This is a genomic window from Faecalibacter macacae, assembly GCF_003687725.1.
Lineage (GTDB): Bacteria > Bacteroidota > Bacteroidia > Flavobacteriales > Weeksellaceae > Empedobacter > Empedobacter macacae.
The window spans coordinates 3,605-234,290 of the sequence record NZ_RDOJ01000003.1; the positions used below are offsets into that span (position 1 = coordinate 3,605).

Sequence of the window (230,686 nt, forward strand, 5' to 3'; positions counted from 1 at the left end):
TTAGGGAATAGCAGTGGAAATCCTTTGCTTTTTATCTTAGATTCTTTTACAAACATAGAATGACAATAGGATATTAATTTTACTTAAAAAATTATGGAGAAGCAAAAGATTGGAACGGATAGCCCGACCGAGCGTAGGAATTTTTTACTATTTAATTATAATTTTGTTGGCGAGGGAACGCCTAGAGAATATGATTATTTGTTTGTTAGCTAAATTTTTAGTATCTTCAAAAATATTTTTGAATAAGATTTATTCATCAAGAGATGTTCTATCTCTTAATTAGGTGCAGGTTATTGCACGTTCTATTTTTTCATTATAAAATAGAATTTTTGAAATTCTATATCAGGTCGTTTCAGACAAAAATAATCAGTTACTATCACGGGATAGTTGAGTAGTTCATATAAGTATAATTAAAAACAATTCATGGGTTTAAAAGTAGGCATTATCGGTGCTGGACCAAGTGGTTTAGCTATGTTAAGAGCATTCGAGTCGAAAGAAAAGAAAGGTAACAAAATTCCAGAAATTAAATGTTTTGAGAAGCAAGACAACTGGGGAGGAATGTGGAATTACACTTGGCGTACAGGTGTAGGTAAATACGGAGAGCCGTTACACGGCAGTATGTATAAATATTTGTGGTCGAATGGACCAAAAGAATGTTTAGAATTTGCGGATTATACGTTTTCTGAGCATTTTGATCAAACAATATCTTCTTATCCACCGCGAGAAGTTTTGTTTGATTATATACAAGGAAGGATTAAACAAAGTAATGCACGAAAGTACATACAGTTTAATACCGTTGCAAGGTGGGTAGATTATGTAGAAGAGAAGAAGCAATTTCGTGTTGTTTTTGATGATTTAAAGAAAAATGAAACTTTTGAAGAGTTTTTTGATTATTTAGTTGTCGGAACAGGGCATTTTTCTACACCAAATATGCCTTATTTTAAAGGAATAGAAAATTACACAGGAAATGTAATGCATGCGCATGATTTTCGTGGTGCAGATCCTTTTATTGATCAAGATATTTTGTTGATTGGTAGTAGTTATTCTGCAGAAGATATTGCCGTACAATGTTATAAACACGGTACTAAGTCAGTTACGATTTCATATCGTACGAATCCGATTGATTGTAAATGGCCACAAGGGATAGAAGAATTACCTATGGTAACACATTTTGAGGATAAAAAGGCTTTTTTTAAAGATGGAACTGTAAAAGAGTTTGATTCTGTTATCATGTGTACAGGTTATCAACATAAGTTTCCATTTTTACCAGATAATTTACGTCTAAAAACCAAAAATTGTCTGTATCCAGAAGGGATGTATAAAGGTGTAATATCAGATGTTAACGCTCAATTGTTATTTTTGGGAATGCAAGATCAATATTATACATTCAATATGTTTGATGCACAAGCATGGTTTGCACGAGATTATATTTTAGGTCGAATTAATTTACCTTCTAAAGAAGCTATTCAGACTGATATTCAAAAATGGATGGAAGATGAAAGTAAATGTATTTCAGCAGATGATCATGTCGATTTTCAAACAAATTATATTAAAGATTTGATTGAATTAACTGATTATCCAATGTTCGATTTGGATAAAGTTGCCGAAATGTTCAAAGTTTGGCTAAAAGATAAAGAACAAAATATTTTGACTTATCGCGATAAAACATTTACATCTGTTATGGATCAAACTAAAGCAGAAAAACATCATACACCTTGGATGAAAGAATTGGATGATAGTTTAGAACGATATTTAGATGAAGATCCAATTGATGAAAAAGAGTTAGAAAAAACAAATTATTATTAATACAATCAAAAAGACTAACAATTATGTTGGTCTTTTTTTATTTTTCGATTGTATATTTAAACCTCATTTTTAACAATGAAAAATGATTCTTTTGAATCTTTTAACTCAATATGATGTAATACAATAGAAATGGAAATTCAATATTACTTCGAGATTTTTGGAGTTATTTTTTATGGAATATCAGGGGCATTAGCTGCAGATGAAAAATCAGGTAAAGATTGGTTTGGAGTAACATTTACCGCATTTATAACCTCTCTTGGTGGGGGAACAATTCGTGATGTATTGTTAGGTGCTTATCCCATTATGTGGATTAAAGATGTGAATATTCTATATGCCGTAGCAGCAGGAATTATTTTAGCTGCTATATTCTATGATTTCTTTTTAAAATTAAGGAAAACATTTATGTTATTTGATACATTGGGTATTGCTCTATTTACAATAGTTGGTGTTGAGAAAGCATTAGGATTAGGAGTAAGTCCGGTAGTTGCGATTATTATGGGGATGTTTACAGCTATTATGGGTGGTGTTATTCGTGATATGATGATTAACGAGTTACCAATTGTATTTAGAAAAGAGATTTATGCTTCAGCCTGTTTAGCAGGAGCAGTTTTATATGTCGTATTAGATTCTTTAGAAATTGATAGAACATTTAATTTCTTTATAGCAGGTGGTTTAATTGTAGCTATAAGATTAGCAGCATTAAGATACAACCTGTCTATACCGAAATTTAAAAGTCATTAAAATATTCAAATGTTAAAGTGAAGCTAAAAGCTTCACTTTTTTATTGTTAAAGGGTATATCTAATTTCATTATTAAGTAAATATTGTCCATATTTGTCGCCCTTTATAAAAAAAATATGCAAATACAATATATATTCGAATTAATAGGAACATTAGCTTTTGCTATTTCTGGAGCAATGGCTGGAGACGAACGTCAAAAGCATGATTGGTTTGGTATTACATTTATAGCTTTTATTACAGCAATAGGTGGAGGAACTTTACGTGATCTATTTTTGAATAGTTATCCATTAGTATGGTTCAATGATATGAATATCATTTATACTATTTTCTTAGGTATTTTATTACCAGGATTATTCTACAAATATTTCGTTAAATTAAGAACAACATTAATGCTTTTCGATACATTAGGGATAGCATTATTTACAATTGTAGGTTTAGAAAAAGCTCAATCATTAGGAGCTAATGATTTTATTTCTGTCGTGATGGGAATGTTCACAGCCGTTATGGGAGGAGTTATTCGTGATACGATGATTAACAAAACACCAACGATTTTTGTCGAAGAAATTTATGCAACAGCATGTATTATAGGAGGTATTACTTATTTAATTTTAGATGATTTAGGTATCGATCGAAATATTAATTTTATTATTTCAGGTAGTTTAATTGCGGTTATTAGAATTATTGCAGTTAAATTTAATCTATCATTACCAAAATTTTATAAATAATGCAATTAACACCTTTTGATACTACGATTTGGACAGGACGATTTGATACTGAAGATGGAGAATTAGGAAATAGAATTCATCAGATTATAACACCTTTTAAAGATGGAGTATCAAATTCAAAGGTTATTGTAGGATTCTGCTCAGAAGAAGGTGTAAATAGAAATAAAGGTCGTTTAGGAGCGAAAGAAGCTCCTGATACGATTCGTAAAGTGTTAGCAAATTTACCTGTACATTTTTCAAATCAAAGTATTTCAGATTTTGGAAATATAATAGTCGATGAAAATTTAGAAGCAGGTAGAGATAAACAGGTTGAAATTGTTTCAACTATTCTGAATCAAAATAATTTTCCTATTGTAATTGGCGGTGGACATGAAACTGCTTTAGGTGATTATTTAGCATTTATTAAAAATTCCCCTAAAAATAGTGCTGTAATTAACATTGATGCTCATTTCGATATTCGTATTCCAACAAAAAATTCTACTTCTGGAACTCCATTTTACGAAATGAAAAAATATTGCGACCAAAATAATTTAGCATTTAATTATTTAGCCATCGGAATACAAGAATTAGGAAATACGAAAGCTTTATTTAATAGAGCTGATGATATGAAGGTTGATTATATTTTGGCAGATGAAATTCATGCTAACTTTAATCGAGTTTTAGACGAAATTAAAATTTATATAGAACAATTTGAAAATATTTATATCACATTAGATATGGATGTATTTGATGTAGCATATGCGCCAGGTGTAAGTGCAACTACAATTAACGGTTTAACACCTTTTCAAGTAAAATATATTTTAAAACTTTTAAAGAAATCAAACAAGGTTAAAATCTTTGATATTGTTGAAGTTAATCCAACTTTTGATCGTGATAATCAGACTTCGAAGTTAGCTGCTCACATGATTTATGAAGTTTTAAGAGACTAAAATAAAATATTTTACAATATTTTGTAACCTTTTTTGTTTTTCTACGTATATATTATAAAGAGCCTATTCAAAAGGGCTTTTTTATTCAAACAATCATTCATATAAAAAGGAGGTTTTTAGTTAAATGAGACAGCTTAAAATTACAAAGCAGGTAACAAATCGTGAAACTGCGTCGTTAGATAAATACTTACAGGAGATTGGTAAAGTAGATTTAATTACAGCAGAAGAGGAAGTAGAATTAGCACAACGCATTAAAGCAGGTGATCGTGTTGCCTTAGAAAAATTAACAAAAGCAAACTTACGTTTCGTTGTATCTGTAGCGAAACAATACCAAAATCAAGGGTTAAGTTTACCAGATTTAATCAACGAAGGAAACTTAGGTTTAATTAAAGCTGCACAACGTTTTGATGAAACTCGTGGTTTCAAATTCATTTCATACGCAGTATGGTGGATTCGTCAATCGATCTTACAAGCGTTAGCAGAGCAATCTCGTATCGTACGTTTACCATTAAATAAAATTGGATCTATTAATAAAATTAATAAAGCATACGCTTTATTAGAGCAAGAACATGAGCGTGCTCCATCTGCTGAAGAGATTTCTGAAGTTTTAGATATGTCTGAAGGTGATGTTAAAGAGTCGATGAAAAACTCTGGTCGTCACGTATCGATGGATGCTCCATTAGTAGAAGGTGAAGATTCTAACTTATATGATGTATTAAACATCGGTGAGTCTCCATCTCCAGATATGCAATTAATGATCGAGTCTTTACGTGTAGAGATTGAGCGTGCATTACAAACGTTAACTCCACGTGAGGCTGATTTAATTCGTTTATACTTTGGTTTAAATGGACAACACCCAATGACTTTAGAAGAAATTGGAGAAACTTTCGATTTAACTCGTGAGCGTGTTCGTCAGATTAAAGAAAAAGCAATTCGTCGATTAAAACACACTTCAAGATCTAAAATCTTAAAAACGTACATCGGACGTTAATAAAATAAAGAAGAGCAGCTTTTTTTAGAGCTGCTTTTTTAATTATTAATTTGTTATTTACTTATATTGTGAATTTAATATTAAAAGATAGAGATAAATCTCTATTCTTCTTTGAAAATACAAAGACAGACCCTCGTTTTGTTGGCGTATGGAAAGGTACAGATCATGGTAAATTTTTTAAAGGTGAAACAAACAGCTGGATTATTAATCGCAAGGCTGATGGTACAATGTATATAACTTTTAAAACGATACATGCTGATGATGAAGTTACCTATGCCGAAGAAAAAGGAGTTTGGTGTGTAATTGGTGATGAATATTTTGAGTTCAGAGAATCTGACCAAAATAAGGATCAATATTCATTCTTATTTTTATCAAATAATAGTATTCATTTTACTATTAACGAGGAAAAATCTGGCGAAGAACCATATAACTTCGTAGATTTTAAAATGTTGTTAGATTAATAAGTTTTATATCTATATTTATACAACAATATAGAATTAACATAAAATGAAAAAAACATTATTTACTCTATTCTTATCAACTACTATTTTCGCTCAAGAAAAAGCAACAGATCTTTTTAATGCAAACATCAGCTTTATAGGAATTGGGATTCAATATGAAAAAGCTTTATCTGATAATTTTACAGCTGTAGGTTCATTAGACTATATCGGAGGGTTCTCTTACTCTGAAGATTGGTCAGGAGAAAGTGATTTTGATTACATTTTAACAACAAGCATTGCTTTAGAAGGTCGTTATTATTATAATTTTGACCGAAGATTAGGTAAAGGAAAAAATACCAAAAATAATTCAGGAAATTATATCGCTTTAAAAGGAGATTATGTTCCGGATTGGTTAACAGCAAAAACTGATGATGTAACGATTAATCCACAAGGAACAATAACTATAAATTATGGACTAAAACGATCTTTTTCCCAAAACTTCTTTTATGAGTTTTACACAGGATTGGGTTTAGCTTTGTATCAAGAAACTTATGCAATACATGATTTCGAAAACTACACAACTTCCGAAGGAAAAAGAACTAATAATGGTTTTGCATTAGATTTGGGTTTTCGTGTTGGATATAATTTCTAAAAAATATAAATCGTTGAATATCTCAACGATTTTTTTATTTCCTTACCTTTGCACCACAAATACAAACAAACAAAAAATACAATTATGGCGATTATAGCACCATCAATTTTAGCAGCAGATTTTGGGAATTTAGCCAAAGACATCGAAATGGTAAACAATTCTCAAGCAGAATGGTTTCATTTAGATGTAATGGACGGCGTTTTTGTTCCGAATATTTCTTACGGAATGCCAATTATCGATAAAATTAATTCGTTAACAGACAAAGTTTTAGATGTACATTTAATGATTGTTGAACCAGATCGTTACATTTCTACATTCAAGCAAGTTGGCGCAGATATTTTAACGGTTCATTACGAGGCTTGTACACATTTACATCGTACAATCCAAGCCATTAAAGCAGAAGGTATGAAAGCTGGTGTTGCTTTAAATCCACACACGCCTGTTTCGGTTTTAGAAGACGTTATCAATGATTTAGATTTAGTATTAATCATGAGTGTGAATCCAGGTTTCGGAGGACAAAAATTCATTGAGAATACATATAATAAAGTATCTAAATTAAAACAAATGATTACAGAAGCTGGTGCTGATGTAATCATTGAAATTGATGGTGGAGTAGGTGTACAAAATGCATCTAAATTAATCGAAGCTGGTGCAGATGCTTTAGTTGCAGGTTCGGCAGTATTTAATGCAGAGAATCCTACAGAATACATTGCAGAATTAAAGAAAGCGTAAGTTTAGACTTATCAACATATGTTAAAAACTGAATCAGAAATGGTTCAGTTTTTTTATTTTTAGGGCGTTCCCTTCGGGCGGGCTTTCCGTTTTCAATCTTTTTTGCTCGACTTCGACAAGCTCAGTCACCGCTGAAAAAAAGGATTTCCACTTCAATCCCTAACGCTTTTTTTAAGTTTTGTTCTAAGTTCTGTTATACTGAGCTTTTCGAAGAAAATTGTATCGAGAAGTTAGACGATTTCTATCATTCATTAATTTTCTATTTCACAAATTATCACATTAACTGATTATCTTTGTCTGATGAATTTCACTCCAAAAGACAACTCAAAAAAAATCTATACGATAGACGAAATCAAAGATAAAATGGCGAAATATTGCCTTTATCAAGATCGTTGTCATTGGGAAGTGGAAAAAAAACTGCGCGAATTTGATTTGATTCCGGAAGCGAAAGATGAAGTTCTATATAAATTAATTCATTACGGATTTTTGAATGAAGAACGTTTTGCTTTTAGTTTTGTTCGAGGAAAAGTCAATCAAAAATTATGGGGAAGAAATCGACTTCGACAAGAATTAAAATTGCGACAAATTGATGGAAAATTAATTGATAAAGCATTTAAAGATGAAATTGATCCCGAAAAATATTGGAATAACTTAACCAAATTGGCTCAAAAAAAATATGATGCTTTATATAGCGAGCGTGAATCCTTTAAAAAAATCAATAAAATAAAAGCGTATTTGGCTTACAAAGGCTATGAATTTGATTTAATTAATGAAGCGATTCAAGTGATTGATAAAGATTAATTTTTATCTTTAGTCAAACACTTGATATGAAATTATTTTACGCTTTTCTAATTTTACTTTTTTTCTTTGGATGCAAAGAGAAAAAATCTACTTTCGAATCTAAAATAGAAATTCCGAAAGAAATCAAAGATGAAAAGTTTTATAATGCTTTAAGGCAATCTATTAATATTGCTGAAAATAATAATATAGATCCTATAACTATTTCACCAATTTTTACAGCTAATAATTTATATATCTATATTTCAGAATCTACAAATGATTGTTCATTCGGTAATTATTATAGTTTACCTCTTACGATAAATAAAAAGTATTATACGATTGATTTTATTATAAACGAATTCTTAACGAATCATATTGATACAGTTAATTTAAATTTTACTCCTTTAAAAATGGATATTGAATTCTTTTGTCACGAATTTAGTGGTTATGCTTTTCGATATCAAAAAAACGAAGTAGGAAATTATCAATTAAGAAAATTAGCACATTTTTACGATACGGATTATGATTTTGTTTTGAAAGAGGATAAACAATATTTTCCAATATTATATGAACCAGAAGAACCTGTTGAAGAAATTAAATAATAAATAAAGTCCGAATTTCTATGATAGAAATTCGGGTTTTTATAAAATATTCTTCATTCTGAACTTGTTTCAGAATCACATTTAGTTATTTATATCATGAGAAGCTGAAATAAATTCAGCTTGACAAATCTGTAGAAGTCATGTTTAACTCGTTTCAACATCACATCAGAATAAAAAAAACGAAATTCTAATCTCGAACTTCGTTTTTTCTATTTTAATATTTCATTAATTCTTTCTCAAAATTCGCTAAATAATTCGCTAAATGTAAACCATCAACAAAACCGTGATTCGCTTCTACAGAAACAGGCATATACATTTTATCATTTTGTTTGTACGCTTTCCCGAAAATAATACGAGGAATAGATTCTTTTGTTCCGAAGTTTGAAGGCTGAGTTAAACCTGTAAATCTTGACCAAGGAAAAGTCGAGTGACGAATTAATCCTAAAGTTAAATCTTCATTTTTAATGTGTAAACCAACACAATTTTCTACTTCGTTAATTTCTTGCTGAAGCTTCGTATTAAACGTTTCAAAATCTTCTGTAAATGGAATAAACGCAAAACCAAAAGTTCCGTCTTTACGTCCAATTGTCGTTCCGCAATCTATTTGATCGTAAATATAAATTTCTTCATCCTCGAAGCGATATTTAAATTCTTCGATTTTATTTTCAGCTAGCATCGAAGAAAAAAGATAAAGTGCAAAAAATGAAATTCCGTTTGCTTTAGAATAATTGTATGCATTTGTACATTCAACTTCCGCAACAACACCCACATATGGATTATCTAAATTAGAAAACAACTCGTAATGTTCTTTTCTATTCCAACCTTCCGCATTAAAAATTCGTTTCATTGCACAAAAATAAAACCTTCAAATCGAAATCTGAAGGTTTTTAAATTATGTTTTAATTTTCTTTTTTTCTTGATAAGCATCGCCAACAACATTAAGCGTAACACCCAGAATAATTAATAAAATTCCGAAAGCTAAACTCAAAGAAAAATCTTCGCCAAATAAAATTACACTTACTGCAACTGCAACAACTGGCTCAAATGCACCTAAAATTGATGTTGGCGTAGAACCAATGTATTTTATTGCATAGATTAATGCTATACTTGAAATTACAGTCGTAACAAAAGCAAACGTAAAGAAATTGAATGCTAAATTTATTGATGGCAACAAGAATGAATCTTTGTTAATAATCATTTTTACGGCATAATAAATAGTTGTAAATAAAAATGAATAAAAGCTTAAGGTGAATCCTTTTAATTCTTTTACGTTCGATTTGTTTACGGTTACGATATATAATCCATAACCTAAAGCGCTTATAAAAACGATTCCTAATCCGATAGGATTTAAATTAAATTCTCCATCTTTAAAACTTAATAATATTACACCTGCTAGAACAAATAGGATTGCAATTATTGCTGAAATGGTTAATTTTTCTTTAAAAAAAACAGCCATTATTATAGCAACTATCAAAGGATAAACAAATAGTAAGGTGGAGGCAATTCCGGGTGTTAAATAATCGTAACCTAAGAAAAGTGCCTCAGCAGAAATTGCATATAGTAATCCTAAAATAATTAAAACAGGAAGTTGTCTTAGATTAATTTTGATGGATTGTTTTTTAATTAATAAATACGTACCAACTATTAAAGCAGAAAATAAAAATCGATAAAATAATGTTGTATCTAACGAAAAATTTGCTTGTTTAATTGGTAAGATGAATAAAGGAATTAATCCGTATGATATAGACGAAAGTAATCCTAAAATATAACCTTTGAATTTCATGGTAATTTCAAAAAAAGTCATCCTGAATTTATTTCAGGATAACATTCATATATTATGAGAAGCTGAAACAAGTTCAGCTTGACATATTCTTCATTTTGAGTGATTTATTTTAAGAGAAATATTATTAAAATTTATAAAGTTCTCGACAAGCTCGAACTGACAATTGGTTTTATCATTATGAGCTTGTTGTATGAGCTTATCTAATTGTAATATCAAATTAAAACAAATCTAGCATAACTAATAAACTGATTATTTTCTACTAAAATCTAAATCGTGGAAGTCGTAACTAAAATCGGTCATCGGAGAAATCGCCTTCATTTTAAATCCAGCCAATTTTCCACCTTTCATTTCTGCAAAAACAAACGCATCTGCATGAAAATAACGATTGTTCCATTTTACAGCATACGTATTGTCTTTGTAATAGAACATTTCTCCTGTTAATTGTGGCGAACGTTTCGATTCGAAAATTAATTTTCCTTTTTTCTCGTAAATTTCCACATCACCAAACCAATTATCTTTGTACATTCCGACTAAAGATTTAGTATCAATTTTTAGCTTTTTATTTTTCTGATTCGCTTCAACTGTTTTCCAAACTTCGTCTGTAATCACATCAGCTTCAGCTGTACGAGATTTCATGATATTATCATAAAAACCAACCCAATCTTTTTCTGGATTTCCTAAATAAAAATCTTTAATTGTGTTTGAAACTGAATTAAAAGCAACTCCAGATTGTTGATTCGTTAAGACCACAATTCCTAAATTGATTTGCGGATACCAAATCGTTTGTGTTACGATTCCTTCTAAACCTCCAGTATGTGAAACTTCTAATTTTCCGTTGTAATCTTGCAATTGCCATCCCAAACCATAGGCTTTAAATAATGAATTATAAGGCTGATTTGTCGCAACTTTTTGTAAAGTTACTGGTGAAATCATTTCTTTCATTTGCTTTTCAGAAATGATTTGTTTTCCGTTTACTTTTCCTTTATTTAAATTGAATTGTAACCATTTTGCAACATCATCTACGTTAGAATAAATTCCGGCAGCAGCATCAAAAATGGTATTTGTATAACGATCAATTACTTGTAATTTCCCATCAATCGGAACGTGTGGATCAATCGTATTTTTTTTATCCGCTAATAAATGCCAATTCGCACCAGAATTTGTCATTCCGATTGGCTCTAATAATCGTTTTGTAACAAAATCTGTCCAAGATTGACCAGAAACACGTTCTACAACTTCACCTGCGATAATGTATAATAAATTATCATAATCATATTTTGAACGGAAATCTGAAACAGGTTTTAAATATTGAATATTATTTATGATGTCCTTCGGAGTGAAATTGTGTCCGTCAGGCCAAACCATTAAATCGCCAGCGCCTAAACCTAATCCGCTTCGGTGCGTTAATAAATCACGAATAGTGAATTCTTTTGTAACATATTCGTTGTACATTTTAAATTCAGGAATATGTTTGATGACTTTATCTTCCCAAGAAATTTTCCCTTCATCAACTAAAATCGCTAAAGCCGCTGCAGTAAACGCTTTTGAGTTTGATGCTATTCCGAAATTAGTTGAAGATTCAAGTTTTTCACCTGTTTTGATCGATTTTATACCGTAACCTTTTGAGTGAACAATTGATCCGTCTTTAGTTACGGCAACCGCGATTCCAGGAACGTCAAATGCTTTCATTGCATTTTCTGTGACTTGATCAATTTTTTGATTGCTTATATTTTGTCCAAAAGCCGAGATAGAGGCTAAAGTAATTGTTGTAAATAGAATGTTTTTCATGTTTAATCTGAATTGTAACGAAGTTAAGGAATTCAATACTTTTTTCTTGATAAAAAAGTATTCAAAAAATCAAGACTTTAAATCTATTTGACTAAAATTAAATATCATTCCAGAAATGAATTAAATGATTCACTATCGTTCACTAATTCATTTTAATCTTTCATTCTATTTAATTTATTAACGTCATATATTTAGATGTTAATTTTGTAAATATGATTATTAGAAAACAATTTGTCATTTTGAGTTTGTCGAAGAATTTTATATCTCGATAGATTTAATGTGATAATTTAAGAAGGAATAATAAAAAAATGGCCGCCTCAATTCGAGACAGCCATTTTATATTTATTTAAAATTAATAATCTTAATCGTTTAATTTTAATACTGCTAAGAAGGCAGATTGTGGAACCTCTACACGTCCAATTTGACGCATTTTTTTCTTACCAGCTTTTTGTTTTTCTAATAATTTACGTTTACGAGAAATATCTCCACCGTAACATTTAGCAGTAACGTCTTTACGTAACGCTTTAATTGTTTCACGAGCAATAATTTTCGCACCAATCGCAGCTTGGATTGGAATATCGAATTGTTGACGTGGGATTAATTCGCGTAATTTCTCACACATTTTTTTACCAATGTTGTACGCGTTGTCTACGTGAATTAAAGCAGATAAAGCATCAACTACATCTCCGTGAATCATAATATCTACTTTAACTAATTTCGATGCTTTCATTCCTGATGGCGCATAATCGAAAGAAGCATATCCTTTAGAAATTGATTTTAAACGATCATAGAAATCGAATACAACCTCAGCTAAAGGCATATTGAAAATCATTTCAACACGGTGTTGAGTTAAATAAGTTTGTGATTGTAACTCCCCACGTTTTTCGATACATAAACTCATTACTGGTCCAACAAATTCAGATTTTGTAATGATTGCTGCACGAATATATGGCTCTTCAACACGATTTAATCCTGATGGATCTGGTAATTCAGATGGATTGTGTACGTGAATTGCTTTTTCTGGATCTTTTTCTAAATACGCCTCGTACGATACGTTAGGTACAGTTGTAATAACTGTCATACCAAACTCACGCTCTAAACGCTCTTGAACGATTTCTAAGTGTAACATTCCTAAGAATCCACAACGGAAACCAAACCCTAAAGCAGCAGAAGATTCAGCCTCGAAAGTTAATGAAGCATCATTTAAACGTAACTTTTCAATCGATGCACGTAAATCTTCGTAATCTTCCGTATCTACAGGATAAATACCTGCGAATACCATTGGTTTTACCTCCTCGAAACCATCGATAGCTTCAGCAGCAGGATTATCAACTAGTGTAATTGTATCACCAACTTTTACCTCAGAAGCATCTTTAATCCCAGAAATGATGTAACCAACATCTCCAGTTTTAATCGTTTTCTTTTCTACTTGGTTTAATTTTAAAGTTCCAATTTCATCAGCAAAATATTTTTTATTTGTAGCCATGAATTTTACTTGGTCACCTTTTTTAATCTCACCGTTTACCACTTTGTAGAATGCTTCGATTCCACGGAAAGGATTATAAACAGAGTCGAAAATTAACGCTTGTAAAGGCGCTTCAGGATCACCAACCGGGGCAGGAACTTTCTCGATGATTGTGTGTAATAATTCTAAAACACCTTCACCGGTTTTACCAGAACAACGTAATACATCTTCTGGATCACAACCTAATAAATCAACAATATCGTCTGTTACTTCTTCTGGATTAGCAGAAGGTAAATCGATTTTGTTCAATACAGGAATAATCTCTAAATTATTTTCTAAAGCTAGATATAAGTTAGAAATTGTTTGTGCTTGGATACTTTGTGCAGCATCCACAATTAATAACGCTCCTTCACATGCTGCAATCGAACGAGAAACCTCGTAAGAGAAATCAACGTGACCAGGAGTATCAATTAAATTTAAAATATATTTTTCACCATCTTTTTCATATTCCATTTGGATAGCGTGCGATTTGATCGTGATACCACGTTCACGCTCCAAATCCATATCGTCTAAGGTTTGATTTTGTAACTCACGGGCTGAAATCGTGTTTGTTACTTGTAATAGACGATCGGCCAAGGTACTTTTACCATGGTCAATATGGGCGATAATACAGAAATTACGGATATTTTTCATACTCTTCTTGTCGAATAGGCAAAAATAATCTTTTCCTTTCAGAGTACAAGTATTTTAAAAAAGATTATGTGTTTATTTTTGAGATAAATATTACCAAATTGATATAAAAATAGCCTCTGAAATAACAAAGGCTTTGATTTACTTATTTTGATTGGTGATATCTAAATTGATAATGAATCTGAAAATCGATTGGTTTTCCATCATTTTTAGCTGGAATAAATTTTTTACCTCTGGATTCGTAATGTTTTTTGACACGATAAATATGTTTTAAAAAGAATTTAGCAGCTTCAGGATTACTATCTTTTGTATAACTAAAGTTTGCTAAATCTCCATTTTTAGTAACGGTAAAAACAAGCGTTGTTTGATTGATGTTATTATTCTCAATCCAAAAATGATCTTGTTCATAAAATTCTGATCTAATTTCATCAGATAACCTTTCGTAGAAACATTTCTTCAATTCGTCATTCGTTTTTTGTTTCTGACAACCAGGATATGTAGGGAATTTGAAATTTTCTTGTGCATTTATGTTAAGAGAACATAATAAAATTAGTAGTGGCAAAAAGTTTTTCATGAAGTAAATATAGAAAAAGAGAAATGAATTATATATTTCTCTTTTTCATCCAAAGATTTAGAATTTCTCTAATCTTCTCACTTTCAATTAGAAAACCATCATGACCATATTCTGAATCAATTTCGTGATATTCTGCATTTGGAATATGATTGGCTAAAAATTGTTGTTCTTGTGGCGGACATAAAATATCGGAACTAATTCCCATTACAATAGTTGGAATTTCAATTTGATTTAAAACTTCTTCAACTGAGTTTTTTCTGCCTCTCGCTAATTGGTGCGAATCCATCGCTTCGGTTAATTTATAATAAGATAATGCATCAAAACGACCTGCTAATTTCTGCGCTTGATATTTTATATAACTTGATGATTTATGATTTTGATGAATGTCTAAATCAATGTCACTTTGTTGAGCTTTAAACAATTCATAATTGCGATAAGTTAACATTCCTATTCCGCGAGCGGCTTTTAAACCTTTATCACCTATTCCAATTTCGCCTTTTATCCATTCTGGATCTGCTTCAATGGCTAAACGTTGCGCGGTATGTATGGCTTTTCCCCAAGCACTTTCTTCTGCTGATGTAGCAATTAAGAATAAATTTTCAATCGAAGATTGTTCATCAATAGTCCATTCTAAGGCTTGATAGCCGCCCATACTTCCACCAATTAAAAGTTTAATTTTATCAATTCCTAAATGAGTTTTCAATAACTGATGCGCTTTAACCATATCTCGAATCGTAAAAAAAGGAAAATCGATTCCATATTTTTGATTGGTAACAGGATTAATACTATTTGTAGAAGTAGATCCGTAAGGGCTTCCTATAATATTTGCACAAACAATAAAATACTTCGAAGTATCAAAAGTTTTTGCTTCTCCAACCAATCCATTCCACCAATCTTCGGCATCAGCAGATGCTGTTAAAGCATGACAAATCCATAAAACATTCGATTTATCTGCATTTAATTTTCCATAAGTGTAAAAAGAAATATTTAGTTCAGGTAAAATTCCGCCCATTTCTAAAGCAAATGGAAGAGAGTATAGAAAATTTTGTTTCATAAATTGATTTTTGATGAAAAATATTAGTAACGAATTGGTAATGATTTGTTTAAACAAATATAGATGGATTTCAGTAAATTGCATATAAATCAAAAAGTATGATAGAAATTAACATTTTATACCATAAACAAAGTGATACTTTTCTTGCAGATGACTTAAATGGAAATGTAATTACGTTTAAAGCAGACAGAGTAAATAATGATGTTGCACAAGAATCAACAGGAAAATCTTTAGGACCAATGGTTAGTTTATTAATGGCTTGTGGCGCTTGTAGTGGAATTGATATTGTGATGATATTAGAAAAACAACGTCAAGATTTTTCTGAACTAAAAATTAAAGTTTTTGGTGAACGAGAAAAGGATAAAACGCCTGCGGTTTGGGAGAAGGTAAAAGTTGAATATTATTTGAAAGGGGATTTTGATGATGCTAAAGCTGAGCGTGCTGCAGAATTATCTATAGAAAAATATTGTTCAGTATTAGAAACTTTACGACGTGCAGGAGCATCAGTTGAATATGAAGTTATTTTAAATCAAAACTAAAATCTATAAATGCATAAAATTACTCAAGCTATCCGAACACAATTAGGCCCAACACACGAACGTGAACACTCTAATCCTATATTTTTAACTAGTAGTTTTTGCTACGATGATGCAGAGCAAATGCGAGCTGTTTTTGCGGATGAGGTGGAAGCGAATATTTATAGTCGTTTTGTGAATCCAAATTCGAAAGAATTAGAAGAAAAAATGGCAATTTTAGAAGGAACTGAAGCTGCTTTTGCAGTAGCGTCTGGAATGGCTGCAATATCATCAACTTTTATGGCTTTGTTGAAACAAGGCGATACGATTTTAGCTTGCAATTCAATCTTTGGAAGTACACATACTGTATTAACGAAATATTTGCCAAAGTACGGAATCAACCATCGTTATGTTTCTGTAACTGCTTCGGAAGAAGAATGGGAGCAAGCGATTGATGATTCGGTCAAAATGATTTTTTTAGAAACACCAACTAATCCAGGTTTAGATATTATCGATTTAGAAATGGTTGGGAGAATTGCAAAAAAACATAATATTATTTTTGTGGTGGATAATTGTTTTGCGACACCTTTAATTCAGCAACCAAAAGAATATGGAGCCGATTTAATCATTCATTCGGGTACAAAATGGATTGATGGGCAAGGTCGTGTTTTAGGTGGAATCGTTTGTGGAACGAAAGAATTGGTGAAAGAAGTGTATGCATTTAGTCGTAGTTTTGGACCTTCAATTTCACCGTTTAATGCGTGGTTGTTATCTAAAAGTTTAGAAACGTTAGATGTTCGTATGGAGCGTCACGCTTCGAATGCTTTTTATTTGGCGCAACAATTAGAAAATCATCCAAAAATTGAATGGTTAAAATATCCACAGTTGCCATCGCATCCACAACACGAAATAGCAATGAAGCAAATGAAAAATGGTGGAGCGTTAGTGGTTTTTAATTTAAAAGGTGGAGTAGAAGCCGGAAGAAAATTTTTGAATAAATTAAAAATGTTATCGTTAACTGCTAATTTAGGTGATACACGAAGTATTGCTTCGCATCCAGCAAGTACAACGCATGCCAAGTTAACGGACGAAGAACGAATGAAGGTAAACATTACGCCAGGATTGATTAGAATTTCTGTAGGTTTAGAACATCGTGACGATATATTAGCAGATATTTTACAAGCTTTGGAAGGTTAATTAAAGAATATAGAAACAAAAAGCCGTTCTTCTGAACGGCTTTTTTTATTTTGAACCACTTAAAGTGACTAATCGAAACTTAAAATCTAAAATACTTACTTCTTCATTACCTTTTTCATCGTAAGTTGTTAGAATTTCTCCAGAACGTTGAAACTTATAATTTTTTGGTAAACCAAATTTTTGAATCAAAGGATCATACTTTAAATCTTCTTTTGTTCTTGAATTATAATAAGTCAAAGCTGATTTGAGATCAAATAATAAAGTATCTTGAATTTCATACAATTGTCCATTTTTGGAAATTAGATGTTCGTCGTATATGCACGAACAATATTTATCTTCTCCTACAAAAAAGCTAAAATCACTTGAACAATCATTCTTTTCTTGGGACGGTTTTAAATTCTCTAACCGATCTATAATAGAGTTAAATTCTTTTTCTTTGATTAAAACGATTTCAGAATCTTTATTATAATAAGCATTATTTTCTCCACATTTTGGTGGAATATTATAGTCTAAATAACTAGGAGAAAATGAAGCGATAATATCTTTTTTTTCTTTCGATTGTTCGCAGGAGATGAAAAATGATAGACAGAATATTCCTAAAATAAAATTCTTCATATGATAGCATTTAAACTTTAATGTAAATTTTCTTCAGATCTAACCAATAAGCTAAAGCCCAAAAGAAGCCAAGAAAAATTAAAGAATACACAAAAGATCCAACTTCAGGAATTCCAGGAATTTTAGCACAAATATTTTCATAAAACCATCCCATTGGAGAAATAAATTTAATTTGACCATCTTCTGTAAATCCATTTTCGATTCGTATTAAACCTAATAATCGAGGAAATAATCCACTGAAAGCAAAAATAAATAACGGATTTTTACCAAAGGCATCAAAGAATTTCATCACACCATTTTTAATGTTTAATAATTCAATAAACCAAATCATTGTTGCGATTGATAATAGAGATAATCCTGTGGTATGAATAACATAGGAACTGCTCCAAATCTTTTTATTGTATGGGAATTCCAATTGCCAAAAATAGCCAATGACTAAAGCAATTGTTCCTAAAACAAAAAGTCCAGCAACTAAGCGATAATTTGGTTGATTGGTTTCAGGTAAAGCTTTGTTCAGCCATTTTACATTCCCTTGTTTATTGATAAACATTCCAGCTAAATAACCTAATAAAACTTGTGGTATCGCATTAATTGTACTGTATAAACCTTCTGGGTCAAAAGGAATGGATTCGCCTTTGTATATATGTGATAAACCAAGAATTTGTGTGTCTATTTTAGTACCAATAAATCCTTCAATCGAATATGGATCTGATCCGCCTAAAATATTTGTTACTAACCAACAGCTAATTAATATTCCACCCGAAATCCATAACACCATTTTTTCTTTAAAATAAAAAGCAATGACCGAAGCGAAGAAATAAGCAATTGCAATTCGTTGTAAAACGCCCATTATTCGGATTCCGTTTTCATTAGATTCTTGCCAAGCTTTAAACACTAATTCGTTATTTTCCCATTTAAAAAAAGGAAACCAGTTGATGAATAATCCAATCAAGAAAATTAGAATCGTTCGTTTAATTACTTTTTTCCAAAACTCTTGTTGAGGTTGTTGCTTGAAACGCGGAATCACAAAAGCCATTGCATTACCAACAGCAAATAAAAAGAATGGAAAAACTAAATCGGTTGGTGTACATCCGTGCCATGGCGCATGTTGTAATGGCGCAAACATATAGCTCCAACTTCCAGGATTGTTAACCAAAATCATTAAAGCAACTGTGGCACCTCGAAATACATCAAGGGAATAATAGCGTGGTGGTCTCATGTGTTATAATAATGTTCTAAAATATAAAAAAATCCACCCGATTATCGAGTGGATTTTAAAATTGTATTGTAATTTATTTTAGTAACCGTGTAAGTTTACATCGTCTGTTGATTCAATTTCAACTTTTTTACCCATTTTCTTTTGGATAACTTTAAAGTGATGTAAATCTTCTTCTGTTAATAATGTAATTGCTTTACCTGTTTGATTTGCACGACCTGTACGACCAATTCTGTGAACATAATCTAATGGTGAGCGAGGTAATTCATAATTAATTACAGTTGGTAATCCTTCAATGTGGATTCCACGACCAATTAAATCTGTTGCTACTAAAACATGGATATCACCTAATTTAAAATCTTCTAAATTATCCATACGTGCACCTTGGGATTTTTTTGAGTGAATTGCCATCGCTTTGATTTTATTCTTCTTCAATTTTTCAACTAAATTATCAGCTGTTCTTGTTGAAGAAACAAAAACTAAAACTTGTTCTAACTCTTGTGATTTAATTAAATAACGTAAAAAAGGTCCTTTTGTTTCTGCATCAACTTGGTAAGCAATTTGCTCGATATTTTCAATCGTTTCTTCCTTGTTTTCGTTTTTAACTTCAATAACTTCAGGATTAATTTTTAAAGTAGATTTAATTTCTTCTACTTTATCATTTAATGTTGCCGAAAATAATATAGATTGTTTTTTAGCAGGAACAGCTTTTAAAATTTTAGCCATTTCATCACCAAAACCTAATTGAAACATTTTATCAGCCTCATCAATAATTAAATATTGTAATTGATCTAATGTAAACGCATTGTGATCCATTAGATCTAATAAACGACCAGGTGTTGCAATTAAGATTTCAGTTCCATATAAATTTTTCATTTGTGGATTGATAGAAGTTCCTCCGTAAACTGCTTGTGTTTGCACTTCGCGGCGCAATGCTTCTTGTAATCCTGCAAAAGTTTGCTCAATTTGTACAGCTAATTCACGTGTTGGTACTAAAATTAAAGCTTTGATAGCTCTTGATTTTTCGTACTGTTGATGTTGAATTTTCTGTAATAATGGAGCAACAAAACATAACGTTTTACCTGAACCAGTTTTTGCAATTCCCATCACATCTTTTCCTTTTAAAATTGATGGAATTGTTTGTTCCTGAATTTCGAAAGGTTTTAAAAATCCTAATTTAGAAATTGATTTTGCGATATATGGTGATAATCCTAATTTTTCGAACGACATAAATTTAATTAAAGTACAAAGGTAAGTTTTTTAGATAGGATTTTGTTTGAAATAAAATTCTTCCTTAAAATGTCGTTTTATACTAAGTGATGTATTTGTCATTTCAATTGAAAATCTTTGATTTTAGTATCGAGAAATAAGACGAAATTTTATTATAGGTATTTTAGGTTTATAGAAGAATCAAGATTAATATTCATTTTTTCCTTGATGAAAAAACGAATCAAAAAAATCAAGACTTTAAATCTACTTGACTAAAATTAAATATCATTCCGGAAATGAATTAAATGATTCGCATTCGCTCACTAATTCATTTTAATCCTTCATTCAATTTAATTTTTTAACGTCATAGATTTATATGTCGTTTTAAATTTTTATTAAAATGAGTTTAGATGTGATGTATTTGTCTTTTCGATTGAAAATCTTTGATTTTAGTATCGAGAAATAAGACGAAATTATATTATTGGTATTTTAGGTTTATCGAAGAATCAAGATAAATATTCATTTTTTCCTTGATGAAAAAACGAATCAAAAAAATCAAGACTTTAAATCTACTAGACTAAAATTAAATATCATTTCGGAAATGAATTAAATGATTCGCATTCGCTCACTAATTCATTTTAAACCTTCATTCAATTTAATTTTTTAACGTCATAGATTTATATGTCGTTTTAAATTTTTATTTGAATAAGAATATAATTCTTTAAAAGAAAAAATCCTCCAAAATTTGGAGGATTACTATTAGATTTGATTTAAAAATTGATCGACTTGTTCTTCTGGTGTTGCCCAAGAAGTAACTAATCGAATGGCTGATGAGTTTTCATCCACTTTTTGCCAAATAAAGAAATCAAAATTTTCTTGTAATTGTTCAATTAAATGATTCGGGAAAATCGGGAAAATTTGATTCGAAGATGGCTCAGTTAAAAAAGAAAAACCTTTGGAAGTAATTTCATCAGCTAATTTTTTTGCCATCGCATTGGCATGTTTTCCCATTTCGAAAAATAAATCATTCTTAAAAAGTTCAGCAAACTGAATTCCAATCAATCTTCCTTTCGCTAACATTCCGCCGCGTTGTTTGATATGAAAGCGAAAATTTTCATTCAATTCTTGATCATTTATAATGATTGCTTCACCAATTAAAGCTCCATTTTTTGTTCCACCAATATAAAATACATCAGTCAAATGTGCCATGTCTTCTAATGTCAAATCGCATTTTGATGAAGTTAAAGCCGATCCTAAACGAGCGCCATCAACAAATAAGTACAACTTATTTTCCTGGCAAAATTGATATAAATCCGTTAATTCAGATTTTGTATAAACACTTCCAACTTCGGTAGAATTTGAAATGTAAACCATTTTAGGTTTCACCATGTGCTCATCTGTATGAAGATTTAAAACTTCTTGTACTTGTTGTGGTGTAATTTTCCCATTCGATGTTGGTATCGTATTTACTTTATGACCAGTTGCTTCAATTGCTCCGGTTTCATGCACCGCAATATGTCCTGAATCTGCTGCAATAACAGATTCGTAAGGTCGTAAAATAGACGAAATCACAATTAAATTAGCTTGCGTACCACCAGAAACAAAATGTATAGCAGAATCTCTCTGAATATATTCTTTTATTAAAGCTCGTGCTTCATTACAAAAAATATCATCACCATAACCAACAGTTTGTTGCAAATTGGTTTCAATTAATCGTTGCAAAATAACAGGATGCGCACCTTCGCTATAATCGTTTTTAAAACTATATTTTGTCAAAATAGAATATGTAAATTTGAGTATAAAATTAAGGATTCCTAAATTATTCCAGATTTAGAATTTAATTTTATTTCCAAAATAAAATTGTCATGAAAGTATTAGTTGTTGAAGATGAAATTGAATTACAAAAAACAATCATCGAATTTTTGAACCAAGAGAAAATTCTTGTAGAAACGGCGAGTACTTATAAGGAAGGATTGGATAAAATAATTTCTTTTGATTACGATTGTATTTTGTTGGATATGATGTTGCCGGATGGTAATGGAATGGATTTATTGAAAGAATTACGTCGATCAAATAAAAATACTTCGGTTATTATTTTGTCAGCAAAAGATTCTGTCGAGGATAAAGTGGAAGGTTTATTGGTTGGTGCGGATGATTATTTGGCAAAACCTTTTCATTTTGCTGAGCTTTATGCCCGAATTAAAGTTGCTATGAGAAAAAATGCGCAGCATGGAGAAAATAGTATCAATTATAAAAATATTGAACTTTTTCCGGAAGATCGTCGTGTTTTAATCAACGGAATTGAAATAAAATTGAATCGAAAAGAATATGATTTATTGTACTATTTTTTACTTCGCCCTGAAAAAGTTTTTCAGAAAACAATATTGGCAGAAAGTGTTTGGGGCGATCACATAGAAATGGTAGACAATCTTGATTTTATTTATTCTCAAATTAAAAATTTACGTAAAAAATTAAAAGATTCAGGTTCAGAAGCAGATTTACAAGCAGTTTATGGCGTTGGATATAAATTGATATAAGGATGAAAATTTCACTTAAAAATTATACGTTCAGGTATTTAACAATTTCGCTTTTAGCTATTATTGGAATTTGGGCATTTTTATTTCGTTCGTTTATTTTGGATGAGGTTTATGATAATGTTGATGATGGTTTAAAAAATCAGAAAATTGAAATTATTAGACATTCTTATATTGATTCAGAAATTGTAAAAACAAACGATTTCGGATTGGCTCAGTTTCGAATTCTACCTGTTGCTGTAAGCGATTACAATGAAATGAATCGATTTACAAACGAAAAAGTTTTTATGCCTTATGATGGTGAAGATGAACCTTATCGTATTTTACGCACAGGATTTTATGGCAAAAACGGGCAACCTTATTCATTAGAAATTAGAACGTCTACGGTAGAAGAAGATGACTTGATTTACGATTTAACGATTTCATTAGTGGTCTTATATCTTCTTATTTTAATCAGTATTTTATTGATCAATCATTACGGCTTAAAAAAAGCTTTTTTACCTTTTGAATTGATTTTAAAACAACTTCAAACGTATCGTTTTGGTCAGGCGATTCATTTAGAAAAAGTAGAGACGAATGTAAGAGAGTTTAATATTTTACAGAATGAAATTTCTACGATGATTGAACGAAATGAAAAAGTTTTTAGCGATCAGAAATTATTCATAGAAAATGCATCGCACGAGTTGCAGACGCCAATTGCAATTGCTTCCAATAAAATTGATTTGATTTTAGAAAACGAAGAAATTAAAGAATCAACCTATTTGCAATTAGTAGAAACGAAGAAATCGTTATGGCGAATGGTGAATTTGAATAAATCTTTATTGATGCTTTCTCGTATCGAAAATCAACAATATCAAACAAAAAAAATGGTCGATTTTGTTCCGATTGTAAATGAACTTTTAGAAGATTTTGAAATGATTTTTGAATTGAATAATATTAATTTAGAAACTCAACTTTCAGCAAGTTTTATTGTTGAATTTAATCAAGATTTGGCGCATATTTTAATTTCTAATCTTTTACGAAATGCGATAAAACATAACAATAAAGACAAAATAATTAAAGTAGAATCGAATGCTGATGAATTAATTTTTTCAAATTCGAGTGATGCTACAACTTTAAATGTGGATATAATTTATAATCGTTTTTATAAGCAAGGTTCGCAATCGGATAGCAATGGATTAGGGCTTTCAATCGTGCAAACAATCATCAATAATCAAAATACTTTAAAGTTGGATTATCAATTCAGAAATGGTCTTCATCAATTTATTTTGAAAAAAGTTTAAATCTGAAATTTATTCCTAATTCTTTCCTAATTCACCTCATAGCTTTGTCTTGTCAAATTTAAAAAAATAGAGTTATGAAAAATATAGTAAGCGTAATTTTAATCGCATTAGGAACATCAGTATTTGCACAAGATCAAATTGTAACCTTCAATCAATTACCAACAAAAGGGCAAAATTTTATTTCTAAATATTTTCAAAAAGGACAAGTAAGTACAGTTATTTTGGATAACGATTACATTTCGAAAGATTATGATGTTGTTTTGACAAATGGTACAAAAATTGAATTTGACGGAAAAGGAAATTGGAAAGAAGTTGACGGAAAACGAAATGCAATTCCAACTACATTTATTCCACAATCAATTTTAAATTATGTGAATAAAAGTTTTCCAAATACGAAAATTATAAAAATTGAAAAGAATAGATTCTCTTATGATGTTGAATTAACGAATGGATTAGATTTAGAATTTGATTCGAAAGGGAATTTTGTCAGAATTGATGATTAATAAAAATAAAGAGCACTTAGTTTATGAAGAAAATAGTTTTAGCTTTAAGTTTATTCGCGTTTGTTGGATTTACAACGATTTCTTGCAATAACGACGACGATAACAATACAACTTTTGTTGAATTGAATACTTTGCCAACTGCGGCAAGGGATTTTGTAGGGAATTATTTTCCTGGAGTTGAAATATTAAATATTGAAAAATATTCGCCAGCGAAAGAGAATGGAGCGATGTACGAAGTTAATTTTAGAAATGGATCTGATGCAGAATTTGATACATCAGGAAATTGGATTTCAGTAGAAGCTTCAGGAAACAATACAATTCCAACAGGATTTATTTTACCTTCTATCGTTTCTTATGTTTCAAATAATTATCCAAATCAAGGAATTAATCAGATTGAAATTAAAAACGGAGGTTTTGAAGTAGAATTAACAAATGATGTTGATTTGCATTTTGATTCAAATGGAAATTTCATTCGATAAATCAATAATATAATAAAAGTAAAAACCCAACTTCCTTTAGAAGTTGGGCTTTTTTTATTTTTCACGACTTTCAAGCATTGGAACAAATTGAAAGCTTCCAAATTCGAACATTTCAAAATTTGTTTCATCAAGTCGAATAATAGTCATCATTTTTTGCGATTTATCACCGATTGGAATCACCATTATTCCACCTATTTTCAATTGCTTTAATAATTCTTTCGGAATTTCTGGAGCTCCAGCAGTAACTAAAATTTTATCAAAAGGTGCGTAAGTTGGTAAACCTTTATAACCGTCGCCATAGGTTTGATAACGCGGTTCAAATCTGATATTTTTTAAGATTATTTTCGAAAAATCGAATAATTCTTTTTGCCTTTCTATGGTAAAAACTTCTGCACCCATTGCAACTAAAACTGCTGTTTGATAACCACTTCCAGTTCCAATTTCTAGGACTTTATCCATGGGTTGTATATCCAATAATTGCGTCTGAAATGCAACCGTATAAGGATGCGAAATGGTTTGACCAGCTGCAATAGGAAATGCTTCATCTACGTAAGCATACTCCGAAAATGCGCTGTCAAGGAACAAATGGCGTGGTATTTCGTTGATGGCGTGTAAAACTTGTTGGTTTTCTATTCCTTTGGAAATCAATAAATCAACAAGCATTTTTCTTCTTCCTTGGCTTTTAAAATCGTCTATAGACATCTTCCAAAATTTTTACAAAAATGCATTAAATACAACATATTCTCATTAATTTTATCCCAAATTCTACACAAAATGTTAAAAGTAGGCGTAATTGGTGCTGGACACCTAGGAAAAATACATTTAAAATTATTAAATCAATCTGAAAAATACGAATTAATCGGTTTCTTTGATTCGTTCGAGGAGAACGGAAAAAAAGTTGAAGCTGAATTTGGTTACAAATTTTTCCACTCGATGGATGAGTTGATGGATGCAGTGGATGTTGTGGATATTGTAACACCTACTTTATCTCATTACGAAGTTGCAGTAAAAGCAATAGAAAAAGGAAAACACTTTTTTGTTGAAAAGCCAATCACTAATACTTTAGAGGAAGCAAATTCGTTAATAGAATTATCTAATGCAAAAGGATTAAAAGCACAAGTTGGACATGTGGAACGTTTCAATCCGGCATTTACATCTGCTTTACCTTACATTGGAGAACCATTATTTATCGAAACTCACCGTTTAGCAGAATTTAATCCTCGTGGAACAGATGTTCCTGTAGTGTTAGATTTAATGATTCATGATTTAGATGTGATTTTATCGATTGTAAAATCAGAAATTAAATCGATTCATTCATCAGGAGTTTCAGTAATTTCAGATACACCAGATATTTCGAATGCAAGAATTGAGTTCGAAAATGGATGTGTTGTAAATGTTTCAACTTCTCGTATGTCGATGAAGAATATGCGTAAAATGCGCGTTTTCCAACGTGATGCGTATATTTCTATTGACTTTTTAGAGAAGAAAACAGAAATTATTAAAATGCACAAAGCACCAGAAAATCCTTCTGAATATGCAATGATTTGGCAAAATGATAAAGGTGAACGTAAAGAAATTGCTTTCGAACATCCAGAAGTTTTACCAAATAATGCTATTTTAGATGAATTAGAATCTTTTGCCGATTCAATCGAAAATGATCTACCAATTAAGGTTTCGTTAGAGGATGGTCGTAATGCATTAAAGGTAGCTTTAGAGATTATTGCTTATTTCGAAAAATCTCAAGAAGTAATTCAAAACCAAAACATAGAAAAAGAATAATTTTTTAAATAAAACACAAGAAAATGAAAAACATAACTGTAATTGGAGCAGGAACAATGGGAAACGGAATTGCTCACGTTTTTGCACAATCAGGATTCAAAGTAAACTTAGTGGATGTTGCACAAGCAAGTTTAGATAAAGGAATGGCAACTATTGCTGGTAATTTAGATCGTATGTTAGCGAAAGAAAAAATTACAGCAGAAGATAAAGCGAATACTTTAAATAACATCACAACTTTTTTAAGTGTAGAGGAAGGTGCGAAAGAAGCAGATTTAGTTGTAGAAGCAGCGACAGAAAATTTAGATTTAAAATTAAAAATCTTTCAACAATTAGACGCTGTAGCTCCTGCACATGCAGTTTTAGCATCAAACACTTCTTCAATTTCAATTACTAAAATTGCGTCGGTTACAAAACGTCCTGAGCAAGTAATTGGAATGCATTTTATGAATCCAGTTCCGATGATGAAGTTAGTTGAAATCATTCGTGGTTACAGTACTTCTGATGAGGTTACGACAGCTATTATGGAAATGTCTAAACAATTAGATAAAATTCCGGTTGAAGTAAATGATTATCCAGGATTCATTGCAAATCGTATTTTAATGCCAATGATCAACGAGGCAATTTACTCTTTATATGAAGGAGTTGCTGGAGTTGAAGAAATTGATCAGGTAATGAAATTAGGAATGGCACACCCAATGGGACCATTACAATTAGCTGATTTTATTGGTTTAGATGTTTGTTTATCAATTTTAGAAGTTCTTTACGAAGGATTTAAAAATCCTAAATATGCGCCATGTCCATTATTAGTTAATATGGTAACGGCTGGTAAGAAAGGAGTTAAGTCGGGTGAAGGTTTCTATGATTACTCAGAATCTAAAAAAGCTGAGAAGCTAGCAAAACAATTTGTAAAATAAATAATCATATCATAAAAAAGGTCATCCAATTGGATGACCTTTTTATTTTTTTTAAATAAAGAAGAATTTTTTATTATCCTTTGATTGCAGCAATTGCCGCTTCATAAGATGGTTCTTGTGCAATTTCTGGTACTTGTTCAGTATAGATTACTTCTCCTTCTGGGCTAACAACTACAACTGCGCGGCTATGTAAACCTGCTAAAGGTCCTTCAATCATTTTAACTCCGTAGTTATTTACGAAATCTTCTGATTTGTAATCAGCTAAAGAAATCACATCATTTAAACCTTCAGCACCACAAAAACGGCTTTGTGCAAATGGTAAATCTTTAGAAATACATAATACAACTGTGTTTTCTAAAGAAGATAATTCTTGGTTAAATGTACGAACAGATTGCGCACAAACTCCAGTATCTACACTTGGGAAGATATTTAAAACAACGTATTTACCAGCATAATCATTTAATGATTTTGAACTTAAATCTGATGCAGTTAATTCAAATTCAGGTGCTTTAGTTCCTACTGTTGGCAACTCACCGTTAGTGTGAATTGGATTCCCTTTAAATGTAATTTGAGCCATAATTTTAGATATTTTTTGGTGTTTAAATCAGTATAAAATTAATCATTTTATCCTTAGAATAAATTATCTTCGCAAGAAGATAAGATTTTAAATAAAACAAATAATTCACAAATATTATGCAACTTTCAAAGCGTCTACAAAATTTAAAACCTTCTGCTACGATTGCAATGTCTACAAAAGCAAGAGAATTAAAGGCACAAGGATTAGATATTATTAGTTTAAGTATCGGTGAGCCTGATTTTAATACACCTGACTTTATTAAAGATGCGGCTAAAAAAGCTTTAGACGAAAATTATACAGCTTATACACCAATTGGTGGTTATCCAGAATTAAAGGATGCAATTATTACAAAATTTAAACGTGATAATAATATTGAATATGCACAAAATCAAATTGTAGTTTCTACTGGAGCAAAACAATCAATTTATAATGTTTTACAAGCGATTGTAGATGATGGAGACGAAGTTGTAATTCCAACACCTTACTGGGTTTCATATTCAGATATTGTTGAATTATCTGGAGGAACTCCAGTTTTTGTTGAAGCTAAATTAGAGAATGATTTCAAAATTACTCCAGAGCAATTAGAAGCTTCTATTACAGATAAAACGAAAGCAATTATCTATTCTTCTCCATGTAACCCATCAGGATCAGTTTATACAAAAGAAGAATTACAAGGTTTAGCAACTGTTTTAGCTAAACATCCAAATGTGATTATTATTTCTGACGAAATTTATGAGCACATTGTTTACGGAGATAAAAATGTAAGTATTGCATCTTTCCCAGAAGTATACAACCAAACAGTTACTGTAAATGGTTTAGCAAAAGCATTTGCGATGACAGGTTGGAGAATTGGTTTCATAGGAGCGCCAGCTTGGTTAGCTAAAGCATGCGAAACTTTACAAGGACAAGTAACATCAGGAACAAATGCAATTGCACAACGTGCTGCCATCACAGCTTTAGAAGCAGATCCATCTTCAGTTCAATACATGATTGATGCGTTTGCAGAACGTCGTGAATTAATGATTGGTTGGGCTAAAGAAATTCCAGGATTTAAAGTAAACGAGCCAAAAGGTGCGTTTTACTTATTCCCAGATGTTTCTGAAACTTTCGGTAAAACATACAACGGAGTTACAATCAATAATGCAGATGATTTAGCTTTATATATTTTAGAATATGCACAAGTAGCAATCGTTTCTGGTTCTGCTTTCGGATCTAAAGAGTGTATTCGTATTTCTTACGCAGCATCTGTAGAAGAGTTACAAGAAGCAATGGCTAGAATCAAGAAAGCGTTATCTTAATCAAAATTTGATTTAATATAAAGTAAAAGTCTCAGAAATTTCTGAGACTTTTTTATTTTTATAGGGATTAAGAATGCGCTATATAATTTTTTAGGTTTAATAATTACGGGATTTTTAGCCTATGGATTATCGTTTTATTGGATATTTTATGGATTTACTTTTTCAAAAGCTCAAAAAATAGTCATCGAAATCTATTTTTTGGTCTTTTTTCTTGTGATGATTTATCTTTTGATACTATTTTTTCTTTTTAGATTACTCAAACAGGCGGTAAATTTCATTCAATCTAAAAAAAATAAAAAATATTTTAAAATTTATTTTTTTGAACATCAATCAATTAGTCTGTTTTAGCTGAAAAATGTAAAAAATAATTGAAAAAACATTTGGTGTAGTCCAAATTATGCCCTTATATTTGCACCACTAAAAACAACAAAACAAGGCGAGGTAGCTCAGATGGTTAGAGCGCAGGATTCATAACCCTGAGGTCGGCAGTTCGATTCTGCTCTTCGCTACGACCTCGAAAGCAGATTCATTACGAATCTGCTTTTTTTTTGATGAAATATTAACAGTCTTCTGACGATAATCATCATTTAAATTGTTCAATTTCACTAAATTTGCAAACAATTTAGTTGTATTCTAAATAAGTTTTTAAAATGATTCAAACAGATATAATTATTATCGGTGCTGGACCTACAGGATTATTCGCTGTGTTCGAAGCAGGTTTATTAAAATTAAGATGTCACATTATTGATGCTTTACCACAACCAGGTGGGCAATTAGCAGAGCTATATCCTAAGAAACCTATTTTCGATATTCCAGGTTATCCATCAGTTGGTGCAGGAGAATTAGTTGATAATTTAATGGAGCAAATCAAACAATTTGAGCCAGGATTTACTTTAGCTGAACAAGCGACAACAATCGACAAACAAGAAGACGATACATTTATCGTTACTACAAATAAAGGAACACAAGTACACGGTAAAGCAGTTGCAATCGCTGGTGGATTAGGATCTTTTGAGCCTCGTAAACCTTTAATCGATAATCTTGCAGATTATGAAGAAAAAGGAGTGGAGTATTTCGTGAAGAATCCAGAACAATTTCGTGATAAAAAAATTGTAATCGCAGGTGGAGGAGATTCAGCATTAGACTGGTCTATTTTCTTAGCAGAAGTTGCAGCTGAGGTAACTTTAATTCACCGTCGTAATGAATTCCGTGGAGCTTTAGATTCGGTTGATAAAGTAATCGAATTAAAGAAACAAGGAAAAATTAATTTAGTGACGCCAGCAGAAGTTGTCGGAATTAAAGGTGATGGAAAAGTAGAAGCTTTAGTGATCGAAAAAGAAGGAGAAACTTTTGATATCGCCACAGATTATTTTATTCCTTTATTTGGTTTATCGCCAAAATTAGGTCCTATTGCGAATTGGGGATTAGAAATCGAAAAGAATGCGATTAAAGTAAATAATGCTTTAGATTATCAAACAAACATCGAAGGGATTTACGCGATTGGAGATGTTAACACATATCCAGGAAAATTAAAATTAATTTTATGTGGATTCCATGAAGCAACTTTAATGTGTCAATCTGTTTATAATAAATTAAACCCAGGAAAGAAATTTGTATTAAAATATACGACAGTTTCTGGAGTGGATGGTTTTGACGGAACACGTAAAGAAGCTGAAAAAGCAGTTGTAAAAGCGATTGATTAAGATTTAAAATATCAATTTATATCATAAAAGCACCTCAAAATGAGGTGCTTTTTTTGTGAAATCTTTTACTGATTAATGATATTAATTTCTTTTCTCATTTCCTCAAAAGTTACAATTTTTCCTTTTTTAGGTAATGAAATAATTAAAGGCTGTTCTAAAATTTCTAATTGATTAATAGTAAAAATCGTTTTGAATAATTCAGTTTCGAATTCTAATTTTAAGATTAATCCAGGTAAATTGGCAAAGTTGTGAGGTCCGTCTTTATATTTTATATCTGATGAATACCAAGCGATAATTTCATTTCCTTCTAGATCTTCACCGATAGCTTTTGTCACATTATATCCATTAATTACGGACTTTTCTTTTGTTAATTTCCAATTGTAATTGGGTAAATTTTCTTTAACTAAATATGTTTTTACATTAATATCAAATTGTTTATAATATTTGTTTTTAGAAAAATCTTTGAATAGTGGATTTTGTTCAGATGCTAATAATTCTTGCACAATCATATTCGACTCGTCTTGTGCATTATTAATTTTTGTATTTGCTTTAAAGACTGAAAATTTATTATTACTTTCTAAAATAAAATCGATGAAAATACCTTTATCAATTGCACTTTTAAATGCCGGTTGTAATTCTTTAGGGAAAATTTCTTTTGATTGTTCAAAATCAAAAATAAATTCTGCGGTATAAGTAGCTTTTATACTTTCGGTTTGTGCAAAAACGAACGAAGTAATCAATAATTGGAAGACAATTAAAATATTTTTCATGTTTAATTTTTAAAGCTTTTACGAATATCCTTTTTTTCGTTGATCGATTGATTAAATTCAGGAAATGGTTGATCGCTGAAATCTTTGACTTCGAGGTTTATTTTTACATCCAAAATATGTTTATTATTCACTTCATCCAAATATGTTGTATTCCAGTTTCTAAAACTTTCTTTTAAAATCCATTTGTTTTGATATAGCCTATATTTATATATCACTTCATTGCTATTTATTGTAGTTCCAGAATTTTCAAAATTTCGATTTTCTTGTATAGATGAATGTTCAACAATAGCAAAAGTTTCTTTATCTATTAAAAATATATTTGTAACATTAGATTTATTGTGCTTAAACTCTAATTCATACATGTATTTATCTGCATATTTTGTTATCCAAACTTTTTCGTAATCGTAAGTTTTCTCTACTAATTTTTTATGCATACTTTCTATACGCTTAAGAAGTGAAATATTATTAAAATATTCATTCATTTTATAACTAGATTTTAGATGCATTCCTTCACCTACAACACGATTATTTTCTTTTCCGTTTGAATGAATTTTAACTTGATTTTTCTTGAATCTAAATTGTAAATCAACATCAGTATAATCTCTGTTTATAGAATCGATGATTGCATCAAGCACAAAATTTACTTTATAAAAATGTTGTTCTGTATTAAAGTTTTTATCATAATTCTCAATCACTTTTTGCAGAATATCTTTTGCTTTTAAATTTGTGATGAATGTTTCTTGTAATTCAATTTCATCTACTTTTTCAAGTTGAATAATTAATTCGTCAGCTTTTAATTCAGTGATTTTAAAAATAGCATTTTGATAATTTTTTTTAGCAATAATTAATTCATCATTTGATGAAACATTATTTAAATCAATCATTACATTTCCATTAATGTCTGAAATGAAATTTTTTGTGGATTGATTAAAATAAATATCAGAATCAGCTAATGGAGAATTATTTTCTTTATCCACAATTTTGATGTTTTTTATTTGTGCAGAAACTGAGATTCCGAAAAGTAATAGAAAGAGAAAAAATTTATTCATTAATAATAGTTTAATGGTTGGTTTATAAATTTATAAAAAAGATTTATCTAAAATAAATCTTTAGAGAGACTTACTGTTATAAATAAAAAAGCGTTACAGAAAATTTTCTATAACGCTTTTAATTCACATTAAATATTTAAAAGAATTAATCTCCATCAATCAAACGACCTAATCCACCTAAAACAGATCCTTCTCCTTTAGACGATCCACCTGCAGAAGGCGCATGTGCAATAATACGATCTGCCAATCGGCTAAATGGTAAAGATTGTACATAGACAGTTCCAGGTCCACGTAACGTCGCGAAGAAAACTCCTTCACCACCGAATAAAGTATTTTTTATTCCGCCAACAAATTCGATGTCATAATCAACCGTTTGTTCAAAACCAACGATACAACCTGTATCTACTTTTAATACTTCACCAGGTTGTAAAACTTTTTTGTGTAAAGTTCCACCAGCATGGATAAAACTCATTCCGTCACCTTCTAATTTTTGCATGATAAATCCTTCACCACCAAAAATTCCAGTTCCTATTTTACGGTTAAATTCTATTCCGACAGAAACACCTTTGGCAGCAGCTAAAAATGCATCTTTCTGACAGATAAATTTCCCATTGTATTTTGATAAATCCAACGGAATAATTTTACCAGGATATGGTGAGGCAAAAGAAACTTTCTTTTTCCCGTGTCCGTAATTTGTATATGTTGTCATAAAGAGACCTTCGCCAGTTAACATACGTTTTCCAGCATTCATCAATTTACCAAATATTCCTTTGCTTTGTGTAGAACCATCACCAAAAATAGTCTCCATTTTGATTCCGTCTTCCATCATCATAAAACTTCCGGCTTCAGCAACAACAGTTTCTTGTGGATCTAATTCGATTTCCACAAATTGCATTTCTTCTCCAAAAATCTCGTAATCTATTTCGTGTGCGTTCATGCTTTTTCTATTTTTATAGTTAGTAGCTAAAATGAGTATTTCGTAACAAGAATTGTTATAAATTATTCTTAAAATTTATTCTGAATCGATAAACTTTTTTTAGTGAACGAAGTATTAGTATTTTTGTAACAAGAACATTGAAAATGGCAGATATTAAAATTACAATTATAGATAGAGACGGAGTTTCTCATGAGGTTGATGCTCCAACAGATATGAATATGAACGTGATGGAATTAGTTCGTGCATACGAGTTAGCACCAGAAGGTACAATTGGTGTTTGTGGAGGTATGGCAATGTGCGCATCTTGTCAATGTTACGTACAAACGCCAGAAATTAACTTACCAGAAATGACGCCAGATGAAGATGCAATGTTAGGTGAAGCTTTCAATGTACAAGATAATTCTCGTTTAGGATGTCAGTTACATATCACAGAAGATATGGACGGTTTAGTGGTAGAATTAGCTCCTGAATATTAATTATTGTGTTTTACGTAGTATGTGATATGTTCTACGTAGATAAAATTTTGCGTTTACCGTAAGACGTAAAACGTATTACTTAAAACTTAACAAATGAATCAAGATAAAAGATTATTTCTTTTGGATGCTTATGCCTTAATTTTTAGAGGTTATTATGCATTTATAAAAAATCCACGAATCAATTCAAAAGGATTCAACACCTCAGCAATTATGGGGTTTATGAACTCTCTTTTTGATGTCCTTCGTCGTGAACAACCGACGCATTTAGCCGTTGTTTTTGATGTTGGAGAAGCAACTGTTCGTACCGTTGATTTTCCAGAGTACAAAGGAAATCGTGACGAAACGCCAGAAGCAATTCGCGAAGGTGTACCATATATTCAAGAGTTATTAAGAGCTTTAAATATTCCTGTGTTATTTGCGCAAGGATATGAGGCAGATGATGTAATCGGAACTTTAGCAATTAAAGCTGAAAAAGAAGGTTACATGACGTATATGGTAACTCCCGATAAGGATTTTGGACAATTAGTTACCGAAAATATCAAAATGTACCGTCCGCCAGCAAATGGAAAAGGTGTTGAGATTTGGGGAATCGAAGAAATTAAAGAAAAATTTGGTGTAGATTATCCAATTCAGGTTATCGATTATTTAGGTATGATGGGTGATGCTGTGGATAATATTCCTGGTTTACCAGGAGTTGGAGCAAAAACTGCAAGTAAATACATCAAAGAATTTGGTTCGTTAGAGAATTTATTAGCAAATACAAATCAATTAAAAGGGAAAGCAAAAGAGAAAATTGAAGCGAATAAAGAATTAGGTTTATTATCTAAAAAATTAGCAACAATTATTACTGATGCTCCTGTTGAGTTTGATGAGGAAGATTTATTAGTTTCTTCGCCAGATATTGATAAAGTAACTGAATTATTTACGGAGTTAGAATTCCGTCGAATGTTAGAAACAGTTTACAAAATTTACGGATTAGATGGTTCTGGTATTATCAAGGAAGCGCAAGAGGAAATTTCTATTGCATCTCAAGAAAATGCTAAGGAGAATCAAACGGCTCAACAATCATTGTTTGATTTTACTTCGGATGAAGAAATTGTTCCTCAAAATTCTGTATTTACAAATATCAATTCAACTGATCATTTTTATCAATTAGTTGATACGCCAAAATCAAGAAATTTATTAATCAGAAAATTAAAAGGTTTAAAAGAATTTTGTTTCGATACAGAAACTACTTCTTTAGAAACTTTGGAAGCTGAATTAGTAGGTATTTCTTTTTCTTACGAAAAAGGCAAAGGATATTATGTTCCTTTTTCTGCTGATTTTGATGAAGCAAAAGCTTTAATTAACGAATTTAAAGAAGTTTTAGAAGATGAATCAATTGCTAAAATTGGTCAGAATTTAAAATATGACATTAAAGTTTTAGCAAAATATGGTATTGAAATTAAAGGAAATAATTTCGATACGATGATTGCTCATTATTTAATTAATCCAGATATGCGTCACGGAATGGATGTTTTATCTGAAACTTATTTGAATTATCAGCCAGTTAAAATTGAGGATTTAATCGGTAAAAAAGGAAAGAATCAAAAGTCTTTTAGAGAAGTAGAATTAGAAGCGCAGACAGAGTATGCTGTGGAAGATGCTGATATTACCTATCAATTAAAAAATCTTTTCGAACCTGAATTAATCAAAGCGAATACGCATAAATTATTTACAGATCTTGAAATGCCATTGATGCAAGTTTTAGCTGAAATGGAATTGAAAGGAATTAATTTAGATGTTCCATTCTTAAAAGAATTATCTGTAAAACACGAAGCTAAATTAGCAGAATTAGAAGCGCAAATTTACGAACATGCTGGTGAAGAATTTAATGTGAATTCTCCACGTCAGTTAGGTGAGATTTTATTTGATAAATTACAATTAGATCCAAAAGCGAAGAAAACTAAAACTGGTCAGTACGCAACTGGGGAAGAAATTATTTCTAAGCTAAAAGATAAACACGATATTATTGCAGATATTTTACAATATCGTCAATTACAAAAATTAAAATCGACTTATATCGATGCGTTACCAGAATTGGTAAATTCAAAAACAGGTCGTCTGCATACAACGTATGCGCAAACAGTAGCTGCTACTGGTCGTTTATCTTCTGTTAATCCAAACTTACAGAATATTCCAATTCGTTCAGAAGAAGGTCAGCAAATCCGTAAAGCATTTATTGCATCAGATGAAAATCATGTCTTAATTTCTGCCGATTATTCGCAAATCGAATTACGTTTAATTGCGCAAATGTCGCAAGATCCTGCGATGGTAGAAGCTTTTAAAAGTGGACAAGATATTCACGCAGCAACAGCAGCAAAAGTATTTAATGTTGCCTTAGATGAGGTAACTCGCGAGCAACGTAGTCAAGCAAAAACGGTAAACTTCGGAATTATTTACGGGGTTTCAGCTTTTGGATTAGCAGAACAAGCTAATGTTTCTCGAAAGGAGGCGAAAGAGTTGATTGATGCATATTATGTAACTTATCCGACGTTAAAATCTTACATCGAAAAACAAGTTGATTTGGCTCGTGATCAAGGATATGTAGAAACATTAATGGGACGTCGTCGTTATTTAAAAGATATTAATTCGAGAAATGGAGTTGTTCGTTCGCATGCCGAACGTAACGCGGTAAATGCACCAATCCAAGGTACGGCTGCAGATATTGTTAAAATAGCAATGATTGAAATTCAGCGCGAGTTGAAGAAAAATTTCAAAACAAAAATGCTTTTACAAGTGCATGATGAGTTAATTTTTGATGCACCAAAAGATGAAGTTGAAGCAGTTTCTGAAATGATTAAAGCAAAAATGGAAGCAGCAGCGTCGTTTGATGTTCCTTTAATTGCTGAAGTTGGAGTAGGAGCTAACTGGTTAGAGGCGCATTAATTTTATAAAATATTATCAAGTAGATCCACACTAAAAAGTGTGGATTTTTTGTTTAAAAAATATTGTGTATTTTATAAATGGCTGTATTTTTACTTAACAAAAACACACAAATGAAACAATTTTACTTGATGCTTTTCTTCGGATTAGCTTCGGTTGGAATCAATGCGCAGGAAATAGACCGTTTTCCAATTTATCCAGGTTGTGAACGTTATATGAAAGACAATCAAAAATTAAATGGTTGTTTGCAAGAACGATTAGCGACAGATCTTAAATTATATACTAAAGACGATAGTAAAAAGAATGCAGAAGCAAAACCGGAATTAGTTAAAATTTCTTTCGTTATCGATCAAAAAGGTGTGATGAAAGATTTTGAACTAATTGAGAGTGAGAGTGATGTAGCGTCTAAAAAACTTTTAAAAAGACTAGATGAACTTGTTAAGTACAATGAAAAAAGAAATCGTAAGATAGAGCCAGCTTCGTACAGAAAAAGAAGTGTTCAGTTTAAAGTTACTTATTTAGGAATTCAGAATGTATAGAATATAATCCAAATCGAAAGATTTGGATTTTTTTTGTAAATATAGTAATGAAGCATATTTTACATAAGAGAATTAGTTATATCTTAGTCGTAACCAACTAACATATAACTTGTATGAGAAAAATTTCTCTTTTACTCACTCTTATTTTTCTAATCACTTCATGTAGCAAAGAAGTTGTTTTGGATATAAAATCCCAAGAAGATATAGATAAAAATATTGCTAATTCATACATCAAAGTTTCTTATGATTATGAAAATTTAGATTTAAAAAATTGTAATGATTTCGTTTTTGAATTTAAAGATGTTGAAGTTATTAAATTAAGAAAATCTGATTTTGATGAAATTTCTAAAGGATTAATTAATTCAAAATTAAGCTCGGTTCAAACAACAACAGGTTCTGATTTTTCATTAGAATACAGAGGATATAAATTCTGTATGAATCATCTTGGAAACATAATAAGAAACAATAGAAGAATGAATGATGATCAAGATTTGGGTTATTTAATAAAATCAAAATCTAATTATTATAATCATTTTACGGAAGAAGAATTAGTTAAAAATGATTCGTTAGTAAATCGTTTAGGATTGCCTTTTGGCTATAATTATATTGATAGCCTTGCTGTAAGTAAAGATGTATTAAAAAAGAAAAATATTATTCTTACTTATTAATAATCATTGAAATGAAACAATCTAAAATTCAACAATCGGATTTACAATCCTTTTTAAAAGTTCCATTTTCGTATTATTTTATTTATGATTTACAAAAAAGTACATTTGATTTCGTTGAAGATAAAATAAGTAATGTATTGGGTTATGTAGCTGAAGAAATTAATATAGATTTATTTTTAGCTCGTATTCATAAATCAGATTTACAAGATTTAATGAAACATGAGATATCAATTAATCGATTTTTAAAGAATATTTCAATTGATCACTACTTTGATTTTATTTTTAGATATGATTTCAGAATTGAAACTAAATCTGGAACTGAGAAAAGAATTTTGCAAGAAATAAAATTTCATACAATTGATGAAGATGGTATAATTCATAAAGTGTATGTAAAACATACAGATATTTCTGGTTTACAGTTTGTCAAATCTAATTTGGCAATAATAGGTATTAATGGTCAAGATTCAATATATAATGTAGATGCAGAAAATAGCGAGTTTACTGATTTTACATTAACAAAAAGAGAAATTGAAATTGTAAAATTATTAGCTAAAAACTATTCGAGTGTGCAGATTTCAGAAAAATTATTTATAAGTATTCATACTGTAAATACGCACCGAAAAAATATATTATCAAAGAGTAAATGCAATAACTTCTTAGAATTGATTTTACTTTTAAAACAAAAAGGTTGGACTCACTTTCAATAAAAAAATCCCGTTATAAAAACGGGATTTTAATATTATAAAGGTTTTCTTACAATCGGAAGTATTTCACCTTTTTCTAAACAGTATTTTTCAACGTCACTTGCGGGTATTTGTTTTGTGTAGTCTACTTGCTCTACAATAAATCCTGCATTTTCCAAACGTTTATAATAATCTAAACCATATACACGAACGTGATCATATTGTCCAAATTCGCGGCGACGATCTTCTTTTGAAGTGATTGTTGGATCTTCGTAAGTAACATCTCTTTGATAAGAGATAGGAACTTGTAAAATTCCCCAACCTCCAGGTTTCATCACTCTGAATAATTCTGACATTGCTTTTGCATCGTCCGGAATATGTTCTAACACGTGATTACAGAAAATAACATCATATGTATTATCATCAAAAGGTAAGTCGCAAATGTCAGCTTTAACATCAGCTAAAGGCGATTCTAAATCACTTGTTGTGTAATCTAAATGATTTAGATTACGAAATCTTTTGATAAACGACTGCTCAGGAGCTATATGTAAAACTTTTGCAGCTTTTGTAAAAAAGTCTGTTTCGTTTTTCAAGTATAACCACATTAAGCGGTGTCTTTCTAACGAATAAGTTCCTGGAGAAAGCACATTTTCACGTTGATTCTCGTAACCGTATGGTAATAAATTTTTATATCCTTGATTATCGATTGGATCTTCAAAACGATTTCCTCGCATGTACCAAACGATAAATGGTCGAACGATGTAACTTCCTTGTATTAATAAAGGACGTGGAACAATGTTCATTATTTTTTTAAATGCCGCTTTCACTAAATGAGATTAAAGCTTATGGTTTAAATAAAAATGGTGTTTCTTCGTCAGTAACAATTCCTAATGCATCGTAAATGTATTGGAATGTTGATAATAATTTAGGTTGTCCGTCAACAACACAAACATCATGTTCAAAGTGAGCAGAATATTTATTATCACGAGTTGTAACAGTCCAACCATCTTTATGGAATTTTACCTTTTCAGTTCCCATATTAGTCATAGGTTCGATTGCTAAAACCATTCCTTCCTCAATTTTTTTACCTGAACCACGACGTCCGTAATTTGGTACTTGAGGATCTTCGTGCATTTTACGACCTAAACCATGCCCAACTAATTCACGTACGATTCCGTAACCTTCCTTTTCACAATGAACTTGGATTGCATTTCCGATATCACCAATACGATTACCTTTTTTCATTTGCTCGATACCTTTGTATAAAGACTCTTTAGTAATGCGTAATAATTTTTCTGCTTCAGCATCAATTTCACCAACAGCGAAAGTGTAAGCGTGGTCACCGTAAAAATCGTTCATAAAAACACCACAATCTACAGATAGGATATCACCTTCTTGGATTGGCGTATCATTAGGAATACCGTGAACAACTTGCTCATTCGGAGAAATACATAAGTTTTTAGGAAAATCATACATTCCTAAAAATGCAGGATATCCACCGTTATCACGAATGAATTCACCACCTAATTTATCTAAAAAATTAGTAGTAACTCCTGGTTTGATTTCTTTTGCTAACATACCTAATGTTTTAGACACTAATTGTGCGCTTAGGTACATTAATTCTAATTCTTCTTTGCTTTTTAAATGTATCATAATCCAAAAAATCCTCTCTTTTTTTTCTTACGAACAGGTTCTGTACCATGTTCGTGAAGAGAAAATTCTATTTTTTTTGTTATAATTTGATAAACTTCACCCCAACCTGGGAATCCACCTAAATTTCTGTCGTCAATAAAAATATCAGCATTTATTTTTCGACTTGCTTTTGATTCGTCAAAATCTTCTCCAATAAAACTGTTGTTGATTCCGTAAAATTCAATTCCGTTTTTAGTACAAAATTCAACAGCCTCTTCTAAAGCTTTTCCACTTCGGTAAGTCCAAAGAGTTAAACGGTAACCGTCGTTTTGTAATTGTTTTAAAGTTTCGAAAGCGAATAATTTTGGTTTACCAATAGCAGGGTATTTATCGTCTACAATTGTTCCATCAAAATCAACGGCAATAATTTTATTAGTCATACTTTATAGGTTTAGTTATGTCTATTTTAATTTTTTTCTACAATAATATTTCCGGTCATTTCTGTCGGAATATTAACTCCCATTAAGGTAAGAATTGTTGGTGCAATATCACCTAATTTTCCATGAGAAACTTTCCATTCGTTTTCTTTTTGAGCTAAAATAAATGGAACTTGGTTTGTTGTGTGTTGTGTATTCGGAGATCCATCTTCGTTTTGCATAAAATCAGAATTTCCGTGATCTGCTAAAATCACAACTTTATAATCTTTTTCAATTGCTAAAGAAACAATTTTCTCTGCACAAGAATCTACAACTTCAGCAGCTTTTATAGCAGCTTCCATAACTCCTGTGTGACCGACCATATCTGTATTTGCGAAATTTAAACAAATAAAATCGGCTGTTTCATTTTCAATTTCAGGTAAAATGGCATTTGTAATATCGTATGCGGCCATTTCTGGTTTTAAATCATAGGTTGCAACATCTCTTGGAGATGCACATAAAATACGTTTTTCACCATTAAATTCTTTCTCTCTACCTCCAGAGAAGAAGAAAGTTACGTGAGGATATTTTTCAGTTTCAGCAATTCTGATTTGTGTTTTTCCTGCTGTTTCTAAAACTTCACCTAAAGTGTTTTTTACATTACTGTCGTTAAATAAGACTTCCACATTTTTATATGTTTCGTCGTATTGCGTCATTGTAATGTATTTTACATCTAACGGTTGCATATTATATTCAGGAAAAGCTTTCTGAGTTAAGACTTCAGTTATTTCTCGACCTCTATCTGTTCTGAAGTTAAAACAAAGTACAACATCGCCTTCTTCAATTTTTGCAATTGGTTCGTACTTTTCATCCGAAACGATAATTGGTTGAATAAATTCATCAGTAATATCTTTAGCGTATGAATCTTCGATTGCTTGCAAAGGAAAAGCAGTTTTTAACCCTTCTGCATTAACCATGGCATCATAAGCAAGTTTTACACGTTCCCATCTTTTATCACGATCCATAGCGTAATATCTTCCTGTGATAGAAGCTAATTTACCTGTAGATTGATCCATGTGTTGTAAAAGATCTGAAATGAATCCTAAACCAGATTTTGGATCACAGTCACGTCCATCAGTAAAAGCATGTACGAATACATTTTCGTTTAGTCCAGCTTTTTTTGCAGCATCTAAAAGACCTTTTAAGTGATTGATGTGCGAGTGTACTCCACCGTCGGAAACTAATCCGATATAATGAACTTTTTTATTATTATTTAATGCGTAATCAAAGGCTTCTTTTAAGATTGGTTCTTCTAAAAAAGTTCCGTTTGTTACAGCCATATTGATACGTACTAAATTCTGGAAAATTACTCGTCCAGCACCTAAGTTAATATGCCCAACTTCAGAGTTTCCCATTTGCCCGTCTGGTAATCCAACTGCAGCGCCAAAAGTATCTAAAGTATTAGTAGGAAAACGTGTATAACAACTATCTATAAAAGGAGTGTTTGCTTGGTCGATAGCAGAGACTTTTGGATTAGTTCCAATTCCCCAGCCATCTAAGATCATTAAAATAACTTTGTTGTTCATTGTGTGTTTGAAAATAAAGCCCAAAGTTACAAAACTTTGGGCTTTATTATGTTATTTTAGTTGGCAACTTCACTGATGAATTTGATACGCATTAGTCGTAATTCTTCTTCATCGTAATCGTCTCCAAATTCTTTTAATAATGTCGACATTGAATCAGATTCAGCATCCATTAAGAAGTCGTAAATTTCTTCTTGTTGGTCTTCATCCAAGATATCTTCAATATAATAATCGATGTTTAATTTAGTTCCTTGGTAAACGATTGCTTCCATTTCTGAAAGTAAATCTGACATTGATAAATTCTTTGCTTCAGCAACATCTTCAAGGTTTAATTTTCTATCAGTAGATTGGATAATGTAAACTTTGTGGTTAGATTTATCAGCCACTTGTTTAATTACCATATCATCTGGTCTTATGATGTCGTTGTCTTCAACATAACGTGCAATTAAATCAACGAAATCTTTACCGAATTTCTGAGCTTTACCTTCACCAACTCCAAATACATTTGTTAATTCTTTGATGGTTGTTGGGTACTGCATTGTCATATCATCCAAACTTGTGTCTTGAAAAACAGCAAATGGTGGAATGTTATGCTTTTTTGAAATTTTCTTACGAAGTTCTTTTAATTGTTTCAATAAATTATCATCATAAGCAGCCGGAGCAGTAGAAACTTCTTCTTTGTCCAAGCTACCTTCTGTTAATAATTTTTTAAAGTCAATATCTTCAGCAATTTTAAAAGAAGTTGGATTAGCTATAAAGTCCTTTCCTTCTTTTGTAACGATTAAAGTTCCGTAAGTTTCAATTTCTTTTTCTAAATAACAATGTACAATTAGTTGACGTAAAATTGATTTCCAGTAGTAATCTTCTCTATCTTTTCCAAAACCGAAAAAATCCTCGTTTTGTAAATTATATGATTTAATAACTGAAGTTTCTTTACCAACTAAAACATTAACAATGTCGTTTAATTTTAATTTTTGACTTGTTTTTAATACAATTTCCAAAGTTTTTAAAGCATCTTCTTTTGCTTCAATCATTTTCTTTGGATTACGCATATTATCATCCATGTTAGCACCAGGACCATCTTTTTCGTCAAATTCTTCACCAAAATAATGTAATAAGAATTTACGACGAGACATTGATGTCTCAGAATAGGCTACAACTTCAGAAAGTAATTGCATACCAACTTCACGTTCAGCAACTGGTTTACTAGCTAAGAATTTTTCTAACTTCTCGATATCCTTGTAATCGTAGAAAGAAATACAATGTCCTTCGCCGCCGTCACGACCAGCACGACCAGTTTCTTGATAATAACTTTCTAAAGATTTTGGCATATCGTAATGTATTACAAAACGCACATCTGGTTTATCGATCCCCATACCAAAAGCAATTGTAGCAACAACCACACTAGCGTCTTCCATCAAGAACATATCTTGATGCTTGCTTCGTGTTTTTGCATCTAAACCTGCGTGATATGGAATAGCATTAATACCGTTTACTTGTAAAAGCTGAGTAAATTCTTCAACTTTTTTACGACTTAAACAGTAAATAACTCCCGATTTTCCTTCGTTTTGTTTGATAAACTTTACGATTTCTTTGTCTTGATTAACTTTTGGACGAACTTCATAAAATAAGTTCGCACGGTTAAACGAGTCTTTGAAAACTTTTGCAGTTTGCATTCCTAAAGTTTTTTGGATATCCTCCTGTACTTTTGGTGTTGCAGTTGCAGTTAAAGCAATGATTGGAGCTTCTCCAATTTTGTTTATAATTGCTTTTAAATTTCTATACTCTGGACGGAAATCGTGTCCCCATTCAGATATACAGTGTGCTTCATCAATAGCGAAAAAAGAAATTTTAACAGATTTAAAGAAGTCAATGTATTCTTCTTTAGTTAAAGATTCTGGTGCTACATAAAGCATTTTTGTGATACCATTTTTGATATCTGTCATTACTGTTTTAGTTTCTGACTTGTTCAAGGAAGAGTTTAAAACATGGGCGATTCCGTCATTTTCCGAAATTCCACGAATAGCGTCTACTTGATTTTTCATTAGTGCAATTAAAGGCGAAACGATAATTGCAACTCCATCTGACATTAGTGCCGGTAATTGATAACATAATGACTTACCTCCTCCGGTAGGCATTAAAACGAAAACATCTTCATTGTTTAATAATGATGTAATAATTTCATGTTGCTGTCCCTTAAATTGGTCGAAACCAAAGTATTTTTTAAGATAAGATGTTAAGTTCTTCGAAGTGGCTTCCATCTACACAAAAGACTAAAATTAATATTATAAATTAAATAGTTCCTATATTTGACTCCTGATTTAACTCTTCAATAATTATTCCATTGAATTAGAGTTGAAAAAGGAGGTTAAAGATACGGAAAAAAATAAAAATAGACATACTTTTTGTTTTGGAAAGAAGAGATTTTATAGAAATTGCTCAAAAAGTTTTTCAAGAAGAGATTTTAGAGCTACAAGCGATAGCGTCAAGAATAAACGATAGTTTTATTGATGCAGTAGAAGCGATATATAGTACGCAAGGAAAATTGGTGATTGTTGGTGTTGGAAAAAGTGCGCATATTGCAAATAAAATTGTAGCGACATTAAATTCTACAGGAACTCCATCTCAATTTTTACATGCATCGGAAGCGATTCATGGTGATTTAGGATTGTTACAAAAAGAAGATGTTGTGATTTGTATTTCTAAAAGTGGAAACACGCCAGAAATTACTTATTTGGCTCCCATTTTAAAACAATATTCTTCTTGTTTAATAGGTTTAACTGCTAATTTGAAATCTGAATTAGCTAAAAATTCTGATATTGTTTTAGATGTAAATGTATCAAAAGAAGCGTGTTTAGTTAATTTAGCTCCAACTTCTTCTACGACTGCGCAATTGGTTATGGGAGATGCATTGGCAGTAGCTTTAATGAGAATGCGACAATTTAAATCTGAAGATTTTGCTAAATATCATCCAGGTGGTGCATTAGGAAAAAGATTATTATGGACAGTTGAAAATATTGTCGATGCAAATAAGCGTCCTTATGTAAGTCCAGATTCTTCTATTATTGATGTAATTAATTCTTTAACTTCAGGAAAACATGGTATTACGGTTGTTTTAGAGAATGATAAGATTTTAGGTGTTGTAACTGACGGAGATTTACGTCGTATGTTATTAAAATATCAAGATTTTAGCGCTTTAACAGCGAAAGATATCGCAACAATGTCTCCAAAAACAATTAATAAAGATGAAAAAGCACGTGTTGCTTTAGATACTTTAAGACAAAATAGTATTGGACAATTAGTTGTTGTTGATGAAAATAACAATTATTTTGGTATTTTAGATATTCACTCAATTTTAAACGAAGGAATAGAATAATATGGCAGCGAGCGGAAAAACAGATATGTCTTTTTTAGCACATATAGGAGAATTAAGAGGTCATCTTATTCGTTCTGTAATTGCTGTTGTAATCACTTCTTTAGTGGTGGCTTTTTTCTGGGATGAGTTTGTTGAATATATAATAATGGCTCCTCTAAAATCAACTTTTCCAACATTTGATTGGTTCAATGCATTTGGACAATTAACTGGTTTTGGTGTGATTTATAAAGAAGCTTTTGATATATCTAAAGATTTAACAAACCTTAATCCATCAGGACAAATTACCTCTCAGTTTTTTGCTGTTATTGTATGTGGAGTAATATTGGCAATTCCATATATTATTTATGAATTATGGAAATTTATTCGACCAGCTTTAAAAGAAACTGAACGTAAATATGCAGGAGCTACAATTTGTGCTGTTTCGTTCTTTTTTATATTAGGAGTTTTATTTAGTTACTTTTTACTAATACCACTTTGTACACAGTTTTTATTTACATATGATCCTTTTAAAGTAGGAAATACATGGACTTTACCAAGTTATATCGACTTATTTGTTCAATTGTTATTATCTATGGGATTAATGTTTTTATTGCCTGTATTTGTATATTTCTTAACTAGTATTGGTATACTTACACCAATGTTTTTAAAGACGTATAGAAAGCATGCATTTATCGTTGTTTTAGTAATTGCAGCTGCTATTACACCAAACGATTTGTATAGTATGATCTTAGTTACAATTCCACTTTGGATATTGTATGAATTTAGTATATTAGTTTCAAATAGAGTATATAACAATCAGCTGAATAGTCAGTCTAACGAGATTGTTAAGAAATAATCTTTATTATGCTTGCATAGTAAAATAAATTAATTAAATTTACCATAAAGAAAATAAACCCAAAATTATGAAGATATTAGTTTGTATTAGTAGTGTACCAGATACTACAGCAAAAATCAACTTCACAGGAGATGGAAAATCGTTTGATAAAAACGGTGTACAATTCGTAATTAACCCTCATGACGAGTTCAGTTTAAATAAAGCTGTTGAGTTACAAGAAAAAGCAGGTGCTACAGTTACAATATTAACAGTTGGTGATGCATCAGTTGATGCTGTAATGCGCAAAGCATTAGCAATTGGAGCAAATGAAGGTATTCGTATCGATGCAGATGCTCGTGATGATTTCTTTGTTGCAACTCAAATTGCTAAAGCTGCAAAAGAAGGAGGATACGATATTGTATTAACAGGAAAAGAATCTATTGATTATAATGGTGGTGCTGTACCAGGATTGGTTGCAGGATTATTAGATTACGGTTTCGTAAACGGATGTATTGGTTTAGAAGTTGAAGGCTCTACTGCTAAAGCTGTTCGTGAAATCGATGGTGGAAAAGAAAACGTAGAAGTTACTTTACCAGCTGTAATCGCAGGACAAAAAGGTTTAGTTGATGAGGCAGCTTTAAGAATTCCAAACATGCGTGGAATTATGCAAGCAAGAACAAAACAAATCACAGTTGTTGCTGCTGAGGCTACATCTACTAATGTGGAAGTAGTAGGTTACGAAAAACCAGCATCTCGTGGAAACGTTACTTTAGTTGATAAAGATAACGTGGCAGAATTAGTTCGTTTATTACACGAAGAGGCAAAAGCAATCTAATAATCAATCTAAAAACTATTTAAAATGGCAATTTTTGTTTACGCAGAGTCTCACGACGGAAAATATAAAAAAGCAGGATTAGAAGCAGTTGCTTACGCTAAAGCAATTGCGGATGTAGCTGGAGATACAGTTACTGCTATCGCTTTCAATGTAACAGAATCTTCGGATGAGTTATATAAATATGGAGCTACAAAAGTTTTAAAAGTAGATAACGCTGCTTTAAAAAACTTTGATGCAAATTCTTACGCAAAAGCAGTTGCTGAATTAGCTGCTGGTGAAGTAGTTGTTGTTCCATCAACAAATGATGGTGCTTCTTTCGCTCCATTATTAGCATTAAAATTAAATGCTTCTTTAGTAACTAATGTAGAGAAAGCTCCTACTGCAGTTGCGCCTTTAACTGTTGCGCGTAAAGCATTTTCAGGAAAAGGAATTGAAACTGTAGCTGTTTCAGGAAAAGCAGTTGTAACTTTATTACAAAACTCTTTTGGAGTAAAGGAAAATGCAGTTGCAGGATCTGAAGAGGCTGTTTCAGTATCAGTTTCTGATGCAGATGCAAAAGTAAAAGTTACTGGTGTAGAAGTTGCTCAAACAGGAGCAATCGACTTAAAAGAAGCTGAAGTTGTAGTTTCTGCAGGTCGTGGTTTAAAAGGACCAGAAAACTGGGGAATGATTGAAGAATTAGCACAGTTATTAGGAGCTGCAACAGCGTCATCTAAGCCAGTTGCTGATATCGGATGGAGACCTCATGCAGAGCACGTAGGGCAAACAGGTAAAGCGATTGCACCAAATTTATACATTGCAATTGGTATTTCTGGAGCAATCCAACACTTAGCTGGTGTTAATGGTTCTAAAACTATCGTAGTTATTAATAATGATGCTGAAGCTCCTTTCTTTAAAGCTGCTGATTATGGTATTGTTGGAGATGCTTTCGAAGTTGTTCCAAAATTAATCGAAGAGGTTAAAAAATTAAAAGGAGTTGCTTAATTTAAATAGGTAATTTCATAAAATAATATAAATCCGAACCAATCAATTGGTTCGGATTTTTTTATGTGTTAAAACATCATTAATATTTAATCATTTTTTGGTAACTTTACGCCCAAATGAACAATTTAATAAGCTTAGTAATAAAAGGTATTTCATACAGTCAAACTCAGACTGGTGCATACGCTTTAATTCTTGAAGAGGAGTCGGGGACTCGAAAATTGCCAATTATTATTGGAAGTTTCGAAGCACAATCAATTGCTTTGGCATTAGAAAAAGACATTACTCCACCACGTCCATTAACGCACGATTTATTTGTTAGTCTAGGCGAAGCATACAAAATTGATGTAGAATCTGTATATATCTACAAGTTAGAAGATGGCGTTTTTTATTCTAATATCGTTTTTGTAAATAATGAAGGAGAGCGTTCAGAAATTGATTCGCGTACTTCAGACGCTATTGCACTAGCGGTTCGTTTTAATGCTCCTATTTTTGCATACGAACATGTTGTGGAAAAAGCAGGAATCCATTTAGATATAACACAAGAGGAAGAAGAAAATATACAACACACTTTAGATCAAATTGATGATGAAATTGATTTGATTGAAGAGGAAGAATTATCATCTGATTTTTCGCATTGGTCGCAAGACGAATTAGAAGAAGAAATGAAAAAAGCAGTAATGAATGAGGATTACGAATTAGCTGCTCGTCTTCGTGATGAAATAGAAAATCTTAGAAACTAAATAATCTCTATTTATAAATTATGTCTTTAAAAATTAGACTAACAATAATGAACTTCCTGCAACTATTTGTATGGGGTGCATGGTTAATTACAATTGCAAACTATTGGTTTGGTACAAAGCAATGGGATGGAACAAAATTTGGGTTGATTTTCGCAACAATGGGTTTTGCTTCGTTAATTATGCCGACTATTACAGGTATTATTGCAGATAGATGGGTAAATGCTGAAAAACTTTATGGAATTTTGCATATCGCCTACGCAGTAGTTCTTTTCTACATTCCACAGGTTGAGGATCCAAATACTTTTTTCTGGGTAATGTTGATGGCAATGGCTTGTTATATGCCAACTATTGCTTTAAATAATTCAATTTCGTACACGGTTTTAAAATCGAATAATTACGATGTTGTAAAAGATTTTCCACCAATTCGTGTCTGGGGAACAGTAGGATTTATCGTAGCAATGTGGATTACAAATCTTACAGGAAATAAAGCTACTGAAGTTCAATTTTATATTGCTGGTTTTGCAGCAGCAATCTTAGGTCTATACGCATTCTTTACAATGCCTGCATGTAAGCCACAAAAAACAATTGACGAAAATGCAAGCTTAACTCAAATCTTAGGGTTAGACGCTTTTAAATTATTCGCTAACTACAAAATGGCTTTATTCTTCATCTTCGCGATGTTCTTAGGAGGAGCTTTACAATTAACTAACGCATATGGAGATGTTTTCTTAGACGAGTTTAAACACTTTCCTAAATTTGCAGATTCTTTCGTAGTTAAGTATTCTACAATCATCATGTCAATTTCTCAAGTATCTGAGACTTTATTCATTCTAGCAATTCCATTTTTCTTGAAGAAATACGGTATTAAAAATGTAATGTTAATCTCGATGTTAGCTTGGGTATTACGTTTCGGTTTATTAGGATTCTCTGATCCAGCAGGTAACTTATGGATGATTATTTTATCATGTATTGTTTACGGAATGGCATTTGATTTCTTCAATATTTCAGGTTCATTATTCGTAGAAACAACAACAGATTCTAAAATGCGTTCATCAGCACAAGGTTTATTTATGATGATGACAAACGGATTTGGAGCAGTATTCGGAAGTTTAACTTCAGGATGGTTGATTGACAAATATTTCACAAAATCATTTAATAATACGACAGAATTAGCTCAGTTTTTAGATACAACTCCAGATAATAATTTAATGATGGATTTTGTAAAAGAAAGAGGTATTACGATTACAAATGGTGTTTTTGATAATCCTTTAATGTTTAAAGATTGGCACAACATCTGGTTAACTTTTGCGGCTTATGCATTAGTAATTGCAATCTTCTTTGCAGTGTTATTTAAGCATAAACACGATCCAAAAGCGGTTGAAAATATTTCACATTAATATAGAAAAAGGAAGGTTATTTAACCTTCCTTTTTTATTTTTCTATTGTTGATTGTTTAATGCTTTTGTTGTAGTTTTAAACTTGAATTATGTTATGGAAACAACTAAAATTAATCGAAATATTATTATAAAATTATGCTCCATCCTTTTATTGGGTGGAGCATTTATTTATTATTTCTATCAGAATAATCCGTCTGATAATGGAACTTCATTTTTACGTTGTCCGTCCAATTTATTGTTTAAAATTAATTGTCCAGGTTGTGGGACACAGCGAGCGATACATCATTTATTGCATTTAGAAATAGCCGAAGCATTCCGTTTTAATGCATTATTTGTTTTGTTTTCGCCTTTGATTTTAGTCGTTTTTTTACTTCTGATCTATAATTTTATATTTAATAAATCAGTAAAAATTCCATTGTTATCCAACAAATATTTTTTGATTACTTTACTTGTAATTATTGTATTATTTGGTGTTTTACGTAATATTCCAGTGGAACCATTTACAATATTATCCCCTTAATCTTCGATTCTTTTATAAGTTACGAAAGAGTATGAGTAAGGATGTTTATCGTCTTTGAGGTGATTTTCTCGCTGAACTTCTTCAAATGTTTCTTCGTCAATTTCAGGAAAAAATGTATCTCCATCAAATTCGTGATGAACTTCAGTAATATATAATTCATCTGCTAAAAGCATAGATTGTTTGTAGATTTCTCCACCACCAATTATAAAATAATCTGGATTGATTTCTTTCGCTTTATCAATTGCAGCTTCTAAAGAATGAGTAATTACTACTTTTTCATCTTCAAAATTTGTATCGCGTGTAATAATAATATTGGTACGATTTGGAAGTGGTCTTCCTAAAGATTCGTAGGTTTTACGCCCCATTACAATCGGGTGATTTGTAGTTAAATTCTTAAAATGTTTTAAGTCGTTAGGTAGGTGCCAAATCAAGTTGTTATTATCTCCAATAACATTATTGCTTGCCTTGGCTACTATAAGTTTCATCATATGTTACTTTATAAGGCTAAAAAAGCTATTCCCTCACGAGAATAGCTTTATAAATATATAAAAATATTTAATTATTTCATTTTATCGATGGCATTTTTCAATGCGGTAACTTGTTTTTCAATCGATTTGTTGCTTTGTTTTTTATATGCTTCCGATTTTAAAGCTAATCCTTTATTCGCTGTTTGTTTAATTAAATTAGAAATCATCGGATTTTCAGTTTTAAAATAACCATAATAACGCGTAAAAGTAGCTGTAATTGAAGCTGTAGCTTCTGCTGTGTCGTTAGACATAATCCATTTAAAAGCTTCTTCATATGTTTGACCTGCAGCAGGGTCTTGGAATTTTAATAATTCATAAAATGCTGCATTTTCACCAACTAATTTAGCTTTATCTAATTGATTGTTTTTAATCCATATAGGTAAGAATTGACTAACTAAACCATCGCTTGATTTGATAACATCGTCGCTAATATTTTTAAATTGTTCAATTGAATTCGGATTCTGTTTTAAGATTCCAGCAATTGCACCACCTTGTACACGGAAAGATTTACTTTGAGAAGCTGTAGTGAAAACATTCTGATCAAAAATTCCAGCCGTGTTTAAAAGTTCAATCGCATCACCTTGAGTCTTAGTTTTTGGATCTTTTGAAGCAATTTCTAATAATTTAGCTTTTGCTTTTTCCATTGTTTTTGGCGATTTTGGATCTAATCCTTGGATTGCGATACTTCTAATTCCATCGAAAGAATCATCCAATGCCAATACTAAAGCATCTAAAGCTTTTGGATTAGTTGCTTGTGCATTAATAAAAGCTTCAACAGCTAAACGACGTGTGTCAAATTCTCCTTTACCAGCTTTGTATTGTGCTATAAATTCCTCGATTGACTTATTATCATTAATATCAGCTAACAAGACTTGATTCGCGTTTGGAATTACAACGTCTGGTTTTTTAGTTGCATCAAATTCAAATGAATTTTCTATTGATTTACTGACCCAAACTTGATGACGCTTAGCAACTCCATTTTCTACAACATCAAATGCAATAGGGAATTCGAACATCAATTTTGGATCTTGTTTTACTGTAGCTTTAACCTTTTTAGTTGAAGCATTGTAATCGTAAGCAATAGTTAATTTTGGATGCCCATTCGAATTAAACCATTGATTAAAGAACCAATTTAAATCGCGACCAGAAATTTCTTCTAATGCTAATCGTAAATGAACAGCTTCGGTAGCTTTGTATTTATTCGCATTTAAATAATGATTTAAACCTTTAAAAAAGGCTTCGTCACCTAAGAAATTACGTAACATGTGTAAAATTGCTCCACCTTTGTTGTAAGATACAGCATCAAACATATCTTCGCGAGTGTTGTAATGAGGACGAACTAATTTTTTTTCAAAATTATCTCCCATTTTATAACCTCTTATCGCTTCGAATTGATGCCTATCAGCGAATTCTTTTCCGTAGCGATGTTCAAACCATAAGTATTCAGAATAATTAGCAAAAGATTCATTTACAGTTAGATTTCCCCAACTTTCTGTTGTAACTAAATCTCCAAACCAATGATGAAATAATTCGTGAGCAATAACTGCTTCGGCTGTATTTTCATCAATTAATTGTCCAGGTTTTTGCTGTACAGCATCATAAAATAAAACCGCTCCAGTATTTTCCATCGCACCTGATACATAATCACGAGCAGTCATTTGGTGATATTTGTCCCATGGAAATGGATAATCTAATAAATTAGAGAAATGAGTGATCATATCCGGAGTCATTCCAAAAATTTCTTTTGCGTAATCTTTGTATTCAGGTTCTACAAAATAATCAACATCTAAATTTTTCCATTTGTCTTTGATTACAGCATAATCTCCGATTCCGACAAAGAATAAATAAGGTGCATGTTTGAAATCAAATTTCCAGTAATCAGTTTTAGTTCCGTCTGTATTTTTCTTCGACGATTTTAATAAACCATTTGATAACGAAACATATTTTTCTGGATAAGTTAAATAAATTTCTTGCGATGTTTTTTGATTTGGTTTATCGATTGTAGGAAACCAACAAGATGACGCTTCTGTTTCGCCTTGTGTCCAAATTTGTGTTGGTTTATTCGGTTCAGATCCATCAGGATTGATGAAATATAAACCTTTCGCATCACTAATAGCGGCACTTCCTTGTTGTTTTACTTCGTTCGGACGAGCTGTATATTTGATGTAAACGGTATATTCTTGATCTTTTTTATATTCTTTATCTAAATCAATGTATAATTGATTTTCATCATTCGAAAAATTTAATTTTTTCTTCGTAGTTCCTTGTACTAAGGCAACTTCATGAATTAACATAGCTTTAGCGTCTAAAGTTAATTTATTTGTTGCGTAAAAATGAGGCTTTAATGTTATCCAAGCTTCTCCCAAAGCATGTTGTTTGGCGTAGTCAAACTTCAAATCTAATTTGGTATGAACTAAATTGTTTATACGTTCAGCTTCTGCGCGATAAATTTTTAAAGCATCTTTTTGATTTTCGTTATAACTCGGTGGTTGAGACATTATTTGTGCCATTGCGTTTCCACCAAACGTGAACGCAAATGCTGTTGTTATATATAGGATTGATTTTTTCATTGAATGATTTTCGTAATTAGACGATTATTTTTTTGATTTGTTACATTGGATTAATGCATTGGTCTAAAGGATTCGATTTTTTTAGTTTTAGGAATTTCAATCAACTTAACTAATCGAATGTTTTTAAATGGCATTTGATTTTCTTCATAATAGATTCCTGAATAAAAAACGGTTGTAGTTTCATTTTTAGTTTTTGGATAAATTTCAAAATCAGAGTAATTATCTGTTAGCATATTAATTAATACAACTGAATTTGATCTGAAATCAACTTCTTTGAAATCAATTCCGGGCATTCTAATTGAATTTATAATATTCGTAATTTTATAATATTCTTCAGCTGTATTGATCAACTGAATCGAATCATAGTTCTCCAAGGTATTTTCTCTTAAAGTAATCAGGATTTCATTAGCAGTAATATCTTTCTGTTGATTTTTTATTTCTGCATTGTTAGTTGTACAACTAATAGAAAAGAAAACTTGAATAATTGGAATAATAACGAATAATTTTTTCATTTGCTTAGGTTTAAAATAAAAAAAAACCTCAGTAAGCTGAGGTTTTTTAAAGTTATGAATTTAATCTTATTTGATGATTAATTTTTTAGATTGTGTTTGGTTTCCATCATTGATATTAACAATGTAAACTCCTTTTGGTAAATGTGAAACATTAACTCTGTAATCAGCAACATTTAAAGATGTTGTATTGATTTTTTGTGTTGAAACTGTTTGACCAGCCATGTTTACAATATCAGCAGTAAAGTTAGGAGCTTTAGTTTCTAAACGAATGTTGAAGTTTCCGTTATTTGGATTTGGGAAAATTCCAAATTCTTTGTTTTTAACTAAATCACCAACATTTAAAGTTGTTGCTGTTCTGCTACAAGCTTGTAAAGTTACCTTATTAACTGTTCCAGTATCATTAATTACATTATCATAGACAGCTAAACGATATGTACCTCTTACATTATAGCCAATATAATTGTTAAAATCTACAGTTGTACCAGTAACATGAGCAAAATCTGTCCCACAATTATCGTATAGGTTTCCACCTTTTGCACTGAAAATAAAATTAAGATTAGGAGTGTTTAGTTCACATGATCTGTTATATAGATTTACATAGTTACGATCAACATTTACTTTCATGAAATATAAACTTAATTGATTCGCATCTGGATGTGTGATATCAGTTTTTAGTGAAAGATCTTCGATCGTACCAGTTGCTCCAGTATTAGCAGGAATAGTTACAAGAACACCACCTGATTGTGAACCAACACGATCTGGAATATTGTATGTTGTAGATGTTTCAAAAGTTTGACAATCTAATGAAATTTCATAATTGATGGCAATCTCAGGGCTTGCAGCATAAAATACATTTCCGATAGATTCTACAATTATATTAGCACTTTCTGCACTAATTTCGCTCGGAATTGTAATTGTAGCTTGTCCGTTATTTGGCGTACTTTCTACTAGAGTAGTAAAAGTTTGACCTTTATCAGTTGTTAGTTTAATGGCTACGTTTTGAACATTTATTCCTGTACCATCAGTACCTGCAACATCCCAAGTTAAGTTATAAGGTTCTCCAGAAACAAAAGTTTGATTTAAATCAATACCAGTAACTTGAAATGGGCCTGAATTTCTAATTAATAAATTAATATTTTTAGCATCAATTTGTCCTCCTTGTGGATTATTGTCTCGTACTTGAAAAGTAAACGCCATGTTTTTTTGGACATCAGATACTGTATTCCAAGTTGTTCTTAAATTTCCATTTAATACTTGTGCTAAAGGAGGGAAATATCCTACAGGATCATTTGAGTGGGCTTTTACTCTAAAGTTAGCACCATCTGTATTGAAACTACTTGAGTTTTTAAAGTTATTTCCTGTACTTGTTGTTAAAGGATTTGATTGTTCCCATGAATAAGTTAAAGAATCGCCGTCAGCATCTGTTGCAGATCCAATTAATTTTACAGCTGTTCCTTTAGGAACCTGATAAGTGGCTCTGCTTCCTATATTAGCAACAGGTGGTGTATTTGTAGATGGAGTAATATATCCACAAGTTTGATTTCCTAAATAGGTATTGATTTGAGCTAAATTATAATGATGAAATTGACCTAGCGTTTTTTCTTGTGTTGTTATATCATGCGAGCCAGTTACTCCAGCGTAACCCATGATGGTTTCACCACTTCCTATTTCTCTGTTAGCTCCATAACCTTCGTTTCTAGCATGTGTATGATTAGCTCCAAATTGATGACCCATTTCATGAGCAACAACGTATGCAAAAATAGGATAACCAGAATAAATTCCACCAGAATAAGCAGACCCTTTAATATTATCATTACAAACAGAACCAATTGCACCAGCGTTACCACCACCAGTTTTATTCGTAAATAACATTCCGATATCGTAGTTTTCAGCACCGATATGTGTATTTAATAAAGATTGAGTTTTTTGATTATATTCTGATCCATAGGGATCCGATTCATCAGTCAAATAACTTACTTGGTCTAAACCATCAATTAATTCGAAAGTAATAGATAAATCATTTTCGTAAATTGGTGTCACATACGTCATCGTTTGTACAACCGCAGCTAAAGATGTTTCGTAAGTCGGAGTTTGTGAAGCAGGTGTTACATATCTATTAAACTCGTAATCGGTAACTACTGCTAAACGATATTTTCTGTAAGTAGCAGGATTATTTATTATATTAGTTCTTGGTTCTGTTGTAAATGAATCAACATCACCACAATTGAAGTCATTTAATCGAGGAAAAGCATCTTTCGTGAAAATTTCGTAATTATCATTAACTTTTTCGATAATATATTTTTCATCCGAATCATAAACAATTGTGTTCACACCTTTAGTAGGAGAATAGCTTAAACTTATTCTTTTACCTGGATTTACTGTTGAGTATCCTATATACGACTTTATTGAAGGATATTTTTGTTGTAATTCTTCACTTAGTAATTGGCGTTCTATTAAAATAAATTGTTCAGTTTTAGAAGCATCTATACTTGGTAGTTTAATTGAAAATTGTTCAGATTTAGAATTGATTGATTGAGAAATGACTCTTTCAACATTGGATAAATCAACAATTTTATTTTTTAATGTATTTTCTGTCGGAATAATATTATTATTCTCTTGTGCAGAAACATAAGTAGTAAATGAGGATAATATTAATCCAATACAAAATAAATTTCGTTTCATGTGTAGTGTTAATCTTTTATTTGGTTGAAGTGCTAATATATTGAATTTGAATTTTTAATTGTGTTAAATATTTTGTGTTAAACGTTTATTTTAGATTAAAATTATTCTTGTAACAAACAATTAAATTAGATTTTTATACTTGTATATAATAAAAAAAGCTTCAAAATGAATTTAATATTTTCATTTTGAAGCTTTTTGCGATAATTTAAATTGAAAAGATTTTTAAACAGCTACTATTCCTTTGATATGTGGATGAGCTTCGTAATTTACTAATTCAAAATCCTCGTAAGTAAATTCAAAAATATCTTTTATGTTCGGATTAATTTTCATTTGAGGTAAAGGATGAGGTTTACGAGATAACTGTAATTGTACTTGTTCAAAATGATTTGTGTAAATATGTGCATCTCCAAACGTATGAACAAAATCTCCAACCTTTAAATCGCAAACTTGTGCAACCATCATTTGTAATAATGCGTAAGATGCAATATTAAAAGGAACGCCTAAAAAAATATCAGCGCTACGTTGGTATAATTGTAAAGATAATTTCCCGTCGTTTACATAAAACTGAAAAAAAGCATGACAAGGAGCTAAAGCCATTTGATCTAATTCTCCTACATTCCATGCTGAAACAATGATTCGACGTGAATCAGGATTGTTTTTTATTTGATCAATAGCTACTTTTATTTGGTCAATAACTTCGCCATCAGGTTTTCCCCAAGAACGCCATTGTTTACCGTAAACTGGTCCTAAATCACCATTTTCATCTGCCCATTCGTTCCAAATTCTAACACCATTATCAGTTAAATATTTGATGTTTGTTTCACCTTTTAAAAACCAAAGTAATTCGTGCACAATCGATTTTAAATGTAATTTTTTAGTCGTAACTAAAGGAAATCCTTCACTTAAATCGAAACGCATTTGGTAACCAAAAATACTTTTAGTTCCTGTTCCTGTTCGGTCTTCTTTTAACGAACCTTCGTTCATTACTTTGCTACATAAGTCTAAATATTGTTGCATTTTATTTCGATTGTTATAAAAACAAAAATAGAATAAATATAACTATTTTTGGAATTAATTATTTAATCATCATGAAATACCCAGCTATACTTTCTATTGTAATTCTATTATTGTTAATCTTTTTTGTAAAGAGAACAAAGGTTGGAAGAGAAATGGTACAACATTTTTATTTTCAAACTTTTATTATGTTTTTTTTAGCTGGAAGTTTATTGTTTCGATTAATTAATTTTAAGCTGAATTTGTGGAGTATCGTTGCTATTTTAATTCTTTCATTTGCTTTGGCGACAGGTTTGCCACATTATATCCAAAAAGTAAAGAAAAGGATTGGTAAATAATTGTATCTTTGCACTTATGAAAAACGAAGGAGGTATTTTTGGTCTTAGACCTGTAATTGAAGCGATTGAAGCGGGAAAAACAATCGATAAAATTTTTATTCAAAAAGGATTACAAGGTGAAATTTTCTCTGAATTGAGAAAATTAGTAACTGAGTATGAAATTCCTGTTAGTTATGTTCCAGTAGAAAAGTTAAATCGTTTTACAGGAAAAAACCACCAAGGAGTTTATGCATTTATTTCGCCAATCGAATTTGATTCGATCGAAAATGTATTACCTCAAGTTTGGGAACAAGGAAAAACTCCATTCATTTTAATTTTAGACCGTGTTAGTGACGTTCGTAACTTTGGTGCTATTGCTCGTACAGCAGAATGTGTTGGTGTAGATGCGATTATCATTCCAGCTAAAGGTTCGGCTTCAGTTAATGCAGATGCAATCAAAACTTCGACAGGAGCATTATTTAATATTCCAGTTTGTAAAGAAACTAATTTAGTTAATGTTGTAAGATATTTACAATCTTCAGGAATTTCTATTTTCTCAGCTTCAGAAAAATCAGCAGAATATATTTACGATGCAGATTTTTCAGTTCCAACTGCAATTGTAATGGGAAGTGAAGAGGACGGAGTTTCAGATTCTATCATCAAAATTTCTGATAAAATTATTAAATTACCAATGGCTGGGCAAACTGCATCTTTAAATGTATCTGTTGCAGCCGGAGCTATTTTATACGAGGCAGTTCGCCAACGTATGATTGCTGATTTATTTTAATATCTAAGAATACTATGTCGTACTCATCAATAATCGGAATTTTATTACTAATCATGGCTTATGTGATGTTTAACACAACACATACAGTTTTTGATTTGATGGTGAAAGAATTAAGTTTCTCAATCGGAATAATTGGTGGCGTAGGAATTGGTTTAATTTTAGGTGGATTTTTAGGATGGCTTTTTAAATATAGAAAGTTGAAAAAAGAAGACCGAAAAGTAGAAGAAAATAAAAATAAAATATAAAGAGAAAGCGACTCAATTTAGAGTCGCTTTTTTATTTCGTATTTCTTGATAATAAAAACAAGGAATTAAAATAATCATAAACATTGGCTGAATTAAGAATCTTCTGACGTAGAAGAATATCATTTCGCCAAAATTCAAATTATTATTCAGCATATATGCATAAATTGGTAAGAGAAGAACAAATCCAATAATTCCGACAATTATCGTGAATTTTACATAACTCTGTTTCCAAAATAATATTTTAACTATAATTACAGTCAAAAATAGATTGATCATGTAACGAAAAAATACATGAGTGTATAATTTTATTAAATCCATTTGTGGTAAAATCGTGTGGTTTGAATTTTTGAAGAATGCCAATAATGGATCATAGAATAATTTAGTTTCAAACATTCTAACAGCGATCAATCCAAAGACTAATAATCCTGCAATTGCATAACGTAAAATTTTATTCGGCATCAGTTTTCTTTTTAATTACAAATCCTTTAATCCATACAATCCATAAAACGATAATTGATCCATATATAATTGCAGGGAACAAATAATCGTGAGACATTTTTGAATATTCAGGAAGAAATCTATAGATATATGTCAATAAAATTATTCTAAAAATATTCATCACAAAAAGTAAAATTAAACTGATGATGATGTATAAAAATGTCTGTTTAAAAGTGGTGTAAAAGGCTAATATAAAAGCAACAAAAATAATTAAAACAGAAATTGCATTGCAACCTTCATTTACGATTGATGCAAATTTACCATCAACAAGCAATCGCATAAAATTTTCTTGTCCGTAGTGAATTGATTTTGTTTCAATTCCTATAAAATTAAATCCTTTAGCTGCTAAATCTGAACTGAATTTTGTGAAAGGATCTGGAATCCCGTTCGGTAAAAATTGATTTAAATACCAATTGTATATTAAAATCATAAGTACATATGATCCTAAAAATCGAAGTAAGAAAAATATTAATGGTTTGTATTGTTTCATCGTTTAAACAGGATAGTTGAACAAATATAGAAGAAATAGTTTGATGATTTTTTTATTTCTTAGATTGTTTAAATCAATCCCTAAAATAAAATATCAATACTTATCTAGTGATATTTAGAAAAAAAATCGGTTAGAATAATTTTTGATAGATGATTTTTACTTTATGATTCTTCTAAGATATTCGTCAATTTCTATTGCTTATTTTTGTGAAAAGAATATAGTATATAATGGAAAGTTTAAATAAAAGAATTGATGTGATTTTTGAAGGACAAATTAGTGTTGAAGAAAAATTACAAAAAGTTTGTCAATTATTATCAGATGAAATATCGCATTACAATTGGGTTGGTTTTTATTTTAAAAATGGAGATAAAAACGAATTAAAATTAGGACCATACGTTGGGGCAGAAACAGATCATACAATTATACCTTACGGAAAAGGAATTTGTGGTCAAGTTGCAGAATCTAACGAGACTTTTGTGGTGCCAGATGTATACGCGCAAGATAATTATTTGGCTTGTTCAATCGAAACAAAAGCAGAAATCGTAATGCCAATTTTCAAAAATGGAGAAAATATTGGGCAAATTGATATCGATTCTCACACAATTGATCCATTTACTGATGCAGACACAAAATTGTTGGAGTATATTTGCAACAAAGTTTCTGAAATCATTTAATCTATATGGATTTAATTTTAAAATATTTTCCTGATTTAACTGAAAAACAAATCGAACAATTCAATAAAGTTGGCGATTTATATAAGCAGTGGAATGAACAAATTAATGTAGTTTCTCGTAAAGACATCGAAGAAATTTATACCAATCACATTTTACATTCTTTGGCAATTGCTAAAGTAATGAAATTCGAAGATGGATCAGATGTCTTAGATGTTGGTACAGGTGGTGGTTTACCTGGTATTCCGTTGGCAATTTTATTCCCGAATGTTAACTTTCATTTAGTGGATTCTATCGGTAAAAAAATAAAAGTTGTACAAGGGGTTGCAGACGGTTTAGGCTTAACTAATGTAAAAGCTGAACAAAAACGTGCTGAACAATTACACGACAAATACGATTTTGTAGTTTCTCGTGCTGTTACAGCAATGCCACGTTTTGCTGAATGGATTAGAGGAAAATTTAAAAAAGATTCTTTAAATCCTCTTCCAAATGGTTTATTATACCTAAAAGGTGGTGATTTATCGGAAGAGTTAAAGGATTTCCCAAATGCTGAATTACACAATATTTCTGACTTTTTTGAGGAAGATTTCTTCGAAACAAAAAAAGTAGTTTATCTACATAAAAAAGATATATAATTTAATTAATTAGATTATTTAAAAGCCTTGAATTTTTCAAGGCTTTTTTTATCATTTTACATGGGAAATCGTTGGTTTTTAACCAATGTTTATGATGATAAAGTGGCTAATTTTTACTATATTTGTTTGTTTTAAAAAAGATAGAGAAATACATTTATGAGTAATAACACATATACGGCGGATAATATCCAAGCGTTAGAAGGTATGGAGCACGTACGTCTTCGTCCTTCAATGTATATTGGAGATGTCGGAGTTAGAGGTTTACATCACTTAGTTTATGAGGTTGTTGATAACTCTATTGACGAAGCGTTAGCAGGATACTGTGATACGATTAAGGTGACGATTTTAGAAGGTGATTCAATCCGTGTAGAAGATAACGGACGTGGTATCCCAGTTGATATTCATAAAAAAGAAGGAAAATCTGCTTTAGAAGTTGTAATGACTAAAATCGGAGCAGGTGGTAAATTTGATAAAGACACGTATAAAGTTTCTGGAGGTTTACACGGTGTTGGTGTTTCTTGTGTTAATGCACTATCAAATCACTTATCAGCTGAAGTTTTCAAAAACGGTAAAAAATACATTCAAGAATATTCAAAAGGAAAACCATTATATGATGTAAAAGAGGTTGGTGTAGCGGATCACAACGGTACAACAGTTACTTTTACACCAGATGATACAATTTTCCAAGAAGTAAGAACATACAACTATTCTACGTTAGCCAATCGTTTACGCGAATTAGCATTTTTAAATAAAGGTATTACAATTACTTTAACTGATGAGCGAGAAAGAGACGAAGAAGGTAATCCTTTAACTGAAACTTTTCACTCTGAAGAAGGATTAAAAGAATTTGTTGCTTTTATCGATGGTAATCGTGAGTCTATCATGGATAAAGTAATCTTTATGGAAGGAGAACGTGATGGAATTCCTGTAGAGGTTGCAATGAGATACAATACTTCTTATACAGAAAATGTTCACTCGTACGTAAATAACATTAATACACACGAAGGTGGAACTCACTTAACTGGTTTCCGTCGTGCATTAACTCGTACATTAAAAAAATATGCTGAAGAGAACTTTAATTTAGCAAAAGAAAAAGTTGAGATCGTTGGTGATGATTTCCGTGAAGGTTTAACAGCAGTAGTTTCTGTTAAAGTAATGGAACCTCAGTTCGAAGGTCAAACTAAAACTAAATTAGGTAACTCAGAGGTTTCTCCAGCGGTTGATAAAATCGTTGCTGAGATGTTAACAAACTTCTTAGAAGAAAACCCTAACGAAGCTAAATTAATTGTAGATAAAGTAATTTTAGCTGCAAAAGCGCGTCAAGCTGCTAAGAAAGCACGTGAAATGGTACAACGTAAAAACCCAATGGGGGGAAGCGGATTACCAGGAAAATTAGCGGATTGTTCTTCTCGTAACCCTGAAGAGTCTGAATTATTCCTTGTCGAGGGAGATTCTGCCGGAGGTACGGCAAAACAAGGTCGTGATCGTCATTTTCAAGCGATTTTACCATTACGTGGTAAAATTTTAAATGTAGAAAAAGCGATGGCGCACAAAGTTTTAGACAACGAAGAAATTAAAAATATCTATACAGCTTTAGGTGTAACTATTGGAACTGAAGAAGATTCAAAAGCTTTAAATATTTCTAAATTACGTTACCATAAAGTAGTAATTATGACCGATGCCGATGTCGACGGTTCTCACATTGCGACATTAATTTTAACTTTCTTCTTCCGTTATATGAAAGAGTTAATTGAAAACGGACATATTTATATCGCAACTCCACCTTTATATTTAGTTAAAAAAGGAGCAAAAGCTGTATACGCTTGGAATGATAAAGAACGTGAGCAATTAACACAAGAAATGTCTACGGATGGTAAAGGTGTAACAATTCAGCGATACAAAGGTCTTGGGGAAATGAACGCAGAACAATTATGGGACACAACTCTTAATCCTCAGTTCCGTACATTACGTCAAGTAACTATCGATAGTGCGACAGAAGCAGATCGTGTTTTCTCGATGTTAATGGGAGATGATGTACCGCCACGTCGTGAATTTATTGAGCAAAATGCACATTACGCAAAAATTGATATCTAATCTTTTAAAAGATATATTATTAAAAAGCCTGGTTTTTATTAACTAGGCTTTTTTTTGTTTCAATTTATTTGATGAAATAAAAAAAAAAGTCCAGATTGATTAATCAATCTAGACTTCATTTATGATAATTTTAGAATTAAATTAAGCGTAGTATTTCGCTTTTAATTCTTTTACTTTTGGATCAGATAAGAATTCATCGTAAGTCATGTAACGATCGATAATTCCGTTTGGAGTTAATTCGATGATACGGTTACATGTTGTTTCAATTAATTCGTGGTCATGAGAACCCATTAAAATTGTTCCTTTAAAGTTAACTAAAGAGTTGTTTAATGCTGTAATCGACTCTAAGTCTAAGTGACCTGTTGGTTCGTCTAATAATAATACGTTAGCACGTAATAACATCATACGAGAGAACATACAACGCATTTTTTCACCTCCTGATAAAACTGAAGATTTCTTTAATGCTTCGTCACCAGAGAATAACATTTTTCCTAAGAAACCACGCATAAACTCTTCATGACGTTCTTCGTCAGATTCAGTATATTGACGTAACCAATCAACTAAGTTGATATCTTCTTTAAAGAAGTTTGTATTGTCTAATGGTAAGTATGCTTGTGTCGTTGTAATACCCCATGCAAATTCACCAGAATCAGCTTGTACATTTCCTGATAAAATTTCGAAGAATTGAGAAACAGCTTTCGAGTTACGAGAGAAAATACCAATTTTATCACCTTTCTTTAAAGTGATGTTCGCATCTTTAAATAACGTTTCACCATCTACAGATGCAGATAAGTTTGTAACTTCTAAAATTTGATCACCAGCTTCACGAGATTGTTCCCAAATAATAGCAGGGTAACGACGAGAAGAAGGTTTGATATCATCAATATTTAATTTCTCGATCATTTTTTTACGAGAAGTAGTTTGTTTTGCTTTAGCAACGTTAGAAGAGAAACGAGCAATGAAATCTTGTAATTCCTTTTTCTTCTCTTCAGCTTTCTTGTTTTGTTGTGCACGTTGTTTCGCAGCTAACTGAGAAGACTCGTACCAGAACGTATAGTTACCTGAGTATAAGTTTAATTTAGAGAAGTCTAAATCACAAATGTGAGTACAAACAGCATCTAAGAAGTGACGGTCGTGAGATACAACGATTACAGTGTTTTCAAAGTTTCCTAAGAAATCCTCTAACCAAGATATCGTATTAACGTCTAATTCATTCGTAGGCTCATCTAAGATTAACACGTCTGGGTTACCAAATAAAGCCTGAGCAATTAAGATACGTACTTTCGCTTTGTTATCTAAATCTCCCATTAAAGTATAATGCATATCAGATTCAATTCCTACATTAGATAATAATGTAGCAGCATCTGATTCTGCATTCCATCCATTCATTTCTTCGTATTGAACACCTAATTCACCAGCTTTGATTCCATCTTCTTCGTTGAAATCTTCCTTAGCGTATAAAGCGTCCATACGTTCTTTAATATCATAAAGAACTTTATTTCCACGTAATACTGTATCTAAAACTGTATATTCGTCGTATTTAAAGTGATTTTGCTCTAAAACAGACATTCTTTTCCCTTTTTCTAAAGAAACATGCCCAGAAGTTGGGTCGATATCTCCAGATAAAATCTTTAAGAATGTAGATTTTCCGGCTCCGTTGGCACCAATAATACCGTAACAGTTGCCATTTGTAAATTTTATATTAACTTCGTCGAAAAGTACACGCTTTCCGAATTGAAGTGATAAATTAGAAACATTTAACATAATTTTTGGTATGATGTTTGTTTTAACATTTCGGCAAAGTTACGAATTTTAATTGGAATAAAATAAAGTGCAAAAGGAAGTTACAATTAAGAACAAACGTGCAAGATTTGAATTTGAACTATTAGATTCATACGATGCCGGTATCCAATTGTTTGGAACTGAAATAAAATCTATAAGAATGGGGAAAGCCTCAATCACCGAAAGTTTCTGTCAAATTAAGGACGGTGAGGTATATATCGTTAACATGTTTATCGATGAATACGATTGGGGAACACATTTTAATCATAAAACTCGACGTGATCGAAAACTTTTATTAAATAAAACTGAAATAAAAAAATTAGAACGAAAAACCAAGGAAACTGGTTTGACAATTGTGCCTACAACCCTTTATGTAAACAATAGAGGATTAGCTAAACTAAGGATTTATTTAGCTCGCGGTAAGAAATTATATGACAAGCGAGAAACAATAAAAGGAAAAGATTTGAAAAGAGATTTGGATAGAATGATAAAGAATTCTTAAATTTGCTTTATAATTACATAAAAATAAATATATTTAAAACGCTAAATATTTGATAATGAAAAAGTTTAATCTATTATTATCTGCGGTGACGTTACTATTAGCTGGTAACTCATTCGTAGACGCTCAGAATTCTAAAAATCCTTGGGCAATTACAGTAGGTGCACACGCGACTGACCACCGTGCAGTACGTGGAGCTTTCGATCACTACTTTGATACTGATAACTGGGATATCGTTCCTCCTTTATCTAAATTATCTGTTATCCGTAATTTAAACAGATCTTTCGATGTTGATTTAACTGCTTCTGTAGGAGAAATTGACAACAAAAGATTAAACATTAACGATGAATTATTCATCAACGCAGGTTTAGGTTTACGTTACAAATTAGCTAACGGATACATCTTAGGAGAAAACTCTTGGTTTGATCCTTACTTAAGAATCGGAGCTGGTTACCACCGTTACGATTACACAGGATTTGCAACTCCTTACAATTCTACAATTGGTGAGTCTGACAATCCTCAAGTAGATGTTTTACGTGAAGACGTAACAGGTGAGAAAAATCACTTCGTATTAAACGGAGGGGTAGGTATCAATTTCTGGATTACTAAAAACTTCGGTTTAAACGTAGCTTCAGATTACAACTGGATTCCAGCTACTAAAACTGATTACTTCGACTTCTTCCAACACACTGTTGGTTTAACTTTCCGTTTCGGAAACAATGATAAAGACGGTGACGGAATTATCGATGACGAAGATGCATGTCCAGAAGTTGCAGGTATCGCTACAAACGATCCAGCTACAAACGGATGTCCAGACGCAGACGGTGACGGAATTCCAGATCACTTAGACGCATGTCCAAACGAATTCGGACCAAAAGAGAACAACGGTTGTCCTTGGCCTGATACTGACGGAGACGGATTAACTGATAATGTTGATGCTTGTCCAGAGGTTGCAGGACCACAAGAAAACAACGGATGTCCTTGGCCAGATACTGATGGTGACGGAATCTTAGATAAAGATGACGCTTGTCCTACTGAAGCAGGTATCGCTACAAACAATCCAGCTACAAACGGATGTCCAGATAGAGACGGTGATGGTGTTGTTGATAAATTAGATGAGTGTCCAGACGTTAAAGGACCAGCTGAAAATAACGGATGTCCTTGGACTGAAGTTCACGTAGCTAAACGTTTATCTTCAATCTTATTCGAGTACAACTCTGATAAAATTGTTGAGTCTTCTTACGATGACGTACGTGTTGCAGCTCAAATCTTAAATTCTGATGATTTAAAAGATAAAAGCTTCTACATCGACGGTCACGCTGATCAAAGAGGTTCTGCTGCTTATAACAAAACTTTATCTTTAAAACGTGCTAAAGCATTAGTTAAAGTTTTAAATGAAAGAGCTGGAGTTGACGCATCTCGTTTAACTGCTCGTGGATTAGGAGAAACTCAATTATTATGTACTGAGGAAACAGAAGAATGTTACCAAAAGAACAGACGTGTTGAGGTTTTACCAAGAACAGCTGTAGTTACTGAAACTAAAGTTGTTAAACCAGCAACTAAAAAGAAAAAATAATTATCAATAGATAATTAATATATTTCAAGGCCTTCTCTTAGAGAAGGCCTTTTTTATTATTAGTTTTTATTAATTTATGGTAATAAAAAAAGGTGAATCATCTGATTCACCTTTGTAATTTATATAGTAGTATTATTTTTTCTTGAAGACGTAATAAAGAATTGCGGTAGCAGTTACTACAGACATAGCATATCCCATCCAAGCCAACAAAGGCATATCTAATACTAAAGGTCTTACTCTTGTGTTAGCTAACATACTTGCACCAATACCAAAAGTTAATGTTAAGATAGCCAAAACAAGTTTATTGATACTAGACTTAAAAATAGATAAGATTAATTTAATTTCAGCAATTTTAAAGTTTAATGCTAATTGATCGTTGTTAATTTTTTCTATTAGTTTTAAAGTGTCTTCAGGAATATCATCAAATAGATCTTTTATATCGCTCAAATTTCTAATTGTTTTTTTAGCAATATTTTGAGGGTATAATTTTTCCTTTGCTAATTTTGCGGCGTAAGGGCGCATTGATTTCTGAACATTAAGATCAGCATCTAATTGTTGACCTATTCCTTCAATTAAAGCAATACCTCGTAACAAGATATAAACATACTCAGGTAAAAGAATATGATTAGTGTTTAAGATGTTATTAAATTTTTTAATGATTACCTGAACTTCAATTGTATCAACAGTATTATATTCTAAGTAATCAAAAATATCCGAGATTTCTCTTTCAAGCTGTTTGTCATCTTCTATGTAATGCTTAACAGCCATCTTTTTTAAGGAACGAACAATTCTTTTGGTGTTCTTTAATCCAAAATTAATAACAACTTCTTCAAGAATTTCTCTTTCACCAACAGTTAGAACACCCATAGAACCGAAATCTATAAAAACAATTTCACCATTTTCTTTGATGAAAATATTTCCTGGATGAGGATCAGCATGAAAAAAGCCATCATCTAATAATTGTTTTAAATAAATGTCAAAACCTTTTTCAACAATTTTTTTAGGCTCAATTTTATTACGACATAATTCAGTAACATCAGTAATTTTAAAACCTTCAATAAATTCCATGCACAAGATATTGTTATTACAATAATCCTCGTAAGTTTTCGGAACGTATACATCTTTGCTATTTTCAAAGTTGCGTCTAAAACGTTCAATATTTTGGAATTCATTAATTAATGAAAGTTCTTTTAGAATCGAGTTTTCAAAACTTTTTTCAATTTCAGAAATAAATAGTTTTTGTAGTCTAATATATTTCTTTTCTAAAAAGAAAACTAAATCACGAATCAATGCTAAATCAGATTCAATTATTTGTTGAATATTTGATCGCTTAACTTTTAAAATTACTTTTTCGCCTGTTATTAAAGTTGCTCGGTAAACTTGTGAAATACTTGCTGCGGCAAACGGAACTTTTTCTATTTCTAAAAAATGATCGTTAATAACAATACCAAATTCCTCTTCTAATCTTCGTTCAATATCGATTGGTTCAGGCGGAACATTATCTTGAAGTTTTTTTAATTCAACAATCAAATCTTCAGGGACTAAATCTTTTCGATTACTTAAAAGCTGACCAAATTTGATGTATGTCGGTCCTAATTCTTCTAAAGCAAGCCTGAAACGTTGGTTGAAGTTTTGATTAAATATTTCTTGAGTATGGCCAGTGTTTAAAAAATCTGGAGTTAATGCTTCAAAATTACTTCTTGAAATAATTTCTTCAAAACCATATTTAGATAGTACACTAACAATTTTAGAGAAGCGTTTAATTTTTTTTAGGCTGTCCATAATAATGAGTTGATTCTTTATAAAGTTACTACAAAATCTTTTCCAAGATTGATAAAACTACCGATTTAGATTATCTTTTTTCAGATTATAGGTGTAAATAATTGAAAATTAATACATATATTTGCACTCGCTAAAATGTGAAAGAAGTCGGCGAACTATTTTAAAGTTAAACATCTCTCGGTCATTTATTTACATTTAATGACTTCTAATAAAACTGATTGAGATACAAAACATATTATTATGTCTACAGAAAATCAAGTAGAAGAGCAAGTAATTGAAACTGCTCAAATCGACGTTACTGCTAACGCAAACGTTGCTCCAGAATCTTTTGACTGGGAATCTTTCGAATCAGGTTTAAACGAAGATGATCGTAAAGAAAAAGCTGAATTAGAGCAAATGTACGATACAACTTTAGAAGACTTAAATGAAAATGAAGTTTTCAAAGGACAAGTTGTTCGTGTTACAGATAAAGAAGCTATTGTTGATATCAACTTCAAATCAGAAGGTGTTATTTCATTAAACGAATTCCGTTACAACTCTGATTTAAAAGTTGGTGATATCGTTGAAGTAATGGTTGATCAACGTGAAGATAAAAACGGTCAGTTAATCTTATCTCACAAAAAAGCTCGTACATTAAATGCATGGGATGCTGTTAATAAAGCACACGATGCTCAAGAAATCGTTAACGGTTACATCAAAGCTCGTACTAAAGGAGGTATGATTGTTGACGTTTTCGGAATCGAAGCTTTCTTACCAGGTTCTCAAATCGATGTTAAACCAATCCGTGATTACGAACAATTCGTAGGAAAAACTATGGAGTTCAAAGTTGTTAAAATCAACCCAGAATTCAAAAACGTAGTAGTTTCTCACAAAGCGTTAATCGAGGCTGATATCGAAGTTCAGAAGAAAGAAATCGTTGCTCAATTAGAGAAAGGACAAGTTTTAGAAGGAGAAGTTAAAAACATTACTTCTTACGGTGTATTCGTAGACTTAGGAGGTGTTGATGGTTTAATCCACATCACTGATTTATCTTGGTCTCGTATCAACCACCCATCTGAAATTTTAGAAGACGGACAAAAAATCAACGTTGTAATCTTAGATTTCGACGAAGATAAGTCTCGTATCCAGTTAGGTATCAAGCAATTAGAAGCTCACCCATGGGATGCTTTAAATGCTGAAGTTAAAGTTGGTGATAAAGTTAAAGGAAAAGTTGTTGTTTTAGCTGACTACGGTGCATTCGTTGAGGTTGCTCCAGGTGTAGAAGGTTTAATCCACGTTTCTGAAATGTCATGGTCAACTCACTTACGTTCTGCTCAAGATTTCGTAAAAGTTGGTGATGAAGTTGAAGCAGTAGTTTTAACTTTAGACAGAGAAGAAAGAAAAATGTCTTTAGGTATCAAACAATTAACTCCAGATCCTTGGACTGATATTACAACTAAATACCCTGTAGGTTCAACTCACAAAGGTAAAGTTCGTAACTTCACAAACTTCGGTGTTTTCGTAGAATTAGAAGAAGGAGTTGATGGATTAATTTACATCTCTGACTTATCTTGGACTAAGAAAATTAAACACCCATCTGAGTTTACTAACGTAGATGATGTTTTAGATGTAGTTGTTTTAGAATTAGACGTTGAAGCTCGTCGTTTATCTTTAGGTCACAAACAATTAACTGAAAATCCATGGGATAAATACGAAGCTAAATACGGTGTAGGAACTATCCACACAGGTGTTGCAGTTGACGTATTTGATAAAGGTGCTACAGTTCAATTTGAAGACCAAGAAGTTGAAGCTTTCGCTCCAGCTCGTACTTTAGATAAAGAAGATGGTTCTCGCGTTAAGAAAGGAGAAGAAACTCAATTCAAAGTGATTGAATTCAACAAAGAATTCCGTCGTGTAGTTGTTTCTCACACAGCTATTTTCCGTGAGGAAGAAGCTAAACAAGCTGAAAAAGTATCTGATAACAATAACAAAATCGAAACTTCTACTTTAGGAGATATCGATTCGTTAGCAGAATTAAAAAAGAAAATGGAAGAAGGAGGAAACTAATTCTTTAACTGAAATTTTTTTAAATAAATTAAGGCTGTCCTTTTAGGGCAGCCTTTTTTATTTTTAATAAAGTTATTAACATTTATAAATTAATATATTCTAATGAAATTTACAGTTTTTACAATTGTTTTAAATGAAATCTAATCAAGATTCAATTTCTTCTAAAAAAGTCATTAATTCTGCTCAATGCTATTTTTGATATGTAATTATGAATAAATCTATAGATTATTTATTTAATATATTTGGCGCTTATTTGGTGTAAAATATGAGGAAAATTTTATTATATACAGGATTGTTGATGCTTTCAGCAAATGTTATAGGGCAAGAAACTAAAGCTTTAAATGATACTGTGATAAAAGAAAATAAAGAGATTATTGAATCAGTAAAGAATACCGAAGGACCGGTTTTTAAACACTCTTTAGGTGATTTAAATATTAAATTAGATGAATCTGGTGAGCGTTATTTAAAGTTTGGATTAAACTCTCAAGTTTGGTTAAGAAGTACTGAGAATAATCCAGGAACTTTAGTAAATGGTGTTGAACAAAAATATACGTACGATGCAGGTTTACGCCGTATGCGTGTAACGATGCAAGCGCAGTTATCGCCGGCTTATCAAATCTATGTGCAGTTAGGAATCAATAATCAATCATTTATTGCTGGTGGTGGTTCAGGAACTGGAGCAAATGGGCAAGGAAAGAAGCCTGCAATCTTTTTTATGGATGCTTATAACGAGTTAGCAATTATTCCTCAAAAAGATTTTAAAACTAAACAAGAAAATAACTTCAATATATATTTAGGAGCAGGTTTGCATGGTTTTAATGGGATTTCTCGTATGAGTAATGCCTCGACCGGAAAAATATTAATGGCAGATTTACCTATTTTTAATTATCCGAATATTGAAAATTCAGATCAATTTGCTCGTCAATTAGGCGTGTTTGTTCGTGGTGAATACGATAAATTTAATTATCGTTTTGCGATAAACAAGCCTTTTGCAACTAATCTTCAACCAAATATTGGTCAAACTGTAGATAATAATCAATCAGGGAAATTAAGTTATTCAGGTTATGTGATGTATAACTTCTTTGATAAAGAATCTGGATCAACTGCTTTTTTACCTGGGTTTTATTTAGGAACGAAAAAAGTAATTAATATTGGTGCAGGTTTTTATTCATCTAAAGATGGAGCATTATCACAATCTGAGGAAGGTCTTTTTAAATCGCATGACCATTCTGTTTTAAGTGCTGATTTTTTTGTCGATTTACCAATAGGGTCAAAGTCTAAAGAAATGGCGATTAATGTTTATTCAGTTTTTTACAGATATAATTTTGGACCTAATTATTTAAGAAATTTAGGTATTATGAATCCCGGTATATTAGATGTTAATTATACGGGAACAGTTGCGATGGAAGGTGTAGGTAACGGAAGAAACTTATTAGGAACCGGTAATCTATGGTTTACACAAGCAGGTTTCTTGTTGCCAAAATTTAGTGAAACTGTAAAACTACAACCATTTGCAGCTTATACTTTAAAGGATTTAGAAGGATTAAATGAAATGGGAAGCTATTTTGATGTTGGGGCAAATTTATTTGTGTTATCACAATCTGCAAAAATAAGTTATCAATATTCTTCTCGACCGTTATATGATCCGGCAGATAGGAAACAATTTGATCGAAAAGGAGAACATATCTTAATGTTTCAGTTATCATTTTAAAATATAAAAACCATTTCTAATTTTAGAAATGGTTTTCTTTTTTTCTGAAAAAGATTAACTTTAAACACAGATTAACCAAAAGATGAAACTACTACTTGTTGAAGATCATAACGAACTAGCGATGAATATCATTAATTTTTTGACGCAAGAAAATTATGTATGCGAATGGGCAACTACTATTGCTCAGGCTGAAGATTTACTTACAATGTTCGATTATGAATGTATATTATTAGATATTACTTTGCCAGATGGTACAGGAATTTCGTTACTTCAGCGTGTAAAAAAAACTTATCCTAATGCGCAAGTCATCATTATTTCGGCTCAAAATTCTTTAGATTATAAAATTTTAGGATTGGATAGCGGAGCGGATGATTATATAACAAAACCATTTCCGTTGCCAGAATTACATTCGAGAATTAAAGCAGTTATGCGCAGAAGTCAAAAAGATCAAATAAGTGATATTTTAACTTTTAATGAGATTTCGATTGATATGCAATCAATGGAATGTAAAGTGAATGGTGTGATTCTTAATCTAACTAAAAAAGAACTGAATTTATTGGTTTACTTCATTAATAATAAAAATAGAGTGCTTTCGCGTCAAGCAATAGCAATACATCTTTGGGGAGATTATACTTATAACCTTGATAATGTTGATTTTATTTATCAACATTTAAAGAATTTACGTCGTAAAATCAGTGAAGCTGGCGGAACTGATTATGTACAAACGGTTTATGGGTTAGGTTATAAATGGGCAGTATAAAATGCGACTGAGCGAAAAATTAACGAAATATTTTACCATTATCGTTTTCTTTTCGATGACGTTTGGGTTTATTATATTCTTTTTCGCGATAGAGCGTGCAACGACACAATCTGCTATCGGAAAGTTAGAAAACTTAAATAAAGTTGTAGAAAATAAACTTCGTACACAATCTATTGAACAGATCCAAAATGTACATCCACACGTAAAAATCCAGATTTTATCTGTTGCAGAAAATAATTTAATAGATGAAGTGATTCGTGAAGGGAATTACGAATGGAACGATATGTTACAAACAATGGTTAATCATGTGTCTGTAACAACTTATCCTTTTGTTGGAAAAACTCATTATGCTATACAAAGTCAGATTAGTTTAACGATTATTGATGATGAATTTTTTGTAGGAATTATAATGGTTGTAGCTTGGATTTTTGTCTTCGTTATTATTACAATTATCTTTTTTGGTGAGTTAATTACTCGGAAATTATATACGCCATTTTATCATCTTTTAGATGAAATGAAACGATTTGATGTTCGTGAAAATCACGAATTGAAATTGGTTCAGACAAATATTAAAGAATTAAATAACTTAAATGAGTTATTTGTAAAAACTTCATCTCAATCAGTTCAACATTACGAAGCATTGAAAGAATTTACACAAAATCTTTCGCACGAGCTTCAAACTCCAATAGCTAATATTAAGGGAAAAATAGAGTTGATGTTGAATTCTGAATTAACAGAAGAGCAAATGTTTTCGTTAAGTAAAATGTATGATGAATTGAATAAAGTTTCGGCTATAAATCGTTCATTGGTCTTATTAATGAGCTTGGATCATCATGAAATTACAGATGAAAAAATAAATCTTTCTGAGTTGATCAAAGAGATTGTTTCAGAACAAGAAGATATGATTGTGATGAATAGTGTATCAATTACATTTGATATTCAAGCGAATGTTTTTATAAAATTAAATCCATTATTAGCTCAAATAGCTTTTTCTAATCTAATAAGTAATGCAAATCGTCATAATATTCCGAGTGGAGAAATCTCGATAGTCTTAAATCAATCAGGCTTTAAAATTACTAATACTGGAAGTGAACAAGAATTTACAAATGAAACTATTTTTCAGCGTTTTAAAAAAGGTAAATACAATTCAGAGTCTATTGGTATTGGCCTTGCATTAGTAAAAAAGATTTTAACGTTATATAATTTTGATATTATTTATGACTTTGAAGGAAATACTCATTCTTTTTCGATTAAATTTTAGTGATTTAAACATATAAACAATTGTATATTAAAGTTTTATAAAATTTCAAACTTTCTTCATAAAAACTTCAAATTTTCTTCAAAATTCGATTGTTATTTAGTGGTGTAAATAATACACAATTTTACAAATAACACTACTATCAATTAACAGATGAAGAAAAGTTTATTTATTTTCACTTTATTATTTTCAGGTTTTGTATCTGCACAAGATACAATTCAGCCTAATGAAGTGATTGTAACAGAACAGTCAAATGAATCAAAAAATCATTTCAAAAATTCGTTAGGAGAAATTAAATTTAATTTAGACGAATCTGGTGAAAAGAATCTGAAATTTGGATTGTCAAGTCAAATTTGGTTTCGTGCAATAGAGAATAATCCAGGTACTTTGGTAAATAATGTACCACAAGAGACAACTTTTGATGCCGGTATTCGTCGTATGCGTATTTCTATGAATGCGCAATTATCCCATGCTTATTCAATCGTTTTACAATTAGGGATTAACAATCAATCTTTTATTTCGGGAGGTGGAACAGGTACTGGAGCCAATGGACAAGGTAAAAAACCACAATTATTTTTTATGGATGCTTATAACGAGTTATCGATAATTCCACGAGTTGATCGTTTAACTAAAAAAGCAAATAAAAACCATTTATATGTAGGGGCTGGATTGCATGGTTGGGCTGGAGTTTCTCGTATGACAAATGCGAGTACAACGAAGTTGTTAACGGCAGATTTACCAGTTTTTAATTTCCCAAATATTGAGGTTTCAGATCAATTTTCTCGTCAAATAGGACTTTTTGCACATGGCGAGTTGAATAAATTTAATTATCGTGTTTCTGTAAATAAACCTTTTGCGACGAATAAAATTCCAACAATTGGTCAAACGGTAGAGAATAATCAATCAGGAAAATTATCTTTTGCAGGTTACGGAATGTATCAGTTTTTAGATAAAGAAATGACTGCAACTTCTTTCTTGGCTGGAACATATTTAGGTTCTAAAAAAGTATTCAATTTAGGAGCAGGTTTTTATGCGACTAAAGAAGCAACTTTATCTCAACCAGAAGTTGATGTTTTTCAATCGCATGATCAATTTATTTTAGGAGCAGATGCTTTTTTAGATTTACCAGTTGGACCAAAATCAAAAGAAATGTCAATGAGCTTCTATTCTGTATTCTATAAATATGATTTTGGACCAAATTATTTAAGAACAAGTGGTTTGATGAATCCAGGTAGTGCCGATCCAGATTTTCAAGGTCAAGTTGCTTTAGATGGTTTTGGAAATAATAAATTTTTGATGGGAACCGGAAATATGTGGTATACACAAGCAGGTTTCGTTTTGCCAAAATTTAGCGAAGTTGTAAAAGTGCAACCATTTGCATCATATGCTTTAAAAGATTTAGAAGGATTGAATGAAATAGGACATTTTTATGATATCGGAGCTAATTTATTTATTCTTGCTCAGAATGCTAAAGTTGCTTATCAATATTCATCAAGGCCTTTATTTGATAAAGAATCTAAAGAAGTTTTTACTCGTAGAGGAGAACATTTACTTACGTTACAAATTGCATTATAATAAAAATTAACCCCACACAAATAAACACTACAATGTCAGAAACTATACACACAAAAACAGTTGTTGACCAGGAATCCAAAAAAGTGATTGCTGGGAAAAAAAATACTAAAGCTGATTCAGAATTGACAGTTAAAGATCGTGTAAAAGCAATTATCGGTGGATCAATCGGAAACTTAGTTGAGTGGTACGATTGGTACGCTTATGCAGCTTTTGCAATCTATTTTTCATCTTCATTTTTTCCTACTGGAGATCAAACAGCGCAGTTGTTAAATACTGCCGGAATATTTGCAGTAGGATTTTTAATGCGTCCGATTGGTGGTTGGTTATTTGGAACAATTGCCGATAAAGTTGGACGAAAAAGAGCAATGACATTATCTGTTTTATTAATGTCTTTTGGTTCATTATTAATCGCATTGACGCCAACATACGCAACAATTGGTGTTTTAGCGCCAGCATTATTGTTAATTGCACGTTTATTACAAGGGCTAAGTGTAGGAGGAGAATACGGAGTTTCTGCTACATATTTATCAGAAATGGCAACAGCAGACCGACGCGGATTTTATTCATCTTTCCAATATGTAACATTAATTGGTGGTCAGTTAATTGCTTTAGGAATTTTATTAATCTTACAGAATTTTGTTTTGACAGATGATGAATTATCTGCTTGGGGATGGAGAATTCCTTTTGTAATTGGTGCAATCTTATCAGTTATCGCTTTATACTTAAGAAAGAATTTACACGAAACTGAAGCTTTCGAAAAAAATAATGACACTGCTGATAAAAAGGAAGAAAATGGTTCTATTAAGTTATTGTTACAACATCCAAAAGCAATTTTAACTGTAGTTGGATTAACAATGGGAGGGACTTTAGCTTTTAATACGTATACAACATATATGCAAAAGTTTTTAGTAAATACTGTAAACTTAACAAAAGAAGAATCAACATTTATCTCATTTTTATCTTTATTAATCTTTGCGATGTTACAACCAGTATTTGGTTTGTTATCCGATAAAATAGGTCGTCGTCCATTATTATTAGCGTTCGGAGTTTTAGGAACAATTTTTACAGTTCCTTTATTAACGGGATTGGCAAACGTAACAACAATGTGGGGAGCTTTCGCTTTCTTAATGGTTGCTTTAATTATTGTTTCGGGATATACATCTATTAATGCAGTTGTAAAAGCTGAATTATTTCCTGCTGAAATTCGTGCCTTAGGAGTTGGTTTACCATACGCTTTAACGGTATGTATTTTCGGTGGTTCTGCAGAGTATATCGCATTATTATTCAAACAAAACAATATAGAGCATTATTTCTACTGGTACATTACAGGTTGTATCGCCTTTTCATTAGTTGTTTATTTCTTTATGAAAGACACAAAAGAACACTCTATGTTGAACAAAGACTAGGACTTATATAATTTAAATACTATTGATTGTTTTATTATTGATAAAGCTGGGCCAAACTTGGTTCAGCTTTATTTTTTTTACTGAAATTTTACTAAATGATTCTGTGTTTAATTTATATAAATGAATTTTATTCGAAAATAAAATATAAATATCGAATATTATACATATTATTTGTACTTTTGCACCCAATATGAACAAAATAGAAATCAATTTAGATAATACCGATCTAAAGATCATGCGAATGATGCAAGAGAATGCTCGTATCAATAATGCTGATATCGCAAGGGAGCTTGGAATGGCTCCGTCTGGTATTTTAGAAAGAGTTAAGAAATTAGAACAAAAAAAAGTGATTCTTTCTTATCATGCTAAGATAAACCCTCTGGCGATTGGACAAAAATTATTATCGTTTATTTTTATCAAAACTACTGATATTATCGGTGACGAAACTGTAGGTAAGCTTTTAGCTGAAATTCCTGAGGTTTTAGAAGTCCATGATATTGCTGGTGATGATGGTTATTTGATAAAAGTTAGAACTGCCGATTCGGAAGGATTAGTAGAGTTAATGAGAACTTCGTTAAGTAAAATTAGTGGGATTACATCGACAAGAACAACAATTGTATTACAAACGATAAAAGAAGTTCCTACGATTGTAATTCCAGAATAAAACAATAAAAAATGTCAACAAAATCTGAACACTCTACCTACCTAATATTGTTCGCTTATTTTGTTATTTATGTAGTTTGGGGATCTACTTACTTTTTTATACATAAAGCTTTAGAAGGGTTTTCTCCATTCGTTCTTGGATCACTTCGTTTTATTGCTGCGTCAATTATATTAATGATGTATTGTAAAATGAAGGGATATAAATTATGGAATAAACGAATTATTAAGCAAACAGCTTTTATTGGTTTTCTATTACTGTTTGTAGATATGGCTGCAATTATTTGGGTCGAACAATTTATTGCAAGTGGTATTGTAGCAATTATGGCTGCAGCTGCGGCAATCTGGTTTATTATTTTTGATAAACCAAAATGGAAACAAAATTTTTCATCTTTACCAACTGTTGTTGGATTGATTTTAGGTTTTATAGGTGTTATTTTACTTTTTGCAGAGCAAATAATGGTAACATCTGACACAAGTTCTAAATCTTTGAAAATTATTGGAATGATAGTTTTAATTATCGGTTCAATAGCTTGGACTTTGGGATCATTATACTCTAAATACGTAGTGGAAAAAGAGGAGAACCAAGGCGAAGATTTACATATTATGGTAAAAACAGCGTGGCAAATGATAACAGCTGGGTTAGCCTTTAATTTTGTAGCATTATTTAATGGTGAGTATAGTAGTTTTGATATTACTGCAGTAACGATAGAGAATTGGGGAGCGTTAATTTATCTAATCACTTTCGGTTCAATATTAGCATTTAGTTGCTACTTGTGGTTAATACAGATTAGACCAGCTACAGAAGTGTCAACTTATGCATATGTTAATCCGATTGTAGCGGTTGCCTTAAGTTATTTCTTTACAGATGATGTAATTACTGAATTACAGATTACGGGATTATTCGTAGTGTTATTCAGTGTGTTATTAATGAATTGGAATCTTTACAGAGACTCAAAATATATTAGGAAATTATTTAAACCAAAACATTCAAAGAAGCGTTTAAGTAATATACACTAAATAAATTATGATTTTTTTATTAATGAAGAAACCCTACTTATTATGATGATAAGTAGGGTTTTTGTTTTATAGAAATTTTAGTTTCTTATAATTTTGTGCATTCAACAATTTCTAAACCATACTGAGTTGTGTGTGGTTTTTCGTCAGCATTACGCGTAATTACATTCATTTTAGTGATACCTAAATCTTTAATGATTTGTGAACCAATTCCATGGTTTTTCTCATCTTCTGGTAAAACACCAGATTCAATTAATCCTCCTGAAAATGCTTTGAATGCTTCTAATTTAGATTGAACTAAATCTGCATTCTGAATATTGTTAATAAAGATAATTACACCTTTACCAGCTTCCTCAATAATCTTAGCAGTTTTCTCTAATAATGGAGTTTCACCGTTTTGTAAGGCTGAAAATAAATCGTAGTAATTATTTGTAGATTTTACTCGAACTGGAACAACATCATCTTTCGTCCATTCACCTTTTGTTAAAGCAAAGTGTACTTGATCATTTGTTGTTTGTTGGTATGCAATTAAGTTAAATTCTCCGAATCTAGTTTTAGCTGTAAATTCTTCGATACGCTTAACTAATGATTCGTTTTCTAATCTATAAGCGATTAAATCTTCGATAGAAATTATTTTTAAATCGAATTTTTTTGCAATTTCTAAAAGTTCAGGTAAACGTGCCATTTCACCATCATCTTTTAAAATTTCAACGATACAACCTGCCGGATAATGCCCAGCCATACGAGCTAAATCTACTGCAGCTTCTGTATGTCCCATACGAACTAAAACACCACCGTCTTTAGAAATTAAAGGGAAAATGTGTCCTGGACGACCTAATTCATCTGGATCGATATTATCATCGATTAAAGCTTGTATTGTTTTTGAACGATCCGAAGCCGAAATACCAGTTGTACAACCATGTCCTTGTAAATCTACAGATACTGTAAAATTTGTTTCGTATATAGCTGTATTATGCCCAACCATTAAGTCTAAACCTAATTTCTTACAACGATCTTGCGTTAATGGCGCACAAACTAATCCGCGACCATGTGTTGCCATAAAGTTGATAACCTCTGGTGTAGCAGATTGCGCTGTACATAAGAAATCACCTTCGTTTTCACGATCTTCATCATCAACAACGATAATTACTTTACCTTGTTTTAAATCTTCTAGTGCTTCTTCAATTGTGTTCAATTGAGATGATCTTGTGCTCATTTTTTTTATACTTTATTGGTAGCGGGAATGTTCTTCCGTGATTTGTTTCTTTTTTCTAAACTTATTAGCAAAGTTTATGATAGGATCGATGTATTTTGACGAATCAAATAATCCTGAATCGTTATTTGCTTTTATACAAAATACAATTGCAAAAGGTAGTGCAATAAAGTTTGCAATCCATGCAGCTACAAACGGAACTATTTTTCCATTTTTAGCCATGTTTTCAGCTGTAAAATTGATAACGAAATATACAACGAAAATAATTATCGATATAATTACTGGCATACCAATACCTCCTTTTTTAACGATAGATCCTAATGGAGCACCAATTAAAAAGAAGATGATACAAGTTACAGCATATGATAAGTTACGGTAGTAATGTAAATTTACTTTTGAGTAATATTTATCGTTTTGCTTTAACTGTTCTACAAGGTAACCCGAGTTTTCTTTGTCGCGTTGTACATTTTGAATGGCTTGTAAATAAATACGATCTTGATCTTGTGGATTAAATTGATCAATTTCTACTACAGGAGCTAAGTTAGCTGAATCTACTTTCTGAAATTCTTTAGAATAAAAATAAGTATTATCAAATGCTTTTTGTTGCTCTGTTTTATATAGCTCGGTGTATGATGTTGTTAATGTGTCTATCATTTTAGATAAATCACCACCATTTAAAAATTTAAAATGATCTCCGACCTGATTATTCTCTCCGTTTTTCTCTATTAATTCAGAAATATCAAAGTAATAATTTAAAGTATCAAACTTAGTCGTTTGATTTTCTTGTCTTTGGCGTTCTAATATATTTTTACCTTGTATATTATCTGTGTAGGCAATACCATTAAATAATTCAAGTTTTAAATATCTATTATCTTCCTTATCAGCTTTTAAAATTCCGTTTTTAGCTAAAATAGTCATTGTATTTTCACCGAAACCTGCATTCTGATGAACGAAGATATCTTCTAAAAACTCACTATTTTCACCTGTTACTTTATTAATTTTTAACTGAAAGTTAGGAATAGATTCGTTAAAAACTCCTTCCTTAATTTGCATGGTAGGTTTAGTCTGTAGTATAGAAAATGCCAAATTTTTTGCTTTTCTCTGAGAAAGAGGCATTACTCGATCTCCGAAAAAGTATAGACCGACTGACATTAAAAGTACTAAACCAAAAATAGGAGCAATGATGCGTACAAGAGAAATTCCTGACGCTTTCATTGCTGCTAATTCATATCGTTCACCAAAACCTCCAAAGGTCATAATAGACCCAAGTAAGATGGTTAATGGTAAAACTAATTGTATAACGTTTATACCTAAGTATAATAATAATTCGACGATGGTATACCATTCTAATCCTTTACCAATAAATTTTTCCATTTCTTGCCAAGCAAATTGAACAATGAAGATGAAAAATAAGATACTGAAAATGAAAAAAAATGGTCCTAAAAAGGTTTTAAGGATATATCCGTCAAGCTTTTTAAACATTGATTATAATTGAGTAATAATATAGCCTTTTGACTTATATTTCTTTTGGTCAAAGTTAAAGTAATCTTTGTGAATAATTAAATTTTCTAAGTAATCTTTTACAGTAATCGTTGTTTTTGAGCCATCTTTTCCAAATTCTTGGTACGAATAAATCTGGTTGTTTTTTGCATTAACACCTAAAATACTATGTTTAACTGTAGCGTTTTGAGTAGTAGGAGTTAATTTGATGAACTGAATTGATTGTCCACCAATTGTTTGCTTTTTATCTAAACTGTAGTGATATCCTGTTTTGTACGAGTTAAGTACCTTTGTAGGTGTTAAGAAATCATCTGTATTACTTGCGTTAGAAATAACTACTTCTTGATCTTCTTTAGAAATAGTATATAATTTTTTAGCATCAAAAATTTGATTTACATCATCTACATTTAAATTGAATTTTTGTTTTGCAGAATAGACTTCACCTGATTTTTTTTGTGAATTTCCTTTATTCTGATGTTCAAAATCAAATTTGATATAATACGACTGCGCATTTTGGTATTTATTATGCACTTTGTCTAACCATTGTTTTGCTGTTTGTGCATTTACCATTCCAACCCCTACTAATAAGAGTATGAAACTAAAAAGAATTTTTTTCATACAATTTGACATTTTTGTTAATTTAAATTATTCAACAACTGTTCCAAACTAACCTCGTCTGTAACTAAAACTTGTCTTGCTTTACTTCCTTCAAAAGGGCCTACAATCCCAGCAGCCTCTAACTGATCGATTAAACGTCCAGCTCTGTTGTATCCTAATTTTAATTTTCTCTGTAATAATGAGGCTGATCCTTGTTGTGCAATTACAATTAATCGAGCAGCATCGTTAAATAATACATCACGATCTGATAAATCTATACTCAAAGGAGAAGATTCGTTTTCGCCAACATATTCTGGTAGATGCATTGCATCTGGATAACCTCTTTGTTCTCCAATAAATTCTGTAATATCATCTACTTCTGGCGTATCAACAAAAGCACATTGTAAACGTACTAATTCGTTTCCAGTTGTAAATAACATATCACCTTTACCAATTAATTGGTCGGCTCCTGGAGAATCTAAAATTGTACGAGAATCGATTTTAGAAGTTACACGGAAAGCAACACGACCAGGGAAATTGGCTTTAATTGTACCTGTAATTACGTTTACAGATGGACGCTGTGTTGCAATAATTAAGTGGATACCTACGGCACGTGCTAATTGTGCTAAACGAGCAATTGGTAATTCGACTTCTTTACCAGCAGTCATAATTAAATCAGCAAACTCATCTACAATTAATACGATATATGGTAAAAACTTGTGTCCGTTTTCTGGATTTAATTTACGTTCTTTAAATTTAACATTGTATTCTTTAATGTTACGAACGTAAGCATTTTTTAATAATTCATAACGCTCGTCCATTTCAATACATAAAGAATTTAAAGTGTTAATAACTTTAGCATTATCAGTAATAATTGCTTCTTCAGCATCTGGTAGCTTAGCTAAGAAATGTCTTTCGATTTTAGAATATAAAGTTAATTCAACTTTCTTAGGATCAACCATTACGAATTTTAATTCAGAAGGATGTTTCTTATAAATTAAAGAAGTAATAATCGCATTTAAACCAACAGATTTACCTTGTCCTGTTGCACCGGCCATTAATAAGTGAGGCATCTTTGCTAAATCGGCAACAAATGTTTCGTTTGTAATCGTTTTACCAAAGGCAATAGGTAATTCCATATCTGCATTTTGGAATTTAGCAGATGCTAAAACAGATTGCATAGAAACCATAGATGGATTACTGTTTGGAACCTCAATACCAATAGTTCCTTTACCAGGAATTGGAGCTATAATACGAATACCTAATGCAGCTAAACTTAAGGCAATATCGTCTTCTAAGTTTTTAATTTTAGAAATACGAACACCTGCTTTTGGTACAATTTCGTATAAAGTTACAGTTGGACCAATTGTCGCAGTAATAGATTGAATTTCGATTCCGTAATTTCTTAAGGTTTCTAAAATTCTATTTTTATTTTGCTCTAACTCTTTTTGATCGATCGTTGCATTTGCTCCAGATTCATATTTCTTTAATAAATTTAAATGTGGAAATTGATAATTAGGTAACTCTTGACGTTGGTCGTATTTACCTTGTTTAGCAACTAATCTTGCTGCGGTTTCTTCAACTGTTTCTTCCTCAGGAATTCTTTCTATTTTTAATTCTAAACCATCAGTAGAAATTGGTTCAATTTCAACCATTTCTTCTTCTTTAGGAATTTCGAAAGTGAAATCATTATTTTCAATACTTTCAATTTCTTCTTCTACTGCATCTGTAATGTTTACTATTTCAGGTTCTTCTATATCTAAAACAAAAGCATCTTCTGGTGACTGAGGTTCTATTACTTGAGCAGCGGCTTCTAATTCAGCTTCTTTTAAAGCAATTTCTTCTAATTCTTTAATTTGCTGTTGTTGTTCAGCTTCTATATTAAATTGATTGATTAAATCTTCTTCTTTTTTAGTTCTTTTTTCTAAATCCTCTAAACGTTTACGTTCAGCTTCTTCAGCTTCTTCTTTTTTACGTTGTTCTAATAGAATTTTTTCTTCATCTATTCTTTTTTGTTCTTCAGCCTCTAATTCTAATCTAATTTTTTCTGCACGTTTTTCTTTCCATTCAAGAAAAGTTTCATACGTAAGATTGTAACGGAAAGTTAAGTATATAATTAATGAAACTAATAATAATACACCTACACCGATTTTTCCGATGAAACTATTAAGGAAGTCATTTACTTCAAACCCCATTACACCAGAAAATTGTGGATGATCTGGATAGATAAATCCTACAAATATTGGAATCCAAATTAAAAAGAAAATGATTTTAGATAAAAAGCTAAATGGTTTAAATATTTTTTTACCTGTAATGATTTTTGCACTTAATATGAATAAGAAAAATGGTAAGAAAAAAGCTGCAATACCAATACCATAATGAATGAAGATTTCTCCCAATAAAGCACCAAATTTTCCAAATATGTTTTGAGCGACAACATCGCGATCTGCCATATTCGAAATTTGACTTTGGTCTTCAAATCCATTGAAATAAAATGAACCAAATGATAGAAGTAATATAAGTCCTAAAAATGCAACTACTGCAAAAATTGCATTTATATATTGTTTGGATTTATTTTTCTTTGGTTCTACTTGTGTATTTTTTATAGCCATTTTCTATTATAGTGTATGAGTTTGCAAAAATATAAAACTTTAAAGTAGACTTATTGTAAAAATCAGTAAATTTTACTTTCTAAAATTATATTTTTTATTCGAGAATTAAAACTATTATATTTGCCTTACATATGGAAAACTTTGTAGTCTCAGCTCGTAAATATCGCCCGTTAGAATTTTCAGATGTCGTAGGACAATCTGCAATTACAAATACTTTAGAACAAGCGATAGAGAGTAGTCAAATCCCACAAGCTTTATTATTTTGCGGACCACGTGGAGTTGGTAAAACAACTTGTGCACGTATTTTAGCACGTAAAATAAACGAAGAAAATGGAGTAGACGGAGATAATGATTTTACATTTAATATTTTTGAATTAGATGCAGCATCAAACAATTCAGTAGATGATATAAGAAGTTTAATAGACCAAGTTCGTATTGTACCACAGGTAGGAAAATACCGTGTTTATATTATTGATGAGGTACATATGTTATCAACAGCTGCTTTTAATACTTTTCTTAAAACATTAGAAGAACCACCAGCGCACGCAATTTTTATATTAGCGACTACAGAAAAACATAAAATTATACCAACGATTTTATCTCGTTGTCAGATTTATGATTTCAAACGAATTTCGGTTGAAGATATAAAAGGTCATTTAGTAAATGTAGCAACAAAAGAAGCTGTTACTTATGAAGATGATGCTTTACATTTAATCGCTCAAAAAGCAGATGGAGCTTTACGTGATTCGCTTTCTATCTTTGATAGAATGACAACCTTCACAAATAAAAATTTAACTTTAGATGCAGTTGCAGAAAACTTAAATGTATTAGATTATGAATATTATTTTAAAATGACTGATGCATTTTTAGATAATGATATTCCTGAAGCTATGCTTCAATTCAATACAATTTTAAATAAAGGTTTTGATGCGCACTTGTTCATTACAGGGTTAGGATCTCATTTCCGTGATCTTTTAATGGCAAAAACGGCAAATACAGTTCAATTATTAGAAGTTGGCGAACGAACAAAAACTAAATATGTAGAACATGCACAAAAATGTACAAGTGTTTTCTTATTTGGTGCGATAGAAATCTGTAATCATGCAGATATCAATTACAAGACAAGTAAAAATCCAAGATTAACTGTTGAAATTGCTTTAATGCAACTTGCTTCTTTAACTGCAGAAGAGCAAGGGCTTAAAAAAAAAAATATAGGATAGTTCCACCTTCGTTTTATTTAACGGAAGATGCTAAACAACAAGCTAATCAAAATAAGGTTGTTGCAAATACTGTTTCTGTCAATCAAAATCAAGGAGTGCCATCTCCTAGAAGGACTCCAGTCCCGACTGAATTAGTAGAAAATCAGCATAAAAGAGCATCAAAACCTCTTGGTTCATCTAATGGATCTGCATTTAGTCTAAAAAATGTCATCAATGAATCTAATGAAAAATTAGAAGCCGCAGATGAGATTTTAAGAGATGATTTACCTCGTGATAATTATACATTAGAACAAGTTGAAGGTTACTGGAATAAGTTCTTAGATCGCTTAAAAATAGAACACAGCATACCTGCTTATAACGCTCTAGCGACAACAACCATCAATTTATTAGAGAATAATGTAATACAGTTAGAATTTATTTCTGCATCATCAGAAGCCGAATTCGAAATTTATAAAAGTAGAATTTTGAATGGTTTGAGAGGTGCAATTAATAATTTCTATTTTACAATTGATGTAAAACAGTCTGAAGCAGAGGCGAAAAGCCATATTTTAACAACTAAACAAAAGTTTGAAGCGTTTGTTGAAAAGAATCCAACAATTCTGAAATTAAAAGAAGAGTTTGGTTTAGATTTATACGAATAGTTAAGAACTATAAAAAGTTATTGTAAAACGCTCAATAAAAAGTGATTTTACCAAATTATTTTGTAAACTTGCATAGTTAAATACAGATATAATGAAAAAAATTCTTGTAGGAATTTTCGTTGTTGCATCATTAGTTTCATGTAACAAAGGAAAAACTGTAGAAAAATTAGATAACGACGATCAAAAAGCATCTTACGCTTTCGGAGTTGGTTTAGGTGAAGGAGTTAAACAAATGTCTGCTCGTTTAGTTGAATCTGATAGTATCGATTACGCTCAATTAGAGAAAGGTTTAAAAGATTATTTAAACGGATCTACAGGGAGAGAGTCTTACTCTATTGGTCAACAAATGGGACAACAGATTGAAACTGTTATCAACCAACAACAATTAGATCAGTTAGACAAAGACATCATCGTACAAGGTATTATGGATGTAGTGCGTCACAAAAAATTATTAATTACTCAGGAAGCTGGTATGGGATTCTTAGACACTTACGCTCAGAATCACATGAAAAATACAGCTAAGAAAAATGCTGAGGAATCTAAAAAATTAGTTGAAGCTAAGAAAGGAGGTAAAGCTAAAGCGACTGCTTCTGGGTTAGTTTACGAAGTAGTTAAAGAGGGAACAGGTGCAAAACCAAATGCTAACTCTATTGTAAAAGTAAAATACACAGGAAAATTATTATCTGATGGTAAAGTTTTCGATTCTACTGATAAAAACAATAAAGGTGAAGCTGTTGAATTCCCATTAAACGCTGTAATCCCAGGATGGTCTGAAGGTTTACAATTAATGTCTAAAGGTGGAGTTTACAAATTCTACATTCCAGCTGAATTAGGATACGGTGAAAACGGTGCGCCAGGAGGACAAATTGGACCAAACCAAGCTTTAGAATTTGAAGTTGAATTAGTAGACTTTAAAGAAGGTGAAGCTGCTCCAGCTCCATCACAAGGTGGTTTAAGCGAAGAGCAATTAAAAGAGTTACAAAAGCAATTTGAAGCTCAAGCTCAACAAGGAAAATAATCCAAATTGAATATAAAAGAAAAGCGACTCATTTGAGTCGCTTTTTTTATGTCTTATTGTTTTATAAATATTGGAAGATTTGATTTACTTCTACAGATCCTCTTTTTACTGTAATTAATTCTCCTTTTTTATTGTATAAATAGAATGTTGGAATTGTTAGTGGTTTGAATTTTTCTGCAAATTCATAATCAGAATCTTGTACTATTTCTACAGCTTCTGATTGATAAAATTTAGGCGCTAATGGATTGATCTTATTGTAAAATTCTTCTTTACTATATTCGGTAACTAAAACAATGTTTACATTTTTTAGTTTATCGAAGTTATTATTTAAATGTTCTAACGATAATAAACAGTGAATACATTCTGGTGAAACTAATCCGATAATTGTAGGTTTATTTTTCTTTAAATCTTTCGAATCAAAAATACCATCACCTTTAATTTTTACAAATTGAAAAGAAGGCATTGTTGTTGGGTAATCATGTTCTGATTGTGCGTTTTGAGCAAAAGTAAAAATGCTAAAAAATGCAAGGAACATAAAAGTAAAAATTGATTTCATGTTGTTTCTTTAATTTAAAATGAAGATATAAACACTTTTGTGAATAAAAAAAGAGATCGTAAAAAAATACGATCTCTTAAAAATGAATTTATTAAACTATTATAGTCTAGATGGGTTGAAAAATTTTTAGAATTTGAATACTACTTGTCCAGCAATGTTAAATGGATCAATTTGGTTGATGTAACCACCTCTGTAGTAAGAGTTGTAACCAACAACATCTGTGATATTATTGAAGAATACACGGAAATCAAATCTTTTCATTGTGTAACCTAATTGTGCATTTAACGTTGTGTAATCTGGCATTAAGAAAGGTGCAGCACCATTCATTATATTTCCATGAGAATCTCTTGAAGTTGCCTGATCGTTAACTGGGCGAGAACCTGTATAGTAAACACCTACAGAAGCTGATAAGCCGTCAACAAAAGATTTTGTATTTTGGAATTTATATTGTACCCAAGCATTAGCAGTTGTGTAAGGTGAGTTCATTGGACGAGAACCTTGTACATATGATGGAGAATTGTTGTATCCAGCATCTACATAAGAATAACCTAATAAAACTTGTAAATTAGTCAATGGACGACCTGTAACTTCAACTTCTAAACCACTTCTTCTTAAATTTCCTGCGTAATCGTAGAAGTTTGTTGCAGCATTAGTTTCAGGATCATAATACTGGTATGTTAAGTTATCTTGATTCATATTGAAGTAATTTACGTTTGCACGTAAACGATCTTGGAACCAAGAAGTTTTAATACCAGCTTCAAATTGATCTGTAACAGAAGCACCAGCTTTTGTACCATCAATCATGTTTTGTGCAGCACTACGTAAACTTGTTGTAGTTGCGTAAGTACCATAAATATTAATGTTTTCTGTTGGCGAATACATTAATCCAACCATCGGGTCGATTGCGGAATATTTGTAATCATTTGCATAAGAATAACGTGCCGCTGCAACTAACTTAAATTTTTCTGCATACGTTAATTGTTGTTGTGTTAAAAAACCATAAGAAGTCATGTTTTCCATAGTCGAAGCACCTAACTCTAATTGCGCCCATTGTTCTGGAGTTAATTCAATATGGTTATTAATTGGTCCAGTAGATGCAACATCGCTATTTACATTTGTAATTCCTTTCGCAGTACGGCTATCTGTTCTTGTTGTAGTTAAATCATATCCAACTTGCCAAGACCATTTAAATTTTCCGAAAACGAATTCTTTACCCATTACATCAATTTGGAAAGTTGAATTTCTATCGTCTTTAAAACTATGAGCCATTCCACGTCTTCTTGATTCTCCATTTCCAGAGATTGTAGATCCTAATAGATCTCTTGTGTTGAAATTTGACATCCAAGCTGCACGAACATTAATTTTGTCGGTTAATTGACGAGTTATTCTTGCAGCATAAGAAAATACTTCCATTTCTTCATTATCGATATCAAAACCTAAGAAACGAGATCCCATATCGATTAAACCATTTTCTGTAATTCCTTTTGTATTAAAAGTTCCACGATCAGGAGTCGCATTTCCTTTTAGATAATCAAATTCAGCAATGAATTCAGTTTTATCATCTATTTTCCATGCTAATGAAGGATTTACGTAGATTTTATCTTTGTTGATAACATCTCGGTAGCTATCAGCTTGTTCGTAAGCTCCATTTACACGAAATGCAAAATTTTTGTTTTCACCAACTGTACGTTGAACATCGAAAGTAGTACGGATTTGATTCCATGACCCAACACGTAATCCAATATTTCCCGTATTTGTAAAACGAGGAGTTTTAGTAACTAAGTTGATAACACCACCAGCAGATCCTAATCCATTTGCCATACCTTGAGTAATTGCAGAAGCTCCACGAATTACTTGTAAAGATTCAATTCCTTGCATATCTGTAACTCCAGATGAGGTTCTGAAATCAGAATCCATACGAATTCCATTTTTAAGTACTGGAGTTCCGCGGTATCCACGAATCGACATAGATTCTCTATTTCCACCGTATGATCCAAATAATGTAACACCTGGTACATTACGTGCAACTTCTGTTATAGTTAAAGCACCTTGATCTTCGATTAATTTTTCAGAAATTACTGAAATTGATTGTAATTGGTCTTGTGGCGAACCGGGAAAACGTGTGATTGTTTCTAAACCTCTTTGTTTAGTGTTTCTGTCTCCGAAAATCTCAACTTGTTGTAGTTGGTTAATTGAGTCATTTTCTTGAGCTTGTATATATGTTGCGCTAAGTAGAGTAACAAATGATCCTAGAAGAATAGTATTCTTTCTTATGCTATTTTTATTTAATCTAAATAATTATAGCGCAAATTTAATTAGAATTAATCCAAATAAAAAAATAATAGCGTGATAAATATCATTTATCACGCTATTATTTAAAAATATTCTAAATTATAGTTTATTCGAAGAAAGAAAAATGTACGTTACCATATTTTTTGTGTTGCACAAAACGTGGGTGATCTTCAAATTTGATAGAATCTGGATGTTCTAAAATAAAGTTACCTTCTTCTTCTAACCATCCGTTTTCTAAAACCCCGTCTAAAAGTTTTTTATAATCTTCTTCAGCTAAATCGTAAGGTGGATCAGCAAAAACGATATCATATCCTTTTACAGCTTTTTTACTTACATATTTAATTGCATCATTTTTTTGAGTATTAATGATGTTATCTAATTCTAATTTCTTTGAAGTTTCTTCTAAGAATTTTACACATCCAAAGTAATTATCTACAGATGTTACTTTTTTTGCTCCACGTGAAGCAAATTCTAATGAGATTGATCCAATTCCAGAAAATAAATCTAAAACTACAATTTCATCAAAATACCATTGATTATTAATAATATTGAATAAAGCTTCCTTTGCAAAATCTGTAGTTGGTCTAACTGGTAGATTTGATGGTGCTGTGATTCTTTTTCCTTTTAATGATCCTGAAATTATTCGCATTCAAAAATTTTATAAAGTAAATATTTTGGTCCTATGGCTTCTACCTCTCGATTTACATGTACAGTTTGTATGTATTTTGCTAAATGTTCAAAAGCAACATTTTCCTCTGTAATTCCTCCTTCTAGTGATAAAGTAACCTGATTAGGATCCATCTTAAATTGTTCTAATGCATTTAAAATGTGATAAACGATATCTTCGTCTGATAATACATCAAATACATTATATAGAGTAAAAACTCCTTTATTATAAATGCAAAGTTCTAATTTTTGTTCGATTAAACGAACAAATAATTGATTCTTTTCAGAATCTATTTTAGTATTATCAATTAAAAATTTACTAATATGGAAAGTTGTAGCGTTTTTAAGGTTCGGTAAATTGTTTAAAACTTTATTTAAAGGACTGTATGTATTGAAGACTAAATTTGCCTCAACATTTTTTAATTTAATAGAAGAAGTTTCAAGTTTTGAATGGTCTGAAAATTCTATGAAAGAAGATAAATTGTCAGTTAAATATTCATTCGGAACAACAGTAACAGGTGTAGATATATAACAAACTTTAACATCATTGTAATATAACAATAAAGGTAAGTTTGATTTAATTTCTTTTTCTACTTGGTCGTAATATACAGTTGTGTTTAAATCAGGAAGATTAACATTAATAGCTTCCGAATAAAATTCTTCAGTTCCTTGAACTGTCTTTGTTAAGAATGTTAACTTATCGTTCGTAATTAATAACGCTATTGATTTTGTAGATGCGTTTTCAGACATGGTAATTTGATTTATTTCAACTCGTTAATTAAAATATACATTAAAGCGAATGATATCAAAAATAGTAAAATTTTGAAAGCTATTTTCATGGATGGTTTACTTTGATGTAAATATACTAATAAATTAAAGTAGACTTCTTGAAATGTTAAAAACTAATTCGATAAACATTTATTTTTAGTTACTTTGTAAATAAAAACAAATGAGAAAAATTGCAGTAATTCCTGCGCGATATGCAGCTTCACGTTTTCCTGGAAAATTAATGGAAAAATTAGGAGATAAAACTGTAATTCGCATGACCTACGATAATGTTGTTGCTACAAATTTATTCGACGATGTTTTTGTAGTTACAGATTCTGAATTAATATATAATGAGATTGAAAATCATGGAGGTAAAGCAATCTATAGCTTAAAAGAACATGAAACAGGAAGCGATCGTATAGCAGAAGCTGTAGAACAATTAGAATGTGATGTCGTTTTAAATGTACAAGGTGATGAACCTTTTATCAACGAAAAAGCTTTAGCAGATCTTTTATGTTCTTTTGAAGGTGAAGAAGGTAAAAATGTAGATGTTGCTACTTTAAAGCAAGAAATTACAGAAGCAGAAGAAATCAATAATCCTAATATTGTAAAAGTAATTGTCGATTTTAAAGACTATGCTTTATATTTTTCTCGAAGTCCAATTCCATTTGCACGCGAAACTAATTTTACAGCAACATATTACAGACACATAGGTGTTTATGCTTTTAGAAAAAATGCATTGTTAAAGTTTGCTAAATTAGAAATGCGTCAATGTGAGCGTGTTGAAAAACTAGAACAACTTCGTTATTTAGAATATGGTATGAAAATTAAAGTGGTACAAACTAGCTTTAATGGTGTAGGAATCGATACTCCAGAAGATTTAGTTAAAGCCAAAGCGTTATTGAATTAACGTTGTAAAAACTTTAACAATATATCTAAAATGTTTGTTTTATATTTGTTTGCTAATCGAAATTTAACTTAAAAAACTCTTAAAACTAAACCTTTGATATGGTATTGTGCTTTTCGGTATGAATATTGTTGTTTTAAATATATAGTAAGTTAAATTAGTGATTATGAGTGATTCATGGAAAGAGTATGAGTCTGAGGGTTTGATTGAAAAAAGATCATTCTTAGTATCTAGAAGTGGACTAGTAAAGAAACTTTATACAGGTCAAGACAAATACAAGATTTTAGAAGGGGCTATTAATAATGGTTATCGTGCAATATGGGTAACTAAAGCTGATGGTAAAAGAACTGCAAAATACGTTCACAAGATGGTTGCAGAAACTTTTTTACCGAATGATGAGAACAAAGAGTATGTGATTCACATAGACCATCAAAAGTTAAACAATAATATTGAAAACTTGAAGTGGGCTACTTTAGAAGAGTGGAAAGAGCATAACAAAGATTTATTTAGAATGATGAAAGGACGTTCTCGTTTAGACAGCATTCCAAATAGTAAGTTAACTGAAAACCAAGTGGTTCGTTTAAAGAAAAAATTAATGGACCCAAATCGCAAAACAAAAATTGCGACATTGGCTAAACAATTTAATATCTCTCAAGGCCAAGTTTACAGAATTTTAAGAGGTGAAAATTGGGCTCACATAGAAGTGAAATAAACCCCAAATAAAAAGTAAAAAGAAAGGAGATTTTTAAATCTCCTTTTTTTGTTTGTATCTTCATTCTTTAATTGAAAGAAAACCATAAACAAATACATATGTTGAAAGCTAAATTATCAATCTTCATTACTACTATTTTGTCCATTTGTGCGTTCTCACAAACAGCTGAACAAATTATAAAAAATAATTTAGAACGTTCAGGAGGAGAAAATGCTTGGAATAATCTTAATAGTATAATACTAAAGGGAGAAGCAAATATTACAGTAGACTATTCTTATCCAATTGTCATACAACATCAAAGACCTTATAACAAAAAAGTTTCATTTATTATGGACGGAAAAGAAGTTTTAAATGAAGGGTATGATGGTAAAAATGGTTGGACGTATAGCGAAATTCAGAAAAAAAATATCATACTTCCAAATTATACACCTGATGCTTTTGATTCAGATTTATTAAAATATAAGCAAAAAGGATTTAAAGTAAATTTAATAGGTAAGGAAACTTACGAGAAAGGAAAACAATGTTACAGAATTGTATTATTAAAGAATAAAAATCAATCTTTTTATTGTTTTGATGACAAAACATACGCTGTTGTTTTCGAAGAAAATAAAGACGAAACATTGTTTTATTACGACTACAAAAGCTTTAATGGTTTAACTTTTGCAACTAAAATTGTAGGTAGACCAAAAGAAGGAGGCGAATATGTTATTAAATTTAATTCAATTCAAACTAACCCATATATAGACAAAAAAATATTCAAATTTTAGTCTAATGAGAGTAGATTCACTCTACTTTTCATATTTAATAATTAAAAGTTCTAAATGATTTAGAATGTTTAATTTTGTACCAATCTAAAAAAGATATTTATGTCTTTAAACTCACTATTTGATCCCAATTATAATTCTGAAAAGAATTTTATTATTGATCTATTAGATAAAGCCAAAAAGAAAAATCTTAATGGAGTAACATTTATTGATGAGCTTACAGGTTTAATTGAAAGTGATGAATCTAAAAGATTGTTTTTAATACAACAATTAAATAAGATTTTTTCAAATATCAATTTTATCAGCTATTTGGTGGATTCTGGTATTCATGTTGAAGACGGAATTATTTCCGTTTTTAGAAAACGTATAGTTGATTTTATTTTACCTGATATTGAAGATAATAACGAGTTAACATCTTTAGTTAATGATGTTTTTTATGACTCTAAACGTTATCAAATAATTTCTTCTATACCAAAAGATCGTTGGACGAAATTCTTTACAGTATTAGCGCAAAATATGCCTGAAGAATTTGCAAAGAAGAAAATTAACAGCGTTAAAAATTCTTTATTACAAGCAATGTTAATTTTGTCTGATCGTGTTTCTGGAGGGTTTTCTGGTAAAGAAATGATTCGTTATAGTTCAGAAGTTAACTATATAGGTAATCCATTTTCAGTATTATCACTACATATAAATAAAATACTTTTAAAACCAGATGCTCCTTTCGATATTTTAGAGATTAAGGAATGTATATCTAATTGTCGTAAGCTTTTAGATGATATTTTAACTCAGAAAGATTATAAAGGAATTTCATTAGATGTAGCAGCAAAAATTAATAGAATTCAGCAACAATTAACTCGTTTACAGGTTGTTTTAGGTTCTTTTAATGATATTAAAAATGGGAATTTAATTGCATTTTATTCTAATTCAGCTAAAACTTGGACCGAATATTATTCGCCAAAAAAATGGATGAGTAATCAGTTAAGTTCTACTTTATATCTAATTACGTTCTTAGTAACTTACCATAATGGTAAAACTGGAGAGAAATACATAACAACCACAGCAAAAGATTATGTTAGAATGTTCTGGACAGCGTGTGGAGGTGGTTTAATCGTTGCAATTTTATGTTTCATTAAAACTGCGATTGGTAATGTACCAGATTCTTCACCATTTTTTAAAGGATTTTTCTTTAGTGTTAATTACGCCATTGGTTTTACAACAATCTATTTATTGCATTGGACATTAGCTACAAAACAGCCATCAATGACGGCTGCTAGAATTGCTCGTGCTTTAGTTCCGGTTTCAGGAACTGATCTTAATGTAAAAGATTTTACAACTTTATTTGCGCAACTTTGCCGTAGTCAAATGATTGCTTTTTTAGGAAATGTTATAGCAGGTTTCTCTGTTGCATTATTAATCTTTTTATTTCTGGATAAAGTATTAGGAATAGAAGTTTTAAAATATTCTAAAGCATATCATTATTGGGAAGAAGTAGTAATAATGGATCCTCAGATTTTCTATTTCGGTGGAATTGCAGGTATTTTCTTATTCATTTCAGGATTAATTTCAGGAATAACAATTAATAATCAACGATTTTATAATATTCCTGAAAGAATTTACCATCATCCTTTATTAGTGAAATTTTTTGGTTCAAATCGAAGAAGAAAAATTTCAAATTGGTTCGAAAGAAACAATGGAGGTATTGTAGGTAATATCGCATTCGGTTTTATGATGGGATTTGCTTTTCTTATTGGTGAAATTTTAGGAATACCGTTTGATATTCGTCACATTACATTTGCAGCAGGAAACTTTGCAATTGGAATCGGTGGGATGGATTATCATTTTACAGATAAAGGAGCAATTTTTATGGGTTTCGTTTCTGTTTTCCTAATAGGTTGGTGTAATTTTATTGTAAGTTTTGTTTTATCATTATTATTAGCATTTAGATCAAATAATTTACCATTTTATAAAATTTTCCCGATGTTTATTAACATCATTAAGGCATTTTTTAGAAATCCATTACCATTTTTTATACCACCCTTGTGGACAAAATCAAAAGAAGAAGCATAATACATTATTATGGAAGTTAGTGTTTGTAAACAAACAAAATACGATAAAGCTTATTTAAGAATGGCTTTAGAGTGGGCAAAATTATCATACTGTAAAAGAAAACAAGTCGGAGCAATTATTGTTAAAAATAGAATGATTATTTCTGATGGTTATAACGGTACACCAAGTGGTTTCGAGAATTGTTGCGAGGATAATGAAGGAAACACAGAGTGGTATGTTTTACATGCTGAAGCAAATGCAATTTTAAAATGTGCTGCATCTACACAAGATGCAGGAGGCGCAACTTTATATATTACAATGTCACCTTGTAAAGATTGTAGCAAATTAATTTTACAAGCCGGGATTAAAAGAATTGTTTATATGGAAAAATATAAAGACAATTCTGGATTAGATTTTTTAGAAAAAGCCGGAATTACAATAGTTCATATTCCTAAAGTGGAACTAAACTCTTAATGAATAAGTTTTTTAAAATATTAAACATCTTTCTACTATCCATAATTTTATTTTTGGTAGGATTCCTCGTAGGAAAAAAGTTCGATTTTGCTTTTGACGAAAACGACGAAATTGTCGGATTACAATACAGTAAAAATGAACAAAAGATTAGACGTTTAGTTTCATTAATAGATAATCAATATGTAAATAACGTTAATTCGGATAGCTTAGTAGACGAGGCAATCAATTTTATGGTAGGTAAACTTGATCCTCATAGTACTTATTTAGATAAGGAAATGATTAAAAAAGCGAATGAAGAATTAAGCGGATCTTATGTTGGTGTAGGTTTACAGTTTAGGGTTATTAATGATACTGTTGTTGTAACTCGTATGTTACCTAATTCTGTGAACGAAAATCTATTGCGTTTCGGTGATCGTATTGTAGCTATCAATAAAGAATCTGTGACAGCAGAAAATTTAAAAAACTTTACAGGTTTATTAAAAGGAAAAATTAATACAGAAGTTAATTTAGCTGTTATTCGAGATCATATTCCACTTTCAATTAATATTAAACGTGTGTCAGTTCCTGTGCCAACCGTTGTTGGTGAGCATATGATAAACGATGAAATTGGATATATTAAATTGACTAGATTTGGTGAAAAATCTGGTGATGAGGTTCATTCAGCACTAAAAAATCTATTGGATAAAGGAATGAAAACCTTAGTTTTCGATTTACGTGGAAATCCAGGTGGTGTAATGCGTGTTGCTGAACAAATTGCCGATGAGTTTTTAACAAAAGATGAGTTAATTGTTTATACAAAAGATAAATCTCAAACCAAAAAATACATTTACGCAACAAATTATGGTCTTTTTGAACATGGGCAAGTGTATGTTTTAATTGACGAAAACTCAGCATCATCTAGCGAAATTGTTGCAGGTGCTATTCAAGATTATGGTCGTGGTACTATAGTTGGTCGTCGATCTTACGGAAAAGGATTAGTACAGCGCGAGATTAATTTGGGCGATGATACACGCGTAAGATTAACAGTTGCTAATTATTATACACCGTCAGGCAGATCCATTCAAAGACCATACGATAAAGGAAATCAAGCTTACGCAGAGGATATTTATACTCGTCTAAAAAATGGCGAACTTTATAATAAAGATTCAATCAAAGTAGATGAAAAGTTACGTTACAAAGCTCCATCAGGTAAATTTGTTTATGGTGGAGGAGGAATTATTCCGGACGAATTTGTAGCCTTAGATGTAACTTCTGTATCTAATTGGTTAAATTATAATAATGAAACTAAATTTTACAAAGAATTTATTGTAAAAGAAGCCGATAAAACACACGATTTATTCTTTTTTAAGAATGAACAACGTTATATCAAATATTTTGGAGCCGGAATTTATAGAAATGAATTTTTAAAAATGATTGGCGTTCCTTCAAATCAATTCAATGAACAATTAGGAACAATCGTAGACAATTATATAAAAGCCACTTTAGCGAATGAATTATTTGGTACTCGCGCTTACTTAGAAATTTGGAGCAAAGAGGACGAAATGATCAAACGAATATTAGAACTAGAAAATACGAAATCTTAACATGCTTTGGAAAGACGCATTGTATGATTACAAAATGTATCTAAAACTTGAAAAAAGAGTTTCAGATAATACAATAGAAAATTACTTACGAGATATTAATAAGTTAATTAACTCTTCAGAAATATTACCTTTAGAATATACACAAGACGATATAACAAGCTTTATACACGGATTTGCTTCTAGCGAATATAGTGTACGCTCACAAGCACGATTAATATCAAGCTTAAAAAGTTTCTTTGGCTATTTACAACTTGAGGAATTTAGAGAGGATAATCCAGCATCGATGTTAGAATCTCCTAAAATTGGATTAAAATTACCTGATGTTTTGTCTGAAATAGAAATTGATCAGATGATTGAGGTTATTGATTTATCAAAACCAGAAGGACAAAGAAATAGAGCAATTATCGAGATGTTATATGGTTGTGGGCTTCGAGTATCGGAATTGATAAATCTTAAAATTTCAGATTTATTTTTTGATGAAGGATTTGTTCGTGTAATTGGTAAAGGAAATAAACAACGTTTGGTCCCAATTAGTGATTATACAATAAAATATATTAACTTGTATAAGGATACAATTCGTGTACATACTAATATTCAGCAAGGATTTGAAGATATTTTATTTTTAAATAGACGAGGAAAGAATCTAACAAGAGTAATGATATTTACGATTGTTAAAGAATTATCGATAATTGGTGGAGTAAAAAAGACAATTTCACCTCACACTTTTAGACATTCTTTTGCAACACATTTACTTAGAAATGGAGCAGATTTACGCGCGATACAATTAATGTTAGGCCACGAAAGTATTTCTACAACGGAAATTTACACACACGTAGATCAAGAATTTATTCGTGATGCGATTTTAAATTTCCATCCAAGAAATAAGAACTAAACCTATTTAAAATTTATGGAAAATAAATCGTTTAATTTTTGTCCAAATTGTGCATCAAAAAACATTTCTTTTGATTTCAGAAGATTTACATGTAATGATTGTGAAATGGTCTACTATCAAAATGTAGCAACAGCAACAGCTGTTATTTTACGTAAAGATGACGAAATTCTTTTCACGATCAGAAATAGAGAACCACAAAAAGGAAAATTAGATTTGCCTGGTGGATTTACAGATCCAGATGAAACAGCTGAAAAATCTTGTCAGCGCGAATTGAAGGAAGAATTAAATTTAGACATTCCATTAGAAAATTTTAAATACTTACTATCGCAACCTAATAATTACGAATACAAAACGATTCCTTATAAAACATGTGATTTGATTTATGAGGCAACTTTTCCGATTGGCACTGAACTTGTGATTGAAGAAGATGAAATTGAAGCAGTGAAATGGATTAAAATCAACGAAATTAATTTAAATGAAATTGGTTTTGTATCGTTAAGAAAAGCTGTTGAATATTATATTAACAATCAATAAACTATGAATAAATTTGTAACCTTTTTTATTACAATACTATTTTTTGTAGGTTGTAATTCACAAAAAGTAAGTGTTGATTATGACAGAAATGTAAATTTTTCTCAGATCAGAACTTATAAAATCAATACTTCAGTATCTTCTGGCTTGAATGATTTAGACCAAGCTAGATTATATGATGCATTAGAGAAAAACTTTAAATTTAGAGGTGTTCAGAAATCTGAACAATCAGATGTTGAAGTGACTATAAAACCAAGGGAATTCGTTTCTACAAATGCAGGGCCATCTGTAGGAGTTGGCGTTGGTACAGGAATTTTAAATAGTGTTGGTGGAGGAATTTCGATAGGAGTTCCGATGCGTACAAAAAGTTTAAATCAAGAATACACAGTGTCTATGTATCAGAACAATACAATGATTTGGGAAGGTATTCTTAATTTAAAAATGCCTGTTAATGCATCTGCAGAAGTAAAGCAACAAAATATGGATAAAGGTGTTGCTAAACTTTTGGCAAATTATCCTCCAAAGAAATAATTATTTACGATAATTAAAAACCAATGGGTTATCTTCAGAGTTAACTAAAATTGATTTTTCTAATAATCTTAAAGTTGCAGGTTGAGTCGGATGTGCTTTACCTGCAATTTTGTCTAAACGAAGTTCGTTTACACCATAATTTATAACAGCTGTTAAAGCTTCGCTACCGTATCCTTTATTCCAGAATTTCTTTTTTAATCTCACATTCAATACAGGACCATATTTTGTTTGGCGCATACCTGCCCAACCAACAAATCTTCCACTTTTTTTCTCGAAAGTAGCCCATAGTCCAAAACCAAATTCGTGGTAATGTTCTATCATTTTTTCGATAAAGTGTAGCGCTTCATCTTCAGATAAATATGGTTTTTCGTTTACAGCCTTAGCTATTTCGTTTTCAGAATTCATCTGGAACAAGTCGAAAGCATCAAAATCAAGAAATTCTCTAATTACAAGAGATTTTGATTCGCAAATAGTCTTCATTAAATAATTGATGTATTGATTGCAAAGGTAAGAGTATTCCTACAAAATAAAAAAGTCTTACAAAAGATGTAAGACTTAAGAGTTTTTATTTAACTTGATCTTGAATTTCTTTAACAAAGATTTGTTTTTTTAGATTGAGAATCTCATTGTTTTGAGCTTCAATTTTAGCTTCTAAATCTTTTTGGCTTTTCAATAAATCTTCAACTTGTTTTTCTTTATCAGTTAATTGATTAAAGAAAGTTTGAGATTTATTACTTGAGCTATTTAAAGCAGAATGCATTTCTTGTAACAATCCTTCAAATTCAGACTGAGAAATTTTCATTAATTTTTGAGCATTATCTAATGCTGTATCTTTTACGTATAACTCTTTTTTTGTTTTATCTAAGTCTTTTTGTAAAGTCTCGATTGTATGATTTGCAAGTGTTAATTCTTTGTTTAATTTACCTTGCTCATCTAAAGAGGTATAATAACTATTTTCTAAATCATCGAATTTCTTCTGAGGAACACAACTTGTGATTCCTGCAAGAATAATGCAACTAAAGATTATTTTTTTCATTTTCTAAATGATTATAAGTCTAATTCTAATAAAATAGGGCAGTGGTCTGAATGTTTTGCTTCTGGTAATATAGCAACTCTAGTCATTTTTTCTTCTAAAGTATTACTAACCATATTGTAATCAATTCTCCATCCTTTATTGTTTGCACGTGCATTAGCACGGTATGTCCACCACGAGTAGTGGTGAGGCTCTTTTACAAAATAACGAAATGAATCAATCATACCACAATCATCCATAAATCCACCAATCCATTCGCGTTCGATTGGTAAAAATCCTGAAACTTTAGCATTTCTAATAGGATCATGAATATCAATTGCTTCGTGACAAATATTGTAATCACCACAAATAACTAAATTTGGATGAGTCTTTTTTAATTCTGTGATGTAAGCTTTAAAATCTTCGCAGAATTGCATTTTATAATCTAAACGATCAATATTTGTTCCACTTGGAAGATATAAACTGATAACAGAAACATTATCAAAATCTAAACGTATTACACGTCCTTCATAATCAATATGCTCTATTCCTGTTCCAATTTCTACATGATTTGGTTTAATTTTAGAAAAAATTGCAACACCACTATATCCTTTTTTTACGGCAGAATGCCAATACGATTCATATCCTAATTCTTCAAAAGCAGTTGTATCAACTTGCTCTCTTAGCGCTTTTGTTTCTTGTACACAAAATACATCTGGATTTGCTGCATTTAACCATTCTACAAGACCTTTTGTAATGGCAGCTCTAATTCCGTTAACGTTATAACTGATGATTTTCATAAACAGCGAAAATAGTAATTATCTACATTTTAACTGCAATATAATAATAGCTTTTATAAATAATTAGATTTGATGTGTAACTTTTTGTAAATTAACGCGTCTAATAAATAAACCTACAATATGAAATATATAATTTTACCATTATCAGCAGTTTTAACATTAACTTTTTCTAGCTGTTCAATTGATATTAATGGAAAAAAAGGATTAGACTTGGTTGAGTCAAATTTTGATTCTAATACAAGTATTGTACATGAAGATAGAAAAATTTCGAATTTTGATAATGTAGATATATCTAGTGCATTTAGTGTAGTTGTGTCTGATAATGATTACAAAGGAAGTATCGTGGTTTCAGCTCCAGATTATGCAATGGATAAAATAGTTACCAAAGTTGTAAATGGAACTTTGAAAGTATATGTAGATGGTTCTATTTCTATGAAAAGTGGAGACAAATTGGAAATAACTTTTCCTCACAGAAAATTAAGAGATATTAAAATTTCGGGTGCATCTAAGTTAATCGTTAAACATGTGATGAAGCTTGAAAAATTAAATGTAAACTTATCGGGAGCGAGTAGTTTGGATCTAAACGTAGTTTCAAATTTAATTAAGTTAGATCATTCAGGAGCTTCTAAATTTAAATTGACAGGAAATACTCAGGATTTTGAAGCTAATGTTTCAGGAGCTTCTAAGCTAGATGCAGAGAATTTAAAAGCATCTAAGGTTATTTTAAAAGCCTCAGGTGCAAGTTCGGCAAAAGTTTGGGCTGTTAATGATTTAAAAATTAATGCATCTGGTGCAAGTAAAGTAGTATATAAATCTCAGAATGGATTAGTGAAATCTTTGGATAAATCTGGTGCTTCAAAAATATCAGAATTTTAAATTTAACTGAATAGGTATAAAAAAAAGTGGACGAATATTCGTCCACTTTTTTTTATTATTTTCTGATTATTAGAATTGCCATCCTAATGTTAATAAGAATAAATTATTATTCAATTTAGCTTTTGGAGCGTAAGAATTTGTTAAATCAACATTAAATAAATCTCTATTAACGTAAGTTGAGTTTCCGATTAAATATTGTGCTTCTTGCGTTTGATATTGGTAAGCGGCATCAATATAGAAACCTCCAAAATCATATCCTAATCCTGCGCTGAATCTATTAACATCTCCTAAGAAAGGTTTGTTTAATGTTGTTAATGAAACATTATTGTTTGCATCAGCAATATTCATTGTAATATCTTCATATGGTGATTGAACATAGTTGTAACCTGCACGGATTTTTAATTTATCGTAACGGTATTCTCCACCAACTCTTAATTCGCTAGAATTTGCAACATATTGATCGATAAATGCATTATCTGCATTGAAATAATTAGATGGTTTCAATTTTGTATCATTGTTCATATGGTAAGTATAATCAACTCCAAAAGAGAAGTTTTTATCTAATACAAAACCTAACGAACCAACAAGACGTCCACCTCTTGTCATATCATAATTACTTCCGTAAAGGTTGTAATCAGTAACATTACCATCGTCAGCAAAATTAGCTGCGTAATATACTTCGTCTACATTATACCAAATAGGAGAGTGGTACCCAATTCCAGCTCTTACATTGTGGTTAAATTTATAGATAGCTCCTGCAGATAATGAGAATCCTTGTCCAATTTCATTGTAAGGAGTTCCATTTTTATCGTATACATAAGTAGTACCTGTTGCATCAGATTTTTCAGCATATTGACTGAATGCTTGGTAATTGCTTTCGTGAAAATTTAAACCTAAACCTAAGTATAATTTATTGTCATAAGCTGTAGCAAAGTTTAAAGAGAACTTAGATTTATATCCTTCAACTTGGTCAGCATAACCAGCAAAACGATATGTATCTGTAATATTCCCTGTTTCGTCTACCACATCAAATGCAATATTTTGATTTGAATTAACTTGGTTTATACGATCTAATCTTTGGTTTAAATAATTCAAACCAATAGAAAATCTGTTCCATTTTGATGATTGATCGTTATTGAAAACGAATGCACCACTAAAGTGTTGAAAATCGAATCTTGAATCTTTTTCTGTTCTTTCAGAAGCAAATGTATTCGTGTTTTTGAAAGATGAAACACCAGCTGTAACTTGCACTTCAGAGTTTATTGCTACACCTAATCCAGCAGGATTTTGTTCTACTGAAGAAATATCTCCACCTAATGCACCTACAGCTCCACCTACACCAATATGTTTTGCGCTTCCGCTATTAATATCTTGTCCGTATAATTCTATAGCATTTGTTGAATATTGTGTACTTACTTGTTGTTGTGCATATGTCAACCCACTTCCTAAGACAAGGATATTGATAAATATTTTTTTCATTATAAGTTAATAAAATTCAATTTGTTTTAACGTCTTCCTGATCCACCTCTTGAACCAGAACTCATTGATCCACCTCCCATAGATCCGCCACCTACAGAACCTGAACTTCTCATTCCTCCACTGTTTGAAGGTGTGTAAGAAGGAGTAGATCTTTGTGGTTCATAAGATTGTTGTCTTGATGGTTGTGTAGATCTATTTGGACGAGTAGACTGGTTTGATGTATTTGATGATGTATTTTGTTGTGGTCTTGTAGTTCTAACTGGACGAGTCTCACGCGTAGGAGCCGTTCCAACTGTTCCTGTATTAGACATTGTATTATTAGGTCTTACTACTCTTGTAGGTCTAGTTTCACGAACTGGAGTAGAATTTACATTCCCAGTATTTGTCATATTATTAGTTGGCCTAGTTTCGCGTACAGGAGTATTACTAATATTTCCAGTATTAGTTAAAGAGTTATTAGGTCTAACTTCTCTTGATGGTCTAGTGTTTCCAGCTACGTTGCTTCCAGGTCTAATATTATTAGTAGGTCTTGTTAAAGTATTATTTCTTCCATTATTTGGATCTATTAAACCATTAGAAGGTCTACCTCCAGGATTTGTGTAATTTGGTCTATTGTAGTGATTGTTATGATAATATGATCCATAATAGTTAGGGTATCCCCATCCACCATAGAAAGGTCTATTCCAACCCCATCCGTAACCACCGTACCATGGGTTCCCCCATCCACCGTAGTATCCACCATAATAAGGGCTATTCCATCCCCATCCGAATCCCATTCCGAATCCATAATTCCATCCCCAACTAGAGTTGAATCCCCAATATGGGTTCATGCCCCAACCGTAATAACCATTATACCATGGGCTTCCCCATCCAAAATTATTATTGTAGATTGTGATATTAGTTCCATCGTTTCTACCCCAATTAGCCGTATTACCTAAACTTGATGAAAAATTATTACCGAAAGAATTATATCCGTAACCGTAAATGTTAACATTTACGTTGTCATTATTTTGTTCGTCAGAATTTTCATAGTAAAATTCTTCAGCACCATTTCCATTAGCATCAAAGTAAGGTGATCCTACTTTAATTCCAGTTTGAGATGGAGCATTTTCTACTTCCACTTGTGCATAAGTTTTGTCAGTATTTGGGTTGTAATACACACCATCAGTTTCAATATTCGAAGCTGATTGATAAGTACTACATGACGAAATCATTAAAATAACTGATAACGGCACAGATAGTTTAAGTAAATTTTTAGAAATTTTATAAACTTTGTTCATTGTAAATGTATTTACTATGTTTGAAATTAATAAATTTGTACTTTGTTTTATTTGGCAAGAAGTATGCCATTGAAACAAAGTTACATAAACAAATATATAAATAATATGGCAAAACTTACAACTCGTGCTGAGGATTATTCTAAATGGTATAACGAACTTGTAGTTAAAGCAAATCTTGCTGAAAACTCAGGGGTTAGAGGATGCATGGTTATTAAACCGTACGGGTATGCTATTTGGGAAAAATTACAGGCAGAATTAGACAAAAGATTTAAAGAAACTGGTCACCAAAACGCGTATTTCCCCTTATTTGTACCCAAAAGTTTATTTGAGGCTGAGGAAAAAAATGCAGAAGGTTTTGCTAAAGAATGTGCTGTTGTAACTCATTATAGATTAAAAAATGATCCAGATAATGAAGGTAAATTAATGGTAGATCCAGAAGCTAAATTAGAGGAAGAATTAATAGTTCGTCCGACTTCTGAAGCTATCATTTGGAGTACTTACAAAAACTGGATTCAATCATACCGTGATCTACCAATCTTAATTAACCAATGGGCAAACGTTGTACGTTGGGAAATGAGAACAAGATTGTTTTTACGTACTGCTGAATTTTTATGGCAAGAAGGTCATACAGCTCACGCAACTAAACAAGAAGCTGAAGCTGAAGCAGTACAAATGCAAGAAGTTTATCGTGACGTTGTAGAAGGTTTTATGGCAATTCCGGTGGTTAAAGGATACAAAACTCCATCTGAGCGTTTTGCTGGTGCAGACGAAACTTATACTATCGAAGCATTAATGCAAGATGGTAAAGCTTTACAAGCTGGTACATCTCACTTCTTAGGTCAAAATTTTGCTAAAGCATTTGATGTAAAATTTACAACTAATGAAGGTAAACAAGAATATGTTTGGGCAACATCTTGGGGTGTTTCAACACGTTTAATGGGTGCGTTAATCATGACTCACTCAGATGATTTAGGATTAGTATTACCTCCAAAATTAGCTCCAATTCAAGTTGCAATCGTTCCGATTTATAAAACAGCTGAGCAATTAGAAGAAATTCGTCAAGTAGTTGATAAAATTCAATCTGAATTGAAAGCGAAAGGAATTACTGTTAAATTTGACGATGATGATAAAACTAAACCAGGTTGGAAATTTGCTGAATACGAATTAAAAGGTGTTCCTGTTCGTATGGCAATTGGACCAAAAGATTTAGAAAAAGGTCATGTAGAAGTTGCTCGTCGTGATACGTTAGAAAAACAATTTATCGCTTTAGATGAGGTTGTAGATCGTACAGAAAGTTTATTAGAAGAAATTCAAGAAAACTTATATCAAAAAGCGTTCGATTACAGAGCTGACCATACAACTGAAGTTTCTACTTGGGATGAATTTAAAGAGGTTTTAGAAGCAAAAGGAGGATTTATTTCTGCTTTATGGGACGGAACTGAAGAAACTGAAGAAGCAGTTAAAGATGCTACAAAAGCAACAATTCGTTGTATTCCTCAAGCATTTGAAATTCCTACAGAAGGAGTTGATATGTTCTCTGGAAAACCAGCGAAATACAGAGTTTTATACGCAAAAGCTTACTAAGAGAAATCCAATAATAAATAGAAAAGCCGTGAAATATTTCACGGCTTTTTTTATTTCTTTTGCGCTTTATGTTTTTCAATAATCGCTTTTAATTTCACTTTTTGTTCAGGAGTATAGATATCATCAATTTCCTCTAATTCGCGTTTACGTAACTCATCTAATTTACGTTTAAGTTCAGCTTTTTCAGGATTATATTTATCTTTGATTGCTTTAATTTTTAATACTTGAGCATCTGTAAGATCCATCTCTTTCTTAAATCTTTCATACTTCTGTTCCTTTGTTTGGTTCGTTTGTCCAAAGGCTGTAATAGAAGTAGCAAACAAAGCAATAATCGCTATATTTTTTAGACTTAAATTCATATTGTAAATATTTTAATCAAAACTCTTTCAACTTTAGACAGCTATTTTTGTAAAAGGTTTAATCGATTGAAATAAAAAATATGATTTTTTTAAAAAAAATGTAAAATTTTATGAATTTTTCATTGTCTAAAAAATATAATAATTTCAATTAAACCTTTAGTTATAATAATTGTCTAATGAAGTAAATAAAATTAACTACAATCAAAATTGATGATGAGATTAACGAATTTATTCACTTTGCTTTTAGGGTTGTCTGCATCTGTGCTTTATGCGCAAGATCCAATTCAAATTAAAGGTAAAGTACAATCGAATGGAAAAACAGCATTGCAGTATGTTTCTGTTACTTTAGAAAATGCAGAAGGTGTTGTTGCAGAAGGCATGGCTGATGAAAAAGGAGATTTTAATATTGAAGCTCCAGCAGGTGCTTATATATTATTGATAGAACCTTTAGGATATGATATTATTCAAAAAGATATTAATTTAAGTTCAGATGTAGATTTAGGACTTTTAACAGTTCAAGCTGAAGAGTCAGTAAGTTTAGGAGCTGCAGTAATTACTGCTGAAAAGCCAATCTACAAAGTAGAATTAGATAAAAAAGTATATGATATGGCAAGTGATCCAATGTCACAAGGTCAGTCTTTATCAGATGCATTACAAAATGTACCTTCAGTACAAGTTGATGCAGAGGGAAATGTTTCTTTAAGAGGAAACGATAATGTAAAATTCTTAGTTGATGGTAAACCTTCAGGAATGTTAGGAGTTTCAAGCGTTGCTGATGCTTTAAAAAATATTCCGGCAGAAAACGTAGAACGTATTGAGGTCGTTACAAATCCATCTTCTCGTTACGAGGCTTCAGGTTCAGCAGGTATTATCAATATTGTTTTAAAGAAAGGGACAAATACAGGTTTTAATGGTTCTGTAACATTAAACGGAGGTATTCCTGAAATGGTTGGATTTAATGCAAATGTTAATTATAAAACAAAAAAGTTTAACTGGTACGCAAATTTAGGTACTCGTTATGCTGATCGTGAAGGTGAAGGTTCTGCTTTTATGACAAGTTATGAAGATGGAGCTATCTCTTCTTACCGTGCAACAGATCGTACAAATAACCGAATCAGAAGAAATTACAATTTCCGTTTAGGAACAGAATATTACTTAGATGATAAAAATACATTAGGTGTTTCTGCAGGATATCGTTACAACAATGGAGATAATATCTCTTTAGTTGAGTATTCTTACTTTGATCAGAATATGAATTTAGCTTCTACAAGCTTTAATTTACAAAACGAAAAAGAGTTAGAAAATAACTTTGATGCTGATCTTAGCTACAAACATGAGTTTGATAAAGCTGGTCACGAGTTTTCTTTTACAGGTCGATTCTCTACACAGTCTGAAGAAGAAGATGGTATTATCAGAAGTAATACAAGTAATAATAGAATTACAGATAATTTAGAAGAGCAAACAACAGTTGTTTTAACAGCTGATTATGTTCGTCCAATCGGTGAAAAAGGAAAATTTGAATTAGGAGGTCGTATTGATTTTAATAACAATAAATCAGACAATCAAACATTTATTGATAATAACGGAACGTTAACTCCAGATCCTAATTTTAACGCAAATATCGATAATCAACAAAATGTATATGCTGCTTATGCGCAATACGGAAATGCGATTGGTAAGTTTCAATACTTTGCAGGTTTACGTTTAGAATCATCTGATATGAATATTGATTTCTTATCTACTGGAGATAAAATCAAAAAGAATTATACAGATTTATTTCCAACGGCAACTTTAAACTATACATTTAATCCTAAAAACGAATTACAATTAAGCTATTCTAAGCGTATTCGTCGTCCAATGGGATTCATGTTAAATCCATTCTTTTCGCCAACAGATGATAAGAATATCCGTTACGGAAATCCGGATTTAAATCCAACTTACACAAACTCATTCGAGTTAACTTATATCACAACTATTGGTAAATTAATGGTTACTCCAGGAGTTTTCTACCAAAGAACAACTGATATGATTAACCAATTTCAACGTAAAAATTGGAACGAGTCGGGAGAAGAAATTTTTATTACACGTCCAGTTAATGCAGGTAATGAAGATCGTTATGGTTTAGATTTAACAACGACTTATCGTCCATTTAAATGGTGGAATTTAATGTTAAACGTTAACTTATTCGGATATGATAGAACAGGTTACTACGAAGAAGTAAACGAGTATGTAGATCCAGTTACAGGAATTGCAGGAACTAAAGTTGATTCTCAAGATTTCTCGGGAAGTGGATTCAGTTCAAGAGGTCGTTTATCATCTAACTTTACATTACCAGGTGATTTCAAAATGCAATTAGCAGGAAACTACATGGGAGCTATTGAAACAGCGCAGCAAAGAGTAGAAGATAACTTATCAATGGATTTCTCTTTATCTAAAGATTTATTCAATAAGAAAGCTACAATCTCTTTCAATATTCGTGACGTATTTGATTCAAGAAAACGTGAAATGACTCAATTTGCTAACGATTATACAAACTACGAAAGTATGCGTTGGATGGTTAGATCTTGGAACTTATCTTTTACTTACCGTTTCAAAAACACAGACAAGGACAAGAAAAAACAAGGTCCTGATGGTGAAGAAATGAGAGAAATGGGTGAAATGGGAGGAGGATTCTAATCAAATCAAACATTTAAAATATATAAAAGCACTTGAATTATTCAAGTGCTTTTTTTGTGTAAGAAAATTTCAAATAAAAACCCCGAAGATATTCTTCGGGGTTTAACTTTTATATTAAATAAGTCGGATTATTTATTTTTTAATAAATCACGAATCTCAGCTAATAATTCTTCTTGTGTTGGTCCAGCAGGAGCTTCCTCTGCAGGAGCTTCTTCTCTTTTTAATTTGTTAATTCCTTTAATCATTACGAATAAAGCAAAAGCAACAATTAAGAACGAAATTGAAGCTGATAAGAACATACCGTATTTAATTGCAGTACCCGGAATAACTAATTCAGCTAAATTGTTTAATTGTAATTTCTCTAAAGTTGGAGTTAAGATTGCGGGAGTAATAATATCTTCTACTAAAGAAGTTACAATTTTACCAAAAGCGCCACCGATTACTACACCGACAGCTAAGTCTATTACGTTCCCTTTAACAGCAAACTCTTTAAATTCTTGAAAAAATCCCATAAGTTTATAAATATTTTAGTTGATAAATTTTCTGTTTTTTGATGATATAAAAAAGTAAACTCCTATAATCATAAATGGAATACTTAATATTTGACCATTATTTAAGCCGATATTTAAAGCTTCAGCAACAGCTTCGTTTCCTTGATTTTCTTTAAAAAACTCAACAACGAAACGGATAAAAAATAAGAAAAATAAGAAGATACCAAATAATGCTCCTAAATCATTTTTCTTTTCTGTTTTGTTGTAAACATAAAGCATTACAAAACCTAAGATAAAATATCCAAATGCTTCGTATAATTGTGCAGGGTGTCTTGGGATGATTTCTCCATAACCAGAACTTTGATTGTGGAATTTTACAGCCCAAGGTAAGTCAGAGCCTTTTCCTACAATTTCAGAATTATAAAAGTTACCAACACGTACTGCTGCGCCACCAAATGGTACAACTGTAGCAATACGATCTAATAACCATAATACGCTTCTTTTTGTATACTTTTTAGAGAAAATTACAGCAGCAATAATTACACCAAGTGCAGCTCCATGACTTGCTAAGCCACTAAATCCTACAAATTCGTAATCTTTTAAGAAACCAAAAGCAGTTTCTCCTGGCGAATGTACAACTGGTAAAAATACTTCTATTGGTCTTTCGATAAATGCTGAAGGATCATAAAATAAATATTCACCTAAACGTGCACCTCCAATTGCACCAACAAAAATGTATAGGAATAGAGGATCTAACCACTCTTTTTTGTTGTTTTCTTTCTTAAAAATATTTGCCATTAAATACCATCCAACAACAAATGCAATAATCCAACATAAGCTGTAAATATGAATTTTGAAACTTCCAATTTCAAATAAATAAGGCGAGGGTTGCCAATCAATGTAAGCGAATAAACTCATTATTTTTTTGTATTATTTTTAGGTACAGGGTCGTATCCTTGTCCTCCCCACGGATGACAACGACCAATTCTTTTTGTTCCAATCCACAATCCTTTCAATAAACCATGTTCTTTTAATGCTCCAATCATATAATGTGAGCATGTTGGTTGATATCTACAATTGTTACCTAACCATGGCGAAATTGCAAGTTGATAAAATCTAACCAAAATAATAAACGGTTTTATTAAAAGATTATTCATTTAACAAAGGTAATTATTAGGAAACAATAATAGATAAAAAAACTCTTACCAGAGATAAGAGTTTTGTATTGGAAATACGATTTTCTATTTTTTGATATAAGAAGCAGGATCTAAAGCTTTATAAGACCAACTTTGTAAAAAACTCATTACTTCTTTTGGATCATGACCTTTTACTTCTTTACTTTCTAAGTAAGCAGAGTTTTGTGTATGAATTAAATTTCCTTTATCATCTAAAATTACAAATACAGGGAATCCGAATCTTTCAGGGTGTTTTAATTCTGCTAAAACAGCTTCGTTTTTATTTTTCGGAGAGTAATTAACGTGTACAACTTCGTAATTATCGTTCATGTACGTATTTAACTCTTCGTTTTTAGTTGTTAAGTCATTAAATAAAATACACCATGCACACCAGTTTCCTCCAATTTGTAATAAAACATGTTTTTTATTCTCTTCTGCTTTTTTAACAGCTTCAGAAATTAAAACTTTAGCATCAGCAGTTTCGTCGTAAACTTTTTTCTTTTCGGCAGTCTGTCCAAATGTAAAACTCATCGTCATCAACATTAAACCGAAAAATAAAGTAACTTTTTTCATTGTATTCTATTAAATATTTATTCATCTAATTTAATGTAAAAATCGAGCCAAACTACATAAATAGCTATTTTTTGATTAATTGATAGTAAGTATTTAATTTTTCCTGAATAAATTCTATGTCTTGTTTTTGATTCGAATTATTTTTCGCTTCTTGATCAAGATAAGTGAATCTCGATTCAAATTCTAAAAAATCAATTTGCATTTGATATTGATTTATCTTTAATAAAATTTGTTTCGAGTAATAATTAATCAATTCAAAGTAATTTTCTTTTAAATCATTTTTCATCATGATAATTGCTTTAAAATCTTGAATCTCTTCTAAGAAATCAATCATTTGAGATGTAATTGCAGCTTGCTTCTTTCTTAATTCTTTTTGATCTGAATAGTTAGAGGTTTTTGCAATTTGTTGTCCTAAAATTTTGTGTTTTTCTGTTAAGATTAATGCACATTCAAAAGCTTTATTCATCATTTGTGATTTTTAATTAAAGCAAATAAAAGATTGTTTAATGCCAATCTGTGTCGTTATAAAATGAAGTGATTATTTTCCATAAAACTTTAACTAAATTTGAATTTCAATAAATTCTTGAATTATGAATATGCCACTTGCCGAACGTATGCGTCCACGTACGTTAGAAGATTATATCAGTCAAAAACATTTAATTGGTACAAATGGTCCAATATCAATGATGTTGAAAAATGATTTGATTGCTTCTATGATTTTTTGGGGACCTCCCGGAACTGGAAAAACAACTTTAGCGCAATTGGTGGCAGAACTTTCTGGTCGCCCATTTTATACGTTAAGTGCTATAAATGCAGGTGTTAAAGATGTCCGAGATGTAATTGAAAAAGCAAAAGATCAAAATTTATTTTCAGGTGGAAGAAATCCAATTTTATTTATAGATGAGATTCATCGATTTAATAAATCTCAACAAGATAGCTTGTTAGGAGCAGTAGAAAAAGGTTGGGTTACGCTGATAGGTGCGACTACTGAAAATCCAAGTTTTGAAGTTGTACCAGCATTATTATCAAGAACGCAAGTTTATTCAATAAATTCATTAGACAGGGAAGATTTAGAAGAATTAATAAGAAGAGCTTTAATAAAGGACGAATATTTATCACAAAAATCAGTTCAAATTCAAGAAGCAAATGCATTAATTCGTTACTCTGGTGGAGATGCGCGTAAATTATTAAATGGATTAGAATTGGTAATTAATAGTTTTTCTGAAGATGAGGAAATTATTATAACAGATGAAATTGTTACATCAAGAATTCAGCAAAATTTAGCACGTTATGATAAAACAGGCGAGCAACATTATGATATTATTTCAGCATTTATCAAATCTATTCGTGGTTCAGATCCAAATGGAGCAGTTTATTGGTTGGCCCGAATGATTGAAGGTGGAGAGGATTTAAAATTTATAGCAAGACGATTGTTAATTTCAGCATCAGAGGACGTAGGAAATGCAAATCCAACGGCAATGATTTTAGCGAATAATACATTTCAGGCTGTTTCTGTAATCGGTTATCCAGAATCTAGAATATTATTAAGTCAGTGTGCTATTTATTTAGCAAATTCGCCGAAAAGTAATTCGACATATATGGCAATTAATAAAGCGCAGCAAGCTGTGAAGCAAACAGGAGATTTATCAGTTCCATTGCATTTAAGAAACGCGCCTACAAAATTGATGAAGCAAATGGATTATGGAAAAGAGTATAAATATTCTCATGATTACGATAATAATTTTACGTATCAAGAATATTTACCGGACGAATTGCAAAACGCTACTTTCTACGAGCCGGGCGATAATAAAAGAGAGCAACAAGATAAATTTGTGCTTAATCAGAAATGGAGAGGGAAATATGGCTATTAAAATTTAAGTTTTTTTTTAAAAACATATTTTATTTTTTGCCGTAACTTATATAAAAATTGAGAGGATGAAACAAATTCAAATCATTAACGGACCTAATTTAAATTTATTAGGAGTTAGAGAACCTGAAATTTATGGAACTCAAACTTTTGAAGATTATTTTTTGGAAATAAAGAAACAATTTCCAGAATATTCGATACACTATTATCAATCGAATCATGAAGGAGATTTAATTGATTTTTTACATAAAATTGGATTTTCGTATGATGGAATTGTTCTTAATGCTGGTGCGTACACACATTATTCTTATGCGTTAGCTGATGCGATAAAAGCAATAAAAACACCTGTTGTTGAAGTTCATATTTCTGACATCTACGCAAGAGAAGGATTTAGATCTACAAGTGTAACTGGGGTTAATTGTGTGAAAATAATTTCAGGAAAAGGTCTTCCTGGATATATAGAGGCTATAGAAGAATTAATTAAATAAAAAAAGGCTGAAGTTAATTTCAGCCTTTTTTTTAATATTCTTTTTTGTACTGCTCTTTTTTAAACTCGTCCACTAAGTGTTCGTTTAAACTGTCGATGTAGCCTAAGATTTCCAATTTACCAATTTGACTACTTGCTGAACTTGAAAAAATTACAGGTAATTCTTCCCAAGTTTTTAATAATTCAGTCTTGTAATTGTTTAGATTCTTTTGGTATTCTGTACTTGATATCTTATCTAATTTAGTAAATACGATAGAAAATGGAACTCCTTTTTTACCTAACCATTGGATAAATTGTAAATCAATTTCTTGTGGTTTGTGTCTAGAGTCTATTAATAAAAATACATTTACTAAATTTTTACGAAATTCGATGTAATCGTAAATCATTTTATTAAACCCTCCTCGAACTCCTTTAGGAACTTTAGCAAAACCATAACCTGGTAAATCTGTTAAATACCAAGTGTCATCCATTTCAAACGTATTAATTAATTGCGTTTTACCTGGTGTTGAAGAGGTTTTAGCTAAAGCCTTTTTATTCGAAATCATATTGATTAACGAAGATTTACCAACGTTAGATCGTCCGATAAAAGCATATTCAGGTTTGAATGGCGGAGGACAATCCGTGTATTTCTGAGAACTTGTTACAAATTCTGCTTTTTTAATCATCATAACTTTTTAGTTTGAAGATGGATCAATTCCTTTTTCGATTAACCAGCTATTTAATATTTCGTTGAATTTTTCTGGGTGTTCCATCATAGGAGCATGTCCACATTCATCAATCCAATATAAAGTTGCATCTGGTAACTCTTCATTAAATTCTACTGCAACTTCTGGTGGAGTAACTGTATCTTGTTTTCCCCAAATTAAACATACAGGAATTTTAATATCAATTAAATCTTTTTTCATGTTAGATTTAATAGCGTCACGAGCAATATATAAAGTTTTAATTGCTTTATTTCTATCGTTAACTGTGTTAAAAACATCATCAACGATCTCTTTAGTAGCTACCTCAGGATTAAAGAAAACTTCACGAGTTTTACGTTCTACGTAAGAATAATCACCTCTTTTAGGAAAAGTTTCTCCAAAAGATTTTTCATATAAACCAGAACTTCCTGTTAAACATAAAGCAGTAACTAGTTCAGGACGTTTGTGACTTACGACTAAACCAATATGTCCTCCCAAAGAATTTCCTACTAAAATTACAGGCTCTTGAATTACTTCTTCAATAAATTTTGCAACTTGTTTTGCAATGTTTGCAACGTTTGTGCTAATTACTGGTAAAGAATATAAGGGTAATTCAGGTGCGTAAACTTTGTATCCTCTCTGAGCAAAGAAACTTGTAAGTGGACTAAAATTACTTAGTTCGCCCATAAGTCCATGAAGTAATACGATAGGTTTTCCTTCTCCTTCCTCAATATAAGAGAACGTATCTTTCTTTTTTAAGCTAAAAAACATCTACTTGTTGTTAAGTCGACAAATTTAGTCAATAATTATTTTTTATAGTATATAAATCTAAAAACTTTATAGAATTGATGTAAATAAAGGGTAAGCTTCATTAAAACAATAGCTATATAAAAATTTACCTAATCGTTTGTATAATAGTCTATGAAAAGGTATTCATAATTAATAGCTTATAAATTTTAAATTGTTAATAAATTTTTAAAATAAATGTGGAAAAAAATGGTAAATTGTGGTAAAATATTTTTTATTTTTGAAAAAATTCTCCATGAACTCTTTGATTGGTACATACGAATGCAAAGTTGATGCAAAAGGAAGGCTTCCAATACCAGCGAGTTTGAAGAAGCAACTTTCTGAATGCCTTGAGGATGGCTTTGTTATTAAGCGTTCTGTATTTCAAAAATGTTTGGAGATTCATCCTATGAAAAATTGGGATAAAATTATGAATGATTTAAAAAAATTAAATCGTTTTGTTAAAAAAAATAACGATTTCATTAGAACTTTTACTGCAGGTGTTAAACTTGTAGAAGTTGATTCTAATGGTCGTTTACAAATCTCGAAAGATTTAGTGACCTATGCACAAATTGATAAAGAGGTAGTTTTATCTACATCTGTCGATGTCATAGAAATTTGGGATAAAGATTTGTACGAAAGTATTATTAATGTTGATGATGTCGATTTTGCTCAATTAGCAGAAGACATTATGGGAAATTTGAACGAAGATGAGTGAATATCATAATCCAGTATTATTAAAAGAAAGTGTAGATGCATTAATTATTGATGAATCTGGAATTTATGTGGATTGTACTTTCGGTGGCGGCGGTCATTCACGTGAAATAGTAAGTAGATTAGCAGAAGGAGGAAAGTTATATTCTTTTGATCAAGATGAAGATGCTGTTAGAAATAAATTTGAAGATGCGAAATTCGAATTAATTGAACAGAATTTTAGATTCTTAAAAAACAATTTACGTTTCCGTATGGTACGCCAAATTGATGGTGTTTTAGCAGATTTAGGTGTTTCTTCTCACCAGTTTGATACGCCAGATCGTGGTTTTTCTACCCGATTTGATGGTGAGTTGGATATGAGAATGAATCAAAATTCTAAATTATCTGCAAAAACAATCGTAAATGAATATGAAGAAGAGGATTTAGCTCGAATTTTTTACGATTACGGAGAGTTACAAGGCTCTTACCGTTTAGCTCGCGAAATTATTAAAGCAAGAGAAGTTAAACCCATCGAGACGATAGATGAGCTGAAAGCAATTTTTTCTTTCATTCCAAAAATGAAAGAAAATAAATTTTTTGCTCAAATGTTTCAAGCGTTACGAATCGAAGTAAACGATGAAATGGCTGCTTTAAAAGATATGCTAATGCAATGTGCAGAAGTTATCAAACCAGGTGGTCGTTTAGTGATTATATCTTATCACTCTTTAGAGGATCGTTTAGTGAAGCGTTTTATTAAGAACGGAATGTTTGAGGGAGAACCAGAGCGTGATATGTATGGGAATTGGTATGCGCCATTTAAACCATTACAATCAAAAGTAATTATTCCGACTCAAGATGAAATTAATGTGAATCCAAGAGCGCGTAGTGCGAAAATGAGAATTGCCGTTAGAAACGAAAATGACTAAAAATCGACCGACAAATAAAAAAACTGAGAAAGTTAAAAAAGAAGATTTACCCTCTAAGAATACTATCTTAAAAATTCTAGCTGGTGATTTTCTTACGAAAAACGGATCTCGTCAAAATTGGAAAATTATTCTTTTTTTGGTGGGACTTGCGTTTATAAGTATAACAAGTTCTCACTGGGTTGATAAAAAAGTAGTTCGTATCAATGAATTACAAGAAAGTGTAGAGGATTTGAAATCTCAATATACTGATAAGCATAGAGATTTAATGCGAATGCAATTAGAGACAGAAGTTATCAGTAAAACAGAAATGTATGGTCTTAAAATTCCAGATAAGCAACCATACTACATAGTAGAAGAGGTAGAAGAAGTACAAAGTATTGATGAATAAAGATAACAAAAAAAGTATCGTAATTAAAGGTTGGGTAATCGCTGGGGGACTTGCGGTGTGGGCTTTTGCTGTGCTTTTTTTTATGTTTAGAATCAATGTTCTTGAAGGTGAAGAGTTAAAAGAATTTGCTGATAATAATAATTTTAGATTAGCAACAGAAGAAGCTGAAAGAGGAAATCTTTATGCATCTAATGGAGCTTTAATGGCAACGACTGTAACAAAACATAATATTTATGTTGATTTAGTTGCGATTAAAGATGACTTATTTAAAGAAAATGTTCAGTATTTAGCAGATTCTCTAGGTAAAATGTTTGATAAATCACCTAATCATTTTTACGATAAGCTGATTAACGAACGAGAAAAGAAAAATCGTTACATGATGTTGGTGAAAGGTTTGGATTATGAAGAATATCAACGTATTCGTAAATTTCCAATCTTTGAAAAGGGACAAAATAAAGGAGGATTTATTCATGAAATCGAATCAAAACGTGAGTTAATTGTAAAAGATATTGGTGCTCGTACAATTGGGTATGACGATTCTCGTGGTAAAGTTGGTTTAGAAGGTGCTTACAGCGATTTATTAACCGGTTTAGAGGGTCGTCGTTGGGAACAATTTATGGGACGTGGAAAATGGAAACCATTTAAACATTGGGAACAAGAACCACAACCAGGTTCATCTGTTTACACAACTATTGATGCAGATTTACAGATGATTTCTTATGATGCATTGTATCAACAATTATCTGCTTTCGAAGCTCATCACGGAAGTGTAGTGGTAATGGAAGTATCAACGGGTAAAATTAGAGCAATTGTTAATTTAACTCGTAAAGAAGACGGAACATACGTAGATGATTATAATTATGCTGTTGGTGAAGCTGCCGAACCAGGTTCAACTTTTAAAGCAGTTTCTATGCTTGTAGGTATGGATGATGGTTATTTTGATAAAAACACAACTGTAGAAACAGGAGGCGGATCGTATAAATTATATAACAGAAAAATTACAGATTCGCATCCAAATGGTACTTTAACAGTTGATGGAGTTATTAAAAAATCATCAAATATTGGTACAGCTAAATTAATTAACGAACATTATAATTCGCAACCAGAGCAGTTCTTTAAAAAATTAGAAAAATGGAATATGACTAAACCTCTTGGAGTAGATATCCTTGGGGAAGGTAAACCAGTAATGCACAAACCAGACTCAAAAAGTTGGTCTAATGTTACATTACCTGTCATGTCATATGGTTATGGTTTAAATATTACGCCTATCCAGTTAGTTACATTTTATAATGCAATTGCGAATAACGGAAAAATGGTAAAACCTCTTTTTATGGATAAAATATCTAAAAAAGGAGAAGAAGATATAGTTTTTGAACCTGTTGTTTTAGTTGATAGAATTTCATCGCCAGAAAATATCAAAGCGATGCAAGATATGTTGAAGGGCGCAGTAACGGAAGGAACTGGACGATTAATTCATACAGATAATTACGAAATAGCAGGTAAAACAGGTACAGCAAGGGTAGAGTATTGGAAAAAAGATCAGGGAATGCAATATCGTGCTTCTTTTGCAGGGTATTTTCCGGCAGATAAACCGAAATATTCTTGTATAGTAGTAGTTCACAAGCCTAATCCACGAAAGGGGTATTATGGAGGAGGAGTTACAGCACCTGTATTTAAAAAGATTGCCGATTGGGTATATTCAAAAACTCCCATACCTTTGCCATCCGAAATTAAAAAAAGTAGCAAGAATGTAAAAAGTGGTTTTGCGAAAGAATCTGTGATTAAAACAAGTAAAACTAAAAATATAACTCCAAATGTAATGGGGTATTCAGGATCTAAAGCAATTCCTGTTTTAGAAAATTTAGGTTTTGATGTAAGATATTCAGGTATCGGACGTGTAACAAATCAATCAATTCCTGCTGGAGTAAGATTTAGAAAAGGTGAAACAATTTATTTAATGTTGGAGAGATGAGAAGTTTAAAGGATTTACTATATAGTGTTTCTATCTCGCAAACTGTGGGACGTACAGATGTATCTGTAAACGAAATTCAGTTTGATTCCAGAAAAGTGCAACAAAAAGACGTGTTCGTAGCAGTAAGAGGTGTTACTGTAGATGGACACGCCTATATAAATAAAGCAGTAGAGTCAGGTGCTATTGCTATTATTTGCGAAGAAATTCCAACTCAGTTTGATGAAAATGTAACTTATATTCAAGTTACAAATGCACAAATTGCATTGGGAGTATTAGCGTCAAATTTTTACGATAATCCTACAAAAGATTTAAAACTAGTAGGTATTACCGGAACAAATGGTAAAACAACGACAACAACATTGTTGTACGAATTGTTTACTAAAATGGGATATGCATGTGCATTAATCTCTACAATTAAAATCGTTATTGATGGCGAAGTAATTCCATCAACACACACAACTCCAGATATTCTTACTTTAAACAAAATGTTTAGAGATGCGGTTGACAGAGGTTGTGAATTTGCGTTTATGGAGGTTAGTTCTCATGGAATTCATCAAAACAGAATCGCAGGATTACATTTTTCAGTAGCAGGTTTTAATAATATTACACACGATCATTTAGATTATCATTTAACTTTTGCTAATTATATAGCAGCGAAAAAGAAATTTTTCGATGATTTACCAAAATCAGCTGTAGCAATTACAAATGTTGATGATAAAAATGGTTTAGTAATGTTACAAAATACGGTTGCAACTAAAAAAACATACGCTTTAAGAACAGATGCTGATTTTAAGGCTAAAATTTTAGAAAACCAATTTAACGGAATGTTGTTAGAATTCAATGGAAAAGAATTCTGGACTTCATTAATTGGTCGTTTTAATGCTTATAATTTATTAGAAGTTTTTGCTGTAGCATCAATTTTAGGTCAAGATGAATTACAAGTGTTAACGGCACTTAGTACGTTGAAGAATGTAGATGGTCGTTTCGAAACATTTACAACTGCTTCAGGAATCGTAGTAATCGTAGATTATGCACATACACCTGATGCTTTAGAAAATGTATTAAATACGATTGAAGCAATTCGTACAAAAAATGAAAAATTAATTACTGTTGTAGGTTGTGGTGGTGATCGCGATAAAACAAAGCGTCCAGAAATGGCCGATATCGCTAGTGCACAATCGCAAGTTGCAATTTTTACATCAGACAATCCAAGAACTGAAGATCCAGAAGTGATTTTACAAGAAATGGAAATTGGTGTAAAACCACAATTTTATAACCGAACGCTAAAAATTACAGATCGCAAAGAAGCGATTAAAACAGCGTTAAAAATGGCTGAACCAAAAGATATTATTCTAATCGCAGGTAAAGGTCACGAAACATATCAAGAGGTTAATGGGATAAAATCTCATTTCTCAGATTTAGAGGTAGCAACAGAATTAAGTCAATTACTGAACAAATAGCAAATGTTATATTATTTATTTGATTATTTAAACGAATTACACATCCCAGGAGCGAGAATGTTTCAATACACATCTTTCCGTGCTGGTATGGCAGTTTTATTAGGAATGTTCATCAGTTTGTTTTACGGTAAAAATATTATCAATTATTTACGCCGCGAACAAATGGGTGAAATCGTTAGAGATTTAGGATTAAAAGGACAAGTAGAAAAAGCAGGTACACCAACTATGGGTGGTATTATCATTATACTAGCAACCTTAATTCCTGTTTTATTATTTGCTAAATTACATAATATTTATATCATTATTCTTTTAGTTTCAACGCTTTGGTTGGGAGTTATTGGATTCTTAGATGATTATATCAAAGTGTTCAAAAAGAATAAAGAAGGATTAAAAGGAAAATTTAAAGTTGTCGGTCAAATCGGATTAGGTCTTGTAGTAGGTGTAATGCTTTTTACAAGTGAATCGGTTACAGTAAAACATCAAATTGACCGTGAAGATAAAGTTACTGAACTTGAGTATAAAACAGTAAAATTTGGTCAAGAAGAGAAATCTTTAGATACGACAATGCCTTTTGTAAAAGGAAATGAATTTAATTATTCAGATGTTTTATTCTGGATGGATGCTGATAATAAATTAGTTTGGGGAGGAGTAATCTTCGTTATTGCTGTAATTTTTATTATCACAGCTGTATCGAATGGAGCTAACTTAACAGATGGGATTGACGGGCTCGCAGCAGGTACATCCGCAGTTATAGTTTGTGCATTAGCATTATTTGTATTTGTATCTGGAAATATCATTTTTGCAGATTATTTAAATATTATGTTTATCCCAAAATCAGAAGAAGTATTAATCTTCTGTGGTGCATTTTTAGGTGCTTTAATAGGTTTTATTTGGTACAATACTTATCCTGCACAAGTATTTATGGGAGATACAGGAAGTTTAACAATCGGTGGAATTATAGCTGTTTTAGCAATTATTTTACGTAAAGAATTATTACTTCCAATTTTATGTGGAATCTTTTTTATTGAAAATCTTTCGGTAGTATTACAAGTTGCTTATTTCAAATACACGAAAAAGAAATTTGGAGAAGGAAGACGTATTTTCTTAATGGCGCCTTTACATCATCATTACCAAAAGTTAGGTTATCATGAATCTAAAATCGTAGTTCGTGCAATTATCATCGGAATTATTTTGGCGGTGGTTTCAGTTATTACTTTAAAAATTAGATAGTACCTATGAAAAGATTAGTGGTTTTAGGTGGTGGAGAAAGTGGTGTAGGAACAGCCATCTTAGGTAAGAAAGAAAATTTTGATGTTTTTCTATCAGATAGAGGAGCAATCAAAGATAAATATAAAGCTATGTTGGAAGAACATGGAATTACTTACGAAGAAAATCAACATACAGAAGAATTAATTCTGAATGCAGATATCGTAATGAAAAGTCCTGGTATTCCTAAAAAAGCTGCTCTGATTCAGAAACTAAAAGAACAAGGAACGTCTGTTATTTCTGAAATCGAATTTGCATCAAGATATACAGATGCAAAAATTATTGCTATTACAGGATCAAATGGTAAAACAACTACAACAAGTTTAATGTATCATATCCTGAAGCAAGCTGGATTAAATGTTGGATTAGGAGGGAATATTGGTACAAGTTTTGCTTTGTTGGTTGCTACTCAAAAATACGATTATTACGTGTTAGAGATTAGTTCGTTTCAATTAGATGATATCGAAACATTTAGACCAGATGTTGCTATTCTTTTAAACATTACACCAGATCATTTAGATGAGTATGATTACAGTTTTGATAAATATGCGCAATCTAAATTTAAGATCACTGAAAACCAAAGTGAGAATGATTATTTCATTTACAATTTAGACGATCCTAAAACGGTCGATATGATTGGAGGGATAAATGTTCGAGCGAATCAAAACCCATTCTCTATGAGAGACGCTAATCAGAATTCGTACGCGAATAATGAGTTCTTTTTCGTAAATGACTCAGATGGTGGCTTAAAAATGCGAATTGATGAATTAAGTTTAATCGGAACGCATAATATTTCAAACTCTTTAGCAGCGGCAACAGCAGCTAATATTTTAAAAGTTAGAAAAGAAAGTATCAAAAAAAGTTTAATGGATTTTAAATCTGTTGAACATAGATTGGAACCTGTTTTAACAATTGGAGGAATCGATTTTATAAACGATTCTAAAGCAACAAATGTAAATGCTGCATATTTTGCTTTAGAAAGTATGAAAAATCCAACAGTTTGGATCGTAGGTGGTAAAGATAAAGGAAACGATTATGAAGAGTTATTGCCTTTCGTAAAAAAGAAAGTACATTCTATCGTTTGTTTAGGATTAGATAATCATAAAATTATTGAATTCTTTAGCCCTTATATCTCAACAATCGTAGAGACTAATAATATGAAAGATTGTGTTGAACAAGCTAACAAATTAGCGAACAAAGGTGATACTGTTTTATTATCACCAGCGTGTGCAAGTTTTGATTTATTTAATGGATACGAAGATCGCGGAGATCAATTTAAAGAAGAAGTAAGAAAACTATAATACCTAGAGAACCAAAAATATAAATGGCATCTATAATACAGAAATATTTTAAAGGAGATAAATCATTATGGTCTTTCATCTTGATTTTAGCTATCTTTTCTTTCTTACCTGTATATTCAGCAAGTTCTAACTTGGTGTATACAGTAGGGACAGGGACTGTATTATCGCATTTGATGAAACACGGAGGATTCTTATTAATAGGTTTAATAATCATTTTTCTTGTTCAACGTTGGGATTATAGATATTTCGGGATTTTTGCAACTGGTGCGGTATATATATTAGCAGTTTTGCTTGTATTTACCTTAGTGCAAGGGCAAACAATTGGAGGAGCTAATGCTTCTCGTTGGATTATGATTCCGGGAATTGGTGTTGGAATACAGCCATCAACAATTGCCTCTCAAGCATTGTTAATTTATATCGCAAGATTTTTAACTAAAAACAGAGACAAAGAATACAACTGGAAAATTGTATCTCTCCAATTATTATTGCCAATGGCATTAATTATTGGACTGATTTTTCCATCTAATGGTTCTACAGCTTTAATGCTTGCGATAATGTCTGGTGTTTTATTAATTATTGGAGGTTTTCCTTTAAAATACTTAGCTGTAATTAGTGGAATTGGTGCAGCTGCTGGTGGAATATTTGTTTGGGTAGCGTTAACGTTCTCTGAATTATTTTCTAATAACCGTGTACATACTTGGATTTCTCGTATACAAAAATTTACGAGTGATGAAGCTCAGACGACCTTAGAGTCTTATCAGGTATTACACGCTAAAGCAGCAATTGCAAGAGGAATTGCAGAGATGTCTGGACCGGGAAAAAGTGTTTTTAAACAAACTTTACCTCAATCATCTTCCGATTTTATCTTTGCAATTATCGTAGAAGAATATGGAGCAATTGGAGCAATTTTATTAGTATTTACATTCTTGTTAATACTTTTCAGAATTTGTGTTATTGCATCAAAAATACACACAGTATTCGGAACTTTATTGGTTTTCGCAGTCGGAATTCCAATTATTTTCCAAGCTGTAATTAATATGTCGGTAGCTGTAAATTTAATTCCGGTAACAGGACAACCGTTACCTATGATTAGTTATGGAGGTACCGCTATGTGGATGACATGTTTATCATTCGGAATAATATTGAGTGTTAGTACTCAGATTAAATCGAATGAAGAATTAGAAGTAGAACGAAAAAGATTTAATGGAAATGACATCGAAGACATCGCCTAAGGTTTTAATTTCTGGCGGAGGAACTGGTGGACATATCTATCCAGCGATTGCCATTGCAGACGAAATAAAAAGACGTTTACCAAACGCCGAGATTTTATTTGTAGGTGCAGATAGTAAGATGGAGATGGAGAAAGTGCCAAAAGCTGGATACGCAATTAAAGGATTACCAATTGCCGGTTTTGATCGTAGTAATATGAAAGCTAATTTCAGTTTTCCTTTCAAAGTAATTAAAAGCGTTTCTCTTGCGAAGAAAATTTATAAAGATTTTAAACCAGACCTTGCTGTTGGTACAGGAGGTTACGCAAGTGGACCAATGCTTTGGGTTGCCGGAAATAATAATGTTCCGTATGTATTACAAGAACAAAATTCGTTTCCTGGTGTAACCAACAAAATATTAAAAAATAAAGCTGCTGCAATTTGTACAGCTTACGAAGGAATAGCTCAGTTTCCTGCAGAGAAAGTTCATTATACAGGAAACCCAATTAGAAGTGAAATTTTTCAGAATTTACCTTCTAAAGAAGAAGCAATTAAAGGATTTAATTTAGATCCAAATAAACCAACTGTTTTATCAGTAGGTGGTAGCCAAGGATCAAGAGCAATGAACAATGCTTGGTTAGAGAATTTAGATGAATTAGTTGCAAGTGGTGTTCAGTTAATTTGGCAAACAGGAAAGTCAGATTTTCCTAAAATTAGTAAGCTTGTAGGGGATAAATATCCTACAATTCATGTAACTGAATTTATTTATAACATGAAAGATGCTTATGCAGCAGCAGATACAATTGTATCAAGAGCAGGTGCTATGGCTATCTCAGAATTAAGTATTATTGGGAAACCAACTATTTTAATTCCGTTACCATCAGCGGCAGAAGATCATCAAACAAAAAATGCAATGGCATTAGTTAATCAGGATGCAGCAATCTTGGTGAATGATGCTGAAGCAAAACAAAAATTAGTCAAAGAAGTTATTGCTTTAGCAGTAAACGATGACTTAAAGAATAAATTATCAACAAACATCAAAGCTTTTGGTAAACCAAATGCAACAAAAGAGATTGTGGATATCTTATTGAATTTATTATAATGGGAATTTTAGATAAAAAATATTATTATTTCATCGGTGCCGGAGGTATTGGTATGAGTGCTTTAGAACGATTTTTCAACTCTGTTGGTAAAGTTGTTTTAGGGTATGATAAAACACCGACTGAATTAACAACTGAATTAATAAAAGAAGGAATTGATATACATTTTGAAGATAATGTAGATTTGATTCCATCAGATATTAACCAAGAAAATACGTTGGTGATTTATACACCAGCGATTCCGAAAGATCATAAAGAATTGAATCATTTTTTTGATCAGAAATTTGAAGTTTTAAAACGTTCAGAAGTTTTAGGAGCGATTACAAGAGATACTTATGCAATTGGAGTTGCAGGTACTCATGGTAAAACAACAACTTCTTCAATTTTAGGACATATCTTAAAAGTTGCAGATTTAGATTCTACAGCATTTTTAGGTGGTATTGCAGAGAATTATAATTCAAATATCATCTCAAATGGATCTAAATATACAGTTTCTGAAGCTGATGAATTTGATCGTTCTTTCTTAAAATTATCTCCAAAAGTAGCTATTATTACATCTGATGATGCAGATCATTTAGATATTTATGGTGAAAGAGATGAAGTGAAAAAATCATTTCAAGAATTTGCATCTATTGTAGAGGAACAACTTTTTGTAAGAAAAGGATTAGATTTTCCTAATGCAAAAACATACGGTGTTAACGAAGGAGCAGATTACGATGCAGTAAATGTAAGAATCGAAAATGGATACTATGTATTTGATGTAAATACGCCAAATGGTGTGTTAAAAGACATTAATTTCATGTTACCAGGAAGACATAATATGGAGAATGCTACAGCTGCAATTGCTGTTGCGGATTTCTTAGGAATTTCTAGTGAAAAGATCCATGAAGCATTACAATCTTTTATTGGAGTAAGAAGACGTTTTAATCGTTTAAAAATAAATGATAAAATTTATGTAGACGATTATGCTCATCATCCAACAGAATTAGATGCGGTAATTAATTCGTTAAGAGAATTATATCCGGGTAAAAAGATTTTAGGCGTTTTTCAACCGCATTTATTTACTCGTACAAGAGATTTTGCTACTGAATTTGCGCATAGTCTATCTCAGTTAGATGAATTAATTTTATTAGATATATATCCAGCAAGAGAGCTTCCAATCGAAGGAATAACTTCAAATTGGTTGCTAGAAATGATAGATTTAAAAGAAAAAGAAGTATATTCATTAGAAGAAGCATTTCCGGCTATTAAAACGAAAGAATTTGATGTTTTATTAACGGTTGGTGCTGGTAATATTGATACAATTGTAAAACCTATAAAGAACTGGTTAAATAGTGAAGCGTAAGGAAGTCATATTTTTGATTTTAGGAATTATTGTACTAATCGTATTGGTTAGTTTTTCAGTAGTTCATAACGCTGTACGTCCAGTTGAAAACTTGGCAGTGAAATTTTCTTCAGAAAATGCAAATTATTTTTTAAATGATAGTATCATCAAAAAAATAGTTAGCAAAGAAGATAAAGATCTAATGTCTTTAACATTAAGTGAAGTTGATGTTGAAAAAATAGAGGAAAAAGTAGCAAATAGCCCTTACGTTGATTCAGTAGAGGTAAATAAAGATGTAAAAGGGACAATTCATTTCGATATTAAGACGAAAGAACCAATTGCCCGAGTTTCATCTCCAAAAGGTGAGTTTTATATTTCAACTTCTGGACAAAAAATGCCTTTATCTAAATTGAATTCAGCTGTTGTATTATTAATTAAAGGTGATGTTCAAGAATATGAATATGAAGACTTAAGTAAATTTGTTAAAGCGATACAAGAAAATGATTTATTAAAAAATCATATCATAGGAATAGAAAAAGTAGGTAAAAGATCCTATAATCTAATTGTTAATCGTGGAAATTTTTACATAGAATTTGGAACATTAAATAATTTTGAAAAAAAATTAATTAATTTACAGTTATTCTACGATCAATACATAGATTATGTTGGAACTGATCAGTACGAAAAATTAAGTCTGAAATTTATCAACCAAGTTATAGCAACTAAAAGAACCATACAAGATGAATAACAATATTGCAGTAGGACTTGACATTGGAACTACTAAGATTGTAGCCTTAGTCGGAAGAAAAAATGAAAATGGAAAGATAGAGATTCTTGGCTTTGGACAAGCGAAGAGTTTAGGAGTACATAGAGGTGTAGTTAATAATATTACACAAACTATTAACTCTATACGCGAAGCTGTAGATAAGGCGGAGCAATCATCAGGTATAAAAATTACAGAAGTTACTGTAGGTATTGCTGGACAACATATACGTAGTTTACAGCATAGTGATTATATCACTCGCGATAACTCAGAAGAAGTAATTAATGATGTTGATATTAAGAAATTAACTCAACAAGTTCATAAATTGGTAATGTTACCTGGAGAAGAAATTATCCATGTATTACCACAAGATTTTAAAGTGGATAATGAAGACGGAATTGTAGAACCAATTGGTATGTACGGAAGTCGTTTAGAAGCTAATTTTCATGTGGTTGTAGGACAAGTTTCATCAATTCGTAATATTGCACACTGTGTTAAAAACGCAGGATTAAAATTGGCTTCAATGTCTTTAGAGCCGTTAGCATCTTCAAGTGCTGCATTAAGTATGGAAGAAAAAGAAGCAGGTGTTGCTTTAGTTGATATTGGAGGTGGGACAACAGATATTGCTATTTTTAAAGATGATATCATAAGACATACATCAGTTATTCCTTTCGGAGGTAATGTAATTTCAGAAGATATTAAAACAGGTTGTTCAATCATTGGAAAACAAGCTGAATTATTAAAACAACGTTTTGGTTCAGCATGGCCAAACTTAAATAAAGAAACAGAAATCGTTTCTATCCCAGGTTTAAAAGGTAGAGAAGCGAAAGAAATTTCATTAAAAAGATTATCTCAAATTATACACGCTCGTGTGCAAGAGATACTAGAGCAAGTTTATTTAGAATTAAGAAATTACGGTAGTGAAGACCATAACAAAAAATTAATCGCTGGTATTGTATTAACTGGTGGTGGTTCTAAATTAAAACACATCCAGCAATTAACAGCTTATGTTACTGGAATGGATGTAAGAATTGGATATTCTAATGAACATATCGTAGGAAGTAAAGCTGAAGAAATCAGTGGGCCAGAATACGCTACTTCAGTAGGATTGTTAATGAAAGGATTAGATGAGTTAGATTATAGTTTACACAATGAAATCTACCATGCTCCAATCAAAGAAAATTTAATAGAAGTTGTAGATAACGTTGTTGCTTTACAATCTTTATCGACAGTAGAAGCTGTTGAAGTAGCAATTACAGAAATTGCAAAAGAAGAGGTAATAGTAGCTCCAAAAGAAACAGTAGTTGCTGTAGAAGAGCCTAAACAAGTTTCTCCTAAACCTGAATTTGATGATGTGATGGGTGGAGTTGTAGGTGAAGCTGAAAAAACTAAAACTAAAGAACCGAAAAAACCAACATTCTTTTCTAAATGGACAGATAAGTTCATTCAGATGATTAATGAAACCGAATAATAAAACTAATTGAACGACTAAACAATAAGAATATGAGCGAAATTTTAACAGGAGATATCGTTTTCGATATGCCAAAAAGCCGTTCTCTGGCTATCAAAGTGATAGGAGTAGGAGGTGGAGGTAGCAATGCTGTAAATTACATGTATGAACAAGGAATAGCGGGAGTAGATTTCGTTATTTGTAATACAGACGCACAAGCATTAGCTAATAGTCCAGTCCCTACAAGAATCCAACTAGGACAAGCAATTACTGAAGGATTAGGTGCAGGTGCCAACCCTGAAGTAGGAGAAAAAGCAGCTGAAGAAAGTGTTGATGATGTACGTGCAGTATTAGACGCGGGAACTAAAATGGTTTTCGTAACTGCTGGTATGGGAGGTGGTACTGGTACAGGTGCAGCCCCAGTTATCGCTGGAATCGCAAAAGAAATGGGTATCTTAACAGTAGGTATTGTAACTGCCCCATTCTATTTTGAAGGTAGAATGAGATTAGAACAAGCTGAAAGAGGTATCGAAAAATTAAGAAATAACGTAGATTCATTAATTGTTATTAATAACGATAAATTACGTGAATTATATGGAAACCTAGGGTTTAAATCTGGTTTCTCTAAGGCTGATGAAGTTTTAACAACAGCAGCAAAAGGTATTGCAGAGGTAATTACTCAGCACTACGCTATGAATATCGATTTACGTGATGCACGTACTGTATTAGCTAATTCTGGTACAGCAATAATGGGATCTGCAAAAGCTTCTGGTGAAAATAAAGCCAAAGATGCAATTACAGATGCATTAGATTCTCCATTATTAAATAATAATAAAATTACAGGTGCTAAAAACGTGTTGTTATTATTATTATCTGGTAATAATGAGATTACGATGGACGAAATCGGTATCATCAATGATCATATCCAAAATGAAGCAGGAAATTCTGCTAACATAATTATGGGTATAGGTGAGGATCCAGAATTAGGAGATGCTATTAGCGTTACAATTGTAGCGACAGGTTTCCCTACAGAAGATCAAACTTATACAGGTAAAGAAGAAGTTAAAATTGTTCATGCTTTAGAAGAAGAACAACCAATTAACAGATCTTTATCTATTGAAAATCCAATTCCGACAAAAGTTAACCCAATTTCATTAAATTTTGGTCGTAATGCAGCACCAGCTCAGCCACCAGCACCGAGTTATACAGCTCCAATACAGCCAAGACAAACAATGAATCATCCAACTCAACCAGAAGCTCCTCAAAATTCTTTTGATCAAAGAAGATACGAGCAACCAGTTGAAGTAAGTAACGGGCAAACAAGATATGAGTTAATTGACGAAGATGTAGAGCCAGTTCAAGAAACAAGAAGTTATGAAGATTTTGAGCCTAGATTAAAAGAAACACCAAGTGCTACTACTTCTGTAGATAATACAGCTAATGCTTCTAATAATTCTCAAAATTTATTTAACTCTTATTCTACGAATGTAAATCCGTCGAATAACCAACCGCAAAATAGTTTAAATAGCTATGAAGCTCCACAATCTCAAAGATTTAATATTAATGAGGTTCCATCATTACAACAAACATCATATCAAGAAATTGTAAATGAAGTAAGTGTAATGGAAGAGATTCAAAATACAATAGAAGGTCAATCAATTGACGAAGCTTTAAACCAAACAGTAGAAAATAGGAGAGATAGATTACGTCAGTTTAATTTCAAATTCAATTCTCAATTAAGTAATCAACAGGTTGATGAATATGAAGCTATTCCTGCTTACCAAAGACAAGGAGTACAATTAAATAATAGAGCTGAAAATCGTTCTTCAGATTTATCATTAGGATCTAATAATAACAATGAACCACAAATTAGACCTAACAATTTTTTACATGACAATGTAGATTAATATTTAGTCGCAATATTCTTATTATATAAAGCTCCAAATTTTAGATTTGGAGCTTTTTTTGTGCTAAATTTGAATCAAAATTTATTACAATGAGTTTAGAAGTAGAAATTATGTCTCAATTGAAAGAGGCAATGAAAGCTAAAAATACAATTGCATTAGAAGCATTACGTGCGGTAAAATCTGAATTATTATTAGCGAAAACTTCTGGTTCTGGTGAAGAATTAACAGAAGCTCAGCAAATTGCTTTATTACAAAAATTAATAAAACAAAGAAAAGAGGCTGCAGAACAATTTAAAGCTAACGGTAGAGAAGAGTTTGAGCAAAAAGAGTTAGCTCAAGCTGAAGTTATCTTACAATTTTTACCAAAACAATTATCAGCAGAAGAATTAGAAGCTGTGATTAAAGAAATTATTGCAGAGGTTGGTGCCACTTCTCCAAAAGATATGGGAAAAGTAATGGGAACAGCATCGGCTAAATTAGCTGGTAAAGCTGAAGGAAAGTTAATTTCTGAAAAAGTAAAAGATTTATTAAATAACTAATTAATTACTTCTTTTAAAAGAAGTGAAAATGCTATAAAGCTAAGGTATTCAATGCTTTAGCTTTTTTTATTGAATTAAAATGATTTTAATAAAATATATAACTTACTGTAAATCAATAATAAAATAGTTTTAAACGGTTAGTTGCCAAAAAAATTAATATTTATTGTTTTTTTTAACATGAGTTTAACAAATGCTCCAAACCCATAGTATATTAGCGTTTTAGAGGAATTTGATCTTGTGAAAAATTGATGATAGAACGATTCTAAATAAAGAACGTTAATCGTCCCTATATTTGTCAGGTAATCAGAAAAATCTAAAGGATGAACAAAATTATATTAACATTACTTTTTATGTTAGTTATTTTTCCAATAGCAAATGCTGATGGTAAAATTTTAAGAGAGTCGGATTCAGTAATTGTAGATAAAATTACTAAAATCGTGCCAGACTCGAATGAAAGATTTAGCAATGATGTTGATAATGATACAATTAAACCAGTATCAGAATTATCAACTGAAGAAACAAAAGAAGTTGAAGAACTTATTGAGAACGCTGCAATAGTTTCTTCTGGTGTGGTTTCTTGGTATGGAGCTAAATTCCATGGAAGAAAAACAGCAAGTGGTGAGGTTTATGACAAGAATGAATTAACTGCTGCACACAAAACATTACCTTTCGGAACAAAAGTTAAAGTAACGAATATTAGAAATGGTAAAACTGTTGTAGTTGAAATCAACGACAGAGGACCATACGTTAAATCGAGAGTGTTAGATCTTAGCCAAGCGGCCTTCAGTGAAATTGGTCATACCAATTCTGGAGTAATGCATGTTGAATATGAAATCTTAGACGATTCATCTTCAAAAGAGTTATAATAATAGCACTACATGTAAAAATTAAAAAGGATAAACTAATGTTTATCCTTTTTTTATTATCTTAAATCTAAAGTAATAAAAAAATCCACTCTAATGAGTGGATTTTATCTTTATATAAGAATCAATATTATTTGATTTTTAAAGTAGTATTTGTTTTCGCTCTACTTTCAGCAACTAATGTAGCGTCGTTGAAATCTTTTCCGAAAGAAGGAATCATAGTTTTAATTGATTCGTTCCATTGATTTTTCATCAATTCAGGGAAACATTTATTTAATACATTAATCATTGCAGAAACAGATGTAGATGCACCTGGAGAAGCTCCTAATAATGCAGCGATTGATCCGTCTTGTGCAGCTACGATTTCAGTACCAAATTTTAAAACTCCTTTTCCGCCTTGGTTTTCGATAACTTGTACACGTTGTCCTGCAGTTTGTTCAAACCAGTCTTCTAATTTAGCTTCAGGTAAATAATCTCTTAAAGATTCAACTTTTTTCTCTTTTGATAATAATACTTGTTCAATTAAGTATTTAGTTAAATCCATATTATTTAAACCACAGTTCATTAAGAATCCAACATTTCCTAATTTAACAGATTTAAATAAATCTAAGTTAGAACCTTCTTTTAAGAATTTTGTTGAGAAAACAGCAAATGGTCCGAATAATAAAGATTTTTTACCATCAATTACTCGTGTGTCTAAGTGAGGTACAGACATTGGAGGAGCTCCAAGTTGTGCTTTACCATATACTTTAGCAAAGTGTTTATCGATTACTTCTTTGTTTTGACAAATTAACCATTGTCCTCCAACAGGGAAACCACCGAAGTTTTTAGATTCTGGAATGCCAGATTTCTGTAAAGTTAAGATAGCTCCACCACCTGCACCAATAAATACGAAATCAGCATTTACAGGTTTAGAGTTTCCAGATTTTAAATCTTTAACTTTAACAGCCCATTTACCATTAGATAAACGAGTTACATCAGTTACTTCATGAGAAGTTTCTAAAGTAACTTCTCCTTTGTTTTGTAATCCTTTAAAGATTTCACGAGTTAATTCACCGAAGTTAATATCTGTTCCAATTTCCATAAAAGTAGCAGCTACTTTTTCTTTTGGATCACGACCATTAACAATTAATGGAGCCCAAGTTTTGATTTGTTCAATATCCTCAGAGTATTCCATATCACTGAATAATGGATGCTTGGACATTGCTTCATATCTTTTTCTTAAGAAATTCACATCGTTTTCACCCCATACGAAACTCATGTGTGGAGTTTTACGTAAAAAGTTTTCTGGAGAAGAAATATAATTGTTGTCTATTAAATAAGACCAAAATTCTTTAGATGTTTCAAATTGCTTTGCGATATCAATTGCTTTAGCAATATCAACATTCCCATTTTTATCTTGTGGTGTATAGTTTAACTCACAAAACGCAGAGTGTCCTGTACCAGCATTGTTAAATGCCTCAGAACTTTCGAAACCAATTTTATCTAATTTTTCAAAAACTGATATTTTAATTTCTGGATTTAATTTTTTTAGAATAATACTTAAGGTAGCGCTCATGATTCCAGCACCAATTAAGACTACCTCTTGTGGTTGTTTTTCCATCTCGATTTCTAAATTTACTACAAAGTTATTAATAAATGCCTTTATTATTCTATTAATATTTTATTAAAAACAATGATTTATTGCATCATTATTGTAAAATTAGAAATAAACCTGATAGTCTTAAATATTTTCATTTCTTAAACTCTCAATTGCTTCATCAAATGAGATTGCAGCTTCAAAAGCATTTTTATTTACAACTGTTGTTTTCGAAAACTTATCGTGCCATCCATTTAATCCTAAAAATGAAAAGCCTTCGAAAGGAATAATTCTACAAATACTTCTTATAAAATAATCTTTAGTTGTTGGTTCAGAACCATCAATCATTATAACCTTTATACCTGTAATTAGTTTTCCTAAAGTTCGCCTTTTTGTAATTGATTCAAATATAGAATAGTAAAGTATTAAATTATTAATTGCAATAATATTGTAAATAAGATCATTTTCGTTTATTTCTATTGGAATAATCATCAACAAAATACCATATAAAATTCCTATTATAAAAGTGAAAATTATATATGCGATGATGTCAATAATATAATTAGCGAAACGTATTCCTTGGTTTGATTTGTGAATAATGTTGATACATAGTTGAGAGTTGTTTTTAATAATAATTTATAAACGTAAAATAATAAAAAATATTTGGGTGAAAAAATAAAGCCATTCAGTTTCCTGAATGGCTTTTAATATATCATTTAATGATGTTATGATTACATCATTCCTGGCATTCCTCCACCCATTGGTGGCATTGCAGGCTCATCTTTTTTAATTTCTGTAACAACAGCTTCAGTAGTAATTAACATACCAGCAACAGAAGCAGCATTTTCTAATGCAACACGAGCAACTTTAGTTGGGTCGATAACTCCAGCTTCGATCATGTTTACATATTCGTCAGTTTTTGCATTGTATCCGAAGTCACCTTGTCCTTCTTTTACTTTAGCAACTACTACAGAACCTTCTCCACCTGCATTGTGTACAATTTGGCGTAATGGTTCTTCAATAGCACGTTTAACGATTTTAACACCCGTTGCTTCATCTGCATTTTTAGTATCAATATCAGTTAATGTAGCTAAAGCTCTAACGAAAGCAACACCACCACCTGCAATAATACCTTCTTCTACAGCAGCGCGTGTAGCATGTAAAGCATCATCAACACGATCTTTAATTTCTTTCATTTCAACTTCAGAAGCAGCACCAACGTAAAGAACAGCAACACCACCAGCTAATTTAGCTAAACGCTCTTGTAATTTTTCACGATCATAGTCAGAAGTAGTAGTTTCAACTTGCGCTTTGATTTGGTTTACTCTGTTTTTAATTTGTTCAGCATCACCAGCTCCGTTTACAACAGTTGTATTGTCTTTGTCGATTACTACTCTTTCTGCAGTACCTAACATTTCTAACGTTGCAGTTTCTAAAGTAATTCCTTGCTCTTCAGAAATAACTGTTCCTCCTGTTAAGATAGCGATATCTTGTAACATTGCTTTACGACGATCACCAAAACCTGGAGCTTTAACAGCTGCAATTTTTAATGATCCTCTTAAACGGTTAACAACTAAAGTAGCTAAAGCTTGACCTTCAACTTCTTCAGAAATGATTAAGAATGGACGTCCAGATTGTGCAACTGGCTCTAATAATGGTAAAATTTCTTGTAAGTTAGAAATCTTTTTCTCACATAATAAAATGTAAGGATTTTCTAATTCAGCAATCATTTTATCAGCGTTAGTTACGAAGTATGGAGATTGATATCCACGATCAAATTGCATTCCTTCTACAACATCAACGTAAGTTTCAGTTCCTTTTGCTTCTTCAACAGTAATTACACCTTCTTTACCAACTTTAGAGAAAGCTTGAGCGATTAAAGCACCAATTGTTTCATCGTTGTTAGCAGAAATAGAAGCAACTTGTTTGATTTTTTCTGATGAATCACCAACTTCTTCAGATTGCTCTCTTAAGTTAGCAACGATTCCAGCAACTGCTTTATCAATACCACGTTTTAAATCCATTGGATTTGCACCCGCAGCAACATTTTTTAAACCTTCGCGAACGATTGCTTGAGCTAAAACTGTAGCTGTTGTAGTACCATCACCAGCAACATCATTTGTTTTAGATGCAACTTCTTTTACCATTTGAGCACCTAAGTTCTCGATTGGATCTTCTAATTCGATTTCTTTAGCAACAGAAACACCATCTTTGGTAACGTGTGGAGCTCCGAAAGATTTTTCTAAAACTACGTTACGTCCTTTTGGACCTAAAGTTACTTTTACTGCATTTGCTAATGCATCAACACCTCTTTTTAAAGCGTCTCTTGATTCAATATCGAATTTTATATTTTTTGCCATTTTAATATATTGTGTTATGTACGATGTAATATGTACAAAGTACTTGGTTTTGTTAATGATAAATTTATTACAACTTAATTAGATGATTGCTAAAATATCAGCTTCACGCATGATTAAGTAATCTTTACCTACTAATTTTAATTCAGTACCTGAATATTTTCCGTAAAGAACTTTGTCACCGATAGCAACTGTCATTGGCTCATCTACTTTACCATTACCAACTGCTACAACGATTCCTTCTTGTGGTTTTTCTTTTGCTGAATCTGGAATAATAATTCCTGATGCTGTTTTAGTTTCTGCTGGAGCTGGTTCAATAACAACTCTGTCTGCTAATGGTTTAATGTTTAATTCTGACATATCTTTTCTTTTTTTATAAATATTTAAGTAATGTTTGTATACTTTTTAAGAACTCGAAAAGTATGCCATTGCTTTATTTCTGACATTTTGAAATAGTTAATTCAAAAAAAAATGCCAGATTATGACAACCTGACATTTTATATATCGAATAATAAAATCGAATTATTTTTTAATCACTAATTTTTTAGAGTATTGCTCACCGTCAGCTTTAACAGTAACAATATAAACTCCGTTTGGTAAGTGAGATAAGTTTAATTTATGTGACTTAACATCTGCTCTAGCAGTGTTGTAATTGTAAACTTGTTTACCAGTCATATCATTCACATATGCAATGAAGTTTGAGTAATTTTTTGCAGTTTCAATATTAACTTCACCTCTTGATGGATTAGGTGTAATTGTAATAGCATTATTATCGTTTACTTCAATTATAGATAATGGACTATTAATAGTAAAGTTTACTTTATTGACAGCTAAGTAAATATTATCTATTGGTAGTATCATTAAACGAGCATTGGTAGTTTCTCCAATTCCATGAGGTACAATAAATGTATATGTTCCATTATTAGGAGTAGACTCTACTAGTGTATAATCCCAAGTTATACCACCATCTAATGATAAAATAATTTTAACATCAGTAGTATTAATATTATTAGCGTCTGTACCTGCTACATCCCAAGAAATTGTTGCTTCTTGTCCTCCTGTCCATGTTTCTGAATTTTCTTGAGAGGTAACTTGAAATGGACCAACTTCTTTAACACTAATTGTAACATTTTTACGTGCAGTTTGGCCACCAACAGGATTATTATCTCTAACTAATAAAGAAAAGTTTAATCTACGAGCTACACTTGGTAATACTTCCCAAGTAAAAGGTGCTGGATTAGTAGCTAAAGTTAATTTATTAGCAAGAATTGATTGGAAGTTAGGGAAATATCTTTCACTTTCAGTTGTAGGTATTATCGATCTAAATGTAGGTCCACCAGTATTTGTAGAAATAGGAGGCTGAACAGCTGTTTGTGTACTAGTTTGGTTATCTGTTTGTTCCCAGCTGTATGTTAAGTTATCACCATCGACATCAGTTGCTATAGCATCTAATTTGAATGCGGTTGAATGCGGTATATGATATGAAAGTTTATTTAAATCAATTTCAGGTTCATTATTTCCACTTTCAGTATTAACAGAACATTGACCAGCATTAGATGTAATAAAACTATAGATATTGTTTACGCTTGCTGTAGAAAAATAAGGATCACTATTATTTTGGACGTTTGGAGGACAAATACCGGCATAAGCCATAATTGTGCTTCCACTTCCTGGTTCAATTGCAGTAGCTGTTGATCTATTTCCAGAACAAGAGTTATTAAATGTATGTGTAGCTCCAAATTGATGTCCCATTTCGTGAGCTACAAAATCAATGTAAAAAACATCATTAATAGGCGCGCTTAATCCGGTTACTCCTCCTGCTTTTAAATATCCACAAGGGCTTCTTAAATAAGCAACACCACCCCCACCAGTAGAAAAAACATGACCAATATCGTAGTTGTCAATTCCAATTTCTCTATCAATAACTGTTTGATTTTCACCTAACATAGCGCTACCACTATTATTGGTATATTCATCGGTTCTAATAAAAATAAGCTTATCATTGTTATCAATTAACTCCATTGTAACACCAAATTCTTTCTCATAAATACCGTTTACACGAGTCATCGCAACGTTAATTGCAGACATTACAGCTGCCACTTTTTCTTCATCAGTACCACCAGCTAAACCAGCTCTATTAAAATGGTATCTAGAGTACTCTACCGTTGTAGCTAAAGCTAATCTATATTTTCGTAATTGTCCGTCTACAGCAGTTCTATTTGTAGGTATATTTTCAATAGCTTGTTTAATTATGTTCTCTTGATGGATATTTTCAGTATCACAAATAAAATCATGAGTACTTTCTACACTTTTTCTATTATAAGAGATGTAAGTATTTAAATCTTCTGTGTAAGCTTCAATATATGATACTTTATCGCTTTGGAAAATCATAGCACTTAATCCATGATATGGAGAAAAACTGAATCTTATTGAATGTTTTCCGTCTTGAGATTTACCAACATAGGATCTAACCATATCGTATTTATCTTGTAGGTTAGGAGCCATAATAGAAGATTCTTCAACTAAATATTTAATAATTTGGCCATCACCATTAGGAATACTTACTAAACGAGGTTGATTAGCACCTTTGTTTGATGTTTGATTTAATTCCTTTTTTAAATTTTCAGTATCTAAAGTAAATAATTTATGCTCTTTAGGTATTGTAATTCTCTCAATTAAATTGGTTGGTTTAAAATTAGCATTTTTGATTTCTTGCCAATGATTTTTTTGAGCGAAGATGGAACTACTTCCTAATAGTAGTGATAAGATAATAAATTTTGATTTCATAAATATTCTAGTGTTAAATAATTAATTTCTTTAGGTATTTCTAAAATGATTAAGTTGATTGAATTGTCAAATTCGTCGTTTACTTTAGTCATTTTTAAAGTGTTTTTTTTTGCAATTTTTAATTCTGAAATTTCGTATTGTTCAATATTTTCTTTACAAATTACAGCTAAGTTTTTATTTGAAAAATCAACAATTTGTAATGGATTATTTCTTTCTCCTGGTATTATTAAAGATTTTTGAAATTGATCAAAATCATTAAAGTTATTATAAATTATAACTTCTTCATTACAAGTATTTCCATTATTTGTAATGTTAATGATATTTAGATTTTCTTTTGAAATTATTTTTTGTTGATTTGAACAACTAATTAAAGAGAACAATATTACTAAGTAGTAAATGAAATTGCAATTCATATTTAATGTTTTAACTAAATTATGAAATATATTTAAAAGTATTGTAATAAAAATGCGAATTCAGAGATACTGAATTCGCATTTAAATACTTATAATATATGTTTTATTATTTTGCTGGTGCCTCAGGCGCAACTGGTGCAGTTGTATTACCTGTAGGTACTGTAGTATTACCTGTAGGAATTTCTACTGCTTTTTTAGCTGGTAATTTTATAGCATTTGGATTATCTTGCATTACATTAGCTCCAATAACTAAGAAGATAACTGCAAAAAATAATCCCCAGGTAGTGCGATCTAAGAAGTTATTTGTACGTTGTACTCCAAACATTTGGCTTCCTCCGCCTCCACCAAAAGATGAAGATAAACCTCCTCCCTTAGGATTCTGTGATAAAATAACTAATGATAGTAAAACACATAGGATCATGATGATAACCATGAAAAATTGAAATGTTCCCATTTTTTTATTTAGAGTTTTTTAAATTTTCTATTTCTTTAATTTGATTTGCAAATAAACTATTTTTTTCTGGATATTTCAAACTTAATATCTTATAAGCTTTTATTGCTTTCTCATATTGTTTTTGATCAATATAAACTTGAGCCAAAGTTTCTGTCATTAAATAAGAAAAATCAGTTTCATTAGACTTTTTTGTCTCAGTTTTTGATTCTGGAATTTCTTGCTTTTTTAATGGTGTAATTTTAGGATTTTTCTCTAAAAATTCGTCAATAATTTGATATTTCTGTTCTTTTTCTGTCTCCATTGTATCTGCTGAAGGTAATTTTAACCAATCATTAAATGAAAAGGAATCATTTGTTTGAATAAAATCAACTTTACTTACGGATTCTTCTACTGATTTATCAGTTTCAGAAAGCTCAATTGATTTTTCAACAATTTCAATAGTTTCTTCAGTAGGTATAGGTGGTGTTTTTGTTGTTTGTATTTCTTCAGTAATTTGAAAATCATCAATATTATTTGAAGATGTATTTTCTGAATCAATAACATTTTCTGTCAAAATTTCTTCAATTTTTTCATCTTGAATTTCAACAGAAGCTTCAATTTCAGAAATAATTTCTTCAGTTTCGATAATTTCTTCAATTACTTCGTTAATAATAATATCTTCTTTTATTGTAGCTACAGGAGCACCTTTTACTACGTCATAAGTATTTTTAACCTCAAAAGAATTGATGTTAGATACCGGTTTAGAAATTTTATTAACTTCGATATCATTTGTAAAAGCACGATTAATTAAACTAATTTGTTCAATCTTTTGATCTTTTTCAACAAAATTATTAATATCTAAAGTTTCAGAAACAGCATTCGAAATTTCGTTATCTTTTTGTAAAAAATGTTCAGCAATTTGTAAAGAATTTTCAATTGAAGCTTCAAAGTTTGCTGTGTCTTCAATTACAACATCCTCAATAATCTCTTCTTTAGTTTCCACTTCATTATTTGATTCAATTTCAGAAATTACATCTTGATTTTCAAAAGTGTCTTCAATTACAACATCCTCAATAATCTCTTCTTTAGTTTCCACTTCATTATTTGATTCAATTTCAGAAATTACATCTTGATTTTCAAAAGTGTTTTCAATTACAACTTCTTCAATATTCTCTTCTTGATTTTCAACTTCGGTAGTAGATTCGATTTCAGAAATTACATCTTGATTTTCAAAAGAATCTTCAATTACATCTTCTTCAATAATCTCATTTTGATTTTCAACTTCAGTTGTTGATTCAATTTCAGAAATTACATCTTGATTTTCAAAAGTGTTTTCAATTACAACTTCCTCAATAATCTCTTCTTGAGTTTCAACTTCGGTAGTTAATTCAATTTCAGAGATTACATCTTGATTTTCAAAAGAATCTTCAATTACTTCTTCTTCAATAATCTCTTCTTGAGTTTCAACTTCAGTAGATGATTCAATTTCAGAGATTACATCTTGATTTTCGAAAGAATCTTCAATTACATCTTCTTCAATATTCTCTTCTTGATTTTCAACTTCAGTAGATGATTCAATTTCAGAGATTACATCTTGATTTTCAAAAGAATCTTCAATTACTTCTTCTTCAATAATCTCTTCTTGAGTTTCCACTTCAGTAGATGATTCAATTTCAGAGATTACATCTTGATTTTCAAAAGAATCTTCAATTACTTCTTCTTCAATAATCTCTTCTTGAGTTTCAACTTCAGTAGATGATTCAATTTCAGAGATTACATCTTGATTTTCGAAAGAATCTTCAATTATATCTTCTTCAATATTCTCTTCTTGATTTTCAACTTCAGTAGATGATTCAATTTCAGAAATTATATCTTGATTTTCGAAAGAATCTTCAATTATTTCTTCTTCAATAATCTCTTCTTGAAAATTAGAAACCGGCTCTTCAATAATTACTTGCTGTATAGAATTATCAACAATAGATTCTCCAGTAATTACATGTTTATCAATAGTGATATTGTTAATGTAATTATATAAATCTTTTCTATTACTGCTTAATACTGCTGTAATTTGTAAATTCTCTTCATATGAAGAATCATTACCATTTTTAAGAGCAAGTAATTTTAAAGCACGTAAAGAATAGAAATATGGATATTTTTCAATTTCAGTGTTTAATAAATCAAGGTCATCAGTTGAAACCTCTTTAGGATTATTAATAAGATATTCTATTCTAGCCATGCTCAAATATAAATTATTTTTTTTACCAATCCATTGCAATTGCTGCAAAAACTTGGTCACGAATAATATTAATAATATTAGGAACAATAGTCGATTCTACATCCGATAACATCGCTGAACCAGGGAAGTTTTCGTATGCAGTAAAAGTTCTATCAAAACTTTTAGTTTCGTCTACGTTATTAATATATCTAACTTTTACAGAGATTGTTAATCTATTTTCGGCAGCGATATCATTGCTCTGAATTTGCATCGGTGCAACATCATAACCAGTAATTTCCCCTTCTACAATAAGATCTGCATCTTCTGTATTTGTCATATTTAATTTCGTACGATTTCTAAACACATCTTGCAAAGTCAAAGTCAATTCTTGGCTTAAACTTGGATTTTGTAGCGGTGCATAATTAGGAAATTGTGCAATATACATGGTCTTCCATTCTGGTAAAATAGAAGATCCTGATAAAGAATATCCTCCCGAAATAGATCCGCATCCACTAAATGTGAAAAGTGTAAAAATCGAAACGATTAAATAAGTTAAATAACGCATAGTTATAAATGATATTGTTTAATTTTTCGGTATAATGTTCTTTCAGATATACCTAATTCATCTGCAGCAAGTTTACGTTTACCACGATGTTTTTCTAAAGCTAATTTAATCATTTCTCTTTCATTTTCTTGTAATGAAAGTGATTCTGGCTCTTCGATTGGGCTAACATCATAAATATCATCAGAATAATCGTATGTAGGTTGTACATAATTACTTTGATTTTGCTCTGGATGATAAATATTTACACTTGGTAAAGTAGTTTCTTCAGTGTCAGATTTTTCACGATACACACGTTGAATTAATTCTTGTGTGTTTCCATTAAAATCATCAACATCTTTATTCTTAATTAAATCCAGTGTAAGTGCGCGTAAATCATTCAAATCTTTTTTCATGTCTAAAAGAACTTTAAAAAGTAGTTCTCTTTCCATAAAATCAGATTTTCCTCCTTCAGTAGTTTTAGTAACTGTAGGCATCATATTATTTAAAGGTAATAATTGCATGATTTTTTCTATTGAAATAACACGCTCTTTTTCCACAACCGAAACTTGTTCAGCAAAATTTCTAAGCTGACGAATATTTCCTGGCCATGGATAATTTGCTACATAATTTGCAGCTTCTGGCGAAAGCTCGATATGAGGCATTCTGTATTTAGCAGCGAAATCTGAAGCAAATTTTCTGAATAATAAATTGATATCTTCCTTACGCTCGCGTAATGGAACTAAATCTATTTGAACTGTATTTAAACGATAATATAAATCCTCACGGAATTTACCTTTTTCTACAGCTTCTTTCAGTTTTACATTAGTTGCAGCTACAACACGTACATTGGTTTTTTGTAAATCAGAAGAACCTACTTTCATAAATTCTCCAGATTCTAAAATACGTAATAAACGCACTTGTGTAGATAATGGCAATTCACCAACTTCATCTAAGAAGATAGTTCCGCCATCTGCTACTTCAAAATAACCTTTACGCGTTTGTGTAGCTCCTGTAAAAGCACCTTTTTCATGTCCGAATAATTCAGAATCGATTGTACCTTCAGGGATAGCACCACAGTTAACAGCAATGTAAGAATTGTGTTTACGATGCGATTGGTTGTGAATGATTTTTGGAATAAATTCTTTTCCAACACCACTTTCACCAATCACTAAAACTGATATATCAGTAGGAGCAACCTGAATCGCCTTTTCTAAAGCACGATTCAAGTTGATATTATTTCCGATTATTCCAAATCGTTGTTTGATGGTTTGTAAAGAATCCATAGTATAAGTTTTGAGTTAGAAAAAATTGTAATCTGAATTTTGTTCAGACTTAAAATTTAATAATTACTCAGCTACCATTTCACCAATTAATGTAGCAGTTGTACAAGAATTAGCTTTTACATTTACGAAATCTCCAACTTTAGTTCCTTCTACTTTAGGGAAAACTAAAACTGCATTTTGAGAGTTACGTCCGTACCAGAAATTTTCGTCACGTTTAGAGTTTCCTTCAATTAAAACTTCGTGAACTTTTCCTACGTAAGAATTCATACGAATTGCAGAGTGTTTTTGTTGCATTTCGATAATTTCTTGTAAACGACGTTTTTTATCTTCGTTAGGAACATCATCTGGCATTTTCTTGTGAGCTGGAGTTCCAGGACGCTCAGAGTAAGCAAACATATATCCGAAATCGTACTGTACGTATTCCATTAACGATAAAGTATCTTTATGTTCTTCTTCAGTTTCACCACAGAAACCTGCAATCATATCGTGAGATAAGGCACAATCTGGAACGATTTTACGAATTTTATCAATTAATTCGAAGTATTCTTCACGTGTGTGTTGACGGTTCATACGCTCTAAAACAGTTGTAGATCCTGATTGAACAGGTAAGTGAATGTATTTACAAATGTTTTTGTGTTTCGCCATCATTAATAATACGTTCTCTTCCATATCTTGTGGATTTGAAGTTGAGAAACGTAAACGAACACCTGGGAATTGAGTCGCAACCATATCTAATAATTGTGCGAAATCAACTGCAGTTGCTTTTTGAATTTCAGAAGCGTTTTTAAAATCTTTTTTTGGTCCTCCACCATACCATAAGTATGAATCGACATTCTGACCTAATAAAGTAATTTCTTTGTAACCAGCTTCTGCTAATTCTTTACACTCATTAATAATTGAATGAGGATCACGAGAACGCTCACGTCCACGCGTAAAAGGTACAACACAGAAAGTACACATATTATCACAACCACGAGTGATTGTTACGAAAGCGGTAACTCCATTTCCGCCTAAACGTACAGGGGAAATTTCAGCATACGTTTCTTCTTTAGATAATTGTACATTGATTGCATCACGACCATCTTCAACTTCATTTAATAAGTTTGGTAAATCACGGTATGCATCTGGTCCAACTACGATATCTACTAAGTGCTCTTCTTCTAAAAATTTATGTTTTAAACGTTCAGCCATACAACCTAAAACTCCAATCTTCATAGATGGACGTTGTTTTTTGATTGCGTTTAAAGTTCCTAAACGTTTACGAACAGTTTGTTCTGCTTTTTCACGAATAGAACAAGTATTTAATAATATTAAATCAGCTTCATCGACTTTTTGAGTAGTTTGATATCCTTCTTGACTTAAAATAGAGGCAACGATTTCACTATCAGAGAAATTCATTTGACAACCGTATGATTCTAAGAATAATTTTTTAGTTGCATTTCCCGTAGGTAAAGTAATCAATGCTTCACCTTGTCTAGTTTCGTCTATATGTTTTTCTTCTGTATGCATTATCTTCTAATTCATTGATTCGGCAAAAGTACAAAAACATGGTGACATATTGGCAGTAAATTTTTCTTTTGCATTTTATTAACAATTTTGTAGATTTAGCTAATTATATAAAAATCTGAAATTAATAATTATGAAACATAATGAAGAAAATATAATCCAAGGATTAATAAATAATGGTTACAAAGCAAGATTCGGAACTGCATTTGATGATGCCTCGAATATATTTAAAGGAATTGCAGGATTTTCAATCTTAGCTTTTGTTGTTTATCTTATTGCTTCGTTTATTTTATCTGCATTTGTAGGTATGTTGATACCTGGAAATCCAGTTGATATGGTAAGTTTGATGGAAGTGATTCAATCAGGTGATGAAGATTTGATGAACGAATTAATTTTGGAAGCAAATGAAAACCCAAATTATTTACCATCTATAATTAATTATTTAACTCAGTCTGCATTATATCCTATATTATATAGTGTATTTACAATGGCTAGAAAATATGATACACATCAAAATGTAGATTTTTCTGATCTTTTTGTTCATTATAGAGATGGAAAATTCTTAACATTATTCTTGTTAACGATGGCGGTAAATGTTATCGCGGCTATTGGATTTGTTTTGTGTATTATCCCAGGTATTTTGGTTTATATCTTTTTAATTTTATCTATTCCATTAGTTATTTTTGCTGATGCGAATGTAAAAGAAGCAATAACTTATAGTTATAAAGTGGTATCTAAAGACTTTGGAACATTTGCGGTTGCTTTATTAGCAATGGTAGGTATTATAATAGGAGGTTTTTTACTTTGTTGTGTTGGGATTATTGCAGCTATGCCATTTACATTTATATTAATTTATTCATTATATAAACATGTTATAGGTTTTCCAGGCGAAACATCTGAAATTGATGAAATAGGAACAGATATTTACAAGGATAATCCATACATGAAATAAAAAAAAGAATAAAAAAACGAAGTAGTTTCAAATGATTTTTGGCTGCTTCGTTTTTTTGTTTATAATTTTGCAAAAAATTTAAGCATATCATATGTCAAAGAATCTCGTAATTGTTGAGTCCCCTGCGAAAGCAAAAACTATCCAAGGTTTTTTAGGAAATGATTTCATTGTGGAATCAAGTTTTGGTCATGTTGTTGACCTACCTAAAAAAGGAATGGGGATAGAGATTGAGAATGATTATAAACCTGTTTATGAGGTAACTCCAGATAAACAAGATGTCGTTCAGAAATTAAAAAAATTATCAAGCAAAGCAGATACTATTTGGTTAGCATCCGATGAGGACCGGGAGGGAGAAGCTATTTCTTGGCACTTGTTTAATGTTTTAGATTTAGAGAAGAAAGATACGAAACGTATTGTTTTTAATGAGATTACTAAAAAAGCAATTCAGCGTGCGGTTGATAATCCACGCCAAATTGATATAAATTTAGTTGATGCGCAACAAGCTCGTCGTATCTTAGATCGTTTAGTAGGTTTTGAAATGTCTCCAATTCTTTGGAAAAAAGTAAAGCCAGGATTATCTGCAGGACGTGTACAATCTGTATCTGTACGATTAATTGTAGAACGTGAAAAAGAAATTCAAAATTTTAAACCAACATCTTCTTATCGTTTTGTAGCTGTTTTCTCAACTTCTGAAAAGAAACAATTAAAAGCAATTTTAACTAAAGAATTTTCAACATTAGCTGATGCTGAAAAATTCTTAAATACATGTATCAATGCAGAATTTTCGGTAAAAGATTTACAGAAAAAACCAGCAAAACGTACACCATCAGCACCATTTACAACTTCTACTTTACAACAAGAAGCTTCTCGTAAATTAGGTTTTTCAGTTTCTCGTACAATGCGTGTTGCTCAACAATTATACGAGCAAGGACATATTACTTACATGAGAACGGATAGTGTTAACCTATCTGATGATGCATTAGCTGCAATTCAATCAACTGTTGAGTCTGAGTACGGAAACAAATATGTTGAAGTAAGAAAATACAAAAACAAAAATTCATCTGCTCAAGAAGCGCACGAAGCTATTCGTCCAACTCACTTCGAAAATCAATCGGTTAATACAGACGATTCAATGCGTCGTTTATACGAATTGATTTGGAAAAGAACAGTAGCTTCACAAATGGCAAATGCTGAATTAGAGCGTACAATTATTGATATTGAAAATCAAAACAATCAATTTATTTTCCAAGCAAAAGGAGAAGTTATTGTTTTTGATGGCTTCTTAAAAGTTTATCAAGAATCTCATGATGATGAAGATGCTGATGATGATAAAGTTTTATTACCGAAGGTGAACGTTGGTGAAGTTTTAAACACGAAATCAATCAACGGTACTGAACGTTTTACTAAAGCAGCAGCTCGTTATACAGAGGCTTCTTTAGTTAAGAAATTAGAGGAATTAGGTATTGGACGTCCATCTACATATGCACCAACTATTTCTACAATTCAAAACAGAGGTTATGTTGAGGTTGGAGAATTAGAAGGTCAAAAACGTGAATATCATACGTTAGAATTAGTTAATAATAAAGTAGAAACTGCAGTTGCTACTGAAATTTATGGAGCTGATCGTCGTAAATTAATGCCTACAGATATTGGTATTGTTGTAAATGATTTCTTAGTAGATTATTTCCAAAATATCATGGATTATGATTTTACAGCTCGTGTAGAATCTAATTTTGATGAGATTGCTGAAGGTAAGGTTGAATGGACTAAAATGATTGATGAATTTTATCAAGATTTCCACGCAACTGTAGAAGATGTACAAGAAAATGCAGAACGTGCTTCTGGTGAAAGAGAAATCGGTATCGATCCAACAACCGGCAAAGTTATGCATGCGCGTATTGGTCGTTATGGACCAATGATTCAAATCGGAAATGCTGATGATGAAGATAAAAAATATGCAAGTTTACAAAAGCATCAATCGATTCATAACATTACGTTAGAAGAAGCATTAAAATTATTTGAGTTACCAAAAACGTTAGGAGAATACAAAGGATTCGAGATTGAAGTAAATAATGGACGTTTTGGGCCATATGTTAAATTTGATGACAAATATGTTTCAATTCCTAAAGATATCGATCCGGTAGATATTTCATTTGAAAAAGCTATTGAATTAGTTGAAGAGAAATTACAAGCTGATGCACCTATTGCTCAGTACGAAGGTTTTGATGTAACAAAAGGAAAAGGACGTTTCGGACCATTTATCAAATGGAGCGAATGGTTTATTAATGTTTCAAAAAAATACGATTTTGATAATTTATCTCAAGCTGATATTATCGAATTAATTGAGGATAAAAAACGTAAAGAATCTGAACGTGTTGTACGCGAGTGGCCTGAACAGGAAATTCGTTTAGAAAAAGCACGTTGGGGACGTTATAATTTAATTAAAGGTAAGATTAAAGTTGAGTTATCAAAAGAAACAAATACAGAAGCAATCACTTTAGAAGAAGTTGAAAAAATAATTGCAGAACATACACCTGTGAAGAAAACAGCTGCTAAAAAAGCAACAACAACTAAAAAAGCTTCGACAACGACTAAAAAATCGACGAAGAAAAAATAATGTTTACAGATTATTTAAAACCTGTTTCAAAAGAATTACAAGACTTTGCTAAGTCTTGTAATTCTTTTTGTTTAGGGGCTACTTTAAATTTTGAAAAAGAAGTTTTAAGTGATGTTTCTAAAAATGTAGATAAAATTGCGATAATTGGAATTCAAGAAACAAGATCTAAAAATACAGATGAATTAGAAGATTTGGATTTTGATTTGGTTCGTAGAGCGTTGTACGAACTAAAAAAAGGGAATTGGGTTTTACCTATTTATGATTTTGGAGACTTAATTCCAGATCAAAATAAAACGACAACTGGAGAAATTTTAACAAAGGTTTTAACTTATTTGCTAAAAGAACGATACTTTGTTGTAATTTTGGGCGGAAGTCCTAGTATGGCATTCTATCAATATAGAGCCTACGATGAGGTCGAAAAAAATATCAATTTTATATCTGTTGATGAAAAGTTACGTTTAGGAAACGAAATTTTGCAAGCAAATAATGATAATTATTTAACTAAAATAATTGCTTCAGAACCTTTAAATTTGCTTGATTTTACAAATTTAGGTTATCAAACCTATTTTGTTGCCCAAGAAGAATTGGATTTAATAGGTCAATTAAATTTTGAAGCTGTTAGGTTAGGGGAAATAAATAAGGATATAAAAGAAATAGAACATAATGTACGAGAGGCAAATGCCGGTGTAATTGATTTATCATCAATCGAGGCGAATTATTTCTCATCTACACAAAATTTAAGTCCAAATGGATTTAATTCAAGAGAAATCTGTGGTGTAGCAAAATATATTGGTTCAAGCAACGTTTTATCATCAGTTTACATTTCTAATTATTATGAGATGTATAAGATAAGCGATCATTTATTGTTCAGTCAAATTATTTGGTATTTGTTAGATGGTAGAAATCATCGAACTGAAATAAAAAGTTTTGACGATACACAATATTTTGAGAAATTTTTTGTTCCTTCTGATATTCAAGAATTTGTTTTCTATCATAATCTTTATACAGATCAATGGTGGATTGAGATAAAAGAGAAAGAAGAGGATAAAAAAATACAAATAATACCATGTTCCAATAAGGATTACAAAATGGCATTAGAAGGAGAAATTCCAAATAAATGGTGGAAGCACTTTAAAAAGTTTTATTAGCTGTTTTTAAAATATTGATTGTTAATGTTTTAAAATGCAGTTAGTTTGCTTATTTTAATTTGTATATTTTTAAATAAAATAATAGTTTTACAACCCTGTATAAAATAAATCTATAACAGAATGAATAGAATTTTGGTAAGTACTTTATTACTGTCTCTTTCATTTACTTCATGTAAAATGTTAAAGAATGGAGGAAGTAGTAATAAACATGATGGACAGATCACCTCGAAATCATCAACTGCTTGGACTCCAGCTCGTCCAAAAGGAATGGTTCCAATTCCTGGAGGATCATTTGTGTTAGGTCAAAGTGATTATGACTTTACACAAAACAATGATGCGCCTGTGAAAACAGTTTCGGTTGCTGGTTTCTTTATGGATGATACGGAAATTACAAATTCTGAGTATCAAATATTTGTAAATTATGTAAAAGATTCTATCGCTAGAACATCTTTAGCTGTTAAAGCAGAAGAATTAGGATTTGACCCAATGAATCCAGGAGGTTCTGACTCAGGAATAGGTGCTTATTCTTATGTTTCAGGATCAGCAGATGGAGAAGGTACTCCATATGACGAATACATTCAACAAGCCAACACTGGTCGTGATGGAAATACAATGGATGGTCGTAAATTAAATTGGGATATTAAATTAGAATGGGACAAGTATAAATATCCAGATGTAGATTATACAGAGGTTATGGAAGGTTTATATTTCCCGCCAGAGGAAAGAATGAATGGAGAGCGTCGTATAGACACTCGTAAGTTAAACTACTCTTATGTTGTAGTTGACCAAATGGCAGCTGCTAAAAAACGTGGAACTTTCCAGGTTGATTTTAGAAAAGAATTTCAAGTAAACGTATATCCAGATACTACAGTTTGGGTAAGAGATTTTAATTACTCTTATAATGACCCAATGCACCAAGATTATTTTTGGCATACAGCATACGCAAACTACCCTGTAGTTGGAGTAAATTGGAGCCAAGCAAATGCTTTTGCAGACTTCAGAACTAGATATCATAACATTGCTTTAAATAGAAAGAAGAAAAGAAATAGTTCTTCAGCTAAAGTTATTAGTTACCGTTTACCTACAGAAATTGAGTGGGAATACGCTGCAAGAGGAGGAATCCAAAACGCACCTTACCCATGGGGAGGTCCTTACTTAACAGATGATAGAGGTTGTTATTTAGCTAATTTTAAACCAAAACGTGGTGATTATATCGAAATTACTAAAGGTAAAAAAGTTGGTTATATGTATACAGCACCTGTAAAATCCTTCCATCCAAATGGATATGGATTATATGACATGGCAGGTAATGTTGCTGAATGGACTTTATCTCCACATAATAGAACATCATATCAAATGGCTTCTTCATTAAACCCTTCTATTACAGCTACTAATGAAACTAAAATGGTAGTAAGAGGTGGATCTTGGAAAGATATTGGCTACATGTTAATGGTTTCGACTAGAGATACAGAACACAAAGATTCGGCACGTTCTTTTGTAGGTTTCCGAACTGTACAACCTTTCCCTGATGGGTCAAAAGTAACATATAGAAAAACTAGATAATATTTAACACAACCAAAAAAAAACAATAATAAACATGGCAGTACAAGCAAGTAAGAAAGAACGTATAACTAATTTTATATATAGTTTTTTCGCAGGGATAGTTATTTTAGGTGCTTTATTTAAAATTACACATATCTCAATTGGTCCATTAAATGGTAACGTCTTATTAACAGTAGGTTTAGTTGCAGAAGCATTAGTTTTCTTCTACGCAGCAATCTTCGATCAACCACAAGGTCAATACGAGTGGGAAAAAGCTTACCCAGAATTATTAGATGGTGCACCAGTTGCTAAGAAAACAGCAGCAGTTGCAGCAGCAGGTAATTCTTTAACTCAAGAATTAGACAAAGTTTTAGCTGAAGCTAAATTAGACAAACAAGTATTTGAAAGCTTACGTTCTTCTTTAGATAATTTCGGAGCAGCAGTTTCTGAAATCAACAAAACGACTACAGCAGCAGCAGCTACACAACAATACAATGATGAGATTTCTAAAGCAGCAGTTAATGTAAATGCATTAAACACTTTATATTCTCAACAAATTGAAAACTCTAACAAACAAGTAGAATTAAACAAGCAATTCATCGAGGAGATGCAAAAATCTTCTGGACACTCTGAGAAGTTCTTAACAGAGATGCAAGCTTTATCTGCTAACATCAATGCTTTAAACAAAGTTTACGGTGGAATGTTACAAGCAATGAAAAACAATAACTAACCATTGCTTTATTATTAAATTTAATATTAATTAATTCTACTGAAACACTATGGCAGGAGGAGGAGGTGCTCGCCAGAAGATGATCAACTTAATGTATCTTGTATTTATCGCTATGATGGCGTTAAACGTAGATCGTGAAGTTTTAAGATCATTTGAGAGCATTTATTTAACAATGGAGTCGTCAACAGGGTTGACTACTGAAAATAATAATACTTTCTATTCTAATATTTCTAAGAAAGCACAAGAAGAGGAAGATTATAAAGCAATTGATGTAAAAGCGAAAGAAGTTCAAAAACAAGCGAACGATTTCTTTACTTACATCGAAAGTTTAAAAACTGAATTAAAAGGAGCAAGCTATCAGCCAGGTGCTGAAGAAACTGATTATAATTTATTAGCAAATTCAGAGCCAGTTGTATCTTTATTATTCAAAGGAGAAGGTGGTGATAATGGAAATGCTAATGCGCAGGAGTTAGTTTCTAAAATTGATGGATTTCGTCAATTTTTATTAACATATGTTAAAGATGATGCTAATGCTACGAAGAGAATTAATCAAGTATTCTCTACAGAAGCACAAGGAAAAGGTAAAAAATCTTGGTTACAAGAAAAATTTTACGATCAACCAATGGTTGCTGCATTATCTAACTTAACGAAGTTACAAGCAGATGCTCGTACTGAAGAAGGTAATATCGTTCGTGATTTATTAGCTGGAAAGTTAAAAGAGAAGATCGAATTAAACGCTTTCGAAGGTATGTTCTTATCTCCAGGTATTGTTAAAGTTGGTGACGAAGCAGTATTAAATGTTGTTTTAGGAGCTTTTGATAACAGTGTTACTGGATCAGTTCAAACTTCAGTTGGTAGCGCAAGTATCGTTAATGGTAAAGCAGCTATTAAATTAAATACAGGATCTGTAGGAATTCACAAGTTAACAGGTAATTTAACTTACAAGACTGCATCAGGTGAAACTAAATCTGTTCCGATCATACCTTCAACTTACCAAGTTGTTGCTCAAACTTTAGACGTGAAAGCGGCTGAAATTATCGAGAAAGATCCAACGGGAGGTTCTATCGTTGCTGATAACTTAAGAGTTGTTTACCGTGGTGTAGAAAATCCAGTTTCTGCTACTATTAACGGAGCAAATGGACCAGTTTCTATGACTGCATCAGCAGGATCATTATCTGGAGCAGGTGCTAATAAATGGAACCACATGCCAGGATCAGGAAACGAAGTTGTATTTACAGCTACAGCTAAAGCTTCTTCAGGAAAAACTTTAACTGTTCGTGAAACATTCCGTGTTAAACCATTACCACCAGCACGTGGTGTTGTTATGGGTAAAACACACGCAGGAGTACCTCAAGCTTCTTTAGCAAGCCAAAGAGTACGTGTTGACTGGCCAGATTTCTTATTCCCTGTTAAAGGTGAAGTTGAATCTTTCAGCATCAAAGTTCCTGGAAGCCCGATTGAACGTGTTAATGGAAACAGCTTAGGTGGAGCTTCTTCTATCTCTAAAGCGAAACGTGGAGATAACATCTCAATCATCAACATTAAATACAAATCTTCTTTAGGACAGTCAGGAGACGCTTCTATTGTATCTATCGAAGTATTATAAAATAATTAAAGAAATATGAAGTATCTTTTAGTTGGATTATCATTCTTAATGTCTACAGCTGCATTAGCACAAAATGTGTTAAATGCTAAGTCACCAGAGGAATTAAGAGAGCAACGAGCTAATAAGTTAGTTGTTAACGAAGCAGGTGATTCTATCAGTACAGAAGTAGAGCCATTGTCTTATGGTTTTATTGAAGATAAAGATATCATTTGGTCTAAAGTTGTTTGGGAAACAATAGATTTAAATGAGAGATTGAATCAACCATATTCTAAAAAAGGTGATGAAATCATTCAGAATTCAAAATCACTTTATGAAGTGTTAATGGATGGAATGAAATCTGGACGTATAAAAGAAGTTTATGCAACAGATGAATTCACTCAAAAATTAGACTATGATCAAATTTTAAGTAAATTAGAATTTGTAGAAGTAGATCAAGCATTTTTAGATGATTTAGCAGCTAATGGTGAAACTCCAGCTGAGGGTGAGGGAATTTTAAAACACCAATTACACAACGAAGATGTTCGTATGATTCAAGTAAAAGGATTATGGTACATTGATCGTCGTTTAGGTGAGTTGAAATATCGTTTATTAGGATTAGCATTATTATCTAAAGATATCCAAGCACAAACGACTCAAGCTCGTATGGCCGGAATTGAAAATAATGAAATGTTTCCATTATTCTGGATTTGGTATCCAGATGCTCGTAAAGAGTTATCTAACTTTACCATCTTCAATCCTAAGAACTCAACTTCAAGTATTACTTACGACGAAGTTTTAAATGCAAGAAGATTTTCTTCTATCATTTATAAAGCTCAAACGAATGTAGGGGTTAAGTCAATTAACGAATATATTCCAGAAGATGCAAAAGCACAATTAGAAGAACACAACAGAATCAGAAACTCTATTATTCAACAAGAGTCTGATATGTGGAACTACTAATTAGATACTTTATTCATAAAATAAAAACCTGCTCAGTTTCTGAGCAGGTTTTTTAATGTTTATAATTTTAATTGGCATCTCCTTTTTCAATACCATCTTCAATCTTCTCTTTCAGCTCTTGTTTTTCTTCTGTATCTAATTTCATTTCACCAGAAGTATCATCATTTCTTAAAACAACAGAAATCGAAATAGGAAAATGATCTGAATCTATAGAATCTTCAATTTTCATATCAATTAATCTAAATTGAGAACTTAAAAAATAATGATCCAAAGGCCAACGCAAAAACCAATGTTTTACATGAAAAGTATTATACATTCCACGACCACGACGTGGATCTAACATTTGCGAAGTTTTCAAAAATAATCGTGTTGTTCTACTCCAAGCAACATCATTCATATCTCCAAAAACTATACAAGCTTTTCCGTAATCTTTTGCTGCTTTTCCTATCATTAATATTTCAGCATCGCGTTCGGTACTTTCTTCATTTTCTTGTGGAACTGGTGGTGTAGGATGTAAACCATATAATCTTATAGTTTGGTTTTTGTATTTAATATCAACAATAATTGAAGGAATTTCAGTACTGATTAAATAATTTACTTCTTGATATTCGATTGGAAGTTTAGAATAAAACAATAATCCATACGTGTTTTCAAGAGGAACTTCAATTTTATATTCAAATTGATTAGTAGCCTCTCTAATATTTTCCATCCAAGCTTTGTTGGTTTCAAGTAAAAAGACAATATCTGGATTTGTTTTATTGATAAGATCAACTAATTTTTGGTAATGATCGTTTTCTTGATAAACGTTTGCTACTAATAAATTGAATGGGAGTTCATTCTCTTTTAATTCAACTTGATCAATCATCTTTTTACCTAAAGGAGTATATGGAATAATTACCCAAGCTAAATAAATGGTACAGATACCTAATAAGCCTAGAATTATATCATCATAAATGGTTTTATCTTCAATAAATAACCAAATAGTGAAAGAAATAAAAATTAATACAAGTTTCTGAAATCTGGGGTAATCAAAAACTCGAACGGTCCAATGATCGCTTTTGATAAAAGGAACTAATACTGAAATGATCAGAAAAATAGATAAACAGTAAAATACGTAAATCATAATGAGTGTTAATTAACTTAAGTTGTTTTTAGTCGATTTTACTTTCTTAACTTTGTAATCTTAAATAGAATTTCTTGAAAACTGTAGATTATATTATCGTTGGGCAAGGTGTTGCAGGCAGCTGTATGGCACTTCAATTATTAAAAAATAATAAATCATTTGTCGTCATCGACGATAATGCACATAAAGCTTCAGCAATTGCGGCCGGAATTTATAATCCTGTTGTTTTAAAACGATTTGCTATCGTTTGGAATGCTACTTACCAAATACAATTATTGAAGAAAGTATTTACTTCTTTTGAACAATTATTAAACCAAAAATATTTATACGAGTTTCCTGTTTTTAGAATCTTTAATGATGAAAACGAAAAGAAAACTTGGTTGAAAAAATCTGATCGTGAAGATTTAAAAGATTTTTTATCGAAAGATTTTACACAATTAGATCAATATAATAATATCAAACAGCCTTTAGGTACTGGGGAAGTTGAACAAACGGGTCGTGTAGATTTAACAAATTTATTACCAGATTTTAAAGATTATTTAATCGAAAATGAATTATGTTTAGATGAATCATTCGATTATCAAACTTTACAAATTTTGGAGGATAAAGTGATTTATAAAGACATTGAAGCGAAGAAAATTATTTTTGCTGAAGGTTTTCATATCAAACAAAATCCATGGTTTAATCAATTACCTATTATAGGTGTTAAAGGCGAAGTTTTACGTGTTAAAACTGAAGCTAATTTGCCAGAAGCTGTAGTCAAAGCAAAAGAATTTTTAATGCCTTTGGGCGATAAAGAATATTTTGTTGGTGCTACTTACGATCGCGACAATGTAAATTATGAAACGACAGTAGCAGCAAAAGAAAATTTAGTAAATGGTTTAAATCAATTTTTGTCTGATGAAATAGAGGTTATCGATCAAAAAGCATCTATTCGTCCAACAGTTTCAGATCGTCGTCCAATTATTGGAACGCATCCAAAATATAAAAATTTAGTTTGTTTAAATGGTATGGGAACGAGAGGTACAATGTTGGCTCCGGTAATGGTAGAGGAATTATATAACCATTTAGAAAATGGAACTAACTTAGATCAAGAATCAGATATTTCACGATTTTATACACTATTGAATGAAGAGCTATAAAAATATACTTTTTCAATTTCTTGCAGGATTATTATTCATGCTTGGAATAAAACAATTTTTCATTTTTATCGAGTTAGATCTATTGGATTTAATAGCTTCTATGGGAAAAGAAACTTTTTCTTATTACGCGGATAAAACGGATAAATTTGGTATCTCAAATAAATTACAAAGATTAGTTCATGCAAAAATTATTTTAGGATTTATTGGTATAGCGATTAATTATTTTATTTTGTTTTTTATCGCATATAAAAAACGATTAAACTGGAATATCTCAATTGGAATAACGATTATTTTATGTTTTATTCATTTCTTTAAATTGTTCGAATTAGCGCCAATTTCATTCATGCAAATGAATCTTATTTTAGCATATTTAATTCCTGCTTTCTTAACAATAATTATTTCAGTTGTGTTTTATTTAATGGCTTTTAAAACAACTTCTAAGTAAAATTTTATAAAGCGAATAAAACGAATTATTTTTGCAAAATGTTATTAGTACAAAATTTAGGAGTTTTCTTTTCAGGAAAATATTTATTTGAAGATGTTTCATTCCGTATCAACAAAGGGAATCGTGTTGGTTTAGTTGGTAAAAATGGAGCTGGAAAGTCTACTTTATTAAAAATATTATCAAAACAAGATCAACCTTCTGAAGGTGAAATCGTTTACGAAGGTGAAGTTACAGTTGGTTATTTATCGCAAGATATTGACTTTGTACAAGGGCGTACAGTTTGGCAAGAAGCCGATTCAGCCTTTGAACAATTAGCTGAAATCCAAGAGCGTATTGATTTTGTAAACAAAGAATTAGCAGAACGTACAGATTATGAATCGGATGAATATTCGAAATTAATCGAAGATATTTCTACACTTACAGATCGTTTCGGCTTATTAGGTGGATACACAAAAGATGCTGAAATTGAGCAAATCTTAGGTGGTTTAGGTTTTAAAAATTCAGATTTTCATCGTCCAACAGAAGAGTTTTCTGGAGGTTGGCGTATGCGTATCGAGTTAGCGAAGTTATTACTTCAAAAACACGATGTGATGTTATTAGATGAGCCTACCAATCACTTAGATATTGATTCGATTATTTGGTTAGAAGATTTCTTAAAAGATTATGCTGGTGCTGTTGTGTTAGTTTCGCACGACCGTCAATTTTTAGATAACGTTACCAATCGTACAATCGAAATTGCAAACCGTCATATATCTGATTTTAAGGCGAACTATACAAAGTATCTTGAATTAAGAGAAGATCGTCGCGTTAAATTAGAACAAGCGCAGAAAAATCAAGATCAGATGATTAAGCATACGGAAGAATTAATTTCTAAATTCCGTGCAAAAGCGAACAAAGCTTCGATGGCGCAATCATTAATCAAGAAATTAGATAAGATAGATCGTATCGAAATTGAAAGTGATGATGTTACGAAAATGAATATTCGTTTCGTTGATGCTGTTCAACCAGGGAAAATCATTTTCGAATTAGATAATGTTGGTGTTGCTTTTGGCGATCATCAAGTTTTTGATGGCGTTTCTTTTTATGTAAATCGTGGGGAGAAAATTGCTTTCGTTGGTCAAAATGGTCAAGGAAAAACAACTTTATCTCGTTGTATTACGGGAGATCAGTCTTTTACAGGAACGATTAGACCAGGTCATAATGTAGAAATTGGGTATTTTGCTCAAAATCAAGCCCACGTTTTAAACGATAAATTAACAGTACAAGAAGAAGCTGAAAATTCGGCTACGGAAGAAACTCGTAAATATGTTCGCGATTATTTAGGAGCATTTATGTTTGGAGGTGATGCTGTTGATAAAAAAGTTTCGGTCTTATCGGGAGGTGAACGTAATCGTTTAGCGCTTTGTAAATTGTTATTACGTCCATTCAACGTATTGATTATGGATGAGCCTACGAACCACTTGGATATTGTTTCTAAAGAGTTATTGAAAAAAGCCTTACAAAAATATACAGGAACATTAATTTTAGTTTCTCACGATCGTGAATTCTTAGAAGGATTAGTGGACAAAGTTTTTGATTTCCGTAATGGTCAAGTAAAAGAATACTTATCTGGAATTGATGATTATTTAGCTGAAATTAAAGCGGGGAACTTCCGAGAGGTTGAAAAAGGAAATATTTTAGCAGCTCCGAAAGAAGAAAAACCAATTGAAGTTAAAATAGAACAAGCGAAACGTGTTTTATCTTTCGAAGAAGAAAAAGAACAAAAGCGTTTGAAAAATAAATTGTCAAAAATAGAATCTGATATTACAACTTTAGAAGATAAAGTTGCTAAAATAGAATTTCATATGGCAGAGGGAAATCAATCTCAAAAGGAGCTAGAGGAATATAATAAAGCTCAACAAGATTTAGAAGCTAAGATGTTAGAATGGGAAGAAGTATCTGAACAAATCATCTAAATATATTTTATTAAGTTATTAAAAGTGCTGTTTTTAACAGCACTTTTTTTATTGATTAAAATTAATCTTATAAAATGGGGTTTTGGTATAAAATAGTAGTGTATGATAATTAGTTTTAATAATTTTAAAATAAAATAATTATTAATGGTAAACGCAGTATTCGGAATCGCATTATCAGGTGGTGGACATAGAGGATTGGCTCATGCAGGAATTTTAAAGTTTTTAGAAGAAGAAGGAATTTCTCCAAGTGTAATTTCTGGCACAAGCGCAGGTGCAATTGTAGGTACTATGTATGCCATTGGAAAAACACCAGAGGAGATTTTAGAATTGTTTCAGTCTGTATCATTTTTTAATTGGAATTATATCACAACTAAAAAAGCAGGTTTATTTGATATAGATCGTTTAGAAATTTATTTAGATAGAGAATTAGGAAACCGTACAATTGGTGAACTTGATAAACAAGTATATATTTCTGCAACGGATATGCAACGCGGAAAATTAAAGATCTTTGGTAAAGATACAATAGCTAAAAAAGCCGTTTTAGCTTCTTGTGCGTTTCCCGCAGTATTTTCACCTGTAGTTTTAGATGGTGTTATTTATAGTGATGGTGGGATGTTAAATAACTTCCCTGTGAATACAATTCAAGGTCATTGTGATTATTTAATAGGTTCTAATGTAAATCCAGTGGTTGAAACATCTGCCGAGAATTTAAAGACGATTAAATCTATTACGTTACGCTCGTTCGAAATTATGATGAATAATAACACACATTTGCATAAAAATTTATGTGATTGGTATCTTGAACCAGCCGATTTGACTAAATATTTTACATTTGAAACCTCAAAAGCAAAAATGAAAGAAATATTTGATATTGGTTATTTAGAGGCAAAATCAACATTTTCTACATTTGAAGATATATTGAAGTAAAAAAAGTGATTTTTTTTTAATGATGTAAAAATTTTGTTATTAATAAGTTAACTTAAATATTGAAAATACGAACGAATTTTTTCTTTTGAAAAGTTTGGTAATTAAAAAACCTGCTCTATATTTGCACTCACAATCGCGGGAATAGCTCAATTGGTAGAGCGTCAGCCTTCCAAGCTGAATGTTGCGAGTTCGAGTCTCGTTTCCCGCTCTTTGAAATATTAAATAATATTAATCAAATTTTGCCTTGGTGGTGGAATTGGTAGACACGCAGGACTTAAAATCCTGTGTCCATTAGGACGTGCGGGTTCAAGTCCCGCCTGAGGTACTTTTTTTGATTAATTATAATTTACGCGGGAATAGCTCAATTGGTAGAGCGTCAGCCTTCCAAGCTGAATGTTGCGAGTTCGAGTCTCGTTTCCCGCTCTATTTGAAATAACGAATACCATTTTATTTATCTATTTTTAGATAATTAAATAAACCTGCGGGAATAGCTCAATTGGTAGAGCGTCAGCCTTCCAAGCTGAATGTTGCGAGTTCGAGTCTCGTTTCCCGCTCTTTGAAATAACAATAAGATAATTAAATTTTGCCTTGGTGGTGGAATTGGTAGACACGCAGGACTTAAAATCCTGTGTCCATTAGGACGTGCGGGTTCAAGTCCCGCCTGAGGTACTTTTTTAATTCATCTTATAATTACGCGGGAATAGCTCAATTGGTAGAGCGTCAGCCTTCCAAGCTGAATGTTGCGAGTTCGAGTCTCGTTTCCCGCTCTTTGAAATAACAATAAGATAATTAAATTTTGCCTTGGTGGTGGAATTGGTAGACACGCAGGACTTAAAATCCTGTGTCCATTAGGACGTGCGGGTTCAAGTCCCGCCTGAGGTACTTTTTTAATTCATCTTATAATTACGCGGGAATAGCTCAATTGGTAGAGCGTCAGCCTTCCAAGCTGAATGTTGCGAGTTCGAGTCTCGTTTCCCGCTCTTTGAAATAACAGAAAATATAAATTAATTTTGCCTTGGTGGTGGAATTGGTAGACACGCAGGACTTAAAATCCTGTGCTCATTAGAGCGTGCGGGTTCAAGTCCCGCCTGAGGTACTTTTTAAATTAATTTATAGTTTTCAATTCTGCGGGAATAGCTCAATTGGTAGAGCGTCAGCCTTCCAAGCTGAATGTTGCGGGTTCGAGTCCCGTTTCCCGCTCTAACTTTACAAAAGTTGGAGGCCTTGGTGGTGGAATTGGTAGACACGCAGGACTTAAAATCCTGTGTCCATTAGGACGTGCGGGTTCAAGTCCCGCCTGAGGTACTAAAAGCTCAAGAATTTATTTTCTTGGGCTTTTTTTATTTTATACGAATCTATACTTTTATTCGTTTATACAATATAAATGAAGTTATATGTATAAATATTTCTCCTCAATAATCTTAATTATTTTATTTAGTTGTAGTCATAATAATCCAAATAGCTATTTTCAATTTGATGAAATTGTTTATTATAGATTAGATGAAAATTTTGTCGATTTTAACGAAAGTGCTAAAGAAATTAATACTTTGGATACGACCAATATTGAAGTATATCAATATAATGTGATTAATAGTTCTATGTCTTTAGATTTAAAAAATAATCTACTTGAAAATAATTTAAAAGAAGTAGGATATAGTAAGACAGAAATTCTAGAAAAGTACTATAAAGATATTGATGAAATTTTTAGTTATAAAGAATATAAGAATGCATTTAACGTAGGATGTTTTCCTTGGTATAGGGATATATTAATTTTTAAAAAGGAAAATGAAATTATAGGCATCGCAAAAATATGCTTTCAATGTGGTCAACATGCGATTAGTGGAGCAATTGGAGACACCGAATGGTTTGGGAACGATGGAGATTACGAAAAATTAGAAAAAATATTATATCAACAATAAAAAAAACCGACACTTAGATGTCGGTTTTTTTGGTTAAATATCAAATGAAATTTATCCGTTCATCGAAATTAAAAATTCTTCGTTGCTACGAGTTGTTTTAATACGTTGATGCAAGAAATCCATCGCTTCAACAGGATTCATATCCGCCAACATATTTCTTAATACCCACATGCGTTGTTGAGTTTTATCGTCTAATAATAAATCATCTTTACGAGTTGAAGAACTTACTAAATCAATTGCAGGGAAAATACGTTTGTTCGAAATCTTACGATCCAATTGTAATTCCATGTTACCAGTTCCTTTAAATTCTTCGAAGATTACTTCGTCCATTTTAGATCCTGTATCAATTAATGCCGTAGCGATAATCGTTAACGAACCACCATTTTCGATATTACGAGCAGCTCCGAAGAAACGTTTTGGTTTGTGCAATGCATTGGCGTCAACACCACCCGATAATACTTTACCAGAAGCTGGCGAAACCGTATTGTAAGCACGAGCTAAACGTGTAATAGAATCTAATAAAATCACAACATCATGTCCACATTCAACCATACGTTTTGCTTTTTCTAAAACGATGTTCGCGATTTTTACGTGACGAGAAGCTTCTTCATCAAACGTAGATGCGATAACCTCACCGTTTACAGAACGCTTCATATCTGTAACCTCTTCCGGACGTTCGTCAATTAAAAGTACAATTAAGTAAACTTCTGGGTGATTTTGTGCAATTCCGTTTGCGATATCTTTTAATAAAGTAGTTTTACCCGTTTTTGGTGGCGCTACAATCATACCACGCTGACCTTTTCCAATTGGTGTAAATAAGTCAATAACACGGTTAGAAAGTGCTTTAGAATTACTTAAATTAAATTTTTCGTCAGGGAAAAGTGGAGTTAAATGCTCAAATGAAATTCGATCACGTACATAATCAGGTGTACGACCATTGATTTCTATAATTTTAATTAAAGGGAAGTATTTTTCACCTTCTTTCGGAGGACGAACCTCTCCAGTAATTGTATCACCAGTTTTTAAACCGAATAATCTAATCTGAGATTGTGACACATAAACATCATCCGGAGATGATAAATAATTAAAGTCAGAAGAACGTAAGAATCCGTAATTATTATCTGGTAAAATTTCTAAAACACCTTCAGTTTTAATAATACCATCAAATTCATAGTTCGCTGCGCGATATTTATTTTTTTGATTTTGGTGTTGATTATTTTGCTGTTCAGAAGAATTATTACGCTGTTGATTCTGGTTGTTATTCTTTTTCTGATTATTTTGGTTGTTTTGATTACGTTGTTGATTATTTTTCTGATTCTGATGACGACCTTTTTTTTCTTGACCGCTTTGTTCAGTTTCTTCAACGTTAGTATCGTTTGTAGCAGTTTCTGTATTTTTTACTTCTTTTTCTCGAGAAGTTTCAGCAACGATTTCAGAAGTTTCGTTTTCTGTAAGAGATTCTGTCTTATCTTCTTCTTTAGAATTAACACGTTTTCTCTTAGTTTTCTTTTCCTCTACAGAAGTATTAGCCGTTTCTTCAATGACTACGTCAACAGTTTCAGTAGTTTTTGATTTTGGCGTTTTTTCTTTTTTCTCTTTGGGTGCAGCATTTACAACTCCAGAGTTATTATCAAGAAATTCTAAAATAGCATTTTGTAAATCTCCTTTTTTTAATTTTTTATAATCAGGAATATTAAAACTTTTTGCTAATTCTTGAAGTTCGGGTAATTTTTTTAATTTGATATCGTTATCTGACATATTCCTATATAAGTAAGGGATGAATGTATATTTTGAAATTTTACAATTTATTACAACTTAGAACAGTTGTATTTAGATTGTAAATGATGTGGTTATAAAGTATTTGTAATGCAATAGTACGAAATTCTTGGAATAAGTAAAAAAAATATATACATTTGTATACGAATTTTAAGATATGATTCAGAGAAAACAAAGTATTTACTTATTTCTAGCCGGATTAGTTTCAATGCTATTTGCTATTAATTTTGATAAATTAATAGATACTACACTTGATTTTTTATCAGATCCTTCTAAAGGTGATATAATTTTTAGTTTAGCATTTTTCTTTTCAGCTGCAGTATCTTTTTTCTCAATTTTAATGTTTAAGAATAGAAAACTTCAGATGACATTAGGTTGGGTAAATATAATTTTGAATATTTTATTAATTGGTTCTTTCATTTTTAGTCTATTAAATTTACCTGGAGAAGGAAATTCTGAGAAAGGTATTTGGGCTATCGTTCCTTTAATCACGATTATTTTACTGTCAATAGCTAATCGTTTGATAAAAAAGGATGATAATCTTGTGAAATCTGTAGATAGATTTAGATAAGACCAACAACTTTTATATGAGCGCAATTTAAAGCAGTTTTTAGTTTACTAAAACTGCTTTTTTTTTGAATTAAACTTAAGTTTTGGTACGAAATTACTCTTGTAAATATTATAATTAATGCTTTTTTGTGATGTACCCCTAAAAAAAATAGGGGTGTGTATTAAAATTTATTTTATTTTTGCTCCATCAAACAAAATAAACACATCAATAAAATGTCAACTCTAAGATTTAAAGCGTTAGAAAAGTCTGTTAGTAAACAAGCTGAAAAAGTTGTTATCAACGAAAAATTATCAACATTATTCGGAGAAAATGTATTTTCTCATGATACAATGAGAGAGTATTTACCGAAACAAGCTTTTAAAGCGATTATCTCTGCAAAGGAAAAGGGAACTAAAATTCCACGTGAATATGCTGATCAAGTAGCTTCTGCAATGAAAGATTGGGCTATTTCTAAAGGAGTAACTCACTTTACACACTGGTTTCAACCGTTAACAGGAACTACAGCAGAAAAACATGATTCTTTCTTTCGTCCAACAGAAGATGGTCGTGCAATTGATATGTTCGAAGGAACAGCATTAGTTCAACAAGAGCCAGATGCATCATCTTTCCCAAATGGAGGTATTCGTAATACTTTCGAAGCTCGTGGATATACAGCTTGGGATCCAACATCTACGGCATTTATTATCGGTACTACGTTATTTATTCCTTCTGTATTTATTTCTTATACAGGTGAAACTTTAGATTACAAAGTTCCATTATTAAGAGCATTACAAGCTGTTGACGAAGCTGCAACAGAAGTAGCTAAATACTTTGATAAAAATGTAACAAAAGTTCAGTCAACTTTAGGTTGGGAGCAAGAATACTTCTTAGTTGACTTAAATTTATATAATTCTCGTCCTGATTTACAAATGACAGGTCGTACTTTAGTTGGACACTCTCCAGCAAAAGGGCAACAATTAGATGATCACTATTTTGGTGCTATTCCAATGCGTGTGATGGCTTTTATGCAAGAAATGGAAGTGGAATCTATGAAGTTAGGTATTCCTGTAACTACACGTCATAATGAGGTTGCTCCAAACCAATTCGAATGTGCTCCAATGTTCGAAGAAGCAAACCAAGCAGTAGATCACAATTCATTATTAATGGATTTAATGGGTCGTATTGCTAAGAAACACGACTTTAAAGTTTTATTACACGAGAAACCATTTGCTGGTGTTAATGGATCTGGTAAACACAATAACTGGTCTTTATCTACAGATACTGGTGAAAACTTATTATCTCCAGGTAAAAATCCAAAGAAAAACTTACAGTTCTTAACTTTCTTTGTAAATACAATTAAAGCAGTTTCTGAATACGGAGACATGTTACGTTCTGCAATTGCAGAAGCTGGTAACGATCACCGTTTAGGAGCTAATGAAGCACCTCCTGCAATTATTTCTATCTTCATCGGATCACAATTAACTTCAGTTTTAGATGAATTAGAAAAAGTAACGGAAGGAAAATTATCTCCAGAAGAGAAAACAGAATTAAAATTAAATGTTGTTGGTAAGATTCCAGAAATCTTATTAGATAATACAGACCGTAACAGAACTTCTCCATTTGCTTTCACAGGAAATAAATTTGAGATTCGTGCGGTAGGTTCTTCTGCTAACTGTGCTGAACCAATGACTGTTATTAACACAATTGTTGCACAACAGTTGAAAGAATTTAAAGTTGAAGTTGATGCTTTAGTAGACGGCGGTTTATCAAAAGATGAAGCAATTTTCAATGTATTACGTGAATACATTAAATCTTCTCGTAATATTTTATTTGAAGGTGATGGTTATTCTGATAACTGGGTTGAATTAGCTGAATCTCGTGGATTAAATAACTACAAAACAACTCCAGAAGCTTTAAAATTAGAATTAGATCCTAAATATATTGGAGTTTACGAAAAAACGGGTGTTTTATCTGCTCGTGAAGTTGAAGCGCGTAATGAAATTAAATTAGAAAAATACTCAACTAAGATTTCTATTGAGGCGAATGTTTTAGTAGATTTAGTTTCTTCACAAGTTATTCCAGCTGCGGTTAATTACCAAAATGTTTTAGTGAAAAATGTGAAAGGTTTAAAAGATATTTTTGGCGATGAATTCAAAGAATTAGCAAAAGATCAAATGGATTTAATTCGTGTAATTTCAACACATATCAATGCAATTAAATCATTTAATGATCAATTAGTAGCTGAAATTAAAGCTGCTAAAGAAGTTGCTGATCACCAAGAACAAGCAGAATACTACGGTGCTAAAGTTAAACCACTATTTGATGAAATTCGTTACCACTCGGATGAGTTAGAAGAATTAATCGATAACAATTTATGGCCATTAACTAAATACCGTGAAATGTTATTTACAAGATAATAAATAGCTCATTATATATTAAAAGTCCCAAATTATTTATTTGGGACTTTTTTGTTTTTATATCGTATTGTAATATATAAATCTAGTTAAAATTATATTTATTTAAATTAATAGGAATCGTGATATTAATTTTCTAAAAAAAAATAATAATATCAAGAAATAATAGATTTAATTTTTATCATATTTATATAAATTGATTTAATTTATTAGTTATTTATAAATAATACTTTGAAAATGTTATTTTAATAATATTAATTATTATTCTTTAACTATATTTGTTAAACACAATAATGAATTAATTACTTTTAAACATATACTATTATGAAGAAATTTTTATTCTCTTTATTTGCTCTTGCTGCTTTTTCAGCAAATGCACAAACTGTTATTTATTCAGAAGATTTTAACTCTGCTACTGTTGATAATCCACCAGCAGGATGGGTATTCCAAGATATGGACGGTGATGGATATAATTTTGGTGACATGTATTTTGTTCCAAACTCTGCAGGGGAACCATCTACACCAGTATCATTAATTTCAAGATCTTGGCAAGTTAGTCCATTAACACCAAATAATACTGCTACATCTCCGTTAATCGATTTAACAAATGCTTCAGGTGCTATTACATTAGAATGGAAAGTAACTGCGGCTAATAATGTATCATGGAATAGTGAAAACTACTCTGTGTATGTTCATACTGTAGAAGATGTATACGAAGCAGTTTTCGAAGAACCAGTTTTCACTGAAACATATACTGGTGCAGGAGGGTTTCCAGGTGTTCAAACAAAAACTGTAGATATCTCTTCATTCGCAGGTCAAAGTGTTTTTGTTACTTTCAGACATCACGATGTTACAGATATGGATTATTTATCGTTAGATGATGTAACAGTAAAAGCAGAAGTTTTAGGAGTTGCTGATATGAATGCAGCTAAAGTTTCTGTATATCCAAATCCAGTAAAAGACGAGTTTAAATTAAACTTAAGTGCAGCTTACAATTCAGCTAAGACAGAAGTAACAGTTACTGATTTAACAGGAAAAAAAGTAAAAACTTTTGCAGCTGGTGAATCTTATAATGTTTCTGACTTAGGAAAAGGAGTTTATATTTTAACAATTACTGATGGAGTTAATAAATTCACTCAGAAATTAATTAAAAAATAATAAAATATATTTCTAAAAAAAAACCGATGAGAAATCATCGGTTTTTTTTATTCAAATTTTCTGAATCCCTTGATATATTGTATCTTTGCAAACCAATAATTGATTATGGCAGATTTAGGTCTATTAGATAAATTAAGAGCAATTAAACAACGTTTCGATGAGGTTGCGGATTTAATCATCCAACCTGATATCGTTACTGATCAGGCTCGTTACGCAAAATTAAACAAGGAATATTCGGATTTAAGAGATTTCGTAGAAATTCAAAAAACGTACGAAGGTTTTATTAATGCAATTGAAGAAGCTGACGAAATCATCGCTGATGGTTCTGATGCAGAAATGGTTGAATTAGCAAAATTAGAGAAAGACGAAGCAATTAATGCAATTCCAGCTTTAGAGGAAGAAATCAAAATGATGTTAATCCCTAAAGATCCAGAAGATGATAAAAACGTTATCGTAGAGTTACGTTCTGGTACTGGAGGTGATGAGGCTGCAATTTTCGTAGAAGACGTTTACCGTATGTATTCTATGTACTTTAAAGATAAAGGATGGAAACACGAAGTTTTAAATACTTCTGAAGCATCTGGAAAAGGTTTCAAAGAACTTATTATGGAAGTTTCTGGTGATGCTGTTTACGGAACTTTAAAGTATGAATCTGGAGTGCACCGTGTACAACGTGTTCCTGAAACTGAATCTCAAGGACGTGTACATACATCTGCAATTACTGTTGCTGTTTTACCAGAAGCAGAAGAGGTAGATGTTACAATTAATCCAGCAGATTTAGAGTATCAAACTTCTCGTTCGTCTGGAGCAGGAGGACAGAACGTAAATAAAGTTGAAACGAAAGTACAATTAACGCACAAACCATCTGGTATTGTTATCGTTTGTCAAGAAGCTCGTTCGCAGCTGAAAAACCGTGAGAAAGCGTTACAATTATTACGTACAAAGTTATACGAAATTGAATTCGAGAAGAAGCATTCAGAGCGTTCAGCTCAACGTAAATCGTTAGTATCAACTGGTGACCGTTCAGCTAAAATTCGTACATACAACTATCCTCAAGGACGTATTACTGATCACCGTATCAATAAATCTATCTATAACTTAGATAACTTTATGAATGGAGATATCCAAGAGATGATTGATGCTTTGAAGATGGCAGAAAATGCAGAAAAATTAAAAGGAGAAGAAGACGATTACTAAATCGAATATTTTCTTTAAATAATATAAGCCTTCCAATTTCGGAAGGCTTTTTTATTTTAAGTAATTAATATTCAGTTTATCTATTGATTTTTAGATAAATTAAAGAATGAAAGAATCATTTTTACATTATATCTGGCAAATGAAATGTTTGAATATTACAGATTTAAAAACATTTCATGGAAGTTCGATTGAAATTATCAATTTCGGAAAGTTAAATCATGACTCTGGTCCAGATTTTTATAATGCTGAAATTGTAATTAATAAGCAACTTTGGGTTGGTTGTGTAGAAATGCATGTTAATTCATCGGATTGGAATTTACACCATCACTCAGAAGATGAAAGTTATCAAAATGTAATTTTACATGTCGTTTGGAAGCATGATAAAGAAATTGATAAACTAAGACAATCTAATGTAGAAACGTTGATTTTAGAAGAGTTTGTACCAAAAGAAGTTATTTTTAATTATCAACAAATAGTTTCAAATAAATTAAATCAAATTCATTGTAAAGGATTATTGAATAAGATAGATTGGGACAAAATTTCTTTTTGGTTTGATCGATTGTTAATTGATCGATTAGAAGAAAAATCAAATTCAATATTTCAACTTTATGAAGAATCGAATAACAGTTGGGAAGAAGTAACCTTTAAATTATTAGCTTCCAATTTCGGTTTAAAAGTAAACAAAGAAGCGTTTGAAATTTGGTCAAAATCGTTTCCTTTCTCAGTATTGCAGAAGAATCAATCGGATAAAAATAGAGTTGAAGCCTTATTTTTTAGCCAAGCAGGATTTTTGGAAGATGAAGTTGATGAATATGTAAAAGAACTAAAAAATGAATATAATTTTTTACAGAGAAAATATGATTTGAATTCGTTGAATAAATCAATTTTTAAATTCTCGAGCATGCGACCTCACGGATTTCCAACTATTCGTTTAGCCCAATTATCTTCAATTTATTCAGTAGAAAAAAGTTTATTTTCAAAAATAGTATCGTTTCAATCCATCAAAGAAATTGAAGTTTATTTCAGAAATTTTGAACCGAATGATTATTGGAAAACTCATTTTGTTTTTGGGAAAGAGAGTAAAGAAACTTCCAAACAACTTTCTATTAGTAAGATTCATAATTTAATTATTAACACAATTTTGCCATTAAAATTTGCATACGAATTAACCAATGATCAGTTAGATATAGACTATTATTTAGAAATTTTAAAACAGTTAAAAGTTGAATCAAATTCTATTGTAGAAACATTTATTGATTCGGGTTTTAGAATAAAATCAGCAAAAGATTCACAAAGTGTAATCCATCTTAAAAAAAGATATTGCGATGAAAAAAAATGCTTAAATTGTGCCATCGGAACTGAAGTTTTGAAATAATGAAAGAGCAAATAAGAAATTTTACAGAAAAAAGTTGGTTTAACGTTATCTCTCGTATCGCAGATAAATTTGGGGTTCGTGTAACTAAATTACGTTTTATTTATATTTATTTAGCATTTGCCACTTTCGGTTTAGCCTTTATTGGTTATTTTATTATGTTATTCTTTTTTTGGATAAAAGACTGTTTTGTTATTAAAAGAAAATCAGTTTTTGATTTATAAATAATTATTAACCGAATTCATTTTTAGAATTCAAATATCTTAGCTTTTCTCAAATAATAGCATGTAGGTTTGGTTGGTTACATAAATCTATAGGCCTATGAAAAGTTTAAGAAAAGATCGTTGGCATTTTACTTTTGGCCAAAGAATAGGAATCTTTATTTTATTACTTACTTTATTATGTTTTGAAATGGTTTTAGCTTTTCAGAACAAAAGCAACGAGCTTTCGTTACAAAAAGTAGATTCCGTATATTATCAAAAATTAGAGAAAGAATTAGCTGAATTGATCGAGGTTCAGAAAACGAAACCTTTCAAAAAATCAACTTTATCTTCAACTAAATTTAAGCAAGATTCATTAAAACCTTTTAATCCCAATGATTTACCAAAACAAGGTTGGGAAAAAATTGGTTTTACGCCAAAACAGGCGGAAGTAATCATGAAATATAAACAAATACTTGGTGGAAAATTTGAATCGAAAGAGCAAATTAAGAAATGTTATGTAATTTCTGATGAGCTTTATGAAGCTTTGGAGCCATATATTTTACTACCCGATAAAGCAAAATCTGATTATAAATTAGAGAAATCTCAGTTATCTAAAAAAGTAACATATCGAAAATTTAATCCTAATAATTATACTGTTGATGATTGGGTTAAAATTGGTTTTAGTCCTAAACAAGCGGAAACCATTTTGAAATATAAAAATATAGTCGGAGGCGAATTTAAATCGAAAGAACAGATTAAGAAATGTTATGTTATCTCTGAAGAGAAGTACAATGAAATGAAAAATTTTATTGATTTACCTGAGAAATTAGAAACGGTTTATACAAAAAATACAATAGAAAATATTGAGAAAAGAGAAACTCCAAGTCATGTTAAATCTGACGTTAAGAAAGTTGAAATTTCAAAAAAGTTTAATCCTAATGAATTGGATTTAGAAGGTTGGATTGCTATGGGCTTTACTGAAAAACAAGCACAAACTATTCTGAATTTTAAACGATCATTAGGAGGGAAGTTTAAAGATGCAAAAACTCTGAGTAGGAGTTATGTTATCTCCGATGAAAAGTTTAAAGAAATGGAACCTTTTTTAGTGTTTGATTAAAATAAAAACACCACTTCAATTAACTGAAGTGGTGTTTAATTTTATAATGAAATTAGTTTTTAGTAGTTGAATAAATCTTCAAGAGTTAATTCTTTTACTTCTCCTAATTTGTTTACAGCTTCCCAGTCTAAGCTTTCTTTTTTTCCGATTAATCCAACATTAAATTTTTGTCCTTTAATGTGTTTTTGGAAAAATTGGTCTAATTTATCAATAGTTAAAGTAGATGTTTGGTTATAGATATCTTTATTGATATCGTAGTTAATACCGCGATCTTGTAACGATAACCAGTAGAAAAATACATTAGATTTTGTATAACGTTTTGTAGCAATTTGTTTTAATGCTGCTTGTTTTGAGTTTTCGAATTGATTTTCTGCTTTAGGCATATCATTCATTAATTCTAACATCGCATCAACTGCTTGTGGCAATTTGTTTGCTTGTGTACCAATATTTGCTCTTACATAGTTGTAATCATTCTTTTTACTTGCGTTAGAATAAGCCGAACGTGCAGAATAAGCTAACGATTTTGACTCACGAATTTCTTGGAAAACGATAGAAGATAATCCACCCCCAAAATATTCATTAAACATTCCTGAAGGAGTTAATAAATTTGAATCAAATTGCTGATCTCTTGCTACGAAATTAATTTCTGCTTGTACCATATCATAAGGAGCAAAATAAACTTTTCCGTCTGTTGCAGATTGCGCAAATTCTTTTTTCGCTGGAATTTTTGTAGCCTTACCAAAGTTGTGGTATTTCTCTATTAACTTTTTAGTTTCAGCTTCATTATTTCCAAAGTAGAAAATTTGGTGCTCATAGTTAAAGAAATCTTTAATAATTTGCGTTAATTCTTTTGGATCAATTGCTTTTAATTCTGCTTCAGATAAGATATTTCTAAAACGATTATCTGGTCCGTATTGTGCATAATTATTTAATGCAGCAGCAATAGCATTTTTATTTTTCTTCGCGTTTACACGAGATTTTAAAATTGTATTTACATACTCGTTGTAAGATTCTTTATTTGCTACAGCATCAGAAATTAAGTGTTCAAATAAACTTAAACCTTCACCTAAATTCTTTTGTAATGCAGTAACAGAAACATATGTACGATCAGTTCCTGAGTTAACGTTATATTCAACCCCGTATTTGTAAAGCTCTTTCTTTAAGTTTTCTGCAGAATACTTAGATGTTCCTAAATAATCTAAATAGTTAATAGCTAAAGAAAGTTTTTTATCATGATCAGATCCAATTTCAGAAATGTAGTAAACAGTACTAATATCGTTTGTTTTATTTTGGATTGAAGTGAATTTAGTATTCTTTACTTTTCCTTCTTTCATCTCTTTTTTGAAATCAACAAAAACTGGTTTAATATCGTCAGAATTAATTTTCATAAATTCTTTGTACCAGTTAGATTGTGCATCACGATTTAATTGAATTGGAGTAATTCCTGGATTAGAAACACGTACTAAATCTTTATTTTCTCCTTGACGTTTGTAAACAATTACATAGTTATCATTGTAATATTTGTTAGCAAATTCCATTAATTCTTTCTTCGTGATTTTAGATAAATCATCGTGTTCAGAAACTACGTTTTGCCAAGGTGTATCATTAATGAAAGATTTGTATAAGCTTCCCGCTAAAGCACGTGTGTTTTCCCATGATCTCATACGAGATTTTTTCATGTCATTTACTACGGCTTCAATCATCCAATCGTCAAATTCACCTTTCTTGATTTTATCAATTTGGCTTAATAATAAATCACGAACTTCTTCTAAAGATTGTCCTTGTTTAGGCGCTCCAGAAAAAGAATGCATTCCGTAATCACGGAAGAATGAAGCACCAGAACCTGCTCCTAAAGCTTTTTGTTGTTGATTGATATTTAAGTCGATTAATCCAGCTGTTGAATTACTTAAGATGTAATCGATTAATGTTACATATTTAGCATCTTTAGAGTTTACTCCGTCAAAACGGTAAGCGAACTGAACTCTTTCAGATGAAGGGCTTGTAACGTCTGAAGATACGATTTTTTTAATTGCTTCTTCCTTTGCAACATATTGTGCTGGAGCTGGTTTTTTAGCCATTCCACCAAAATATTTATCAATTAAAGGAAGTGCAGTATCATAATCAAAATCACCAATTAATAAAACAGCCATATTACTTGCAACGTAGTATTTGTCGAAGTAATTATGAATTGCAACCATCGATGGATTCTTTAAATGCTCAGAAGTTCCAATTGTAGTTTGTGTTCCGTAGTGAGATTTAGGAAATAAAGTTTCCATTAATTTATAGAAAACTAATCGGCTATCATTATCCTGAGATCGGTTAAATTCTTCGTAAACAGCTTCTAATTCAGTATGGAATAAACGTAAAGTTAATTCATTAAATCTTTCAGCTTCAACCATTAAGAATTTTTCTAACTCGTTACTTGGAATATTGTTGTGATAAATAGTTTCTTCTAAAGAAGTATGTGCATTTGTTCCAGATGCTCCTAAAGACGAAATTAATTTATCATATTCATTTGCTACCGCATATTTAGACGCTTCTTGAGAAACCTCATCAATTTTTTTGTAGATAGCAATCTTTTTTTCTGGATCTTTTTCAGCTTTATGTTGCTCGTATAAATCTGAAATTTGTTGGATTAAAACTTTTTCTTTTGCCCAATCTTGTGTTCCGATTTTTGATGTTCCTTTAAATACCATATGCTCCAAATAGTGAGCTAAACCAGTATTATCTTCAGGATCATTGTTAGAACCAGTTTTTACGGCAATGTGAGTTTGGATTCTTGGCTCATCTTTAATTTGAGCTAAATAAATTTTTAATCCATTATCTAATGTATAGATACGTGTTTTTGTTGGATCATTTTCAACTATTTCGTAACTATAACCTTTGTTGTCAGTCTTTTTCACGGTATTAAATTGTGCATGAGCTAATACTGAGGAAAATAGTATTCCGCATACTAGTAGTGATTTTTTCATGTAGTTAATTTTAATTAATCTAAAAATAGGGATTATTAACTAAACGAAAAAAAAATAATAATGTTAAAGGATTATTTTATAACCTATTCTAACAGCTAAAATTCCTAAAATTATGCTTGACGCAATATATAATAATGGCATAAAGAAATTTTGTTGATGAAATAGATTGTAATTTTCGTTAGCGAAAGTAGAAAATGTAGTGAAGCCACCACAAAAGCCAACGATTAATAATGTGTTTAAATCGGAATTTCCGAGATTATTCTTCTCAGAAATTCCGTATAATATTCCGATAAGCAAACAACCTAAAATATTAATTGAAAATGTAGCGATAGGAAAAGATATTGTTACTAATTGTTTGATTCCGATAGTAATCAAATAACGTAAAATACTTCCTAAAGCTCCACCAATACCAACTAATAAAATAGATTTTAGCATCGTTTTATTTCTTTAAAAAATTCTTTACAGCAACAGCAACTTTTGCACCGTCCATTGCAGCAGAGATAATTCCACCGGCATATCCAGCACCTTCGGCACAAGGGAATAAACCAGAAACTTGTACATGTTCTAAAGTTTCTTCGTTACGAGGAATTCTTACTGGCGATGATGTACGAGATTCTGTAGCAACAACGTTTGCTTCTTCTGTATAATATCCATTCATTTTTTTTCCAAAAGTTTGGAATCCTAATCGTAAAGAATCATGAACTTCTTTTGGTAAAACTTCGCTTAGTAAACCAGAAGTTAAACCAGGAAGATATGAACAATCATTTAATGAATTTGATAATCTTCCTGAAACGAAATCAGTCATACGTTGTGCAGGAGCTTTTAATAATCCTCCACCAACTTGCCATGCTTTTTGTTCAACCATTTGTTGAAATTTCATTCCGGCTAACGGTCCTTCAAAACCATATTTAGCAAAATCTTTTTCATCAACAGTTACAACCATTCCGGAATTTGCAAAATATCCATCACGTTTAGATGGAGACCAACCATTTACAACTAATTCTCCTTCATCTGTAGATGCTGGGGCAATGATTCCACCAGGACACATACAGAATGAGAAAACTCCACGTCCAGCTTCTTGAGATACTAAAGAGTAAGATGCAGGAGGTAAATATTCATTTCTTTCTGTTCCTATAGGGCAGTGATATTGAGATGAATCAATTAAATTTTGTTGATGTTCAATACGAACTCCTAAAGCAAAAGGTTTAGCCTCAATTAAAACTTTTTTAGCAGCTAACATTCTGAAAATATCACGTGCTGAATGTCCTGTTGCTAAAATTAATGATGAGGTTTTGATACGTGTTTCATTGTTTAACTCAATTCCTTTGATTTGATTATTTTCAATGATAATATCAGTTAATTTCGTGTCGAATAAAACTTCTCCACCACATTCAATAATCGCTTCACGCATGTTTGCGATAATTCCTGGTAATTTATTTGTACCAATATGTGGATGTGCTTCTTGTAAAATTCTTTCAGTTGCTCCGAAGTGAACAAACCATTGTAGAGATTTTAAAATATTACCACGCTTTGTAGAACGCGTATATAATTTTCCGTCCGAATAAGTTCCAGCTCCACCTTCACCATAACAATAGTTAGATTCTGGGTTTACTTTTCCTTCTTTGTTCATTGCAGCTAAATCGCGACGACGATCACGAACATTTTTACCTCTTTCGATGATAATAGGTTTTAAACCTTGTTCAATCAATTCCAATGCAGCGAATAAACCAGCAGGTCCGGCACCAGCAATATATACTTCGTGTGCGTTGGCTACATTTTGTAAATTAGGATTGAACTCGAAAGCATCAAAAAAATCTTCACCAATAAAAACATTTGCTTGTAATTGGGTTACAATATTTCTACTACGTGCATCTAAAGATCGACGTATAATTTGGTAAGATGTGATGTTTTCTGGTCTTGTCTTTGCTGCAGCGGCTAAACGTTGTTTTAAAATTGTTTCGTTTGCTGCTTCTGCAGGAGAAATTCGGATTGTTACGTTTTGAGGCATAGTTATTGTCTAAAAATAAGAAAACAAAATTAAAGTAAACGGAGCAAAAGATATAATTTTGTTCAAATAAATAATGAAAAATACCAAATACTATGAAAAATACATTTCTTACAGCTACTGTTTTAATGTTTATTACATCTTGTTCAGTTCAAAAAGGAGAACACACAAAAATTTATAATTTGGATGATGTAAGTTCTGAATTAACTATAAAATTGAAGGTTGATGAAACGATTCAGTTAACAGCAGCAGCAAATCCATCTACGGGATATTCTTGGAATATTACTTCACCAGAAGGATGTAATGTAGATTTAGTGAAAGAAGATTCTAAAAATTTAGGAGAGGAAGGAATTGTAGGTGCTCCAATCCGAAATATTTATGAGTATAGAGGAACTTCTACTGGAGAATGTATTGTAGAATTTGATTATAATAGATCTTGGGAAGGAAAAAGTAATCAGCCTAAACGTGTAAAATTTATTGTAAAATAAATCTGAGTTAATATAAGTTTGAGTAAATTTATCTTATGAAATTTAACTTTTGGACTTTTGTAATTGTGGCAAGCATAGCTTTTGTTTCTTGTGGCGATAATAAATCAGATAATTCTGATTCGACTTCATCAGAAGAGGCTATTTTAGAAACTGAACAAGCACAATCTTTTGTGAAAGATTCTTTTACGTATTACAATGGACATCAGAAAAAAGTTGATGTAATAATTGATCAATATTTTGGATTTGTTTTCAAGGCAGATGGACAGAATTTGCAATGGGAATTAGACCCGAAAATAGGCGATAATTTAGCTTATGTTTCTGAAATATACGAACCTGAATTAGACAAACCTGAAACAAAATCAGATGGAAAGCAATATTTTACTTTTCAAGCAGCAAAAAAAGGACATACAAAACTGAAATTCAAATCAAAAATTTCAAACGAAACAAAAACGATTCATATTCATGTTAAATAAAAAAATCCACTCAAATTTGAGTGGATTTTCTGTTTATATAGATTCAGTAATTATTTACCAATTTTCTTTAAAAGTTGTTTCGGAACACCGTTTTTATGAACCAATAAGTTTAAAGTTTTATATTGCACATATGCTTTTGTTACATACATATAACCTTCGTAATCGTTACTTGCTCCCCAAGAATTTTTGATGATGTAGTACTCTTTTCCATTTTGATCTTTAGCTAAACCAACAATGTGCATTCCGTGATCATCAGTCGTTTCATAATTATCAAATGCTGTTTGGCGCATTTCTTCTGTAATTACACGTTCTTCTTTTGGTCCGTTAAACATTGTCGCTTTTTCGTCAGCAGTCATATCTTCGAAACGTTTTGTAGGAACGTAAGCTACTCCATTTTTCCAAGAGAAAGATTTCTCAGAAACATCTTGTGCCCAAGCTACTGTAAATCCATTTTTCAATGCATAATCAATAGTATTTGTAATATCGTTCATCGGAACGTTGTAATATTGACCAAATGCCCAGTTATCTGGAATCATTAAAGTAAAAGGCTTGTATAATTCTTCGTTTTTGAAAGAAGATAACGGAATATAATCGTTAGGATTAATTCCTACCACTTCGTCAGCAAAAGTACGAGGTGTATATTTTTTACCGTTGTAAGTAAATTCAGATGGATAAGCTCCTAAATAAGCATCCATAATTCCTGAATAAGCAGTTTTCCAGTTTGTAGTTAACTTTCCGTTTGGGTTAGAAACGATTCCTTTTAAGAAACCTTCCATCGCAGCAGACATTTCTCCAAATTGGTTTTTAGTCGTACCATAATTTAAACCAGAATAAACGTCTTGCGGAACCATTCCGTATTTTTTGTACACGTTCATTACATCATGGAATAAACCACCTTCTCCTAAAGCTAAGTTACCATGCATTTTCACGTACTGATTTGCTCGATCTGCATAAGCATTACGCGCTACGAAAATTTGTGATAATTGAACTGGTTGTTTTCCCATTCTTAACATTTCAGACTCTAAGAATGAATTTCCAGAATATGACCAACATGTTCCAGATGAACCTTGGTTTTGAACTGGAGTTTTTGCTAAGTTGATTAATTCTGTAAATTGAAAAGATTCTTTTGCGTTATCGCTTGTATTTTTACTTAAAGAATTAACTAAGTTATCTTGTGCATTAGCAACCTGTACTGCGCCTAAAAATAAGGCTGATGCTAATATTGGGTAGAAAATTTTGCGCATTTTAAATAAATTGTTGTTTGCTATTGGTAGCTAATTTCATTAAAATGTTAGAAACAATCCCTACTTTTTTTGAAAAAATGATTAGAATTAACGTTTTTTGATTGATAAGTCCTTTTGAATATAGGATTGTGATTTAAAATTGACTTAAAATACCAAAATGTATTTTTGATTCTTTAAAATCAAAAGGTGTATTTTCTGTTTTACCAACGGCGTAGCTTAAATTAAAAATTCCGATTTTAGTCATAAAAGATAATCCTGTTCCGAAACTGATGAAATTTGTATTTAAATCCATTCGTTTGTTATCGATAAAAGCATAATCTCCGAAAAGACTGATGTAAAATCCATCATTTGGCAGGAAACGATATTCAACACTTCCAATTCCGTACAGATTAGCAATTATACTTTCTTCGTTAAACCCTCTTATACTTCCAAAACCACCAATTCGGTACAATTCATTTTCTGAAAAAGAATCATTTTCATCAAACAAACCTTTAAAATTAACAGCACCTTTGATGTAATGTTTTTGATGCAATTGAAAAATTCGGAAAGTTTCTAATCCTATTTCATATTGCTGAGAACTTTCGTTTACGATATCCTCGAACCAAGAAAAATTCTTTTCTTTTCGAGTAATTGAAGAAGCGAAAACACGTAATAATGATTTTCCTTCCATCAACTGAAACGGATGACGAACAAAATATTCGTAGCTTAAACCAATTCCTGTTTTATTAAAATCGTCATAATTAGAAGCAAAACTTTCATCGTCTAACAAATAATTAGATGAGGTATAAGATAGATTTGCACCTAAACTTGAATTTGGATTGATTTGGTAAAATAAACGTTCATTTAAATCTAAATTAACAAAAACAGAATCTTGTTTAAATAACTTAAATTGCGTTTCAGATCCAATCGGAGATTTGAATAAATAAGGTAATTTAACTCGAATATCTAAAGTGGTATTTTTATTTGCTGTACCTATCCAATTTAATCGAATTTGTTCCAAACCATTAAAAATATTATTCAGTTCTAATTGCACATTTCCATTTAATTTAAAATCGCCATTATCATCATTTCCGAAACCTAAAATTCCGTCAAATGTATTTGATTTTACTTTTTTTGGGTACAAATAAACGATAGTTGAATCTGGTCTAAACAAGGTTTGAGGTTCTTGTAATTGCTGAAGGTAATTGGTGTTTTGCATTACATTACTTGCGTTGGCAAGAATAGATTCATTATAGATTTTTCCTTTTTTTAGGCCTAAACCATGTTTGATATAACCTTTAGAAAGTTTAGTGTAACCAACAGATTTTACCGCGTCAATTTTTCTTAGCTCACCTAAATTTAACTTCAATTCAATCTTTTGTTCATCATTAATATTTCCTTGCGGAATTAATTGAACATTTGTAAAAGCATATCCTTTTTTGTCCTTCTCTTCGATATATTTAGTGATTATCGAATCTAAATTATTGGTTGGATTGAAATCTTTATTCTTGAAAATACTTTCATTTTTAACCCAAATCTTTTTGTAGTTTTTTCCTTTGTTTAAATAGACCTTATCAGCATTAATCGAATCTATTTGTAACGTATAAAATCCATTTGAAGCTAATGAATCTAAAGCTTTAATTTGATTATCTGTATAAAAATCAAATTCGTAACTATTTTTTTGCTCGTTCCATCTATAAAATTCGGTTTTGTTTTGTGCGGATACGGAAATCCCACAAAGAAATAAAAGTATAGAATAGATATAGAACAAGTTTTTTATCATTAAGGTTAGAGATTAAAATAATTGATTTATAAATATATATGATTAAAAATCATTTTTAATCAAAGAAAAACCATTTATTTTTGAGCCAAATTTAAGATTAATGTTGAAGTTTTTTAAAATTACTGGGTATTTAGAAGCATTTTCTGCTATTGCTTTATTCTTTTTTGCAATGCCGATGAAGTATATTTTTGACGATCCTACATGGGTAACTCACACGGGACGTATCCACGGTGGTTTATTTGTTTTATACATGGTGCTTGTATACATCTTAAAAGAAAAATACAATTGGTCTTGGAAGATCTTTGCTATTTTCTTTGTTGCATCAATTATTCCTGGAGGAACAATTTGGGCAGATAAACGCTTAATAGAAGGAAAAAAATATAACGATTAATAAAATACGGAAGCTAAGAGTATCATATTCTTAGCTTTTTTTGTATATTTATACTAACTACATAATTATGAGAAAACGTATAAATATATCATTGCATCCAGTTTTTATCTTGATATCGAGTATGTATTTATTAATCTTTTTTACTTACGGAATTAAAAGTTTGAAAGGTTTATTATTAACTGGTTATCATCAAGAAGATATAATAGGGTTGATTATTTCAATATTAGCTGTTTCATTTTTTGCTTATTTAGCTTTAGTGAGATACAGAAGAATTGAGATATATGAGGATCGATATGTTTTAAAAAGTATTGTAGCCTCAAGAGAAATTTATAAAAATGAAATTGATTCGATTCGTAAAGTTCCTTTAAACTTCTTTAATTTTGATATAGGAAGTATTGGAGTAATGGGTGTGATAAATTTAAGTTCGTCTGGCGAAGCTTATAATGTTTCTGATATTAATAATACGTTAAGGATTGCTTTAAAGAATAACGAGGTGTTACATATTAGTTGCGATAGACCAGAGGAGATTACTCATAAATTAATATAAAAAAAGCTGAAGTGAAAACTTCAGCTTTTTTGTTTGGTTGTATTTGATTGAATTTATTTTTATTATTTTTCTGGTTTCATGATAATTTTGCCCATCACAATTGGTTTTGGATTAAATTTTTCTCTTGAAAGAATTACTTTATTTGGTAATTGATCCGATTGATAGTTTTTTATCAAATCCTCTACAAAAAGATTAGAGGCTATCCTAATTTCAATAGTAGCATTTTTTTCAATATCAAAATTGATGATGTAATCTTGATTAGCATTCATCTCAGCTAAAACAACTTTATTATTGATTAATAATCGAAATGTTTCTTCGTTTTGAATGGAACTTGAATTTAATCGAAATGTAATTTGCTTCTTCTGTATTTTAATCGTTTGATTTGAGTTTAAATCGTCTTTAAAGACGGTATCCATCGCATTTACTTGTGGAGTAAGAAAACCAATAGCTGATAAAGCGATGATGTTGTAAATACTCTTTAACGGATTAGAATCTTTTAATAGATCTTCATTAAAAATACCACATGTAATATTATTCTCCTTTATTTTATTTATCGCATCTGATTTACTTAAGGCGGATAAATCAGGAATTTGATGATCGCATTTTGAACAGTAATTATTTTGTGATAATTTTTCTGAGCATGGTTTATTAATTATGATTTTCATCTTAAACATTTTTAGGATTCTGTTATTAAGATGCATATTTCATAAATAAGGTTGGATAGTAAATGTTATAAAATTAAAAAAGCTCAAGAAAATAAATTCTTGAGCTTTTTGCCTTGTACCTCAGGCGGGACTTGAACCCGCACGTCCTAATGGACACAGGATTTTAAGTCCTGCGTGTCTACCAATTCCACCACCAAGGCATCCAACTTTAGTAAAGTTAGAGCGGGAAACGAGACTCGAACTCGCAACATTCAGCTTGGAAGGCTGACGCTCTACCAATTGAGCTATTCCCGCAGTGTTGAAAGTATAAATTAATTTTAAAAAAAGTACCTCAGGCGGGACTTGAACCCGCACGCTCTAATGAGCACAGGATTTTAAGTCCTGCGTGTCTACCAATTCCACCACCAAGGCAAAATTAATTTATATTTTCTGTTATTTCAAAGAGCGAGAAACGGGGCTCGAACCCGCGACCTCAACCTTGGCAAGGTTGCGCTCTACCAGCTGAGCTATTCTCGCAAATGGAGTGCAAATATATAAAATCAATTTTTAACTTTCCAAATTAAAATCGAAAAAAGATTAAAAAATATTTGCACTCTAATTTAATTAGTTGATAGGCATTAACATATCAACAACTTCTTTTAGTTTGTTTTTCATCTTTGTACGATGAACGATCATATCTACAAATCCTTTTTCTAATAAGAATTCAGAAGTTTGGAACCCTTCTGGTAAATCGCGACCGATTGTTTCTTTAATTACACGAGGTCCTGCAAATCCGATTAACGCACCTGGCTCTGCCATAATAACATCACCAATTGATCCGAAAGAGGCAGTAATACCACCAAAAGATGGATTCGTTAAAATCGTAATGTATGGAATTTGGTGATCAGATAACTGAACTAATTTTGCTTCTACTTTTGCTAATTGCATTAAAGAGATAGCAGCTTCCATCATACGAGCTCCTCCAGATTGTGTAATGATAACAAATGGAACTTTATGTTTGATACTATAATCAATTGCACGTGCAATTTTTTCTCCCATTACAGATCCTAAAGAACCACCGATAAATTTAAAATCCATACAAGAGATTACGATATCTCTCCCGTTAACTTTTCCTACACCATTACGGATAGAATCTGTTAAACCTGTTTTCTTTTTAATTGATTTTAATCTATCAACGTATGGTTGTGTATCTGTCCAATTTAATGGGTCTTTACTTTGTACGTTAGCGTCTAACTCTGTGTATTTTCCGTCATCAAATAAGATTTCGAAATATTCTTCAGAACCGATTTGTACGTGGTGATCGTCCTCTGGGCTAACATAACAATTTGCTTTTAACTCTTCTGTTTCAATAATTTTACCAGATGGAGTTTTATACCATAATCCTTTCTGAACATCTTTTTTAGACTCAGTAGGAGTAGTGATATTCTTTTTACGTCTTATAAACCAAGGCATACTTTCTTTATTTTTATGTGGGTTAGAATCAGTCATTGCTGCACCAATGAATTATCCTAAAGTGTTTACATTATTTAGATCGTGGAAAGCTTGAATCATTCTTTCTTTGAATGAAACTTCACCTGCACGTAACCATACACGTGGGTCGTAGTATTTTTTGTTAGGAACTTCAGCTCCTTCTGGGTTACCAATTTGTCCTTGTAAATATGCAGCATTAGCATCGAAGTATTTACGTACTCCTTCCATGTATGCATATTGTAGGTCTGTATCGATATTCATTTTGATAACTCCATAGCTGATAGCTTCTCTAATTTCTTCTAATGTTGATCCGGATCCTCCGTGGAAAACGAAATCTACATCTTTTTCAACTCCGTATTTTTCTTGAATGAATTTTTGAGAATTGTCTAAAATTTTTGGTGTTAATACAACATTTCCTGGTTTGTAAACTCCGTGTACGTTACCAAAAGCTGCAGCAATCCAGAAATTATCTGATACAGATTTTAAATTTTCGTATACATAAGCAACTTCTTCCGGTTGTGTGTATAATAAAGAGTTATCAACATTAGAATTGTCAACACCATCTTCTTCACCACCTGTGATACCTAATTCCATCTCTAAAGTCATTCCGATTTTAGACATTCTTTCTAAGTATCTTTTACAAGTTTCAACATTTTCTTCTAATGGCTCTTCAGATAAATCTAACATATGAGAAGAGTATAATGTTTTCCCTGTTTTGTTATAGAAATCTTCGTTAGCATCCATTATACCATCAATCCATGGTAATAATTTCTTTGCACAGTGATCTGTATGTAAAATAACAGTTGCACCGTATGCTTCTGCTAATTCGTGGATATGTTTTGCTCCAGCAATAGCGCCTTTAATAGCTGCTACATGCCCCTCAGCTTTTAATCCTTTACCTGCATTGTAAACAGCTCCTCCATTTGAGTATTGAATGATAACAGGAGCATTAGCTTCAACTGCTGCTTCCATTGCTGCATTAACAGAAGAAGATCCAGTTACATTACATGCTGGTAATGCGTATTGATTTGCTTTTGCATCTTTTATAATCTCTTGGACTAAAGCTCCGGTTGCTACTCCGGCAGGAAATTTTCTACTCATTGTGTTTTATTTTAGTTAAACAAAGATATGTTTTTTTTAGAATGGATAATTAATTCCGAAGTGTAATCTTGGTTTTAAAATATTAAAGTTATCGAATTGCCAACGATCACCTTCTTGATATGCTGGATTATAAAGCTTATATCCTAAGTCAAAACGAACAATAGCAAAGTTACCAATGTGCATTCTAAGTCCTACACCAGTTCCTATACCAAATTGTTTATAAAATTCGTCGAATTTGAATTTATATTCAGCGCGGTCATTAGTAACAGACCAAATATTACCAGCATCTAAGAAATAAGCGACTTCAAACATATCAGTCATTCGGTAACGATATTCAGCATTAAAAAGTAACTTCATACTTTCGAAAGCTAAACTTTCTCGGTCAACATCTGTCATCGCAGGACGATCTGCAGGTCCTAAAGTCAATGGCCACCAACCACGGACATCATTAGATCCACCAGCTGAATAACTACGAACGAAAGGAGTGAAATCTGTATTTCCGTAAGGCTTAATAATTCCGAAAGCTCCTCTTGTAGCTACTTCCGAGTTTAAACCAAGTTTCCATTTTTTACGAACTTCTAAATCAAATTTTATGAATTGAGAATATGGAATTCCGAATACCATTCCGGTTTCATTTCCTAATTCATCATAACCTTTATTAAACCCAAAAGCTTTGTCTAAGGCGTTTAATAAATTACCTGCCAATTCGATTCTAGCCGATCCGTACCAAGGATTCGGAACTGTACGGAAGGCATTTTCTTGGTTGTATGTAAATTGATAAATAAACGAGTTGATTAATACATTTTGTGATATACTTGCTTTACGATACAACATATCTTCAAAAGCAACATAATTTTTAGCGCTTTCTCCAGTTAATGAATTTCGATATCCCATATCTTCTTGGATAATTTCGGTCATTTCATCATCTGTGATTAATCCATTATTATAATCATTTTGGTATGTATTATTATATTCGAAATAATCATCAATTACGATGTTTTTTCGATCATTATCAGCTTGGAAAATTGTATAATAACGGTCTTTTTTGGAGTTGTTAACAAATTCTGTATTAAAAATAGATAATTTATGTTGAAACTCGCCACTTGTAATATCCATATCTAATCCGAAACCATAAGAAACACGGTCTAATCCAACATTGCGTTGAGTACTCGCATTCATACGAATGTATGATTCTGAAACGAATCTTCTTGGAATCCAATTTTCTATAAATTTTGGAGCAAGTAAATAAGGTAATTTTAAGCGAGTTTCTAAAGCTATTTCGTATGCATTTAAAAATTTATCACTGTCAGTAAAATCTTTATCAACTGATCCTAAATTTCCTTTTAAAGTAGTTTCTAAATTTTCGCCACCACCAAATAAATTACGTGTTGTTAACGTAACTCCGGGAGAGATTGCGAAATTCATGTACTGAGAAGCGTAACTTTCAAAGAAAAGGTTTAAATCATATTTCTTTTTAGGTGTGAAATATACATTTACATCTAATAAAGAATCACGACGAATTACATCGAACTTATGCAAGTTTAAATTTTCTCTTTTGAAGATATTTCGCTTCGTTTGGATTTCTTGTCTTTGTCTAAACGTTTGTCCTGGTCGAATTACAAATGCATCTGTATAGTAACGAGGCTTGTATTTTTTTTCGCCTATATAATTAATTGTGTAACCATCATATTCTTCTGAATTAATAGAATCATAATTGATGTTATTATTAGATCTTGCATCTGTATAAACGTTGATGTTTCCCCAATTATATTTTAAAAATTGTTTAGTACTATCTTTTACTAAAGTATCCTGAACAAATTTATCTATGAACAAAGTGACATCAAGTCGTTTATTACTTTTTAGGGTATCGGCTTCAAAATATAAATCTTCTCCTGAATCATTAAAATCGTAGTATCCTCGGTTTTTTAATAAATCGACAATACGATCACGTTCAGCCTCGAAGTTATCTAAATTGTATTGTTTTCCTGTAACAACCTTAGATTCGGACATATAATTGGTGCGAACTATTTTTCGTTTACCAAATAAGTTGATACCATTAAACTGATCACGATCTTCCGTTAATAATTCTTTAATATCCTTGTCTGATATTTTATTGTTGAAAGTTTCGATGTAAGAAGGTTCGCCTAATTCAATATTATAATTTGTTTCAGCTTTTTTAGACTTATCATTTTTATCGTAATCAACCTTAACTTTCGAATCGAAATATCCTTTATCCTGAAAAAGTCGATTTAAATTTTCTGCTGAAAATTCAGATAATTCTTCATCTAATAAAACTGGAGCTTCACCTTTATTATAAAAAAAACGTTCTTTCCAAAGGTTATGTCCTACGTATTGTGGAAGATTATTTTTAATTAATAAACTATCTAAAAGTTTTTGATTTCTTAAGTTATCATCAGTACGATAATATTCTTCAAAAGTTTGATCTAATTCTTTAGGAGACCAATTGTAAACCCATTGCCATAGCGGAATGATTCCAAGAAATTTTGCTGCAGGTTTTTGTTTTACATATTCACTCAGTTCAGTATCAATAATTTTTTTCTTTTTCTTGATATCTGGATCTGTGTCATCGTATTCAAAATTATTCTTCACGAATAAGTACTCACCTTCAGGAACTTTCCCAGTTGTACTACAACCAGAGAAAATTAAAGTTAAGCTATAGATAAGTGCTATATTTGCAGTGATTTTTTTACGCATAAAATATGTTATCAAATAACGTTATAAAAATAATAACTTCTTTAGGTTCTAAAAAATATAGACAAAAATATAATTTGTTTGTCGTAGAAGGTGTTAAAAATATAGGTGAAGTTATAAAAAGTTCAATAAAAGTTAAAGAATTATTTATTACAGAAGACTTATGGCCTGAAGAGGAGTCAATTAAAAAAACAATAATAGACGATAAGGATTTAAAGAAAATTAGCTATTTAACAACTCCAAATGTTGGTTTAGCTTTATGTGAGCTACCAAATAATCCAGAATTGAAAGATTTTGAAGGGTTAGCAATTGCTTTAGATGATATTCGTGATCCAGGAAATTTAGGTACAATTGTACGATTAGCAGATTGGTTTGGGATAGAACATGTTTTATGTACGAAGGAATCTGTTGATTTATACAACCCTAAAGTAATTATGTCTACAATGGGTTCTTTTTCGCGAGTTAATGTGCATTATATAGACTTACAAGATTACTTAAAAAACTATAATGGAAATATATTTGGAACTTTTATGGAAGGTGAATCTATTTACGAAAATGAACTCCCACAAGAAGGAATTTTAGTAATGGGTAATGAAGCAAATGGAATTTCCAAAGAAATAGAAAATTTAACCACTCATAAAATAAGTATTCCATTTTTTGGAAAGAAGGGTAATACAGAAAGTTTGAATGTTGCTGTAGCTACAAGTGTGATTTTGGGTGAGTTTAAATCTCAGCTTTCGAAGAAAAATTAAAACTTTATTAAAAAAAATCGAATTGTAGTTGACACAAAAAAATATTATTTAATTTAGCCACTTAAGTTAGAAATTGGTTAAATAATTTAAATGAAAATTTTAAGTGTCATTGCTGTTTCTCTTGCATTAACTTTAGCGAGTTGTGGAAAAGAAACGAGTAAAGAAAGTACTAAAACGATCGACCCAAATGCACCACCAAGATACGATTCTATAGATTGGGGAAGCGAGACAAAACATCCTGTTTTAACAGCTGAACAATTAGAACATTATAAAAGTAGTGCTACAAAATTTTATAAAGAATTTTGGGAAAGATCAAATGTAAGTGGAGGATTGTTAATAGCTAAAAATGGTAAAATTGTTTTTGAACAATATTCAGGTTTAGCAAGTGTTGAAAAGAATATAGCAATTACTGCGGAAACTCCGATTCATATTGCTTCAATTTCGAAGGTGTTGACAAGTATGGCTATCCTTAAACTTGTAGAAAAAAACAAGATTCAATTAGACCAAAAAGTAAATTCAATTTTACCTACTTTTCCTTACGAGGAAACAACAATTCGTCATTTACTAAATCACCGTAGTGGTTTGCCTAATTACGCAAATGTATTATGGGATATGAAATTGGAAGACAGAGAAAATCCAATAACAAATCAACAGGTTTTAGATGTTTTTGCTGAACATAAAGTAGGACTTGTAAGAAATGTAAATACAGGTTTTTTCTATTCGAATACGAATTATGTGATGTTGGCTTTAATTGTAGAAAAGATTCAGAAAATGCCTTTTCCGCAAGCAATGAAATACATGATTTTTGATCCGGTTGGAATGTCAAATACATTTATCTTCGAATATGATAAACATAAAGATGAGGTTTCTGAATCTTATGGTTATAGAGGAACAAAGTGGGCTTGGGATCATTTAGATAAAACTTATGGGGATAAGAATGTTTATTCGACTCCTCGAGATTTATTAAAATTAGATCAAGCGATGTATTCTGATAAATTTTTACCAAAAAAGATAAAAGATGAGGCATTTAAAGGATATAGTTATGAATCGAAAGGTTATAAAAACTATGGTTTAGGAATGCGAATGTTAGAATACGAAAATGGTGAAAGGTTATTATACCACAATGGATGGTGGCATGGAAATAATACTGTTTTTGTACATGATGTAAGAAATAGTTTCACTATTATCGCTTTAGGAAATAAACAAAATAAATCTATTTATAGTGCTTTTAGATTATCAGGATTACATGAAACGTATCCAATAAAATTACCAAATAAAGATTCTATAGATAATGTAGATTAAAATAGAAAGCCATCTATAAAGATGGCTTTTTTTATGTTTAATATTTATTAATTACGTTGATATATCCTGTATATTTTCTGCCGTCGGGTAATTCTATAATGTACCAATAACTTGTAGAAGGCAGAGGTTTTCCATCCTTTTTTCCATTCCAATTGAATTCGGTAGAGCTTTCTTGACTAAATAATTTAAATCCAAATCGATCAAATATTTCTAATTTAGCACTTTGCCCGTTAAAAACATGCAGGTTTTTAATTACCCAAAAATCATTAATACTATCTCCATTAGGAGAAATAGTATTTGGAATATTAGGTATTACCCCATCAAAAGGTCCAACAACACAGTTTTCGTTTTCAATTTTTACATAGAAATTATGAATTCCAGGAAGTAAATTATCAAAAATGTTACTTGTTTGCCAATTAATATTATCAATTGAATATAAAATTGTACCATTTCCTGAAGCTATAATTGTTGCTGAATTTTGATTATAAATAATTTGTTTTATTTCGGGTAATTCGAAATTTTGTATGTTAAATTCTTCAGTATAGCTACAACCATTTCTAGCTGTAACTATTAACTTGTATTTTCCCGGAGAACTAATGATTAAAGTAGAATCTTGAGAGATTTCTTCATTTTTATCATTAAACCAATTATATGTGTATATTTCTGAGTTAAGTAAATTTGGATTAATAATAATACTGGTTTCTGGACATATTCTATAGTCTTGAATTTCGAAGATTGGAGAATCTAATAAGGTTAAATTAATAATTCCTAGATCAGGACAATTGTTACCATTTTCAGCTATTTTAAAATAAATTTTATTGCTAATCGTAAAATCATGATAGTAATCTGTTGGGTTTTCAATTTGATTGACATCGTTATTTAAATCATCTAAAGTTTTATAATATTTAAATTCTTTATTGTTGAAATTTAGTTCAAATTGTGTTATATCAATAGGTTCAATATTATCATTTTCGTTATCACATATAGGGTCTAGGTCAAAAGTAAATTTATCATTAAATTTATACTTGATTCTAACTGCGATTCTATCTCTACAACCACCTTCAATTAAAGATTCTAAAATTATTGTAGTATTTAAATTCGGGTCTAAATGGAAATTTATTTCTTGTTCATCAGTTAAATATTTACCAGCATCAACATCTTTTTGATTTAAATATATTCTGTAATTAGCATATTTATTTATTAGAGGATCGGTTAAAAGATCATTATTAGTGTCATTGTCCTTAGTTCTTTCATTGATCCATTCTCTGAAGTTAAATTGAAAAATTCCGTCTAAATTATTATCACATACCTCTATTTCTGTATCATCAAAAAGTTTAATACTTGCTAAAATATTTAAATGTACTGGTGCAATACTGTAGCAGCCATGAATACTTTCGTATCTTGCATATATTGTAGTTGTGGGGATAAATGCAAGTTGTTTATATTGTTTCCAATCGTTAATAAAATTTTCATTACCCTCAATTGCATCTTCCATAACTTCATAATATTTTACAGAAGTTATCAAATTTTCAAAAGGTAAATTGTTAGATTCAAGATATAGTTGGTTAATACTATCATCAAGATTAAAAATAACATGTGGCAATTCTACTACATTACATAAGAATAAATTAGCTTCATCTTCTAAATTAATTTGTGGCCTTTGATTTGTTAAAAAATTTAATTGAATTTCTAATTTTTGATAACATTCTATCAATGAGTTTTTTTCAATAATACTTACATAAATTTTATGTGATTCACTAACTCTATATGTATTAAATTCTTCAATCTCATCTTGGTATTTATTAGTATTGAAATCATAGTTTTTATAAAATTTGAAATCATAGTTTTGAGGAATTGTAACAAATTCGTTTAAATATGATTCAAGATCAATATCTTCATATTGATCAAAATTATTATCACAATAAATATCAACATTTGTAAAACTCTTAAGTATTCCTTGATTTGAGTATATTCTAATATTTAATGGATTAATTTGTTCACAATCGGTTTCGGTTTGTGTATATCTTATTTTGATCCAAATTGTTTGATAATTACGATTTAAGTTTAGATTAGTTATTGGAATAGTAGCATTTTCGTCTGCAAAAAAATCAATTAAAGGGGAAGGGGAAATGTTTAATATATCTACAGGTAAAAGATTTATGACAATTTCGCTTAAATCAATTTGTTTTTCTTGTATTGCGTAGTCTACACAAATGTCAACATTTTCTAATATTGGTTTAGGAGGTGTTATTGTATACTCTAAAACAACAACAACGAATTCGTTATTGTTTTTTGTAGCAAAGCGGATATAATATCTAGTTGTGTTTTGACCATTGATAATTACATTATGATCTAATATTCCTTTATTATTAATATCGTTGGCTGAATCATAATCTAAATGGAACGATATGTCAAGATTGTTAAATGATAATCCAGGGCTAGTTATTTTAATGATTTTTTTAGCATCGTTTAATAAATTTCTATTATAATTATTTTCAGTTAAGCATAGATATATATTTGCAATTTCTGTGTCGTAAATTAGTGGGTTGTCTTCAGGAGAGTCTAGATCAGTATCATTAATATTTAATATTATTCTTCTAAATTTTACACGTGCATTTACTTCAACAATATTATAACATCTATAACTACAGTTTTGATTTGAATTTTCTACCCTTAAATAAAGTTTATATCTATAATCTTTATCAGGTTCACCTTCTTCAATTATATGAAGCTCTCTGCTACCTGCTATCGCATTTTGATATGTTTTAAATGCTTTTACTGTAATGATGTTAGTATCATTACTAAGTTTTATATTTCTTTTTTCTAATTCTTTTTCCCAATTAAAAGGTTCATTATAGATAGGATTGATATTGGTAATAATATCGAAGTATTCTTCATAAGATTCAAAATCAATTTCTGATTTGATTAATTGTGGGCTTTTTACAAAATTTATAGATATTTCTTCTGAAAGATTATTTGTACAATAAGGTAAATCATATTTAACTCTAAGTTTAGTATCTTTTGTTAAATTTATTTCTGTAATTTCATTTTCCTGACCATTTAAATAATACCTAATATTTGTAACATTATTTAGATTGGAGAAAAGTTGGCAATTTAGATTCTCTAATTTATAGTTAGTTTCAATATTGTCATTTTTAATGTCACAAACATTAACTTGGTTTGGAAGATCAATGTAATTAGAGAAATTTAGTATTGCGATTCCAAAACAATTTTGGTCAGATATGTTTTCAATTCTTACATAATATATTCTATTAGGTTCTAAATTTTGCTGAATTGGTAAATAATTAGAATTATTTATTTCTGCATCATTTTTATTTAAATAAAATTTATATTTAAAATATCTATGATCAGATTGATAGTTTAATACAGAGTAATAATTTGATTGAGAAAGAACAACGTTTTCTGAACAAATAACTTCATTATAATTTTTAGGTAAAGGGAATTGATTGTCAATTGTTATCTGATGTTGTTGATTTATTGTGAAAGATTCATCATCATTATATTTGTAGGTTGCAGTAGCTGTATATATAGAGGGTCTAATTTCACATACTTCAATATTTTTACTTTCAAGAACAGCATCATCAATATTATTTGTCCAAATAGTATTAACTGGATATAATACTTCTCCATTTGGTATGAAAATATAGGACTCTAAATTAGCACTCCAATTACCAGTGTTTCTTCCTGGTACTGCTATTCCATTCATACCTGAATCATTTATGCCTATTAAACTAGCTTTGTGTGGCATATCAGGTTTTGGTTCAGGTTTAGTTTCAATATTAATTTCAATAATACTTGTTCTTTCGTTCAATATGATTTGGAAAGTAGATGTATTATCGATATTATCTTTTGTTAATTGTTTAGCTTTATAATAGTTTATCACTAATTTTCTACATGGATATTCACCAATTGTGTAATAGTAAATGTCTGAATCGTCTTCTTTATTGAATATCAAATCTTGATATGAACCAAATATAGCATCTTGAGGTAAAAGGTTATTTGGTAGTGGTAAATTGTTTAAGTTAGCTGAATTATAATCTCCCTCATTTATATCTTCTCTAAATGAAATCATACCATTAGTACTAATAATCAGAGAACTTCTTATTTTTCCATAAAAATGGAATAGGAATGGTTTATTACCAATTTCTGAGAAATTTATGCGTTTAATAAATTTATCATCACCTTCTGCATTTATAGATATACCTTCATTATAACTTCCTATTGGATTATATGCTATTTTTTGTGGCGATTGGTATTGATTAGAATTAGTGATTGCAGGGAATTCTGAATTAATTCTTATACATGAATTATTAAAATCATAATCACATGTTATATGTGTTATTCCATAGTTGTTATTATGGTCTTTAGTGTATTGACAGGTTTGAGATAAAACAGTAGATAAAAATAAATTGAGTAAGATGACGAAATATAATTTTGTCATAGGTATAACTTAGGTTTATCATAAATTTATATAATTTAAACTAGATTAGAAATATCTAAACCATATTAGTCTTTATTAAATGGGTTTACTTATTTATAACATGTATATTTCCAGTATATCGTCTATTGTCAGGGAAAGTTATTGTATACCAATAAGATGTAGATGGTATTGGTTTGCCATTTATTTTTCCGTCCCATAATAGCTCAATATCACTTTTTTGAGAAAATATTATTTTTCCAAATCGGTCATAAATAATTATTTCTGCTGTTTTTCCTTCAAAAATATTTAAATCGTTTAATTTCCATATATCATTTATACCATCATCATTTGGTGAAATCGTATTGAATAATTTAGGAATTAATGTGCCATATGGACCAACAATACAGTCGATTTCTTTATATTTTAAATAAATATTGAAAGTGCCATAATCTAAATTTTCAAAAGTATTATCTGTTTGCCAATTTGATTTATCTAAAGAATAAAGGATAGTTTTATCATCAATTCCATTTGCTTTTACTATAATATTGTTATTATGAACTTGAATTTCTATTAAGTTAGGAACAATTTTTTCTTTAATTGTAAAACTAGTAATTGAGGTGCAATTGTTAATTGTAGTTATTTTTAAATTATATCTTCCAATTTTATTCGTAGTTAAATATTGCGAACTAGAAACCAAGTTTCCTTCTTCATCAGTCCATTCAAATTCTACAATATTCCAATTTAAATAATTAGGATTAATAGTGATAAATTCGTCTTTACAAATTTCAAAATCAGGAATTTCAATTATAGGAGATTGGTTGTAATAAAAATTTAATATTATAAAAATTGGACACGAATACTCTGAAGTTATTTTTACATATATTTTATTACCATATAATAAATTTAATTCAAAATTATCAGGATTATTTATTGAATTACTGTTCGTATTAATATCACTTAAATTTCTATAATATTCATAAGTTGCATTAGGGTAATCTTGTTCAATTTGTGTTAAATCAACAAATTCAATATTATCATTATGGGTATCACAAATAGCATCTATATCAATGTTTATAGAAGTAGGTTTATTGTAATTTATTTTAATTGAGATATAATCGTCGCAACCACCTTGTATAGAAGCGCTGATTATTAATGAATCATGAATAGTAGGGTTTAAAATAAGTAGTTGATTTAGTGGAATCGAATTTCCATTTATATAATCATTTAATGTATAGTATAATTTATATTCAGCTTGTTTATTAACAAAATAATCTGTCATCAAATCGTTAGAGTCATCAGTATCATTTACTACAGAGTTGATCCATTGTTGAGGATTAAATTCATACATTCCATCAAAATTAATATCGCAAGTATCTAAAGATAAATTTGATTTGAATTTTATAAATCCTAAAATAGATAAGTTAATAGGTTTGATGTTAAAACATCCGTATGTATTATCAAATCTGGCATAAATTATTTTAGAGGGTTGTGTTGCTAATAATTGATATTGATTATAGTTTTGAATATGATTTGAATTACCAATAAATGCATCGTTGTAATTTTCGTAATACTTTACACTTGTTATTAAATCATTATAAACAGTTAGATCATTAAAAAACTGAGGTATTGAATTTTCTAGATTAAAAGTTACATTTTGGTTATTTGCTTCATTACATATTAATAAGTAAGCTTCACTATTCATGTAAATTTGCCTAATAGGTTCAGGATCAAAAATTAGTTTTAATTCTACCATTTGTGTGCAAGCAGCAGATTGATTTAAAGTACTAATTTCAATAAAAATTTTAGCAACATTATTAACCGTAAAACTTGTAGGTTCTTTTATTTGATTAGAAAAGACATTGGTATTAGGATTGAAATTTTTGTAAAATTTAAAAGTGTAGTTATTTGTATTATCTACGAAGTTATTTAAATAATCGTTTAAGTTAACTATTTCTAAACCATCAAGATTATTGTCACATAATAATGTTTCTTCATGGTAATTTTTTAATATATTTTCAACTGAAACTAGTTTAAATTGAATTGGTGAAATAGTTTCACAAATATTTTCAGTTTGAGTATATTTTATTTTTACCCAAATAGTTTTGTAGGTACGATCTAAAGTATAATTATGAATTAAATTTTGAGCATTTTCGTCAGAATAGAATTCAATAATTGGAGTAGGATCTAAATTGAGTATTGCTTCAGGAATTAATTCAGAAATATAATCTTCTAAAAATATATTTTTAAAATTTAATTGATTGTCTACACAAATTTCAAAAGAATTTTTCTGAGGTATATTGGGTAAAAATGAATATTTTAAATGTTTTACAATGTAATTACCATTTGTAGAAGCAATTCTAACATAAAAATTTCTGGTATTATTATTTGTTACATTAAAAATGCTATTAATACCATTATTCTTTAAATTGTTTGCACTAGTATAATTTAAATGGTAAGTAACCATTAAATCTTTAATGTCATGGTTAGTTACTTTAAAGATTCTATCTACATCTAAAGCTAAATTTAAAGTATAATTTTGATTTGCGCATAGATATACATCAGCAATTTCATTATCATATTTAGATGGATTATCCATTGGTTTGTCTGGATCTTTGTCAGAAATATTTAAAATGATTTTATTAAACTTAGCAATTATGTTTAATGGTATTATTGTATAACAATTTCCATTACAATCATAATTTTGGTTTTCAATTTTTAAATACCAAGTGTATCTGTAGTTATTTTCCTCAATGCCTTCTTGTATATATTCAATTTGATTTAAGTTATTTTGAGCATCATGTAATGTTTTAAAAACTTTTAATTCATCAGTATCAGGATTAGATGAAATTTGAATATTAAGTTTTTTTATTTCATCTTTCCAATCAATGGGTTCTCTATCACTTGGATTATTATTTGTTACAAAATCAAATAATTTTTCATATGATTCAAAATTAATTTCTTCAACAAATGTTGTTGGACTTGGAGATAATTGTAACGAAATATTTTTAACTGTATAATTTATACAAGTTTCGGTATCGAAAACAACTTTTAAATTAGTATTATTAATTATAGGATAAGTTGTAACAGGGGTTGTAGAATTATTGATATAATATCTGATATTAGTTGCGTCTGGAATGTTTTCAAAAATTTTACTATTTAAATTTTCAAGATTATATTCTTCTATTAAATCATTATTGTTATTGTCACATATTTCTATTTTATTAGGAATATTTAAAGGTTTACCAATTTCTAATTTAGCTACTTGAAAACATGAAGTACTGCTTTTATTCTCAATTCTTACATAATAAGTTGACTCAAAATCTAAAATTTGATTTTGTGGAATATAATTGTTTCTGTCATTTAAAGCGTCTATTTCCGTTAAGTAAAATTTATAATTAAAATTATCTGGATTGACTTGAGAATTTATAGAGCTGTAAAAATTATTTTGGGATAAGTCATAGTCAGATTCACAAATATTTGCGTAAAAATTTGTTGCAATAGGATAGTCTTCTTCTATATTAATAGAATGATCATTTACAATATAAAATTCTTTATTTGATGAAGTGATATATTTAGCATTTGCCGAATGTATTGCCGGAGTAATATCACAAACGTTTAAACTATTACCAAAAATACTATTATCATTATTGTTATTTGTCCATTCAATTATTTGTGGTTGTAAATCTTTACCGTTTGGAATAAAGCTGTAAGATTCATTATTTATTTCCCATATACCAGTGTTTCTATTCGGAACCGAAATCCCGTTTCCAGTAGAATCTGTAATTCCTAATAATGTTGATTTAAATCTAGCTGAAGGATTAGGGTAGGGTTTCTCTAATACATTTATATCTATCTTACTTGTTAATTCGTGTAAAACAATTTGAAAAGTAGATGTTTGATTTGTACCTACAATTTTTCCTTTATAGAAATTAATTACTAGTTTTCTACAAGGGAATTCCCCTTCTATATTTATAAAAATATCTGAATCGGAATTTGTAGAAAAACTTAGGTCTTGAAATGGACCAAATATTGATGATTTAGGTAGATAACTACTTGGTATTCTGCTACCATTTAAATTAGGTGTACTAAAATTATTTACTTGATAATTATTATCAAAAGATATAAATCCATTTGAACTAATAATGACTGAATTCTGAGGAGATCCATAGTAATTAAATGAAAATGGTTTATTTCCAATTTCATTAAAATATATTCGTTTTAAGAATTTGTCATCATCATTAGCTTTTATTCCTTCACCTTCATTAAATAACCCTGTTGTATTAAATTGATTTCCTTGAAATAAATATTGATCAGAATCTTTTATTATCGGGAAATTAGATTGAAGTTTTATGCAAGAATTTAAAAAATTAAATCCACAATTTATATTTGTATTTAATTCATTATGATTATGATCTTTAACATAAATACAATTTTGGGAAAATAAAAATATAGGGTAGAAGGTAAGTAGTAAAAGCAAATGAAACTTAACCATATAAATAAAAACTATTTTAGATTATAAAAATAAATAATTAAAACGGTTAAATAAGTATTTAAAAGCTTTTTATTTTACACAATATGGTATATATTCAATTGATTAATAATGAGTTATTCTCTATTAACAATTTAGATTAACAAAAAAGCGATTCAAATTTGAATCGCTTTTTTGTTAATTTTTTATATCCATTAAATCTCGTAAAGTATTTCCGAAAATATTAAATCCTAATACTAAAATCATAATAGCTAAACCAGGTATAATAGCTAAATGTTGTTTACCTAATATGATATGGCTATAATGTTCTTTGATAATATTTCCCCAAGAAGGTGTTGGTGGTTGTGCCCCAATTCCTAAGAAACTTAAACCAGATTCTACCAAAATAGCTGAAGCAAAGTTAGCTGCAGAAATTACAATAACCGGAGCTATAATATTTGGCATAATTTGTTTAAATATGATATTGAAATCATTAAATCCTAAAGCTCTTGCGGCTTCAACAAATTCTTTTTCTCTATAAGATAAAAATTGACCACGAACAACACGTGCAACTTCTACCCACATTGTAAGACCTACTGCAATAAAAATTTGCCAAAATCCTTTACCAATAGCTAAAGTAATTGCAATAACTAATAACAAAGTTGGAATAGACCAAATTACATTAATAAACCACATGATTATATTATCAGTCTTTCCTTTGTAATAACCAGCAAAGGCACCAAGAGTTACTCCTACAATCAAAGAAATAAACACAGCAATAAATCCGATTAAGAAAGATATTCTTGTACCAATAACTAATCTTGAAAAGAAGTCTCGTCCATAACTATCTGTTCCTAAAATATAAGTTTTGTCAAAAACGAAATCTTTTTCAATTGAAGTTAAAGAGATATTATGCTTTGTCCATTCTTTTAAATTTACTTTTAAAGGTTCTCCGTTTAAGCCATTTCCTAAATATGGAATATATTCTAATTGATCATTGTTGATTTTGTATGATGAAATACTGATATGTTCTGAATCAATTTCTTTTCCAAAAAAATAATCATTAAAGCTTCGACTATCAGTATAGTTTGGTAACGGGATTTCTAAAGTTAATTGTTTGTGACCAATAGGAGCGTAAGCAATAGCTAAATCTTGTCTATTGGCATTTTGAGTTTTGTCTGAGGCAATAAAATAGGCAAAAATAGTAATCAATCCGGCTAGCAGAATTATACTAAAAGAAATGAGCCCAATAGGGCTCTTTCTTAATTTTCTTAATACGATTTGAGTAAAAGAACCTGAGTTTTGTTCCATTCTTATTTTCTTAGATCTTTTAAAACATTTACAGATTCTTCTAAATAAATATCTTTTCCTAAACCTTTAATCCAGTTGTCGCGTTTTGCTTTAAATACTGTATCGTTTTTAGAAGTAGCTAAATCTTTAGCATTCATAGAAATTTTTAGTTTATTACTGTATTTATCTAAATCTTCAAAATTTTTAATTTTAGCTTCACGATCCTTACGATGTGCTTTGTAGTCTTCTAAGTTTAAAGGTACTTTTTTAGTTTCTTCAAATTTCTTAACTAACTGCATACTTTCGTCAATCATTTTTAAATGCTGATTATTTTTTAAACGAGCAGCACTTTTTGCTTTAATTACATTTAAGTCGAAAGGATTATTCCATTTTTGAATGTTTAATGCTCCAATCTGATCCCAAGCTAAAGCCTCTGAACGAGAACCTTCGTTGATTTCACTGTATGTAAATTGATCTACCATCGGTATGTCAGATGCTACACCTTTTAATTGTGTTGAACCACCGTTTACACGGTAGAATTTTTGGATTGTTAATTTAATAGCTCCATATTCGTCGCTTCTAGTTCTTTGGTCTAAAGGTAACATTGTTTGTACCGTTCCTTTACCAAATGATTGTGGCGAACCTACAACTACAGCTCTTCCGTAATCTTGCATTGCAGCAGCTAAGATTTCTGATGCTGATGCTGATAATTCGTTAATTAAGATTACCAATGGACCATCGTAAGCAATGTTGTCGTCTTTATCTTCATGAATTTTCATCATTCCATCGCTACGTTTTACTTGTACGATAGGACCGTTTTTGATGAATAATCCAGAAATTTGAACAACTTCTTCTAAAGAACCACCACCGTTGTTACGTACGTCAAAAACTAAACCTTTGATGTTTTCTTTCTTTAATAATGCAATTTCTTTTTCAATATCAACAGAAGGATCACGTCCTTCTTTGTCTCCCATTGAAGTGTAGAATTCTGGTAAGTAAATAACTCCATATTTGTCACCGTTTGTATCAGCAACTACTGCTGAACGTGCAAATACTTCATCATGTTCAATAACATCACGGATGATAGAAATATCTTGTGTAGAACCATCTTTTTTCTTAACTGTTAAGATTACTTCAGATCCTTTTTTACCACGAATTAAACGAATTGCTTCGTCTAATAACATTCCGACAATATTTACTGGCTCACCTTTTTTACCTTGCGCAACTTTTATAATTTGATCTCCAACTTCTAATTTTCCACCTTTCCAAGCAGGTCCACCAACAACTAATTCAGCAATTGTAGCATAACCTTTTTTATCTTGTAATTTAGCTCCAATTCCTTCTAATTGTCCAGACATAGAAACATCAAAATCTTCTTTGTCTGTTGGTGAGAAATATGAAGTATGTGGATCGTATTGTTCTGTAAAAGAGTTAACATATAAAGAGAAATATGTACTTCTTTTACGTTTTTTTAAACGACGGAAGTAATCTGTGATTAAATCTTTTACATCTTCTCTTGCTATTTTTTCAATTTCTGCAAAAGGAGTATCTTTAGTAATCTTCTTTGGTTTTTCATCTTCAGATGAAGCAATCTCTACAGAATCTTTCGCATTTTTACCTTCTAAGTCATCTTGCATAGAAGTAATTTCTAACATAACGTTATATTTTAAATATTTTCTCCAAAGTTCCTTCGCTTCAGCCTTTGTAGTAGCGTATGGTTGATTTTTCGGATCTAATACTAAATCTTCTTTCTTGTTAAAATCGAAAGGTTTTTCTAAAACTTCAAGAGCATACTTTTCAGCTTCTTCGATACGAATATACATTGTGTCTACTGTTTGGTTATAGAAAGCTAAATTTTCAGTCTTGAAGTAATCATCAAGATTATGAATGTCTTTTTTGAAAGCATCGAAATCGCTTTGTAATAAGAAACGTTTAGATGGGTCTAAATTTTCGATATATTTATTGAAAACATTTTCAGAAAACTTATCATCAATTTGTGCTGGTTTATAATGCAAATAAGAAAGTGTATTTCTAGTATTTTTTATTACTAATTTTTCTTTCTCGTCATTATTATCTAGCATTGGTTTACAGAAGCAGAAAGCAAGTAAACTCATCGATAAAAACGATAATAAGATATACGTTTTTTTAACTAGCATATTAAGTTTTTATTGGATTAGTTAATATTATAAAATCTTCATTCAAATATAAATCAAAATAATAATAATTTTAAGATTTTTGTATTGTCTAAAGAATTACTAAAAGTAAGAATAATTATGGAAAGACCGTTAATTTTAATCACAAATGACGATGGGGTTACAGCACCCGGGATTCGTAATTTGATTAACATGGCCAAAGAGTTTGGAGAAGTGTATGTTGTTGCTCCAGATAGCCCACAAAGTGGGATGGGACATGCAGTAACTTTGAATAAAGCAATATTTTGTAACGAAATAGAATCGAATAGTGGAGTAAAAGAGTTCTCTTGTTCAGGAACTCCTGTAGATTGTGTAAAATTAGCAGTTGCGCATATTTTACCAAGAAAACCAGATTTGTGCATTTCTGGAATTAATCATGGTTCAAATTCATCGATCAATGTGATTTATTCCGGAACAATGTCTGCAGCTGTTGAGGCGGGAATAGAAGGAATTCCTGCAATTGGATTTTCGTTAGATGATTTTGATTATAATGCAAATTTTGCTGCTGGTGAAAAGCATATCAAAGGAATTATAAAGGAAGTTTTAGAAAAGAAATTACCGAAAGGAATTGTTCTTAATGTTAATATTCCGAAGTTAGGTGAAGACGAAATTAAAGGAATTAAAGTTTGTCGTCAAGCTGATGCGAAATGGGATGAGAAGTTTGATAAACGAGAAGATCCGCGCGGAAGACAATATTATTGGATGTGTGGAGAATTTGTGAACTATGACAAAGGAGATGATACGGATGAATATGCTTTAGAAAATGGATATGTTTCTGTTGTTCCGGTTCGTTTTGATTTAACTGCCCACCACGTTTTAAGTGAATTGAAAAATTGGAATTTATAATTAATAAAAAAGGAGAATCAAATTTGATTCTCCTTTTTTTATGCAATAATTGGATTATTTTCCTGTTGCTATTTTCTTTTCTAAAGCACGGTAGTAATCTTCTTTAGCTGTATTGTCTACAGTTCTGTAAGCAATTGCTAAGTTTTTAACTACTGTGATGTCTTTAGGATCTAACTCGTGAACTTTCTCTAAGTAAGGAATTACTGTTGAAAATAATTCTTTACGTTTCGCGATGTTTTCGTTATAAACTGCTTTTTCAGCTTTAGAATTTCCTAAGTTATTATTAATCTTTTCAGTGTAAACTTTATCTTTTGTTAAATAAGTTGCAACTAAATTTCTGTAAGATTCAACATGTTTAGGATTTAGCTCAATTGATTTTTTAAATAACTCTTGAGCTTTTTCTTCAGTAGCTGCATCATCCATTAATAACACACCTAAATTATAATAGTTTAAGTGATCTGTTGGATTAATTTTGATGTTTTCCTCGATTTTAGATTTTAATTTATCACCATTACCAGTAACTTGGTAGATACTTGTAGCGACAGAGTTGATGTCTACATCTGTAGGATATTTAGCTAAAGCTTCGTCTAAAATAGGATCGTATTGTTTTAAATTATATAATGAATTTAAAGCTAAAACGTATAAATCTCTATTTAAGTTCTTTGTTTGATTTGCAGAAACTCCTGTAAAGTTGTTTTTTGCTAATTCTTTAATGATAGCTAATGATTTATCATATTTAGTACCATTGTAGTAAGAAATAGCCGCTTGGTATTTGTATACATCTTCTTTTGTTCCTAATGCTTCAACTAAGTTGTATACATTTAAGAAATTTTGTGCAGCAGCGTCGTAATTTTTAGTATCTAAATTATTATTAGCATCAGTTAATTGCTTATTTGCTAATTCAGAAACCTGAGATTGTAATAAGAAACCAAATTTAGGAGCTAATGCAACTTCTTTCGCTTTTGCATAATTACCTCCTGCAATAGCAGCATCTACATCAGCTTGAGAGTAGTAAAACTCGTCTTTTTTAGTGTCTTTGTTACGTACTTGCCAAACTTTACCATTTTCGTATTTTGATAACTTAGATAAACTTTCGCTTGCTTTAGTAACATCACCTTTAGCTAAATTTTCTTTAGCTAAAGCGTTATATTTTTCTGCTAACTGAGTTGGGTTAGTATGTAATTCTTCAGTATTTACTTGTCCAAATGCTGTAGATAATGATAATACTAAACCTAAACTAAATAAGAATTTTTTCATAATTAATCATTTGATTGATCTTCTTCTGAAGTTGTTTCTTCAGTAGGTTGACCATTGTTTAATTCAACTTGATTTTCAACTAATTGTTCACCATCTTCAGTAGTTGCTTCTTCGTTTTCTTCAACTTCGTTGTCAACTTCTACTTTAGCGATAGCAGCAATTTTGTCGTTATTTTTAAGGTTAATTAATCTAACACCTTGTGTTGCACGACCCATTACACGGATTTCGTCTAATCCTGTACGAATTGCTACACCTGATTTGTTAATAATCATTAAATCATGTTCATCAGTAACTGATTCAATAGCGATTAATTTTCCTGTTTTATCTGTAATGTTTAAAGTAGTAACACCTTTACCACCACGGTTTGTTTCACGGTAATCTTCAATAGAAGTACGCTTACCATATCCTTTTTCAGAAACTACTAATACAGTTTCATTTTCCATGTCAGATACTACAATCATACCAACAACTTCGTTGTCTGCTTCATCACCTAAATTAATTCCGCGAACACCAGAAGCAGTACGACCCATTGGGCGAACTTTTTCATCGTAGAAACGAATTGCTTTACCGTATTTAGAAGCTATCATGATCTGAGATTTACCATCAGTTAACAATGCTTCTAATAAAGTATCACCCTCACGAACTGTAATAGCGTTAATACCATTTGCACGTGGACGAGAGTAAGCTTCTAATGAAGTTTTCTTGATAATACCATTCTTAGTAACCATGATTACGAAGTGGTTATTAACATATTCTTCATCCATTAAATCGTGTGTACGAATGTATGCTTTTACTTTATCATCTGGATCAATATTAATTAAGTTTTGGATTGCTCGTCCTTTTGAAGTTTTAGATCCTTCAGGGATTTCAAATACACGCATCCAGAAACATTTTCCTTTTTCTGTAAAGAATAACATGTACTGGTGGTTTGTAGCCACTACCATGTATTCTAAGAAATCTTCATCACGCGTTGTTGCTGCTCTGTTACCAACACCTCCACGAGATTGTTTACGGTATTCAGAAAGAGGAGTACGTTTAATGTATCCTAAACGAGAAATAGTTAAAACTACTTTTTCGTCTGGGATTAAATCTTCCATGTTTAAGTCACCACCTGCGTAATTTATGTCTGTACGACGGTCATCACCGTATTTTGTACGAACTTCAATTAATTCGTCTTTGATAATTTGCATACGTAACTCTTCGTTTGCTAAAATATCTTTTAAGTAGTTAATTGTACTCATGATTTCGTCATATTCAGCACGGATCTTGTCAATTTCAAGACCTGTTAATGTACGTAAACGTAAATCTAAGATAGCGCGTGCTTGGATTTCTGATAATCCAAATGCCATAATTAAACCTTGACGAGCTTCTTCTGGAGTTGCAGATTCTCTAATGATTTTAATTGCACGATCTAAATCATCTTGTGTTCCGATTACTTTCATGTAACCTTCTAAGATATGCGCACGCTCTTGTGCTTTTCTTAAATCGTATTCAGCACGACGAATTACAACTTCATGTCTATGTTCAACGAAGTGATGAATTAAATCTTTTAAATTTAATTGCTCTGGTCTTCCATTAACTAACGCAATGTTATTTACAGAGAAAGAAGATTGTAATTGAGTATATTTAAATAATTTGTTTAAAACAACATTTGGAACTGCATCCATTTTTAATACGTAAACGATACGCATTCCTTTACGGTCAGATTCGTCACGAATTTCAGCAATACCATCTAATTTTCCATCTTTTACTAATTCAGCAGTTTTTGTAATCATTTCTGCTTTATTAACTTGGTATGGAATTTCGGTTACGATAATACAATCACGTCCGTGTACTTCTTCAAAATTAGTTTTAGCACGTAAAACAACACGTCCACGTCCTGTTTCGAATGCTTGTTTTACACCTTCATAACCATAGATAGTTCCACCAGTTGGGAAATCAGGAGCTTTAATGTGTTGCATTAACTCTTCAATCATGATATCACGATTTTCGATGTATGCAATAGTTCCGTCAATAACTTCTGTTAAATTATGAGGAGCCATGTTTGTAGCCATACCTACAGCAATTCCTGATGCACCATTTACTAATAATGTAGGAATTTTAGTTGGTAAAACTGTTGGTTCTTGAAGTGTGTCGTCAAAATTGAATTGAAAATCGACAGTTTCTTTATCTAAATCAGCTAATAATTCATCTGAGATTTTTTGAAGTCTAGCTTCAGTATAACGCATTGCTGCAGGTGGATCACCATCTACAGAACCGTAGTTACCTTGTCCGTCTACTAACATATAACGTAATGACCAAGGTTGAGCCATACGTACCATTGCGTCATAAACAGAGCTGTCTCCGTGTGGGTGGAATTTACCTAAAACTTCCCCTACGATACGTGCAGATTTTTTATAAGAACGGTTAGAAAAAACTCCTAACTCGTACATACCGAATAATACTCTTCGGTGAACAGGTTTCAAACCATCACGTACATCTGGAAGGGCACGAGACACGATTACCGACATCGAGTAATCGATATATGCCGATTTCATTTCATCCTCAATGTTGATTGGGATCAGTTTTTCTCCTTCAGTCATATCCTTTTGTTATATAAGACGGCTAAGATACAAATTTTAACAAGAATACAGAGTGATAAAACTTACCATTTTGAATATTTTATATTTAATTTTGTGTTGTTTACAAAGAATTATTTTATATATTTGCACTTCGAAAATTACAAACGCAAGGATCGGTAGGCAGTTTGAATTAATTCAGAAAGTTTGTAGTTTTCCTTGAATTTAATTTTTGAATTAGTAAAATAACTTTATTTATAACCCATTCGTGTAATGGTATACAAACTTAGTAAAGATGAGTAAGAGAACATTTCAACCAAGTAACAGAAAGAAAAGAAACAAACACGGTTTCCGTGAGCGTATGGCTTCTAAAAACGGTCGTAAATTATTAGCGGCTCGTAGAAAAAAAGGAAGAAAAGCATTAACTGTTAGTTCTGTAAGAACTAAAAGATAATCGCTACGATTTATAAAAAATAAGCTTGAAGGTTTTTCTTTCAGGCTTTTTTTTTACATTTGAAAAAAAAGACGGATATCTGTATGGAAGTTAAAAATGTAATTGAAGTTAATCAGTCTTCAATCTATCAACGTAATCATTTAGTTTTATCTGATGTGAATTTCACTTTAGCTGAAGGGGAATTTGTTTACTTAATTGGTAAAACAGGAAGTGGAAAAAGTAGTTTATTAAAAGTACTTTATGGTGATTTACCTTTGAAAAATGGTAATGGGAAAGTAGTTGGAATGGATTTGAAAACTTTAAAAACAAGTAAAATTCCAGATCTACGTCGTCATTTAGGAATTGTTTTTCAAGATTTCCAATTATTAACTGACCGTTCTGTTGAAGAGAATTTAAAATTCGTTTTAAAAGCGACAGGATGGAAGGATAAAAATACAATTGAAGCTCGTATTGATGAGGTATTAGATTCAGTTGGGATGTTATCTAAGAAAAAAATGATGCCTTTCCGTTTGTCAGGTGGAGAACAGCAACGTGTATCTATTGCTCGTGCTTTATTAAATCATCCAGAATTAATTTTAGCGGATGAGCCTACAGGAAATCTAGATCCTGAAACTTCTAATGAGATTATGAACTTATTACTTTCAGTTTCTAAACAAAACAATTGTGCGGTATTAATGGCAACACACGATTATGATATTATTCGTCGTTATCCTGCTCGTAAAGTACGTTGTGAAGAAGGTCGTTTCTTAGAAGTGACAGAAGAATTAATAGATTAATATTTTATATATTATAATTATAGAAAAAAGGTAGACTAATTGTCTACCTTTTTTATTTGTTCAAAAACCGCTTTTAATTTAGGTTCCTCATTTTCCCAACAGCATTCTTTAGCAGCTTTTGTTAAATTTTCATAATATGACTTTTTCCCTTCTTGTAGTAGTAAATTTAATTGTTCAGCGATGTGTTTTGCTTCGTGTTCGTTTATAATTTTACCAGCCTCATATTTCTCAATAGTAGCTTTTATTTCGGGTAAATATGTCGATAAAATTGGGACTCTCGCTTGGAAATAATCGAATACTTTATTTGGTAAAGCGTATTTATAACTAATTCCTAAATCTTGTTCTAAACTGATTCCAACTTCAGCTAAAGGTGTAATTGTTTTTAGAACTTTAGGAGGAACATTTCCAAGAAAAAATATTTTATCTGACAGATTATTTTTTTGTACTAATTCTTTTAAGTTATCTCGTTTTGGTCCGTCACCTGCAATCCAAAAAACACAATTATCTACATGTTTCATTGCTTCTATCATAAATTCTAAACCACGACTCATGTTTAATGCGCCTTGGTATAAAACTATTTTATGATTTTCTGGAACTTGTGGTAATTGGAAAAAGATAAAATTTTCTTTATCGTTTAATTTTTGAAGATGTGGAACATTTCGGATAACTTCAGGATTAGATCCATATTCTTTTTTAAACCAATCTGCATACCCATTACTCACCGTATAAAAATGTTTTACTCGTGGTAATAAGATTCGTTCTAAAGTTTTCCAAACTTTTTTTGTTTTTGGTCGATTAGAAAGTGAAGGTAGTTCAGAATAAATTTCATGGCTATCAAAAACCAAAGGAAGACTTTTAATCTTACTTACAACATAAAATGGCAATAAGCTATCTAAGTCGTTTGCTAATAAAATGGTGTTCTTATCTGCTTTAAAAAGTAAATTAACGAATAGCTTAAAATTAAATTCAGCAAACATTTTAAAACTTTCTTCATATTTCATAGGAATCAAGCTTGTTTTATATGCTTTGTTCAATGTAGGTTTTCCTCTTAAAGTTGTTCCAATTAATTCTACATCATATCCAAATTTTAATAGAGAATTACAAACTTTATCTACTCTTTGGTCGGTTTCTATGTTGTTAATTACAGCAGAAAGTACTTTCAATTTTAATGATTTTTATTTTCCAGGTTTAAAAATAAGATAATAAAATTGAACAAATAGTAAAATTGCGTTTGGAATTAATACAGGCCAAGCTTTATAAGCAGCTGCATAAATCACGAAACAAACACAACCAACCGCATTGATAATCCTAATCGTTTTGATGTTTGAGAAAACAAATGATAAAATGATAAAGATAGACGCAAGATATCCAACGATATCTGCAGTCGACGTATTGTTTAAAAAATCCATATAACTATAAATAAGAATGATAAAGTATAGGCAAAATTACTGAATTTTCTCACGAAGATTATGTAAATTTGCAAGATGATACAAAACATATCTAATATTAAACATAAAGATTCTTCAAATTTCTTTTTAATCGCAGGTCCATGTGCGATTGAGAATGAAGATATGGCAATGAGAATTGCTGAACGAGTGATTACGATTACTGATAAATTAAATATTCCTTATGTTTTTAAGGGGTCATTTAAAAAAGCAAATCGTTCTCGTATTGATAGTTTTACTGGTATTGGAGATGAAACGGCTTTAAAAATATTAAGAAAAGTTGGAGAGACTTTTGATGTTCCTACAACGACTGATATTCACGAGCCTTTCCATGCTGATATGGCTGCAGAATATGTTGATATTTTACAAATTCCTGCATTTTTAGTTCGTCAAACAGATTTAGTTGTAGCGGCCGCTAATACAGGGAAACATGTAACTTTAAAGAAAGGTCAATTTTTATCGCCAGAAGCAATGCAATTTCCAGTTCAGAAAGTAACTGATTCAGGAAATAGTAATGTAGCAATTATCGAGCGTGGAACAATGTTAGGTTACGGAGATTTAGTGGTAGATTACCGTGGAATTCCAGTAATGCAAAATTACGCTCCAGTTATCTTAGATGTTACTCACTCTTTACAACAACCAAACCAAGCGTCTGGTGTTACAGGTGGGAAACCAGAGTTAATTGAAACAATTGCAAAAGCAGGTATAGCTGTAGGTGCAGATGGATTGTTTATTGAAACACATCCAGACCCTAAAAATGCCAAAAGTGACGGAGCAAATATGCTTCAGTTAGATTTATTAGAAGGATTATTAGAAAAACTTGTTCGCGTTAGACAAGCGGTTATCTAATTAATAATAAAATAATTACATTTTTCTCAATGTTTGGAATATTTTTCTAAGCATTGAGAAATTTATTTAAACTCAATTTTGAGTTTTTTATATATTATGAACAATTTAATTCAGAAATATAATATTCCAGGACCTCGCTATACAAGTTACCCAACTGTTCCATTTTGGGACGAAGCAGGTTTTACGAAACAAAAATGGGTAGAGACTTTTCAGAAATCTTTCATAGAAAGTAATGAAACGGAAGGTATCTCATTATATATTCATTTACCGTTTTGTGAGTCGTTATGTACATTTTGTGCGTGTAATAAACGTATTACAAAACAACATAGTGTAGAGAAACCTTATATTACAACGGTTTTAAAAGAATGGCAATTGTATTTAGATATGATGCCTACAAAGCCAGTAATAAAAGAAATCCATTTAGGTGGAGGAACGCCTACTTTTTTCTCGCCAGAAAATTTAAAAATCCTTTTAGAAGGAATTATTAATACATCAATTGTTGCCGAAGGTCACGAATTTAGTTTAGAAGGTCACCCAAATAATACTACGCGAGAACATTTGCAAGTATTATTTGATTTAGGTTTCCGTCGTGTTTCATACGGAGTTCAAGATTTTGATCTTAAAGTACAAGAAGCTATTAATCGTGTACAACCTTATGAAAATGTAAAACGTGCAACAGAAGAAGCACGAGAAATTGGTTATACATCAGTTTCGCACGATTTAGTTTTTGGTTTACCTCACCAAACATTAGAAGGAATGATTGATACGATAAATAAAACAAAGGAGTTGAATCCTGATCGTATTTCTTTTTATAGTTACGCGCATGTGCCGTGGATAAAAGGTGTTGGACAACGTGGTTTCCAAGAGGAAGATTTACCATCGCCAGAATTAAAACGTGAATTATACGAAACTGGTAAGAAAATGTTTGAAGAGTTAGATTATTTCGAAATCGGAATGGATCATTTTGCTTTAGAACATGATTCGATGTATCAATCAATGGTAAATAAATCATTACATCGTAACTTTATGGGGTATTCTTCATCGAAGACGCAAGTAATGATTGGTTTAGGAGTTTCATCAATTAGTGATTCTTGGTATAGCTTCGCGCAAAACGAGAAAACTGTTGAAGAGTATGAAGCTTCAATTAATAAAGGAGAATTATCAGTATATAGAGGTCATATTTTAACAGAAGAAGATTTAATTATGCGTCGTCATATCTTAAATCTGATGTGTAATTTAGAGACTTCTTGGGAAAACGATAACATGAAATTTAACGGAATCGAGAATGTAAAATCGATGCTGAAGGGAATGGAAGAAGATGGTTTACTTATCATCAAGGATAATGGAATTGTAGTGAATGAGGAAGGTCGTCCATATGTTAGAAATGTTTGTATGTCGTTAGATTTACGAATGTTAGAAAACGAGCCGGAAACAAGACTTTTTTCGATGACTATATAAAATATCCGAAAATTTTTGCAAGCTTTATCCAAAATAGTATATTTGAATATCTTAAAAAATGAATGAAATAGAAATTCACGGTAAGAAATTTATACCGTACATTGCTTTTGAAGAAATCGAACAATCAATTAAAGAAATGGCGAACAAAGTGTACGAAGAGTACAAAGACGAGACGCCTATCTTTATTGGAGTTTTAAATGGAGTTGTAATGTTTATGAGTGACTTCTTAAAGCAATATCCAGGAAATTGTGAAATCTCTTTCTTAAAATTAAAATCTTACGAGGGTACTGAATCAACAGGGAAAATCCAAATCCAAATGGATATTCCTATGAATGTGGAAGGACGTCACGTAATAATTTTAGAGGATATTGTGGATACAGGAAACACTTTAGTAGAGTTACACCGTATTTTAAAAGAGAAAAACGTAAAATCTTTAAAAGTTGCTACGTTATTATTTAAACCAGAAGCATACAAAAAAGACTTAGAAGTTGATTTAGTAGGAATCTCAATTCCAGATAAATTTGTTGTAGGTTACGGTTTAGATTACGACGGGTACGGAAGAAACTTACCAGATATTTATCAAATAAAATCTTAATTACAAAATGCTAAACATTGTATTGTTCGGCCCTCCTGGTAGTGGTAAAGGAACACAAGCTAAATTTTTAGAAGAAAAATATTCAACTCCTCAAATTTCTACAGGAGATTTATTCCGTTTCAATTTAAAAAATGAAACAGAATTAGGAAAATTAGCTCAGTCTTATATGGGTAAAGGACAGTTAGTTCCTGATGAAGTAACTACAAATATGTTAGTAGATCATTTAGATAACAATCCAAATGAACACGGATATATTTTTGATGGTTACCCAAGAACTACAGCTCAAGCTCAGGAATTAGATAAAATTTTAGCTGAAAAATACAACGATGATGTTACTGTAACATTAGCTTTAGTTGTAGAAGACGAGATTTTAGTTGAGCGTTTATTAGAGCGTGGTAAAACTTCTGGACGTGCTGATGACGTTGATGTGAATATCATCCGTGATCGTATCAAAGAATACTACGAAAAAACTGCTATTGTTGCAGAACACTTTAAAGCGCAAGGTAAATGGGTGGAAATTGACGGAGTAGGTTCAATTGAAGACATTACTAATAAATTATATGCTGCTATTGATGCTGCAAACGTAAAATAAGTTTAGAACAACTTTATTATAATTAAAAAACCTCAACATATTCGTTGAGGTTTTTTTGTTTGAAATAGTTTTAAAAACTATCTATATTATTTAATTAACTTTTCACAAATAGCTTTTGCCAAACCTGGACCTTCATAAATAAATCCAGTATAAATCTGAACTAAGCTTGCTCCAGCTTCTAATTTTTCAATAGCATCTTCAGCTGAATGGATACCACCAACACCAATAATAGGAAATGCTTGATTAGATTTTTCTGAAAGATATTTAATCACTTCTGTAGATCGTTCTTTTAAAGGTTTACCACTAACTCCACCAGCTTCTTGTACAAGATTTGGATCAGATTTTAAACCTTCTCTTTCGATGGTTGTATTCGTCGCAATTACACCTGCTATTTTAGTTTCCGTTACAATTTCGATGATATCATCTAATTGTTCATTTGTTAAATCTGGAGCAATTTTTAAAAGAATTGGTTTTGGATTTTCTTTGATTCCGTTATGTCTTTGTAACGTATATAACAAATCCATCAATGGTTCTTTCTCTTGTAAAGCACGTAAATTAGGCGTGTTTGGCGAACTTACATTCACTACAAAATAATCTACTTCATCAAATAAAGCATTAAAACAAATCACATAATCATTCGTCGCTTCTTCGTTTGGTGTAACTTTATTTTTACCAATATTTCCACCAATAATATAGCGTTCGCGATGTTGTAAACGACGAATTTGTTTTACGGCATAATCTACACCTTTGTTATTAAATCCCATTCGGTTAATAATCGCCTCGTCTTCAACTAAACGAAACATACGAGGTGCTTCATTTCCGGGTTGAGGTTTTGGCGTTACGGTTCCGATTTCGATGAATCCAAAACCAAAGTGGCTCAATTCTTTGATGTATTCACCATTTTTATCAAAACCTGCGGCTAATCCAACCGGATTTTTAAATTTAATTCCGAAAACTTCTCGTTCTAATGAAGGATGATTTAAAGTATATTTCTTTGTCAATAATTTATCAATACCAGGAAAATTGGCGTAATTTTTTAATTGACGTGTTACAAAATGATGTGCATCTTCTGGCTGTAACTGAAAAAGAATGTTTTTGATGTGCTTGTACATACTGCAAAAATAAGTATTGTTTAGGCAAAATTCGATTTTAATATAAGGGTAAGAAGTTGTAAATTTGCAGACTATTTATATTTTAAAAGAAAAAATTATGCAATCAAATTTTGTTGACTACGTAAAAATTCATTGTAAAAGTGGACATGGTGGAGCTGGTTCAGCAAGTTTGCATCGCGAAAAATATATCGATAAAGGAGGTCCAGATGGTGGTGATGGTGGTCGTGGAGGACACATTATTTTAAGAGGAAACTCAAACTTATGGACTTTATTGGAATTCAAATTTAAAAAACATTTCCGTGCAGAACATGGAGGACGTGGAGGTAAATCTCGTTCTACTGGTCATGACGGGGAAGATATCATCTTAAATGTTCCAATTGGTGTTATAGCTCGTGGTGAAGAAGGAGAAATCTTGGGAGAAATCACAGAAGATGGACAAGAAATGATCTTGAAACGAGGAGGAAAAGGAGGTTTAGGAAACTGGCACTTCCGTTCTGCAACTCGTCAAACTCCGCGTTATGCACAACCTGGTTTAGATGGTGATGAAGGTTGGGTTACATTGGAACTAAAAGTATTAGCAGATGTTGGTTTAGTAGGTTTTCCTAATGCAGGAAAGTCAACTTTATTATCTGTTTTATCAGCAGCTAAACCAAAAATTGCAGACTATGCATTTACAACTTTAACTCCAAATTTAGGTATCGTAGAATATCGTAATCATCAGTCGTTTATTATGGCAGATATTCCTGGAATTATTGAAGGTGCAGCAGAAGGAAAAGGTTTAGGACACCGTTTCTTACGTCACATAGAACGTAATTCTACCTTATTGTTTTTGATTCCTGCAGATGCAGACGATTATGCAAAAGAATATGATATTTTATTAAATGAGTTAAAGAAATTTAATCCAGAGTTATTAGATAAAGAACGTGTTTTAGCGATTACTAAATCTGATATGTTGGATGATGAATTAAAAGCAGAAATTTCGTCTCAATTACCAAAAGATATCGAAACATTGTTTATTTCTTCAGTTGCTCATCAAGGGTTAACAGAATTGAAAGATGCTTTGTGGAAAAAATTAATTGATTAATATAACTTTAAAGAAATACAGATTATGTTTGGAAACTTCGGAAACATCATGGATATGATGGGTAAAATTAACTCGTTCAAAGATAAATTTACAGGTTTAAAAGATGAGTTAGAAAACGAAACATTCACAACAACATCTACAGATGGTACAGTAAAAATTACAATGTCTAAATTAGCAACAATTAAAGATATTGAATTAGCTGAAGGAATGGATAAAGAGCAAATTGAAGATATGTTAGTAATGACATTGAATAAAGCTTTAGAACAAGTAAAAACTGAAGCGATTGATAAAGCGAAAAAAACTGCTCAAGAAAATTTACCTAGCATTCCTGGAATGCCATTTTAATTACGACATTAATTATTTAAATACAGAAAGTACCCATAGTGGTACTTTTTTTGTGTCTATTTTTTAAATATTTATGAATTGGGTAGATTAAATTCTTATTGTATTTTTGAGTAACCTAACTAAAAACAATAATACTATGAAAGAATTAAGAATTGTAATATTCATTACATTATTATTAGTCGTATTTCTAAGTTTTACAACAATTATTCAGAGTGATTTAAAAGTCATTCGTTATAAGAAAGTAAGCGATGGATTTTTAGTAATTGAATATTTTGATGGAGTAATTAAAAAACAAGTTAAAAGAAACCAATTAACTAAGCATGAGCTTACATTTTCTGAAAAAAATGAAATTGAAAAAGAAATATCAAAATTAAATGTTGATTTAATAATTTCTGAAATCGATACTATAAATAAACCAATTTTAGGTGTTTCTTATATGTATCTGTTTATTAAAAATAAAGATACTTTAAGAACAAGATTCTATCCTGAAGGTGCGACCCCAAAACAATTACAAAGAGTAGATTATTTAATGAACAAAAACAGAAAATAATTACTTAATAAATGATTGAAATTTTTTAAAATCGTTTATTTTTGTTGGGTAGAAAATATTTTATGCAAGGATTAAAAATAACAATCATAATCCTAACCTATACTATCCTTACAAGTTTTAATAAGATTGATACTAAAATTGAAGAAGTACAAATACTTCGATTCCTAACCGCAAAATCAGGTTTTCAATCGGTAGAATACAACAAAGGAATTATTTCTAAATGGATGAGAAATAAAACTCCTTTGGTACGGCAACTAAACGATTATCAAAAAAATGAACTTCATGCAGAAATAGATCAATTTGATTTAAATGCTTTTGAAGCAGAAATTAATCTATTAAGTAATCTGAAAGAAGATGTTTATCCAAAGATTTATTACCGAATTATCATTAATGGTGATACGTTACAATCCAAAGATTTTCTTCAAAAAGATATGCCAAAATCAATTAAGAAAATTGATGACTTGATGTTGAAATTTACAACAACAGGTTTTACATATTAGAGGTAGAAGAGGATGATTGATTTTTATTTATTAAAGATTGATCTTCCTCTTTTGGTGCATAGGGCGTTAAACTTTCTAAATATTTTTGCCATAATTCTTCTTCACGAGGGTCATAATAGTTTTCATCTTCCCATTTAGCTTTTTGTTTTTGAGGACCAACTTTTCTAAATAAATAAGCGAAGAAAGCACCAACAATAAATCCACTTAAATGTCCTTCCCAAGAAATTGAATTATCTCCTAAATTAAAATCAGGTAACAATTCTTCAGGAATTACACCCCAAAACATTCCACCATATAACAAAATTACAATAGCTGATATAGCCATTAATCCGCGTTCTTTTCTTATTAACCCAGAAAATAAAATAAAAGAAGCTAACATATATACAATTCCACTTGCTCCAATATGACAGCCTGCGACTGAGTCCATAAAAGGTGGATTTCCGATTAACCAAAGTAAAATTCCAGATAATAACCAACCAAAAATAAGAACATAATAAGCTAATCGATCATACATTAATAAGGTAAGGAAACTTAAAAAGAATAAAGGAAAAGTATTACTGATTAAATGTGGAAAACCAGAATGAAATAAAGGTGATAGTAAAATTCCTTTTAATCCAAAAAAAGTTCTTGGAACAACTCCGTAACAATCATTTAATCCTAATCCGCTATATTCAAATAAAAATACAGACCAAATCAACCCAATTAAAAATACAGGAATTACTAATGTTTTTTTCGGAAAAGGATAGGCCATAAAATTATTTTAAGAATAATTGACACAAATCATTCCTTTCTAATTTAACTGACAAAAATGGTTAATTTCCACGACCTCTATTAATTAATTCGATAGCTAAAGAAGGCCATTTTATATATTCGTGACCTAATTCGTGATTTTGTTTTGCAATTTTATGTTGATAGTTAAGGTGCTTCAATACCTCTTTGTAGGCGAAAAATAAATTATGTTTTGGATCGTAAACATGTGTAGCTTCTGAATTTGCTCCATTAACTTCTAAAATGACAAAATTTCCGTTTTGTAAATCTTCGATAGATTTTGCTTTGATATCAAATCGGCCATAGAAGAAACCTTCAATAGATTTAGCAATATTATCTATTTGATGTTCTAATTCTGTTGAAATTAAATTCGAAGCATCTAAAAATGTTGTTCCACGGTTATGATTACCAATAGGTTCCACTAAGATGCTTTTACCGTTGGGAACAATATCATCCAACAGCTCTTTATAACGTTCAATTAAATAATCTTTACGGAAAACGGCTCGTATATTTTTATCGATTAATTCTCGGAAAGTAGATTTCCCATTTCCTGTAAATTGAAGAAAATCTTTACCTGTCATCGAAATTAATTTTCCGTTAGATTCTTTTGGTAAGCGGACATAGAAAGCTCCAAATTCCAATGGAAATTCATTGTATTCTTGAATAATCAAGTCCTTATTATTTATTTTTAAATATTGTTTCCAATCATCTTTATTACGGATTAATTCTACAGCAATTCCACGCTCACCTTCGTCTGGTTTAGCAATAAAAGGAAAATTCATAGGAATTTCTGATGCAGAGATTTTAGTATAGAATTTTGTTTTGGGTAAATATTTAGGATCAATTTGTTTTAAAATATCGTTTTTAGAATAATTGATAAATCCTCCCCATTTAAAACCAGGATTTGCAGTGCAAAAGTATGCAGGAGCACCAGCTGTTACAATTTTATAAAGATACCAAGGTGTTAATGGACCATAGAATAACCAAAACGGCCAATATTCATATTTCGTCCATTTTGTTAATGTTGTATTCATTTTTGCTTGGTAAAATTTAATGTAGAATAAGCAATTCCGAAATCTTTGTCGAAATTTATATATGGAAAATCAGCTTTCAAAACCATTTTGATAATTGCAAAATGATGTATGCTATGATCGATACAATATACCAATTCACGACCAATTGTTGAATTTACTTCTAAAACATCATCACCAATTAATTGCTCTAAAACAATAGGTTGATCAAAATCTAATTGTTCAATTTCAACTTTTATTTTAGCAATTGTATCTAATGTATATTCAGTAGAAGTTTCAATTTTCAATTCTCTTTTACGAGAATCAAAGCAAACAATTTTTTCAGCTTGCAATAAACATTGAAAAAACTCAACAATGTGACGTACATGTTTTCCAATAGTTTGTTTATTGATTAAATCGACTGTTTTTGTATATTCTTCATCATTTAGTTGATAAAGTATATTTTCTAGTTGGTTTAAAGTTTGATGAATTGATTCTTTGATTTGCATACTGTTTGCAAAGATAATTCTACTTTTGAACAAATTCAATTTTAGCCATGTGTATCATCAGTTTTTATAAAAAAAACGATCAAGTTTTATTAACACATAATCGGGACGAAAGTATTTCGAGAACAGCTTCTTTACAAGTTGAAGAAAGGATTTGGGAAGGAAATACATATTATGCTCCCGTTGATCAAGAAAAACAGGGAACTTGGATATTTTATAATGAAAATTATATCGCTTGTATTTTAAATGGTGGAAAAATAAAACCTACTAATCTAAAATCAAATTACAGAAAGAGTAGAGGATTGATTTTATTAGATTTAATGAAATTTAATGATGTATATGATTTTATTGAAAATGAAGTTCTTACAGATATTGCACCGTTTACGATATTTGTTTATCAGATAAAAAATAAAAAAACTCACCTCTTATTTTGGGATGAAAAAGAGCTGGAAGTAAATGATTTAACTGACAAAGAATTCGCTTTTAGATGTTCTATGACATTATATAGTTCAGAAAAAATGTATGAATTAGAAAAAAAATTCCCTAAATTTAATGAAGTATCACCAAGCGATATATTCGCTATTCATCAATCAATTCAAATGAATGATGGCGATGTAGCTAAAGGAAAAGCGACAACCTCTATCACTCAGATTTTTGTAAATAATTCAGAAATCAACATGAAATATTGTCCGTTTTTTTAAGATCATCATTAAAAAATGTCATTATGTGTCAATTAGATAATAATTGTAGAACAAAGGCATAATTTATGATATTAGCTATAGTAATGTTTATATTTGATAAAAGACAGTTTATATAATGAATGATAATTTCTCACAACAAGTAAAAGATGTAATTGCTTACAGCAAGGAAGAAGCATTAAGATTAGGGCACGACCAAATTGGGACGGAGCACTTAATGTTGGGTATTCTTCGTGATGGTGAGGGAAAAGCAATTTCTGTCTTAGAGGCATTGAACGTAGATTTGAAAGAATTACGTCAGAAAATTGAGAACCTAAATCCACCGAAAGACACAACTGTTAATCATATTAAAAATTTAAGCTTAACAAAACAAGCTGAACGTGCATTAAAAACAACATTTTTAGAAGCTAAACTTTTTAAGAGTGCGACTGTTAATACTGTTCATTTATTGTTATGTATTTTAAGAAACGAAAATGATCCTATCACGAAATTGATGAATAAATTCGAGATTGATTATAACACAATCAAGGAAGAATTCAAATTCCAATTTCAGGATAATGATATAGTAGATTCACCAAGAGCGGAGAATCCTTCTTACGAAGGTGATTCAGATATGGGAAGCGAATTTGATCGTCCTTCTATGAGTAAATCTACAGCAAAAAGTAAAACTCCAGTTTTAGATAATTTTGGTCGTGATTTAACTGCGATTGCGCAAGAAGGAAAATTAGATCCTGTTGTTGGACGCGAAAAAGAAATTGAACGGGTTTCTCAGATTTTATCTCGTCGTAAAAAGAACAATCCATTATTAATTGGTGAACCAGGAGTTGGTAAATCTGCGATTGCTGAAGGTTTAGCGTTACGAATCATCCAACGTAAAGTTTCTCGTGTTTTATTTAATAAACGTGTAGTTACTTTAGATTTAGCATCTTTAGTTGCTGGAACTAAATATCGTGGACAATTTGAAGAACGTATGAAAGCAATCATGAATGAATTAGAGAAAAATGATGATATCATTTTATTCATTGATGAGTTACATACTATTGTTGGAGCAGGAGGAGCAACAGGTTCTTTAGATGCATCTAACATGTTTAAACCAGCATTGGCTCGTGGAGAGTTACAATGTATTGGTGCTACAACTTTGGACGAGTATCGTCAGTACATCGAGAAAGATGGTGCATTAGTACGTCGTTTTCAAAATGTAATGGTAGAGCCAACAACGCCAGAAGAAACGTTGCAAATCTTAAATAATATAAAAGATAAATACGAAGCGCATCATAATGTAAATTATACTGATGAAGCATTAAAAGCTTGTGTTAGTTTAACAACACGTTACATTACAGATCGTTTTTTACCAGACAAAGCAATTGATGCTTTAGATGAAGCTGGTTCTCGTGTTCATATTAAAAATATTAGAGTTCCTCAGGAAATTCTTGATCTAGAAAGTAAATTAGAAGAAGTAAGAGAGGAAAAAACGAAGGTTGTAAAATCTCAGAAATACGAAGAAGCTGCTCGTTTACGTGATACAGAAAAACAATTAGAAGCTGATTTAAAACGTGCGCAAGCAGAATGGATGCAGGCATCAAAACAAAATCGTGAAACAGTAACAGAAGATAATGTAGCTGAAGTTGTTTCGATGATGAGTGGAGTTCCAGTACATCGTGTTGCAGAAAAAGAACTGAAAAAATTAGCTCAAATGAATGAGTTAATGAAAGGTAAAGTGATCGGTCAAGATGATGCAGTTACTAAAGTTGTGAAAGCAATTCAGCGTAACCGTGCAGGTCTTAAAGATCCTAACAAACCAATTGGTTCATTTATTTTCTTAGGAACTACAGGTGTTGGTAAAACGCAATTAGCTAAGGTTTTAGCAAAAGAGTTGTTTGATTCTTCAGATGCATTAATTCGTATTGATATGTCTGAGTATATGGAGAAATTTGCCGTATCTCGTTTAGTTGGTGCACCTCCAGGCTACGTTGGTTACGAAGAAGGTGGTCAATTAACAGAAGCAGTTCGTCGTAAGCCATATGCAGTGATTTTGTTAGATGAAATAGAGAAAGCGCATCCAGATGTATTCAATATTTTATTACAAATTTTAGATGATGGTCATGTAACGGATAGTTTAGGTAGAAAAGTAGATTTCCGTAATACGATAATCATTTTAACATCTAATATTGGTACACGTCAATTAAAAGAATTTGGTGATGGAGTTGGATTTGGAACTTCAGCAAAACAAAACTCAGCTGATGAACGTGCTAAATCAACAATTGAAACAGCATTAAAACGTGCATTCGCTCCTGAATTCTTAAATCGTATTGATGATATTATTTTCTTCAATTCTTTAACGAAAGAAAATATCATGAATATTATTGATATTGAATTAGCTAATTTATATGAGCGTTTAACAGCTTTAGATTATCATTTAGAGTTAACGCCAGAAGCAAGAGATTTCATTGCTGATAAAGGATTTGATAAGGATTATGGTGCTCGTCCATTGAAACGCGCTATCCAGAAATATATAGAAGATCCAATGGCAGAAGAAATCATTAATGCTGAAATTACAGAAGGTGATCATTTGATTTTAGAGTTAAATGAAGCTAAAGATGGTGTAAAGATTTCTGTTAAAGGAAAAACGGAAGAAGCAGAAGAGGAGAAACAATAAGAGTTTCATTCTTAAATAAATACAAAAAGCTCGTAAATAAATAGTTTACGGGCTTTTTTATTCGCTATTATTTATCTTACATTTGTACCAAGCAAGCCACTTTGTCGCTGCGAATTTATTTCGGAGAGGAAAGTCTGGACACCATAGAGAAGGCATAGCGGGTAACACCCGTCCGTCGTGAGGCGAGGACAAGTGCAACAGAAAGCAGGTACAGTTCGGCTGTAGTGAAACCAGGTAAACTCTATGCGGTGAAATGCCATGTATACCAACAGTTAAGAGCTTCTCGTTCGTTGTTGGGGGGTAGGCAGCTCGAGACTTGGAGTAATTCAAGTTCTAGATAAATGACAAAGCGTTATAATTTATTGTAACTGACAGAATCCGGCTTATCGGCTTGCTTTTTTCTTCTCTCAAACATTCTTCAATAAATTGCATTTTGAATTTTTAGTAATCTAATAAAAAATGTATAGATATGTTTTGTAATAAAATATCCGATACAAATGCTTATTAATTATTTATTGAAATTTACCTAATTTTAGGTATTGATAATTTTATTTAATTACTACATCTTTGCACCACAAACAAGTTTAGAATCTTCTGATATAAACAATAAAACTAAATTAAATCGAATTACATCAATTATAACAAGTAATGGGTGTTTTTAGATTGAGTTGCAATAAAAGTGATAATTGTATATAAGCATTTTTAAATAATTATAATGAAATTACCTAATTTTAGGTATTGGCTAGATTAATTAATTATTTGATCTTTGTATAACTAATTACTAACAACTTAAACCTAAACTAAAAGAAAATTAAAAAAGGGATTCCGTAAGGGATTCCTTTTTTCTTTTTGAATAAGTATTTAAAATTCTCATATAAAAAAAGCCCTAAGTGAAGACTTAGGGCTTTATAATTTATCGTTTAATCTTTTTTATTTTAATAAAGATTTTACTTTTTCAATAACAGCAGTAGAATCAATTCCGTATTTCTTCATTAATTCCGCTGGAGTAGCAGATTCACCAAAAGTATCGTTTACAGCAACAAAAGCTTGTGGTGTTGGACATTTCTGAGCTAAAACTCTAGCAACAGATTCACCTAAACCTCCTAAAATGTTATGCTCTTCTGCTGTAACAATTTTACCTGTTTTCTTAACAGAATTGATGATAATTTCTTCATCTAAAGGTTTAATTGTATGGATGTTGATTACCTCACAAGAAATTCCTTCTTTCTCTAATTCAGCAGCAGCAATTAAAGATTCCCAAACTAAGTGTCCAGTTGCAACGATTGTTACATCTGTACCTTCGTTCATTAAGATACCTTTTCCGATTTCGAATTTTTGGTCAGCTGGTGTAAAAACAGGAACAGCTGGACGTCCAAAACGTAAGTAAACAGGTCCTTCGTATTCAGCAGCAGCGATTGTAGCAGCTTTTGTTTGGTTGTAATCACAAGGATTAATAACTACCATACCTGGTAACATTTTCATTAATCCGATATCTTCTAAAGTTTGGTGAGTTGCACCATCTTCACCTAAAGTTAATCCAGCGTGAGAAGCAGCAATTTTCACATTCTTATCAGAATATGCAATTGATTGACGAATTTGATCGTAAACACGAGCCGTAGAGAATTCAGCAAATGTTCCAGTAAAAGGAATTTTTCCACCGATTGTTAAACCAGCTGCGATTCCCATCATATTAGCTTCTGCGATTCCGATTTGGAAAAAACGATCTGGATTTTCCTTGATAAATTGATCCATTTTTAAAGAACCAATTAAGTCAGCACATAATGCTACAACATTAGGATTTGTTCTTCCTAACTCAGTTAATCCGTCTCCGAATCCACTACGTGTATCTTTTTTTTCTGTGTATGTTAAATCGATCATTGTAATTGTTTTTTATGTGGAGTTTGCCTCCTTTTTGTTTTATCTAATTAATCTAAAGAATCAAAGAATTTTTTAAGCTTTTCTTTGTCTTCTTTTTTGAACGAATCATATTTTGTATTTAATTCCCAAACACTTTTTCTGACAGCATCAACTGTTGATGAAAGATCAACATATCCACTTTGATAAATGTATAAATCGCAAATTTGACCAGTATAATTATAAATAATTTCTTTTAAATCGTTACTTGAAAAATCAGGAATTCGACTTTTTAAATCTTTACAATGTGAAGGTGCAATATCTAAATAATATTTAGCGCCTTCTTCGTCAATAGCCAGTTTAACATCTTTTAACGATGTATTTTTATATGCAGATTGATAATCTAATGCGACATCAGTTGCATAAACTGCAGCATCTACACTATCTAAAGCGACTTCTTCATTTTGAATTACTTCTTGATGTTTTTCGAATTTAAAGTTTTTTGCTTTATCAAAATATTGTTTAAAATTATTATTTAGTTCCTTTGCTTCGTCAGTTGTAATCAAACCATTCTTTTTGTACAATTGAATCGTTTTTTTTGTTGACGCCTCTGTTGCTTTTATTGCTTTAGCACGATCAAAATCAAAATTGTTATCAAAATCTGTATCTAATGTAATTACCGTCAATGCTAATGGTGCCATACTATTAAACAATGTATTTACCTTGTCATTATCGGAAGTAGATAACATATAATATTCGTATAACGGATCCTCATATCTATTATCAGAATTATTTAGATAAGATAAATCTTCAGGTTGACTAATTGTATCAATTTCGTATAAAGATTTATACAATTCTTTTAGTTTTACAATATTGTCTTCGTATGTTTTGATTGATTTATTTTCATCAAAATATACCTTTAGATTTGATTTTTCAATTCGATTTAATACTAATGAACTTGAATTATCACTATCTCCAACTTTTACAATTAATCCTTTAATAGGTTGTTGAGGTAGAAGATAACTAGCATTGTTTATTGCATTTTTTTCGTCAATACAATAAATTGTTTTTTCATTTTCTGCATTAGGATCAACTAACTGGTAATTATTACATGTATACCCGTTAATTTTTTCAGTACGATTTAGATTTACAAGTTTGTTTTTTAGTGTAAAATAATCTGCATTATATGGAAGATATTCTTTGGAATCAGAATAATCATATAATGTAGGAGTTTTAATACTGATTTGATTTTCTAACGAATTTAATTTTACATCGAAGTAATGCTCTTTCGTTATCAAAAAAGCCGAGGAATTAAATCCTTCAAATAAAAAATCATTATCAGAATGTCCTAATAAACTTTCTTTACCAATGTAAATACTCAGTTTGTTTTCTAAAATATTATCGATTGGATACATAGCTGATAATTCTTCAGAAACATTGTAATCATACACTAAACGTTGATCAAAACTGTGAGTTTTTTCTTGCGCTAATAATGTTAAAGAACAAAGAGTTAGTATGGAATAAAATAATTTTTTCATAGTTGCATGGTTGTGGAATTATATGATGATTCTAGTAATCTCCTAATTCAGTCACTGGATTTTGCTCTAAAGCGGAAGCTAATTGATCGTCAGAAGGAGCTTTACCATGCCAAGCATGTGTACCCATCATGAAGTCAACACCATTACCCATTTCTGTGTGTAATAAAATTGCAACTGGTTTTCCTTGTCCTGTTAATGATTTAGCTTGTGCTAATACAGCTAAGATAGCTTCTAGGTCGTTTCCTTTTGGTTCATCTAAAACAACCCATCCAAAAGCTTCAAATTTAGCTTTTAAATCACCTAATGGTAAAACGTGATCTGTATCACCGTCAATTTGACGACCGTTGTAATCAACTGTAGCGATGATGTTATCTACATTTTTACCAGCAGCAAACATTAAAGCTTCCCATACCTGACCTTCTTGTAATTCACCATCACCGTGTAATGTGTAAACTAATTTATCGTCGTTATTTAATTTTTTAGCTAAAGCAGCTCCAATTGCAACAGATAAACCTTGTCCTAAAGATCCAGAAGCGATACGTACACCAGGTAAACCTTCGTGAGTAGTTGGGTGACCTTGTAAACGTGTGTTTAATTTTCTGAAAGTGTTTAATTCTTCAACTGGGAAGTATCCAGAACGTGCTAACACACTATAAAAAACTGGAGAGATGTGTCCGTTTGATAAGAAGAATAAATCTTCGTTTTTCCCGTCCATTGAGAAATCTGTAGAATGTGTCATTACGTTACCATATAATGCAGTTAAAAATTCTGCACATCCTAATGATCCACCTGGGTGTCCACTATTTACGGCATGAACCATTCTTAAAATGTCTCTTCTTGTTTGTTGTACTTGTGTTTGAAGTTCTTGAAGTGTCATGTTTGTTTAAATATATTTGTTACAAAAATAAGCTATTTTTTACGTGTTCTAAAATGATTCTAGTTATAGAATCTATAAAATTTTACAAAAAATAAAAGCCCAACTATCCGTAGATAATCAGGCTTTCTATATTAATCGTTATACCATTCTCCTCGGTGAGGTCTTAAGGCATCTCTAACTGCAATCATTTCAGACTCGTTAACTACTAACCAAGCTACAGCGTACATTTCTTCAACTTCTTCGTAACCTGTAATGTTATTAGCTAACTGATCTCTTTCAATAAATTGTTTTA

The 230,686-nt window shown here is 31.0% G+C and carries 205 protein-coding genes, 16 tRNA genes and 1 other RNA gene (1 of these 222 only partly in view); 130 read left to right on the top strand and 92 right to left on the bottom strand.

What is annotated here, in order from left to right:
* The first annotated feature begins 423 nt into the window (after positions 1 to 423).
* The 10 genes from EAH69_RS02580 to EAH69_RS02625 all read left to right on the top strand — a co-directional run bounded on the left by EAH69_RS02580 (position 424) and on the right by EAH69_RS02625 (position 8,397).
* Positions 424 to 1,806: an NAD(P)-binding domain-containing protein gene (locus EAH69_RS02580; RefSeq protein ID WP_121933634.1), complete on the top strand. Its 1,383-nt coding sequence runs from the start codon at positions 424 to 426 to the stop codon at positions 1,804 to 1,806.
* Positions 1,807 to 1,935: 129 nt separating this feature from the next.
* On the top strand, positions 1,936 to 2,547 hold the full coding sequence (locus EAH69_RS02585; protein ID WP_121933635.1) for a trimeric intracellular cation channel family protein: 612 nt from the start codon (positions 1,936 to 1,938) through the stop codon (positions 2,545 to 2,547).
* A 115-nt stretch (positions 2,548 to 2,662) separates the two neighbouring features.
* The gene (locus tag EAH69_RS02590) at positions 2,663 to 3,271 is read left to right on the top strand and encodes a trimeric intracellular cation channel family protein (protein ID WP_121933636.1); all 609 of its coding nucleotides are present in this window, start codon (positions 2,663 to 2,665) and stop codon (positions 3,269 to 3,271) included.
* Positions 3,271 to 4,200 (top strand): formimidoylglutamase, encoded by a 930-nt coding sequence (gene hutG / locus EAH69_RS02595; protein ID WP_121933637.1) that lies wholly within the window; start codon positions 3,271 to 3,273, stop codon positions 4,198 to 4,200. The genes EAH69_RS02590 and hutG overlap by 1 nt, the downstream gene beginning before the upstream one ends.
* A 124-nt stretch (positions 4,201 to 4,324) precedes the next feature.
* A complete protein-coding gene (locus EAH69_RS02600) occupies positions 4,325 to 5,191 on the top strand; it encodes a sigma-70 family RNA polymerase sigma factor (RefSeq protein WP_121933638.1) in 867 nt (288 codons plus the stop codon).
* Positions 5,192 to 5,259: 68 nt separating this feature from the next.
* Complete coding sequence (locus tag EAH69_RS02605) at positions 5,260 to 5,652, top strand: hypothetical protein (protein WP_121933639.1); 393 nt, start codon at positions 5,260 to 5,262, stop codon at positions 5,650 to 5,652.
* Between the two features lie 46 nt (positions 5,653 to 5,698).
* The gene (locus tag EAH69_RS02610) at positions 5,699 to 6,283 is read left to right on the top strand and encodes a hypothetical protein (RefSeq protein WP_121933640.1); all 585 of its coding nucleotides are present in this window, start codon (positions 5,699 to 5,701) and stop codon (positions 6,281 to 6,283) included.
* Between the two features lie 84 nt (positions 6,284 to 6,367).
* Entirely contained in the window at positions 6,368 to 7,015 is a 648-nt protein-coding gene (gene rpe, locus EAH69_RS02615; protein ID WP_121933641.1) for a ribulose-phosphate 3-epimerase, read from the top strand.
* Between the two features lie 300 nt (positions 7,016 to 7,315).
* Complete coding sequence (locus EAH69_RS02620) at positions 7,316 to 7,816, top strand: regulatory protein RecX (protein ID WP_121933642.1); 501 nt, start codon at positions 7,316 to 7,318, stop codon at positions 7,814 to 7,816.
* A gap of 26 nt (positions 7,817 to 7,842) precedes the next feature.
* Positions 7,843 to 8,397: a hypothetical protein gene (locus EAH69_RS02625; protein WP_121933643.1), complete on the top strand. Its 555-nt coding sequence runs from the start codon at positions 7,843 to 7,845 to the stop codon at positions 8,395 to 8,397.
* Between the two features lie 214 nt (positions 8,398 to 8,611).
* On the opposite strand, the gene EAH69_RS02630 is transcribed toward EAH69_RS02625, so the two are convergent.
* From EAH69_RS02630 to EAH69_RS02655, 6 genes are all read right to left on the bottom strand, one after another.
* Entirely contained in the window at positions 8,612 to 9,244 is a 633-nt protein-coding gene (locus EAH69_RS02630; protein WP_121933644.1) for a CatA-like O-acetyltransferase, read from the bottom strand.
* A 45-nt stretch (positions 9,245 to 9,289) separates the two neighbouring features.
* Entirely contained in the window at positions 9,290 to 10,201 is a 912-nt protein-coding gene (locus EAH69_RS02635) for a DMT family transporter (RefSeq protein WP_230466680.1), read from the bottom strand.
* Positions 10,202 to 10,429: 228 nt separating this feature from the next.
* Positions 10,430 to 11,968, bottom strand: a complete 1,539-nt coding sequence (locus EAH69_RS02640) for a serine hydrolase (RefSeq protein WP_121933646.1) — start codon at positions 11,966 to 11,968, stop codon at positions 10,430 to 10,432.
* A gap of 361 nt (positions 11,969 to 12,329) precedes the next feature.
* Positions 12,330 to 14,126 carry a translation elongation factor 4 gene (gene lepA, locus EAH69_RS02645; protein ID WP_121933647.1) on the bottom strand — a complete coding sequence of 599 codons (1,797 nt, stop codon included), beginning with the start codon at positions 14,124 to 14,126 and terminating at the stop codon, positions 12,330 to 12,332.
* A 142-nt stretch (positions 14,127 to 14,268) separates the two neighbouring features.
* Positions 14,269 to 14,697, bottom strand: a complete 429-nt coding sequence (locus tag EAH69_RS02650; protein ID WP_121933648.1) for a hypothetical protein — start codon at positions 14,695 to 14,697, stop codon at positions 14,269 to 14,271.
* Between the two features lie 28 nt (positions 14,698 to 14,725).
* Positions 14,726 to 15,751, bottom strand: a complete 1,026-nt coding sequence (locus EAH69_RS02655; protein ID WP_121933649.1) for a homoserine O-acetyltransferase family protein — start codon at positions 15,749 to 15,751, stop codon at positions 14,726 to 14,728.
* A gap of 98 nt (positions 15,752 to 15,849) precedes the next feature.
* On the opposite strand from EAH69_RS02655, the gene EAH69_RS02660 reads away from it, so the two are divergent.
* Together EAH69_RS02660 and EAH69_RS02665 are read left to right on the top strand one after the other, a co-directional pair.
* Positions 15,850 to 16,290 (top strand): OsmC family protein, encoded by a 441-nt coding sequence (locus EAH69_RS02660; protein ID WP_121933650.1) that lies wholly within the window; start codon positions 15,850 to 15,852, stop codon positions 16,288 to 16,290.
* A gap of 9 nt (positions 16,291 to 16,299) precedes the next feature.
* Complete coding sequence (locus EAH69_RS02665) at positions 16,300 to 17,463, top strand: trans-sulfuration enzyme family protein (protein ID WP_121933651.1); 1,164 nt, start codon at positions 16,300 to 16,302, stop codon at positions 17,461 to 17,463.
* A 45-nt stretch (positions 17,464 to 17,508) separates the two neighbouring features.
* On the opposite strand, the gene EAH69_RS02670 is transcribed toward EAH69_RS02665, so the two are convergent.
* The 4 genes from EAH69_RS02670 to EAH69_RS02685 form a co-directional block, all read right to left on the bottom strand.
* On the bottom strand, positions 17,509 to 18,078 hold the full coding sequence (locus EAH69_RS02670; RefSeq protein WP_121933652.1) for a hypothetical protein: 570 nt from the start codon (positions 18,076 to 18,078) through the stop codon (positions 17,509 to 17,511).
* Positions 18,079 to 18,088: 10 nt separating this feature from the next.
* Complete coding sequence (locus EAH69_RS02675; RefSeq protein ID WP_121933653.1) at positions 18,089 to 19,297, bottom strand: acyltransferase family protein; 1,209 nt, start codon at positions 19,295 to 19,297, stop codon at positions 18,089 to 18,091.
* 78 nt (positions 19,298 to 19,375) lie between these two features.
* A complete protein-coding gene (locus EAH69_RS02680; protein WP_121933654.1) occupies positions 19,376 to 20,524 on the bottom strand; it encodes a DEAD/DEAH box helicase in 1,149 nt (382 codons plus the stop codon).
* A 738-nt stretch (positions 20,525 to 21,262) separates the two neighbouring features.
* The gene (locus tag EAH69_RS02685) at positions 21,263 to 22,279 is read right to left on the bottom strand and encodes a threonine aldolase family protein (RefSeq protein ID WP_121933655.1); all 1,017 of its coding nucleotides are present in this window, start codon (positions 22,277 to 22,279) and stop codon (positions 21,263 to 21,265) included.
* An 89-nt stretch (positions 22,280 to 22,368) separates the two neighbouring features.
* Between EAH69_RS02685 and EAH69_RS02690 the strand changes: the two genes are divergently transcribed.
* From EAH69_RS02690 to EAH69_RS02705, 4 genes are all read left to right on the top strand, one after another.
* Positions 22,369 to 23,040: a response regulator transcription factor gene (locus EAH69_RS02690; protein WP_121933656.1), complete on the top strand. Its 672-nt coding sequence runs from the start codon at positions 22,369 to 22,371 to the stop codon at positions 23,038 to 23,040.
* Between the two features lie 2 nt (positions 23,041 to 23,042).
* Positions 23,043 to 24,320, top strand: coding sequence for a sensor histidine kinase (locus tag EAH69_RS02695; RefSeq protein ID WP_121933657.1), 1,278 nt, complete (start codon positions 23,043 to 23,045; stop codon positions 24,318 to 24,320).
* A gap of 74 nt (positions 24,321 to 24,394) precedes the next feature.
* Positions 24,395 to 24,823, top strand: coding sequence for a PepSY-like domain-containing protein (locus EAH69_RS02700; RefSeq protein WP_121933658.1), 429 nt, complete (start codon positions 24,395 to 24,397; stop codon positions 24,821 to 24,823).
* A gap of 23 nt (positions 24,824 to 24,846) precedes the next feature.
* A complete protein-coding gene (locus tag EAH69_RS02705) occupies positions 24,847 to 25,302 on the top strand; it encodes a PepSY-like domain-containing protein (protein WP_121933659.1) in 456 nt (151 codons plus the stop codon).
* 54 nt (positions 25,303 to 25,356) lie between these two features.
* Here EAH69_RS02705 and EAH69_RS02710 read toward each other — a convergent pair whose 3' ends face one another.
* Positions 25,357 to 26,004: a protein-L-isoaspartate(D-aspartate) O-methyltransferase gene (locus EAH69_RS02710; RefSeq protein ID WP_121933660.1), complete on the bottom strand. Its 648-nt coding sequence runs from the start codon at positions 26,002 to 26,004 to the stop codon at positions 25,357 to 25,359.
* 72 nt (positions 26,005 to 26,076) lie between these two features.
* Here EAH69_RS02710 and EAH69_RS02715 point away from each other — a divergent pair, with 72 nt between their 5' ends.
* A complete protein-coding gene (locus EAH69_RS02715; protein ID WP_121933661.1) occupies positions 26,077 to 27,081 on the top strand; it encodes a Gfo/Idh/MocA family protein in 1,005 nt (334 codons plus the stop codon).
* 23 nt (positions 27,082 to 27,104) lie between these two features.
* Positions 27,105 to 27,995 carry a 3-hydroxybutyryl-CoA dehydrogenase gene (locus EAH69_RS02720; RefSeq protein ID WP_121933662.1) on the top strand — a complete coding sequence of 297 codons (891 nt, stop codon included), beginning with the start codon at positions 27,105 to 27,107 and terminating at the stop codon, positions 27,993 to 27,995.
* A gap of 73 nt (positions 27,996 to 28,068) precedes the next feature.
* On the opposite strand, the gene tpx is transcribed toward EAH69_RS02720, so the two are convergent.
* On the bottom strand, positions 28,069 to 28,572 hold the full coding sequence (gene tpx / locus EAH69_RS02725; protein WP_121933663.1) for a thiol peroxidase: 504 nt from the start codon (positions 28,570 to 28,572) through the stop codon (positions 28,069 to 28,071).
* Between the two features lie 116 nt (positions 28,573 to 28,688).
* Here tpx and EAH69_RS02730 point away from each other — a divergent pair, with 116 nt between their 5' ends.
* From EAH69_RS02730 to EAH69_RS02740, 3 genes are all read left to right on the top strand, one after another.
* A complete protein-coding gene (locus EAH69_RS02730; RefSeq protein ID WP_121933664.1) occupies positions 28,689 to 29,870 on the top strand; it encodes a pyridoxal phosphate-dependent aminotransferase in 1,182 nt (393 codons plus the stop codon).
* Positions 29,871 to 30,305: 435 nt separating this feature from the next.
* Positions 30,306 to 30,379, top strand: a tRNA-Met gene (locus EAH69_RS02735).
* 141 nt (positions 30,380 to 30,520) lie between these two features.
* Positions 30,521 to 31,573, top strand: coding sequence for an NAD(P)/FAD-dependent oxidoreductase (locus EAH69_RS02740; protein ID WP_121933665.1), 1,053 nt, complete (start codon positions 30,521 to 30,523; stop codon positions 31,571 to 31,573).
* 65 nt (positions 31,574 to 31,638) lie between these two features.
* Here EAH69_RS02740 and EAH69_RS02745 read toward each other — a convergent pair whose 3' ends face one another.
* From EAH69_RS02745 to EAH69_RS02755, 3 genes are all read right to left on the bottom strand, one after another.
* Positions 31,639 to 32,343: a GLPGLI family protein gene (locus EAH69_RS02745; protein ID WP_121933666.1), complete on the bottom strand. Its 705-nt coding sequence runs from the start codon at positions 32,341 to 32,343 to the stop codon at positions 31,639 to 31,641.
* Between the two features lie 2 nt (positions 32,344 to 32,345).
* The gene (locus EAH69_RS02750; protein ID WP_121933667.1) at positions 32,346 to 33,392 is read right to left on the bottom strand and encodes a hypothetical protein; all 1,047 of its coding nucleotides are present in this window, start codon (positions 33,390 to 33,392) and stop codon (positions 32,346 to 32,348) included.
* A gap of 145 nt (positions 33,393 to 33,537) precedes the next feature.
* Positions 33,538 to 34,329, bottom strand: coding sequence for a TIGR00266 family protein (locus tag EAH69_RS02755; protein WP_121933668.1), 792 nt, complete (start codon positions 34,327 to 34,329; stop codon positions 33,538 to 33,540).
* 143 nt (positions 34,330 to 34,472) lie between these two features.
* Between EAH69_RS02755 and EAH69_RS02760 the strand changes: the two genes are divergently transcribed.
* From EAH69_RS02760 to EAH69_RS02780, 5 genes are all read left to right on the top strand, one after another.
* The gene (locus EAH69_RS02760; protein ID WP_121933669.1) at positions 34,473 to 34,805 is read left to right on the top strand and encodes a 2Fe-2S iron-sulfur cluster-binding family protein; all 333 of its coding nucleotides are present in this window, start codon (positions 34,473 to 34,475) and stop codon (positions 34,803 to 34,805) included.
* Positions 34,806 to 34,898: 93 nt separating this feature from the next.
* Positions 34,899 to 37,733 carry a DNA polymerase I gene (gene polA / locus EAH69_RS02765; RefSeq protein WP_121933670.1) on the top strand — a complete coding sequence of 945 codons (2,835 nt, stop codon included), beginning with the start codon at positions 34,899 to 34,901 and terminating at the stop codon, positions 37,731 to 37,733.
* A 110-nt stretch (positions 37,734 to 37,843) separates the two neighbouring features.
* Entirely contained in the window at positions 37,844 to 38,269 is a 426-nt protein-coding gene (locus EAH69_RS02770; protein WP_147439072.1) for a hypothetical protein, read from the top strand.
* A gap of 179 nt (positions 38,270 to 38,448) precedes the next feature.
* The gene (locus EAH69_RS02775; RefSeq protein ID WP_121933672.1) at positions 38,449 to 38,937 is read left to right on the top strand and encodes a hypothetical protein; all 489 of its coding nucleotides are present in this window, start codon (positions 38,449 to 38,451) and stop codon (positions 38,935 to 38,937) included.
* An 11-nt stretch (positions 38,938 to 38,948) separates the two neighbouring features.
* Positions 38,949 to 39,644 carry a response regulator transcription factor gene (locus tag EAH69_RS02780; protein WP_121933673.1) on the top strand — a complete coding sequence of 232 codons (696 nt, stop codon included), beginning with the start codon at positions 38,949 to 38,951 and terminating at the stop codon, positions 39,642 to 39,644.
* 32 nt (positions 39,645 to 39,676) lie between these two features.
* On the opposite strand, the gene EAH69_RS02785 is transcribed toward EAH69_RS02780, so the two are convergent.
* Genes EAH69_RS02785 through recQ form a run of 5 tightly spaced genes read right to left on the bottom strand, consistent with a single transcriptional unit; the run spans position 39,677 to position 45,512 of the window.
* Positions 39,677 to 40,423 (bottom strand): class I SAM-dependent methyltransferase, encoded by a 747-nt coding sequence (locus tag EAH69_RS02785; protein ID WP_121933858.1) that lies wholly within the window; start codon positions 40,421 to 40,423, stop codon positions 39,677 to 39,679.
* 40 nt (positions 40,424 to 40,463) lie between these two features.
* A complete protein-coding gene (gene map / locus EAH69_RS02790) occupies positions 40,464 to 41,273 on the bottom strand; it encodes a type I methionyl aminopeptidase (RefSeq protein ID WP_121933674.1) in 810 nt (269 codons plus the stop codon).
* Positions 41,270 to 41,692, bottom strand: coding sequence for a BT0820 family HAD-type phosphatase (locus tag EAH69_RS02795; RefSeq protein ID WP_121933675.1), 423 nt, complete (start codon positions 41,690 to 41,692; stop codon positions 41,270 to 41,272). Before EAH69_RS02795 ends, map begins: the two co-directional genes overlap by 4 nt.
* Positions 41,693 to 41,718: 26 nt before the next feature.
* The gene (gene gpmI, locus EAH69_RS02800; RefSeq protein ID WP_121933676.1) at positions 41,719 to 43,254 is read right to left on the bottom strand and encodes a 2,3-bisphosphoglycerate-independent phosphoglycerate mutase; all 1,536 of its coding nucleotides are present in this window, start codon (positions 43,252 to 43,254) and stop codon (positions 41,719 to 41,721) included.
* 56 nt (positions 43,255 to 43,310) lie between these two features.
* Entirely contained in the window at positions 43,311 to 45,512 is a 2,202-nt protein-coding gene (gene recQ, locus EAH69_RS02805) for a DNA helicase RecQ (RefSeq protein ID WP_121933677.1), read from the bottom strand.
* Positions 45,513 to 45,661: 149 nt separating this feature from the next.
* On the opposite strand from recQ, the gene EAH69_RS02810 reads away from it, so the two are divergent.
* The 7 genes from EAH69_RS02810 to EAH69_RS02840 all read left to right on the top strand — a co-directional run bounded on the left by EAH69_RS02810 (position 45,662) and on the right by EAH69_RS02840 (position 51,917).
* Positions 45,662 to 46,627, top strand: a complete 966-nt coding sequence (locus EAH69_RS02810; RefSeq protein WP_121933678.1) for a KpsF/GutQ family sugar-phosphate isomerase — start codon at positions 45,662 to 45,664, stop codon at positions 46,625 to 46,627.
* A gap of 1 nt (position 46,628) precedes the next feature.
* A complete protein-coding gene (gene tatC / locus EAH69_RS02815) occupies positions 46,629 to 47,462 on the top strand; it encodes a twin-arginine translocase subunit TatC (protein ID WP_121933679.1) in 834 nt (277 codons plus the stop codon).
* Between the two features lie 67 nt (positions 47,463 to 47,529).
* Positions 47,530 to 48,276: an electron transfer flavoprotein subunit beta/FixA family protein gene (locus tag EAH69_RS02820; protein WP_121933680.1), complete on the top strand. Its 747-nt coding sequence runs from the start codon at positions 47,530 to 47,532 to the stop codon at positions 48,274 to 48,276.
* A gap of 24 nt (positions 48,277 to 48,300) precedes the next feature.
* Positions 48,301 to 49,260: an electron transfer flavoprotein subunit alpha/FixB family protein gene (locus EAH69_RS02825; RefSeq protein WP_121933681.1), complete on the top strand. Its 960-nt coding sequence runs from the start codon at positions 48,301 to 48,303 to the stop codon at positions 49,258 to 49,260.
* A gap of 116 nt (positions 49,261 to 49,376) precedes the next feature.
* The gene (locus EAH69_RS02830; RefSeq protein ID WP_121933682.1) at positions 49,377 to 50,000 is read left to right on the top strand and encodes a bifunctional nuclease family protein; all 624 of its coding nucleotides are present in this window, start codon (positions 49,377 to 49,379) and stop codon (positions 49,998 to 50,000) included.
* A 20-nt stretch (positions 50,001 to 50,020) separates the two neighbouring features.
* On the top strand, positions 50,021 to 51,397 hold the full coding sequence (locus EAH69_RS02835) for a nucleoside permease (protein WP_121933683.1): 1,377 nt from the start codon (positions 50,021 to 50,023) through the stop codon (positions 51,395 to 51,397).
* A gap of 94 nt (positions 51,398 to 51,491) precedes the next feature.
* On the top strand, positions 51,492 to 51,917 hold the full coding sequence (locus EAH69_RS02840; protein WP_147439073.1) for a DUF2752 domain-containing protein: 426 nt from the start codon (positions 51,492 to 51,494) through the stop codon (positions 51,915 to 51,917).
* Here EAH69_RS02840 and EAH69_RS02845 read toward each other — a convergent pair.
* The 5 genes from EAH69_RS02845 to EAH69_RS02865 form a co-directional block, all read right to left on the bottom strand.
* Positions 51,914 to 52,405 carry a dihydrofolate reductase gene (locus EAH69_RS02845; RefSeq protein ID WP_121933685.1) on the bottom strand — a complete coding sequence of 164 codons (492 nt, stop codon included), beginning with the start codon at positions 52,403 to 52,405 and terminating at the stop codon, positions 51,914 to 51,916. The two genes, EAH69_RS02840 and EAH69_RS02845, sit on opposite strands and share 4 nt — an antisense overlap.
* Positions 52,406 to 52,476: 71 nt before the next feature.
* Positions 52,477 to 55,014 (bottom strand): M1 family metallopeptidase, encoded by a 2,538-nt coding sequence (locus EAH69_RS02850; protein ID WP_121933686.1) that lies wholly within the window; start codon positions 55,012 to 55,014, stop codon positions 52,477 to 52,479.
* 50 nt (positions 55,015 to 55,064) lie between these two features.
* Positions 55,065 to 55,526 (bottom strand): hypothetical protein, encoded by a 462-nt coding sequence (locus EAH69_RS02855; protein WP_121933687.1) that lies wholly within the window; start codon positions 55,524 to 55,526, stop codon positions 55,065 to 55,067.
* 66 nt (positions 55,527 to 55,592) lie between these two features.
* Positions 55,593 to 58,208, bottom strand: coding sequence for a zinc-dependent metalloprotease (locus tag EAH69_RS02860; RefSeq protein WP_121933688.1), 2,616 nt, complete (start codon positions 58,206 to 58,208; stop codon positions 55,593 to 55,595).
* Between the two features lie 222 nt (positions 58,209 to 58,430).
* A complete protein-coding gene (locus EAH69_RS02865) occupies positions 58,431 to 59,225 on the bottom strand; it encodes a thymidylate synthase (RefSeq protein WP_121933689.1) in 795 nt (264 codons plus the stop codon).
* A gap of 351 nt (positions 59,226 to 59,576) precedes the next feature.
* Here EAH69_RS02865 and rlmB point away from each other — a divergent pair, with 351 nt between their 5' ends.
* Positions 59,577 to 60,326, top strand: a complete 750-nt coding sequence (gene rlmB / locus EAH69_RS02875) for a 23S rRNA (guanosine(2251)-2'-O)-methyltransferase RlmB (RefSeq protein WP_121933691.1) — start codon at positions 59,577 to 59,579, stop codon at positions 60,324 to 60,326.
* Between the two features lie 14 nt (positions 60,327 to 60,340).
* Entirely contained in the window at positions 60,341 to 60,571 is a 231-nt protein-coding gene (locus EAH69_RS02880; protein ID WP_121933692.1) for a DUF1049 domain-containing protein, read from the top strand.
* 12 nt (positions 60,572 to 60,583) lie between these two features.
* On the opposite strand, the gene EAH69_RS02885 is transcribed toward EAH69_RS02880, so the two are convergent.
* Positions 60,584 to 61,030, bottom strand: a complete 447-nt coding sequence (locus EAH69_RS02885) for an exosortase F system-associated membrane protein (protein WP_121933693.1) — start codon at positions 61,028 to 61,030, stop codon at positions 60,584 to 60,586.
* Positions 61,020 to 61,559 (bottom strand): exosortase family protein XrtF, encoded by a 540-nt coding sequence (xrtF, locus tag EAH69_RS02890; protein ID WP_121933694.1) that lies wholly within the window; start codon positions 61,557 to 61,559, stop codon positions 61,020 to 61,022. Before xrtF ends, EAH69_RS02885 begins: the two co-directional genes overlap by 11 nt.
* A gap of 227 nt (positions 61,560 to 61,786) precedes the next feature.
* Between xrtF and EAH69_RS02895 the strand changes: the two genes are divergently transcribed.
* The 3 genes from EAH69_RS02895 to gyrB all read left to right on the top strand — a co-directional run bounded on the left by EAH69_RS02895 (position 61,787) and on the right by gyrB (position 64,959).
* On the top strand, positions 61,787 to 62,233 hold the full coding sequence (locus EAH69_RS02895) for a GAF domain-containing protein (RefSeq protein WP_121933695.1): 447 nt from the start codon (positions 61,787 to 61,789) through the stop codon (positions 62,231 to 62,233).
* Between the two features lie 5 nt (positions 62,234 to 62,238).
* A complete protein-coding gene (rsmG, locus tag EAH69_RS02900; protein WP_121933696.1) occupies positions 62,239 to 62,865 on the top strand; it encodes a 16S rRNA (guanine(527)-N(7))-methyltransferase RsmG in 627 nt (208 codons plus the stop codon).
* 156 nt (positions 62,866 to 63,021) lie between these two features.
* On the top strand, positions 63,022 to 64,959 hold the full coding sequence (gene gyrB / locus EAH69_RS02905) for a DNA topoisomerase (ATP-hydrolyzing) subunit B (RefSeq protein ID WP_121933697.1): 1,938 nt from the start codon (positions 63,022 to 63,024) through the stop codon (positions 64,957 to 64,959).
* A 141-nt stretch (positions 64,960 to 65,100) separates the two neighbouring features.
* Here the strand turns inward: gyrB and EAH69_RS02910 are convergent, their stop codons facing one another.
* Positions 65,101 to 66,723 (bottom strand): ABC-F family ATP-binding cassette domain-containing protein, encoded by a 1,623-nt coding sequence (locus tag EAH69_RS02910; RefSeq protein ID WP_121933698.1) that lies wholly within the window; start codon positions 66,721 to 66,723, stop codon positions 65,101 to 65,103.
* A 67-nt stretch (positions 66,724 to 66,790) separates the two neighbouring features.
* Here EAH69_RS02910 and smpB point away from each other — a divergent pair, with 67 nt between their 5' ends.
* Positions 66,791 to 67,243, top strand: a complete 453-nt coding sequence (gene smpB, locus EAH69_RS02915) for an SsrA-binding protein SmpB (protein WP_121933699.1) — start codon at positions 66,791 to 66,793, stop codon at positions 67,241 to 67,243.
* A 55-nt stretch (positions 67,244 to 67,298) separates the two neighbouring features.
* Positions 67,299 to 68,816, top strand: a complete 1,518-nt coding sequence (locus EAH69_RS02920; RefSeq protein ID WP_121933700.1) for an OmpA family protein — start codon at positions 67,299 to 67,301, stop codon at positions 68,814 to 68,816.
* Between the two features lie 132 nt (positions 68,817 to 68,948).
* Here the strand turns inward: EAH69_RS02920 and EAH69_RS02925 are convergent, their stop codons facing one another.
* On the bottom strand, positions 68,949 to 70,598 hold the full coding sequence (locus EAH69_RS02925; RefSeq protein WP_121933701.1) for an ABC1 kinase family protein: 1,650 nt from the start codon (positions 70,596 to 70,598) through the stop codon (positions 68,949 to 68,951).
* Between the two features lie 240 nt (positions 70,599 to 70,838).
* Between EAH69_RS02925 and rpsA the strand changes: the two genes are divergently transcribed.
* From rpsA to EAH69_RS02965, 8 genes are all read left to right on the top strand, one after another.
* Positions 70,839 to 72,644, top strand: a complete 1,806-nt coding sequence (gene rpsA / locus EAH69_RS02930) for a 30S ribosomal protein S1 (RefSeq protein WP_121933702.1) — start codon at positions 70,839 to 70,841, stop codon at positions 72,642 to 72,644.
* A gap of 265 nt (positions 72,645 to 72,909) precedes the next feature.
* Positions 72,910 to 74,355, top strand: a complete 1,446-nt coding sequence (locus EAH69_RS02935; RefSeq protein WP_147439074.1) for a porin — start codon at positions 72,910 to 72,912, stop codon at positions 74,353 to 74,355.
* A gap of 82 nt (positions 74,356 to 74,437) precedes the next feature.
* On the top strand, positions 74,438 to 75,115 hold the full coding sequence (locus EAH69_RS02940) for a response regulator transcription factor (protein ID WP_121933704.1): 678 nt from the start codon (positions 74,438 to 74,440) through the stop codon (positions 75,113 to 75,115).
* Between the two features lies 1 nt (position 75,116).
* Complete coding sequence (locus EAH69_RS02945; protein ID WP_121933705.1) at positions 75,117 to 76,376, top strand: sensor histidine kinase; 1,260 nt, start codon at positions 75,117 to 75,119, stop codon at positions 76,374 to 76,376.
* Positions 76,377 to 76,526: 150 nt separating this feature from the next.
* Positions 76,527 to 77,948 (top strand): porin, encoded by a 1,422-nt coding sequence (locus EAH69_RS02950; protein WP_121933706.1) that lies wholly within the window; start codon positions 76,527 to 76,529, stop codon positions 77,946 to 77,948.
* Between the two features lie 32 nt (positions 77,949 to 77,980).
* A complete protein-coding gene (locus tag EAH69_RS02955) occupies positions 77,981 to 79,354 on the top strand; it encodes an MFS transporter (RefSeq protein WP_121933707.1) in 1,374 nt (457 codons plus the stop codon).
* A gap of 199 nt (positions 79,355 to 79,553) precedes the next feature.
* A complete protein-coding gene (locus tag EAH69_RS02960) occupies positions 79,554 to 80,018 on the top strand; it encodes an Lrp/AsnC family transcriptional regulator (RefSeq protein ID WP_230466692.1) in 465 nt (154 codons plus the stop codon).
* An 11-nt stretch (positions 80,019 to 80,029) separates the two neighbouring features.
* Positions 80,030 to 81,034, top strand: a complete 1,005-nt coding sequence (locus EAH69_RS02965) for an EamA family transporter (RefSeq protein ID WP_121933709.1) — start codon at positions 80,030 to 80,032, stop codon at positions 81,032 to 81,034.
* A gap of 85 nt (positions 81,035 to 81,119) precedes the next feature.
* Here the strand turns inward: EAH69_RS02965 and ribB are convergent, their stop codons facing one another.
* From ribB to EAH69_RS02985, 4 genes are read right to left on the bottom strand one after another with little or no spacing between them, the layout of a single operon-like run.
* Positions 81,120 to 82,247 (bottom strand): 3,4-dihydroxy-2-butanone-4-phosphate synthase, encoded by a 1,128-nt coding sequence (ribB, locus tag EAH69_RS02970; RefSeq protein WP_121933710.1) that lies wholly within the window; start codon positions 82,245 to 82,247, stop codon positions 81,120 to 81,122.
* Positions 82,248 to 82,259: 12 nt separating this feature from the next.
* The gene (locus EAH69_RS02975) at positions 82,260 to 83,726 is read right to left on the bottom strand and encodes an LptF/LptG family permease (protein ID WP_121933711.1); all 1,467 of its coding nucleotides are present in this window, start codon (positions 83,724 to 83,726) and stop codon (positions 82,260 to 82,262) included.
* A 3-nt stretch (positions 83,727 to 83,729) separates the two neighbouring features.
* Positions 83,730 to 84,362: a LolA family protein gene (locus tag EAH69_RS02980; RefSeq protein ID WP_121933859.1), complete on the bottom strand. Its 633-nt coding sequence runs from the start codon at positions 84,360 to 84,362 to the stop codon at positions 83,730 to 83,732.
* A gap of 17 nt (positions 84,363 to 84,379) precedes the next feature.
* Complete coding sequence (locus EAH69_RS02985; protein WP_121933712.1) at positions 84,380 to 86,953, bottom strand: DNA translocase FtsK 4TM domain-containing protein; 2,574 nt, start codon at positions 86,951 to 86,953, stop codon at positions 84,380 to 84,382.
* 131 nt (positions 86,954 to 87,084) lie between these two features.
* Here EAH69_RS02985 and dnaX point away from each other — a divergent pair, with 131 nt between their 5' ends.
* The 3 genes from dnaX (at position 87,085) to EAH69_RS03000 (ending at position 89,832) form a co-directional block, all read left to right on the top strand.
* A complete protein-coding gene (gene dnaX / locus EAH69_RS02990) occupies positions 87,085 to 88,173 on the top strand; it encodes a DNA polymerase III subunit gamma/tau (protein ID WP_121933713.1) in 1,089 nt (362 codons plus the stop codon).
* Between the two features lie 95 nt (positions 88,174 to 88,268).
* On the top strand, positions 88,269 to 88,814 hold the full coding sequence (locus EAH69_RS02995) for a hypothetical protein (protein ID WP_121933714.1): 546 nt from the start codon (positions 88,269 to 88,271) through the stop codon (positions 88,812 to 88,814).
* A 91-nt stretch (positions 88,815 to 88,905) separates the two neighbouring features.
* Positions 88,906 to 89,832: an FKBP-type peptidyl-prolyl cis-trans isomerase gene (locus EAH69_RS03000; RefSeq protein ID WP_121933715.1), complete on the top strand. Its 927-nt coding sequence runs from the start codon at positions 88,906 to 88,908 to the stop codon at positions 89,830 to 89,832.
* A 61-nt stretch (positions 89,833 to 89,893) separates the two neighbouring features.
* On the opposite strand, the gene EAH69_RS03005 is transcribed toward EAH69_RS03000, so the two are convergent.
* The 4 genes from EAH69_RS03005 to EAH69_RS03020 form a co-directional block, all read right to left on the bottom strand.
* On the bottom strand, positions 89,894 to 90,388 hold the full coding sequence (locus EAH69_RS03005; RefSeq protein ID WP_121933716.1) for a TlpA family protein disulfide reductase: 495 nt from the start codon (positions 90,386 to 90,388) through the stop codon (positions 89,894 to 89,896).
* Between the two features lie 126 nt (positions 90,389 to 90,514).
* Entirely contained in the window at positions 90,515 to 92,662 is a 2,148-nt protein-coding gene (locus EAH69_RS03010; protein ID WP_121933717.1) for a TonB-dependent siderophore receptor, read from the bottom strand.
* Positions 92,663 to 92,786: 124 nt separating this feature from the next.
* Positions 92,787 to 93,329, bottom strand: a complete 543-nt coding sequence (locus EAH69_RS03015; RefSeq protein ID WP_121933718.1) for an RsmD family RNA methyltransferase — start codon at positions 93,327 to 93,329, stop codon at positions 92,787 to 92,789.
* Positions 93,320 to 94,096, bottom strand: coding sequence for a DUF3822 family protein (locus EAH69_RS03020; RefSeq protein ID WP_121933719.1), 777 nt, complete (start codon positions 94,094 to 94,096; stop codon positions 93,320 to 93,322). Before EAH69_RS03020 ends, EAH69_RS03015 begins: the two co-directional genes overlap by 10 nt.
* 199 nt (positions 94,097 to 94,295) lie before the next feature.
* On the opposite strand from EAH69_RS03020, the gene kdsB reads away from it, so the two are divergent.
* From kdsB to EAH69_RS03065, 9 genes are all read left to right on the top strand, one after another.
* Positions 94,296 to 95,024, top strand: coding sequence for a 3-deoxy-manno-octulosonate cytidylyltransferase (kdsB, locus tag EAH69_RS03025; protein ID WP_121933720.1), 729 nt, complete (start codon positions 94,296 to 94,298; stop codon positions 95,022 to 95,024).
* A gap of 163 nt (positions 95,025 to 95,187) precedes the next feature.
* Positions 95,188 to 95,733: an HNH endonuclease gene (locus EAH69_RS03030; protein WP_121933721.1), complete on the top strand. Its 546-nt coding sequence runs from the start codon at positions 95,188 to 95,190 to the stop codon at positions 95,731 to 95,733.
* A gap of 98 nt (positions 95,734 to 95,831) precedes the next feature.
* A complete protein-coding gene (locus EAH69_RS03035; RefSeq protein WP_121933860.1) occupies positions 95,832 to 96,500 on the top strand; it encodes a LolA family protein in 669 nt (222 codons plus the stop codon).
* A 99-nt stretch (positions 96,501 to 96,599) separates the two neighbouring features.
* A complete protein-coding gene (locus EAH69_RS03040; protein ID WP_121933722.1) occupies positions 96,600 to 98,564 on the top strand; it encodes a site-specific recombinase Gcr in 1,965 nt (654 codons plus the stop codon).
* Positions 98,565 to 98,573: 9 nt separating this feature from the next.
* The gene (locus EAH69_RS03045) at positions 98,574 to 99,017 is read left to right on the top strand and encodes a deoxycytidylate deaminase (protein WP_121933723.1); all 444 of its coding nucleotides are present in this window, start codon (positions 98,574 to 98,576) and stop codon (positions 99,015 to 99,017) included.
* A gap of 53 nt (positions 99,018 to 99,070) precedes the next feature.
* Positions 99,071 to 100,600 carry a S41 family peptidase gene (locus EAH69_RS03050; protein ID WP_230466681.1) on the top strand — a complete coding sequence of 510 codons (1,530 nt, stop codon included), beginning with the start codon at positions 99,071 to 99,073 and terminating at the stop codon, positions 100,598 to 100,600.
* Position 100,601: 1 nt separating this feature from the next.
* The gene (gene xerA, locus EAH69_RS03055; RefSeq protein WP_121933725.1) at positions 100,602 to 101,492 is read left to right on the top strand and encodes a site-specific tyrosine recombinase/integron integrase; all 891 of its coding nucleotides are present in this window, start codon (positions 100,602 to 100,604) and stop codon (positions 101,490 to 101,492) included.
* 15 nt (positions 101,493 to 101,507) lie between these two features.
* On the top strand, positions 101,508 to 102,026 hold the full coding sequence (locus EAH69_RS03060; RefSeq protein ID WP_121933726.1) for an NUDIX hydrolase: 519 nt from the start codon (positions 101,508 to 101,510) through the stop codon (positions 102,024 to 102,026).
* Between the two features lie 3 nt (positions 102,027 to 102,029).
* Positions 102,030 to 102,554: a DUF4136 domain-containing protein gene (locus tag EAH69_RS03065; RefSeq protein ID WP_121933727.1), complete on the top strand. Its 525-nt coding sequence runs from the start codon at positions 102,030 to 102,032 to the stop codon at positions 102,552 to 102,554.
* Here EAH69_RS03065 and EAH69_RS03070 read toward each other — a convergent pair whose 3' ends face one another.
* The 3 genes from EAH69_RS03070 to EAH69_RS03080 all read right to left on the bottom strand — a co-directional run bounded on the left by EAH69_RS03070 (position 102,555) and on the right by EAH69_RS03080 (position 104,366).
* Positions 102,555 to 103,034 carry a GNAT family N-acetyltransferase gene (locus EAH69_RS03070; protein ID WP_121933728.1) on the bottom strand — a complete coding sequence of 160 codons (480 nt, stop codon included), beginning with the start codon at positions 103,032 to 103,034 and terminating at the stop codon, positions 102,555 to 102,557.
* Between the two features lie 85 nt (positions 103,035 to 103,119).
* A complete protein-coding gene (locus tag EAH69_RS03075; RefSeq protein WP_121933729.1) occupies positions 103,120 to 103,590 on the bottom strand; it encodes a coiled-coil domain-containing protein in 471 nt (156 codons plus the stop codon).
* 11 nt (positions 103,591 to 103,601) lie between these two features.
* Positions 103,602 to 104,366: an exodeoxyribonuclease III gene (locus EAH69_RS03080; protein ID WP_121933730.1), complete on the bottom strand. Its 765-nt coding sequence runs from the start codon at positions 104,364 to 104,366 to the stop codon at positions 103,602 to 103,604.
* A 120-nt stretch (positions 104,367 to 104,486) separates the two neighbouring features.
* Here EAH69_RS03080 and EAH69_RS03085 point away from each other — a divergent pair, with 120 nt between their 5' ends.
* Positions 104,487 to 105,242 (top strand): head GIN domain-containing protein, encoded by a 756-nt coding sequence (locus EAH69_RS03085; RefSeq protein WP_121933731.1) that lies wholly within the window; start codon positions 104,487 to 104,489, stop codon positions 105,240 to 105,242.
* A gap of 69 nt (positions 105,243 to 105,311) precedes the next feature.
* Here EAH69_RS03085 and EAH69_RS03090 read toward each other — a convergent pair whose 3' ends face one another.
* The gene (locus EAH69_RS03090; RefSeq protein ID WP_121933732.1) at positions 105,312 to 106,721 is read right to left on the bottom strand and encodes an OmpP1/FadL family transporter; all 1,410 of its coding nucleotides are present in this window, start codon (positions 106,719 to 106,721) and stop codon (positions 105,312 to 105,314) included.
* A gap of 26 nt (positions 106,722 to 106,747) precedes the next feature.
* Positions 106,748 to 108,001 carry a hypothetical protein gene (locus EAH69_RS03095; protein WP_121933733.1) on the bottom strand — a complete coding sequence of 418 codons (1,254 nt, stop codon included), beginning with the start codon at positions 107,999 to 108,001 and terminating at the stop codon, positions 106,748 to 106,750.
* 105 nt (positions 108,002 to 108,106) lie between these two features.
* Between EAH69_RS03095 and proS the strand changes: the two genes are divergently transcribed.
* Positions 108,107 to 109,585 (top strand): proline--tRNA ligase, encoded by a 1,479-nt coding sequence (gene proS, locus EAH69_RS03100; protein WP_121933861.1) that lies wholly within the window; start codon positions 108,107 to 108,109, stop codon positions 109,583 to 109,585.
* Positions 109,586 to 109,635: 50 nt separating this feature from the next.
* Here the strand turns inward: proS and EAH69_RS03105 are convergent, their stop codons facing one another.
* Positions 109,636 to 109,944 carry a hypothetical protein gene (locus tag EAH69_RS03105; RefSeq protein ID WP_121933734.1) on the bottom strand — a complete coding sequence of 103 codons (309 nt, stop codon included), beginning with the start codon at positions 109,942 to 109,944 and terminating at the stop codon, positions 109,636 to 109,638.
* A 210-nt stretch (positions 109,945 to 110,154) separates the two neighbouring features.
* Between EAH69_RS03105 and EAH69_RS03110 the strand changes: the two genes are divergently transcribed.
* Entirely contained in the window at positions 110,155 to 112,620 is a 2,466-nt protein-coding gene (locus EAH69_RS03110; RefSeq protein WP_230466682.1) for a TonB-dependent receptor domain-containing protein, read from the top strand.
* Positions 112,621 to 112,748: 128 nt separating this feature from the next.
* On the opposite strand, the gene mscL is transcribed toward EAH69_RS03110, so the two are convergent.
* From mscL to EAH69_RS03135, 5 genes are all read right to left on the bottom strand, one after another.
* The gene (gene mscL / locus EAH69_RS03115; protein WP_121933736.1) at positions 112,749 to 113,132 is read right to left on the bottom strand and encodes a large-conductance mechanosensitive channel protein MscL; all 384 of its coding nucleotides are present in this window, start codon (positions 113,130 to 113,132) and stop codon (positions 112,749 to 112,751) included.
* Positions 113,133 to 113,147: 15 nt separating this feature from the next.
* On the bottom strand, positions 113,148 to 114,029 hold the full coding sequence (gene lgt / locus EAH69_RS03120) for a prolipoprotein diacylglyceryl transferase (RefSeq protein ID WP_230466683.1): 882 nt from the start codon (positions 114,027 to 114,029) through the stop codon (positions 113,148 to 113,150).
* The gene (gene yidD, locus EAH69_RS03125) at positions 114,029 to 114,268 is read right to left on the bottom strand and encodes a membrane protein insertion efficiency factor YidD (RefSeq protein WP_121933738.1); all 240 of its coding nucleotides are present in this window, start codon (positions 114,266 to 114,268) and stop codon (positions 114,029 to 114,031) included. Before yidD ends, lgt begins: the two co-directional genes overlap by 1 nt.
* Before the next feature lie 84 nt (positions 114,269 to 114,352).
* On the bottom strand, positions 114,353 to 114,859 hold the full coding sequence (locus EAH69_RS03130) for a thioredoxin family protein (RefSeq protein WP_121933739.1): 507 nt from the start codon (positions 114,857 to 114,859) through the stop codon (positions 114,353 to 114,355).
* Between the two features lie 64 nt (positions 114,860 to 114,923).
* Entirely contained in the window at positions 114,924 to 115,328 is a 405-nt protein-coding gene (locus EAH69_RS03135) for a hypothetical protein (protein ID WP_121933740.1), read from the bottom strand.
* 121 nt (positions 115,329 to 115,449) lie between these two features.
* Between EAH69_RS03135 and EAH69_RS03140 the strand changes: the two genes are divergently transcribed.
* Together EAH69_RS03140 and EAH69_RS03145 are read left to right on the top strand one after the other, a co-directional pair.
* Complete coding sequence (locus tag EAH69_RS03140; protein ID WP_121933741.1) at positions 115,450 to 116,730, top strand: replication-associated recombination protein A; 1,281 nt, start codon at positions 115,450 to 115,452, stop codon at positions 116,728 to 116,730.
* A 64-nt stretch (positions 116,731 to 116,794) separates the two neighbouring features.
* Positions 116,795 to 117,214, top strand: coding sequence for a type II 3-dehydroquinate dehydratase (locus EAH69_RS03145; protein WP_121933742.1), 420 nt, complete (start codon positions 116,795 to 116,797; stop codon positions 117,212 to 117,214).
* 31 nt (positions 117,215 to 117,245) lie between these two features.
* Here the strand turns inward: EAH69_RS03145 and yihA are convergent, their stop codons facing one another.
* Both yihA and EAH69_RS03155 read right to left on the bottom strand, forming a co-directional pair.
* Entirely contained in the window at positions 117,246 to 117,881 is a 636-nt protein-coding gene (gene yihA / locus EAH69_RS03150) for a ribosome biogenesis GTP-binding protein YihA/YsxC (RefSeq protein ID WP_230466684.1), read from the bottom strand.
* 6 nt (positions 117,882 to 117,887) lie between these two features.
* On the bottom strand, positions 117,888 to 118,667 hold the full coding sequence (locus tag EAH69_RS03155) for an alpha/beta fold hydrolase (RefSeq protein WP_121933743.1): 780 nt from the start codon (positions 118,665 to 118,667) through the stop codon (positions 117,888 to 117,890).
* 271 nt (positions 118,668 to 118,938) lie between these two features.
* On the opposite strand from EAH69_RS03155, the gene mraZ reads away from it, so the two are divergent.
* The 15 genes from mraZ (at position 118,939) to EAH69_RS03230 (ending at position 135,845) form a co-directional block, all read left to right on the top strand.
* Positions 118,939 to 119,400: a division/cell wall cluster transcriptional repressor MraZ gene (gene mraZ, locus EAH69_RS03160; protein WP_121933744.1), complete on the top strand. Its 462-nt coding sequence runs from the start codon at positions 118,939 to 118,941 to the stop codon at positions 119,398 to 119,400.
* Positions 119,393 to 120,301 (top strand): 16S rRNA (cytosine(1402)-N(4))-methyltransferase RsmH, encoded by a 909-nt coding sequence (gene rsmH, locus EAH69_RS03165; protein WP_121933745.1) that lies wholly within the window; start codon positions 119,393 to 119,395, stop codon positions 120,299 to 120,301. The genes mraZ and rsmH overlap by 8 nt, the downstream gene beginning before the upstream one ends.
* Positions 120,276 to 120,689: an FtsL-like putative cell division protein gene (locus EAH69_RS03170; protein WP_230466685.1), complete on the top strand. Its 414-nt coding sequence runs from the start codon at positions 120,276 to 120,278 to the stop codon at positions 120,687 to 120,689. Before rsmH ends, EAH69_RS03170 begins: the two co-directional genes overlap by 26 nt.
* Positions 120,682 to 122,661, top strand: coding sequence for a penicillin-binding protein (locus tag EAH69_RS03175; RefSeq protein WP_121933747.1), 1,980 nt, complete (start codon positions 120,682 to 120,684; stop codon positions 122,659 to 122,661). The genes EAH69_RS03170 and EAH69_RS03175 overlap by 8 nt, the downstream gene beginning before the upstream one ends.
* The gene (locus EAH69_RS03180) at positions 122,658 to 124,121 is read left to right on the top strand and encodes a UDP-N-acetylmuramoyl-L-alanyl-D-glutamate--2,6-diaminopimelate ligase (RefSeq protein WP_121933748.1); all 1,464 of its coding nucleotides are present in this window, start codon (positions 122,658 to 122,660) and stop codon (positions 124,119 to 124,121) included. The genes EAH69_RS03175 and EAH69_RS03180 overlap by 4 nt, the downstream gene beginning before the upstream one ends.
* A gap of 3 nt (positions 124,122 to 124,124) precedes the next feature.
* A complete protein-coding gene (mraY, locus tag EAH69_RS03185) occupies positions 124,125 to 125,351 on the top strand; it encodes a phospho-N-acetylmuramoyl-pentapeptide-transferase (RefSeq protein WP_121933749.1) in 1,227 nt (408 codons plus the stop codon).
* Between the two features lie 5 nt (positions 125,352 to 125,356).
* Positions 125,357 to 126,688: a UDP-N-acetylmuramoyl-L-alanine--D-glutamate ligase gene (murD, locus tag EAH69_RS03190; protein ID WP_121933750.1), complete on the top strand. Its 1,332-nt coding sequence runs from the start codon at positions 125,357 to 125,359 to the stop codon at positions 126,686 to 126,688.
* Positions 126,689 to 126,711: 23 nt separating this feature from the next.
* On the top strand, positions 126,712 to 127,920 hold the full coding sequence (locus tag EAH69_RS03195) for an FtsW/RodA/SpoVE family cell cycle protein (protein ID WP_121933751.1): 1,209 nt from the start codon (positions 126,712 to 126,714) through the stop codon (positions 127,918 to 127,920).
* Entirely contained in the window at positions 127,892 to 128,998 is a 1,107-nt protein-coding gene (murG, locus tag EAH69_RS03200) for an undecaprenyldiphospho-muramoylpentapeptide beta-N-acetylglucosaminyltransferase (protein ID WP_121933752.1), read from the top strand. The genes EAH69_RS03195 and murG overlap by 29 nt, the downstream gene beginning before the upstream one ends.
* Positions 128,998 to 130,341 (top strand): UDP-N-acetylmuramate--L-alanine ligase, encoded by a 1,344-nt coding sequence (gene murC / locus EAH69_RS03205; protein ID WP_121933753.1) that lies wholly within the window; start codon positions 128,998 to 129,000, stop codon positions 130,339 to 130,341. The genes murG and murC overlap by 1 nt, the downstream gene beginning before the upstream one ends.
* Positions 130,331 to 131,068, top strand: coding sequence for a cell division protein FtsQ/DivIB (locus tag EAH69_RS03210; protein WP_121933754.1), 738 nt, complete (start codon positions 130,331 to 130,333; stop codon positions 131,066 to 131,068). Before murC ends, EAH69_RS03210 begins: the two co-directional genes overlap by 11 nt.
* Complete coding sequence (gene ftsA / locus EAH69_RS03215) at positions 131,061 to 132,554, top strand: cell division protein FtsA (protein WP_121933755.1); 1,494 nt, start codon at positions 131,061 to 131,063, stop codon at positions 132,552 to 132,554. Before EAH69_RS03210 ends, ftsA begins: the two co-directional genes overlap by 8 nt.
* 32 nt (positions 132,555 to 132,586) lie before the next feature.
* Positions 132,587 to 134,440: a cell division protein FtsZ gene (gene ftsZ, locus EAH69_RS03220; RefSeq protein ID WP_121933756.1), complete on the top strand. Its 1,854-nt coding sequence runs from the start codon at positions 132,587 to 132,589 to the stop codon at positions 134,438 to 134,440.
* Positions 134,441 to 134,529: 89 nt separating this feature from the next.
* Positions 134,530 to 134,979 carry a GatB/YqeY domain-containing protein gene (locus EAH69_RS03225; protein ID WP_121933757.1) on the top strand — a complete coding sequence of 150 codons (450 nt, stop codon included), beginning with the start codon at positions 134,530 to 134,532 and terminating at the stop codon, positions 134,977 to 134,979.
* 320 nt (positions 134,980 to 135,299) lie between these two features.
* Complete coding sequence (locus EAH69_RS03230) at positions 135,300 to 135,845, top strand: septal ring lytic transglycosylase RlpA family protein (RefSeq protein ID WP_121933758.1); 546 nt, start codon at positions 135,300 to 135,302, stop codon at positions 135,843 to 135,845.
* A 127-nt stretch (positions 135,846 to 135,972) separates the two neighbouring features.
* Here EAH69_RS03230 and mqo read toward each other — a convergent pair whose 3' ends face one another.
* From mqo to miaB, 11 genes are all read right to left on the bottom strand, one after another.
* Positions 135,973 to 137,478: a malate dehydrogenase (quinone) gene (gene mqo / locus EAH69_RS03235; protein WP_262602176.1), complete on the bottom strand. Its 1,506-nt coding sequence runs from the start codon at positions 137,476 to 137,478 to the stop codon at positions 135,973 to 135,975.
* Between the two features lie 87 nt (positions 137,479 to 137,565).
* Positions 137,566 to 138,057 carry an RDD family protein gene (locus tag EAH69_RS03240; protein ID WP_121933760.1) on the bottom strand — a complete coding sequence of 164 codons (492 nt, stop codon included), beginning with the start codon at positions 138,055 to 138,057 and terminating at the stop codon, positions 137,566 to 137,568.
* Between the two features lie 95 nt (positions 138,058 to 138,152).
* Positions 138,153 to 139,781, bottom strand: coding sequence for a chaperonin GroEL (gene groL / locus EAH69_RS03245; protein WP_121933761.1), 1,629 nt, complete (start codon positions 139,779 to 139,781; stop codon positions 138,153 to 138,155).
* A 78-nt stretch (positions 139,782 to 139,859) separates the two neighbouring features.
* Entirely contained in the window at positions 139,860 to 140,138 is a 279-nt protein-coding gene (locus tag EAH69_RS03250) for a co-chaperone GroES (protein ID WP_121933762.1), read from the bottom strand.
* A 162-nt stretch (positions 140,139 to 140,300) separates the two neighbouring features.
* Positions 140,301 to 142,565 carry a reprolysin-like metallopeptidase gene (locus EAH69_RS03255; RefSeq protein ID WP_121933763.1) on the bottom strand — a complete coding sequence of 755 codons (2,265 nt, stop codon included), beginning with the start codon at positions 142,563 to 142,565 and terminating at the stop codon, positions 140,301 to 140,303.
* Positions 142,562 to 142,978, bottom strand: a complete 417-nt coding sequence (locus tag EAH69_RS03260) for a lipocalin/fatty-acid binding family protein (protein ID WP_147439075.1) — start codon at positions 142,976 to 142,978, stop codon at positions 142,562 to 142,564. Before EAH69_RS03260 ends, EAH69_RS03255 begins: the two co-directional genes overlap by 4 nt.
* Before the next feature lie 106 nt (positions 142,979 to 143,084).
* On the bottom strand, positions 143,085 to 143,432 hold the full coding sequence (secG, locus tag EAH69_RS03265; protein ID WP_121933765.1) for a preprotein translocase subunit SecG: 348 nt from the start codon (positions 143,430 to 143,432) through the stop codon (positions 143,085 to 143,087).
* 4 nt (positions 143,433 to 143,436) lie between these two features.
* A complete protein-coding gene (locus EAH69_RS03270) occupies positions 143,437 to 145,647 on the bottom strand; it encodes a hypothetical protein (protein ID WP_147439076.1) in 2,211 nt (736 codons plus the stop codon).
* Between the two features lie 22 nt (positions 145,648 to 145,669).
* Complete coding sequence (locus EAH69_RS03275; RefSeq protein ID WP_121933767.1) at positions 145,670 to 146,191, bottom strand: LptE family protein; 522 nt, start codon at positions 146,189 to 146,191, stop codon at positions 145,670 to 145,672.
* Positions 146,192 to 146,193: 2 nt separating this feature from the next.
* Positions 146,194 to 147,453, bottom strand: a complete 1,260-nt coding sequence (locus EAH69_RS03280; RefSeq protein ID WP_121933768.1) for a sigma-54 interaction domain-containing protein — start codon at positions 147,451 to 147,453, stop codon at positions 146,194 to 146,196.
* Between the two features lie 63 nt (positions 147,454 to 147,516).
* Positions 147,517 to 148,962 (bottom strand): tRNA (N6-isopentenyl adenosine(37)-C2)-methylthiotransferase MiaB, encoded by a 1,446-nt coding sequence (miaB, locus tag EAH69_RS03285; protein ID WP_121933769.1) that lies wholly within the window; start codon positions 148,960 to 148,962, stop codon positions 147,517 to 147,519.
* A 130-nt stretch (positions 148,963 to 149,092) separates the two neighbouring features.
* On the opposite strand from miaB, the gene EAH69_RS03290 reads away from it, so the two are divergent.
* The 7 genes from EAH69_RS03290 (at position 149,093) to porN (ending at position 158,493) form a co-directional block, all read left to right on the top strand.
* The gene (locus EAH69_RS03290) at positions 149,093 to 149,911 is read left to right on the top strand and encodes a hypothetical protein (RefSeq protein ID WP_121933770.1); all 819 of its coding nucleotides are present in this window, start codon (positions 149,093 to 149,095) and stop codon (positions 149,909 to 149,911) included.
* A 91-nt stretch (positions 149,912 to 150,002) separates the two neighbouring features.
* A complete protein-coding gene (topA, locus tag EAH69_RS03295; RefSeq protein WP_121933771.1) occupies positions 150,003 to 152,528 on the top strand; it encodes a type I DNA topoisomerase in 2,526 nt (841 codons plus the stop codon).
* Positions 152,528 to 153,676, top strand: coding sequence for an arginase family protein (locus EAH69_RS03300; RefSeq protein ID WP_121933772.1), 1,149 nt, complete (start codon positions 152,528 to 152,530; stop codon positions 153,674 to 153,676). Before topA ends, EAH69_RS03300 begins: the two co-directional genes overlap by 1 nt.
* A gap of 120 nt (positions 153,677 to 153,796) precedes the next feature.
* Positions 153,797 to 155,239 carry a T9SS ring complex lipoprotein PorK/GldK gene (porK, locus tag EAH69_RS03305; RefSeq protein WP_230466686.1) on the top strand — a complete coding sequence of 481 codons (1,443 nt, stop codon included), beginning with the start codon at positions 153,797 to 153,799 and terminating at the stop codon, positions 155,237 to 155,239.
* A gap of 34 nt (positions 155,240 to 155,273) precedes the next feature.
* Positions 155,274 to 155,948: a type IX secretion system motor protein PorL/GldL gene (gene porL, locus EAH69_RS03310; RefSeq protein WP_121933774.1), complete on the top strand. Its 675-nt coding sequence runs from the start codon at positions 155,274 to 155,276 to the stop codon at positions 155,946 to 155,948.
* A gap of 49 nt (positions 155,949 to 155,997) precedes the next feature.
* Positions 155,998 to 157,554: a type IX secretion system motor protein PorM/GldM gene (porM, locus tag EAH69_RS03315; RefSeq protein ID WP_121933775.1), complete on the top strand. Its 1,557-nt coding sequence runs from the start codon at positions 155,998 to 156,000 to the stop codon at positions 157,552 to 157,554.
* A gap of 15 nt (positions 157,555 to 157,569) precedes the next feature.
* Positions 157,570 to 158,493 (top strand): type IX secretion system ring subunit PorN/GldN, encoded by a 924-nt coding sequence (gene porN / locus EAH69_RS03320; protein WP_121933776.1) that lies wholly within the window; start codon positions 157,570 to 157,572, stop codon positions 158,491 to 158,493.
* Between the two features lie 67 nt (positions 158,494 to 158,560).
* Here porN and EAH69_RS03325 read toward each other — a convergent pair whose 3' ends face one another.
* Positions 158,561 to 159,616: an endonuclease/exonuclease/phosphatase family protein gene (locus EAH69_RS03325; RefSeq protein WP_121933777.1), complete on the bottom strand. Its 1,056-nt coding sequence runs from the start codon at positions 159,614 to 159,616 to the stop codon at positions 158,561 to 158,563.
* Positions 159,617 to 159,690: 74 nt separating this feature from the next.
* On the opposite strand from EAH69_RS03325, the gene EAH69_RS03330 reads away from it, so the two are divergent.
* The 16 genes from EAH69_RS03330 (at position 159,691) to EAH69_RS03405 (ending at position 166,004) form a co-directional block, all read left to right on the top strand.
* A complete protein-coding gene (locus tag EAH69_RS03330) occupies positions 159,691 to 160,758 on the top strand; it encodes an NAD(P)/FAD-dependent oxidoreductase (protein WP_121933778.1) in 1,068 nt (355 codons plus the stop codon).
* Positions 160,745 to 161,203 carry a hypothetical protein gene (locus EAH69_RS03335; RefSeq protein ID WP_147439077.1) on the top strand — a complete coding sequence of 153 codons (459 nt, stop codon included), beginning with the start codon at positions 160,745 to 160,747 and terminating at the stop codon, positions 161,201 to 161,203. The genes EAH69_RS03330 and EAH69_RS03335 overlap by 14 nt, the downstream gene beginning before the upstream one ends.
* Positions 161,204 to 161,241: 38 nt before the next feature.
* Entirely contained in the window at positions 161,242 to 163,158 is a 1,917-nt protein-coding gene (locus tag EAH69_RS03340; protein WP_121933780.1) for an ABC-F family ATP-binding cassette domain-containing protein, read from the top strand.
* A gap of 144 nt (positions 163,159 to 163,302) precedes the next feature.
* Positions 163,303 to 164,085, top strand: coding sequence for a patatin-like phospholipase family protein (locus EAH69_RS03345; protein ID WP_121933781.1), 783 nt, complete (start codon positions 163,303 to 163,305; stop codon positions 164,083 to 164,085).
* A 135-nt stretch (positions 164,086 to 164,220) separates the two neighbouring features.
* Positions 164,221 to 164,293 (top strand) — tRNA-Gly (locus tag EAH69_RS03350).
* A 33-nt stretch (positions 164,294 to 164,326) separates the two neighbouring features.
* Positions 164,327 to 164,410 (top strand) — tRNA-Leu (locus EAH69_RS03355).
* A gap of 25 nt (positions 164,411 to 164,435) precedes the next feature.
* Positions 164,436 to 164,508: transfer RNA gene (locus EAH69_RS03360), tRNA-Gly, on the top strand.
* A 58-nt stretch (positions 164,509 to 164,566) separates the two neighbouring features.
* Positions 164,567 to 164,639: transfer RNA gene (locus EAH69_RS03365), tRNA-Gly, on the top strand.
* 31 nt (positions 164,640 to 164,670) lie between these two features.
* A tRNA-Leu gene (locus EAH69_RS03370) sits at positions 164,671 to 164,754 on the top strand.
* Between the two features lie 25 nt (positions 164,755 to 164,779).
* Positions 164,780 to 164,852: transfer RNA gene (locus EAH69_RS03375), tRNA-Gly, on the top strand.
* 31 nt (positions 164,853 to 164,883) lie between these two features.
* Positions 164,884 to 164,967 (top strand) — tRNA-Leu (locus EAH69_RS03380).
* Positions 164,968 to 164,992: 25 nt separating this feature from the next.
* Positions 164,993 to 165,065 (top strand) — tRNA-Gly (locus tag EAH69_RS03385).
* A 32-nt stretch (positions 165,066 to 165,097) separates the two neighbouring features.
* Positions 165,098 to 165,181 (top strand) — tRNA-Leu (locus EAH69_RS03390).
* A 31-nt stretch (positions 165,182 to 165,212) separates the two neighbouring features.
* Positions 165,213 to 165,285, top strand: a tRNA-Gly gene (locus EAH69_RS03395).
* Between the two features lie 21 nt (positions 165,286 to 165,306).
* Positions 165,307 to 165,390 (top strand) — tRNA-Leu (locus EAH69_RS03400).
* An 89-nt stretch (positions 165,391 to 165,479) separates the two neighbouring features.
* Positions 165,480 to 166,004, top strand: coding sequence for a hypothetical protein (locus EAH69_RS03405; protein ID WP_121933782.1), 525 nt, complete (start codon positions 165,480 to 165,482; stop codon positions 166,002 to 166,004).
* Between the two features lie 51 nt (positions 166,005 to 166,055).
* Here the strand turns inward: EAH69_RS03405 and rho are convergent, their stop codons facing one another.
* Positions 166,056 to 167,762, bottom strand: a complete 1,707-nt coding sequence (rho, locus tag EAH69_RS03410; protein ID WP_121933783.1) for a transcription termination factor Rho — start codon at positions 167,760 to 167,762, stop codon at positions 166,056 to 166,058.
* A 175-nt stretch (positions 167,763 to 167,937) separates the two neighbouring features.
* On the opposite strand from rho, the gene EAH69_RS03415 reads away from it, so the two are divergent.
* The 7 genes from EAH69_RS03415 (at position 167,938) to EAH69_RS03445 (ending at position 175,791) form a co-directional block, all read left to right on the top strand.
* On the top strand, positions 167,938 to 168,351 hold the full coding sequence (locus tag EAH69_RS03415) for a DUF4293 domain-containing protein (RefSeq protein WP_121933784.1): 414 nt from the start codon (positions 167,938 to 167,940) through the stop codon (positions 168,349 to 168,351).
* A gap of 212 nt (positions 168,352 to 168,563) precedes the next feature.
* A complete protein-coding gene (locus EAH69_RS03420; RefSeq protein ID WP_121933785.1) occupies positions 168,564 to 170,747 on the top strand; it encodes a glutamine synthetase III family protein in 2,184 nt (727 codons plus the stop codon).
* Positions 170,748 to 171,068: 321 nt separating this feature from the next.
* Complete coding sequence (locus EAH69_RS03425) at positions 171,069 to 171,902, top strand: T9SS-dependent choice-of-anchor J family protein (protein WP_121933786.1); 834 nt, start codon at positions 171,069 to 171,071, stop codon at positions 171,900 to 171,902.
* 105 nt (positions 171,903 to 172,007) lie between these two features.
* Positions 172,008 to 173,099, top strand: coding sequence for a peptide chain release factor 1 (prfA, locus tag EAH69_RS03430; protein ID WP_121933787.1), 1,092 nt, complete (start codon positions 172,008 to 172,010; stop codon positions 173,097 to 173,099).
* 106 nt (positions 173,100 to 173,205) lie between these two features.
* Complete coding sequence (locus EAH69_RS03435; RefSeq protein WP_121933788.1) at positions 173,206 to 174,474, top strand: DUF2851 family protein; 1,269 nt, start codon at positions 173,206 to 173,208, stop codon at positions 174,472 to 174,474.
* Positions 174,474 to 174,695 (top strand): PspC family transcriptional regulator, encoded by a 222-nt coding sequence (locus tag EAH69_RS03440; protein WP_121933789.1) that lies wholly within the window; start codon positions 174,474 to 174,476, stop codon positions 174,693 to 174,695. The genes EAH69_RS03435 and EAH69_RS03440 overlap by 1 nt, the downstream gene beginning before the upstream one ends.
* A gap of 97 nt (positions 174,696 to 174,792) precedes the next feature.
* Complete coding sequence (locus EAH69_RS03445) at positions 174,793 to 175,791, top strand: ComEA family DNA-binding protein (protein WP_121933790.1); 999 nt, start codon at positions 174,793 to 174,795, stop codon at positions 175,789 to 175,791.
* A gap of 59 nt (positions 175,792 to 175,850) precedes the next feature.
* Here EAH69_RS03445 and EAH69_RS03450 read toward each other — a convergent pair whose 3' ends face one another.
* The 3 genes from EAH69_RS03450 to EAH69_RS03460 form a co-directional block, all read right to left on the bottom strand.
* Complete coding sequence (locus EAH69_RS03450; RefSeq protein ID WP_121933791.1) at positions 175,851 to 178,763, bottom strand: M16 family metallopeptidase; 2,913 nt, start codon at positions 178,761 to 178,763, stop codon at positions 175,851 to 175,853.
* Between the two features lie 63 nt (positions 178,764 to 178,826).
* Complete coding sequence (crcB, locus tag EAH69_RS03455) at positions 178,827 to 179,198, bottom strand: fluoride efflux transporter CrcB (RefSeq protein WP_121933792.1); 372 nt, start codon at positions 179,196 to 179,198, stop codon at positions 178,827 to 178,829.
* A gap of 4 nt (positions 179,199 to 179,202) precedes the next feature.
* Entirely contained in the window at positions 179,203 to 180,771 is a 1,569-nt protein-coding gene (locus EAH69_RS03460; RefSeq protein WP_121933793.1) for an NAD(P)/FAD-dependent oxidoreductase, read from the bottom strand.
* 92 nt (positions 180,772 to 180,863) lie between these two features.
* Here EAH69_RS03460 and EAH69_RS03465 point away from each other — a divergent pair, with 92 nt between their 5' ends.
* Entirely contained in the window at positions 180,864 to 181,256 is a 393-nt protein-coding gene (locus tag EAH69_RS03465; RefSeq protein WP_121933794.1) for a protease inhibitor I42 family protein, read from the top strand.
* A 35-nt stretch (positions 181,257 to 181,291) separates the two neighbouring features.
* Positions 181,292 to 181,729 carry a protease inhibitor I42 family protein gene (locus EAH69_RS03470; protein ID WP_121933795.1) on the top strand — a complete coding sequence of 146 codons (438 nt, stop codon included), beginning with the start codon at positions 181,292 to 181,294 and terminating at the stop codon, positions 181,727 to 181,729.
* A gap of 50 nt (positions 181,730 to 181,779) precedes the next feature.
* On the opposite strand, the gene EAH69_RS03475 is transcribed toward EAH69_RS03470, so the two are convergent.
* Together EAH69_RS03475 and EAH69_RS03480 are read right to left on the bottom strand one after the other, a co-directional pair.
* The gene (locus EAH69_RS03475; protein WP_121933796.1) at positions 181,780 to 182,973 is read right to left on the bottom strand and encodes a C1 family peptidase; all 1,194 of its coding nucleotides are present in this window, start codon (positions 182,971 to 182,973) and stop codon (positions 181,780 to 181,782) included.
* A gap of 133 nt (positions 182,974 to 183,106) precedes the next feature.
* Positions 183,107 to 184,735, bottom strand: coding sequence for a BamA/TamA family outer membrane protein (locus tag EAH69_RS03480; protein ID WP_230466687.1), 1,629 nt, complete (start codon positions 184,733 to 184,735; stop codon positions 183,107 to 183,109).
* A gap of 100 nt (positions 184,736 to 184,835) precedes the next feature.
* Between EAH69_RS03480 and EAH69_RS03485 the strand changes: the two genes are divergently transcribed.
* On the top strand, positions 184,836 to 185,126 hold the full coding sequence (locus EAH69_RS03485; RefSeq protein ID WP_121933797.1) for a DUF3817 domain-containing protein: 291 nt from the start codon (positions 184,836 to 184,838) through the stop codon (positions 185,124 to 185,126).
* Between the two features lie 67 nt (positions 185,127 to 185,193).
* Positions 185,194 to 185,673, top strand: coding sequence for a hypothetical protein (locus EAH69_RS03490; protein WP_147439078.1), 480 nt, complete (start codon positions 185,194 to 185,196; stop codon positions 185,671 to 185,673).
* A 62-nt stretch (positions 185,674 to 185,735) separates the two neighbouring features.
* Here EAH69_RS03490 and EAH69_RS03495 read toward each other — a convergent pair whose 3' ends face one another.
* From EAH69_RS03495 to tamL, 8 genes are all read right to left on the bottom strand, one after another.
* On the bottom strand, positions 185,736 to 186,338 hold the full coding sequence (locus EAH69_RS03495; protein WP_147439079.1) for a hypothetical protein: 603 nt from the start codon (positions 186,336 to 186,338) through the stop codon (positions 185,736 to 185,738).
* 116 nt (positions 186,339 to 186,454) lie between these two features.
* A tRNA-Leu gene (locus EAH69_RS03500) sits at positions 186,455 to 186,538 on the bottom strand.
* A 21-nt stretch (positions 186,539 to 186,559) separates the two neighbouring features.
* Positions 186,560 to 186,632: transfer RNA gene (locus EAH69_RS03505), tRNA-Gly, on the bottom strand.
* A 33-nt stretch (positions 186,633 to 186,665) separates the two neighbouring features.
* Positions 186,666 to 186,749: transfer RNA gene (locus EAH69_RS03510), tRNA-Leu, on the bottom strand.
* A gap of 32 nt (positions 186,750 to 186,781) precedes the next feature.
* Positions 186,782 to 186,854 (bottom strand) — tRNA-Gly (locus EAH69_RS03515).
* A gap of 87 nt (positions 186,855 to 186,941) precedes the next feature.
* Complete coding sequence (accD, locus tag EAH69_RS03520) at positions 186,942 to 187,790, bottom strand: acetyl-CoA carboxylase, carboxyltransferase subunit beta (RefSeq protein ID WP_121933864.1); 849 nt, start codon at positions 187,788 to 187,790, stop codon at positions 186,942 to 186,944.
* Between the two features lie 51 nt (positions 187,791 to 187,841).
* Positions 187,842 to 188,909, bottom strand: coding sequence for a class II fructose-bisphosphate aldolase (gene fbaA / locus EAH69_RS03525; RefSeq protein ID WP_121933800.1), 1,068 nt, complete (start codon positions 188,907 to 188,909; stop codon positions 187,842 to 187,844).
* 36 nt (positions 188,910 to 188,945) lie between these two features.
* Positions 188,946 to 191,624 (bottom strand): translocation and assembly module lipoprotein TamL, encoded by a 2,679-nt coding sequence (gene tamL / locus EAH69_RS03530; RefSeq protein ID WP_121933801.1) that lies wholly within the window; start codon positions 191,622 to 191,624, stop codon positions 188,946 to 188,948.
* A 5-nt stretch (positions 191,625 to 191,629) separates the two neighbouring features.
* Here tamL and EAH69_RS03535 point away from each other — a divergent pair, with 5 nt between their 5' ends.
* Complete coding sequence (locus EAH69_RS03535; protein WP_121933802.1) at positions 191,630 to 192,373, top strand: TrmH family RNA methyltransferase; 744 nt, start codon at positions 191,630 to 191,632, stop codon at positions 192,371 to 192,373.
* Positions 192,374 to 192,463: 90 nt separating this feature from the next.
* Positions 192,464 to 193,675 carry a serine hydrolase domain-containing protein gene (locus EAH69_RS03540; protein WP_121933803.1) on the top strand — a complete coding sequence of 404 codons (1,212 nt, stop codon included), beginning with the start codon at positions 192,464 to 192,466 and terminating at the stop codon, positions 193,673 to 193,675.
* 37 nt (positions 193,676 to 193,712) lie between these two features.
* Here the strand turns inward: EAH69_RS03540 and EAH69_RS03545 are convergent, their stop codons facing one another.
* The 4 genes from EAH69_RS03545 to EAH69_RS03560 form a co-directional block, all read right to left on the bottom strand.
* Complete coding sequence (locus tag EAH69_RS03545) at positions 193,713 to 198,137, bottom strand: T9SS type B sorting domain-containing protein (RefSeq protein WP_121933804.1); 4,425 nt, start codon at positions 198,135 to 198,137, stop codon at positions 193,713 to 193,715.
* 85 nt (positions 198,138 to 198,222) lie between these two features.
* Complete coding sequence (locus EAH69_RS03550; RefSeq protein ID WP_121933805.1) at positions 198,223 to 202,608, bottom strand: T9SS type B sorting domain-containing protein; 4,386 nt, start codon at positions 202,606 to 202,608, stop codon at positions 198,223 to 198,225.
* A gap of 174 nt (positions 202,609 to 202,782) precedes the next feature.
* Entirely contained in the window at positions 202,783 to 203,895 is a 1,113-nt protein-coding gene (locus EAH69_RS03555) for an ABC transporter permease (RefSeq protein ID WP_121933806.1), read from the bottom strand.
* A gap of 2 nt (positions 203,896 to 203,897) precedes the next feature.
* Positions 203,898 to 206,030 carry a carboxy terminal-processing peptidase gene (locus EAH69_RS03560; RefSeq protein ID WP_230466688.1) on the bottom strand — a complete coding sequence of 711 codons (2,133 nt, stop codon included), beginning with the start codon at positions 206,028 to 206,030 and terminating at the stop codon, positions 203,898 to 203,900.
* 117 nt (positions 206,031 to 206,147) lie between these two features.
* On the opposite strand from EAH69_RS03560, the gene surE reads away from it, so the two are divergent.
* A complete protein-coding gene (surE, locus tag EAH69_RS03565; RefSeq protein ID WP_121933808.1) occupies positions 206,148 to 206,912 on the top strand; it encodes a 5'/3'-nucleotidase SurE in 765 nt (254 codons plus the stop codon).
* 54 nt (positions 206,913 to 206,966) lie between these two features.
* Here surE and EAH69_RS03570 read toward each other — a convergent pair whose 3' ends face one another.
* Both EAH69_RS03570 and gyrA read right to left on the bottom strand, forming a co-directional pair.
* Positions 206,967 to 208,169 carry a tetratricopeptide repeat protein gene (locus tag EAH69_RS03570; protein WP_121933809.1) on the bottom strand — a complete coding sequence of 401 codons (1,203 nt, stop codon included), beginning with the start codon at positions 208,167 to 208,169 and terminating at the stop codon, positions 206,967 to 206,969.
* A 2-nt stretch (positions 208,170 to 208,171) separates the two neighbouring features.
* Positions 208,172 to 210,751: a DNA gyrase subunit A gene (gyrA, locus tag EAH69_RS03575; RefSeq protein WP_121933810.1), complete on the bottom strand. Its 2,580-nt coding sequence runs from the start codon at positions 210,749 to 210,751 to the stop codon at positions 208,172 to 208,174.
* A gap of 271 nt (positions 210,752 to 211,022) precedes the next feature.
* On the opposite strand from gyrA, the gene rpmH reads away from it, so the two are divergent.
* Together rpmH and EAH69_RS03585 are read left to right on the top strand one after the other, a co-directional pair.
* Positions 211,023 to 211,181: a 50S ribosomal protein L34 gene (rpmH, locus tag EAH69_RS03580; protein ID WP_121933811.1), complete on the top strand. Its 159-nt coding sequence runs from the start codon at positions 211,023 to 211,025 to the stop codon at positions 211,179 to 211,181.
* Positions 211,182 to 211,264: 83 nt separating this feature from the next.
* A complete protein-coding gene (locus EAH69_RS03585; RefSeq protein WP_121933812.1) occupies positions 211,265 to 211,957 on the top strand; it encodes a cell division ATP-binding protein FtsE in 693 nt (230 codons plus the stop codon).
* Between the two features lie 35 nt (positions 211,958 to 211,992).
* Here EAH69_RS03585 and EAH69_RS03590 read toward each other — a convergent pair whose 3' ends face one another.
* Both EAH69_RS03590 and EAH69_RS03595 read right to left on the bottom strand, forming a co-directional pair.
* Complete coding sequence (locus EAH69_RS03590) at positions 211,993 to 213,120, bottom strand: glycosyltransferase (protein WP_121933813.1); 1,128 nt, start codon at positions 213,118 to 213,120, stop codon at positions 211,993 to 211,995.
* Positions 213,121 to 213,132: 12 nt separating this feature from the next.
* Positions 213,133 to 213,366 (bottom strand): YgjV family protein, encoded by a 234-nt coding sequence (locus tag EAH69_RS03595; RefSeq protein WP_121933814.1) that lies wholly within the window; start codon positions 213,364 to 213,366, stop codon positions 213,133 to 213,135.
* A gap of 75 nt (positions 213,367 to 213,441) precedes the next feature.
* Between EAH69_RS03595 and kdsA the strand changes: the two genes are divergently transcribed.
* From kdsA to EAH69_RS03615, 4 genes are all read left to right on the top strand, one after another.
* Positions 213,442 to 214,251 carry a 3-deoxy-8-phosphooctulonate synthase gene (gene kdsA, locus EAH69_RS03600; RefSeq protein WP_121933815.1) on the top strand — a complete coding sequence of 270 codons (810 nt, stop codon included), beginning with the start codon at positions 213,442 to 213,444 and terminating at the stop codon, positions 214,249 to 214,251.
* A 96-nt stretch (positions 214,252 to 214,347) separates the two neighbouring features.
* Positions 214,348 to 215,709 (top strand): oxygen-independent coproporphyrinogen III oxidase, encoded by a 1,362-nt coding sequence (gene hemN, locus EAH69_RS03605; RefSeq protein ID WP_121933816.1) that lies wholly within the window; start codon positions 214,348 to 214,350, stop codon positions 215,707 to 215,709.
* Positions 215,710 to 215,767: 58 nt separating this feature from the next.
* Entirely contained in the window at positions 215,768 to 216,304 is a 537-nt protein-coding gene (gene hpt, locus EAH69_RS03610; protein ID WP_121933817.1) for a hypoxanthine phosphoribosyltransferase, read from the top strand.
* A gap of 7 nt (positions 216,305 to 216,311) precedes the next feature.
* On the top strand, positions 216,312 to 216,896 hold the full coding sequence (locus EAH69_RS03615) for an adenylate kinase (protein WP_121933818.1): 585 nt from the start codon (positions 216,312 to 216,314) through the stop codon (positions 216,894 to 216,896).
* Positions 216,897 to 216,982: 86 nt separating this feature from the next.
* On the opposite strand, the gene EAH69_RS03620 is transcribed toward EAH69_RS03615, so the two are convergent.
* On the bottom strand, positions 216,983 to 218,008 hold the full coding sequence (locus EAH69_RS03620) for a quinone-dependent dihydroorotate dehydrogenase (protein WP_121933819.1): 1,026 nt from the start codon (positions 218,006 to 218,008) through the stop codon (positions 216,983 to 216,985).
* Positions 218,009 to 218,105: 97 nt separating this feature from the next.
* On the opposite strand from EAH69_RS03620, the gene obgE reads away from it, so the two are divergent.
* The 4 genes from obgE (at position 218,106) to EAH69_RS03640 (ending at position 220,487) form a co-directional block, all read left to right on the top strand.
* On the top strand, positions 218,106 to 219,092 hold the full coding sequence (obgE, locus tag EAH69_RS03625; protein WP_121933820.1) for a GTPase ObgE: 987 nt from the start codon (positions 218,106 to 218,108) through the stop codon (positions 219,090 to 219,092).
* A gap of 24 nt (positions 219,093 to 219,116) precedes the next feature.
* Entirely contained in the window at positions 219,117 to 219,437 is a 321-nt protein-coding gene (locus tag EAH69_RS03630) for a YbaB/EbfC family nucleoid-associated protein (protein ID WP_121933821.1), read from the top strand.
* A gap of 136 nt (positions 219,438 to 219,573) precedes the next feature.
* Entirely contained in the window at positions 219,574 to 219,987 is a 414-nt protein-coding gene (locus EAH69_RS03635) for a hypothetical protein (RefSeq protein WP_121933822.1), read from the top strand.
* Positions 219,988 to 220,049: 62 nt separating this feature from the next.
* Entirely contained in the window at positions 220,050 to 220,487 is a 438-nt protein-coding gene (locus EAH69_RS03640; RefSeq protein ID WP_121933823.1) for a hypothetical protein, read from the top strand.
* Here the strand turns inward: EAH69_RS03640 and EAH69_RS03645 are convergent.
* The 3 genes from EAH69_RS03645 to EAH69_RS03655 form a co-directional block, all read right to left on the bottom strand.
* On the bottom strand, positions 220,477 to 221,238 hold the full coding sequence (locus EAH69_RS03645; protein ID WP_121933824.1) for a rhomboid family intramembrane serine protease: 762 nt from the start codon (positions 221,236 to 221,238) through the stop codon (positions 220,477 to 220,479). The genes EAH69_RS03640 and EAH69_RS03645 overlap by 11 nt on opposite strands.
* A gap of 61 nt (positions 221,239 to 221,299) precedes the next feature.
* Entirely contained in the window at positions 221,300 to 222,289 is a 990-nt protein-coding gene (locus tag EAH69_RS03650) for a hypothetical protein (RefSeq protein ID WP_121933825.1), read from the bottom strand.
* Positions 222,286 to 222,774 (bottom strand): hypothetical protein, encoded by a 489-nt coding sequence (locus EAH69_RS03655; RefSeq protein ID WP_121933826.1) that lies wholly within the window; start codon positions 222,772 to 222,774, stop codon positions 222,286 to 222,288. Before EAH69_RS03655 ends, EAH69_RS03650 begins: the two co-directional genes overlap by 4 nt.
* A 47-nt stretch (positions 222,775 to 222,821) precedes the next feature.
* Between EAH69_RS03655 and EAH69_RS03660 the strand changes: the two genes are divergently transcribed.
* The 3 genes from EAH69_RS03660 (at position 222,822) to rnpB (ending at position 226,527) form a co-directional block, all read left to right on the top strand.
* Positions 222,822 to 223,472 carry an NRDE family protein gene (locus tag EAH69_RS03660; RefSeq protein WP_121933827.1) on the top strand — a complete coding sequence of 217 codons (651 nt, stop codon included), beginning with the start codon at positions 222,822 to 222,824 and terminating at the stop codon, positions 223,470 to 223,472.
* A gap of 115 nt (positions 223,473 to 223,587) precedes the next feature.
* The gene (locus tag EAH69_RS03665; RefSeq protein ID WP_121933828.1) at positions 223,588 to 226,125 is read left to right on the top strand and encodes an ATP-dependent Clp protease ATP-binding subunit; all 2,538 of its coding nucleotides are present in this window, start codon (positions 223,588 to 223,590) and stop codon (positions 226,123 to 226,125) included.
* A gap of 88 nt (positions 226,126 to 226,213) precedes the next feature.
* Positions 226,214 to 226,527, top strand: an RNA gene (gene rnpB, locus EAH69_RS03670) — RNase P RNA component class A.
* A gap of 528 nt (positions 226,528 to 227,055) precedes the next feature.
* Here the strand turns inward: rnpB and EAH69_RS03675 are convergent.
* The 4 genes from EAH69_RS03675 to EAH69_RS03690 all read right to left on the bottom strand — a co-directional run.
* Positions 227,056 to 228,000, bottom strand: a complete 945-nt coding sequence (locus EAH69_RS03675) for a transketolase family protein (RefSeq protein WP_230466694.1) — start codon at positions 227,998 to 228,000, stop codon at positions 227,056 to 227,058.
* Between the two features lie 50 nt (positions 228,001 to 228,050).
* A complete protein-coding gene (locus EAH69_RS03680; RefSeq protein WP_121933830.1) occupies positions 228,051 to 229,517 on the bottom strand; it encodes a hypothetical protein in 1,467 nt (488 codons plus the stop codon).
* Positions 229,518 to 229,548: 31 nt separating this feature from the next.
* Entirely contained in the window at positions 229,549 to 230,394 is an 846-nt protein-coding gene (locus EAH69_RS03685; protein WP_121933831.1) for a transketolase, read from the bottom strand.
* A 131-nt stretch (positions 230,395 to 230,525) separates the two neighbouring features.
* Positions 230,526 to 230,686, bottom strand: partial view of a hypothetical protein gene (locus EAH69_RS03690; protein WP_121933832.1) — the 3' portion only. 79 nt of this gene lie beyond the right edge of the window; 161 of the gene's 240 nt are visible here — the last part of the coding sequence; its start codon lies beyond the right edge, outside the window; it ends in the stop codon at positions 230,526 to 230,528.

Coding starts and splice junctions, on each gene's coding strand:
- EAH69_RS02580 (WP_121933634.1), top strand. CDS start 424: ATGGGTTTAAAAGTAGGCATTATCGGTGCTGGACCAAGTGGTTTAGCT.
- EAH69_RS02585 (WP_121933635.1), top strand. CDS start 1,936: ATGGAAATTCAATATTACTTCGAGATTTTTGGAGTTATTTTTTATGGA.
- EAH69_RS02590 (WP_121933636.1), top strand. CDS start 2,663: ATGCAAATACAATATATATTCGAATTAATAGGAACATTAGCTTTTGCT.
- hutG (WP_121933637.1), top strand. CDS start 3,271: ATGCAATTAACACCTTTTGATACTACGATTTGGACAGGACGATTTGAT.
- EAH69_RS02600 (WP_121933638.1), top strand. CDS start 4,325: ATGAGACAGCTTAAAATTACAAAGCAGGTAACAAATCGTGAAACTGCG.
- EAH69_RS02610 (WP_121933640.1), top strand. CDS start 5,699: ATGAAAAAAACATTATTTACTCTATTCTTATCAACTACTATTTTCGCT.
- rpe (WP_121933641.1), top strand. CDS start 6,368: ATGGCGATTATAGCACCATCAATTTTAGCAGCAGATTTTGGGAATTTA.
- EAH69_RS02620 (WP_121933642.1), top strand. CDS start 7,316: ATGAATTTCACTCCAAAAGACAACTCAAAAAAAATCTATACGATAGAC.
- EAH69_RS02625 (WP_121933643.1), top strand. CDS start 7,843: ATGAAATTATTTTACGCTTTTCTAATTTTACTTTTTTTCTTTGGATGC.
- EAH69_RS02630 (WP_121933644.1), bottom strand. CDS start 9,244: ATGAAACGAATTTTTAATGCGGAAGGTTGGAATAGAAAAGAACATTAC.
- EAH69_RS02635 (WP_230466680.1), bottom strand. CDS start 10,201: ATGACTTTTTTTGAAATTACCATGAAATTCAAAGGTTATATTTTAGGA.
- EAH69_RS02640 (WP_121933646.1), bottom strand. CDS start 11,968: ATGAAAAACATTCTATTTACAACAATTACTTTAGCCTCTATCTCGGCT.
- lepA (WP_121933647.1), bottom strand. CDS start 14,126: ATGAAAAATATCCGTAATTTCTGTATTATCGCCCATATTGACCATGGT.
- EAH69_RS02650 (WP_121933648.1), bottom strand. CDS start 14,697: ATGAAAAACTTTTTGCCACTACTAATTTTATTATGTTCTCTTAACATA.
- EAH69_RS02655 (WP_121933649.1), bottom strand. CDS start 15,751: ATGAAACAAAATTTTCTATACTCTCTTCCATTTGCTTTAGAAATGGGC.
- EAH69_RS02660 (WP_121933650.1), top strand. CDS start 15,850: ATGATAGAAATTAACATTTTATACCATAAACAAAGTGATACTTTTCTT.
- EAH69_RS02665 (WP_121933651.1), top strand. CDS start 16,300: ATGCATAAAATTACTCAAGCTATCCGAACACAATTAGGCCCAACACAC.
- EAH69_RS02670 (WP_121933652.1), bottom strand. CDS start 18,078: ATGAAGAATTTTATTTTAGGAATATTCTGTCTATCATTTTTCATCTCC.
- EAH69_RS02675 (WP_121933653.1), bottom strand. CDS start 19,297: ATGAGACCACCACGCTATTATTCCCTTGATGTATTTCGAGGTGCCACA.
- EAH69_RS02680 (WP_121933654.1), bottom strand. CDS start 20,524: ATGTCGTTCGAAAAATTAGGATTATCACCATATATCGCAAAATCAATT.
- EAH69_RS02690 (WP_121933656.1), top strand. CDS start 22,369: ATGAAAGTATTAGTTGTTGAAGATGAAATTGAATTACAAAAAACAATC.
- EAH69_RS02695 (WP_121933657.1), top strand. CDS start 23,043: ATGAAAATTTCACTTAAAAATTATACGTTCAGGTATTTAACAATTTCG.
- EAH69_RS02700 (WP_121933658.1), top strand. CDS start 24,395: ATGAAAAATATAGTAAGCGTAATTTTAATCGCATTAGGAACATCAGTA.
- EAH69_RS02705 (WP_121933659.1), top strand. CDS start 24,847: ATGAAGAAAATAGTTTTAGCTTTAAGTTTATTCGCGTTTGTTGGATTT.
- EAH69_RS02710 (WP_121933660.1), bottom strand. CDS start 26,004: ATGTCTATAGACGATTTTAAAAGCCAAGGAAGAAGAAAAATGCTTGTT.
- EAH69_RS02715 (WP_121933661.1), top strand. CDS start 26,077: ATGTTAAAAGTAGGCGTAATTGGTGCTGGACACCTAGGAAAAATACAT.
- EAH69_RS02720 (WP_121933662.1), top strand. CDS start 27,105: ATGAAAAACATAACTGTAATTGGAGCAGGAACAATGGGAAACGGAATT.
- tpx (WP_121933663.1), bottom strand. CDS start 28,572: ATGGCTCAAATTACATTTAAAGGGAATCCAATTCACACTAACGGTGAG.
- EAH69_RS02730 (WP_121933664.1), top strand. CDS start 28,689: ATGCAACTTTCAAAGCGTCTACAAAATTTAAAACCTTCTGCTACGATT.
- EAH69_RS02740 (WP_121933665.1), top strand. CDS start 30,521: ATGATTCAAACAGATATAATTATTATCGGTGCTGGACCTACAGGATTA.
- EAH69_RS02745 (WP_121933666.1), bottom strand. CDS start 32,343: ATGAAAAATATTTTAATTGTCTTCCAATTATTGATTACTTCGTTCGTT.
- EAH69_RS02750 (WP_121933667.1), bottom strand. CDS start 33,392: ATGAATAAATTTTTTCTCTTTCTATTACTTTTCGGAATCTCAGTTTCT.
- EAH69_RS02755 (WP_121933668.1), bottom strand. CDS start 34,329: ATGAACGCACACGAAATAGATTACGAGATTTTTGGAGAAGAAATGCAA.
- EAH69_RS02760 (WP_121933669.1), top strand. CDS start 34,473: ATGGCAGATATTAAAATTACAATTATAGATAGAGACGGAGTTTCTCAT.
- polA (WP_121933670.1), top strand. CDS start 34,899: ATGAATCAAGATAAAAGATTATTTCTTTTGGATGCTTATGCCTTAATT.
- EAH69_RS02770 (WP_147439072.1), top strand. CDS start 37,844: ATGAAACAATTTTACTTGATGCTTTTCTTCGGATTAGCTTCGGTTGGA.
- EAH69_RS02780 (WP_121933673.1), top strand. CDS start 38,949: ATGAAACAATCTAAAATTCAACAATCGGATTTACAATCCTTTTTAAAA.
- EAH69_RS02785 (WP_121933858.1), bottom strand. CDS start 40,423: ATGAACATTGTTCCACGTCCTTTATTAATACAAGGAAGTTACATCGTT.
- map (WP_121933674.1), bottom strand. CDS start 41,273: ATGATACATTTAAAAAGCAAAGAAGAATTAGAATTAATGTACCTAAGC.
- EAH69_RS02795 (WP_121933675.1), bottom strand. CDS start 41,692: ATGACTAATAAAATTATTGCCGTTGATTTTGATGGAACAATTGTAGAC.
- gpmI (WP_121933676.1), bottom strand. CDS start 43,254: ATGAACAACAAAGTTATTTTAATGATCTTAGATGGCTGGGGAATTGGA.
- recQ (WP_121933677.1), bottom strand. CDS start 45,512: ATGGAAGCCACTTCGAAGAACTTAACATCTTATCTTAAAAAATACTTT.
- tatC (WP_121933679.1), top strand. CDS start 46,629: ATGGCAGCGAGCGGAAAAACAGATATGTCTTTTTTAGCACATATAGGA.
- EAH69_RS02820 (WP_121933680.1), top strand. CDS start 47,530: ATGAAGATATTAGTTTGTATTAGTAGTGTACCAGATACTACAGCAAAA.
- EAH69_RS02825 (WP_121933681.1), top strand. CDS start 48,301: ATGGCAATTTTTGTTTACGCAGAGTCTCACGACGGAAAATATAAAAAA.
- EAH69_RS02830 (WP_121933682.1), top strand. CDS start 49,377: ATGAACAATTTAATAAGCTTAGTAATAAAAGGTATTTCATACAGTCAA.
- EAH69_RS02835 (WP_121933683.1), top strand. CDS start 50,021: ATGTCTTTAAAAATTAGACTAACAATAATGAACTTCCTGCAACTATTT.
- EAH69_RS02840 (WP_147439073.1), top strand. CDS start 51,492: ATGGAAACAACTAAAATTAATCGAAATATTATTATAAAATTATGCTCC.
- EAH69_RS02845 (WP_121933685.1), bottom strand. CDS start 52,405: ATGATGAAACTTATAGTAGCCAAGGCAAGCAATAATGTTATTGGAGAT.
- EAH69_RS02850 (WP_121933686.1), bottom strand. CDS start 55,014: ATGAAAAAATCAATCCTATATATAACAACAGCATTTGCGTTCACGTTT.
- EAH69_RS02855 (WP_121933687.1), bottom strand. CDS start 55,526: ATGAAAAAATTATTCGTTATTATTCCAATTATTCAAGTTTTCTTTTCT.
- EAH69_RS02860 (WP_121933688.1), bottom strand. CDS start 58,208: ATGAAACGAAATTTATTTTGTATTGGATTAATATTATCCTCATTTACT.
- EAH69_RS02865 (WP_121933689.1), bottom strand. CDS start 59,225: ATGCAACAATATTTAGACTTATGTAGCAAAGTAATGAACGAAGGTTCG.
- rlmB (WP_121933691.1), top strand. CDS start 59,577: ATGAAAAACGAAGGAGGTATTTTTGGTCTTAGACCTGTAATTGAAGCG.
- EAH69_RS02880 (WP_121933692.1), top strand. CDS start 60,341: ATGTCGTACTCATCAATAATCGGAATTTTATTACTAATCATGGCTTAT.
- EAH69_RS02885 (WP_121933693.1), bottom strand. CDS start 61,030: ATGCCGAATAAAATTTTACGTTATGCAATTGCAGGATTATTAGTCTTT.
- xrtF (WP_121933694.1), bottom strand. CDS start 61,559: ATGAAACAATACAAACCATTAATATTTTTCTTACTTCGATTTTTAGGA.
- EAH69_RS02895 (WP_121933695.1), top strand. CDS start 61,787: ATGGAAAGTTTAAATAAAAGAATTGATGTGATTTTTGAAGGACAAATT.
- rsmG (WP_121933696.1), top strand. CDS start 62,239: ATGGATTTAATTTTAAAATATTTTCCTGATTTAACTGAAAAACAAATC.
- gyrB (WP_121933697.1), top strand. CDS start 63,022: ATGAGTAATAACACATATACGGCGGATAATATCCAAGCGTTAGAAGGT.
- EAH69_RS02910 (WP_121933698.1), bottom strand. CDS start 66,723: ATGTTAAATGTTTCTAATTTATCACTTCAATTCGGAAAGCGTGTACTT.
- EAH69_RS02920 (WP_121933700.1), top strand. CDS start 67,299: ATGAAAAAGTTTAATCTATTATTATCTGCGGTGACGTTACTATTAGCT.
- EAH69_RS02925 (WP_121933701.1), bottom strand. CDS start 70,598: ATGGACAGCCTAAAAAAAATTAAACGCTTCTCTAAAATTGTTAGTGTA.
- rpsA (WP_121933702.1), top strand. CDS start 70,839: ATGTCTACAGAAAATCAAGTAGAAGAGCAAGTAATTGAAACTGCTCAA.
- EAH69_RS02935 (WP_147439074.1), top strand. CDS start 72,910: ATGAGGAAAATTTTATTATATACAGGATTGTTGATGCTTTCAGCAAAT.
- EAH69_RS02940 (WP_121933704.1), top strand. CDS start 74,438: ATGAAACTACTACTTGTTGAAGATCATAACGAACTAGCGATGAATATC.
- EAH69_RS02945 (WP_121933705.1), top strand. CDS start 75,117: ATGCGACTGAGCGAAAAATTAACGAAATATTTTACCATTATCGTTTTC.
- EAH69_RS02950 (WP_121933706.1), top strand. CDS start 76,527: ATGAAGAAAAGTTTATTTATTTTCACTTTATTATTTTCAGGTTTTGTA.
- EAH69_RS02955 (WP_121933707.1), top strand. CDS start 77,981: ATGTCAGAAACTATACACACAAAAACAGTTGTTGACCAGGAATCCAAA.
- EAH69_RS02965 (WP_121933709.1), top strand. CDS start 80,030: ATGTCAACAAAATCTGAACACTCTACCTACCTAATATTGTTCGCTTAT.
- ribB (WP_121933710.1), bottom strand. CDS start 82,247: ATGAGCACAAGATCATCTCAATTGAACACAATTGAAGAAGCACTAGAA.
- EAH69_RS02975 (WP_121933711.1), bottom strand. CDS start 83,726: ATGTTTAAAAAGCTTGACGGATATATCCTTAAAACCTTTTTAGGACCA.
- EAH69_RS02980 (WP_121933859.1), bottom strand. CDS start 84,362: ATGAAAAAAATTCTTTTTAGTTTCATACTCTTATTAGTAGGGGTTGGA.
- EAH69_RS02985 (WP_121933712.1), bottom strand. CDS start 86,953: ATGGCTATAAAAAATACACAAGTAGAACCAAAGAAAAATAAATCCAAA.
- dnaX (WP_121933713.1), top strand. CDS start 87,085: ATGGAAAACTTTGTAGTCTCAGCTCGTAAATATCGCCCGTTAGAATTT.
- EAH69_RS03000 (WP_121933715.1), top strand. CDS start 88,906: ATGAAAAAAATTCTTGTAGGAATTTTCGTTGTTGCATCATTAGTTTCA.
- EAH69_RS03005 (WP_121933716.1), bottom strand. CDS start 90,388: ATGAAATCAATTTTTACTTTTATGTTCCTTGCATTTTTTAGCATTTTT.
- EAH69_RS03015 (WP_121933718.1), bottom strand. CDS start 93,329: ATGCGAATAATTTCAGGATCATTAAAAGGAAAAAGAATCACAGCACCA.
- EAH69_RS03020 (WP_121933719.1), bottom strand. CDS start 94,096: ATGTCTGAAAACGCATCTACAAAATCAATAGCGTTATTAATTACGAAC.
- kdsB (WP_121933720.1), top strand. CDS start 94,296: ATGAGAAAAATTGCAGTAATTCCTGCGCGATATGCAGCTTCACGTTTT.
- EAH69_RS03030 (WP_121933721.1), top strand. CDS start 95,188: ATGAGTGATTCATGGAAAGAGTATGAGTCTGAGGGTTTGATTGAAAAA.
- EAH69_RS03035 (WP_121933860.1), top strand. CDS start 95,832: ATGTTGAAAGCTAAATTATCAATCTTCATTACTACTATTTTGTCCATT.
- EAH69_RS03040 (WP_121933722.1), top strand. CDS start 96,600: ATGTCTTTAAACTCACTATTTGATCCCAATTATAATTCTGAAAAGAAT.
- EAH69_RS03045 (WP_121933723.1), top strand. CDS start 98,574: ATGGAAGTTAGTGTTTGTAAACAAACAAAATACGATAAAGCTTATTTA.
- xerA (WP_121933725.1), top strand. CDS start 100,602: ATGCTTTGGAAAGACGCATTGTATGATTACAAAATGTATCTAAAACTT.
- EAH69_RS03060 (WP_121933726.1), top strand. CDS start 101,508: ATGGAAAATAAATCGTTTAATTTTTGTCCAAATTGTGCATCAAAAAAC.
- EAH69_RS03065 (WP_121933727.1), top strand. CDS start 102,030: ATGAATAAATTTGTAACCTTTTTTATTACAATACTATTTTTTGTAGGT.
- EAH69_RS03070 (WP_121933728.1), bottom strand. CDS start 103,034: ATGAAGACTATTTGCGAATCAAAATCTCTTGTAATTAGAGAATTTCTT.
- EAH69_RS03075 (WP_121933729.1), bottom strand. CDS start 103,590: ATGAAAAAAATAATCTTTAGTTGCATTATTCTTGCAGGAATCACAAGT.
- EAH69_RS03080 (WP_121933730.1), bottom strand. CDS start 104,366: ATGAAAATCATCAGTTATAACGTTAACGGAATTAGAGCTGCCATTACA.
- EAH69_RS03085 (WP_121933731.1), top strand. CDS start 104,487: ATGAAATATATAATTTTACCATTATCAGCAGTTTTAACATTAACTTTT.
- EAH69_RS03090 (WP_121933732.1), bottom strand. CDS start 106,721: ATGAAAAAAATATTTATCAATATCCTTGTCTTAGGAAGTGGGTTGACA.
- EAH69_RS03095 (WP_121933733.1), bottom strand. CDS start 108,001: ATGAACAAAGTTTATAAAATTTCTAAAAATTTACTTAAACTATCTGTG.
- proS (WP_121933861.1), top strand. CDS start 108,107: ATGGCAAAACTTACAACTCGTGCTGAGGATTATTCTAAATGGTATAAC.
- EAH69_RS03105 (WP_121933734.1), bottom strand. CDS start 109,944: ATGAATTTAAGTCTAAAAAATATAGCGATTATTGCTTTGTTTGCTACT.
- EAH69_RS03110 (WP_230466682.1), top strand. CDS start 110,155: ATGATGAGATTAACGAATTTATTCACTTTGCTTTTAGGGTTGTCTGCA.
- mscL (WP_121933736.1), bottom strand. CDS start 113,132: ATGGGATTTTTTCAAGAATTTAAAGAGTTTGCTGTTAAAGGGAACGTA.
- lgt (WP_230466683.1), bottom strand. CDS start 114,029: ATGAGTTTATTCGCTTACATTGATTGGCAACCCTCGCCTTATTTATTT.
- yidD (WP_121933738.1), bottom strand. CDS start 114,268: ATGAATAATCTTTTAATAAAACCGTTTATTATTTTGGTTAGATTTTAT.
- EAH69_RS03130 (WP_121933739.1), bottom strand. CDS start 114,859: ATGAAAAAAGTTACTTTATTTTTCGGTTTAATGTTGATGACGATGAGT.
- EAH69_RS03135 (WP_121933740.1), bottom strand. CDS start 115,328: ATGATGAATAAAGCTTTTGAATGTGCATTAATCTTAACAGAAAAACAC.
- EAH69_RS03140 (WP_121933741.1), top strand. CDS start 115,450: ATGAATATGCCACTTGCCGAACGTATGCGTCCACGTACGTTAGAAGAT.
- EAH69_RS03145 (WP_121933742.1), top strand. CDS start 116,795: ATGAAACAAATTCAAATCATTAACGGACCTAATTTAAATTTATTAGGA.
- yihA (WP_230466684.1), bottom strand. CDS start 117,881: ATGATGATTAAAAAAGCAGAATTTGTAACAAGTTCTCAGAAATACACG.
- EAH69_RS03155 (WP_121933743.1), bottom strand. CDS start 118,667: ATGTTTTTTAGCTTAAAAAAGAAAGATACGTTCTCTTATATTGAGGAA.
- mraZ (WP_121933744.1), top strand. CDS start 118,939: ATGAACTCTTTGATTGGTACATACGAATGCAAAGTTGATGCAAAAGGA.
- rsmH (WP_121933745.1), top strand. CDS start 119,393: ATGAGTGAATATCATAATCCAGTATTATTAAAAGAAAGTGTAGATGCA.
- EAH69_RS03175 (WP_121933747.1), top strand. CDS start 120,682: ATGAATAAAGATAACAAAAAAAGTATCGTAATTAAAGGTTGGGTAATC.
- EAH69_RS03180 (WP_121933748.1), top strand. CDS start 122,658: ATGAGAAGTTTAAAGGATTTACTATATAGTGTTTCTATCTCGCAAACT.
- mraY (WP_121933749.1), top strand. CDS start 124,125: ATGTTATATTATTTATTTGATTATTTAAACGAATTACACATCCCAGGA.
- murD (WP_121933750.1), top strand. CDS start 125,357: ATGAAAAGATTAGTGGTTTTAGGTGGTGGAGAAAGTGGTGTAGGAACA.
- EAH69_RS03195 (WP_121933751.1), top strand. CDS start 126,712: ATGGCATCTATAATACAGAAATATTTTAAAGGAGATAAATCATTATGG.
- murG (WP_121933752.1), top strand. CDS start 127,892: ATGGAAATGACATCGAAGACATCGCCTAAGGTTTTAATTTCTGGCGGA.
- murC (WP_121933753.1), top strand. CDS start 128,998: ATGGGAATTTTAGATAAAAAATATTATTATTTCATCGGTGCCGGAGGT.
- ftsA (WP_121933755.1), top strand. CDS start 131,061: ATGAATAACAATATTGCAGTAGGACTTGACATTGGAACTACTAAGATT.
- ftsZ (WP_121933756.1), top strand. CDS start 132,587: ATGAGCGAAATTTTAACAGGAGATATCGTTTTCGATATGCCAAAAAGC.
- EAH69_RS03225 (WP_121933757.1), top strand. CDS start 134,530: ATGAGTTTAGAAGTAGAAATTATGTCTCAATTGAAAGAGGCAATGAAA.
- EAH69_RS03230 (WP_121933758.1), top strand. CDS start 135,300: ATGAACAAAATTATATTAACATTACTTTTTATGTTAGTTATTTTTCCA.
- groL (WP_121933761.1), bottom strand. CDS start 139,781: ATGGCAAAAAATATAAAATTCGATATTGAATCAAGAGACGCTTTAAAA.
- EAH69_RS03250 (WP_121933762.1), bottom strand. CDS start 140,138: ATGTCAGAATTAAACATTAAACCATTAGCAGACAGAGTTGTTATTGAA.
- EAH69_RS03255 (WP_121933763.1), bottom strand. CDS start 142,565: ATGAAATCAAAATTTATTATCTTATCACTACTATTAGGAAGTAGTTCC.
- EAH69_RS03260 (WP_147439075.1), bottom strand. CDS start 142,978: ATGAATTGCAATTTCATTTACTACTTAGTAATATTGTTCTCTTTAATT.
- secG (WP_121933765.1), bottom strand. CDS start 143,432: ATGGGAACATTTCAATTTTTCATGGTTATCATCATGATCCTATGTGTT.
- EAH69_RS03270 (WP_147439076.1), bottom strand. CDS start 145,647: ATGGCTAGAATAGAATATCTTATTAATAATCCTAAAGAGGTTTCAACT.
- EAH69_RS03275 (WP_121933767.1), bottom strand. CDS start 146,191: ATGCGTTATTTAACTTATTTAATCGTTTCGATTTTTACACTTTTCACA.
- EAH69_RS03280 (WP_121933768.1), bottom strand. CDS start 147,453: ATGGATTCTTTACAAACCATCAAACAACGATTTGGAATAATCGGAAAT.
- miaB (WP_121933769.1), bottom strand. CDS start 148,962: ATGCATACAGAAGAAAAACATATAGACGAAACTAGACAAGGTGAAGCA.
- EAH69_RS03290 (WP_121933770.1), top strand. CDS start 149,093: ATGAAACATAATGAAGAAAATATAATCCAAGGATTAATAAATAATGGT.
- topA (WP_121933771.1), top strand. CDS start 150,003: ATGTCAAAGAATCTCGTAATTGTTGAGTCCCCTGCGAAAGCAAAAACT.
- EAH69_RS03300 (WP_121933772.1), top strand. CDS start 152,528: ATGTTTACAGATTATTTAAAACCTGTTTCAAAAGAATTACAAGACTTT.
- porK (WP_230466686.1), top strand. CDS start 153,797: ATGAATAGAATTTTGGTAAGTACTTTATTACTGTCTCTTTCATTTACT.
- porL (WP_121933774.1), top strand. CDS start 155,274: ATGGCAGTACAAGCAAGTAAGAAAGAACGTATAACTAATTTTATATAT.
- porM (WP_121933775.1), top strand. CDS start 155,998: ATGGCAGGAGGAGGAGGTGCTCGCCAGAAGATGATCAACTTAATGTAT.
- porN (WP_121933776.1), top strand. CDS start 157,570: ATGAAGTATCTTTTAGTTGGATTATCATTCTTAATGTCTACAGCTGCA.
- EAH69_RS03325 (WP_121933777.1), bottom strand. CDS start 159,616: ATGATTTACGTATTTTACTGTTTATCTATTTTTCTGATCATTTCAGTA.
- EAH69_RS03335 (WP_147439077.1), top strand. CDS start 160,745: ATGAAGAGCTATAAAAATATACTTTTTCAATTTCTTGCAGGATTATTA.
- EAH69_RS03340 (WP_121933780.1), top strand. CDS start 161,242: ATGTTATTAGTACAAAATTTAGGAGTTTTCTTTTCAGGAAAATATTTA.
- EAH69_RS03345 (WP_121933781.1), top strand. CDS start 163,303: ATGGTAAACGCAGTATTCGGAATCGCATTATCAGGTGGTGGACATAGA.
- EAH69_RS03405 (WP_121933782.1), top strand. CDS start 165,480: ATGTATAAATATTTCTCCTCAATAATCTTAATTATTTTATTTAGTTGT.
- rho (WP_121933783.1), bottom strand. CDS start 167,762: ATGTCAGATAACGATATCAAATTAAAAAAATTACCCGAACTTCAAGAA.
- EAH69_RS03415 (WP_121933784.1), top strand. CDS start 167,938: ATGATTCAGAGAAAACAAAGTATTTACTTATTTCTAGCCGGATTAGTT.
- EAH69_RS03420 (WP_121933785.1), top strand. CDS start 168,564: ATGTCAACTCTAAGATTTAAAGCGTTAGAAAAGTCTGTTAGTAAACAA.
- EAH69_RS03425 (WP_121933786.1), top strand. CDS start 171,069: ATGAAGAAATTTTTATTCTCTTTATTTGCTCTTGCTGCTTTTTCAGCA.
- prfA (WP_121933787.1), top strand. CDS start 172,008: ATGGCAGATTTAGGTCTATTAGATAAATTAAGAGCAATTAAACAACGT.
- EAH69_RS03435 (WP_121933788.1), top strand. CDS start 173,206: ATGAAAGAATCATTTTTACATTATATCTGGCAAATGAAATGTTTGAAT.
- EAH69_RS03440 (WP_121933789.1), top strand. CDS start 174,474: ATGAAAGAGCAAATAAGAAATTTTACAGAAAAAAGTTGGTTTAACGTT.
- EAH69_RS03445 (WP_121933790.1), top strand. CDS start 174,793: ATGAAAAGTTTAAGAAAAGATCGTTGGCATTTTACTTTTGGCCAAAGA.
- EAH69_RS03450 (WP_121933791.1), bottom strand. CDS start 178,763: ATGAAAAAATCACTACTAGTATGCGGAATACTATTTTCCTCAGTATTA.
- crcB (WP_121933792.1), bottom strand. CDS start 179,198: ATGCTAAAATCTATTTTATTAGTTGGTATTGGTGGAGCTTTAGGAAGT.
- EAH69_RS03460 (WP_121933793.1), bottom strand. CDS start 180,771: ATGCCTCAAAACGTAACAATCCGAATTTCTCCTGCAGAAGCAGCAAAC.
- EAH69_RS03465 (WP_121933794.1), top strand. CDS start 180,864: ATGAAAAATACATTTCTTACAGCTACTGTTTTAATGTTTATTACATCT.
- EAH69_RS03470 (WP_121933795.1), top strand. CDS start 181,292: ATGAAATTTAACTTTTGGACTTTTGTAATTGTGGCAAGCATAGCTTTT.
- EAH69_RS03475 (WP_121933796.1), bottom strand. CDS start 182,973: ATGCGCAAAATTTTCTACCCAATATTAGCATCAGCCTTATTTTTAGGC.
- EAH69_RS03480 (WP_230466687.1), bottom strand. CDS start 184,735: ATGATAAAAAACTTGTTCTATATCTATTCTATACTTTTATTTCTTTGT.
- EAH69_RS03485 (WP_121933797.1), top strand. CDS start 184,836: ATGTTGAAGTTTTTTAAAATTACTGGGTATTTAGAAGCATTTTCTGCT.
- EAH69_RS03490 (WP_147439078.1), top strand. CDS start 185,194: ATGAGAAAACGTATAAATATATCATTGCATCCAGTTTTTATCTTGATA.
- EAH69_RS03495 (WP_147439079.1), bottom strand. CDS start 186,338: ATGAAAATCATAATTAATAAACCATGCTCAGAAAAATTATCACAAAAT.
- accD (WP_121933864.1), bottom strand. CDS start 187,790: ATGCCTTGGTTTATAAGACGTAAAAAGAATATCACTACTCCTACTGAG.
- fbaA (WP_121933800.1), bottom strand. CDS start 188,909: ATGAGTAGAAAATTTCCTGCCGGAGTAGCAACCGGAGCTTTAGTCCAA.
- tamL (WP_121933801.1), bottom strand. CDS start 191,624: ATGCGTAAAAAAATCACTGCAAATATAGCACTTATCTATAGCTTAACT.
- EAH69_RS03535 (WP_121933802.1), top strand. CDS start 191,630: ATGTTATCAAATAACGTTATAAAAATAATAACTTCTTTAGGTTCTAAA.
- EAH69_RS03540 (WP_121933803.1), top strand. CDS start 192,464: ATGAAAATTTTAAGTGTCATTGCTGTTTCTCTTGCATTAACTTTAGCG.
- EAH69_RS03545 (WP_121933804.1), bottom strand. CDS start 198,137: ATGACAAAATTATATTTCGTCATCTTACTCAATTTATTTTTATCTACT.
- EAH69_RS03550 (WP_121933805.1), bottom strand. CDS start 202,608: ATGGTTAAGTTTCATTTGCTTTTACTACTTACCTTCTACCCTATATTT.
- EAH69_RS03555 (WP_121933806.1), bottom strand. CDS start 203,895: ATGGAACAAAACTCAGGTTCTTTTACTCAAATCGTATTAAGAAAATTA.
- EAH69_RS03560 (WP_230466688.1), bottom strand. CDS start 206,030: ATGCTAGTTAAAAAAACGTATATCTTATTATCGTTTTTATCGATGAGT.
- surE (WP_121933808.1), top strand. CDS start 206,148: ATGGAAAGACCGTTAATTTTAATCACAAATGACGATGGGGTTACAGCA.
- EAH69_RS03570 (WP_121933809.1), bottom strand. CDS start 208,169: ATGAAAAAATTCTTATTTAGTTTAGGTTTAGTATTATCATTATCTACA.
- gyrA (WP_121933810.1), bottom strand. CDS start 210,751: ATGACTGAAGGAGAAAAACTGATCCCAATCAACATTGAGGATGAAATG.
- rpmH (WP_121933811.1), top strand. CDS start 211,023: ATGAGTAAGAGAACATTTCAACCAAGTAACAGAAAGAAAAGAAACAAA.
- EAH69_RS03585 (WP_121933812.1), top strand. CDS start 211,265: ATGGAAGTTAAAAATGTAATTGAAGTTAATCAGTCTTCAATCTATCAA.
- EAH69_RS03595 (WP_121933814.1), bottom strand. CDS start 213,366: ATGGATTTTTTAAACAATACGTCGACTGCAGATATCGTTGGATATCTT.
- kdsA (WP_121933815.1), top strand. CDS start 213,442: ATGATACAAAACATATCTAATATTAAACATAAAGATTCTTCAAATTTC.
- hemN (WP_121933816.1), top strand. CDS start 214,348: ATGAACAATTTAATTCAGAAATATAATATTCCAGGACCTCGCTATACA.
- hpt (WP_121933817.1), top strand. CDS start 215,768: ATGAATGAAATAGAAATTCACGGTAAGAAATTTATACCGTACATTGCT.
- EAH69_RS03615 (WP_121933818.1), top strand. CDS start 216,312: ATGCTAAACATTGTATTGTTCGGCCCTCCTGGTAGTGGTAAAGGAACA.
- EAH69_RS03620 (WP_121933819.1), bottom strand. CDS start 218,008: ATGTACAAGCACATCAAAAACATTCTTTTTCAGTTACAGCCAGAAGAT.
- obgE (WP_121933820.1), top strand. CDS start 218,106: ATGCAATCAAATTTTGTTGACTACGTAAAAATTCATTGTAAAAGTGGA.
- EAH69_RS03630 (WP_121933821.1), top strand. CDS start 219,117: ATGTTTGGAAACTTCGGAAACATCATGGATATGATGGGTAAAATTAAC.
- EAH69_RS03635 (WP_121933822.1), top strand. CDS start 219,574: ATGAAAGAATTAAGAATTGTAATATTCATTACATTATTATTAGTCGTA.
- EAH69_RS03640 (WP_121933823.1), top strand. CDS start 220,050: ATGCAAGGATTAAAAATAACAATCATAATCCTAACCTATACTATCCTT.
- EAH69_RS03645 (WP_121933824.1), bottom strand. CDS start 221,238: ATGGCCTATCCTTTTCCGAAAAAAACATTAGTAATTCCTGTATTTTTA.
- EAH69_RS03650 (WP_121933825.1), bottom strand. CDS start 222,289: ATGAATACAACATTAACAAAATGGACGAAATATGAATATTGGCCGTTT.
- EAH69_RS03655 (WP_121933826.1), bottom strand. CDS start 222,774: ATGCAAATCAAAGAATCAATTCATCAAACTTTAAACCAACTAGAAAAT.
- EAH69_RS03660 (WP_121933827.1), top strand. CDS start 222,822: ATGTGTATCATCAGTTTTTATAAAAAAAACGATCAAGTTTTATTAACA.
- EAH69_RS03665 (WP_121933828.1), top strand. CDS start 223,588: ATGAATGATAATTTCTCACAACAAGTAAAAGATGTAATTGCTTACAGC.
- EAH69_RS03680 (WP_121933830.1), bottom strand. CDS start 229,517: ATGAAAAAATTATTTTATTCCATACTAACTCTTTGTTCTTTAACATTA.
- EAH69_RS03685 (WP_121933831.1), bottom strand. CDS start 230,394: ATGACACTTCAAGAACTTCAAACACAAGTACAACAAACAAGAAGAGAC.